This is a genomic window from Kitasatospora sp. NBC_01266, from assembly GCF_036242395.1.
Taxonomy (GTDB): domain Bacteria; phylum Actinomycetota; class Actinomycetes; order Streptomycetales; family Streptomycetaceae; genus Kitasatospora.
Map to the genome: position 1 here is coordinate 2,679,250 of NZ_CP108458.1, position 230,686 is coordinate 2,909,935.

A 230,686-nucleotide genomic window follows, 5' to 3' on the forward strand; every position below is an offset into this window, starting at 1 on the left:
GCCGCCCGGCGCACCACCTCCGACAGCCTGGTGCTGCGCATCGGCGTCGACGGGGTGTACGGCCTCGGGGAGTGCGCGCCCCGGCGCTATGTCACCGGGGAGACGAGCGACGGTGTCATCGCGGCGCTGTGCCGGCTGCCGATGGACGCGCTGCTGGCCCGGATCGAACACACGCCCCCGGCCGACCTGCTGCGGCGGCTGCGCGCGCAGGGGTTCACGGCGACCTTCGGGATCGACGGCGGCAACAACCTGGTGTGCCTGCTGGAGACCGCGGTCCTCGACCTGCTGGGACACCGCCTGGGCCTGACCGCCCGGGAGCTGATCGGCGCCGACCGGGACGCCGGCGAACGGCTGGCCGTCTCGCAGGTGCTCGATCTGAGCATCGGCGTCGAGGAGTTCCTCGCCTCCCGGGGACCGTTCCACTTCGTGAAGGTCAAGGCGTCCGACGACATCGCCCGCGACGCCCGCACCGTGCGCGCCATCCGGGACCACGTCGGCGACGGCGTCGCCGTCATGGTCGACGCCAACATGAGCTGGACACCCGCGAACGCGCCGAGCAGGGCCCGCCGGCTGCGCGAGTGCGGAGCGGACCTCATCGAGGAACCGCTGCCGAGCCGTGACTGGGCGAACCTGCGCGCCCTGCGCCGGGTGGCGGGCCTGGGCATCATGCTCGACGAGTCGGTGTGCACCCTGGAGGATGCCCGCAGCGCGGTGGCGGCCGGGGCCTGCGACGCGCTCAATGTGCGGATCGCCAAGAACGGCGGCCTGCTGCGCGCGGCCCGGCTGGTCGACTTCGCCCGCGCGAACGGGCTCGCCTTCCAGATCGGGGTGCAGGTCGCCGAGGTCGGCCCGCTGATCAACGCGGGCCGGGCGCTGGCCTTCGGCAGCCGCGACGCGATGACGGTCGAGGCGGGGCAGTCGGACCGGTTCTTCCCCGACATGATCGTCGCGCCCCCGCCGGCGGTTGACCGGCGCACCAACACCATCGCCCCGGCCGCGGGCCCCGGTCTCGGCATCCGCCTGAACGAGAACGCCGACCGCTGGGCCGTCCTGCGGTTCACCGGCAGCGGGACCGGCTGGCAGCGCACGGCGCTGGCCGCGCGCTGAGCGAGCCCGCGCAACTCCCTTCCCCCTACGACTCCCTGGAGATCCGATGACCCTTCTCTTCGAGTGCGTCCACCGCGGTGAGCGCCACGTCGGCCTCGGGATGCCGGGCCCCGGCGACCCGCTGCACCTCTATCCGGTCAAGGACCTGGACCTGCGGGCCGCCGTGACGGCGGCGGACGGCGACGGCGCCGCGCTCGCGGCGGCGCTCACCAGGGGCGAGGAGCCCGTCGTCGTGCCGGCCGGGGAACGCGCCCAGGTCACGATGCGTCCCCCGCTGCTGCCCGCCTCGGTGGGCGACGCCATGGTCAGCGGCTTCATGCAGACCCACAACGTGAAGGTCGACGCCGGCACGCAGGCCCAGCCGAACTGGTTCCTCAAGGGACTCGGCGACGTCCTGAAGGTCTCCGGCGACGAACTCCGGGTACCGGCAGGCGCGGTGAGCGTCACCGAGGAGGCCGAGGTCGTCCTGGTGTACGTCACCGACGAGGCGGGCGCGGCCCGGTACGCGGGGTACACCTTCGGCAACGACCTCACCGACATCGGCCGGTTCCGGCAGCACAACGGGCACCTGTCGTACGCCAAGCTCTGCGACGCGGCCGTGGCGCCGTGGCTCTTCCTGGGACCCCCGCCCGCCTCGGTGACCGGCGAGGTGACGATCGAGCGGGCGGGACGCGAGGCCTGGCGGGCCGGCTTCAGCACCGGCACCGACGCCATGCACTACCGGATCGCGGACATCCTCCCGGGGCTGTTCGCCCACCGGGCGCTGCTGCACCCGGGCCGGGTGCACTACGTGTATCTGGGTGCCGACCGCAGCAGCTTCCACGGCGGCTTCCGGATCGCGGACGGCGACCGCGTCACGCTCGACTTCGCCGAGCACGGCGTCGTCGTGTCGAACACGATCGACTGGCCCGGGGCCGCGGCGGCGAGCCCGGTCGAGCGGTGACCGCGGCCCGGCCGGTGCGCAGGCTCTGCCGCGTCGAGGCGGAGCAGGCCTGGGCGCACCTCCTCGCGGAGGGAACCGGCCAGGTCACCACCCGGTTCACGGTCCTGGCGGCGTTCGGCGCCCAGTACCTGGACCGGGTGGTGGCCCGCTGGGCGCGGCGGTTCCCCGCGCTGTCGCTGCGCATCGGCGAGCAGGACGACGGCCTCTGGTTCCGGCGGCCCGACGGCGAACCGCCGGGCCGGGCGGGGCAGCAGGAGCTCGGGCCCGGGCGGACGCCGGAGCAGCTGCTGGCCGAGGAGGCCGGGACCGTCCTGCCGCCGTGCGGGCCGCTGTGGCGGCTGCGGATCGTCCACGCCCGGCGCGACTGCGTGACCCACTTCTACCTCACCTGTCATCCCGCGATCTGCGACACCTACACGGTCGGCCGACTCGTGCGGGCCCTGCTGGACCTGCTGTTCGGGGAGGAGCCCGAGCATCCGGGGCCGCCGCACCGATTCACCGAGCAACTCATGCCCGACCAGGACGAGTTGACCTACCGGGCACCGGCCGTGTCAGCCATGCCCGCCGCCCCGTGGCCGGGCACCCCGGCGCCCGCGCCGTCCGGTGCGGGCGTGGTGGCCCAGGCGGGGGCACTCGGAGACCGCCTGTGGCAGCTGTCCCTGTCGCCCCGTCAGCACGCCGGGCTCAAGAGCTGGTGCGGGAGCCGGCGGATCACGCTGGACCAGCTCTTCGCGGCCCTGCTGGCCACCGGGCTGGCCCGCGCGGCCGGCCACGACCGGGTCGAGGTGCTCACCGCCCTGTCGCTGCGCCGGCGCTACGCCGAGAGCACCCGGCTCTCCGACATCGGGTGCTGTGTCGCCACCCTGCGCACCGAGCTGTGCGCCGGCGGCGGTTCGCCGGCCGACCTCGCCCGCGCCTACGCCGCCCGCGTCACGGCCGCGGACGCCGCCTGGCGGCCCGAGCGGCTCGGGCACGCCGGTACCCGCGCGACGGTCACCGACCAGGCGGCCGGGGCGGTGGGAACCACGGCGCGGTTCGCCTCCGAGGGGAGCGCGGACACCGTGCTGGGCGGCCATGCCCGCCGGGTGACGGAGTTCCTCAGCGCGGCACGGCCGGGCCCCGACGTCGCAGCCTCCCTTCAACTCTCGGTTTTTCAAGGACAGTTGAGGATGCTCGTCAGCTGCGGCAGGGCAGCCGCGCAGCGCCGCGCCGCCGAGGCGGTCAGGGCGGAGCTGGCCGGGGCGCTGCCGTACACGTTGGCCAACTCGCCGAACTCGTGTCCGACTCCCTGGCCGGCCTGAAAAAAATACAGATCATTCTCTATTCTTTTTGATGTCGGGCCCTCCGGGGCCCCGCACCACGCACACCTCACGACGAATGGTCGGTGACCGATGGCGCTCCCCAAAGCGTTCTGGCTCCTGTGGTTCGGACAGACGTTCAGTCGCCTCGGAACCCTGGCGCCCGCGTTCCTGATCCTCTACCTGAAGCAGGACAGCATCGTCGACGCGCATACGACACCGCTGATCGTCGGCCTGTTCGGCGCCGGCATCGTGCTGTCCGGGCTCGTCGGCGGGGCCGTCGCCGACCTGGTCGGCGCGCGGCGCACCATCGTCGCCGCCCAGCCGCTGACCGCGGTCACGGCGCTGGTGCTGGGGATGACCACCAACGTGTCCGCGATCTGCGCGCTGTCCCTGCTCACCGGCTTCCTGTCCGCGGTGGACCGGCCGGCCGGGGCCGGGCTGATCGCCGAACTCGTGCCGCAGGAGCAGTTCGCCAAGGCGTACAGCCTCTACATGGTGGGCTTCAACGTGGGCATGTCGCTGGGCCCCGTCATCTCCGGTGTCCTGCTGACCTGGTATCCGCCCGCGCTGTTCTGGGTCTGGGCACTGTGCTGCGCCATCTACGCGGCCCTGGTCTGGCGGCTGCCCGCCGATCAGGTGCGACCCACCGGCCGGCGGGGCGGATCATCGGCGCTGCGCGGCGCCCTGCGAGGGATCGCGGAGCCCTTCCACTCACCGGTGCTGGTCGCCTTCCTGGCCCTGACCTTCCTGCTGGCCTGCATCTATCTCCAGGTCAACTCGGCGCTGCCGCTGGACATGCAGGGCGCCGGGCTGAGCCCGGGCGGCATCGGCTTCGTGCTGGCCGTCAACGCGGTCCTGTCCGTCGCCCTGCTGCCGCTCTCCCCCCGGCTCGTCAAGGGGCTGCCCGACCATGTGCCGCTGATCCTGGCGAGCGCGCTGTTCGGCACCGGCTTCGGCCTCAACGCCTTCGCCCACGGCATGGCCGGCTTCGTCCTCGCGACCGTGGTGTGGACGCTGGGCGAGGTGGTGTGGGCGCCCATGTCGGCGACGTTCATCGCCAACCGGGCGCCGGCCGGACGGGCCAGCACCTACCAGGGGTCCTACTTCTTCGCCTGGAACGCCGCCTTCGTGGTGGGCGGCCCGGCCGGGCTGGCCATGGCGAACTCCTACGGCTACGGCTCCCTGTGGTCCGCCACCTTCCTGCTCGGGGCCGGCGTCGCGCTCGCCTTCTTCTTCATCACCCGGCTGCGGGGCTTCACGGTCGCCGAGGACCTCGCGAAGCCGGGCCCGCAGGCCGAACTCACCCTCACCTCAACGCAGTCACCCAAGGGAGCAGAATCATGACCGCACGCACCGCACTGCTGGTCGGCGCCGCCGGCGGCATTCTCAGCGAGGTGGCCCTCGGCCTCGCCAAGGAGGGGCACCCGCTGGTCCTCTTCGACCGCGACGAGTCGGCCGTCAAGGAGCTGGCCGCACGACTCAGCGAGCACACCAAGGTCGAGACGGTCGTCGGAGACATCACCGACCTGCCCGCCGCCGAGCGGCAGCTGACCGAGGTCGTCGCCCGGCACGAGATCGGCATCCTGGTCAACGGCGTGGGCGGCGACACCCGCATCATCAAGTACCCGGAGCTGACCCGGGAGCACTTCGACCAGGCCTTCCTGGAGAACGTGCTCAGCAGTTGGATCGCCGTCAAGGTGGTCGGCCCCGCGATGACCGCGGCCGGCTACGGACGGATCGTCAACTTCGCCTCGGCGGGCGGCCGTACGTACAGCCACTTCAACAACGCGGCCTACGTCGGCGCCAAGGGCGCGGTCATCTCGATGACCAAGCAGCTGGGGTACGAACTCGCCGGCAGCGGAGTGGTGGTCAACGTGGTCGCCCACGGGCCGATCGCCACCGCCCGGGTGGCCGGTGCCTTCGAACGCCGCGACGAGGCGTCCCGGAAGGACGTGCTCTCCCGGCTGCCGATGGGCCGCTACGGCACCGTCGCCGAGGCCGTGGGCAGCGTGCTGCACCTCTGCTCCGAGAGCGCGGGCTACTCCACCGGCACCGTGATCGACATCAACGGCGGCCTCTACATGTGAGCCCCGCCCCGCGCGAAGCCCCGCCCCGTGTGAAAGCCCCACTCCCCACCTTCAGGAAGGAACCCCCATGGCGAAGTTCGTAGTGGAGTTCGAGTACAGCGTCGACCGCGAAGGGCGCCAGGAGCTGCATCCGGCGCACGCCGCCAACCTGTACGACCTGGCCGAGCGCGGCATCCTGCTGCTGGGCGGACCGCTGGCCGACGCCAACGCCGGCCTGCTGGTCTACGAGGCCGAGGACCGGGAGCGGCTCGAGCAGCTGCTGGCCGAGGAGCCGTACGTCAAGGGCGGCATCGTCGCCCGGACCCGGATCCGCGAGTGGTCGCCCGGCAAGGGCAGCTGGATCGAGGCGCTGAACCGGCCGGGGCAGCACGCCGCCTGAGCGTCCCGCTCCCCCATCGATACGAGAGAGGGTCACCTCACGTGCACACCCAGCCATTTGACGCCGCTGCCGGCGCCCGCCGCCCCGTCGGCGAGGACGGCCCCGGCTGCCTGGACCGGGACCGGCTGCACGCCGGGATCGTCGATCCGGAGATGGACTCGATGCGGATCCTGAGCGAGACCGCGATGAAGTTCCCCGCGGCCCTGTCGTTCTCCTCCGGCGCCCCGCACGACGGCAACCACGACCTGTCGAAACTGTCGTACTACACCGACCGCTACCTCAAGCATCTGGAGGACCAGGGGGTGCCGCGGCAGCGGATCACCCGCCTGATGTTCCAGTACGGCCCCGTCAACGGCTTCATCCAGGACGAGGTCGTCCGGATGCTGCGGCACGACGAGGACATCGAGGTCGGCCCCGAGGCCGTCATGATCACCCACGGCTTCCAGGAGGCCACCCTGGTCGCCCTGCGCGGCCTGTTCAGCTCCCCCGACGACGTGCTGCTCGCCGTCTCCCCGGCGTACGTCGGCATCCGCGGTGCCGCCCGGATGCTGGACATCCCCCTCCGGCCGGTGCCCGAGGGACCGCACGGACTCGACCCCGAGGACGTGGCGGCCGCGGCCCGCGCCGTGCGCGCCGAGGGCCGGCGCCCCGTCGCGGTCTATCTGGTCCCGGACTTCTCCAACCCCTCGGGCACGGTGGTGCCGCTGGACGCCCGCCGCCGGCTCCTGGAGGTGGCCGCCGAGGAGGACCTGATCATCCTGGAGGACAACCCCTACGGGCTGTTCGCCCCCGACGGCGAGAAGATGCCGACCCTCAAGTCGCTCGACGAGCGGCGCCGGGTCGTCTACCTCGGCTCGTTCGCGAAGTCCGCGTTCCCCGGTGCCCGCCTGGGCTACCTGATCGCCGACCAGGAGGTCACCGACGCCGACGGCACCCGGCGCGCACTGGCCCAGGAACTGTCCAAGGCCAAGGCCATGTTCACGGTCGGCTCCTCCTCGCTGTCCCAGGCGGTGATCGGCGGCATGCTCGTCGACCACGACTACGACCTGACCACGCCCACCCGTGAACTGGCGGCGGTCTACCTGGAGCGGCTGGACGCCGCCCTGCGGGCGCTCGCCGAGCACTTCCCGCCGGAGCGGTACGCCGAGCACGGCGTGCGCTTCAACACCCCGCGCGGCGGCTTCTTCGTCGTGGTCGAGGTCGACTTCGAGGCCGACCTCGCCGCCATGGAGCACTCCGCCCGCCACTACGGCGTCAGCTGGGCCCCCATGCGGATGTTCCACCTCGACGGCGGCGGCCGGCGCGCCCTGCGGCTCGGCATCAGCAACCTCGATCCGCAGGACATCCGTACCGGCATCGCCCGCCTGGCCCGCTTCATCGCCGACACCCCGCGCACCGGGGTCTGACGGACAGCCAACCCCAGGGTAAGGAAACGAACATGAGCAGTCTGACCGAACCGCCGGTCGCGGTCGTCGTGGACGGGTACTCGGCCGGGAACTACTACCCCGAGGCGTTCGCGCGGCTCGGTGCCCGGGTGCTCCACGTGCAGAGCACCCCCGAGCTGATCCCCGCCATGCTCGCGCCGGACCTCGCCGCGTACGCGGAGAACATCGTCTCCGGTGACGAGCAGGTGCTGGCCGACAAGCTCCGCCCCTACCACCCCGTCTGCGTCATCCCCGGCCAGGAGTCCGCCGTCATGCTGGCGGACCGGCTCAGCGAGGCGCTGGGCGTCCCGTCCAACGGGACCGCCCGCTCCCGGGCCCGCCGGGACAAGTACGAGATGATCGAGGCCCTGCGCGAGGCCGGGGTGCGCTGCGCCGACCAGTTCAAGAGCGGCGACGTCGAGGCCGTCGTCGCCTGGGCCGAGGCGCGTGGCAGCTACCCGGTGGTCGTCAAGCCGCTGAGCTCGGCCGCCTCCGACGGCGTCCACGTCTGCCACGACAGCGCGCAGGTCCGCGGCGCCGCCGAGACCGTGCTGGCCGTACCGGACATCTTCGGCGGGACCAACACCGAGATCCTGGTGCAGTCCTACCTCAAGGGCACCGAGTACATCGTCGACACCGTCAGCAGCGACGGCCGGCGCTACGCCTGCGGCGTCTGGCAGTACGAGAAGACGCTGCTGCCCTCCGGCAAGAACATCTACAACCGGGACATCCTGCTGGACGCGCAGCGCGACCCGGTGCCGGCGCTGATCGCCTACGTCGACGAGGTGCTGGCCGCGCTCGACGTGCGGTGGGGCCCCGCTCACGCCGAGGTGATCGTGACCGACGAGGGACCCGCCCTGGTCGAGATCGGCACCCGGCTGAACGGCAACATCGACGCCGGTTTCCACGACGTCTGCCTGGGCCACAACCAGGCCGCCCTGGCGGCGCTCGCCTACACGCGCCCCGAGGAGTTCCAGGCGCGGTACGGCGGGCGGACCTACCGCCGGGTGCAGCCGGCGGTGGTCTACAACGCGCCGACCGAGCTGGACGGTTCGGTCGAGTCCGTCGACCCGGCGGTGGTCGAGGAGATCTCCGGGCTCGGCAGCGTCCACCGCGTCGCCGTCAAGCTCTCGCCCGGGTCCCGCATCCGGCCCACCGTCGACCTGCTGACCAGCCCGCTGCGCGTGTACCTGACGGACCCTCAGGAGGAGCGGGTCACCGCCGAGTACCGCCGGGCGCGTGAGCTGAAGGACGCCGTCTACCGCGTGCGGTGACCGTTCCCTTCCGAACCGCCTTGATTCTTCCGCCCGTTGGGCGATCACCCGGACCATCCATCCTGTCGATTCATGGAGGACAGCTGTGCACAGCCGTATCGGAATCTTCCTCTCGCCCGTCCACGAGACCGGTCAGGACCCGCACCTGGCGATCCGCCGCAACCTCGACCTGGTCGAGTACGTCGACGAACTCAACTTCGACGAGGCGTGGTTCGGTGAGCACCACACCCTGGGCTGGGGCCTGGTGGGCGCGCCGGAGACGCTGATAGCCGCCGCCTCCCAGCGCACCCGCCAGATCAAGCTGGCCCACGGCGTGGTCCCGCTCTCGGGCCACCACCCCTTCCACGTCGCCAGCCGCGCGGTGCACCTCGACCACCTCACCCGTGGCCGGTACATCCTGGGCGTCGGCCCCGGCGTCCCGTTCGACGCGAAGATGTTCGGGCTGGACCAGCCGGTGCAGCGCCGCCGCCTGGACGAGGCGCTGCCGACCGTGCTGGAGCTGGTCAACGGCGAGCAGCGGGTCACCCAGTCCACGGACTGGTTCGAGCTGAACGACGCCAAGCTCCAGCTGCCGCGGTTCAGCCCGCAGGGCATCGAGGTCGCCGTGGCCACCTCCGGGACCTCCCAGTCCAGCCCGCGCCTGATCGGCCGCTACGGCCTGAGCATGACCTCCTTCGCGCTGCCGTTCGCGCTGATGACCCCGGGCGCCCCGGCCCACATCGGCCTGGCGCACCAGTGGAAGTACGCCGAGGAGGCCGCGGCCGAGCACAACCAGACGCTGCACCGCGAGAACTGGCGCATCGCCTTGCCCGTGCACGTCGCCGAGACCCGCGAGGAGGCGTTCGCCGACGTCCGCGAGGGTTACGACCGCTGGCTGTTCGAGTACTTCGGCAAGGCCGCCGGCCGCGAGGTCATCGACGAGAACACGCCGCGCTCCAGGGCGCTGGAGGCCCGGGTCGAGGCGGGCGGCGCGCTGGTCGGCTCGGTGGAGGACGTGGTGGCGGGCATCCGCCGGATCCACGAGATCACCGGTGGCTTCGGCACCCTGCTGGTCTACGTCGCCGACTGGTGCTCGTGGGAGAAGACCAACCGCAGCATGGAGCTGCTGGCGCGCTACGTCGCACCGCAGATCACCGGCTCGGCGGCGCGTCCGCAGGAAGCCGTCGACTGGGCCATCGCCAGCCGGCAGAAGTGACCCGTCCAGGGCCGGGGCCGGCCGCGGAGCCGGCCCCGGGCCCGGGCAGCACACCAACGACGTCGCCCGCCGGCACGTGCCGGCGCAGGGCGAGAGGGCGGAAGAACTGATGCTGGATCAACGCTCGTTCCGAGACATTCTGGGCCGGTTCACCACGGGAGTCGCGCTGATCACCGCGCACACCCCCGAGGGTCCCGTGGGAATGGCCGTCAACTCCTTCACCTCGGTGTCGCTCGACCCTCGGCTGGTCGCGATGTGCGCCGCGCACACCTCGACCACCTGGCCGGCCATCCGCGCCGCCGGCGGCTTCGCCGTGACGATCCTCGGCGAGGGCCACGCGGAGCTGTGCCGGACCTTCTCGCTGCGGGGCACCGACCGGTTCTCCGGCCGGAACTGGGCGCACACCCGCGCGGGGCACCCCGTCGCCCCCGACGGGCTGGCCTGGCTGGACTGCCGCATCACCCAGATCCACCCGGCCGGCGACCACGACCTGGTGATCGCCGAGGCCACCGAGGGCGCACTGGCCGAGCAGGCGGGGCCCCTGGTGTTCCACGCCGGCCGGTTCGCGGAGCTCGTGGCCTGAGGGCCGCTCCGTCCCCTGTCGGGTCGGCGTCACCCGCGCCACCCCGACCGAACGAAGGGCTGTTCCGCGTGTCCGTGACCGATTATTCGCGAGCCCTCCTGCCGTCCCAGCACGGAGCGGAGCAGGACGGTCTGACCTTCGTCAGGACCGCCCCCCGCCAGCTCGTCGACCGCGCCGCGGTCGCCGAGGTGCTGATCACCGACTGGCGGCAGCTGGGCGCCGACACCTTCCACCTGGGTGCCCAGTGGCCGCGCGGGCACGCGTTCTACACGCCGCTCGCCGGCAGCTGGTACGACCCCCTGCTGGTGGCCGAGACGCTGCGGCAGGCCTCGGCGCTCGTCGGGCACCTCTACTACGGGGTGCCCGACGGACACCCCTCCTTCATCGAAGCGCTGGACGTCGAAGTGGTGCCCGCCGCACTCCTGTTGGGGCAGTGCCCGGCCAACGTGCGGCTGGAGGTCTCCTGCCGCGACGTCCGCCACCAGCGGGGCCGGCTGTCCTCGATGACGCTGGAGGCCGACTTCCTGCGCGGCGACACCCTGCGCGGCGACACCTTCGCCGGCACGGGCCGGCTGGTGCTGCGCTTCCTGGAGCCGCCCGCGGACCAGGGCGTCCCGGGCCAGCGGTACCGCGTCCCGGATCCGCGCGGCGGTCCGTCCTGCCGCACCGGGCGCTCCCGGGTGCGGGACCTGCCCGCGCTGGCCGAGCCCGTCCCCGCGGTCGTCGTGGGCCGGCTGCACGAGCACGACGTGGTGCTCGGACTGGACGGACGGCCGTCCGGGCCGGGTGAGTCCAGCTGGCAGCTGCGCGTCGACCCCTCCCACCCGGTGCTCTACGACCCGTTGGCCGGCCATGTTCCGCCGATGCTCTTCCTGGAGGCCGCGCGGCAGGCGGCGCAGGCGGTCTGCGCGCCGTACCGGATGCTGCCGGTCGACGTCCGCAGCGCCTTCCGCGCACCGGCGGATCCGGCCCTGCCCTGCCGGGTGACCGCGATGCAGCTGCCGCCGCAGGACGCGGGCGAGGACGCGGTGGTCCGGGTGACGGCGACACAGGACGGGCGCCCGGTGTTCGACAGCGTCGTGGTGGCGAGTCTGTGCGACTGAGGCGGACGCGGCATTGAAAAAAATACAGATCGTTATGTATTCTTTTGCTGTCCGTCCCTGATGACAGAACCCAGCCCGGGGAGAGCTCACGTGGCCGCGTACCGCCTGTACCGATCCCGACCGGATGTCACCACCTTCGCCGAGGACCTGTTCGCGGTCCTGCCGCGCACCGACCAGCGCCAGTGGGCGGAGGTCTACCTGCGGGGCCTGCTCACCGTGTCCGGTCGCAAGTCGCTGCGCCGGTTGGCACTGGCCGTACCGGGTTCGCGCACCGCGTCGCAGTGCCTGCAGCAGTTCATCAACGCCAGCCCCTGGGACTGGGCCCCGGTGCGCCAGGAGCTGGCCCGCACCGTCGCCGCCGCGCGGCCGCCGGTCGCCTGGACGATCGGCGCCGCCGTCATCCCCAAGCGGGGCGAGCACTCGGCCGGCGTGCACCGCCGCTACGTCCCCGAGGCCAGCCGTACGCTCAACTGCCAGGTGGGGCTGGGCCTGTTCCTGTCGAACGAGGAGTGCAGCGTCCCGGTGGACTGGGAGCTCTTCCTCGACGAGGGCTGGCGCACCGACGCGGACCGGTTGCAGCGGGCCCGGATACCCGAGGAGGCGTCCGGCCGCTCCGAACTGGCCCAGCTGCTGGACCTGTTGGACCGCCGGCCGGTCGAACCGGCGTCGCACCCGACGCCCCTGGTCGCCGACCTGTGCGACCTGGCGGGCGCCGACCGGCTGCCCGCCGAGCTGGCCGGGCGCGGCGTGGACTACCTGGTGCGCGTCCCGCCCGCCCAACTCCTCACCGCCGTCCCGGCGCCGGGCCACCCGGCGGCGCCGCGCGCGGCCGCGGAACTCCTGCTCGCCCCGCCCGCGCGGCACCGCCTGCCGATGCTCGTCTCCGTCCCGGTCCGCCTGCCCGGCTCGGAGCTCCCGCACCGCCTCTGGGCCCACCAGCCCGGAACGGAGCCCCGCGCGACGCGCTACTACCTCACCGACCTGGCCGACGCCGGCGCGGACCGGATCATCTCCCTGCTGCGCCACCTGGAGCGCACCCGGGCCGCGTTGGCCACCCTGGGCGAAGCCTTCGGGATGCTCGACTTCGCCGGACGATCCTTCTCCGGCTGGCACCACCACATGACGATGACCTCCGCCGCCTACGCCTACAGCCGCGTCATCGCCACCACCCGCCCACCCGCCGTCCGCCTCCCCCACCCCGTGCGCCCCGGCCTCTGCGCCGGCATCCCCGCCACCCGCACGGTCAACTCCCGGCCGGGGCACCACCGGCACGGCAGGGCACTGGTGCGGGGCGAGGCGGTGGGGGCGGGATCGGGACTGCTGTCCGCCGGCGCCTGAGGCCGCGCGCTGGAGGTCCAGCACCACGCGCTCAACGCGGGCTTCCACCGCGCCCTGTCACTCCCCGGCCCTCTCATCGCCGCCACCGCGGAACTGAACCGCCGGACGGTCCTCCACTACGACGGCGACTTCGACATGATCGCCTCCCTCACCGGCCAACCCACCGAATGGGTCGTACCACCTGGCAGCGCCGACCACTGAGCATGCGGCCTGTCAGGGGGCGCAGATCCGGACGGGCGATGGGTCAGTCCTCGCATTGTCCGAGGGACGTTCGAGGGACGGGCGAGGGGCTTTTCGCCGCCTCACACGGCAGGCCCCTGGGGGACGCACGAGTCGGCCTGTACGCCGGGTTCTGTCTCCTCAGGGGCAGTGAACCGCGAGAATGCCGTCCAGGTGAGCCTGATCGCCACAGCATCGCCACACCCCCGGACAGCAGCCTCGTTCTCAACGATCGCGACGCGCGATCAGCCCGCGCACCGCGTCGCTCACCTCGGGCAGGTCGTTGGGCAGGGCCCACTGGTGGGCATCGTGCTCGGTGAGGATGACCGGTTCGGTCTTCTCGACCGTGACGGCGAAGTTGAACTGCCTGGTGGTGCCGCCGCGGCTGTTGGGGTAGTCGAAGTGCCCGACGTAGCTGTGCACACTGTCGATGATCAGGCAGGTCTCCTCAGCGGTCTCGCGGTGGAGTGCCAGCAGGACGGTCTCGCCCTCCTCGACCTTGCCCGAGGGGATCTCCCACATCCCGCCCATGAAGTCGTCGGGCTTGCGCCGCACCAGGAGGACCCGGTCGGCATCGGTCACGATGGCGGCGGCCACGAAGCTGGTGATGCCGTCCCGCTTTGCCTCGCTCACGAGGCCGGCCAGGAATTCGGCGGAGGCAACGGTCACAGCAACTCCTCGTGGTGGTCGCTCACCTTGACGGCTGCGCGGACGTACTGCTCGGCCAGCGCGAGATCCTGCTCACGATGCCAGACCGGGAGCTTGATCGTGTGCCGGTGGGCGTGCTCGGCGACCGGGAACGCGCCAGGCGAGTACTGCCGGTGGTGGTGCGGGTGGCCCGGGAAGAGCAGATCGGGGCGCTGGTAGAGCGGAAGTTCGTGGAGCGGGCGGGTGGATCCGGGCCGGTCGAACTCCACCGCGCCTTCGGCGAGCAGGGCTTGGTGGAACCGCTCGATGGGCAGGCCACCCAGTTCGTCGGACCGGTACGTGAGCGTCAACCCGTACCAGGAGGGGGCCACCCCATCGGGTACCGGCACAACTTCCAACCCGGTTACTCGGCTGAGCCGTTCGGTGAGGTGACGGGCGATCTCCGCCCGACCGGCCTTCAGGCCCTACCGCCAGGTGGACGGCGTCCCGGAGTTCCTCGAACGCCTGAAAGTCGGCTGACGCAACGTCGGCGCCAGGCGATGCAGAAGGTCCCTGATCTGCGGGTTCGCAGATCAGGGACCTTCTTACGCCAGGGGGCGGACGAGTCGGCCTGTACGCCGGGTTCTGTCTCCCGGGGTGCTCGCGCGGCCCGGGGAGGCGGTCATCCATCTAGGGCTGCCGTTGCCGACAGCCTCGTGCGGTCTACCCGTGAGCTCGGGCGAGCAGCCCTCGAACACTCACGCACGGCGCCCGAGGGCGCCGATCTTGACCTTGCTCCAGGTGGGGTTTACCGAGCCGGCCGAGTCACCTCGGTCGCTGGTGGTCTCTTACACCACCGTTTCACCCTTACCGGCGGCCGGAGCCGTCGGCGGTCTGTTTTCTGTGGCACTGTCCCGCGGGTCACCCCGGGTGGGCGTTACCCACCACCCTGCTCTGTGGAGCCCGGACGTTCCTCGGCGGGTCTGTGAGGACCCGTCGCGACCGCCCGGCCGGCTCGTCCGCCGTACTGGTCATCGTAGCCGGTCGGCGCGGGCCTCCTGGACAGCGGGGGCCGGGGCGGGCGGCGGGTCGAGGCGGGCGGCGACCTGGGCGGCGGTGGCTCGGGCCCAGGCGGTGGTGGTGAGCAGGCCGAGCAGCGTGATGGTCGCGCCGAGGCCGGCGATGATCCACCAGGCGGCGTGGCTGGCGGGCGCGAAGCCGGTGTCGAACGGGGCGACCACCGCGGCGGTGACCACGGTGCCGAGCACCGCGACGCCCAGCGACTGGCCGACCTGGCGGCTGGTCGAGGCCACCGCCGCCGCGACCCCGGCCTGGGAGCGCGGCATGCCGCTGACGGCCGCGTTGGTGATCGGGGCGTTCACCAGGCCGAAGCCGAGACCGAACAGGCTGTAGGCGGTCAGCAGCAGGGCGGGCGAGGAGGTGGCGGTCAGCCGGGTGAGCAGCAGACCGCTGGCGGCCAGCGCGGGGCCGGCCACCAGCAGCGGCAGCCGGGGGCCGCGGGAGCCGACGATCCGGCCGGAGATCGGGGCGCAGACCAGGGTGAAGCCGGCGATCGGCAGCGTCCACAGACCGGCCTCGACCGGGGAGTAGTGGCGCACGTCCTGCAGGTAGAGGGTGTTGAGGAAGAGGAAGCCGCCGAGCGAGGCGAAGGCGCAGACCGCGATCACCGTCGCCCCGGAGAACGGTGCGCTGCGGAAGAACCGCAGGTCGAGCAGCGGCTCGCGGTGGCGGCGCTCCCAGAGCGGGAAGGCGACCAGCGCGGCCAGCGCGACGGCGGCCAGCGCCAGGATTCCCGGCGAGGTCCAGCCGTGGTCCGGGCCCTCGATGATCACGGCGGTGCCGGCCCCGAGCACGGCGACGGCGAGCAGCTGGCCGACCGGATCGAGGCGGCGCGGCTTGGGCGCCCTGGACTCGGGGACGAAGCGGGCGGCCAGCACGATGGCGACCAGGCCGATCGGGACGTTGATCAGGAAGATCGACGGCCAGCCGAAGCTGTCCACCAGCAGCCCGCCGACCAGCGGGCCGAGCGCCATGCTGATGCCCACCACGCCGCCCCAGACGCCGATCGCCTGGGCCCGCTCGCGCGGGTCGGTGAACACGTTGGTGATGATCGACATCGCCACCGGGTTGAGCATCGAGCCGCCCACCGCCTGCACCGCGCGGAAGGCGACCAGCCAGCCCAGGCTCGGCGCGATGCTGCAGAGCAGCGAGCCGAGCACGAAGAGCAGCAGGCCGAGCTGGAAGATCCGGCGGCGCCCGACCCGGTCGGCCACCGAGCCGGAGAGGATCAGCAGCGAGGCGAGCACCAGGGTGTAGGCGGCGATCACCCACTGGAGCCCGGAGGCGGGCGCGTGCAGGTCGCGCTGGATGGACGGCAGCGCGATGTTGACGATGGTGTTGTCCAGCCCGACGATCAGCAGGCTCAGGCAGCAGATCGCCAGGATCAGCAGGCGGCGGCGCCGCGAGAGGGAGGTCGGGTCAGTCACTCATTCATCCTAATCAATTCATGGGATGAATCCGACCGACGAGTCGACCGCCGGAGGTCACCGCCCCAGCGCGCCCGGTAACCTGGGCTGCTTGACCCAGGCAGAACGTGTCACCGAACCAACTCCTGAACCAACTCGTGAAGCCAGTCGTGAACCCAGTCGTGAACCCAGTCGTGAGGGGAAGCCGCGCATGCCGTTCCTGGTCCTGCTGCCGCCGTCCGAGGGCAAGGCCGAAGCACCCGACGGAGCGCCGCTCGCCCTCCCCTCGCTCTCGCTGCCCGCGCTGACCGAGGCCCGTGCGCGGGTGCTGGACGCGCTGGTCGAACTCTGCCGCGGCGACCAGGAGACGGCCGCCGAGGTGCTCGGGCTGAGCAAGGGGCTGCGCGGCGAGATCGCCCGCAACGCCGCGCTGCGCACGGCGGGCACGCTGCCGGCCGGCGAGCTGTACACCGGCGTGCTCTACGACGCGCTCGGGCTCGGCAAGCTGGACGCGGCCGCCTACGGTCGGGCCGAGCGCTCGCTGCTGGTCTTCTCCGGCCTGTGGGGCGCGGTGCGGATCGGCGACCGGATCCCGGCCTACCGCTGCTCGGGCGGCGTGAAGCTGCCGCCGCTGGGCGCGCTCGGGGCGTACTGGCGCCGGGAGTTGGCGGAGGTGCTGCCCGGCGAGGCGGACCGGCTGGTGCTGGACCTGCGCAGTTCGGCGTACGCGGCCTCGTGGAAGCCGGCCGGTGAGGTGATCGCCCGCACCGCCACCGTGCGGGTGCTGCAGGAGAAGGACGGCAAGCGCACGGTGGTGAGCCACTTCAACAAGGCCACCAAGGGACGCCTGGTGCGCGACCTGCTCAACTCGGGCGAGGAGCCGGGCACGCCGGGCGAACTGCTGGACGTGCTGCGCGCGCTCGGCTACCAGGTGGAGGTCGCGGCTCAGGGAACCGCCCGCAAGCCCTGGCAGCTGGACGTCGTGGTCACCGAGATCCACTGACCGGGACCCTGCGCTGACGTCACGTCAGCGCAGGTGTCCGGTGTCGTTGAGCAGTCGCAGCGAGGCGTTGCCGTCGCTGTAGTACTGCACCGCGCAGAGCGAGGCGGCGGACAGCTCCATCTTGTAGACCGCGTCCGGCGGCGCCCCGAGCGCCAGCCGGACCAGGCTCTTGATCGGGCCGACGTGCGAGACCACCAGCACCGTCTTGCCCGGGTAGCGGGCCAGCACCTTGTCCCGGGCCACCGCGACCCGCTGGGCCAGCGTGGCGAAGCTCTCGGCGCTGCCGGTCGGCTTGACCTCGGTGGAGCCCAGCCAGGCGCTCAGGTCCTCGGGGTGGCGTTGCTGCGCCTCGGCGAAGGTCAGCCCCTCCCAGTCGCCGAAGTCCACCTCGCGCAGGCCCTCCTCGATCCGCACCGGCAGGCCGAGCCGGATCGCCACCGCCTCGGCGGTCTCCCGGGCGCGCAGCATCGGCGAGCTGACCACGGCCTCGATGGTGCCGCGCGCGGCCAGCGCCTCGGCGGCCCGCTCGGCCTGCCAGCGGCCCTTCTCGGACAGTTCGGGGTCGCTGCCGGTGCTGCCGGAGAACCGCTTCTGCGGGGTGAGCGCGGTCTCGCCGTGCCGCAGCAGCACCAGCGTGGTGGGGGTGCTGAGGTCGGCCGCGAACGCCCAGCCGGCCTTGGGCGCCATCGGCTCGGCGGGCGACTCGGGCGCCACCGGCTCAGGCGTGAGCGGCGAAGGCGCCGACTCGGCCCCCGAGGCCTCGGCCCCCGAGAGCTCGGGCGCCGCCGGGCGGGCCTTGGGCTCCCACTGCTTGCCCGCCTGGCCCGCGTCCATCGCCTCGTTGGCCAGCCGGTCGGCGTCCTTGTTCCGCTCGCGCGGGATCCAGGTGTAGCCGACCTGCGAGCGCGGGAAGACGGTGCGGGCCTCGGCGGCCAGCGGCTGCATGTCGGGGTGCTTGATCTTCCAGCGCCCCGACATCTGCTCGACCACCAGCTTGGAGTCCATTCGGACGTCCACGGCGGCGCTCGGGTCGATCTCGTGGGCCGCCCGCAGGCCGGCGATCAGGCCCCGGTACTCGGCCACGTTGTTCGTCGCCCGGCCGATGTACTCGGCCGCCTCGGCGATGATCAGGCCGGTGTCACCGTCGCGGACCACGGCGCCGTAACCGGCCGGTCCCGGGTTGCCCCGGGAACCGCCGTCCGCTTCCACGACGAACCTGCGGACCGGCACGGTCAGCTGCCCGAGTCGGCGGTGCGCACCAGGATCCGGCCACAGTTCTCGCAGCGCACCACGGCGTCCTTCGGCTCGGCCTTGATCGCGTTCAGGTCGGAGACCGCGAACTCGACCCGGCAGCCCTCGCAGCGGCGCTGGTACAGGCGGGCCGCGCCGACCCCGCCCTGCTGCTCGCGCAGCCGGGTGTAGACCTTGAGCAGGTCGGCCGGGATCACCTGGGCGACGGCCTCGCGGTCACGGGTGACCTTGGCGACCTCCGCGTCGATCTCGGCGAACGAGGCGTCACGGCGGCTGACGGCCTCCGCCAGCACCACCTCTGCGTGCTGCAGCCGGGCGGTCAGCTCGGTGACCCGGGTCTGCGCCGCCTCGGTGCGCTCCATCACCTCGAGGACCACGTCCTCCAGGTCGGACTGGCGCTTGGCCAGCGAGCCGATCTCGTGCTGGAGGTTCTCCAGGTCCTTGGCGGAGCTGACGGTGCCGGAGTCCATCCGCTGCTGGTTGCGGGCGGCCCGGGCGCGGACCTGCTCGACATCCTGCTCGGCCTTGGTCAGCTCGCGGGCGGTGTCGCCCTGCTGGGCCTGGGCCGCGATCACCAGGTCCTTGAGCGCGGTGTGGTCGGCGTTGGCCTTCTCGATCTCCGCGTGCTCGGGCAGGGTGCGGCGCCGGTGGGCCAGCTGGTCGAGCTTGGAGTCGATGGCCTGCAGGTCGAGGAGGCGGATCTGGTCGGCGGGCGCGGCGTTCAAGCGGGGGGCTCCTGTGATGACGAGGTCGAGCGGGTGGGCGGTACGAGGGCGCCGGGATCAGCCGGCTGACGGTGCGTCGGCGGACGGCGCGTCGGCGGACGGCTGCGGCTGCGGCTGCGGTTCGGCGAACAGCTGCGGTTGGACGTACGGCATCGGCGCGTGGGCCGTCCAGGGGTCGGTGACCAGGGTGGAGACCCGGGTCGCCAGCTCCCAGCCGTGCGCGGTGGCGGCGGTTTCGAGCGAGCGGGCGGCCAGGTTCAGCCAGGGCCACTCGGTGGCCCAGTGCGCGGCGTCCACCAGCGCGACGGCGGAGGCCTCGGCGGCCTCGGCGGCCGGGTGGTGGCGCAGGTCCGCGGTGACGTAGGCGTCCACGCCCGCCGCCCGGACCTCGGCGAAGAAGCTGTCACCGGAGCCGCCGCTGACCGCGACCCGGTGGACCGGGCGCTGCGGGTCGCCGGAGACCCGCACGCCGGCGGCGGTCGCGGGCAGGGCGGCCGCCACCTGGGCGGCGAACTCGGCCAGCGGCAGCGGCGCGGGCAGCTCGCAGATCCGCCCGGTGCCCCGGCGGCCCGCCGGGTCGCTCGGGTCCGGGACCAGCGGGGCGAGCACGGTCAGGCCGATCGCCTCGGCCAGCGCGTCGGAGACGCCCGGGTCGGCGTGGTCGGCGTTGGTGTGCGCGACGTGCAGCGCGATCCCGGCGCGGATCAGGGTGTGCACCACCCGCCCCTTGAAGGAGGTCGCGGCCACGCTGGTGGTGCCGCGCAGATAGAGGGGATGGTGGGTGACCAGCAGGTCGGCACCCCAGGCCACCGCCTCCTCGACCACGGCCTGCACGGGGTCGACGGCGAACAGCACGCGGCGCACCTGGTCGTCCGGATCGCCGCAGACCAGGCCGACGGCATCCCAGGACTCCGCCCAGCTGGGCGGGTAGAGCTCGTCGAGCGTGTTGATGACGTCGGACAGTTTCGGCACCCGTTGAGACTACCGCGCGCCGGGGCGCGACCGGGGCCGTGGGCCGCGGCCGAGGGCCGGGGCACCAGGTCCGGCCGTGTGCGTCAACCGGCGCGCGGGAGCGTTCGGCCGCTCGGTGGGGCGGACGGCGGAGCCGGGCGGAGTGGATCGGCCCACTGCCCGCCGGGCGGCGCCTTGGCAGAGCGGGGCGGTCGTCGGAGGGCGAAAACGAATCCGGATCACCCGTACGAGTGAAGTGACTCCGGAGCGCGTTGAGACCCCACCGGCACCGAAAGTAACTTCTCTGGTGCGGACGGGAGTTGCCGTTCGAGAGGGATCACCGACAGCCGGACGGGGCAGAAGGGGGTGGGCGCGGATGGAGACAGGCATACCGCCGCGACCGGCCGGGGGGCCGGAGTCGGTGGACCGGACGTGGCGGACCGGGGCACCCGCGGACGACACGCTGGTCGAGGTGGCCCGGGCGGCCGTGACCGGCACCGGGGAGCAGGTGGGGAGCGGCGCGGGTGGCTGGGGGGCCGCCTTCGACGGCTTCTGGTGCACGGTGCGGCCGCCCGAGGTGCTCGCCCGTCCCGAGCTGCTGCCCGCGCAGGGCTGGAAGATCCACGTCAGCGCGGCCGGCACGGTCGCCGCCGAGGTGCTCTCGGCGGTGGCCGGCGTGCTGGCCGAGGACCCGTGCGCGTTCCGGTTCGCCGCCGACCGGGAGCGCCTGCACCGGATCAACTCGCGCGACAGCGAGCGCGCCTCGGTCGGCAAGTTCATCACCGCCTACCCGCTGGACGAGGCGCAGTTCGTACGACTGGCCGAGGCGCTGCACCGGGCCACCGAGGGCCTGCCGGGCCCGGTGGTGCTCTCCGACCGGCCGTACGCGCCGGACAGCCGGGTGCACTACCGGTACGGCGTGATCGCCAGGCCCGCCGCGCTGGACAACGACGGGGCGTACCGCCCGCTGCTGCACGGACCGGGCGGCCGGCGGGTCGAGGACGTGCGCGGGGCGGGCTACCACCGCCCGCCGTGGGTGGTCGACCCCGTCGAGGGGAGGGGGTCGAGCGGCACCCGCGCGGTGCGGACACCGGGCGCGGACCGGAAGGGCGGCGCAGTGCTGATCGGCGGCCGGTACCTGCTGACGGCGGCGCTGCGGCAGAGCAGCCAGGGCGGGGTGTTCCTCGGCACCGACACGCAGGGCGGGGCGAACGTGGTGGTCAAGCAGGCCAGGGCGTACGTCGAGGTGGACCGGGCGGGCACCGACGCGCGCGCGGCACTGCGCCACGAGGCGCGGCTGCTGGCCGAGTTGGCCGAGCTGCGGCTCACCGCGCGGCCGCTGGAGCTGATCGAGCAGGCCGACTCGGTGCTGCTGGTGCGGGAGTACCTCCCGGGCCAGCCGCTGGGAAGCTGGGTGGCGGCCCGGCTGACCGGCGACGGCGCGCCCGACGTGCCGTGGGAGCAGGCCGGGCCGATGGCGCTGGCGCTGGTCGACCTGCTGGAGCGGGTGCACGCGACCGGGCTGGTGCTGCGCGACCTGTCCCCCGGCAACGTGCTGGTGCTGCCGGACGCGTCACTCCGCCTGGTCGGCCTCGAACTCGCCTGCCCGGCGGGCACGGTGGCCGGCCCGGCGGGCACTCCCGGCTACCGCGCGCCGGAGCAGGAGGCCGGTTCGCTGCGCGCCGATCCGGCGGCGGACCTGTTCGCGCTCGGCGGGCTGCTCTTCCTGCTCGCCACCGGGCACGATCCGCTGCTGCCGCCGGATCTGCCACTGGCGCGTCCGGTGCCCGAGCGGCTCGGGCGCTGGCTGGCACTGGCCGCACGGGAGGGGGCGACGGCCCGGCGGCTGGCGGCGGCGGTACTGGGGCTGCGGGCCCAGTCGCCCGGCGAGCGGTGGCCGCTGTCCCGGGTGCGGGAGGCCGCGCCGGCTCCGACGCCGGTGCCCGCCCCTGGGCCCGCCCCGATGGCCGTGCCGGACGGCGTGCTCGACCGGGTGCTGCTGGACGGGCTGCGCCGACTCGCCCGGACCGCCACCCCGCTGCGCCCCGACCGGCTCTGGCCCGCCGTGCCCAACGGGCGGCGCACCGACCCCTGCAACGTCCAGCACGGCGCGTCCGGCGTGCTCGCGGTGCTGGCCCGCGCCCTGGCGACACCCGGCCTGCTGAGTGAATCGGCCCGCCCCGAAGTCGAACTGACTGTTCGTCAAGCCACGAAATGGGTCGAACGGCGGTGCGCCGCCGAGCCGTTGGCGCTGCCCGGACTGCACTTCGGGCGCACCGGGGCCGCCTGGGCACTGCTGGAGGCCGCGGAGGCGCTCGACGACCGGGCGCTGGCCGGACGGGCCCGGCGGCTGGCCGCTCCCGTCCCGGTCCACTGGCCCAACCCCGACGTCTGCCACGGCGCGGCCGGCGCCGGGTTCCTGCGGCTGCGGCTGGGCGAGCACGAGAGTGCGCTGGCCACCGCCCGGAGCCTGCTGGCGGCGGCCGTCACCGAGCCGTACGGAACGGTCTGGCCGGTGCCCAAGGACTTCGACTCCGGCCTGGCCGGGATCACCCACCTCGGGTACGGGCACGGTGTGGCCGGCGTCGGCGCCTTCCTGCTCGCCGCCCACCGGGCCACCGGTGACGCCGAGTCGCTGGCCGGCGCCGAGCGTGCCGCGCGGACCCTGGCGGCGACCGCGCGCCACCGGGGCGAGGCGGCCTGGTGGCCGCAGGGCGCCGGCGACCCGCCGGGCGTGCGGCTCGCGCACTGGTGCAGCGGGTCGTCCGGGGTGGGGAGCTTCCTGGTGCGGCTCTGGCAGGTCAACGGCGATCCGGAGGTGCGCGAGCTGGCGGTGGCGGCGGGGACGGCGGTGCTGGACGACCGCTGGCACAGCGGCACCAGCGCCTGCCACGGCCTGGCCGGGGACGGCGAGTACCTGCTGGACCTGGCCCGGGCCACCGGCGAGCGGCGGTTCCACGACGGTGCCCGGGAGTTGGCCGAGCTGATCACGGCCAGGGCCGCGCTGCAGGACGGGCTGCTGGTGCTGCCCGACGAGACCGGCACCGGCTGCGCGGCCGGGTACGGGACGGGCACGTCCGGTCCGCTCGCCTTCCTGCTTCGGCTGCGGCACGGCGGCCCGCGGCTCTGGGTCGACCCGGTGTCGGTGAGCGGCCCGGCGTCGAAGGTCGGCCCGACACCGGGGAGCGGCCCGACACCGGGGAGCGGCCCGGCCACGCCGCCGGAGGAGACCTGATGACCGCTGCCCTGCACACCGCCGCGCCGGCCCTGCGGCGGCTCAGCTTCACCTTCGCCGCCGACGGCTCGCACGCCGCCTGCCTGGCCGCCGGTGCGGACCGGGGCTGGTACGCCGAGAGCTGGCGGCTGGCCGAGGACGAGCCCGCCCGCCCGCGACCGCTGCCGCTGCCGGGCGGTCGCTCGGAGAGCCTGCGCTCGCAGCTGGTCTCGCTGACCGACGGCCGGGTGCTGCTCTGCCGGCACGACGGCGAGCGGCACGATCTGGTGCTGCTGGCCGACGCGGCGGGGCTGATCGAGGAACTGCCGGTGGCCACCCTGCGGATGGCCGGGCTGCGGCTGCTGCCGCTGCCGCAGCCCGGGCCCGCGTCCTGCGGCGGGCCGTCCAGCCCGCCGGGCGAGGGCGCGCCGGTGGCCGTGGCGCTCGGGACGGACACCCGCTCGCGGGCCACGGCCGAGGGCGCCACCGCGACCACCACCGCCTGGCTGGTATACGCCGACGGCCGGCCGCCGAGCCAGGTCGCCGAACTCCCCGGGCTGCACGGCGGCGGGGTCTGGCTGGACCGGACGGGTCGGCTGCTCAGCCTGGACCGGGTGCGCGACGGGGTGGTCAAGAGCGTCGCGCTCGACCTGCGGCTGGGCACCGTGACCCCGCTGCTGGAGATCGCCGAGCGCAGCAACGACCGGCTGCTGCTCTTCGACCCGGACACGCACTTCCTGCTGCTGCGCAGCGACGCCCCCGGCGAGGACCGGCTCGGCTGGGGCGTCCTCGGCGGCACCGAGCCGGTCCGCTTCCCGGAGGGCCTGCGCCTGCCCGGACTCTTCCCGCGCCCCGTGGTGGTGGAGCCCGCGGTGGCCTCGGCCGCGCACAGCCGGGTGGTGCTGCAGCTGGACCACGGCGCCGCGTCGGCCCTGGCGCTCTGGCGCCCGGTGGACGGGCGGTTGGCGCCGCTGGCGGTGCCGCCCGGCCGGTTCGGGGCGGTCGGCCACTGGTCGCGGTCCGCCGGGTTGCGGATGCCCTACTCGGCGCCGGACCATCCGGCCGCGCTGGCCACCCTGAACGTCGACCGGCTGGCGGGACCGGACACCCCAGGCGCCACGGGCGCCCCGGGCGCTGCGCAACAGGCGGCCCCCGGGCTGCCCGGTCCCGGCTGGCGCCTGGACGGCAGCGCAGCGCCGAGCGGCGGCGGCCGTTGGCACGGCGCGCACAGCCTGCAGCTGGCCGGACCGGCCGGACCGATCGAGGCCGTGGTGTACGGCGGCGAGGCCTGGCTGACCAGCCCGCACCTGGTGATCGCGCTGCACGGCGGCCCGGCCGACGCCTGGCGCCTGGAGTTCGACCCGGCCCTGCAGCGGATGGCCGCCGAGGGCCTGGCGGTGCTCGCACCCAACCAGCGCGGCAGCACCGGCTACGGATCCGCCCACGCGATGGCGATCCGGAGCGCCTGGGGCGGGCCCGACCTGGCCGACGTCCTCGCGCTGCTCGCGGGCGTGGCCGGTCGGCGGACCGCTCTCGGCCTGGCGCCGCCCGCGCTGTTCGGGGTCAGCTACGGCGCCTTCCTGGCCCTGCTGGCCACCGCCCACGCCCCCGTCGGACAGCTGGCGCGGTGCGCGGTGGTCGCCCCGTTCCTGTCCGGCGCCCGCCTGCTGGCCGAGGGCGCCCCGCCGGTCCGGGCGCTGACCACCCGCCTGGGCGGCGCCGACCCGATCGACGACGCGTACGGCCCGCGCGATGTGCTGCGGCTGGCGCACCGCCTGGCCGGGCCGCTGCTGGTCGTCCACGGCGACCGGGACGAGGTGGTGCCGGTGAGCCAATCCCGTTCGCTGCGCGACGAGTTGCTGCGGATCGGGTGGGCGGAGGGCAGCGAGCTGCGCTATCTGGAGGTGGCCGGCGCGGGACACGAGGTGCTCGCCGAGGAGGGCGCGGCCGTACTGCACGAACTGCTGGCGGGGTTCCTGCGGGGCGGCTAGCCTCCCCAGTCGGCGCACCTGAGCCGGCACACCTGACGCAACCAGCACGCCCTTGCCGACCGTCCCTCCCGTCATGACCGGCTCGATAGGCTGTTGTCCCACCCGGCCGTTAGGGTGACGGACCAGCGGGGCGTGATCGTCCCGGCGTGTCGCGGGGAATTCGCGCCATGCCGGACCTTGCTCCCCGCACCCGGCCCGGTCACGGCCGGCGGTGCCGTGCGGCACCACAGAGACCTGCACCCTCGCACGGAGAAGACGAAGCTGATGTCCGAAAACCTCACCGACACCACCGACCTCGGCGCCGACGAGGCCACCTCGGAGGACGCCGTGCACGGCCGCCACCGAGGCGGTTCCGCCGCCGATGACACCAACGAGGCCGACGCGCACGGCCGCCACCGGCTGGACGCGGCCAGCAACTGAGCTGCCCGGTCCGACCGCGCGGCCGACGGCCGACGGTCCCCCGGCCTCCCGTCCGAGGGCCCGGTGCGTGAGCACGCACCGGGCCTTCGGCGCGTCCATCCTGCTACCGACCGGTAACCGGCGCGGCGACCCGATCGAGTAGGGTCCCGGGGACGCGCGCATGCGGTCGTGCCGGACAGAGGGAGCAGCAGCACCATGAACGAGACCCGGGAGCAGAGCGGCCCCGCACCCGAGGTGCTCGCCGCCTTCACCGCGGCGGACGGCTTCATGCCCCTCGACGAGGGCCTCGCGCTGTACGCCGCCGCCGTCGAGGCGGCGGAGCGGACCGGGCTGCCGGTGCTGGAGATCGGCACCTACTGCGGCCGCTCGGCGATCCTGCTGGCGGACGCCGCCCGGCGCACCGGCACCGTGGCGCTGACCGTGGACCACCACCGGGGCTCCGAGGAGCAGCAGCCCGGCTGGGAGTACCACGACGCCTCCCTGGTGGACCCCGAGATCGGCCTGATGGACACCCTCCCCCGGTTCCGCCGCACGCTGCACGCGGCCGGCCTGGAGCAGCACGTGATCGCCCTGGTCGGCCGCTCGCCGCAGGTCGCGGCGGTCTGGGGCGGCCGGCTCGGGCTGGTGTTCATCGACGGCGGCCACACCGACGAGCACGCGAGCGGCGACTACGAGGGCTGGGTTCCGCACCTGGCGGCGGACGGGCTGCTGGTCGTGCACGACGTCTTCCCGGACCCGGCGGACGGCGGCCAGGCCCCCTACCGGGTCTACCTGCGAGCGCTCGCGGAGGGCTTCCGGGAGGTCTCGGTCACCGGGTCGCTGCGGGTGCTGCGCCGCGCGGCCTGACCCTCACCCAGCGGCCCGACCACCGGGCGGCGTGGCACCCGCAGCGACCGGATCGGACAAGTCGGCCGAACCGGTCGGGGGGCACGCCCTTTCCGAGAGCCACCGCACGGGAATCGGCCATCGGCCGGTACGGTGACGACGGGCACGCGCCCGAGCACCGAGCACCGAGCACCGAGCACCGAGCACCTGCAGGGCAGGACCTGAAGGCGGGGGCCAGACGATGACGGACCAGGGCGACACGACACCAGCGGTCTGGGACCCCACCGCGCGCGGCGGCGCGGGCGGCTGGGTCCGGCGCCGCCCGGACGGCACGGAGGGCACGGCACCCGCCGCGGCGCCGCAACCGGCCGCGCCCGCCACGCCGCCCCCGAGCGCGGACGCGCTCGACGCCACCCGGGCGCTGCCCCCGGTACCGCCGCAGGAGGCCACCGGCTACCTGCTCAAGCCACCGCTGGCGGCCCCTGGCGACTATCCGCCCCCGCCGTCCCGACCGGCCCCGGGCCACTACCCGCCCCCGCCCTCCCGGCCCGCCCCGCTCGGCTATCCGCCCCAGCCGGCGCCCGGCGGCCTCCAACTGCCCGGCGGCTACGAGGAGTACCAGCTCGAAACCGCCCCCCAGGCGGAGCGCCCGCGCCGCCGCAGCCCGCTGCTGGTCGGCGCCGGCGTGGTGCTGCTGCTGGCGGTCGGCGGTGGCACCGTCTTCGCGCTGCAGGGCTCCGGCGCCACCAAGCCGGCCGCGAAGGCCGCTCCGCCCGCCGCCCCGGCACCCAGCACCGGCGCACCGGCCGGCGGCCCCGCCCCCACCGGCGGCGCAGCCGGCTCGACGGCGGCGAGCGCGAGCCCGTCCGCGAGCGCCGGCGGCTCGGCCGGTCCCAACGCCCTGGCCGAGGCCCAGGCGCTGGACGCCCTGCTGACCCAGGGTGAGGCCGCCAAGTCCCCGATCGGCAGCGCGGTCGCCCAGGTGCAGAGCTGCCCGGCCAAGGCCGACATCGACAGCGCCGCGCAGATCTTCGACTCCGCCGCCCAGCAGCGCGACCAGCTGCTCGCCGCGCTGGCCAAGCTCAACCTCGCCGACCTGCCCGGTGGCGCGGACGCGGCTGCCAGCCTGAAGACGGCCTGGCAGGACTCCAGCCAGATCGACCGCTCGTACGCGGCCTGGGCCCGGACCGTGAGCGCGCAGGGCTGCGGCGGCGCCAACACCGCCCCGTCCACGCCGGACGAGCAGCAGGCCGACGCGCTCAACCCGCAGGCGACGCAGGCCAAACAGGACTTCGTGGCGAAGTGGAACGCCCTGGCCGCCGGCTACGGCCTGACCCCCCGCACCTGGGACAGGATCTGACTCCCCGTGAACCGCACCGCTCGCACCCGCATCTCCCGCACCAGCACCGCCCGGCGCGCCCTCGCCGCTCCGCTCGGCCTGCTCACCCTGCTCGCCCTGAACGCCTGCGGTACCGGCACGGCCGCCACCCGAGCGGCTGACGCCGCACCGCGCACCGCCCCGGCCGCCGCCGCCTCCAGCGCCGCCACCGCCACCGCCACCGCACAACCGAGCGCCGCCGCCCCGACCGCCGCCGAACCGCTCACCGGCAGGACCATCGTGATCGACCCGGGCCACAACCCGGGCAACTTCGACCACCCCACCGAGATCAACCAGCAGGTGGACGTGGGCAACGGCCACAAGGAGTGCGACACCACCGGCACCGAGACCGACGCCGGCTACACCGAGGCCGCCTACACCCTCGACGTCTCGCACCGGATCCGCGACCTGCTGCGGAGCCTGGGCGCCACCGTGATCCTCACCCAGGACGGCAACCGCCCCTGGGGACCGTGCGTGGACGAGCGGGCCGCGATCGGCAACACCGCCCACGCGGACGCGGCGATCTCGGTGCACGGCGACGGCGGCCCGGCCTCCGGCAGCGGGTTCCACGTGATCATGCCCGCCAAGGTGGTGGCCGGGAAGGCCGACACCAGCGCGATCGTCGACCCCTCGCACCGCCTGGGGCTGCTGGTCCGCGACAGCTTCCACACCGCCACCGGCGAGCCCTACGCCGACTACGTCGCCGACCAGGGCCTGGACACCCGCAGCGACCTGGGCGGCCTCAACCTGTCGACGGTGCCCAAGGTGTTCATCGAGTGCGGCAACATGCGCAACTCCGGCGACGCCCAGCGGATGACCGACCCCCAGTGGCGTCAGCGGGCCGCTCAGGGCATCGCCGACGGCCTCGCCGACTTCCTCACCGGCACTGGGCTGACCGCGCAAACGGCGGGTCAGTAGAATCACACGGCGTCACGCCGTCACGTCACACCATCGAGGGGAACCGATCAGTGAACTTGCGCGCTCTCACCAGGGGAGACGCTGCCGTCGCAGGTGCGGCAGCGCTCCTGCTCATCGCGTCGTTCCTCCCCTACTGGTCGATCGACTGCCCCGCGGGCGCTCCGTCGTCGGTCTGCTCCTCCAGCGTCTGGAACAGCAACCTGTTCCCGGTGCTGCCCTCGGTCTACCTGCTGGGCATCGCGGCTGCCGCGCTGATCCTGCTGCAGCGCTTCCAGGGTGAGGCGGCCAAGAGCCGGCAGATCCTCGGGCTGCGCCTCGACCAGTGGGGCGTCTCCTTCTCGGTCGTGGCGCTGTGGACCGCGCTCTGGTCGCTGGGCGCCGGCGCGGACCACTCGTGGGGCGCCTACCTCGGCGTCTTCTCGGTGCTGGTGCTGGCCGGTGCCGCCGCGGCCGGGCCGCTGGTGCCCGCGCTGCAGGCGCCGCTGCTGACGGACAAGCCGGCCGCGCCGCAGGGCTACCAGCCGCCGGTCGGCGGCGGCTACCCGGGCGCCGGCCAGGGCTACCCGCAGCAGGGCGGCTACGGCTTCCCGGCCCCCGGCCTCGGCCAGCCGGGCCAGCCCGGCCAGCCGCTGCCGGGGCAGCAGGCACCGGGCCAGGCCTTCGGCGGCGGTCAGCCGCAGCAGCCGGGCGGCTACGGCTTCCCGGCCCCGGGCTACGGCCAGCCCGGCCAGCCCGGTATCGGCCAGCCCGTTGCCGGCCAGCCCACGCCGGACTTCGGCTACGGCCAGCCCAACCCCGCCGCCGGCCAGCCGCAGGACGCCGCCGCCTTCGCCCCGGCCGCCGCCCAGGCTGCCCAGGCCCCCGCACCCGCTCCCGCACCCGCCGCCGCGCAGGCCGCTCCGGTCGCCGCCCAGGCGCCCGCCCCCGAGCCGACCCCGGCGGCCCAGGCCCCGGCCCCCGCGCCGGCCGCCGACTTCGCGCCGTTCTGGTTCGCGGTGCCGGAGCCTCGCCGGCTCGCCCCGAAGGACGGCTCGGCCGGTCCCCCGGTCGGCGAGCTGCTGCCCGGCACCTGGTACCTGGCGGTGGACCAGCGCGGCAGCGCCCTGATCGCCCAGTTGCAGGACGGCAGCCAGGGCGTGCTGACCGACAGCTCGGGCATCCAGCGCGGCTGACCTCGCGGACGACGTCGAAGGGGCCGGTGGGAGATTCTCCCACCGGCCCCTTCGAGCTTCCCGGACGTTCACTCGGAGGTCAGCAACACCCTTGGACGGCCAGCCCGTTCGGCAGCCGCTCGGCTCCGAACACGGCCACCGTCGCCGGCTCGCCGCCCAGCGCCGCGACCGCGAGCAGCAGCGAGCCGGCCGTCCAGGTGGTGCGCTCCTCGGGCCAGATGGCGTCGTCCTCGAAGACGTAGCCGGTCCAGTAGGAACCATCGTGGTGGCGCAGGTGCTGGATCCACCGCAGGATCTCCACCGCCCGCTCGGTGTCGCCCAACGCCCAGAGCGCCAGCGCCAGTTCGGCGCTCTCCCCGCCGGTCACCCAGGGCCGGTCGCTGACGCAGCGGACCCCGAGGCCCGGCACCACGAAGCGCTCCCAGTCGGCCTCGATCCGCTGCCGGGCCGCCGGGCCGCGCAGCGCGCTGCCGAGCACCGGGTAGTACCAGTCCATCGAGTAGCGGCCCTTGTCGAGGAACCGCTCGGGGTGTTCGGCCACCGCGTGCTGCAGCCGGCCGGTGGCCAACTCCCAGTCCGGCTGCGGCTCTTCGAGGTGGTCGGCGATCGCCAGACCGCACCGCAGGGCGTGCAGGATGCTGGCCGAGCCGGTGAGCAGCGCCTCCTGGACGGGGGTGCCGTCCTCGTCCAGGCGCCAGGCGATCGGGCCGTCGGCCAGTTGCAGGCCGACGGTGAAGTCCAGCGCGCGGCGCACCACCGGCCACATCCGCTCCAGGAACGCCTGGTCGCCGGTGCTCAGGTGGTGGTGCCAGACGCCGACCGCCAGGTAGGCGCAGAAGTTGGTCTCCACCGCCCGGTTGCTGACGCCGGGCGCGCCGTCGCCGAAGTAGCCCGCGTACCAGGAGCCGTCCGGGTTCTGACTCTCCGCCAGCCAGCGGTAGGCGCGTTCGGCGGCGGCGTGCTCGCCGGCCACGTCCAGCGCCATCGCGGCCTCGGTGTGGTCCCAGGGGTCCAGGTGGCCACCGGTGAACCAGGGGATGGCACCGTCCGCCCGCTGCTCCGCCAGGATGCCGCGCACGGTGGCGGCCACCTGTTCGGCGTCCAGCACCCCGGGCAGCAGCAGCGCGCGGGGGCTGGCCACCCCCTCGTGCGGCGTCACTCGCCGGCCCGGTTGGGCTTGCTGGCGTAGGCGACGAAGCTCTTGCCGATCACCGGGTTGAGCGCGGCCTCGGCGGCCTTGGTGAGCTTGCTGATCACCGGGGTGCCGACGATGTCCCAGACCAGCAGCTGGTGGTAGGCCTTGACCGGCAGCGCCTTGTCGTTGTTCACGCCGACCGCGCACTTGATCCACCAGTACGGCGAGTGCAGCGCGTGCGCGTGGTGGGTGCCGTACGGGTTGAGGCCGGCCTCCCGGAGCTTGTCGAGCAGCTCGTCGCCCCGGTAGATCCGGATGTGGCCGCCCTCGACCTCGTGGTACTCGTCGGAGAGCGCCCAGCAGATCTTCTCGGGCAGCCAGCGCGGCACGGTCACCGCGAGCAGGCCGCCGGGCTTGAGCACCCGGAACATCTCGTTGAGCACGCCCTTGTCGTCCGGGATGTGCTCCATCACCTCAGAGATGATGATCTTGTCGAAGGACTCGTCCTCGAACGGCAGCGCCAGCGCGTTGCCCTCCATGGCCACCGCGCTCGAGCCCGCCGGGGCCTCGCCCGCCGCCGCCATCGCGTCGAACCAGCGCTTGACCTCGGCGATCTCGTCGGCGTTCTGGTCCAGGGCCACCACGTTGGCGCCGCGGCGGTAGCACTCGAACGCGTGCCGGCCCCCGCCGCACCCCAGATCGAGCACCCGATCGCCAGGGGCGAGCGGGAAGCGGGAGAAATCGACGGTCAGCACGGTGTGGAGCTCCCATTCGGTACACAGAGGGTCGGGTAACGCACTTTCAGGCCACGCACGCACGTCGGGCCACGCTCACTTGGGCCACGCACTCTCCGGCCGGACACCGTCAGGCCACCCGGCCCCGGCCCGCACGCCGTCAGGCGACGTAGCGCCAGCCCGCGCCCGAGCGGGCCCGCTGCCCGACGCCGCTGGCCACCGCCGCGCGGTAGCGCTCGACGGTCAGCTCGGCCGCGCGCTCCCAGGTGAAGTGGGCGAGCACCCGCTCGCGGCCGGCCGCGCCGAGCCGGGCCCGCAGTTCGGCGTCGTCCAGCAGCCGGCCCAGCGCGCCGGCCAGCGCACCCGCGTCGCCCGGCGGCACGGCCAGGCAGGTCTGCCCGTCCGGCCCCGCCACCTCGGGGATCGCGCCGCCGGTGGTGGCCACCAGCGGGGTCCCGGTGGCCATCGCCTCGGCGGCCGGCAGCGAGAAGCCCTCGTAGAGCGAGGGCACGCAGGCCACCTCGGCCGAGCGGTAGAGGTCGACCAGCTCCTGGTCGGTCAGGCCGGTGCGGAACTCGATGTGCGGCTCCAGGCCGAAGCGCCGCACCGCGTCCGCCACCGGGCCCTCGCCCTGCTTCTTGCAGACCACCACCAGGTGCGCGTCCCGCTCGGTGCGGACCTTGGCGAGCGCCTCGATCAGGTGCACCAGGCCCTTGAGCGGCACGTCCGCGCTGGAGGTGGCGACGATCCGTCCGGGCACCACGGGCACCTCGGCGGACGGCGACCAGAGCCGGGTGTCGGCGCCGATCGGCACCACCGACACGCTGCCCGGGGCGGCACCGAGGTGCCGGACGATCTCGGCCTTGGAGCTGCCGGAGACCGTGATGATCTGCTCGAGGCGCGCGGTGACCCGTCGCTGCATCCGGGTGAAGGAGTACCAGCGGCGCAGCGACAGGCGGCGCAGCCGGGTGTCGGCCGCCTCCAGCTCCAGGCGGCGGTCCACGGTGACCGGGTGGTGGATGGTGGTGACCAGCGGGAAACCGTGCCGGGCCAGGCCGAGCAGGCCGTAGCCGAGGGTCTGGTTGTCGTGCACCACGTCGTAGCGGCCGCGGTGCCGGGCCAGGAACTGACGGGCCCGCAGCGAGAAGGTGAGCGGCTCGGGGAAGCCGCCGGTCCACATGGTGGCGACCTCCAGCGCGTCGACCGCACCGCGCAGCTCCGCCAACGCGGGCGTGCGGAACGGGTCGTCGGCACGGTAGAGGTCCAGGCTGGGCAGCTCGACCAGGCGTACCGAGCCGGGGCCCTCGACCTCGTCCAGCACCGGGTAGGGCTGCGCGCCGATCACCTCGACGTGGTGGCCGAGCCGGGCCAGCTCGCGGGAGAGGTGCCGGACGTAGACGCCCTGACCGCCGCAGAACGGGTCGCCCCGGTAGGACAGCAGCGCGATCCGCAGCGGACGCCGGTCGGCCGTGGAGGGTGGCTGCCCCGTCATGGTCAACCCCTTGAACCTGTGAACAGTGAGAGACCTCGAAGATACCGGCCCGTAGCTTCGGCATCCCAGGCGGGGAAGGTGATTCACGACACGCTGCCCTGCGCGGTGTGCGCACGGACCGTGCCAGGCCCGGTCGGCGGCGGCTCGCCCGGCCGGTCGGCCGGGTCCCGCCGGCCGACCGGTGACGGCTCACCGGCCGGTTAGAGTGGTATGGGCCGCTCTCCGGCGCCGACCGGAGCCCGTCGGCCGGGCGAGCGGACCGCCTGACGCCCACCGAAAGGCCGCCGCACCGCCATGCTCTCCCCCGCCCGTACCGGCGCCGCCGTCCTGACCGCCGCCCTGCTGGCGGGCCTCGCCGCAGGCCCCGCCCTGGCCGACGCCTCCCCGGCCGCGCCGCCCGCCGCCGTGCGGGTGGTGGCCGCCCAGGCCGCCGGCCACCTCCCGCAGGCCTTCGCCGGCACCGACCCGGTCAAGCAGCGCACCGAGACCGCCCTGGCGGCGCAGAGCGCACCGACGGCCACCGCCAAGAAGAAGAGCGGCGGCTTCCCCACCCTGTGGCTGGTCGGCGTGGGCCTGGTCGCGGGCATCGGCGGCGGCCTGCTCCTCAGCATGAACCGCAAGCGCTGAGACCTGTCCGGCTCAGCCCGCCTTGGGCCCGGTGGACTGCACCACCTCGAACGACCACAGCGTCGAGCCCGCCGCGGCCGGCTTCTGCCCCGCCGCCCCGGCCGGCCGGTGCGCCGACTGCATCGGCCCGCTCATCCACGCCTGGAACGCCTCCTCCGAGGCCCACCGCGTGTACACCAGGTACTGATCGGTCCCCTCCACCGGCCGCAGCAGCTCGAACCACTCGAACCCGTCGGAGCTCTCGACAGCCCCGGCCCGCGACGCGAACCGCTGCTCCAGCACCTCCCGCTGCTCGGCGGGAACGGTCAGCACGTTGATCTTTACCACGCTGGGCACATGACACCTCTCATCAAAAGGGGCCCGACCTGGGCACCTAACCTTGACCACGTGCGAGCAGTCTCCTACATACGACAGTCCAAGAAGCGCGAAGACGACTCGCAAGCTTCACCAGCAGCGCAGCGCACCAAGACCGAGGCGCTGATCATCGCGAAGGGATGGGAGAACACCGGCCACTTCGAGGATGTCGGCAAATCCGGCTGGGATCCCAACGTCACGCGGCCCGGCTTCGAAGAACTGATGGCCGCCGTCCGTGCTGGCCACGTCGATGCCGTGGTCGTCTTCTCGCTGTCCCGCCTCACCCGACAGGGTGCCTTGGAAGCCATGAAGATCAATGACGAGCTGGCCCGGCACGGTGTGCGGCTCGTCTCCGTCGAAGAGCCCTACCTGGACACCTCCACGCCGATGGGTATCGCCATCTTCGGTCTCATCGCCGCGCTGGCGCAGCAGGAGTCCGACCTGAAGTCGGCCTACATCACGGCGACCAAGGACACGCTCCGGACGGCTGGGAGCCACGTCTCCGGCATCGCGCCGTACGGCTTCCAAACCGTGCGCGAGCAGCGTGGGGAACTGTCCGTCATGCGTTTGATCCCCGACCCGGTGGAAGCGCCGCATGTGCGAGACATGGCCCGCTGGGCTGCCGACGGGAAGTCGGCCGGGGACATCGCCCGACAGCTCACCAGGGACGACGTCCCGACCAAGGTGACGGCGCTGGGCGAGAAGGGCACCAAACGCCTTGACGCGCGCCGCGCGAACAGCTCGTCGAAGAGCCTCGGTGGTCCGGCCTGGACCACATCAACCGTCCTGCGGATCCTCCGTGACCCCCGGCTGGCGGGCTTCGCGATGGTCTGGGAGGGGCGCCGACCACGCACCAAGGACGAGGACGGGAACGTGATCCCCGGAGCGGGGGGTAAGCGGACCATCCTGCGCGGGGACGATGGCGCTCCCGTGATCTCACACGACGGGGTCATCCCCGCTGAGGAGTGGTGGGGTCTCCAGGAGATCCTCAACGGGCGGTCGAAGGTGGTCGCCCGCTCCGGGCGCCGAGTCCCAACGCTGCTGGCCGGACACGGAATGCTCTTCTGCGACGTCTGCGGCTCGGTCATGGTGGCTGACAAGCGGAACACCTCCGACGGTCCGCAGCACTACTACAAGTGCAACCGGCTCGGCGGTGTCGTTCCGGGCCACGGCGGCCTATTGATAAGGGCCGACGTCACCGATGACCATGTGGCGGGCCACGTCTGGGCACGCCTGACGAATATGGACCCCGAGGACCCCGAGGATCTCGAATGGCTCGCGGAAGCCTCATTGCGCTTCGCCCACCAGCAACAGGGCGCTGACGAGGAAGCCGAGCGAATCGCCGCAGCAGCTGAGTTGGAGCATGTCCGAGAGGCTCTGCGGACGCTGTATCAGGACCGGCAGGACGGCCTCTACACAGGCGAGACCGGCAAGCGGATGTTCACCGACTCAGTTACACGGCTGACGGCGCACGAGGAGCGCGTCTCGGCCCGCCTGGAGTATCTCCAAGCCGCGAGGCACCGCACCATCGAGATTCCGCACGAGTGGACGGAGCCCGGGGAGAACCCGATCGGCGAAGGCTCCACCTGGGCGGCTTGGCCCCTGGAACGGAAGCGGGAGTTCCTGGCACTCTTCGTGGACTCGGTCCGCATCACCAAGGCCGTCGGCAGAGGCCGCAACGCGAACACACAGGATCGTGTGATCATCAAGTGGGCCGAACTACCCTCCACAGACTGACTACGCCCCTGATCTCATGAGCGCCGCTCTGGCGCTCGCTCAGCCCCGTCAGGCCCCATGGACCGGCGGGGCTCTTTCGTGCCGGTAGGTGGCCGTACAGGGCTTCGGCCGACAGGAATGTCCTGCGCTCCCCCTTTGGTGTAAGCGCTTACGGCTCGCCTGCTCCAGGCTCTGCCGAGCGGTCGTCTCGGGCGTGAGCCAACCACCGGCCGAATTCGGTCGCTGGCACGTGCTGCTCCCCGTGTGGTCAGGGGGGCTTGCTCTCTAGAGCCAGTGGAGGAGAGGCGCCGTCGAAGGGCACCCCCATCACCCGAATTCGGGTGGTGATGCTGCTCTCCATGTGATCAGGAACCCCGTGCGCTCTAGGGGCAGGGCAGGCGGCAGCGAGGGAAGCCATCCCACTCGCTGGTGGGACAGCACACGGCAACCCCTGTGCTCCATCTGAGATAGGGGCAGCGGCAGGACAGTGAGACGCGGGAATCCCTTGCACTCTAGGGAGATCAGTCAGCAGGGGACGGAGCCGGAGACGGAATCCCTCCCACTCCCTAGAAGGCAGTGCGCTGACGGCTCCGCACGGTGCAGGAATCCCTTGCACTCTAGGAAGTCTGCAAGTAGCGAGCGGCATCACCCCGGCTCGCGACCCGAACACCCCGGCATGGGGTAATCATGCCAACTGACCAGCCCCCGACTTGGGTTGATTCCCGCACCGGTAGTGATGCCCCGGTGTGCGAGTCCCCCGGTCGGGGGCTTTTTGCATCCACGCATCACAAAGGAGTGTTCTATGTACCCTGACCTAAACAGCATCTACCGGCGGCCACCCCTCGCCCCGACGAGCATCAAGGGGCGCAGCGACGACGGCGTATGGCAGCTCGCTGTCCAGTGCCCGTACTGCCCGGCGGAGCACCGCCACGGAGGCGGGAACGGGGATCAGCCGAGCATCGCGGGCACCCGCGCTCCGCACTGCCAGGACGTGCACTACCGCAACCGGCTCATGTTCGACGCCCGCGTGACCCGCTACCTGCCTCACTACGAGCTTGCCCCCGCCGAGTCGCGCAGCGAGTGGGACGGTGAGCGTGAGTACGCCAGCTTCCTACTGGAAGAAGCCGAAATGGCGATCGAAGAGGACGACGAGAAGGCTGCGAGGCAGGGAACGGCCGCCGGACGAATCGTCAACCAGCAGATCCGCGAGATGCACGGGCTCGTGGAAGAGATCGAGGAAGGCAGCCGGACGGGGCGCAACAGCGCGTTTCTGGCGGCTTGGAAGGCCAAGCAGGAGGGCGGGCAGTGACGACAACGACGGAGACCGTGCGCCTGCTGACTCAGCGCGACGGCACCGATGTGGACCGCGCGGAGTTCATCGCTGACCGAGTACGCGGACGGCTGATCTACGTGGAGGGGCCGGGGTGGTACGCCTGGAACGGACGCCACTGGGTCAACGACTCGACCCGTGACGCTGTGGCGCGTGGCATGGTGCACAGCGTCTCCAGCGCGCTGCTGGAGGAAGCGGCCAGCACAGGCAGCGATGCACTTATCGACGCGGCTCGGGCACTGCGCACCTCTCGGTATATCTCAGCGGCGCTGCTGGAGATGCAAGCCATGCCCAGCATCCGGCGCAGCGTGGCCGACCTGGACGCAGACCCGTACGCGCTGACCTTCCGCAACGGCACCGTGGACCTACGCACGGACCGGCTGCGCCCCCACGATCCGGCCGACCTGATCACCCGACTCGTGGACGTGGACTACCTGCCAGAGGCGCAATGTCCTTCATGGCTGGCGTTCCTGGAGAGCAGTCAGCCCGGTGACCCAGAGATTCACACGTTCCTTCAGCGGCTGGCTGGCTACGCCGTGACCGGTTCGACGCGAGAGGAGTGCCTGGCGTTCTTCTACGGGTCGGGACGGAACGGCAAGGGGGTGTTCACCGAGACGCTGGGCAAGGTCTTCGCGGCCGTGACCACGGCACAGGAGGCGGAGTTCTGGGAGAAGCAGCGCAACGGCCGTAACGGGTCGCTGGTGGCCAAGCTCCACGGTGCCCGGCTGGTGCTGTCCAGCGAGATGACAGCGGCGCGCCTGGATGAGGCGTTCGTGAAGCTGTTCACGGCCGCAGACCTGCTCACCGCGAACCAGAAGTACAAGCCTGCCTACGACTTCACGCCGACGGCGCTGCTGATCATGTCCGGCAACGACAAGCCGACCATCCGGGGCACCGACGAGGGCATCTGGCGGCGCTTCCGCTGCGTGCCATGGGATGAGTCGTTCGTCGGCAGGGAGGACAAGGGCCTCAAGGGCCGTCTGCTGGCCGAAACGGAGGGTATAGCGGCGTGGGTGGTCCGGGGCGCTGTCGAGTGGTTCAAACATGGGCTGAACGAGCCTGAGCGGGTCACCAGGGCCACCGACGAGTACCGCGAGGAGTCCGACCCGTTCGCGGACTGGGTGGAATCCAACTTCGAGGCCGACCCGGACGGCTTCACGCCCAACGGCGAGATCAAACAGCGAGGAGAGCAGATGCACCCGAAGCTGCCCGGACAGCCGCAAGCGTGGTCCAAGGCCGTTGCCCGCCAGTTCGGCGCCACGGTCGGCAAGAGGGGCGGCAAGCGCGGCGTGATCGGCGTCCGCATGCTGCCGGCTCAGCGGACCAACATCTTCGGGGCGCCCGCGTAGCCAGCGGGAGAGGGCTCTCCCTGGACGCTTGGACACTTTAGAGGCTGTTTGCACCAACCTTCTCCATACGCACATGGGGGAGGTTCATGCAAATGACCCTGCAAGTGTCCAAGCGTCCACCCCTGCTGTGCTGCGCGCTCCAACTCCGGGAACGGCAGAGGGCCACCACCCGAATTCGGGTGGTGGCCCCTTGTCCGCTGCTGCGCCCTACTCGGCACTAAGCGCCCGGTACAGGGTCGCCCGGCTGATCCCCAGGGCCTTAGCAATCGCGGTCACGCTCTCGCCCTTCGCCTGCCTGGCGCGGGCAATCGCGAGCTTGTCCTCAGTGATCACGGTCGGCCGTCCGCCGTGCCTGCCGTTGCTCGCTGCCGTGTCGAGACCTTCCATGGTCTTCTCGCGGATGCCCTCCCGCTCTACCTCGGCGCTGACGGCCAGCACGGCGAAAACGATGGCTCCGGCGCCGTTGGGGTCGTGGATGCCCTGGAGTGGGCCGGACAGGATCTCAAGCTGAATGCCGTCAGCCTGGAGAGCGGCGCTGAGAGCCATCAATTCGGCGGCGCTGCGGGCAAGTCGCTTCATCTCGTGGACGGTGAGGATCACAGCCTGGTCGGGCGCTGCGGTCTTGATCTCCCGCGCGAGCGTCAGCGCTGCCTCGAACTCCGGCCGGACCTTGATCCGGGTGCTGATCTTCTCGGAGAACACGCGCTTGCAGTTCGCCCGGCTGAGCGCGTCAAGCTGGCTCTGAAGCTCCTGACGGGCCGTGGAGCAGCGGGCATACCCGATCCGGATCGGAGCGCCAGGGGCAGCATCAGCGACCGCCACAACCGGCGCTGCGCCTGCCTTCCACGGCTTACCAGGGTTGCGGTCGGCCGGGGTCTTCACGGTCAGCTCAGCCTTGAGCGCGGGAACGAGCGTGAACCGTCCGGTGTGGTAGTTGGCCGCCACCTTGCCTGCTGTCGTCCGACACGGGCTCCCGGCGGGGGCAGTGCACTTCGGGCAGTCGTGGCGCTCGACCTGGGTAGCTGCTTCGGCGTTCGTCATCATGGGTTTGATCATCGCATAAACGTGTCTCAAAACCTAGGTGCGAGGACAGGCTATTGAGACGAGTTTTGAGACCGGCGATCCAGATCAAATCGGACATGATCCGACCCGTCCGACGACTGCGTCTCATTCGATCGATTGTGAGACGGCTCGTGCTGGCGACTCTCAGTCACATGCGGCCAGGCCCACGGCTTGTCCAGCCCAATGGCCGAGTGGCCCGGCCTGTTCGGCGGGCGTGCGCCCTGGACTCTGCGGGGGTGGGGAGTGCTGTGCCGGGGTGGCGCTGCGTATGGCGGTGTGACTCCCTGTGCGGACGTATGGGGGTACCGGGGGGTAGCTCAATCTCTGGCGCTGCGGCACTCCGGGACCCGGCCCCCAAGGCCGCACACACCTCCTGAACTCTCAAGGGGTGGGGGTGTCCATAACTATCTGCAATATCACGAGAGGTAACCATGGCTCGACCTACGCCACTTCCGAACGAGCGGAACCGCCGCCTCGGAAACCCCGGCCACAAGCACATGCCCGCACTGTCTGACATGGCGGCGGTTCCCGCTGTCGAAGCCGACGCACCAGAGCGCCTAGGAACGGCTGGGCGGGAGTTCTGGCGGACTGCCACGGCCAGTACCTCATGGCTGGCCACCACGGACACCCCGACGCTTCTGCTAACCGCTGAGCTGATCGACCGGCGGGCCGGCTTCCTCGCGCAGCTCGCGGAGACTGGCCCCGTGCTCCATACCGAGAAGGGTTACGCCTACGCCAACCCGCTGGTGGCGATGATCAGCGCCCTGGAGAAGCAGCTGTTCGCGCTGCTGGCGTCGCTCGGGTACACACCCGCCGATCGGTCCCGCTTGGGCGTAGCCGAAGTCAAGGCGAAGAACGCGTTCGAGGAGATGCTGGCCCGCCGACAGCGCTGGGAGTAACCCTGGCTGGTCGGACAGACTGATCAACTGTCAGCCCCGCTGGCTGCTTGCCTTTCGGCAGGTGGCTGGCGGGGCTTTCGGCTGTGTCAGGAGAATATTCGAGAATCACAACCCGCCGTGGAGCGATTCCAAGGCATCCTGGCTCCAGCTTGCCCGACGACGAGGGGAGCGGCCGTGAGCCGACGACTGCGGTACATCGGAAGCAACTCAGGGAACAACGGATGCCCAACCCTCTACGAAGACGTAGAGACTGGGGAAGTGCTGGTGCAAGGCGACGCGGTGACCGACCCCGACGACGTGGCTCAGCTCCGTAACGTCAAGCCCGGCGAGGGGTTCGTGATCGTGCCGCGTGTGCTGCTTGCCGACTTCTCGCCGCGTGACGTGGACCGAGGCCCCGTGCTGATCAGCTTCGAAGAGTTCGACGGCATGTTTGAGACCTGCCAGCACACAGCATTCCGGCTGGAGAGCCGTCGCCGCTACCGCTCCGACGAGCGGACGGAGACCTACCGGCGGTTCGCTGCTGGGCAGGCGGCCGGTTGGGATCTGGAGGACCCCTGGTGCCGCTCGCGTCGCGAACAGGTCGCCATGGGCAAGCGGTTCGAGCGCGTGAGGATCATGGACAACCCGCCGACCCTGGGGCAGCGGTACCTACTCGACAACGCCGAGCGGAACAGCGCCGCTGGCGAAGACATCCGGTACGTCTGGCGCGCGGACGCTGAGCGTCTGAGCCTTCCGGACGAAGACACCTGGCTGTTCGACTCGCGCGTGATCGCCCTGCTCCACTTCGATGCCGACGACGACCTGACCAGCGTGGAGCTGATCACGGACCCGGTACAGGTGGCCCGCGCCTGCCAGGTTCGCGACGCTGCGTGGCACTTTGCCGTCCCGCACCAGACGTTCAGCGCTGAGGTACCGTCCCGCGTGTGAGCACCGACTTCCAACAGGCTCGAATCGCCCTCGGTCTGCGGCTTCGTGAGCTGCGTACCGAGGGCGGTCTTACCGGCCGGCAACTGGCCGAGCGCTTGGGCTGGACGCAGTCCAAGGTCAGCAAGCTGGAGACCGGCAGGCAGACGGCCACTCATGATGACCTCAAGGCGTGGGCGGAAGGCGTCGAACAGCCGGCGGCCGAGGGGGAGCTGGCGGCCCGTTTGCGCGTGCTCGAATCTCACTCCCGCTCCTGGCGGCGTCAGCTTGCCGCTGGGCACCGGCCGGTACAGGACACGCTGACGGTTGAGTACGAGCGCTCGACCGTGCTGCGAGCGTGGGAGGGCTCCATGGTCGTCGGCATGCTCCAGACGGCCGACTACGCCCGGCACGTGTTCAGCTCCTACGTCGAACTTCACCAGTCACCGCGCGATATAGAGGACGCCGTTCGAGCTCGTGTCCGACGGCAGGAGAGCCTCTACCAGCAGGGCAAGCGGTACCGCATTGTCATGTGGGAAGCCGCGCTGCGCGCCCTGGTCTGCCCGCCCGCCGTGATGGCTGCGCAGCTCGATCGACTCAGCGGAGTGATCGGGCTGGACACTGTGTCCCTGGGCATCGTGCCGTTCGGCGTATCGCTCAAGCTGCCTCCCGCTAACGGATTTTGGGTCTACGACGAGCGGCTTGTGATCGCTGAGGACTGGCACGCCGAACTCTGGCTGACCGACGCCGAGAACGTGGCGCTGTACCTGCGTACCTGGGAGGCGCTGGCAGCGTCAGCGCTCTACGGCCCGGATGCGCACCGGGTCATCACTCGTTGCCGGAGAGCGCTCGGCGCGATCTGAGAATCCTGGCGAAGCCCTGTCACCGGCATTCGAATATCCGAGAATCGCACTCCTTCCGGCGAAGCACAGACGCTTAACGTGCTGGTCAATGGCCGATCGGCATGGGAGCTGAGCGATGACCAACAGTCCACCGGCGCTGACCGTTGATCCGTACCGAGCTGCGATCTCCGCTGCGGAGCAACGGCAGAACGGACGACGCCCCCGTCGGACCGTCAGTCCTGAGTACATGGCTGCCGTCCGGGCGGAGTACGACCCGCTGTTCTTCGACAAGCTGCGGGGTGGCGGCCGGGGTACGCCGAACGGCTGGCCGTTCTGCGAGTGCGGCAGCGATAAGTGCCCCGACAAGGACAAGGCGTCCGGCGCAGCGCTGGCCCCGGCGCTCGACCGCTCGACTTCTCCAGCGGTGAGCGATGCTGCCTGAGACGACCACCAGGGTTGGGGCGCCCGAGTGCGCCAGGTGCGCCGAGCTGGACGCCGACGCAGACAAAGCGCGCCACGCGATGGACGGCATGGTGACGTACGTCGATCGGTCGGCCCTGCTGGACGTCAAGATCAAACGGCAACTGCACGAGCCCGTGTGCCCGCTGCGGAAGGTGGGGGCCCAGTGAGCAACCTTGCAACCCCGGACCCGGAAGCCAGCAAGGACGACCAGGACGACGCTGCCGACACCAGCACGGCGCAGCTAGAGCCCGCCGAGTCCCCGACCATGAAGCGGGTGCGTGAGGGGATGCGGCATCTCAACTCGCCTGGTGTACGGCGAGATTGGCACTGAGATGAGGGCAGCATTGAACATGGACGGGAGCACGCAGCGCCGCCGGTTCTTCCGGTTCGTGGCTTGGACCCTCCGGCGGGCTGACGACGAGCCGGACCTGCCGCCCGTACAGCACCAGTTCCGCTGCCTGGGGGAGGGCGAGGACGGCACCCTGTGCGACGCCGAGGGGCCTGTCTCGCTGGACTTCGAAGAGGCGCAGCGCTGGCCGTTCAAGCACATCAGGGAGCAGCAGGAACACCGAAGCTACTCCCACATAGCGGTGGTGCCCTGGCTGATGGTTCCGGCTAAGGAACCCAACTCAGCCTTTCGCGCTGATCACGGCGGCAACGATCCCGCCCACCGCCGTGATGATGGCTGCAATGATCACAGCCCGAGCGCCGACCCGAGACGCTAGATCCGAAGCGCTGTCCCGATAACGGGAGCCCTTCTGTTCGGGTTCACTACGCACTGCGCCCCTGAGCCTATGACACCAACGTTGTGCCCATCATGACGCGCTTGCGGCTGCCTGTCCCGGGAACGCCGAGACATCGCGGGGGGATCAAGGTCCGTCGGCGCCCACGACAGGGCCATGGCGGTCTCCCGTCGTGCTCTATGTGAGTGCCTTGACACACTCATTGATCTTCACAACAGACATGCCCCCATCCTGCCGCACCACACACCCGCACGGCGCGCCGCCACCACCGCCGGACCGCACCCGCGCAGGCGCCCCTCGCGACGACCCGTCAGAGCGGACGACCCGTCAGAGCGGATGACCCGTCAGAGCGAGCGCCCCTCGCTCTGCGGGACGGGCTGGCCGGTGCTCCGGTCCCCCCGGTCCGGGCGGTCGTGCTGGTCGCCGGTCAGCGCGTCGCTGAGCCGGGTGAGCAGGTCGGCCAGGTCGGTGAACTGCTTCTCGTCCCAGTCACCGCACAGCCGGGACAGCTGGGCGCGCCGGGCGGCCACCAGCTTGAGGGCCACCTGCTGGCCCGCCTCGGTCAGTCGCATCGGCAGGCCGTTGCGCAGCGCCAGGCCCTTGCCCTCGACCTCGCGGGCCGCCGACTCCACCACCTCGGGCGGGATGATCTTGCGCTCGGCCAGTTCGGCGGGCTCCGCCGAGCCCTGATGGTGCATCTGGAGCAGCAGCCAACTGGCCGCCGGCTGCAGGTCGAGCCCGGCCTCGGCGGTGATCCTGCGGTACAGGTCGCGGCGCGCCTCGCGGGTGTTGAGCACGGCCAGCGCGCGGGCGATCTCGTCCACCGAGGAGCGCTCCACCGGGTTCATCCCGATCGACTCGCCGAGGTCGGGCGCGGTGACCGAGGCACGCAGCGGCTGCTCCCGGATGAAGAGCGAGAACAGGAAGGCGACGAACGCCACCGGCGCCGCGTAGAGGAAGACCTCCGCGATGGAACTGGCGTAGGCGTGCAGCACGTTGTGCTGGACCACCGGCGGCAGGGACTTGATCACGTGCGGGTCGGCGGTGATCGAACTCGGCGCGAAGCCGGCCGGCAGGTGCACCCCGCGCAGTGCGTCGTTCAGCTTGTGGGTCAGCTGGGTGGTGAAGATGGTGCCGAAGATCGAGACGCCGAAGGAGGCGCCGATCGAGCGGAAGAAGGTGGCGGCGGCGGTGGCCACGCCCAGGTCCTGGTAGCCGACCGAGTTCTGCACGATCAGCACCAGCACCTGCAGCACCAGGCCGAGCCCCAGGCCGAAGACCAGGAAGTACAGGCTCATCACGGTGGTCGAGGTGGACTCGGTGAGCCGGGAGAGCAGGATCAGACCCACCGTCACCACCGCGGTGCCGGCGATCGGGAAGATCCGGTAGTGGCCGGTGCGCGCGACGATCTGCCCCGAGCCGATCGAGGTGACCAGCATGCCGAGCACCATCGGCAGCATGTGCACGCCGGACAGCGTGGGTGAGATGCCCTGCACCACCTGGAGGAAGGTCGGCAGGTAGGTGAGCGCGCCGAACATCGCGAAGCCGACCACGAAGGAGATCACCGCGACCAGGCTGAAGGTCCGCGAGGCGAAGAGCCGGGGCGGCAGCACGGCCTCCTCGGCGGAGCGCTCGACCTGGACGAAGGCGATCAGCAGCACCACGCCGAGCACGCCCAGGCCGATGACCTGCCAGGAACCCCAGGGGTAGGTCACCCCGCCGAGCGAGGTCATCAGCACCAGGCAGATGGCGACCGAGGCGATCAGCACGATGCCGAGGTAGTCGATCCGGTGCTGGCGCTTGACCTCCACGCTGTGCAGCACCACGGCGATCACGATCAGCGCGACCACGCCGATCGGCAGGTTGATGTAGAAGACCCAGCGCCAGGAGAGCTGGTCGACGAAGAAGCCGCCGAGCAGCGGGCCCAGCACGCTGGTGGCGCCGAAGACCGCGCCGAACAGCCCCTGGTACTTGCCCCGGTCGCGCGGCGGCACCAGGTCGCCGACGATCGCCTGGGTCAGCACGATCAGGCCGCCGCCGCCCAGGCCCTGCAGGGCCCGGAAGGCGATCAGCTCACCCATGTTCTGGGCCAGGCCGCAGAGCGCGGAGCCGATCAGGAAGATCACGATGGAGGCCTGGAAGAACCGCTTCCGGCCGTACATGTCACCGAGCTTGCCCCAGAGCGGCGTGGCGGCGGTGGAGGCCAGCAGATAGGCGGTGACCACCCAGGAGAGGTGCTCGAGGCCGCCGAGGTCGCTGACGATGGTGGGCAGCGCGGTGGAGACGATGGTCTGGTCGAGCGCGGCGAGCAGCAGGGCCAGCAGCAGGGCGCTGATCGGAACCCAGAGGTTGTGGACCCCGGCTTCCTGGGGGACCAGCGGATCGGGCTCGGTGGCCGGTTCCGCCATGGCGGATCCTCCTCGGTGCTATTTGCCGCTTATCTGACGATCATTCCGACTTCTCGCCCTCATCGTGTCAGATTTGCCCGTATTTGCGAGGAACGGTTGCGCCATTCGTAAGCCGGGCGCCCCTGTTGGCCACCGGGACAGGTCCTGCATAATCGGGCGCGTTCCACGCCGTCGACGCTCCAGGAGGACCGGCCCATGCCGGGATTCGCCCAACCAGGCCCCGGCCCGAGTCCCGTCCCGGACCCCGACGTCACCGAGACCGCCGTCCTGCCGCACATCGAGGGCCCGCCGCTGGTCCGCCCGTACGTGCCGGCGGTGCCGGTGCTCGACGAGGTGGCGGACCCGTCCGCCACCACCGTGCTGCCGCCGGTCCCGCCGCTGCTGCCCCCGGCACCGCCCTCGGCCGCGCCGCGTGAACTCGGACTCTTCCCGATCGCCGCCGATCCGGGCCCGCAGAGCGGCCGGGCCGCCGCGAGACGGGCCAGAGGGCGCAACCGCAGCGGCGTCGTGGTGGCGGCGGGCGCGGGCCTGGTCGCGCTCGGCGTCGGCCTGGCCTTCGCGCTCTCGCCCGGCCCGCAGAGCAATCACCAGGCACTGCCGGTGCTGCCCACCGGCGCACCCACCCCGACCGGCGCACCGAGCGGGGATACGCCGTCCGCGCCGAGCACGACCGCCGCGAGCAGCGCGTCGGCGAGCAGCGCGCCCGCGACGTCGGCCCGGCCGACGTCCGCCTCACCCCGGCCCTCGGTGCGCAGCGTCGCCCCCACCAGCCAGGCCCCGGCCGCGCCGCCCGCCCCGGCCACCACCCAGGCCGCGCCACCCAGCACCGCACCGGCGACCACCCAGGCGCCCCCGAGCAGCGCGCCCCCCAGCAGCAACGCCCCCTCGCCGAGCTCCACCGCACTCCCCGAATACGGCAGCACCGGCCCGGCCGTCACGGCGCTGCAGCACCAGCTCTCCGCCGTGGGCTGCTTCGACCGGCACCACACCTCGGGCGTCTACGACCAGGCCACCGTCCAGGCCGTGGGCAACTTCCAGAACGCCAACGCCCTCTGGCAGTCCCAGTGGGGCGTCTACGACCAGGCCACCGCCGACGCGCTGAACGCCGGCGACACCTGTTAGTGCCGCCTCAGGACTCAGCCGGCCACCGCCCCCACCAGGCTGATCCCCGCCAGCACCAGCATCGCCGCCGCCGCGACCCGGATGATCACCTTCATCGGGACGTGCTTCAGCAGCTTCTGCCCGCCCAGGATCGCCAGGCCGCCCACCGCGCAGAGCGCCAGCCAGGCGCCCAGGCCCACCGAGAGCGGGTCGGCGTACTTGGCGGCCAGGTTGGCGGTCATGATCTGGGTCAGGTCGCCGAACTCGGCCACCGCCACCACCAGGAAGCTGGCCCCTGCCACCTTCCAGAAGCCGGTGGAGGACGGCGCCTTCGCCTCGTGCTCCTCCTCCTCGGGCTTGTGCAGCAGCAGCATCACCGCGCCCGCCAGGAAGAGCGCCCCGCTGATCCCCTCCACCCAGCGGTGCGGCAGCAGCGACAGCAGGCTGCCGGCCGCCAGCGCGAGGCCGACCTGGACGGCCATCGCCGCCGCGACGCCCGCGAAGACGTAGGCCGCGCGGTAGCGGGTGCCGAGCATCAGCGCGGCCAGGGCGGTCTTGTCCGGCAGTTCGGCCAGGAAGATGATGCCGAAAGTGACGGCGAAGACGGTCAGGCTCATCAGGATCGGTGTCCCTCGGGTCGGGCTGCCCGGGCGCGTGGCCTCAAAAAAACAGAGACCCCGGCCTGACAGCACTGGTCTCAAGCACAGCACTGCGGCCGAAGGTCTCGCCAACACACGTGGTGTCCCGGGCGCCGGGCTCCTGAACGAGCGAGCCAGTATGTCGACGGTCCGGTGGAGGGCTACTCCCCTTCAACGCCTCCACTGTACCGGACGCCGTACCAGGCCCCGTCCGATCAGTTCCAGCACCACCACGATCGCCACCCCCTCCACCGCGAGCAGCGCGACCAGCACGAAGAGCTGCACCGCCCCCGCCGCCACCGGGGAGGCGCCGCCCAGCAGCATGCCGACGAAGGCGCCGGGCAGCGTGACCAGGCCCACCGTGCGGGTCTGGTCCAGGGCCGGCACCAGCGAGGTGGCGGCGGCGGTGCGGCAGATCTCCAGCCGGGCGTCGCGGTCCTCGAGGCCGAGTGCCAGCGCCGCCTCCACCTCGCCGTGCCGCTGGGTCAGCTCGTCCAGCGCCCGGCGCCCGGCCAGCGAGGTGGCGCTGAGCGCACCGCCGATCAGGATGCCGGCCACCGGCACGATGGAGAGCCCCTTGAGCGGCAGCAGCCCGCTGCCGAGCAGCAGGGCCAGCACCGGCAGGACGCCGACGCCGATCGGGGCCGCCGCCCAGGCCCAGCTCCAGCCGGGCGCGTCCGACATCCGCCGCCCGGCGGTGCGCACCGCCACCGAGAACATCACCAGCACGAAGAGCGCGGTCAGCCAGAGCGAGTGAACCACCCAGGTGATCACGAAGGCGACCGCCGCGAGCTGCACCACCGCCCGCGCCCCGGCCCGCAGCACCGCCCGACCGTGCCCCAGCCGGCCCCACCCGGCCACCGCGACCGCCGCCACCAGCAGCACCGCCATCGCCACCCCGAGCAGCGGGGTGACCGGCAGCAGCTGCCCCGAGCCGGACGTTCCGCCCGAGGCCGACGCGCTCAGATCCAGGTGGTGAACCACATGTGGTCCTGCCAGTCGCTCATCGGGATCACCTGAGCGGTGTAGAGCGGCAGGAAGTAGAGGAAGCACCCCATGATCGCCAGCACGATGCCGCCCGCCGCCGCGCCGCCGATCGCCCGCCGCCGCGCCGTGCTGCCGCTCGGGCCGAGCATCGCCCCGAGCATCTGGGCCACCGCCAGACAGAGGAACGGCACCAGCACGACCATGTAGAAGGAGAAGATGGTGCGCTGCTGGAACTGGAACCAGGGCAGGTAGATGGCGGCCACCGCGCAGAGCACCGCGCCCGAGCGCCAGTCCCGCCGGAAGAACCAGCGGTAGAGCAGGTAGGCGAGCGCGAAGCAGCCGGTCCACCAGAGCAGCGGGGTGCCGAGCGCCAGGATCTGCGTGGTGCAGCCGCCGGCGGCGGTGCAGCCCTGCTGCCCGGTGGGCACCGGCTGCCAGTACATGCTGACCGGGCGGGCCTGGACCAGCCAGCTCCACGGATTGGACTGGTAGATGTGCGGGGTGGTCAGCGTGGTGTTGAAGTGCCACATCTCGGACTGGTAGTGCCACCAGCTGCGCAGCGCGGCCGGGAGCAGGCCCGAGCGGCCGGCCGCCCACTGGCGGTCGTAGCCGCCGGAGGTGACGAACCAGCCGGACCAGGAGACCAGGTAGGTCAGCGCGCCGAGCACCGCGATCGAACCGAAGGCGGGCAGCGCGTCGCGGCGCAGCATGCTGCGCATGGGGTGGCGGGCGCCGGCCGCCCGGCGCCCCGCCTGGTCCCAGAGCACGGTGAGCAGGCCGAAGGCGGCCAGGATCTGCCCGCCGTTCCACTTCACCGAGCAGGCCGCGCCGAGCAGCAGCCCGGCGGCCAGCCGCCAGGGGCGCAGGCCCAGCCGCACCCGGTCGCCGTCCACCCCGGGCGCGGCCAGCTTGGCCCTGGCCCGGTCGCGGTCGATCAGCAGGCAGCCGAAGGCGGCCAGCACGAAGAACATCAGGATGCCGTCGAGCAGCCCGGTGCGGCTCATCACGAGTTGCAGGCCGTCCACCGACATCAGCAGCGCGGCGGTGCAGCCGATCAGGGTGGAGCCGAAGAGGCGGCGGCCGATCCGGGCCAGCATCAGCACCGAGAGGGTGCCGAGCAGCGCGACCATCACCCGCCAGCCGAACGGGTTCAGCCCGAAGGCCGCCTCGCCGAGCGCGATCACCCACTTGCCGAGCGGCGGGTGGGCGACGAAGGCGGGCACGTTGTCGAACGGGATGGTCTGCGGGTGCTGCAGGATCTGCTCGTTGGCGGTGACCGACCAGACGCCCTCGTAGCCCTGGTGGAGCACCGACCAGGCGTCCTTGGGGTAGTACGTCTCGTCGAAGACGAAGGCGCGCGGGTGGCCGAGGTTCCAGAACCGCAGGACCCCGGCGAAGAGTGCCACCGCGATGGGGCCGAGCCAGCCGGCGTGCCGCACCACCCAGGGTGCCCGGGTGGTCAAACCCACCAGCAGGGACGGACGGGCCGACGACACTTCCCGCGTCGCCGGCCGCTCGGTGACTGCCGTCTCTGCCATGAACCCACCGCTGTCGACTGGATGACCTGGACCGCCGACGACAATAGGTCGCGGCGGTCCCTCCCGTCACCCTCTCATGCCGCCGTCTGCAGCTCGCGGAGCGGCACGACCACGGGGGCCGGCGCCTCGGCGTTGTCCTGCGCCGGGGTCAGGTGCCGGCGCAGCCGCAGCGCCAGGACGACGATCAGCAGTGTGCAGGCGGTCATCGCGGCCAGGTAGAGCGGCCAGGTGCCGGAGCCGACCAGCAGTACGCCGACCGCCGGGCCGACCGCGATGGCGGTCTGCTTGACCAGCGCGAACGCCGAGTTGTAGGTGCCCAGCAGCCGGGCCGGGGCCAGGTCGGCGACGATCGGGCCCAGGGTCGGGGCCAGCATCGACTCGCCGACGCCGAACAGCACGTAGATCGAGACGATCGCGATGGTGGCCGCCGCCGCCTCGCCGCGGACCAGCCCGGCCAGCAGCGCCGCGCCCCAGGCGCCGAGCCAGACCACACCGGTGGCGGCCATCGCGGTGGTGCGCCGGCGGCGGGCGGTGATCCGCACCATGAACATCTGCAGCACCACGATGGTCAGCGCGTTGGCGCCGATCGCCATGCCGAGGGTGGCCGGGGCGGTCTTGACCGTGTCGGTGGCGAAGGCCGCCACGCCCGACTCGAACTGGCCGTAGCAGGTGAAGAAGATCAGCCCGGCCAGCAGGCAGAGCCGCAGCATCGCCTTGTCCGCGGTCAGCGCGCGCAGTCCGGTGCGCTGGGTCTGCCCGTTCTCGGCGACCAGGATCGGCGCCGGGCCCGGGATCTTCGCCGTGCCGGTGACGGCGGCCAGGCCCAGGAAGGTCAGCGCCTCGATGGTGAAGAGCCGGGTCAGGCTGGCCGGGTCGGCCACGTTGACGATCTGCCCGCCGACCAGCGCGCCGATGCCCATGCCCAGGTTGACCAGGGTGAACTGCAGCGCGAAGGCGTGCGAGCGGGTCTGCGCGGTGGAGCAGCGCACGATCATGGTGGCCAGCGCCGGCTGGCAGGTGGTGACACCGCCGCCGAACAGGAAGGAGGCGATCAGCAGCCCGGTGGTGCCGCTCGCCTGCCCGAACGAGAAGGCGCCGACGGCGGCCATCGCGCAGCCGGCCAGCAGCACCGGACGCGGCCCGTACCTGTCGATGCCGCGCCCGGCGAACGGCAGCACCACCAGCGCGGCCAGCGCGAAGATGGTGAAGACCAGGCCGGCGGCCAGCGAACCGAGCCCGCGCACCTGGTCCACGTACACGAACATGTACGGCATCGTGAACCCGCTGCCGAAGGCGCTGAGCGCGTTGCCGAGCTGGACCCGGCGCAGGGTGCCCCCCTCGCCGTAGATCTGCTGCTTCATGGAGACACCCCTTAGAACTTTTAGGCTGCAAGATTTCAGAGCTAAACTCTACGAGTCGGAAGAGTGTCGTGTCAAAGGCTTAACTTGGACAGCCGAGCGTGGGAGACTGGGGCCCATGAGCGCACCGAGGCCCGTGCCGGACACCGGCAGCGAGCTGGACATTGCCGAGCAAGTGGCCATCTACCAGCGGGAGTTCCCCACGGTTGACCCCCAGGTGGAGACCATCGTGTCCTCCCTGTCCCGGGTCGCCCGGCGGATGGGCACCGCCTACGGCCGCCAGCTGACTGTGCTCGGAATCACCAGCGCCGAGTGGGAGGTGCTCAAGGCGCTGGTGGTGGCGGGCAGCCCGTACCAGCTCGGCCCCGGCGAACTGGCCAAGCGGCTCGGCCTGACCCCGGCCGCGATGACCCACCGGATCGACCGGATGGTGGCCGAGGACCTGGTCACCCGGGAGCGCGACGAGGCCAACCGGGTCCGGGTGATCATCGAGCTGACCGAGAACGGCCGCGACAAGTGGCTGGAGTCGATGCGGATGGCCGCCGTCTTCGAGGAGGAGCTGCTCCAGGACGTCGAGCCCACGGAGCGCGCGGTGCTCTCCGAGCTGCTGCTGCGGATGCTGACCCGGATCGAGCGGACCAGCCCCTGAGCGGGTTGAGTGGCGCGAGCAGGCCGCAGGCGTGAAGGTGAGACCCGGGAGGGAACCCACCACACTTCGCGCCCCTGGAGGCGACAACCATGCCCGTGGTCAAGACCCCGTACCCGCCCGGCACCCCGTGCTGGGTCGACCTGACGGCCCCCGACCAGCAGGCCGCCATCGACTTCTACCGCGACCTGTTCGGCTGGCAGGGCGAGATCGGCCCCGAGCAGTTCGGCGGCTACGCGGTCCTCACGCTCAGGGACAAGCCGGTGGCCGGCATCATGAAGGCCATGGCGATGGACGACAACCCGCCGCCGCCCACCGTCTGGACCACCTACCTGGCCACCGCCGAGGCGGACGCCACCGCGACGAAGATCACCGCGAACGGCGGCAAGCTGCTCTTCCCGGTGATGGAGGTCGGCACGGTCGGCCGGATGAGCGTCGCCGCCGACCCGACCGGCGCGGTCTTCGGCATCTGGCAGGCGCTGGACTTCGGCGGCGCGGAGATCGTCAACGAGCACGGCGCGGTGATCTGGAACGAGCTGAACAGCTCCGACCTCAAGGCCGCCACCGCGTTCTACCGGACGGCGCTGGGTATCGAGATCACCCCGACCCCGGAGATGCCGGACTACCACATGCTCAAGGTCGGCGGTAAGGACGTCGGCGGGGCTCAGGGGCTGCAGAACCACCCGGCGGGCACGCCCTCGCACTGGGCCACCTACTTCTCGGTGGACGACATCGACAGCACCGTGGACGCGGCGGTGCGGGCCGGTGCCACGATCCTGGTGCCGGCGATGGACACCCCGGTCGGGCGGATGGGCGCGGTCGCGGACCCGCAGGGCGCACCGTTCTGGATGATCACACCGCAGCAGCCGCAGCAGAGCTGAACCCGCGTCAAGCGCGTGGGCCGCGGCCCGGACCGATCCGACGATCGGTCCGGGCCGCGGTGCTCTGCGGGGCGGGCGCGGCAGCGGACGCGGCAGACGCCGAGGGCGCCAGGGCCACCGCCGGAGGTTCAGGACTCCGGCGGTGACTCAGGAGCTCCCTGCACCTGTCGATCAACATGGACTAGACCAACTGTGGCGTCAAGAGCCGACCACCGCGCTTGAGCTGCCGTTAGGGTTCCCCGCACCGGCCGCTCGGCCGACCCGGCCGACCCTCCCGGATCCGGCGCGGGGTCCGTCTTGAGATGTAGTCGCGCTGCATCTGGCGTCGCAACCGGGCCCCGTTCGACTCCTCCTTGCGCGGCTCGTGCCGGTCGCACCGCCCGCCATAGCGTGGGCGGTGTCGCCCGTCCACCCCCTCGCACGAGGATCAACATGATCGAAGCCGTCGGCCTCACCAAGCGCTACGGCCCCAAAACCGCCGTCCAGGACCTGAGTTTCAGCGTCCGCCCCGGCATCGTGACCGGCTTCCTCGGCCCCAACGGGGCCGGCAAGTCCACCACCATGCGGATGCTGCTCGGCCTCGACACCCCGAGCGCCGGCCACGCCACCATCAACGGCCGCCGCTACGCCGACCACGCCGCGCCGCTGCGCGAGGTCGGCGCGATGCTGGAGGCCCGCGCGATCCACACCGGGCGCTCCGCCTTCAACCACCTGCTCGCGCTGGCCGCCACCCACGGCATCCCGCGCTCCCGGGTGGACGAGGTGATCGACCTGGTGGGCCTGCGCCAGGTGGCCAGGAAGCGGGCGGGCGGCTTCTCGCTCGGCATGGGCCAGCGCCTGGGCATCGCCTCCGCGCTGCTCGGCGACCCGGCCACGCTGATCCTCGACGAGCCGGTCAACGGCCTCGACCCCGAGGGCATTCTGTGGATCCGCAACCTGCTCAAGTCGCTGGCGGTCGAGGGCCGCACGGTGCTGGTCTCCTCGCACCTGATGAGCGAGATGGCGCTCACCGCCGAGCACCTGATCGTGATCGGCCGCGGGCAGCTGATCGCGGACACCTCGGTGGCCGACTTCACCGAGCGGGCCTCGCGCGGCGGAGTGCTGGTGCGCACCCCCGACTCAGTGCGGCTCGGTGAGCTGCTGCGCGAGCTGCCGGGTGTGAGCGTGACCGACGGCGAGGACGCCCAGGTGCTGACCGTGGACGGCGCGGACAGCGAGCGGGTCGGCCGGCTGGCCGCCGAGCACGGCCTGACGCTCTTCGAACTGACCCCGCAGAAGGCCTCGCTGGAGGAGGCCTTCATGGAAATGACCAAGGACGCCGTCGAGTACGACGCCGTGGTCGCCCCCCGCACGCTGGTCGAGGAGCACGCAGCATGAGCACCGCCACCCCCACCGCCGTCCCGGCCCGCGGGCCGGTCGGCGGCCCGGTCACGCTGCCGCGCGTGGTCCACTCCGAGTGGATCAAGTTCCGCACGCTGCGCTCGACCTACTTCACCCTGCTGGCCGCCGTGGTCTTCATGATCGGCTTCGGCCTGCTCGCCTGCTATGGCGCGATCGACCACCTGAACCACCCCGACATGCGCGACCACGGCTTCTCGATCAACGCCGCCGACCGCAGCCTGCGCGGCTACCTGGCGGCCCAGCTGGCCGTCGGCGTGCTCGGCGTGCTGGTGGTCAGCGGCGAGTACAGCACCGGCATGATCCGCGCCTCGCTGTCCGCCGTGCCGCGCCGCCTGCCGGTGCTCTGGGCCAAGGCGGGCGTCTTCGGTGCGGTGACCTTCGTGGTGACCCTGATCACCGCGTTCGTCGCCTTCTTCGGCGGCCAGGCGGTGCTCTCCGCCAACCACGTGCAGACCACGCTGTCGGCCGCCGGGGTGACCCGCACCGTCGTCGGCACCTCGCTCTACCTCACCGCGATCGGCATCCTCGCGGTCGCGGTCGGCACGATGATCCGCAACACGGCCGGCGGCATCGCCGCGATCTTCGGCATGCTGCTGGTGCTGCCCACCCTGGTCGAGGTGCTGCCGGCCAACTGGAGCAGCAACATCGGCCCGTACCTGCCCGGCGCGGCCGGCCAGGCGGTGGCCACGCTCAACCCGGACCCGGGCACGCTCGCCCCGTGGACCGGCTACGGCGTGCTCTGGATCTACGTGGTCGTCGCGCTGATCGGCGCGGCCGCGGTGCTCAAGCGGCGCGACGCGTGAGCGTCGGTCCGGCGAGCACCGCCGACAGGTCGGGCGCCATCCGATGCACAATGGCGCGATGACTTCGCTCGATCAGCTCCCGACAGCCCTCGGGCGGCGCTTTCCCCGCGCCGCCTGGGGGCTGGCCGCGTTGCGCGGCTGGCTGCTCGACGAGCGCTACCCGCTCGCCGTCGACCTCGCCTTCGCGCTGGCGGTGCTGGCGCTGGCCAGCGCGGCGCACGGGCGCGACCTGCGCGAGCACCCGTGGATCTGGCTGCTGCAGCTCGCGCTGATCCTGCCGCTCACCTTCCGCCGCCGGGCCCCGCTGACGGTCTTCGGGGTGATCGCGGGCGTCGCCTTCGTGCAGTGGCTGACCTACCAGGCGATGCCCGCCGACATCGCGGTGCTGCTCGCGCTCTACACCGTGGCGGCGCACTGCTCGCGTCGGATGACGGTGCTCTCCTACCTGGTCGCCGAGCTCGGCGTGGTGCTGGTGGCCTCCAACCTGCGGACCACGGTCGCGCTGGCCGATCCGGTGGGGATCTGGTTCAAGGCCGCCTTCATGCTCTCCGGCGCCACCACGGCCGCCGCCGTGCTCGGCCTCAACGTCCGGGCCCGCCGCGCCCAGCTGCGCGCGCTGCGGGCCAGGGCCCGCGAGCTGGAGCGCCAGCGCGACCAGCAGGCCGCCCTCGCGGTCGCCGAGGAGCGCTCCCGGATCGCCCGCGAGATGCACGACATCGTCACGCACAACCTCTCGGTGATGGTCGCGCTCGCCGACGGCGCCGTCTACGTCAACCCGATCGCCCCGGAGAAGGCCACCGCCGCGATGCGCCAGTCGGCCGAGACCGGACGCCAGGCGCTGACCGACATGCGCCGCTTCCTCGGCGTGCTGCGGGCCGACGAACCCGACGCGCTGCGCCACCCACAGCCCGGCCTGGGCCAGCTCGCCGCGCTGGCCGCCCAGGTCCGGGCGGCCGGCCTGCCCACCGAGCTGCGGCTGACCGGCGAGGCCGCCGGCATCTCCCCCGGCGCCCAGCTGACCGTCTACCGGCTGGTCCAGGAGTCGCTCACCAACACCCTCAAGCACGCCGCGCCCGGCGCCCGCGCCCAGGTCACCGTGGACTGCACGGCCGACCTGGTGACGGTGGAGGTCCGCGACGACGGGGTCGCGCTGCACCGGCCCGGCTCCGCCGCCGACCGGGGCGACGACTGGCCCGGCGAGCCCGGACACGGCCTGGCCGGGATGCGCGAGCGGGTCGCCGCCTATGGTGGTGGTCTGAGCGCCGGACCGCTGCCGCGGGGCGGCTGGCGGGTGGCCGCCACGCTCGACCTCGGCCCCGGCCCCGCGCCCGGCCCGGACCCGGAACCCGGCCCGGACCCCGATCCCGCACCCGACCTCGCACCCGACCTCCAGGAAGCCCACCGATGACCATCCGCGTCCTGCTGGTGGACGACCAACCGCTGCTGCGCGTCGCCTTCACCCTGGTCCTCGACTCGCAGCCGGACCTGGAGGTGGCCGGCGAGGCCGAGGACGGCGCGGAGGCGGTGCGCCTCACCCTGGAGCAGCGCCCGGACGTGGTGCTGATGGACGTCCGGATGCCCGGCATGGACGGCATCGAGGCAACCCGGCGGATCGTCGAGGCCTCCCCCGACACCAAGGTGCTCATCATGACCACCTTCGACCTCGACGAGTACGCCTTCGCCGGCCTGCGGGCCGGGGCCTCGGGCTTCCTGCTGAAGAACGCCCAGCCGGCCGAACTGCTCAGCGCGATCCGCAGCGTGGCGGCGGGCGACGCCGTGGTGGCGCCCCGGATCACCCGCCGGCTGCTGGACACCTTCGCCTCGCAGCTGCCCGCCGACGGCGGCTCGCCGGACCGGGCCGAGAGCGCCATCGAGGCGCTGACCACCCGCGAGCGCAGCGTGCTGGTCCAGGTGGCCCGCGGCCTGTCGAACGCCGAGGTGGCCGCCGAACTCTTCCTCGCCGAGGCCACGGTGAAGACCCATGTGAGCCGGATCCTGCTCAAGCTCGGCCTGCGCGACCGGGTCCAGGCCGTGGTCTTCGCCTACGAAAACCGCTTGGTCCGCCCGACCTGAGCGGCCGACAATCGGCGGATGACCGACGACCCCTTCACCCGCCGACTGGCCGCGCAGCGCTCCTGCCAGCGCCTGCTCTCCGGCCGCCGCCTGCCGACCATGCGCGAGCGGCTGGCCGCGCTCAGCTCGCTGGACGGCCTGGACGACCGCCCCGACTTCTACGGTGACGGCCCGGTCCGGCAGGTGGAGCAGCGGGTCGCCACCCTGCTCGGCAAGCCGGACGCCGTCTTCTTCCCCACCGGCACGATGGCCCAGCAGATCGCGCTGCGCCACGGCGCCGAGCTGACCGGGCGGACGGCCGTCGCCCTGCACCCGCTGGCCCACCTGGAGCGCTGGGAGCGGCAGGCGTACAGCCAGCTGACCGGGCTGCGCGGACTGTGGCCGACCACCGCGCCGCGGCACTTCGACGCGGCCGAAGTCGCCGCACTGGACGAGCCGTTCGGCACCCTGACGGTCGAACTGCCGCTGCGCGACGCCGGATACCTGCTGCCGAGCTGGCCGGAGCTGGTCGCGCTGGCCGAGGCCGGCCGGGCCGCCGGCGCCCGGGTGCACTTCGACGGCGCCCGGCTCTGGGAGACCACCAGCCACTTCGGCAAGGGACTTGACGAGATAGCGGCGCTCGCCGACAGCGTCTACGTCTCCTTCTACAAGACCCTGGGCGGCATCAGCGGCGCCGCACTGGCCGGCGATGCCGAGCTGATCGGCTACGCCCGCGCCTGGCGCCACCGCCACGGCGGCAACCTCTACCAGCAGTGGCCCGCCGCGCTGGCCGCGCTGGACGGCCTGGACCGGGTGCTGCCCCGGCTCCCCGAGCAGGTGCGCCACGCGGCCCTGGTCGCCACCGCGCTCGCCGAGCTCCCCGGTGCCCGGATCACCCCCGAGACCCCGCACACCCAGGAGTTCCAACTCTGGCTGCCCCACCCGGCAGCCGCCCTCGACCAGGCCGCCCTCACCCTCGCGGAGCAGGAGGGGCTCTGGTTCGTCCACTACTGGGAGGACCGCGCCCCGGGCCTGGCGATGGCCGAGGTCATGATCGCCGGGGAGGCGCTGGAGTGGACCGCGGCGGACGTCACCCGGGTGGGGCGGCGGTTCCTGGAGCTGGTGGAGCCCGGAGCCGGCGGAGCCTGAACCGCGGCGTCAGAACCCCAGCGCGTGCCCCACGCTCGCGGTCACGTTGCCGGAGAGCGGCATGGTGCTGGTCACCGTGGCCTGGGTGGTGCCGTTCGGCTGCAGGCTCGGCACGGTGAGCACCGAAGTGTCCAGCAGGGTGCCGCTACTGTCCTTGAAGTTCACCTCGATCACGTAACGCTCGGCCTGGGACTGGTGGTTGGTGACGGTGACCTGGACCTGGGCGCGGCTGTCGGAGTTGATCGAGGCCTGGCCGACCGAGACGTCGTCGCTCGCGTTGAAGCCGCCGGTGGCACTGGCCAGGGCGGAGGCGGCGGCGGACTGGGCGGAGGCGAGGGCGGTGGACCCGGACGAGGCCAGGCTGCTCGCGGCGGCGGCGGCCTGGGAGACGACCGAGGCGGCGGCGGAGGAGCCCTGGGAGGCCAGCGACTGCGCTGCCGAGGCGGCCTGGGAGGCCAGCGACTGGGCCGCGCTGGCGGCGGAGGTGGCCGTCGAGGTCGCCTTGCTGGTGGAACTGGAGGAGCAGCCGGCCAGCACGCCGCCGACGCACAGCGCCGCCCCGGTCGCGAGGGCGAGCGGGGCGGCGAGGGGACGGCGGCCGCGCGGGCGGCGAGGGGCGAGCTGGCGCAGCGGCGGGAGGTGGCGGTGGTCCATGGCCTCACCTTGGGCGTCGGCCGGACCTGCCGCCAGCGGGAAGGCGCATCCAGGTGAGGCGCCGTCAGCCGCCGGGCTCCGTCACATGCTCAGGTAGACCGCGCTGCCCACACCGGCCACCATGCAGTAGATCGCGAACGGGGTCAGGCTGCGGTTCTCGAAGTACTTGGTCAGGAACTTCACCGAGACGTAGCCCGCCACGAAGGCGCAGATCGAACCGACCAGCAGCGGTCCGCGGATGGCGGCGTTCTCCGGCTTGAGCAGCTCGGGCACCTTGAGGGCCGCCGCCGCGCCGATCACCGGCGTGGCCAGCAGGAAGGAGAAGCGCGCGGCGTCCTCGTGGTTGAGGCCGCGCAGGATGCCGGTGCTCATCGTGACGCCGGAGCGGCTGATCCCGGGCAGCAGGGCCAGGATCTGCGCGGCGCCGATCCAGGTGCCCTGGCGGAAGCTCAGCTTGGCCAGTCGGCGGTCCGACTCGATCGCCGGGTCGGCGCCCGGGGTGTGCCCGACCTGCTGCCCCGCGCGGCGGCGGCCACCGCCACCGCGCCGCAGCTTGTCGGCGCCCAGCAGCACGAACCCGTTCAGCGCCAGGAAGACCGCCGCGACCACCGGCTTGCCGAGCGCGTCCCGCAGCGCCTTCTCGGCGACCAGGCCCACCAGGCCGACCGGGATGGTGCCGACGATCAGCAGCCAGGCCAGCCGCTGCTCGGAGGTCTCTATTCGGCGCTCGCGTATGGAGCTGAACAGGCCCCGGATCACCCGGACCCAGTCCTTGCGGAAGAAGAGCACCAGGGCCAGCGCGGTCGCCAGGTGCAGGCCGACCAGCACCGAGAGGTAGGGCGAGGTGGCGGCCGTGACGTTCAGGTCCTTCTGGACGCTGCCCCCGATCAGCGCGGGGATCAGGATGCTGTGTCCCAGGCTGGAGACCGGGAAGAGCTCGGTGACGCCTTGCAGCAGCCCCACGCCGATCGATTCGGGGTAGGTCAGGGACATCGCACACCTTCAGCACTGGTACGGATCGTCGGAAGGCGACAGCGTACCGAGGTGTGCCCAGACAGCCTCGAAGCCCCTCCCCGCGAGAACGTACTACAGATCTGTAGACGCCTGGCGGGCAGGGGCCCGAATTCACCTGCTGGTCATCGGGGATTTTCGTACTCTCACTCGGGCTCCTCCGTCATGGCCTTCGCCGCCGCCTCGCGGATTCCGCGCTCGCGCTTGCAGACCACCTGGAAGGCACCCGCCGCGGCCGCCGCGAAGGCCAGCGCGCCCAGCCAGGGCTGGTTCAGCCGGTGGCCGGTGAGGTGGTCGAGCGAGAGCCGGCCCGGTCCCGCGATGCCGAGCGCCATACCGCAGACGCCGAGCAGCGCCGGGTACTCGTAGCCGCCCTTGGTGGCGAAGAAGCCGTGCGGGAAGTGCACCGCGCTGGCGCCGAGCATGGTGCCGGCCACGACCGGGCCGGCCGCCGGCGTGGCCAGCCCGGCGATCAGCAGCGCGCCGCCGCCCGCCTCACCGAGGCCGGCCGCCAGCGCGCTCTGCCCGCCGGGCTTGAAGCCCATCGCCTCCATGCCGGCCGCGGTGCCCTCCAGGCCGCCGCCGCCGAACCAACCGAACAGCTTCTGGGTACCGTGTGCGAAGAGCACACCGCCAACGGCGGTGCGCAGGGCGAGCAGCCCGAGGTCCGTGCGGTTCACGCAGCCCATGGTGGTGTCCTCATCTCTCTGCCCCCGCCTTCCATCCCAGCCGACCTCGCACTGCTCCTCGACCGGGGCAGGCCATCCGGGGGACCCTGGAGCCCAGCATCTGAGGGAGTCAGCGATGGATTTCCACCTGGACGGCGCCACCGCCACCGACCGGGCCGGGCTGTACTCGGCGCTCGGCACGGCGCTGAACGGCCCGGACGGCTACTACGGGAGCAACCTGGACGCGCTCGCCGACTGCCTGCGCGGCGGCTTCGGTCCGGTGCCGCCGTTCACCCTGGTCTGGCACGACTGGGCGGCGGCCGAGCACTCGCCGATGCTGCCGCCCGGCTACGCGTGGGCGGTGGTCGAGCTGCTCGGTGAGACGGGCGTCACGGTCCGGCTGCGCTGACCCGCCGGTGCGGCGCCCGGGCGGCGCGGGCGGTCTCGACCATGCTGGGGGAATGTCGGTCCTGAACCTGAGCAGCACGTTCGTCACCTTCTTCGCCGTGGTCGGCCCGCCCAAGGTGCTGCTGGCCTACGCCCAGTTGAGCCGCGGCCGCACGGTGCCGGAGATGCGCAAGCTGGTCCTGCTCAGCGCGTTGCTGGCGGCCCTGGTCGGGGTGCTGATGGCGTTCTGCGCGGACGCGCTCACCAACTTCTTCCACATCAGCGACGAGTCGCTGCAGCTGGCCGGCGGGGTGATCTTCTTCCTCTACGCGGTCGGCCTGGTGCTCGGCATGCACCTGGGCGGCGCGAGCGAGGACGACGACGACACGCTGACCAACCCGCTGGCCGAGGGTGTGCGCGAGTTGCTGCTGCCGTACGTGGCGAGCCCGCTGGCGATGACGGCGGTGCTGGTGGAGTCGCTGACCAAGGAGGAGTGGGGCTGGCGGTTCACCGTGGCCGGCGCCTACCTGGCGGTGGTGGCGATCAACACGGCCTGCGTGCTGGTGCTGGCCCCGCTGCTGCGGCGCACCCACCAGACCTCGCTGGAGGTGCTCTCCCGGCTGCTCGGGCTGCTGCTCGCGGCGGTCGGCGTGGAGCTGTTCCTGAACGGCCTGCAGGGGCTGGGTGTGCCGCTGCCCAGCTCCGGGCACTGAGCCGCCGGTGGGCCGGTCAGGGCGGAGTGACCGGGCGCCAGGGCACCGGGCTGGAGAGGACCATCGAGCTGCTCGGCTGCCCGTAGGCCGCCAGCCGGTCGATCAGCGCCTCGAAGCTCGCCATCTCGGCCACCGCCACCAGCAGGACGCAGCAGGCGCCGCCGGTCACCCGGTGCAGTTGGAGCACCTCGGGCCAGTCGGCCACCGAGGGGTCGCGCAGCACGCAGCGCGGGCCGTAGCACTGCACCTGCACCAGCGCGGTGATCGGCAGTCCGGCCCGGGCCAGGTCGACGTGCGCGTGGTAGCCGCCGATCACGCCGTCCGCCTCCAGACGGCGTACCCGTTCGGCGACGGCGGGGGCGGAGAGGCTGACCCGACGGGACAATTCGTTGTAGGAGAGCCGCGCGTCGGCCTGCAGCTCGGCGAGCAGGCGGCGGTCCAGGGCGTCCAGGACCATGGTTCTGTGGGCTCCTTTCCGAGCAGCAGGCCGACGGGGCTCAAGACCTTGCGAACGCAAGGCCGACCCGCCGATCGGATCTCCGTCGCCCATTCAAGAGCGGCGGTGACCAGCCGCACAATAGTCCCCACCTGCCACCGAGGGGGAACAAGATCATGTCCCGGTCCACCGTTCAGACGCCGAAGCTGGCGTTCGACCCCGTCCGCGAGGACGCCGTCGCCGACCCGCTGACCAGCGGCGCGACACCGTACGAGCGCTACGCCCGGCTGGACGTGCTGCACACCCTGCAGCAGCCGCGCAGCACGGTGGACGCGGAGCTGTCGTTCATCGTCACCACCCAGGTGATGGAGCTGCTCTTCGACCTGCTGCGGCACGAGTGGGAGCTGGCCCAGCGCGCGCTGCGGGCCGACGACCTGCCGGGCGCGATCGCCGCGCTGCGCCGCGGGGCCAACGCGCAGGATGTGCTGAACAGCTCCTGGGACCTGCTGGCCACGCTCACCCCGGTGGAGTTCAGCGCCTTCCGCCCGGTGCTCGGCGAGGCCTCGGGCTTCCAGTCCTCGGCCTACCTGCGGCTGGAGTTCATGCTCGGCAACAAGTCGGACCGGCTGCTGGCCATGTACCAGGGCGCCCCCGACACGCACCGCGAGCTGGCCGCCGCGCTGGCCCAACCGGGCCTGTACGACGACGCGTTGGCCCTGCTGGCCCGCCGCGGCTTCGAGGTCGCGCCGAGCGTGGGCCCCGAGCGGTACACCGCGAGCCCGGCGGTCGAGGCCGCCTGGCACGCCGTCTACACCGACCCCGCGCACGCCGAACTCGTCGTGCTGGCCGAGACCTTGCTGGACACCGCCGAGCGGGTCAGCCGCTGGCGGCAGCGCCACTACGCCTCGGTGAAGCGGTCGATGGGGGCCAAGCCCGGCAGCGGCGGGTCCAGCGGCCTGAGTTGGCTCAAGGCCGCCGCCGATCAGGACGTCTTCCCGGAACTGTGGACCGTACGAGGTGAGTTGTGAGCGTTGACCTGGTGACGATCCCGAGCACGCGGGCGCAGTGCCAGGCGCTGGACGCGGCCGACCCGCTGGCGGCGTTCCGGGCCGAGTACACGCTCCCGGCGAACGGCGTCTACCTGGACGGCAATTCGCTCGGCGTACTGCCCGCGCGCACCCCCGAACTGGTCCGGCGGACCGTCGAGGAGGAGTGGGGCAAGGACCTGATCACCAGCTGGAACAAGCACGGCTGGATCGACCTGCCGTACCGGCTCGGCGACAAGATCGCACCGCTGGTCGGGGCCGGCGCGGGCGAGGTGGTGGTCTGCGACAGCGTCTCGGTCAACCTGTTCAAGGTGCTGACGGCCGCGCTGCGGCTGCGGCCCGGGCGGCGCACGGTGCTCGGCGAGCGGGACTCGTTCCCGACCGACCTCTACATCGCCGAAGGGGTCACCGGGCTCTTCGAGGGCGGGCGCAGCGTGCTGCTGCCCTCGGTGGACGACCTGGACGCGCACCTGGACGACGGTGTGGCCGCCGTGGTGCTCTCCCAGGTGGACTACCGCACCGGCCGGCTGCTGGACATGGCGGAGATCACCGCCCGGGTGCACCGGGCCGGCGCGCTGATGATCTGGGACCTGTGCCACTCGGCGGGCGCGCTGCCGATCGACCTGACGGCCTGCGAGGCGGACTTCGCGGTCGGCTGCACCTACAAGTACCTGAACGCCGGGCCGTGCGCGCCGGGCTTCCTGTACGCGGCGCCGCGCCATCACGACGCCGTCGAGCAGCCGCTGACCGGGTGGTTCGGGCACGCGGCGCCGTTCGCCTTCGAGAGCGGCTACCGCCCGGCCCAGGGGATCGGGCGGTTCATGACCAGCTTCCCGCCGCTGCTCGCGCTGGCCGGGCTGCGGGCCACCCTGGAGATCTGGGAGAAAGTCGACCTGGAGCTGGTGCGGGCCAAGAGCCTGGCCCTGACCGGGCTCTTCATCGAGCAGTGCCGGGCGGCCGGGCTCGAGGTGGTCACACCGGATCAGCCGGAGCGGCGCGGCAGCCAGGTGGCGATCCGGCACCCCGACGCCTTCCCGGTGGTCCAGGCGCTGATCGAGCGCGGGGTGATCGGCGACTTCCGGGCGCCGGACCTGATGCGGTTCGGCTTCACCCCGCTGTACCTCTCCTACACCGAGGTCTGGGACGCCGCGCAGGCGTTGCGCGAGGTGCTGGCGAGCGGCGAGTGGCGGGCCGAGCGGTTCAGCGTGCGCGGTGCGGTGACCTGAGCCGACCTGAGCCGACCTGAGCTGAGCTGAGCAGCGGGCCGGGGTCGGCCCCTCCCGGTCATGGGAGGGGCCGACCCCGGTCTGGTCGGCTGGGCTTGTCGCGGTCAGGAGTGGCGACCTCGGCGGTAACGGCCGAACAGCAGCGCGCCGCCGCCACCGATCAGCAGCAGCCCGGTCAGGCCGAGCAGCGGCATCGTGCCGCCCTGCCCGGTTTCGGGTAGCACACCGGTCCGGCTGGCCGTGGGGCGCGGGGACCAGCCGCCCGAGGTCGGGCTGCAGGTCGGCGTCGGGCTCATGGTGGGGGTGGGCGTCTCGGTCGGGCTGGGGCTCAGGCTCACGGTCGGGGTCGGGGTCGGGGTGGGGGTGGGCGTGGGTGTCGGGGTGGGGGTCGGCGTGGGTGTGGGTGTCGGGGTGGGTGTCGGCGTCGGGGTGGGAGTCGGGGTCGGCGAGGAGCAGTCCGGCAGGTCGCCGTTGAACGGGTAGTTGTGGATCTCGTAACCGCCGGTCCCCGTCTGCACCAGGTTCCCGGCCAGGTAGACCCGCCCGTTCAGGCCCGGCTGCTCGACGGTGGTGGTCCCGTTCGGGTTGCCGCCCATGATCGAGCCCTGGAACTGGGCGCCGCCGATGATGTGGGCCATCGTGGAGGTCGGGAAGTTCCACAGCAGCTTGGGCCCGAGGGCGGTCAACTGGTCGCCCGGCAGCCCGTTGCCGGTGTTGGTACTGACCACCGCGTCGTCCGGGAGCATGTTGACGATGACGGTGGCACCGGACGGGATGCCGGCGAACTTCAGGTCGATCTTCCGGGCCGCCGAGCCCAGGTTCTGCGAGACGTTGAAGACCTGGCGGGCGCTGGTGCCGTCGCCGGTGAAGGTGGCGTCGAAGGGGGTGACGGTCACCGTGCCGGTCGCGGTGGCCTGCGCGGCGCACTGCGAGAAGTCCTCGATGGTGGTGCGCAGCGGCGCGTACGTGGCGCGCACGCCGGCGTCGTGGATCGTGCTGCCCGGGGCGACCACGGTGACCTTGCCGGTGAGCGTGCCGCCGTAGCGGACGTCACCGTAGGCGGGGCCCTTGGAGTCCGAACCGCCGACCATCACCTCGTTGGCCGGCCGCACGGTCACGTTGCCGCCGACCGAGACGAAGTCCGTCCCGTTGGGCGGCGGCACCCGGGAGCCGACGCCGACCACGCCCATGTTGAAGAGGCCGCCGCCGTTCTTGTCCACCAGCAGGTTGCCGAGCGTGACCACCCAGCCCTCCACCTCGGCCGCCCGCCCGGTCACCGTGTAGTCGCCACCGGTGAAGACGTTGATGTTGGCGTCCCGGCCGGCGAAGTCACCGTTGCTCACCGGCGGATAGACCGCCGGGCAGTTGGGCCCGCCGCACGGTCCCAGGGGTGGCGGGAGCGGGATCGCCCCCGCGCCGCCTTGCAGTGGGAACGCCAGGACCGTCACGGTCGCCGCCGCGATCAGCGCGGCCTTGCTCGAATGCCTCATGCTCTCGCCTCCCTGGCCCCTCAGTGGCGGCCGACCCGATGTGGCGCGCTGGGGCATGTCCGGCTCATCAAAGGCAGGAAGGGTCGGCGAGGGGAGCCAGGCGACACCGGGCGGGCGGAGATCATCAGGCGAATATCGCCCGTACGGGCCAGTGGAGGACCGCCCGTCCAGGGCTGAATGGCCGAGTGTTAGCGTGCCGGACAGGGCCGCCGCCACCCGTGGCCCCGGGCTCCGCCCGCCGTCCAGAAGAAGCGCGAAGGCTGTCGATCCCCATGGCCAAGTTCCTGTTGAGCCTGCACGTGCTGGCCGCGATCATCGCGATCGGCCCGGTGACGGTGGCGGCGAGCATGTTCCCGCGCAAGGCGAAGGCCGCCCTGGCGGTGGCCGAGAACGGCCAGGCCGCTGCCGCGGCCGACCCGGAGGCGGCGGCGTCGGTGCGGCTGCTGTACCGGATCACCCAGGTCTACGCGATGATCGGGCTCGCGGTGCCGGTGCTCGGGATCGGCACCGCGCAGGTGATGGGGGTGATGGGCAGCCCCTGGCTGATCACCTCGCTGGCGCTGACCGCGATCGCCGCCCTGGTGCTGATGATCCTGGTGCTGCCCCGGCAGGAAGCGGTGGTCAGCGCGCTGGCCGGCGAGGCGGACACCGACCGGGTGCGCGCGTTCGACGGCCTGAAGCTGCTCACCATGAGCACCGGTCTGTTCTCGCTGCTCTGGGCCGTGGTGACGGTGCTGATGGTGCTGCGTCCCGGCTCGACGACGCACGCCTGACGGCCACACACGCGTCAGCCGCTCCCCCGCCGGCCCTCGCCCGGCAGGGTGAGCCGCACCCCCGCCCGCTTCACCGCGCGCGCCACGATCGCGGTCTCCACCCGGTCGGCGCCCAGCGGAGCGAGCACCTCGGTGGTGAAGCGGTAGAGCGCGTCGTAGTCCGGGCAGAAGACGGCCGCCATCAGGTTGTGCGGACCGCTGGTGGCCAGCACGCCGTGCACCTGCGGGTGCGCGGCCAGGGCCCGGCCGGCCTCGGCGAGGCGGCCCGGGGGCACCGAGAGCCAGAGGTTGGCGTCGACCGTCATGCCGAGTAGGCGCGGGTCGACCGTGGCATGGGTGCGCAGCAGCCCAGCCGCCGCCAGCCGGCGCAGTCGGCGCCGGACGGTGGACTCGGGCACGCCGAGCGCCTGGGCGAGGGCGGCGGCGGAGCGGCGGGCGTCCTCGCCCAGCTCGGCGAGGAGTGAACCGTCCAACTGGTCCAGCGGGAGCGGCCGGTCGGGCTGCTCCGGCTGACCGGGGGTCAGCGCCGCGACCTGCGCCTCGGTGAGCAGCCCGGCCTGCCACTGCGCGGCGTCGGCGAACAGGTGCAATACGGCGTGCACCGTGGTCTCGGTGACCGCGTCGGTGCCCGGGAGCTGGCGGTAGAGCAACCGGTCGCGCCCGGCCTGGTCGGTGACCACCACCGCGCTGATCTCCTGGCCGCCGAGCATCAGGTCGACGAACGGCACGTCCGCCCGGGCCGCCAGCGCGTCCGCGACGGCCGTCACCCGGCCGCGCAGCACCCGCACCCGCAGCAGCAGCGCGCCGACCGCCTCGTCCACCGCCGGTGGCAGCAGCACCACGCGCAGCACCCCGGTCTCGCGCAGCCGGGCCAGCCGCCTGGTCACCGTCCGCACCGAGACCCCGAGCACCTGGGCGAGCAGGCCCGGCTCCGCCCGGCCGTCCAGTTGCAGGGCGCAGACCAGGCGGCGGTCCAGGTTGTCCAGCAGGGTGGCCGGATCCGTCGTCTCGGTCTGCATCGCTGTCCGATCTCGGCCATTCCGGCCGGGTGCTACGTCCTGTTCTGCCGCTGCGACGGTACTCCTTGGTCCGGCGCGAACACCACGGCACAGGGAAGGAACCCGGATGTTGGAGAGGCTGCTCGGCAAGGTCGAGACGGTGGTGCGTGAGGTCGGCGACGGGCTGGTCGAGCGGCACCGCACCGAGCCGATCACGGCCCGGACCCGGGCCGAGGCCCTCGCGGCCTTCCGCGCGCTGGACGCACCGGCCGCCGGCCGGCTGCGGGAGCGGCTGGGCGCGCTGCGCCCGCAGGCCGGCCGGCTCGACGACGAGTTGGCCAACGAGGTGCCGGCCACCGGCGAGTGGTGGTTGTGTGATGCCGTCGACGGCGCCGTCCAGTACCTGCTGGGGCAGCCGCACTGGGCGGTGACCGCGACCCTGCTGCGGGACGGCGAACCGGTGCTCGCGGTGGTGCACGCGCCGCTGCTCGGCTTCTGCTACACGGCCGCGCGCGGCCTGGGCGCGCGGCTGAACGGGCGTCCGATCAGCCCGTCCGAGCGGGCGCTGGACGTCGCGGTGGTCGCCACCAGCCACCCGCCGCTGGTCGCCGAGCAGGACCCGGACGCGCTGCGCCGGGTGGGCGCGACGACCAGTGCCGTGATCGGCACCGGGGTGCTCGGGGTGCGCAACCTCGGGCCGACCGCGCTGCAGGTCGCCCAGGTCGGCTCCGGCCACCTGGACGCGTTCTGGGAGTGCGGCCTGGACGCGCCCAACCTGCTGCCCGGCGCGCTGATCGCCGCCGAGGCGGGCGCCGTGGTCAGCGACCACGCGGGTGGGCCGTGGCAGCCCGGCGCCTCGAGCGGGTTCCTGGCGGCTCCGGTCCAGCAACACGCCGCGCTGGTGACGGTGTTGAGCGGGGTGCGCTGACGGAACCGGGGTGCCCGGCGGCGCGTCCCTCCAGGACACCGGTCGGTGTCGACCGACGCCGGTCGGTGTCGACCGGCACCGACGGACCGTCAAGGGAGCCCCGATTGAACGGCGCAGCCGCCCGCTACCTCTACCTCGCACGGCACGGCGAGGCCCTGCCGGACGGGAGCGGGCTCTCCGAGACCGGGCGCCGCCAGGCGGTCCTGCTCGGGCGGCGGTTGCGCGAGGTGCCGCTGACGGCGGTGCACCACGGCCCGCTCCGCCGGGCGGCACAGACCGCGCGGTTGATCGGTGAACAGCTGCGCGGCGTCCCCGCCTTCCAGGACGAGGCGGCCGGTGACTACCTGCCCGCTGTGCCGACCCGGGAGCAACTGCCGGTGGACTGCGCCGACCACCTGCTGGACTTCCTCGGCGACGTCCCGGCCGAGGAGGCCGCCCGCGGGGCGGCGCTGGCCCGCACGGCGACGGCACGGTTCACCGGCACGGTGGCCGGCGACGAGGATCGGCACGAACTGGTGGTCACCCATGCCTTCCTGATCGGCTGGCTGCTCCGGGACGCGATGGCGGCCCCCGACTGGCGCTGGCTCGGCCTCAACCACGCCAACGCGGCGCTGACGGTGATCCGTTACGCGCCCGGCCGGCCGGCCACCGTGATCACGCAGAACGACCAGCGGCACCTGCCGGCCGAGCTGTGCTGGACCGGTTTCCCCTCGGAATGGCAGATCTGATGCTCCGTCGGGGAAGGATCAGGAGATGCCGCAGGTCACCTGGCGCGACTCCTGGTCCAGGTCGAGGAAGGGGCAGTCGGAGGAGAGGTGGGAGCCGTCGCTGAAGACCAGGTCGACGTAGCGGCTGGGCTCCCATTGGTTGTTGCCGTGCGGATCGATCCGCAGGGTGGTGGCGGAGCCCTTGAGCAGCTCCCAGGGTGTGCGGGCCAAGACTGGACAGGGCTTTGCCGGGAAACATCTGACCTCCCTTCAGCAGAGTTGGTCAGGTGTCCATCGTGGCAGGACAGTTCGGCCACGACCATCACCCGCAGGAGTGTCGTTCCCGGCCGGTCCGGTTGACGTCAACCCTGGTTCCACGCGGGGCGTTCCGGGTCGTCGGCCCGGACCAGGATGTCGGCCGCCTCGTCCGGGCGCGTCTCGGTCTCGTAGCGGGCGAAGGCCGGCAGCGTCCACTGGTCCTGCTCGGCGGTGCGGCGCCGCAGGGCTGCCTCGGACATCCGCAGGTGCACCGTCAGGTCGAACGGGAACCAGCGGCCGAGCAGCAGCTGGCCGTCGAGCAGCAGCACGGCGCCCGGGGCCAGTTCGACGTACGGGCTGCGGGTGGCGCGGTCGGTGTCCGGGTCGCGCAGGTCGGGCAGCACCCGGCCGGTGCCGCCCGGGTCCAGCGGGGTGAAGACCTCACGGAAGAGCGCGTTGTCGTCCAGCCAGAGGTCGAAGTAGGCGTCGGCGTCCTGGTGCCCGTACTCCAGCCGCAGCGAGGCGGGCCGCAGGAAGTCGCGCGACCGCACCCGCTGCACCGGGCGACCGCGCAGCCGCAGTTCCTCGGCGAGGGCGGCGGCCAGCCGCTCGGGCCGGGCCGCCGGGGCGCCGTCCACCGCGACCCGGGGGAAACGCCCACCGTCCGCCGGGGTCAACCGCTCGACCCGGTCGGCGAGTTCGACGGCCAGCCGGGGCCAGCTGATCGGGGTGAGTCGGGGCCCTGCCATCGGTGCTCCTCGTGCTCCTTGATCGGGTCGGCCTGCCATCGGCATCCTCGCTCATCGAGCCCGCCTGAGGTCAATCCGCTCCGAGGCGGGTGGCGAGGAGCGGCCGCACCATTACGCGGCGAACTGCACTTCCTCGCGGGGCGGCAGGTGGTCAGGTGTGGTCTGGCGAGTTGTCCGCGAGGTACTGGCTGAGCCGGCGGGTGAGCTGCTCGGACGCGTCGTCGAACCAGGCATCCGTCAGCCAGGCGTCCGTTGGCCAGGCATCCGTCGGCCAGGCGGCGGGCTCGGCGGTGCGCTTGGCGTGCGCCTCGCGCAGGGCCTTCGTGAGCGGCTTGAGCCTGCGGCGTTCGGCGCGGAGCAGCCTGGCGACCGGCTGCCGGGAGAAGTGCATGAACCACTGGTCGGCCAAGGTGGGGACCAGCCAGGCCCACAGGCGGCGGATCATCCGGCGGTCACCTCCTCGCGGGCCGGGCGGAGGTGGAAGAGGTGCGGGCCGTCCGGGAGCATGAAGGTGATGGCCACCGTACCTTCCTTCGCCAGGCGTTCGGCCATGCAGTCCACGGAACTGGGCCGCACGAGCATCAGCTCGAACGCGCAGTAGTAGGCGTTGCTCAGGGGCAGCAGCCGCATGGACTCCCAGGCCGCCGCGAGGGCGTCGGCGAGCCTGGCGAACCTGGCCAGCGGTGTGATCCCGGTCAGCTCCACCAGTACGGGACCGGGGATGCGATGGTGCGTCACGGCTACGCCACCGCCGGTCCGCGCTCGATGCAGGACCAGACCCGCTTGCCGATCCCCTCGCGCGGCCCCCAACCCCACTGCTGCGAGAGCCTGTCGACCAGCAGCAGCCCCCGCCCGGCCTCACCCTCGGCCGCGACGCACAGCTGCGGGGCCTCGTGGGAGGCGTCCTCGACCCAGATCAGCAGCAACTCACCGTCAGGGTCCGCCTCGAGGCCCATCTTGATCAGCTGGTCCCGCCGGGTGCCGTGCACGAAGGCGTTGGTGACCAGCTCGCTGAGCACCAACGCACCCTTCTCCTCGAAGAGTTCGCCGCCACTGACGCGCGGGAGGAACTCACGCAGCAGACGCCGTGCCATGGCCGGCGAATCCGCTCTGGGACGCAACCAGTACCAGACGTTGGCGGTGGACGCGGGGGGATCGGCGAGCGTTTCGGACATGGCGAAGCTCCCTTGCGGCGCGGCTTGTTGATGAGGCGGGCGCGATGTAGGGCGACCCGGAGTGACGGCCGGCGCGGGCATGGGGATGCCCGGTGACGAACCGTCATGATCACGGTCTGTCGTGGAGTGTTCCACTCCCCGTAGCATGCTCCCGGATGTTCCTACGGTGCAAGTCCCTACTCTGGAAGCCGTCAAAGATTGTTGTCCTGCTCGGAGGAGGGCAGACTTACGAGCCACACCCGAGGGGAGGTCCAACGTGCCGGTGAACAGAAACCCGACCGTTCGTCAGCGGCGGCTCGCCCGAACGCTCAAGGAGCTACGGACGGCCAAGCGGCTGACTCTCGCCCAGGCGGCGCAGCAGCTTGCCTGCGCAGAGAGCAAGATCAGCCGGATTGAGGCGGCACAGTCAGGGGTCCGGCTTATCGACCTGCGCCTACTCCTCGACCTGTATGACGTCCATGACCGTGGAACGCGAGCGGGGCTGGAGGCACTGTCCCGCGAGGGGCGGCTGCGCGGCTGGTGGGACCGGTACTCCGAGACACTCTCTCCGCTCTATGCCGACTACATCGCGCTGGAAGCCGACGCTTCGGACGCGTACAGCATCCAAACCCTTCTGGTGCCAGGGCTCTTGCAGACCGAGGACTACACACGGGCTGTGGTCCGTGCTCAGATAGAGGATGCGACGCCCGAGCAGGTTGAGATCCTCACCAAGGTCCGCCAGGAGCGCCGCTCGGTGCTGACGCGAAACGCGCCTCTGCGCTTGTGGGTGGTTCTCTCGGAGTCCGTACTCAAGCACCAGATCGGCGGGCCGTCGGTGATGCGCGGTCAGCTTGAGTTCCTTGCTTCAGCCTCCGACAACCCGACCATCAACATCCAGGTCTTGCCGGAAGCCTCGGACGTGCACGCGGCGCTGTTCGGGCCGGTTGTCATCCTGAGCTTCCCCGAGACGACGGAGACAGACGTGGCCTATGTGGACAGCCTGCTCAGCACGCTCTACATCGAAGAGCCCGACGAGGTGTTCAAGTATGCCAACCTGTTCCGCCGCGCTCTTGCCGAATCGCTGCCACGCACCGAATCACTCGCGCTGATCGAGCGCATCGCAAAAGGAATGGTCTAGATCATGACGAGCAACGTCCCCCCGTCTTCAGATGCAGCCCGGCTCAACTGGTACAAGTCCTCGTACTCAGGTGCCCAGAGCGACTGCGTGGAAACCGGCCGCGTGGTCACGGGCGGCATGGCGGTCCGCGATTCCAAGGACCCGCACGGTCCCGCGCTGGTCTTCCGAGCCGACGCATGGCAAGCATTCTTGGCCAGCGTCCAACAGCACATCTCCCCCGCTGACTTCTGATCTGTTCTCATCACAGCAGGAAGGGCTTTGATCATGCAGCTTGAAACGGGCTCTCGAGCGAAGCTGACAGACCGGGGCGGCGTGGACATGAACCATGTCGCATGGCGGAAGAGTACGTTCAGCGGCAATCAGGGCAACTGCGTTGAGGTCGCCGACGGTTTCCCTGGTGCCGTACCCGTGCGCGACAGCAAGGACCCGCACGGTCCCGCGCTGGTCTTCCGGGCCAACGCCTGGCAGGCCTTCGTCACCAGCGTCCAGACGGCAGCCCTGCCCATCGACCTCACCGATCTGAGTGGCGGGCTGACCTCATGACCCACTACTCCGACGCCTCTGCACAGGGCTTGACCTTCCGAAAGTCCTCCTACAGCAACGGCCAGGAGAACTGCGTCGAGTGCGCCCTTGCATCCGCCGGAAGTGAGGCCGCAGTACGGGACTCCAAGGACCCGCACGGTCCCGCGCTGGTCTTCCGAGCCGACGCCTGGCAGGCCTTCGTCACCAGCGTCCAGACGGCAGCCCTGCCCATCGGCCACTGATACGCGGCGGGCCCACCCGGGAGAACCCCCTGGTGGGCCCGCCGCGTTCCACGTTCCCGCAGCTGCCACGGGCGGGATCCACGCGCACCGTTCATGTCAGCTCTGCCCCTTGAGCCCCTCCCCAGGCCGCTTACCGGACTATATGCTTCGGCCCGTGACTGATGATCAGGAGATCTCCCTGGACTGGATGTCCGCCTCCGAGGAGGACGGTCAGGAGCCCAGCGATCTGCGCCCCGAGGTGCCGCATCCGGCCCGGATGTACGACTACTACCTTGGCGGCAAGGACAACTTCCCCGCCGACCGGGCCGCCGCCGAGCAGGTCATGGCGATCAGTCCGCGGGTGCGGCTCAGCGCGCAGGCGAACCGGGCGTTCCTGCAGCGGGCGGTGCGGTATCTGGCCGAGCAGGGTGTGAAGCAGTTCCTGGACATCGGCACCGGCATTCCGACGGCCGGCAACACGCACGAGATCGCGCAGAAGGTGCACCCCGACGCGCGGGTGGCGTACCTGGACAACGACCCGATCGTGCTGGTGCACAGCCGCGCGCTGCTGGCCGGGGCGAGTCATGGGACCGCGACCGTGGTGCAGGCCGATCTGCGGGACCCGGCGGGGATCCTGGCCGATCCGGAGGTCCGGGGGCTGCTCGATCTGGGGCGCCCGGTGGCGCTGCTGCTCTTCGCGATCCTGCACTTCGTGGACGAGGAGTCCGACCCGTACGGCATCGTCCGCACGCTGGTGGACGCGCTGCCCTCCGGCAGCTACCTGGCGCTCTCGCACGGCACCGCCGACTTCCTCTCCCCCGAGCAGGCGCAGCGCGGGCCGGCGGTCTACTGTGCCGCCACCGAGCGGCTCACGCTGCGCAGCAAGGCGCAGGTGGCGCGGTTCTTCGAGGGCCTGGAGCTGGTCGGGCCCGGGATCGTCACCGTCCCGCTCTGGCAGCCCGAGCAGCCGGAGCGGGAGGGTGACGCGCTCACCGGGATCTGGGGCGGGGTCGGCCGCAAGCCGTAGCCCCCGCGCGGGGCCGGTCAGCTCTGGGCGGACCACTCCCGCACGTCCCAGTCGGGGAACGGGTAGGCGTTCCACAGCGCCCGCTCGTTCTCCATCGGCGCGTCCTGGACGCTGGGGTGGGTGTCCCAGATCCGGGTGGCCCGGACGGACGGCGTGTAGGAGGGCCAGCCGGGGACGCCGTTGCGGGCGAAGGAGGTCCAGGACGTCATCATGTCGTCCGACAGCGCGGTGAGTTGCGGCCGGTCGGCGGCGACCGTGGCGGCCCCGCGCGGGAAGGCGTCCAGGTCGAGGTTGCCGAAGACGAACGGCAGTTCCAGGGTGTGCATCGCGCCGAGGTTCTGGGCGGCGGGCAGGCCCGCGACGTACGGCACGTGCCAGTCGAACTGGTAGACGTAGGTGGGCCGCCAGCGGGACTGCGCCTCGGCCATCCGCAGGGTGGGCACCCGCTCGGTCTGGTCGGTGATCATCGCGTTGACCACCCGTCCGGCCGGCAGCCCCGGGCGGTCGGCGGCGTAGGCGTCGTACATCTGCTGCTTGCGGTCGGCCAGCACGGCCGGGAAGCTCTGGTAGGCGCTGAGCGGGAGGTCCAGCACGGCCGGTTCGAAGAGCGCCCAGTAGTCGGTCTCGTTCTCGGTGGTGCCGGTCATCAGCTGCACGTCGCGGGCGCTGCCGGCCGCGATCCGGTCGACCACCGGGCCCGGGACGAGCCTGCCGTCGATGGACGGCCCGAAGAAGAGCGCGTCGGCCAGGCCCGGCACGCCCTGCTGGGCCGTCGCCTGGAGTTGCAGCAGTTGCGCGGTGCTCATCGCGTCCAGCTGCGCCACGCTGGTGATCTTCCCGGCGGCGAGCACGTGCGCGGCGGCGCTGCGCGCGTAGTCCTGGCTGTGCACCAGGTAGCCGGGGCCGCTCTCCACGATGGCGCGCTGGAACAGCCGTTCCGGGTGGTTGCCGGCCAGCATCGCATCGATCGAGATCGCGCCCGCCGACTGGCCGAAGACGGTGACGTTGCCCGGGTCGCCGCCGAACGCCCCGACGTGCTGACGCACCCAGGTCAGCGCCGCGATCTGGTCGCGCAGCCCGTTGTTGCCCGAGCCGGCGTAGCGCGGGTCCAGGCCGCCGAGTTCGGTCCAGCCGAGCAGGCCGAGCCGGTAGTCGACGCTGACCACGATCGCGTCGCCGTGGTCGGCGAGTTGGGCGCCGTTGAAGACCGGGTCGCCGGCGGCGCCCAACTCGTCGGCGCCGCCGTGGATGAAGACCATCACGGGCTTGGGCTGCCGGGCTGAAGCGCCGCCGCGCGGCTGCCAGACGTCGGTGTACAGGCAGTCCTCGGTGCCGACGCCGGGGCCCACCGTCAGGTCCTGGGGGCAGCCCGGCTTGGCGGCGGTGGCCTGGAGCGTGCCGTGCCAGGGCGTGACCGGCGCGGGCGGCAGGAAGCGGCGGGCGCCGGTGGGGGGCGCCGCGTACGGGACGCCGAGGTAGGAGCAGGTGGCGCCTTGGGCCAGGCCCTGGACGCGGCCGAGCGAGATGCTGGTACGGCAGTGGGTGTAATCGGTGTGGCTGGTGGCTGCGGCGGCCGGACTCGCCGCGCCGAGCAGGCCGCCCACGAGCAGGGTGAGGGCGGCGGCGCCCACTTGGAACGTACTTCCGATGATCTTCCTGCGGAACACGAAGCTCCCCTTGCTGGCTGTCAGGTTTCTCCCAGCATCGGGGGACTCCGGGCGCGGGGCATCGGCGCGCGGGTGGAGGTGTGGATATCCACCCTCAGGTGGAGAGTTGACTGATGGTCAGCTCATCCCGAGCCGCCTTGCCAGAGCGGGCTCCAAGGGGTACGGGCGCTCGGGCGGCAGCAGTCGGGTGGCCCGGTCGGTGCGGCCGGCCCGGACCAGCTCGGCGATCCGGCGCACCTGCGGGGTGAGGTCGGTGATGGCGAGCGTCCAGTCGTCCACCAGCGCGTCGATGACGGAGCGTCCGATGCCGACCTGGATGCTGTAGTGGTTCAACGCGGCACCGCCGAGCGAGCGTTCCGGGTCCCACTGGACGTGCACGGTGGCGGTGGCGAGCGCGGCCGGGTCGGCGGTGGTCAGCACGGCCTGGGCAAGCGCCCGCTCCCAACCCTCGCGGGTGATCCGGACGGCCAGGATGCGCTCCTGGCCCGGCTTTCGGGCCCAGTTGCTGCGGTGCATCAGCCAGCGGAAGCTCGGTTTGATCCAGGTCATCCGGCCGCGCGAGAAGGGCGCGACGAAGCGGCCGGTGGCCACCGCCGGGGTGGCGACGGCCGGGGCGTAGGCCTGGTAGAGGGTGATGCTGGTCGCGTCGTAGTCGGCGCGGATCTGGCGCAAGGCGGTGGGCATGGCGGGGAGTCTGCCGGGCGGGCGGGGGATGCGGAAGCGGTTTTCGATCGGACCGCCCGGCGGCTGGCTACTCCTCGTCCACCGGGCCGCGACCCGGCTGCGGGACCACGAAGAACTCGGTCAGATAGCCGGTGACCCGGCCGTCCGCGTCCCGGCCGAGCCAGGTCGGGTAGCAGCCGTCGCCCCAACCCGAGGCGAAGGCGACGACGTTGTGGCCGCTGGCCGGATCGGTGAGCGCGACCGGCCCGACCGGCTCGGGCACCTCGTTGCCGAACAGCGCGTCGTTCAACAGCTCGTACTCCTCGCCGAGGAAGTCGCCGAGCGCGGTCGAGGCGGCGGCGTCGACGAAGCAGCCCGTCCCGGCGTCGACGCCGTAGCCGTAGAACTCCGCCTCCTCGAGGGCGTCGAGCCGCTGGCCGTCGCCCAGCGCCAGCTCCCAGGCAACCGTCGGTTCGGCGCTGACCCGCAGCCAGGCGGCGGCGACCCGGCTGTCCACGGCGGCGGGGAAGTCGGCCCTGGTGATCCGGACCACCGAGGTGACCACCGGGTAGCTGCCCGGCGCCACCGCGACCGTGAACGGGTCCGCGTCGTCGCCCAGCCCGATGAACGGGTCGCAGGCCGCCACCTGGCCGGTGGACAGCCGCAGTTCGGCCTGCGGCAGTCCGGTGACGGTGGCCGTCATGCCCCGGCCGCAGTCGTACCGGGTGCCGAGCGTGAAGAGTCGGGCGGCATCAGGGGCGGGCAGCGGCATCGGAGGACCTCGCGATCGAACGGCGGGCGGCAACACTCGAACGCTAGCCGTCGCCACTGACAGGCGGCGCCGGGAAACAGCGGGGCCGGGCCCGGAGTGGCTGCTCCGGGCCCGGCCGCTGGGGTGCTACCCGGTCAGCTCTCGCGGGCCGAGGTGTCGTCGATCAGGAACGCGGTGGTCGGGCTGGTGCCGGTCTCGTGCGAGACGAGCTGCAGGCCGATGGTGGTGCCCCAGCCGACCTGGTTGAGGAACGGGCTCAGGTCGACCGACTCGTACTGGTAGCCGTTGGTGGCGTTCTGGCTGGTCCAGGTCTTCGCCGTGCCGAGCGACTGGCCGGTGTACTGGTCGATCACGTTGAGCGAGAGGGTGTCGGGCGAGCTGCTGGAGGTGTTGGTGGTGTCCACGTTCAGCCAGAAGGAGAAGTTGGCCGCCGTGTAACCGGGGTAGGTGTCAAGGTAGTTGGTGATCGAGTCGTCCGTGCTGGTGTCCTGGCCGAGCCAGGCGTACCACTGGCCCGAGTGGGCGGCGTGCAGGCTCGACGGGGTGATGACGTTGTAGCCGGACGGGCTCCACGCGTCGGTCATCACCGTGTGGTCGACGTCGGCCGAGCCGTTCTCGAAGCCGGCGTCGGTGAGCTGCTCGATGCCGCCGCAGCCGGGCGTGCCCGAGGCGGAGACGTTCTCCCAGAAGCCGGTGCTGGCCGATTTACCGTTGGTGTCGGTCGCGTTGACGGTGACCCGCTGGTAGCCGTTGGTGGCGGCCGCGGTGCCGGAGATGACACCGGTGGCGGAGTTGATGCTCAGGCCGCGCGGCAGGCCGTTCGCGCTGTAGCTGACCGTCGAGCCGGTGTTGTCGACCGCGACGGCCGGTATGTTCACCGGGCCGGGGGCGTCGGTGCGGTCGCACATGGTGCTCACCACGACCGGCGGGTTGGTGTAGACCGGGTCCGAGGCCATGCAGAGGTGGTCGGTGTTGGACCACAGGGTCTGCAGCGGGAAGGAGCCGGTGGCGAGGTTCTCGAAGAAGAGGCCGCCGTTGGAGCCGTACGGGATCCAGGCGCACTTGTCGGCAATCTCCTGGCCGGTGGAGTCGGTCCAACCACCCGGGGTGTTGGGGTCGGTGACCGTCTCGGCGTACTCGTGGCCGCCGATGATCCCGTAGCCGTCCAGCTTGCCGCGCGCGGTGTTCTCACCGAACCAGTTGGCGCCGCAGCCCGCGACGTCCGGCAGGTAGGGCATGTTGGTGTAGGCGAGCTGGCCGTCGGTGGAGCGCTGGAAGTCGTGCCAGGCGCAGTAGCCCAGCTCGTGCCACTTGTCCGGGTCGGTGCCCTGCGGCGAGTCGATGATGTACTGCACGTTGCGGTTCTGCGTCTCGGTGGTGTTACCGAAGTGCTGGGCCGCGGCGACCGCTTCGGCGCCCAGCTGCGGCTCGGTGGCCGCCTGCGGGGCGGCGGCGCTGTTGTCCACCCAGACGCCGGCCAGCACGCTGCCCTGCTGCGGGAACGGGATGTGCGCGGCGCCCGCCGGGCACTGCATGCTGCCCGAGGCGATGCCCTCGCAGTACTGGGTCAGCACCCCGCTCCAGCCGTCGCCCGCGCTGCCCAGACCCTTGAAGAAGTCCTGCTGGTACGGCACGGCGCCGTCCGCGTCGCCGGACATCACCGTGTCACCGGTGGAGTTGGTGGACGGGGTGCCCCACTGGGATCCCCAGACCACCAGGTAGACCTTGGGCGGGCCGATCACCACGCCGGCGGAGTCCTGGCCGCCCTTGTAGGTGACCGGCAGGTCGTACTCGTTGGCGACGGAGCCGTCGCCGTCGTTCCCGTTGCCCGGGTCCGCGCCGTCGGCCAGCTGGGGGGTCAGCTTGCCGCCGCTCTTGCTCGCGGTCTGCGCGGCCGTCGCCGGGCTGGCGCTGCCGACCCGCCCGGGCTTCGCCAGGTGCGGACCGGAGGCGGCCGTGGCGCCGGTGCTCTTCGGGGTACCGGGCTTGACCGCCACGCTGGCGACGGTCTTGACCGGGGCCGGGGAGGCGGCCGCGGAGAGCGGGCCGGCCAGCCCGGCGCCGAGCAGCGCGGCGGAGAGCGCGACCAGGGCGGTCCGGCGACTGCGTTCGAACAGGCCGAATTTGTGTCTGAACACGGATCAGCATCCGTTTCTGGTGACGTGGGGGGCACCCGGCTCGCGGGGCCGCGAACAGGGGTGGAGCCGCAGAGGCACCGGCGTGGACCAGTGGGGCACGGTTCTCAGGCGCGGGGGGACGAAACCGTGGAACAGGTCAGCACCGGCAGTGGGATTGCAATGTGCAATACGATATTTCACTGTTCTGGACCGCACAAGAGTCAACGCAACTACTCGTCAGCCGAGAGCTGGATGTGCGTTTCTGTGGGGATATCAGCCGGTTCTGAACGCCCGTCAGCGGGCGGCCGGGTCCCTCAGCAGCGTGATGCCGTCGCGGGCGTCGACCACCGTGTAGCCGGCGTGCTCCGCATCCGTGACCACCCGCGCGAGGCCGGCCGGGCAGTTGGTGGTGTCGGCCGTGGTGTCCCGGGTGTCGACCAGCAGGTAGGCCACCGGGCCCGGCGGCCGGCGGTAGGGGCAGGCCATGCTCACCGTCGCGCGGTCCGTCAGCTGCGCGGCGAGGTGGTTGGTGGCCGCCACCGTCACGCCGTCGGGGAGCTCGGCCGCCACCGTCAGCGCGGCGCGCTCGTGCGCGGTGGTCCGCCAGGTGGTCGGCTCGACCACCTCCGCCAGCGGGAAGGCGGGCAGCGTGGCCGCCGTCACCGCCAGGCCGGCCGCCAGCACCACCCGCAGCCGCCGACCCGAGTAGCGCACCCGTTCCCGGTCCAGGGTGTGCACCATCGCGCCGAACAGGATCGGCACCAGGACACCGTTGTAGTGGTAGGCGGTGCCCCAGTAGGCGGTGTTGTGCGAGACGAAGCGCCAGCCGAGGGTGGGCAGCGCGAGCAGCGCGAGCGGCGAGCGCAGGGCCAGGAAGGCGGTGGGCGCGAGCAGCAGCAGCACGGTGTCCAGCCGGGTCGGCGGCCACCAGTGGCCGCCGGGCACCGCGGCCGGGGCGGCGCTGGGTTCGAGCTGCTGGAGGTAGTCGAAGACGCCGGTGGGGCTGGCCGCCGGGATCAGCACGAACATCTCGACCAGCGTGCCGAGCACCCCGATCACGGCCAGCGTGACGCCCAGCCGGCGCGGGCCGCGCCAGGCGATGTAGAGGCCGAGCGTCGCGACGGTCAGCCCGAGGTCCTCCTTCACCAGCAGCAGCGGCAGCGCCCAGCAGGCGGCGGCCCGCCAGCGCTCGCGACCCGCCGCCTCGACGGCGAAGGCCACCAGCGGGACGGCGAAGCAGACCTCGTGGAAGTCGAACGCGTCCACCCGCACGATGCCCCAGGCGCAGCCCGTCCCCACCCCGGCGGCCAGGCCCACCCACAGGCCCCGGGTCCGCTGGCCCCAGCGGGTGATCGGGACGACGGCCAGGGCGAGCAGCGCGGCCTGGGCCAGCAGCAGGGTCAGCGGGGTCGGGAAGAGGCGGTAGAGCGGGGCGAGGAGCGCGATGATCGGGTGGAAGTGGTCGCCCAGCACGTTGTAGCCGGGGCCCTTGAGGTCGGCGACCGGTGCGTGGAAGTGGGCGTAGTTGCGGATCGCCTGCTCGAAGATGCCCAGGTCGTAGCCGCCGGACAGGCCCCGCTGGTGGCGCCGGACGGCGACGATCGCGTAGAGCGTGAAGAAGAGCGCGGCCAGGGCGTAGGGCAGCGTGCGCGGGCCGGGACGGGCCCCGGGCGCGGGTGGGGCCGACGGAGCGGCGGTCGGCCGCTCGGGCCGGACGGCGTCGACGGTCCGGGCAGCCAGCGTCCGCGCACCCAGCACAGGAACGGTCTCCCTCAGGTCTGCCCGGTTCGGGTTCTGCGATGCCGACGGCTCAGCCGGGCAGGACAAGAGTCATCGACGCTACCATCCGGGCGCACCGCGCCGCCCGCCGGCCTCGGTCGGGGCGGTTGCGCGGGGCGGCCCCGGTCACGGCGGTGGCAGCGCGGCAAGGGCCGCCTCGACAGCCGCCCGGGAGCGGGCGTCCAGGACGGCGGTGGTCCCGCGCAGGCGGTGCGCGGTCTCGGTGACGGCCAGCGCGAGCAGCCCGGGGAGCAGGTCCACGCTGCGCCGGGCCAGCCAGGCGGTGCCCCGGGTGGCCAGCCACCAGAGGTCGGCGAGGCGGCCGGGCGGCGGGGGCGCCGAGACGGCGGCGGGCGGCGGGCCGAGCGGCTGCCCGGCGTCGGCCAGCAGCCGGTGGAACCGGCGGGCGATCAGCAGGTGGCCGGCGGGACTGGGGTGCAGCCGGTCGGCGCTGAGCAGCGCGCGGTCGGCCGTCCAGGGCAGCGCGGCCAGGTGCAGGTGGACCGCGTCGTGGCGCCGCGAGAGCTCGTGGACGACGGCGTTGACGGCGTCCACCCGGCGGGCCAGCGGACGGGCCAGCGGGCCCGGCAGGCCGAGCAGCAGCCCCGGGTCGGGCAGGCAGGCGGTGAGCAGCACGGCGCCCTGGGCCGCCAGCGCGCCCAGCGTGGCGTCCAGCGCGGCGGCGCTGTGGGCGATGTCGAAGCTCGCCCGCAGGGTGTCGTTGCCGCCGATCACGACGGCCGCCAGGTGCGGCCGGACCCTTAGCGCGTCGGTGAGTTGACTGGTCGTCAGATCGGCGGACCGGGCTCCGCTGACCGCCAGGTTGCGGTGCGTGACGCGGGCCGGATCGGCGGCCAGCGCGGGGGCGAGCAGCGCGCTCCAGCCGCGCCAGCCGCCCTGGGTCGGGCTGCCGACCCCCTCGGTGAGCGAGTCGCCGAGGGCCACGAAGCGGACCGTGTCGAGGTGGGCGGTGGGAGCGGCGGCGGGTCGGGTGGGGGCGGTCATCACCGGCTCCCGACGGGCGTGGCGGTGCGGCCGGCGGTCACCGACTCGTGCACGGCCAGGAACGCCGCCACCGCGGCCGGCCAGCCGTGGCACTCGGCCCTGGCCCGGGCCGCGGCGCGCCGTTCGCGCTCCGGCCTGGCCAGCAACCGCGCGACCGCGTCGGCGAATCCGCGACCGGTGTCGAGGGCGCCGAGACCGGCCGGCCCGACGAGGTCGGGCAGTGCGGAGGAGTGGCTGACCGCCACCGGGGTGCCGCAGGCGAGCGCCTCCAGCGCGGCCAGGCCGAAGGTCTCCACCGGCCCCGGCGCCAGCGCCACGTCCGCCGAGGCGAGCAGCGCGCTCAGCTCGCCCCGGTCGGCGAGGTGGCCGAGGAACCGCACCGGCAGCCGCTCGCGGTCGGCCCGCTCGGCGAGGCGGGCGTGCAGCGGCCCGGTGCCGGCCACCACCAGCACCGCGTCCGTGCCGCCGCGCCGCAGTTCGGCGAGCGCGTCCAGGGCCAGGCCCGGCCGCTTCTCCGGCGACAGGCGCGAGCAGAGCACCAGCAGCACCCGCCCCGGACCGGCGTACCGCGCGCGCAACTCGGCGTCGTGGCAACCCGGGTGCAGCCCCGTCAGGTCGACGCCGAGCGGCGCGCGGACCAGGTTGGGCACGCCCAGCCGGGCGAACTCGCCGGCCGCCCAGGCGGTGGTGCAGACGACGGTGTCGTAGGCCCGCGCGGTACGGGAGTTGAGCCGGTCGGCGAGCGCCCGGGCGGCCGGGTCGGGCAGGCCCCGGGTGCGCAGCAGCCCGGTGACGTTCTCGTGCGAGACCAGCGCCGCCGGGATGCCCCGGCGCCGGGCCCAACCGCCGGTCCAGCGCAGCGTGGTGCGGTCGGAGACCTCCAGTCGGTCGGGGGCCAGGTCGGCCAGCAGCCGGGCCACCGCGCGGCGGTCGGTGAGCAGCCGGTAGCCGCCGCTGGCCGGCAGCACCGGGCCCGGCAGGGTCACCACCCGGCCCTGTTCGGTCTGTTCGTCGCGGTACCGCGGACCGGGCACCACCAGGACGGGCTGGTGCCCGGCGGCCAGGTACCCCGCGCCGAGGTGGCGCAGGGCGGTGCGCAGGCCGCCGGAGACCGGGGTGACGAAGTTGGCGATCCGCACGATGCGCAGGCCCTGGCTCATGCGGGCTGCTCCTCGACCGGGGCGGGGAGCACCAGCGGCGCCGGGGCGGGGGCCGGGGCCGGCCTCGGCGCGGTCCCCGAGGCGACCTCGAGCACCTCGCCCCGGTGCTCCGCCAGCACCTCGGCGTAGTGCCGCAGCAGCAGGTCCCCCACCGCCTCCCAGGTGCGGGCGGTGACGTCCGCCCGCCCCGCCCGCCCGAACGCGGCCCGCCGCTCGGGGTCGGCCGCCAGTTCGGCGACCGCCTCGGCGACGGCGCGCGGATCGCGCGGGGCGACCAGCAGCCCGGTGCGGCGGTGGCCGACCAGGTCGAGCGGGCCGCCGGCCGCCGGGCCGACCACCGGGACGCCGCTGGCCATCGCCTCCTGGATGGTCTGGCAGAAGGTCTCCAGCGGCCCGGTGTGCACGAACAGGTCCAGCGTGGCGTAGCAGCGCGCGAGTTCCTCGCCGGTGCGGCGGCCGAGGAAGATCGCGCCGGGCAGCGCCTGCTTCAGTGCGCCGGCGCTCGGCCCGTCGCCGACGACGACCAGCCGCACGCCGGGCAGCGCGCAGACCCCGGCCAGCAGGTCGACCCGCTTCTCGGGGGCCAGCCGGCCGACGTAGCCGACCAGCACCTCGCCGCCGGGGGCCAGCGCGCGGTGCAGCGCCTGGTCGCGGTGGCGCGGGTGGAAGCGCAGCGAGTCGACGCCGCGCGGCCACAGGTGGACCCGTGGCACGCCGTGCGCGGTGAGGTCCTGGGCGGCCGGGGTGGAGGGGGCCAGGGTGCGGGCGGCGGCCCGGTGCACGGAGCGGATCCGGTGCCAGGCGGTGGCCGCGCCGAGCCCGCCGCCGACCCGGTAGGCCTGGGCGTAGCCCGCCAGGTCGGTCTGGTAGACGGCGATCGCGGGCAGACCCAGGCGCTGGGCCTCGGTCATCGCGCGGGCGCCGAGGACGAACGGGCTGGCCAGGTGGACCAGGTCGGGCCGGTGGGCGGCCAGCGCGCTGCCCAGCCGGGAGCTGGGCAGCGCGAGGCGGACCTGCGGGTAGCCGGGCAGCGGGACGGAGGGGATCCGGACGACCGGCAGTTGCCCGGCGTCCGGGCCGAAGGAGTGCGCCGGCGTGCTCGAACCGCGAGCCGGCGCCGGAGTGATGACCAGGGGTTGGTGGCCGCGCCGGACCAGGTGCTCGGCGGTGCGGAGCACGCTGTGGGCGACGCCGTTGACTTCGGGCGGGAAGGACTCGGTGACGATCGCGACTCGCATGCCATCGTTGTTGCCGGGCTGAACGTGCGCCGGGCCAAAGGGATCTGTCGAACAGGCGAACTGCGGCCAGCTCTTTGCCGCTGACCGTCCACAGATCGGCTGAGAACGGTCGGGAACGGTCAGGGGCGGCCGGAGACAGCCGGAGACAGCCGGGGACGGCCAATCCGAGCCTGGTCACCGAAGGCTCAGGTTCGATCACGCCATGTCAAACAATCATGGCATTTCCGCGCACGACATCTGGTCAACCGGCCAGTAACCCACTTACGGTCAACTCCCCGTCCCCCACCACGAGGAGCCGTTCCTTGCCCAGCCGCGCCTTACGCCCGCCCCGCCGGCGGTTCGGGTTCCCGGCCGCCGCGCTCGCCGCCCTGCTGGCCGGCGCCCTGCTCGCCGCCGCTCCCGGCGCCGCCACCGCCTCGGCCGGCGCCGTCCACGCGCTGCCCGCCGCCGCTGCCGACTACTGCGGCGGCCAGTGCAACGACATCCTGCCGCCCGGCGAGAACGGCAACGCCACCCTCGCCGACATCCTCGCCAACAAGGTCTTCGGGACCCGTCCCGCGAACACCGACAGCCAGCTCGGCCCCTACGCCTCGCTCGCCTCCGGCTACCCGAACCTGACCAACGCCCAGTTGGGCGACTTCTTCAACAACGCCTCGTTCGGCGTGCCGGCCGGCCAGGTGGCCAGCACGACCAGCCCGCGCCCGGACGTCACCATCGTGCGCGACACCACCGGCATCCCGCACATCACCGGCACCACCCGGTACGGCACCGAGTACGGCGCCGGGTACGCCGCCGCGCAGGACCGGCTCTGGGTGATGGACCTGTTCCGGCACGTCGGCCGGGGCGAGCTGTCCGGCTTCGCGGGCGGCGCGGAGGCCAACCGCCAGCTGGAGCAGAGCTTCTGGCAGGCCGCGCCGTACACCGAGGACGAGCTGCAGCAGCAGATCAACAACGTGGCCGCCGACGGCACGCGCGGACAGCAGGCGCTGGCCGACGCGCAGGCCTACGTGGACGGCATCAACGCCTACATCACCCAGGCGTACAACAACCGGACCTTCCCCGGCGAGTACGACCTGACCGGGCAGGTCAACGCGATCACCAACGCCGGGTCGATCCAGCCGTTCAAGCTGACCGACCTGGTCGCGCTGGCCTCGGTGATCGGCGCGCTGTTCGGCTCGGGCGGCGGCGGGCAGCTGCAGTCGGCCGAGGTCAAGGAGGCCGCCGACGCGCGGTACGGCACCGCGCTCGGCGACCAGGTCTGGCAGTCGCTGCGCGAGGCCAACGACCCGGAGGCGGTCACCACGCTGCACGACGGGCAGTCCTTCCCGTACGCGCTGCCACCGAGCGATCCGCAGGGCGTGGCGATGCCCGACGCCGGCTCGGTGGTGCCCGAGCAGCTGATCTACGACGCGACCGGCTCGGCGACGTCCAACACCACCAAGGCCGCCGGGGTGCTGCCCGGCAACCTGCTGACCGCCAAGCACGGCATGTCGAACGCGCTGCTGGTCTCCGGGAAGTACACCGCGAGCGGAAACCCGGTGGCCGTGATGGGCCCGCAGACCGGCTACTTCGCGCCGCAGCTGCTGATGCTGGAGGAGCTGCAGGGCCCGGGGATCAGCGCCCGCGGCGCGGCCTTCGCCGGCCTGAGCTTCTACGTGGAGCTGGGGCGCGGCGAGGACTACGCGTGGAGCGCCACCTCGGCCGGGCAGGACATCACCGACACCTACGCGGTGCCGCTGTGCACCACCGACGGCTCGCCGGTCACCCTGGCCGCCCAGTCCTACCTCTACCACGGCGTCTGCACACCCTTCGACAAGCTGGTGCAGACCGACGCCTGGTCGCCGACCACCGCCGACTCCACGCCGGCCGGCTCCTACTCGCTGGTGATGTACAGATCCGACTACGGCCTGGTGACCGCGCGCGGCACGGTCGGCGGGCAGCCGGTGGCGTTCACCTCGCTGCGCTCCAGCTACGACCACGAGGTCGACTCGATCATCGGCTTCCAGATGCTCAACGACCCCGGCTCGGTGCACGATCCGGCGAGCTTCCAGCAGGCGACGCAGAACATCAACTACACCTTCAACTGGTTCTACGCCGACTCCCAGCACATCGCCTACTACAACTCCGGTGACAACCCGGTGCGTCCCTCCGACGTCGACCCCGGACTGCCGATCATGGCCCAACCCGCCTACGAGTGGCAGGGGTTCGACCCGACGGACAACACCGCGCAGTACACGCCGCCGGCCCAGCACCCGCAGGGGGTGGACCAGGACTACTACATCTCCTGGAACAACAAGCAGGCCCAGGACTACGGCGCGGCGGGCTACGGCGACGGCTCGGTGTTCCGGGCCAACCTGCTGGACTCCCGGGTCAAGGCGCTGGTGGCCAAGGGCGGGGTGACCCGCGCCTCGCTCACCCAGGCGATGGAGGACGCGGCGGTGACCGACCTGCGCGGTGAGGACGTGCTGCCCGACCTGCTCCAGGTGATCAACACCGCTCCGGTGACGGATCCCCAGCTCGCCGCCGTGGTGCAGGAGTTGGAGACCTGGCAGGCCGCCGGATCGAAGCGGGTGGAGAGCTCGCCGGGCAGCGAGAGCTACGCGAACTCGGCCGCGATCCAGGTGATGGACGCCTGGTGGCCGCTGGTCGCGGACGGCGTCATGCACCCGGGGCTCGGCGACCAGCTGTTCACCGCGCTGACCGGGGCGCTGCAGATCAACGAGTCCCCGTCGGGCGGCCAGACCGGGCCCACCGGCAGCGGCACGGTGAGCGCCAACGAGTCGATCCCGCACAAGGGTTCCTCCTTCCAGTTCGGCTGGTGGAGCTACCTGGACAAGGACCTGCGCTCGGTGCTCGGCGAACCGGTGGCCGGACCGCTGGCCCAGCAGTTCTGCGGCGGCGGCAACCTGGCCAACTGCCGCACGGTGCTGCTGAACACCCTGCAGCAGGCGGCGGCCGAGTCCGCGAGCCAGGTCTACCCCGGCGACAGCGACTGCGCGGCCGGTGACCAGTGGTGCGCCGACACCATCATCCAGCGGCCGCTGGGCGGAATCACCGACGACAAGATCAGCTGGCAGAACCGGCCGACCTACCAGCAGGTGGTGGAGTTCCCCTCGCACCGCTGAACCAGCCGACGGGGGCGCCGAGTTCGGCGCCCCCGTCAAGCCGCGCCCGGGTCCTCCCACACCTCCCGGCTCGATGAGTACGATGTACGCCACCTGCTCCCCGCCGCGCAAACGGCGCTGACACCTCCCGGGTGAGCGGCTCCACGGCGACTCCAGGTGCGCACTAGTACGCTGGAGGGGTAGCCGCTCCGCCGACCACCCAGGAGACCCCGTGCCCACCCCTGACGCACCGCCGTACCTGCGGATCGCCGCCGAGCTGCGCGATCGGATCACCGGCGGTGCGCTGCGCCCCGGTGACCGGGTGCCGTCGACCCGTCGGATCACCCAGGAGTGGGGGGTCGCGATGGCCACCGCGACCAAGGCACTGGCGACGCTGCGCCAGCAGGGGCTGGTCGAGTCGCGCCCCGGCGTGGGCACGGTGGTCGGCGAGCTGCCGCCCACCGCGCCCGGCCCCGGACCCGCTCCGGCGGCCAGCACCACCCCCGCACCGGTGCGCCGGCGCAAGCCGCGCGGCGGCGAGCCGGGGCTCAGCCGCGAGCGGATCGTCCAGGCCGCCATCGCCGTCGCGGACGCCGAGGGCCTGGCGCAGCTCTCGATGCGCCGGGTCGCCGCCGAACTCGGCGTCGCCACCATGGCGCTCTACCGGCACGTGGGCAGCAAGGAGGAACTGGTCGACCTGATGGCCGACACCGTGCTGACCACCGGCCCGCTCCCGCCGGACGACCTCACCGGCTGGCGTCCCCGGCTGGCCGCGCTGGCCCGGGTGCAGTGGGCGCTCTACCGCCAGCACTCCTGGCTGGCCAGCACCATCTCGCTCACCCGCCCGGTCCCGATGCCCGGCTCGCTGCGGCACGGCGAGTTCGTGCTGGCCAGCGTCGAGCCGTTCGGCCTGCCGCCGGCCACCCGCCTCTACCTGCACATCCTGTTCTTCGCCGCCGTCCGCGGCATCGCCGTCAACCTGGAGCTCCAGTCCCAGGACCGGGCCCAGAGCATGACGATCAACGAGTGGATGGAGTCCCAGGAGACCGTGCTGCGCAGCGCGCTCGCCACCGGCGCCTTCCCACACTTCGGCGCCATGCTGGCGGAGCTGGACACCGCCACCGGGCCGGAGGGGTTCGAACTCGACCTCGACCAGCTCTTCGAGTTCGCCCTGGAGCGACTGCTCGACGGCCTGGGCCTGTTCTTCGAGCCGCCGGGCCGCTGAACCGCCCGGCCGCCGGCCCTCGCCCTCCCGGTACCCGCCGCTCACCCGCGCGGCGGCGGGTGGCTTGCCGGGGGTCGGCGCCCGCTTGAGGCTGGCCGAGACCCCTCTCCCGCCGAGCCCAGGGACCGCCGCCATGACCGCCTGCTCCGACCCCGACCCCGCGTACGGCACCCGGCTGGCCGACGAGTCCCCCGAGTACGCCCGGGCGCGCGAGGAACTGCGCCTGGCCGAGCTGGAGTTGATGAACCACCGGGAGGCGGTGGCGCAGCGCCGGCGGGAGCTGCCGGCCGGCCCGGTGATCGGGGACTACACCTTCCTGGAGGGGCCGGCCTGGCTGGACCAGGGCGACGACCCGGTCCGTCCGGTGCGGCTCAGTGAACTCTTCACCGCGCCCGGACGGCCGCTGGTGGTCTACCAGTTCATGTACGGCAAGCGGCAGCAGAGCCCGTGCCCGATGTGCACCATGTGGCTCGACGGCTTCAACGGCATCGCCCACCACCTGACGCGAAACGCCGACTTCGCCGTGGTGGCCGCCGCCGATCCGCAGCCGCTGCGCGCGCACGCCCGGCGGCGCGGCTGGGAGCGGCTGCGGCTGCTCAGCTGCGGGGCCAGCACCTTCAAGTACGACCTGGGCAGCGAGAACGGGGAGGGCGACCAGTACTCGACGGTCTCGGTGTTCACCCGGGACGCCGACGGCACGCTGCGCCACCAGTACTCGGCCCGACCGCAGTTGGCGGCAGACGTGGACCAGCGCGGCATCGACCTGCTGGCCCCGGTCTGGCACCTGCTGGACCTGACGCCGGACGGGCGCGGCGACTGGTACCCGGCCCTGGACTACTGAGACCCGGCCGAGGCCGCGACGCCCCCCGGACGGACCCCGGCTGAGATCCCGGCACCACGGCCGGGCCGCCGGAACCCGGAAGCCTGTGGTGCTCCGCGCGGACTTCCTCTACGGTGTACAGGTCCTATACGCCGTAGAAGAGTGGAGCGGGATCCCGTGCCCCAGACCGACCGCCGACCCGACCGGTGGGTGATCCTCATCGTGATCTGTCTGGCCCAGCTCGTCGTGGTGCTCGACAACACCATCCTCAACGTGGCAATCCCCTCCCTCACCAGGGAGCTGGGGGCCACCACCGCACAGGCCCAGTGGGTCGTCGGCAGCTACTCGCTCGCCCAGGCGGGCCTGCTGATCGCCGCCGGCGGACTGGCCGACCGGTACGGGCGCAAGAAGGTCCAGCTGCTCGGCCTGGCCGTCTTCGGCGTGGGTTCGCTCGGCGCCGCGCTGGCGGGCAGCCCCGGGCAGCTGATCGCGGCCCGCGCGGGCATGGGGGTCGGCGGCAGCCTGCTGCTGGCCACCAGCCTGGCGATCGTGGTGCGCGTCTTCGACGCCGACGAGCAGCCCAGGGCGATCGCCGCCTGGAGCGCCATCGCCTCGCTCGGCATCGCGCTCGGCCCGGTGCTCGGCGGCCTGCTGCTCGACCACTTCTGGTGGGGCTCGGTCTTCCTGGTCAACCTGCCGGTGGCCGCCTGCGCGCTGTTCGCGGTGGCCCGCCTGGTGCCGGAGTCCAAGGACCCGCGCGGCGCGCGCCCCGACCTGCTCGGTGCCGTGCTCTCCACCGCCGGGCTGGTGGGCGTGGTGTACGCGGTGATCCAGGGCCCCGGCTACGGCTGGACCTCGGCCGGCACCCTGCTCGCCGGCGGGCTCGGCCTGCTCTTCCTGCTGCTCTTCCTGCTCTGGGAGCGCCGGATCGAGCACCCGCTGCTGGACCTCTCCTTCTTCCGCGACGCCCGGTTCCGCGGCGCGATCTCGGGCGGCGTGCTGGTCAGCTTCGGGACGGGCGGCTCGCTCTTCCTGCTCACCGAGCACCTGCAGTTCGTGCTGGGCTACGGCCCGCTCGCCGCCGGCCTGCGCACCGCCCCGATGGCGCTGACCATCATCGCGCTCAACCTGACCGGCGCCGGCGTGCGGCTGACCGCGAAGCTGGGGCTCAAGCCGCCTGCGGCGATCGCCGCGGGGCTGACCCTGCTGGCCGCCGGGCTGGCCGCGATCGCGCTCTTCGGGCACCAGGGCTCCTACCCCGGCGTGCTGCTCGGCCTGGTGCTGCTCGGCGCCGGCGCGGCCTTCGCCCAGCCCGCGATGGCCGGCACCATCATGAGCGCGATCCCGCCGGAGAAGGCCGGGGTGGGGTCCGGGCTGCTGGGCACGATGGGCGAACTGGGCAACTCGCTCGGCGTCGCGGTGCTGGGCGCGGTGCTGACCGCCGGGTTCGCCGCCGCGCTGCCGGCCGGCCTGCCGCACACCGCGGCCCGCTCGCTGCCCGACGCGCTCGCCGCGGCCGCCCCCGGCACCGCCGGCCAGGTCCACAGCGCCTTCGCCGACAGCCTGACCAGCAGCCAGCTGATCGGCTCGGCCGCGGTGCTGCTCGGCGGCCTGCTCGCCGCCTGGCTGCTCAACCGGGCCGCCGCCCAGCCCGCGGCCCCCGCCGCGGCTCGGCCGACCGAGCCGGCCACACCCGTCGGCTGAGCGGGTCTCACCGTACGATCGCTGCACGGCCCCCCAGGCGCGGCCGGGCAGCGAACGTACCGACAGGGCAGGACCGACCATGGCCGACAGACCCCGCGACCCCGCGGTCAGCATCTGGGTGAAGCCGCCCAGGACTCGCCGGCACGGCAGCGCCCCCAGCGGCCTGAGCCGGGAGCGGATCGTGCGGGCCGGCGTGGAGCTGCTCGACGCGCAGGGCATCGCGGCCTTCTCGATGCGCAGGCTCGCGACCGAGCTGGACGTGACCCCCATGTCGCTCTACTGGTACGTCGACGCCAAGGACGACCTGCTCGAGCTGGCGCTGGACGACGTGCTCGGCCGACTGGACATCACTCCCCTGGAGGACCACGGCGACTGGCGCCGCCAGCTGCGCACGCTCGCCCAGGAGTACCGCAGGTGCTTCCAACTCCACCCCTGGGCAGCCCAGTTGGCCGGCCAGTTCCTGCCGCTCGGGCCCAACTCGCTGCTCTTCTCGAACAGCGCCACCGGTGCCATCGCCCGCAGCGGACTGCCCCCCGAGCAGTACGGCGCCGCGCTCGGCCTGATCTTCGAGTACGTCTACGGCTTCGTGCTGATCGAGTCCCAGTGGCTGGTCCGGGTGCGCGCTTCCGGCCTGGGCGAGGACGCGTTCTACCAGGTCCTCTACGGCGTCATGCGACAGGCCGCCCCGGGCCTCGCGGACAACGCGGACCTGCTGGCGAGCCAGCCGCGGTCCGACCAGGCCGCCGCCCGGGACCTGCGCTTCACCCAGGGCCTGGACCTCGCGCTGGCCGGCATCGACGCCCGGATCGCGACGGCCGGGGCCCACTGAACCGACCGCGCCGGCCGAAACGAAAAGCGCGGTAGTTCCGATAATTCGGAACTACCGCGCTTCAGTATTCAATCAAATCACATCGTCTCGGCGACCTCGACGACGATGTCGCTCTCCTTGACGAGCTCCACAACCAGGTTACGGATGTCCATGTTATTCCCCTCCTTCCCTTTCCTTGCCCTTCGCTTGATAAGAAGGCTAGCCGGTTTTCGATTTCCCCGTCAAGCCTTCGATCGAGGGATTTCGCGAGCCTCGTCCGGCTACACGAAATCGTCGTGGCCAGTGCGCCGGAAACGGCGCTCCTGGTACTGCAGGATGAGTGCGGCGGCGAGCAGCCAGCACCCGGAAAGAATGACGGCATGGCCGGCCGCCGGGATATCGACGCGCCCGGCCACCGCCTGCCGGAAACAGGACACGGCGGCGCCGTAGGGCACCAGGTCCGCGAGGATCCGCAGCCACTCGGGGGCCGCACCGGTCGGCAGCACCCCACCGAGCAGCAGAAACGCGTACGAGGCCAGGTTGCCACCCAGCAGATCAGCGCGTTTGCCCAGGCTGAGGGCGGTGACCAGGAGGCCGACCGACAGGCCGGCCAGCGCCACCACGAGCGCTCCGGCGAGCGCCTGCGGGAAACGGGTCAGCAGCCGCGCGTCACCGATCAGCGGCGGCACCACGAGAAAGGCGACCAGCCAGCTGCCGAACGCCTCGGCCAGATAGGGCAGCGACCGCACCAGAAATAGCCGGAATAGCCCTAGGCGACCCATTCTCAATCTGGCCAGGGTGCCGAAGTATTTCTCTTCGGCAGCCACGTCCGGCAATTTTGTGACCAGCGCCGGAATCAATGCGAACGCAATACCGCCGAGCGCGGCGTAACGCTGTCCGGCGGCCCCGTCCTGCAGACCGCCGAGCAGCACCAGGAATATCGCCTGGAGCAGCGCCCGGGGCAGTACGCTCCAGCCGAGCACCGCGTTCGAGACATAGGACCGGTAACTCCGCACCGACATTCTCGCGGCCACCCCGTAGGGCGTCCAGCGGTCGGCCAGGTCAGATGAGTTCAACTTTTCCGCTCTCCCTGGCCCGCTCGGTGAGACGGCCGAAGATCAGGCTCCCCGCGATGAGGTAGCCGACGGTCGAGACAGCGATCGCGCCCAGCGCCACCGGGCGCACCGCGCCGCCGTCGACCGCGCTCAGCGCCACCTCGCGCAGCCAGCGCAGGCTGAGCAGCGCGGACGGCCAGCGGGCCCAGCCCGGCAGCGCGGTCAGCGGCACCAGGGCGCCACCGACGATGAAGACGGGGTACATCAGCGCCTCGGCCAACCGGGCCGCGGAGCGCACCACCAGGAAGAGTGCGGCGAGCAGCAGCCCGAAGGCGCCGGCGTTGACCACCGCCAGCAGCACGGCTAGCGCCAGCACGCCGGGGCGGGCCACCTCGAGGGGGCTGCCGAAGGCCGCCGGCACCACGGCGCAGACCAGGCCGACCGCGACCAGCGCGATCACCGCGGTGCCCACGGCCTTGCCGGCCACCACCACCCGCAGGTCGGCCGGGCGGACCAGCAGCTGGCTCATGGTGCCCATCCGGATCTCGCGGTGCAGCAGCATCCCCGAGGACCAGACCAGGCTGGACCAGAGCGAGATCAGCGCGGTGCCCACCGTCAGGCCCGCCACGCCGCCGGCGGCCGAGCCCGGTCCGGCCGCGAGCAGCAGCGACAGGAAGACCGTCGGCTGCACGATGCCCAGCACGATCACGGCCGGATTCGCCCGGACGTCCTTGATGTGGAAGCGGGCCGCGCCCAGCATCGTCGCGGCCGCGTTCATCGCGAACTCCCGTTCGCGTCAGCGGCGTTCATCGCGGCATCCCGTTCATCGCAGCATCCTCGAGAACACGTCGTCCAGCGCCACCGGCAGCACCTGGAAGTCCGTCACCTGCGCGCCCTCCAACGCCTGGCCGATGGCGGCCAGATGGGCCGGGTTCCAGTCCGGCAGCATGATCTCCGCCGCCCAGCCGTCCCCCGACTGCGACCAGTTCACCGGCAGCGCGGCGGGCAGCCGGAACTCGGGGCGCGGTCCGCCGCCGCGCACCGCCACGGTGGCGACGGTGTCCGCCGAGGCGCGGAACTCCTCGATGGTCAGCGTGTGGCTGATCCGGCCGTCGTGCAGCATCACCACCCGGTCGGCCATCCGGTCGATGTCGAGCAGGTAGTGGCTGGTCAGGATCACCGCGATGCCCTCACCGCAGAGCGCCCTGACGTTCTGCCGGAACCGCTCGGCCTCCTCCGGGTCCAGCCCCAGGGTGGGCTCGTCCAGCAGCAGCACCCGGGGCCGGGAGACCAGGCCGATCGCGATGTGCAGCCGCTGGCGCATGCCCTTGGAGAAGGTCTCCACCCGCTGGTCGGCCGCCTCCAGCAGACCCACCTGGGTGAGCAACTCGGTGGAGCGAGAGGCCAGTTCGCGGGTCCGCAGGCCGGCCAGCAGGCCGAAGAAGGCCAGGTTGTCGCGGGCCGAGAGCCTCGGATACAGGCCGCGGTCGCCGCCGAGCACCAGCGAGACCTGGCGGCGGACCGCCTTGTGGTCGCGCACCACGTCCAGGCCCGCCACGGTGGCCCGGCCCGCCGTGGGGGTGAGCAGGGTGGCCAGGATCTTGATCAGCGTGGTCTTGCCGGCGCCGTTGACGCCGAGCACTCCCAGCACCTCCCCGTAGTCCACGTGGAGGTCCACCGCGTCCAGCGCCACGGCGGTGCGCCCGTCCCGCCGGTAGTCCCGGCGCAACCCGGCCACCTCCACGGCGCGGGCCGGGCCCGGCGCGCCGGCGGTCCCCCGCAGGCGCTCGCCGGGGGCCGGCCGCACGCCTGCCACGGTGGCTACTCGATCCACTGCGGCACGACCTCATCGGCCCGGTGCGTGGTGACGTCGATCGACAGCTCGGCCGACTCGACACCGGGCAGCACCAGCTGCTCCAGCAGCGCGGTCACCCGCTTGCCGAACTCGGCGGCCTCGGCGGCGAAGAAGCGCGGGTCGAAGGCGGTGGCGACCTGCAGCGAGAGCCGGCCACCGGCCCCTTCGGGCGCCCACTCCAGGCGGGCCAGCGGCTTGCCCTGGCGCAGCGCGCCGCGCGCGGAGTTCGGCCCGCGCAGGTCGCCCAGCGCCACCTCCGGCAGCCGTTCCAGTGCCTCGGCCAGCAGGAAGGGCGACAGGACCGGACGCCGCCGCCCGCCGGACTCGACGAACGGGGTGAACGGGACCCGGCCGAGCAGGCGGATCGAGACCTCGCCCGGCTCGCAGTCGCTCGCCACCAGCTGGACCAGGTCACCGGTGCGGTACCGGATCATCGGCTGGATCTGCGAGAACGGGAAGAGCTCGGTGAGGGTGAGTTCGCCGATCCCCTCGGCCAGCGGCTCGTCCGCGTCGAGCCGCAGCACCTCGGGCACCACGGTGGGGTCGAAGTGGAAGGCCTCGCAGGCCGCGCAGCGGGTGGCGCCGCCGATCAGCTCGGAGAGGCTGAACCGGTCGCGCAGCTCCGCCCCGCCCCAGGCCTCGAGCAGGGTGCGGCGCTGACCGGCCGGCAGCACGTCGCTCAGGCTCACCAGGCGCTGGATGCCGAGCCCGGCGGGATCGATCCCGGCGGCCAGCAGGGCGTCGGTGATCAGCAGCAGCGCGGCGGGGTTGCCGCAGAGCCGGCGGTCGAACCGCTCCGCCTGCGGCAGCAGGCCGTCCCGGGTGAGCGTGGTGACCGTGCGCTCCAGGCCGCGGTCCGAGAAGGCGTCGACGGCCAGCCGCAGATCGGTGATCGTGGTGCTGCCGACGCTGCCGTGGATCGCCATCGGCATGGCCGAGAACATGATCGAACGCCGCTGCGGCACACCGCTCTTCTGCGCGGTGGTCTCGCGCACCGCGTCCGAGTAGTCGGAGAGCGCCTTGAGTTCCTCGGCCGAGCGGTACCGGATGAACGGCCGGCCGGTCGTCCCGGTCGAGTGGGCGACCTGACTGATCGTCAGGTCGTCGCGCAGTGCGGACAGTTCGCTCTCGCGCAGGGTCGCCTTGGTGATGGTCGGCAGCGCCGGCAGCTCGGCGACGGTGCGCACCGAGGAGAGGTCCACGCCCTTCCAGTGCTCCTGGTAGAACGGCACCGTCCGGGCGTTGTCGATCGTCAGGGCCAGCAGCTGGTCGCGGAACGCCGACTTGGCGTGCCGGCCGGCCCGCGCGGTGGCGGCGGTCACCGGGCACCGCCGGAGGCGGCGCTCAGGCGCTGCAGGTCCCGCTCGGAGAAGCCGGCCATCGCGCGCAGTTCGAGGTTGGGCCGGCCCCGGCCGCGGAAGGCCATGTGGTCCGGCTCGCGCTTGGCGTAGTCGCCCAGGCCGACCTCGTCCACGATCTCGTTGTGCCGGATCAGGCAGCGCTCGGTGGCCGCCTCCACCGCCAGGTCGTCACCGTCGTACAGGTGGCCGAGCCAGCGGTTGGCGTAGGTGACGTGGCGCAGCTCGTCGGCGAGCACGTGGTCGAACATGATGGCGACCGACTCGTAGCCGGCCGCGCGCAGCTTGGGCACGGCGTTGCCGAACACCTCGATCGCGGCGTCCTCGCCGGTGCGGCTCAGCACGATCATGCGGTGGTCGAGCGGCTGGCCGGCCATCGCGGCGTAGAGGTCCGGGTCGCGGTAGGGGAACTGCTTGTAGTCCACCCCCATCGCGGCCAACTCGCTGAAGAGCAGGTGGGTGTGGCGCATCTCGTCGTGCGCGTGCCGGTTCATGTCGGTGTAGAAGCCCAGCGGCAGATCGGCGAAGTCGGCCATGCTGCGCAGCGGGACGTCGGTGGCGATGAACTCGATCTGCACGCCCTTGCGCAGCAGGTAGACGACCGTTTCGTCGTCCAGCTTGGACGGGTCCGGGTCGGGCATCTGCCCGCCGATCGCGGGCACCCGAGGCGCCCAGCTCGGGTAGGCGCGCGCCGGGCAGGCCACCAGCGGGAGTTCGACGGTTCCGGTGGGGGTGACCGAGGCGCCGGCCTGGTGCGGGGCGCTCAGGTAGTCGCCCAGGTCGGCCGCCGGCAGCCCGAGTTCGGCGAACCGGGTCAACCCGTCCTCGGCCAGCACCCGGCAGCGCTCGTGCAGTCGCCGGTCGTGGTAGGTGGTCTCGGCCGTGCAGTTGTCCCTGGCCGAGGCGTGCAGTCGGGCCAGTCCCCGCAGCAGCGCCTGTCCCCAGGCCAGCGCCCGCTGCGGATCGTCCGCCCGGGCCAGCTCGGCCGCCTGCTCGACGGCCGCCACCGAGGGGCGGCCCATCTTCTCCCGTGGGACCCGGAGTTCACCGATCCGCGTGTGCAGCAGCTCGGCCTGGCCGATCAGGCTGTTGACGGCACTGACCAGCGCGGCCCGGGGCGGGATGTCCCCCAGCCTCGGCGCGAAGCCGGCCAGCAGTCGGCCGGCCAGCAAGGCGCCGTGGTAGAGCCGCAGTTCGAAGTCAGCGAGTTCGCTGATGACGAGGGAGTCGATGGCGGGCGAGTCGATGGCGGGGGTGACAGGTATGGCCTCGGAGTTCACAGGATTCCTTGCCGCTCGTGTGCACTGGTCTTCGGCCGCTGCCGTCGGGGCCGCTCCCGGCAGAGGGCGGGAGCAGGCGACTCGCGACGGCCCGTGAATCCGACAACGGTGCACCAGGGATTTTCGAGCCGAAACTACGGATGTGCTGCCCGGGAGTGGGCGGTTCCCCGACAGCACCGATACCCGGAACCTATAGCGCCGAGCCGACTCCGGTCGCTCGACCGGATCCCGAAAATCCTGACAGACAGCAAGCACCCAGGCCCGCAAATCGGGCATACCCCGTGATACCCGGTATCAGGCGCCCTCGGCCTCCCTGGGGCCGACCTCCTCCGTGCTCGACAGCAGTCCCAGGCTGGCGGCGATCACGCCGGCCTGGAACCGGCTCTCCGCCCCCAACGCCTGCGTCAGGTCGGAGATGTGGCGCCGGCAGGTGCGCACCGACATGCCCAGTCGCCGGGCCACCACCTCGTCCTTGGCGCCGGTGGCCATCAGCCGCAGGATCATCCGGCGCTGGTGGTCGGTGATGAACTTCGGCTGCGGGAAGGTCGGGTCGAACGGCTGGGCCTGGTCCCACAGGACGCCGAAGAGCCGGACCATGAAGGCCGTGACCTGCGGGTCCCGGATCACGGCGGCGGCCTCACCGCGGCCGGGGTCGTCCGCGCTGAGCTCCCCGTGCCCGCTCAGCGGCCGGATCGGCACGAAGCAGGTGCTCCGGTCGAAGATGACCAGCCGGTCGGGCACCTCGTCCACGCTGCGGAACTCCCCGCCGGCCTGGGTCAGCGTCTCCACGTACCCCTGGGTGGGCAGGTCGTAGCGGGCCGCGTGCTGGTACACCGTCCGGATCCGCACGCCGCGCTCCAGCATCGCCCGGTCCCGTTCCAGTGCCAGCGCCAGCCGCTCCGGCGAACGCCCGCCGCCGGGCTGCAGGGTGAGAACCTCCCGGGTGCACTTGTCACTCTCGGCGTTCAGCAATAGATTCACGACGGCCAGATCGGACACGATGTCAATGGCCTGGCCCCGGGATTCCTTACGGCGGTAGGCCTCGTGGACCGGAACGAGCGCCTGGATCTGTCTGCGCATCCGCTCTGCCAGCACGGCCTGGTGCCGTATCTTGTTCTCCAGCGGATCGACGACACGGGCCTTGGCGACATCAGGGCTGACCACCGTCCACCGCCCGTCCCCCTCCGCACTGGGGACGAGCAACTGCAGCTCAACCAGGGTGTCCCGGGCCTGCTCCAGTTCCTCCCGGCTTCGGTCGAGCGCGACCATCAACCCGGCGATGTCCAACTCCCGGGTCTCCATCACATGTTGGTAGACAACCGTGTGGAGTTCGTCCAGGTTCGACGGTCCACCAAGATCGAGGCTGGTCATATCTCGCCCTCACCTGTATGCGGGTCGTGGGGGGACAAACGAGTCAGGACCGCCCGCCCGGCCGTCGACCCGACCGTGATCCTACAAGGCAGTAACCGCATCTGACCTGTGCTTGTCGGCCGGGGAGCCGACGGCATCCTTCTTCCGTAAGGACTGATTCGACAGTGGCGATTCCCCATTCCCATGCGATCGTCGGCTGCGGCCGAGTGGCGCCCAACCACGTCGACGGATTCCGGTCGGTGCCGGACTGGACCGTGGCCTGGGCCTGCGACCGCGCGGCGGCGACCGCCACCGCGTTCGCCGCCGAGCACGGCATACCCCGGGTGTCCACCGACTGGCGCGAGCTGCTCGACGATCCGGCGCTGACCAGCGTCTCCGTCACGGTGGACCACCGCCAGCACGCCGAGCTGGCCATCGCGTTCCTGGAGGCCGGCAAGCACGTACTGGTGGAGAAGCCGATGGCCACCGACTCGGCCGACGCCCACCGCATGGTGGCGTGCGCGGCGGCCAACGACCGGCTGCTGTCGGTGGTCGCCCAGCACCGCTACGACCCGTTGGTCGTAGCCGTCCGCGACTGGGTGCGCGAGGGGCTGCTCGGCGAGCTGCTCTACGTCTCGGTGAACCTGCAGAGCAGCCGGCCGCAGAGCTACTACGCGGACAGCTACTGGCGCGGGACGCTCGACGGCGAGGGCGGCTCGGCCCTGATCAACCAGGGCTACCACTGCCTGGACACGGTCCGCTGGATCTGCGGCGACCTGGACGTGCGCGCCGCGGTGACCCGTACCAAGGTGCTGGCCGACGTGATCGAGACCGAGGAGACGCTCAGCGCGCTGCTCACCGCCGACGGCGTGCCGGTCACCATGAACGTGACCGTGGCGAGCAGCGTGGACTGGCGGACCCGGATCGAGGTGGTCGGCGCGCTCGGCTCGGTCACCTTCGACCTGGACCACCCCGGCAGCCTGCACCACTGGTCGGGCTCGGCGGAACTCCAGCGCCGGGTGGCCGCCGAGCAGGCCCGCACCGCGACCACCGAGGCGCCGGGCATCGACTACTACGGCATCTCGCACCGCCGGCAGATCGCCGACTTCGCCCAGAGCGTGCGCGGCGGCCGGCCGATGCTCTCCACCGCGCGCGACGCGATCGGGACGCTGGACACCGTGCTGGGCCTGTACGAGCGGTCGGCCTCGGCGAAGGCCCTGCGGTAGGTAGTACGCTCCCGCTCAAACGCATCCCTTGAACACGCCCGTTGACATTGGAGAGATCTGTGCCTCCGTCAGTGAACCAGAGCTGGGTGGCGCACACCGCCGACCAGGTGATCCGCGAGGCCGAGCGGCGGGGGGCGGACCGCATCGTCTGCGCCTCCGGGGTGAGCCCGTCCGGCCCCGTCCACCTCGGCAACCTGCGCGAGCTGATGGTGCCGCACCTGGTGGCCGAGGAGATCAAGTCCCGCGGCGTGGCCTGCGAGCACATCCTGTCCTGGGACGACTACGACCGCCTGCGCAAGGTGCCGGCCGGCCTGGCCGACGAGTTCGCCGAGCACATCGGCCGGCCGCTCACCGCGGTGCCCGACCCCTGCGGGGAGCACGCCTCCTGGGCCGAGCACTTCAAGCAGCCGTTCCGCCGGGCACTGGCCGAACTCCAGGTCGAGGTCCGGGAGATCAGCCAGAGCGAGATGTACGCGGCCGGCGCCTACCGTGAGCAGGTGCTGCACGCGATGCGCGAGCGGAGCACGATCGACCAGCTGCTCGGCCGGTTCCGGACCAAGCCGGGCGAGCCGGCCGCCGAGGACCTCGGCGACGGGGTGACCGCCGTCCTGGACGACGGGGTGGCGGGCGAGGAGGACACGGCCACCGGCACCGGCGGGTACTTCCCCTACCGGGTGTACTGCCGCGCCTGCGGCCGGGACTCGACCGCGATCACCGAGTACCAGGAGCCGGTCGCCCACTACCGGTGCGACTGCGGGCACACCGACACGGTCGACCTGAGCACGGACCACGGCGGGAAGCTGGTCTGGAAGGTCGACTGGCCGATGCGCTGGGCGTTCGAGGGTGTGCTCTTCGAGGCCGGCGGCAACGACCACTCCAGCCCGGGCTCCTCCTTCTCGGTCGGTCGCGAGCTGGTGGCGACGGTGTTCGGCGGCAACGCCCCGGTGTACCTGCCGTACTCGTTCGTCGGCGTGCGCGGGATGGCGAAGATGAGCGGCTCCCGGGGCGGCGCGCCCACCCCCGCCGACGCGCTGGCCGTCATCGAGGCACCGGTGCTGCGCTGGCTGTACACCCGCCGCCGCCCCAACCAGTCGATCACCATCGACTTCGGGGACGAGGTCGGCCGGCTGTACGACGAGTGGGACGCGCTGCAGCGCCGGATCGACCAGGGCAGCGCCTCCCCCACCGACCAGGCGCTCGGCGCGCTGTCGGCCGCCACCGGCGCGGGACCGCTGCCGCAGCCGCGCCGCCGGGTCGCGTTCCGCACCCTGGCGTCGATCCACGACGTCACGGCGGGCAGCGACGAGCAGATCCTGCGCATCCTGCAGCAGGCCGAGTCCGGTGCCGAGGAGCTGCGGCTGGCGGACATCGAGCCCCGGTTGACGCTGGCCCGGCAGTGGGTGGCCACCCACGTCCCGGCCGAGTCGCGCACCCACATCCGCAGCGAACTCGACCGCGAGCTGCTGAAGTCGCTCACCGACGACCAGCGCGCCTCGCTCGACCTGCTGCTGGAGCGGCTGCCCGAGCGCTGGAACCTGGCGGACCTGACCTCGGTGCTCTACGCCGTGCCGAAGCTGCGCGCGGGGCTGGCCGCCGACGCGGCTCCGACGCCCGAACTGAAGGTGGCGCAGCGGGAGTTCTTCATCCTGCTGTACCAGCTGCTGGTGGGTCGGGACACCGGCCCGCGGCTGCCCACGCTGCTGCTCGCGCTGGGCCGTGAGCGCACGGTCGGCCTGCTGTCCTGAGGCCCCGGCCGCGGTCCTGAGGCCGACTGCTGGAGCACGCCTGTTGCCTGAACCCGCTCGGCCGAGCGGGTTCAGGCAACAGGCGTTCGGCCGCGCGGCTCAGCCGCGGGCGACGGCCAGCAGGTGCGCGCTGGCGTTGACCAGCAGGGCGTCGCGCTCCACCAGCCTGGCGCTGTGCAGCGCCGCCTCGACGTGCGCGTCGAACGCGTCGTTGCCGGCCACGTCCAGGGCCGGCCAGACCGGTCCCTCCACGCCGTACACCGAGATCTCCGCGAGCCCCGCCGCACGCAGCTCGGCGTGCAGTTCCTCGGCGGTGTGGAAGTGGGCCGGGACGAAGCCGAGATGGCCGTCGTACTCGCCGGTGCGCAGCGTCCGCGCCACCCGCTCGGCGATCCCCGCGTCCAACCGCCCGCCGCTGCCGGCCTCCAGCAGCGTGATGTAGCGGCTGGTGCCGGCCGCGGCCAGCAGCCCGCCGGGCCGCAGCACCCGGCGCGCCTCGGCCAGCGCCCGCTGCCGGTCGGCGGCGTCCACCAGGTGGTAGAGCGGGCCGAGCATCAGCACCACGTCGGCGCTGTGGTCCGCCGCGGTCAGCTCCCGGGCGTCGCCCAGCTCCGCCGCCACCCCGGGGATCAGCGCCGCCGCCTCGACGTGGCCGGCGACCGGGTCGACCAGCGCCACCTGGTAGCCGTCCGCCGCGAGCCAGCGCGCGTGCGCGCCGGTCCCGCCGCCCACGTCGAGCACCCGGGCGGGCGCGGGCGGCAGCACCCGGCGCAGCAGCTCCTGGGTCCGCAGGAACTCCAGCCTGCCGTGCGGCGTCCTGGACAGCCGCCCGTCCTCCTGGCCGGCCACGTTGTAGTGGTCGCTGGTGTCGATCGTCATGGTTCTCTGGCGCTCCTTCACTCGGCGGACACCTGGGGCATCACATGATGGGCCAGCAGCTCCAGTTGGTCCCAGTCGTCCAGGTCCAGGAGCTGCAGGTAGATCCGCTGCGCGCCGGCCCGCGCATAACTGCCGATCTTGTCGACGATCTCGGCCGGCGACCCGGCCAGCCCGGTGGCGCGCAACTCGGCCACCCCGCGCCCGACCCGGTCCGCCCGCTCGGCCAGCCGCGCCTCGCTCGTGGCGGCGCAGACCGCCAGCGCGACGGAGTAGCAGAGCTCCTCGGGATCGCGGCCGATCGCCTCGCAGGCGTCCCTGGTCCGCTGGTACTGCAGGCGGGCCTCCTCGGCCCGGACGAAGCCGATGTTGTACTCGTCGGCGTACCGGGCGGCGAGTGCCGGGGTGCGGCGCGGGCCCTTGCCGCCGACCAGCAGCGGCGGGTGCGGCCGCTGGACGGGGCGGGGCAGCGCGGGATTCCCGCTGAGCGTGTAGTGCTCGCCCGCGAAGTCGAAGAGCTCGCCCGGCGGCGTGGTCCACAGGCCCTTGATGATCCGCAGCTGCTCCTCCAGGAGGCCGAACCGGCGCGCCGGGAACGGCAGGCCCAGGGCCCGGTGCTCCGCCTCGTACCACCCGGTGCCCAGGCCCAGTTCGACCCGGCCGCCGGACATCTCGTCCACCTGGGCCACCTGCAGGGCCAGCACGCCGGGCGGCCGCAGGGTGGCGGCGGACATCAGCGTCCCGAGGCGGATCGAGGAGGTCTCCCGGGCGATGGCGGCCAGCGTGAGCCAGGAGTCGGTGGGACCGGGCAGGCCGCTCACCGCCCCCATGCTCAGGTAGTGGTCGGACCGGAAGAATCCCTCGAATCCCAGATCCTCGGAGATTCTGGCAACGGCCAGTTGGGCCGCGTAGGAAGCGCCCTGCTGGGGCTCGATGAAGATGCGCAGCTGCATTCCGCCATGGTGGACCGATTCGCGGTGCGAAGAACAGTGGCGACCGGTTGCCACGGAATAATTGGCCACCCCGGAGGAACCGGACAAAGCCCCCCCAAAACGTCCGATTCCCGGTCCGATTCCCAGCCGATTACCGGCCTGCTGCCTTGCGGCCCGCAGAGCGCTGTTCCAGGATTGCCGACAGTATCGGGCGGCTCGTTTCACGGTGGCCGCGCCGCCATGACGGGCCGGACCGGGTCGAGCAGGTTTTCAGAAAGGACCGTCCGTTGTCGTCGTCCGCCGATCCCCCGCTGTCCGGGGCCACCGAGGCCGGCCCGACGGCGCGCGACGGCGCGCCGCCCGAGGTGCCACTGGACCTGCCGGGCGTCCAGGCCCTGCGGGACGCGGCCCTGGGCGCGCTGCGCCGCCTCACCCCGACTCCCGACGAACTCGCCCGCTGGGAACGCGACCACCTGGGCCGCCGCGCCCCGCTCGCCCGCTGCCGCGCCCGGCTCGGCGAACTGCCCCGGGAGCGCCGGGCCGAACTGGGCAAGGCGCTCGCCGACGCGCTGCGGGAGCTGACCTCGGCCGCCGCCGAGCCGGCCCGGTCGGCCGCCGAGGCCCGCTTCGAGCACGAGCGGATCGACCCGACCGTGCCGCCGGTGGACCAGGACCCCGGCGGGCTGCACCCGATCACCCTGCTCACCCGGGAGTGCCTGCGGCACTTCGGCGAACTCGGCTTCGCGCACCTCGACTCGCCCTGGGTGGAGACGGTGGCGCACAGCTTCGACATCCTCGGGGTCCCCGCCGACCATCCGACCAGGGGCCTGGACCGCAGCTTCTACCTCAGCGCCGACACACTGCTGCGCAGCCACACCACCGCCTCCCAGGCGGGCGTGCTCGAACGGGAGCGACCGGCCGGGCCGATGCGCTTCGTGGTCACCGGGCCGTGCTTCCGCAACGGCGTGCCGACCCCGCGCACCCACACCCAGTTCCACCAGTTCGAGGTGGTGGCGCTCGGGCCGCAGATCCGGCTCAGCGACCTCAAGGGGTTGACCCTCGGCTTCGTCGAGGACGTGATGGGGCCGGGCTTCGCCCCCCGGTTCAGGTTCCGCTCGTTCCCCTACGCCTCGCCGGGCGTGGCCGTGGACGTCGACTGCCGGCCGTGCGGCACGGCGGGCTGCGAGCTGTGCCGGGGCAGCGGGCGGCTGGAGATCATGGGCGGCGGCATGCTGGTCCCCGAGATCCTGCGGATCGGCTGCGACCCGGCGCGGACCCGGGGCCTCGCACTGGCCATCTCGCTGGAACGGGTGCTGGCGCTGCGGCACGGCCTGCGCGACATCCGGCACTTCCTCCAGAACGACCTGCGCGTTCTCACCCAGTTCGTCCGATGATCCGCCCGATGAACCGCCCGATGATGAACCGCCCGATGACCCGCCTGATGAGGTGACCGGCTCGTGAGAATCCCCCTGTCCTGGCTCACCGCCTTCCTGGGCCGCGAGTTGTCCGCGCGCACGGTCGACGACCTGCTCGGCGAAGCCGGCGTGACCGTCACCGCCGTCGAACCGCTGGGCCGGCTGCACCCCCGGGTGGTGGCGGCCCGGGTGCTGGCGGACCCCGGCGGCTCGGGCCGCCGCCTCACGGTGGCGCTGCCCGAGCCGCAGGTCGTCGAGGTGCCGGCCGCCCTGGCCCGACTACCCGCGCCCGGTTCCGTGGTGGCGGTGGCACTGGCCGGCGCCCGGCTGCTCGCCATCGAGGACGGCGGCGCACCGGACGTGCTGCACGGCGTGCGCAAGGTGGCCGCCGCGCGGCGCGGCGCGCCCGGCGGGCGGCTCTGCACCCGGGCCGACCTCGGGTTGGACGGCGCCGACGAGCCGTGCCCGCTGCCGGCCGACGCGGTGCTGGGCGAGGCGGTCCAACTGCTGCTGCCGGTCGGGGCAGCGGCAGCAGCGGAGGAGATCCTGCACGTCAAGGTGCCCGCCGAGCTGAGCCACTGCCGCGGGCTGTGGGGCCTGGCGGTCGAGATCGCGGCCCGGGCGGGCTTCGAGCCGCCGGGCACCCTCGCGCCCCGCCGGTCCGAGGGCCGGCTGCTGCCGCTGACCGTGCCGCTGGCGGTCACCGAACCGGGTCTGCAGGCGGCTGCCGCCCTGCTCAGCGGCCTGCCGGCGGACCTGCGGCTGCCCGCGTACGACGGGCGGCTGGCGCTGGCCGGGATCGCACCCGACGAGCCGGCCGGTACCGGCGAACCGTCCGACGCCGCCGGACCGGTCACCGGGTCCGGACCGGCCGCCGGGCCCGCCGGGTCCGCCGAGTCCGCCGGGCTGCGCAGTGCGCTGCGGATCGCGCAGTACGAGTACGGCGTCCAGCTGCGCGCGTACCCGGTGGCCGCCGGGGCCGCGCCGCCCGAGGTGACCGTGGGCGGGCCGGCCGAGGGCGCGGCGGTCCCGCTGCCCGGAGAGCTGCCGGTGCCGTGGCCCGAGGCGCTGGGCGTGCGGCTCGAGCGGCACCTCGACCAGGACCGCCGCCGGCCCGCCGAGCGGGCTCCGGCGCCGACCCTGCTGGTCGTCGCCGTCGGCCCGGCCGGCCTGGCGCTCGGCGGGGCCGCGCCGGCCGCGCTCGCGGTGGCGCGGGTCGCGGCGCTGCTGTGCGCGGCCGCGCCGCAGGTCGGCCGGTCGGCGGTGGCCCTGGCCGAGGGGCCCGCCATCGCCCGCCGGGAGATCCCGCTGGACGTCGAGGAGGTGGCCCGGCTGCTCGGCACGTCGCTGAGTCGTGCCGCGTGCCGGTCGCTGCTGGCGCGGATCGGCGCCCAGGCCCGGGAGAGCGGCGAGCAGGGGCTGCTGGTCGCGGTGCCGCCGTTTCGTCCTGATCTGTCCGGCCCCGCAGAACTGGCCACCGAGCTGGCCCGGCTGCACGGGTACCGCGCGCTGCCGGCCACCGTGCCCAGCGACCCGGTGGCCCCGCGCCGCGACCGTGGCCGGCTGCGCCGGGAGGCCGCCCGGGACGCGGTGGCCCGCCAGGGCTACCGCGAAGTGGTCTGCCCGGCGGTGCGGGACGGCACCGTGCCCGAGGAGCTGCGCTCGGACGCGCCGCACTGGTACGGGCAGTTGCTGCCGGTGCTCGGCCCGGGGCAGCCGAGCGGCGCCCCGCGCGCCGCGCTGGAGGTCCGCCGCAGCCTGCTGCCCGGGCTGCTCGCCGCCGCCACCGCGAATCTGCGCCTGGCCCGCCGCTGCGCGCTCTTCGAGGCCGGCACGGTGGTACTGCCCGAGCGCGGCGAGGAGCCGGAGGCGGGTCGGCTCGCGGTGCTGCTCGGCCGGGTCGACGGGCCGGCGGGCGAGCGGGCGGAGTCGAACCAGCAGGCGGTCCGCGAGGTCGCCGGCGCGCTGCGGGCGGCGGTGCTGGCGGCCGGGGCCGCCGGGTTCACGCTGGTCGCCGCGGACTTCGCCGGCTTCCAGCCCGGCAGCGGCGCGCTGGTGCTGGCCGACGGCGCCGAGGTGGGTCGGCTCGGGGTGCTGCACCCGCGGCTCGCCAGGGCCGCGGCCGCCGCCGGGCAGTCCTTCGCGATCGCCGAGCTCGACCTGGACGCGCTGCTCGCCGCACCCGAGCGGCCGCCGCTGGTCACCGCGCCGCCGCGGTTTCCCGCCGTCGAGCACGACCTGACCTTCCTGCTGCCCGGCGGCCTCGCGGTGGCCCAGGTGCTGGCGGCCGTCCGGGCGGCGACCGCGCCGCTGCTGCGCGACCTGGAGGTGCGCAGCGTCTACCGGGGACCGCAGCTGCCCGCCGGGCTCCGGGCCCTGACCGTGCGGCTGAGCCTGGGCACCGAACGCCACACCCCGCTGCGGCCCGAGGTGGACGAGGCCTGCGCCCGGGCGACCGGCGCGGCGACCGCGCTGGGGGCGCTGCGGCGGGCGGCCGAGGACGGCGGACCGGTGGCCCCCGGGAACGGCTGAGCCGGGCCCTCGCGACGACGATCGCCCGACCGGTGGTCCAGACCGGCCGGGCGATCGCGCTGTTCCGGACCGGTCGGCAAGCGTTGCTCGAGTGCGCTATGACCGTTTTGAGCGTGAAATCCGATTTGCTGCCCTGTGCTTTTCGGGTCTGTCATCCTCTCCCTGCCACCTGCCGGTGGATTTCACCTGGGGTACTGCCTAGATTCCTTTTCAAGGCCGCTCCACCGAAAACCACAGGGCCGGCCCAGCCACAGATACCCCTTTTCATCCAGCAGCGTAGGGACCCCACATGTTTACGAAGGCGATTTTCTCTGCGGTCGCGGTTGCGGGCCTGGTTCTGGGTGCCGCGACGACCATTGCGGCACAGCCCGCGGCGCACCACATCAGTGCCGCGGCCGTTAATCCGCCGCTGGGCGGGGACACCAGCTGGGGCGATTCGATCCTGTCGCCGGCGAGGTCCGAGTGATTCGACCCGGGTCCCCCAGAACCGAATCAGAATTCCTGAGCCAAGAGGAGACCTGGCGAACGTGAATACCGACTGGGATGCGCTGACCTACGGCACGCGCTGGAGCGGGATCTACGACGGCCTGCCCTGGCCGGCACCGGACGACGCCGTCGACTTCCTGCACAAGCTGGCCGGCGACGGCCCGGCCCTGGAACTGGCCATCGGCACCGGCCGGCTCGCCATCCCGCTGGCGGAGCGGGGCGTCGAGATCCACGGCCTGGACAGCTCCCAGGACATGATCGACAAGATGCGGCAGAAGCAGGGCGGCGCCGACATCCAGGTCACCCTGGCGGACATCTCGTCCTTCGAGGCGCAGCCGGACTACTCGCTCGCCTTCCTGGTGCTCAACACCATCTACGCCCTGCAGACCCAGGAGCAGCAGGTCTCCTGCTTCCGCAGCGCGGCGGCGGCGCTGCGGCCGGGCGGCTACTTCGTGGTCGAGGCGTTCATGCCCGACCCGACCCGGTTCCAGCGCAACTCCCGGGCCCATGTCCTGGACATCGGCCTGGACCACGTGCTGATCGAGGCCGACAAGCACGACCCGTCGACCCAGCAGATCCTCGAGCAGCACATCCACCTGAAGAACGGCGGCGTCGAGCTCTTCCCGGCGTTCCTGCGGTACGTCTGGCCCTCCGAGATGGACCTGATGGCCCAGCTCGCCGGCCTGCGCAAGGTCGACCGCTTCGGCAGCTGGACGCGTGACCCGTTCACCGCCCAGTCCGGCCTGCACGTCTCGGTCTACCAGCGCCCCGAGCAGTGAGCGGTTCCGCTCCGGTCACCCACCCCGGCCGGCCGCTCGGCGCCGGTCGGCCCGGGGGCGACCGGACCGGAACCCCCATGGTGGCGGCGGCCGTTCGCCGCCGGATCCTGCGCTTCGCCATCGACCAGCCGGTCCATCTGGGCCCCTCGCTCTCGGTGGCCGACATCCTGGTCACCGTCTGCGAGGCGATGGGGCCGGCCCCCCGCTCGCCGGCCGATCCCGGCCGGGACCGGCTGATCCTCAGCAAGGGCCACGCGGTCTGGGCCCTGTACGCCGTGCTGGCCGAACGGGGCGTGCTCGACCTCGAGGGCCACCGCGGGCCGCTGCCCGGACATCCGCACGAGGAGACCGACGGCGTCGAGGTGTCCACCGGCTCGCTCGGCCACGGACTCTCCGTGGCCGCCGGCCTGGCCGAGGCCGGCCGACTGGACGGACACCAAGGCATCGTCCATGTGGTGCTGGGCGACGGGGAGTTGAACGAAGGCTCGGTCTGGGAGGCCGTGATGTTCGCGGCCCATCGGCGACTGGGCCGGCTGGTCGCCCTGGTGGACGCCAACGGCATGCAGCAGGAGGGCCGGACGGCCGACGTGCTGGATCTGTCGCCGCTGGCCGACAAGTGGCGGGCCTTCGGCTGGCACACGGCCGAGGTGGACGGCCACGACCACCAGGCCCTGGCGCGGGCCCTGGCCGACGCGAGGGCGCAGCAGCACCGGCCCTCGGTGATTCTCTGCCACACGATCAAGGGAAAGGGTGTGCCGTTCATGGAACACCGTGCCGAATGGCATGTCGGCCGGCTCTCCACCGAGCAGTTGACCGAGGCGCTGGCCGCCGTCGGCGCCGCTGCCGACAACGGTGTCGAGGACTGACATGGTCCCGCTCACCGACACCGCACCGGCGGCCGGACCCGACAGCCGCACCCCCGAGTTCCGCGCGATGCGTCCCGCCTGTGCCGAGGTGCTGGCCGAACTCGGCGACCGCTTCGACGACTTGGTGGTCCTCGCGGCGGACGGCCACGCGCTGGCCATGCGGTTCCTGCGCGCCCACCCCGAGCGGTTCATCGACGTGGGCATCGCCGAGGCCAACCTGGTCGGGGTGGCCGCCGGGATCGCCCGTTCCGGACGGCGCGTGGTGGTCGGCACGATGGCCCCCTTCCTGGTGCGGCGCGCCGCCGAGCAGATCCGGCTCGACGTCTGCCAACCGGGCCTGGACGTGACCCTGGTGGGGATCGGCGGCGGCCTCGGGTACGGAACGCTCGGCGCCACCCACCATGTGACCGAGGATCTGGCCGCGCTGGCCGCGATGCCCGGCACCCGGGTGTTCTGCCCGGTGGACGTGCACGATGCCGCCTGGGCGCTGCGCGAGGCGGTGGCCTGGCCGGGCCCGGCGTACGTCCGACTGGGCGCGCGCGAGGACGAGGTCGTCTTCACCGGCGACGAGGAGTTCTCCGCCACCCGGCCGCGCGAGTTCGGCGAGCCGGGCGGCGCGCTGGTGGTGGCGACCGGGGCGACCGTGCCGCAGGCGCTGCGTGCGGCCGAGCAGGTGCGCGCCACCGGGCTGCCGGTCCAGGTCCTGGCCCTGACCTGCGTGGCGCCCTTCCCGAGCGCGGCGGTCGCCGCCGCGGCCCGCACCGCCCGGGTGGTGGTCACCGTGGAGGAGCACCTCGCGGCCGGCGGCCTGGCCAGTGGCACGGCACTCGCGCTGGCCGGCCGGTGGCACGGCCGGTTCGTCCCGCTGGCGGTGGACGGGCGCCGGGCCCCGGTGGCCGACCGCGGCGACCTCTTCCGCTTCTACGGCATCGACTCCCACACCATCTCGCGCGCCCTGACCGAGCCCGCTTTCGAACCTGGAGTGACTGCATGCGCTTCGTCCTAGGCGCCCAGAGCTGCGGCTTTGGGCCGATCTCCAAACTCACCGCGATCTCGCGCCTGCTCTCGGAGCACCAGCGGACGTTCCTCGGGACGACCGTCGCGGCGGACTTCGCCCGGCGCAACGCGGACGCGTTCGACGAGATCATCGAGATCCCGGAGAGCGCCGAGATCGGCGACGGTCCGCTGCTGGGCGGCTTCGAACCGCTGCTCGCCGAGAGCGACTGCGTGGTCTCGGTGATGGGCGCGGAGCTGGTCTTCCGGGCCGTGGTGGCCAGGCGCCCGGTGCTGATGGTGGACAGTCTCTTCGGCTTCTGGAAGGTGCCGCACCCGGCCCGGGTCGCCGAGCTGTGCGCCACCGCCCCGCGCGACTCCTACGCGGCGCTGGACGCCCACTTCGCCGGCCTCTCCCCGCACGAGCGGATCTACGCCGCGCATCTGCTGGCCGACGCCTCGGTGGTGCAGAACTTCCCCGGCGTGCCGGCCCGGGTGGCCGAGATCAGCCGGCTCGGCGTGCGCCGGATGAGCCTGAGCGGCGCGATCATCGACGAGGGCACGCTGCACGGCGTGGTGAAGGGCAAGCCGTCCCGCTACGACCTGGTGATCAACCTGGGCGGCTTCAAGAACTTCCTGCTGGACTACGACCACCACAACGACTACCTGCGGCTGTTCGTCCGCTGGGTGCCCGATCTGCTGGCCGACTGGCCGCAGTTCGAGCGGGTGGCGGTCTGCGGCGGCGCCTTCGGGGCGGGCCGCGAGCACCAGGTGGAGGTGGCCGGGCGCCGGGCCGAGTTCCAGTGCATGCCGCAGCCGGAGTTCCTGCAGGAGGTCTCCGGGACCCGCCACTACATGCTGACGCCTGGTCTGACGGCCATTCACGAGTCGCTCCAGCTGGGCCAGTTGCCGATGGCGCTGCCTGAACAGCACTACGGCCACATCGTCAACCTGGAGCAGCTGAACGGAACCCTGTTCAACCGGCTGGGCGCCCGCTTCTCCGGCCTGATCGAGGACTACCGCGTCCCGGCCGACGACTTCGAGGGCACCGCCGCGATCGTCGACCAGGTCGGCACCGTGCTGGACTCCGAGCAGGGCTACGCGCGCTTCCGGGCCGGCATGAACGAGCGGATCGAGCAGTACCTCGCGGTGGGACCGGCCGAACGCCAGGACGGCGTGGCCGAGTTGCGCGCACTGCTGCACGGCCCGTCGTTCGGCACCCTGGTGACCGAGACCTTCGACTCGCTGCGCTCCGAGCGGCTGATCGGCGAACCGCGATGACCACGATCGACCGCGACACCGAGAGCGGAGCGGGGGCCGACCAGCAGGAGCTGATGGCCTCGGTGACCGCCGCGCTGGCCGCCGTCCACCTGGAGCTGGACGGCGTGCCCGCGCAGCGGCTGGAGTTCCGCTCCTGGGTGCCGCGCAGCGCCCGCAAGTCCTGCCAGCGGCTCTTCGTCGGCTCCTCGGTGGACGGCGTGCCCCGGTACGTCGCCAAGATCCCGCTCGATCCGGCCGACCGGATGGTGGCCGGCGAGTGGCGGATCCTCAGCGCCCTCGGCGCGCAGCGCGAGCCGGTCGTCCCGCTCCCGCGACCGATCCGGACCTGCCACGACGGCTTCGTCATGAGCTACGTCCCGGCCCGGGACCTGCCCACCGCGATGGCCGCCGCCGGCCCGGCCGGCTGGGCCCGACTGCTGCTGGACGCCGTCGAGTTGGCGGCCCGGCTGCATCTGAGCGGCCCCGGCTGCCCGGGGGTGACCCCGCGGTCGGTGGTGGCGGCCTTCCTGCCGGACCTCCCGGAGCCGGACGGCGTCCTGGCGGGCGCGCTGGAGCGGGCCCTGGTCGGACCGGTGCACGGGGACTTCGGCCCGTGGAACCTCCAGGTGGACCAGGACGGCCGGCTGGCGGCCATCGACTGGGAGGACTACCAGGACGCCGGCCTGCCGGCGCTGGACGTGCTCAACGTGATCATCACCGCCGCCCTGGCCGCCTTCCCCGAGTACCCGGAGCACGGCTTCGACTGGCTCTTCGACCAGGTCTTCCACCGGGAGAACGCGTTCCGGGCGGCGGCCACCTCGGCGCTGCGCCGCTACGCGCGGCTCACCGGGCAGCGGGTGGACGACATCGTCCAACTGCTCCCGCTCTTCTGCCGGTGGATGATCCACCGCATCGAGAAGCAGCACCGGCCGACCGGCCATCTTTTCTACGGCCCCTTCGCGGCCCGTTTCCAGCAGGAGCGCACGGTGTGGCACGGAGGCGACGATGACTGACTGGGTGGTGCCGCCGATCGGGACCGAGCCGCTCGACGCGATCGTGATCGGGGCCGGCCCGGCGGGCCTGTTCTCCGCCTGGCGGCTGGCGGTCGGCGGGGCCAAGGTGGCGCTGCTGGAGGCCGGCGGGACGATGCGCGACAGCCTCTGCCCCCGGGTGAGCGCCCGGATGAACGGTCGCACCGTCCGCTCGGCGGAGAAGTTCCGGCTCCAGTGCAACCGCTGCACCTGCCTGACCGGGCTCGGCGGCGCCGCGTTCCACTTCGACATCAACCTCGGCTATGTGCAGGGGCTGTCCCGCTCCAAGATCGAGCGGGACGGGCAGGGCGGCTTCCGCACCTACAGCGGCCTGGAGCGCGCCCTGGGCGACTTCGACCGGGCGGCCCGCTCGGTCGAGGAGGTCTACGCCTCGATGTACCGCCTCGGGCTGCCCCCGGCGCAGACCGAGCGCCCGGCCGCCGGTCCGCTGGCCGGCGCCGGCGGCTTCGCGCTGGTCGACGACGCGGTGTCGCAGGCGATCACCGTGGACGAGGCCCTCACCGTGGTCGACGCGCTGACCAACGAGGCCTGCGCGAACGGCCTGCGGCTGCTGCTCGGCTGCCGGGCCGGGCGGGTCTCGCGGGAGAGCGACGGGCTGTGGCGGGTCGAGGTGCCGGCCGAGTTCGGCGGGGTGCTGCGCGCCCGCGCCGTGGTGGTCGCGGTCGGCAAGCTGGGCCTCGGCTGGGTCCGTTCGCTGCTCGCCGACGCCGAGGTCGCGCACCGCGCGCCGCTGCGGGTCGACCTGGGCGTGCGACTGGAGGCGCCCCGGGACACCGCGGCTCCGCTGACCGCCTCGTGCCACAACCCCAAGCTCGCCTACCTCAACGAACAGGGCGAGTCGGTCCGGACGTTCTGCGTCTGCGAGGGCGGCCGACTGATGCAGTACGCCTTCATGGACGCCGTGGTGCTGGACGGTCAGCACTGCCTCACCACGCCCACCGAGCGGACCAACTTCGGGATCATCACCACCGTCGACGTGCCGGCCGGCCTGGACGGAACGGAGTACGCGCTGGGCTTCGCCCGCCGGATCACCGCGCTCGGCGGCGGTCGGCCGGTGGTCCAGCGGGTGGCCGAACTGCTCGGGCGCGATGGCGGCGGCAGCGCGCGGACCAGCCTGGTGCACGCGGCCTGGGTGGACCTGCGCGAGGCGCTCGGCCCGCGCCGGGTGGCCGACATCGCCGGCATGGTGGAGCGCCTCGAAGAGCTGGCCCCGGGGATCGGCGGGCCGGAATCCGTGGTGGCGGCGCCGGTGGTGGAGCGCGTCTACCCCGCGATCGAGCTGTCCGACGGCATGGAGTCCAGCGCCCCGGGCCTGTTCTTCGTGGGCGACTGCTCCTCGAAGATCATCGGCGTCACCTACGGGGCCGCCACCGGGCTGGCCGCCGCCCAGACCATCCTGCACGGCTGACGAACCCTCGCCGCCGAACCCCTCCAAGCCACGGCACACCAAGGAAGGCTCCCATGCTCGAACTGCCCACTCGTGGAGCGGCGGTCCGCGGTCCCGTCGAAAGCCGGGCGTGGGCGCCGGAGCCGTACGCGCGGCTGCTCGCCGCCCACCGCGGCGTGCCGGCCGGCCGGCTGACGGCCGCCCTGCTGCTGGTGCTCGCCGAGCGGTACGGCTCGCCCTACCGGCTCCTCGCGGCGGACGGGGGCGAGGCGGCCGGCGGGAGCGAGGCGGCCGGCGGCTACGGATCACTCGACGCGGCGCGGCGGGCGCTGGCGGCCACCGAGGGACGGCTCTCCTGGACCGCCCTGCTGGAGATCCTCGCCGTTCCCGCAGCGGCAGCCCCGGCCCCCTCGGCCTGCGACGCCCCGCTGCTGGTCGTCGGCCCCGCCGGCGCGGACCCGACCCGCGGCGACCTGAGCCTGCTGACGGCCGCCGACGCGGGCGTGCGGATCCACTGGCACCCCGAGGCGTACCCGGCCGGCACCATCGAGCTGATCACCCGCCACCTGGAGCGGATCACCGCCCAGGTGGCGGCCGAGCCGCACCGCCTGCTGGCCGAGCTGGACCTGCTCACCCCCGAGGAGGCGGCGCTGAACGGCGCCGACCCCGCCGTGCTGCCCCAGTACCCGCACACCACGCTGCACGAGCTGTTCGCCGAGCAGGCCGCCCGCACCCCGCAGGCGACGGCACTTCGGTTCCGTGAAGCCGAACTGACGTACCGTCAGCTCGACGAGGCGGCGAACCGCTGGGCGCACCGGCTGCTGGCGGCCGGTGTCGGCACCGGGCAGGCGGTGGCCGTCTCCGGCGAGCGGAGCCTGGGCCTGTTCACCGCGCTGCTGGCGGTGTTGAAGGCGGGCGGCGCGATCCTGTACCTCGACCCGGCACTGCCGGTGGCCCGGCTGGCGCAGTTCGTCGCCAGCGGCGCCCCGGTCGCCCTGCTGCGCGGTCCCGGCGGCTCGCCGCTGGACCCGGGGCTGCCGGTGCTGGACTTCCCGGCCGTCCCCGATCCGCTGGAGCCCGGCCCGAGCACCGCCCCGCAGACCGGGGCCGGTCCGCGGACCCCGGCCTACCTGCTCTTCACCTCCGGCTCCACGGGCGTGCCGAAGGGCGTGGTCCGGCCGCACCGGATGCACACCTCGCGGATCTTCCTCGAGCAGGGCATGTACCGACTCACCGCCGAGGACCGCCATCTGCTCAAGTCGCCGATCAGCTTCCGGGAGTTCCTCTGGCCGCTGGCGACCGGCGGCACCGCGGTCGTGGCCGAGCCCGGCGGCGAGCGCGACGACCAGTACCTGGTCGAGCTGATCCGCCGGGAGTCGATCTCGGTGGTGAGCTTCGTGCCCTCGATGCTGCGGCTGCTGGTCGCGCACCCGGGGTTCGGCGAGCTGAACCGGCTGCGGCACGTCTTCGTCGGCGGCGAGGCGCTGCCGTCCGACCTGGAGGAGCAGGTCCGTTCGTACGGACTCGAACTGCACAACACCTACACCCTCACCGAGGCGGACTACGTCACCCACCGGCGCGGACCGCTCGACGGGCCGGCCGGCAGCCACTCGGTCATCGGCCGCCCGCTGGACATGCGGGTCTACCTCTGCGACCGCCAGGGCCAGCGGGTGCCGCCCGGGATCGTGGGCGAGATCCTGACCGGCGGCCCCGGGCTCGCCAGCGGCTACGCCGGCGACCCCGAGCGCACCGCGGAGCGGTTCCGGGCCAACCCGTTCGGGGACCCGCAGGCCCCGGTCCTGTTCCGCACCGGCGACCTCGCCGTGCACCGCCCGGACGGCCAGTTGGAGTACCGCGGCCGGGCCGACCAGCAGGTCAAGGTGCGCGGCCAGCGGGTCGAACCGCAGGAGGTCGAGCACCTGCTGCGGGAGCACCCGGCGGTCCGGGACGCGGCGGTGGTCGGCTATCCCGACCCGCAGCAGGGGGCCGTGCTGGTCGCCTTCGTGGTCGCCCACGACCCGGGCGTGACCGACCACGAGCTGCGCCGCTCGCTGGCCGAGCGGCTGCCGGACTTCATGGTCCCCCGGCACTTCGCCCAACTGCCCCGGCTGCCCCAGCTGCTGAGCGGCAAGGTGGACCGGCAGGCGCTGCGCCCGGCCCGCCGCCCCCGGCCGCGCGGCACCGGCGCCCTGGTCGCCCCCGGCACCCCGACCGAACGGCTGCTGGTCGAGCTGTGGCAGCGGGTGCTGGACGCCGAGGAGGTCGGCATCGACGACGAGTACACCGCGCTCGGCGGCGACTCGCTGCGGGTGCTGGTGCTGCGCGCCGCGATCCGCGACGAGACCGGTGTCGCCCTCGAACTCGCCGAGCTGCTGCGCCGGCCCACCGTGCGCGGCCAGGCCGCGCTGATCGACGGCACCGGCCCGGCAGCGGCCACGGCTGCCACCACCGGCAGCGCCGCCGGCACCGGCACCCGGCGCCCCGACCCGGCCAGGTCGGCCGCCGAACGCGACCGCCGCGCCGCCCTGCGCGGCGCCGCCCGAGACCAGGAGGTGTCCCGATGACCGCCATCGCCGTGATCGGCCTGGCCGGACGGTTCCCCGACTCCCCCACCGTGGAGCGGTACTGGGCCAACCTGCTGGCCGGCCGCGACTGCATCACCCGGGCGTCGGCCGAGGAACTGCACGGCCTGGTCCCCGAAGGGCAGTTGGGCGATCCCCGCTGGGTCGGAGCGTCCGGCCGGATCGAGGGGGTCTTCGACTTCGACCCCGGCTTCTTCGGCATGGCGATCTCCGACGCGCGGATCACCGATCCGCAGCACCGGCTGCTGCTGCGGACGGCCTGCGAGGCGCTGGAGGACGCCTGCGTGGTGCCGGGCGCCGACGACGCCCGGATCGGCGTCTTCGCCGGCGTCGGCAACAACCGGCACGAGGCGCTGGTCCGCGCGGCGCTGGCGGCCCGTGGCGAGGAGCCGGACGAACTGGCCCTGGAGATCGGCCACGCCAAGGACCACGCCAGTACCAAGCTCGCCTACCGCCTGGGTCTGACCGGCCCCAGCATGGCCGTTCAATCTGCCTGCTCCACCGGCCTGCTGGCGATCCATCAGGCCTGCCAGAGCCTGGCCGCCTACGAGTCCGACGTGGCCCTGGCCGCCGCCGCCGCGATCCGGGTGCCCGAGCAGTACGGCTACGTCTACCTGCCCGGCTCGATCGGCTCGGCCGACGGCAGCTGCCGGCCCTTCTCCTCCCGGGCCAGCGGGGCGGTCGCGGGCGACGGGGTGGCGGCCGTGGTCCTCAAGCGGCTGGTGGACGCCGAGGCCGACGGCGACCGCATCCTCGCCGTGGTGCGCGGCTCGGCGGTCAACAACGACGGCGCGAAGGCGGGTTACGGCGCGGTCAGCGCCGCCGCGCAGGAGCGGGTGATCCGCGACGCGCTGCTGCTGGCCGAGGTGGAGCCGGCGACGGTGGGCTCGATCGAGGCGCACGGTTCGGGCACCGCGCTCGGCGACGCGGTCGAGTGGAGCGCGCTGTCCGCGGTCTACGGCAAGAGCTCCGGGCCCGGTCCCTGGGTCGGCTCGGTCAAGTCGGCGGTCGGGCACCTGCGCGAGGCGGCCGGGCTGGCCGGCTTCATCCGCGCCGTGCTGAGCGTGCGCGACGGCGTCGTCCCGCCGATCCTCAACCTGGGCCTGCCCGCCGACTACGTCTCCCGCGACCACGGCGCACTTCGGCTGCCCCGCGCGGTGCAGACCTGGACGTCCCGGGATCCGCGCCGCGCCGCGATCAGCTCCTTCGGACTGGGCGGCACCAACGCCCACCTGATCGTCGAGCAGCCGCCCGCCCGACCCGAACCGACCGCTGCGGCCCCCGCCGCCGAGGGCCGCGCCGAGGTCCTGCTGGTCTCCGCCGGTTCGGCCGCCGGGCTGGCGGGCACCACGGCGGCCTGGCGCGAAGCGCTGCTGACCGACGGCGCCGAGCCGGCCGCGTTCGCCGACGTGTCCCAGTCCGGCCGCCGGCACCGCACCCACCGCAGGTTCGCGGTCGGCAGCGAACCCGCCTCGCTGGCCGAGCAGTTGGCCACCGACAGCGAGGCGGTGAGCACCCTGGCCGGCCGGCGGGACCTGGCCTTCGTCTTCCCCGGCGTGGGCGACCAGTACTCCGCCATGGCGGCCGGACTGCACGGCCGGCTGCCCGGCTTCGACCGCAGGCTGACCGACTACCTGCGGCAGTGTGGCGAGTTGGCCGGCCGGGACCTGCTGAAGGACCTCTACCCGGACGGTGTGCGGCAGCGGCCCGCAGCCACCGAGGCGACCTTCGACCTGCGCCGGCTCGCCGGGCGCAGCACCCAGGACGGCTCGGCCCTTTTCGACCCGGTCGGCTCGCACGCCGTGCTGTTCAGCCTGCAGTTGGCGCTCGCCCAGTCCCTGGCGGACCTCGGGCTGACCCCGGCGGCGGTCACCGGGCACAGCCTGGGCGAGCTGGTCGCGGCGAGCGTGGCGGGCGTCTTCCGCCTCGACGACGCGTTGCAGCTGGTCGTGCGACGGGCCCAACTGGTGGCCCAGCAGCCCGAGTCGGCGATGCTCGCGGTGAGCCTGCCGGCCGACCGGGCGCTCGAGCTCACCGGCCCCGAGGTCTGGCTGGCCGCGGTGAACTCGCCGCGCGGCTGCGTGCTCGGCGGCACCCCGGCGGGCCTGCTCGCGGTGCAGGAGCAGCTCAGCCGTCGCGAGGAGCCGGGCCGGCTGCTGCCGGTCAGGCACGCCTTCCACACCCCGCTGCTGCGGGCGGCCGGCGAGCAGCTGGCCGAACTCCTCTGCGGCTACCGGCTGTCCCGTCCGGCCGTCCCGATGGTCGCCAACCTGACCGGCCAGTGGGCCGACGAGGAGTTCACCGACCCCGGCTACTGGAGCCGCCAGCTCACCGCCCCGGTCCTGTTCGGGCAGGCGCTGGTCACCACGGCCGAGCGCTGCCGCCTGCTGCTGGAGATCGGTCCCGGCCAACTGCGCACGCTGGCAGCGCAGTCGGGAGCCGCGCTGGGCGGCGCGACGGTGCTGGCCACGATGCGCCGCGAGTACCAGCGGGAAGCCGACGACGCGGTGCTCGGCCGGGCGCTGGGCGGCCTCTGGCAGGCGGGCGTCGAGATCGACTGGCCGCGACTGCGCGGTGGCGCGCCGGCCCGCCGGGCCGGGCTGCCGCCCACCGCGCTGGACCTGCGTCCACTGCGGATCGCGGATCGGCTGCCCGACCTGACGGAGCCCCGGACCGGCGCGGCGGCGATTCCCACCGCCACCGGCCCGTCGCAGTCGTCGCCGGTCCGCCCGGCTCCCGCGACCACGACCGCGACCGCGACCGCGCCGATCGGCGCCGGGTCCACCGTCGAGCCCCCCGCTGCCGGTGTGCTCCCGCTGCTGGCCGAGCTGTGGTCCTCGATCCTGGGCGCCCCCGACCCGCGGCCCGCCGACGACTTCTTCGAACTCGGCGGCGACTCGCTGATGAGCTACCGCGTGATCGTCGGCCTGGAGCGGCTGCTGGGCGCCCATGTGCCCGCCCGAGTGGTCTTCCAGGAGTCGACGCTGGGCGGCATGGCAGCGCGGATCGAGCACTGGCGGTCCGAACGGCACCGGCAGACCGACAGCGGAGGAGAACAGAAGTGAACCAGCTCACCCTTGGCATCGTCGGAGCCGGCGTGATCGGCTCCAGCCTGGCCCAGGCCGTGCTCGACAGCGGCCTGGACGTGGTCCTGCACGACAACGACCCGCAGGCGCTGGCCAACGCCGAGCAGCGGATGGCGACCGAGCGACGGATGGCCCGGCTGGGCGGTCGGCGACCCGCCGCCGAAGGCACCCTCACGCTCGCCACCGAGCTGAGCGCGCTGGCCGCCGCCGACCTGGTGGTGGAGAACATCGTCGAGGACGAGGCCGCCAAGACCGAGGTGCACCGCCGCCTGGACCAGGTGCTGGCGCCGCGCACGGTGGTCGCGGTCAACACCTCGGCGGTCCCGGTCACCAGCCTCGCGCTGGCCACCGACCACCCGGACCGGGTGCTGGGCGCGCACTTCATGAACCCCGTCGGGCTGACCACGATGGTGGAGGCCGTCCGGACCCCGCACACCGCCCCCTGGGCGGTCGAGGCCCTGCGCGACCTGCTGGCCCGGATGGGCAAGAGCACGGTCGTGGTGGACGACGCACCGGGCTTCGTGATCAACCGCTGCCTGATGATCTTCGTGAACGAGGCCGCCGCCCTGCTGGACGACGGCGTGGCGAGCCCGCTGGAGGTCGACCGCCTCTTCCAGGGCTGCCTGGGACACCGCAGCGGCCCGCTGCGCACGGCCGACCTGATCGGCGTCGACACGGTGGTGCGCACCCTGGAGGTGCTCGCCCGGCAGTTCGGCGCCGAGGGCGCCCGCCGCCCCGAGGGTCCGCAGCGCCCCGAGCGCTTCGAGCCCTGCGCACGGCTGCGGCGGATGGTCGCGGACGGCCACCTCGGCCGCAAGTCAGGACATGGATTCTTCACCTACCCGGAGCTGCAGACGATATGACGACCCATGCGAGCATTGCCGCTGACCACGTCACCACCGACTCGGCCGCCCCCGCCGACCAGGACGAGCTCATCCGGCGCGAGACCACCCGCTTCCTCCAGCGCTACATCGACGAGGCCGAACTGCGCTCGGGCGACCGGCTGATCACCGGCGGCCTGCTCGACTCGCTGGCCACCGTGGCCCTGGTGGCCTTCGTGGAGCGCCAGTTCGCGGTCACGGTACTGGACGAGGACCTCGACCTGACGAACTTCGACAGCATCACCGCGATCGCCGGCTTCGTACGCCGCAAGCAGGACCGGTGAGCCCGGTGAGCACTCCCGCCGCCGTGCTGGGCCACCGGCTGGCCGACGTCCTGCACGGGGTCGGCAGCACCGTCGACCGCGACGCCGAGGTGCCGCCCCGGCTGATCGACGAACTGGCCCGCAGCGGCGCGCTGGCCGCCATGGTGCCGGCGGAGTACGGCGGCCGACCGCTGGGCTTCGCCGAGTACGGACGGCTCTGCGCGCTGGTGGCGGCCGAGTCCGCGGCCCTGCAGAGCCTGCTGACCGTGCACGGCATGGTCTGCCTGAGCATCGCCCGCTGGGCCGGGGCGGACGCCCGGGCGCGCTTCCTGCCCCGGCTCGCCGCCGGCGAACTGCTCGGCGCGTTCGCGCTCAGCGAGGAGGAGGCCGGCAGCGACATGCGGGCCATCCGGACCACCGCCACCGCCGGCCCGACCGCAGCCGCCGGCCGACTGGTCAACGGGCAGAAGAAGTGGATCAGTTTCGGCACCGCGGCCGGCCTCTTCCTGGTCTTCGCCAAGGCCGAGGACGGCGAGCTGGCCCTGCTGGTCGAGCGCGACGCGCCCGGCGTCCAGGTCCGGCCCGCCCCGCGCACCGCCGGCTTTCGCGGCGGCATGCTCGGCGAACTCACCCTGACGGACTGCCTGGTGCCGCCCGAGTCGATCCTGGGCCGCCCCGGCACCGGGCTGAGCCGGATCGCGCTGGGCGCACTCACGCTCGGCCGGCTCTGCGTGGCCTTCGGCTCGCTCGGCCTGGCCCGCAGCGCCTGCGACGCCGCGCTCGAACACAGCGGCCGGCGCCGCCAGTTCGGGGTGCAACTGCGCGAACACCAGCTGGTGGCCGGGCTGCTGGCCGACGCGGTGGCGGCCACCGAGTCCGCCGAACTGCTCTGCGAACGGGCCGCCGCCGCCCTGGACGCCGACGACGAATGGAGCCAGTTCCACGTGCTGCTGGCCAAGTTGACCGCCTCCCGGGCCGCCTCCGGGGCGGCCGGCACGGCCGCCCAGCTGCACGGCGCCGCCGGCCTGGTCGAAGGCAGCCCGGTGGAACGCTACGTCCGCGACGCGCGGGTGATGGAAGTCATCGAGGGCAACACCCAGTTGATCCAGCAGCTGATCTCGGCCCAGGCCGTGGCCCGTCAGCGCGCGACCCGAGCCCAGGAGCCCCGCCATGCCCGGTGACCAGATCAAGTGCGTGGTGTGGGATCTCGACAACACGCTGTGGGACGGCGTCCTGCTGGAGAACGACACGCTGAGCCTGCGCCCCGGGGTCCGCGAGCTGATCGAGGAGCTGGACCGGCGCGGCGTGCTGCTCTCGGTCGCCAGCAAGAACGAGCCGCAGCGGGCCCTGGCCAAGCTCGCCGAGTTCGGCCTCCAGGAGTACTTCCTGTATCCGGAGATCTCCTGGCAGCCCAAGTCCGGGATGCTGCGCGAGATCGCCGGCCGGCTCAACATCGGCCTGGACAGCCTGCTCTTCGTCGACGACTCGCCCTTCGAACGGGCCGAGGTGGCGGACGCCGTGCCGCAGGTCCGCTGCCTGGACGCCGCCGACCTCGACCAGCTGCCCCGGCATCCCGCGCTCCCCGAGTCGGTCAGCGCCGAGGCCGGCCAGCGGCGCCGGCTGTACCGCGAGGCCCAGTCCCGCCAGTCGTACGAGGAGTCCTACGCGGGCCCCCGGGTGACGTTCCTGCGCTCGCTGGAGATGAAGCTCCAGCTGGCCCCGGCCACGCCCGACGACCTGCTGCGGGCCGCCGAGTTGACCCAGCGCACCCACCAACTCAACACCACCGGGCTGACCTTCTCGGTCGAGGAGCTGTCGGCGCTGCGCACCGACCCCTCGCAGGAACTGCTGGTCGCCAGGCTGACCGACCGGTTCGGCGACCTGGGGACCATCGGACTCGTGCTGCTGGGCCGGCAGGGCGGCGAGTCGCGGATCCGGCTCTTCCTGATGTCCTGCCGGGTGATGGGCCGCAACATCGGCGGCGCGATCCTCACCCACCTGGCCCGGTCGGCCGATGCCCGCGGCGAGCCGCTCACCGCGGACTTCCTGCCCACCGAGGTGAACCGCCCGATGTACCTGGTCTACCGGCTGGCCGGCTTCCAGGAGACGACCGAGGGTGCCGACCCCGTCCGCCGGCTGCGCCTGGCCCCCGGCACCGGCCGCGACTACCCGGACTACCTCCAGCTCGACCTCGCCCAACTCGCCTGACCGCTGAGCAGTTTCCCCCTTACCTGCCACATCTCGACGAACGGAGTACCACCATGCAGGCCTTCACCGACCGCTGGGTCGACGGGTTCAGCCAGCTCTACGACAACGACGACCTCGCCAAGATCTCCTGGGTCACCACCTCGGTCAGCCCGGCGCTGCAGGAGCTCGTCATCAACGGCACCCTCGCGCCCGGCTCCCGCGTGGTGGACCTCGCCTGCGGGCCGGGCGTGCACGCCATCTTCCTGGCCAAGCACGGCATGCGGGTGACCGGGATCGACCGCTCCACCACCGCGCTGGCCAAGGCCCGCGAACTGGCCGGCTTCTACGCCGCCGAGGTCGACTTCCTCGAGGGCGACATCCTCGACACACCGCTGCCGGACGGCTGCGCCGACGTCGTGCACGACTCCTTCGTCTTCCACAACGTCCGCCCCGAGGCCCGCGAGGCCTACCTGGACGAGGCCGCGCGGCTGCTGGCGCCCGGTGGACTGATGGTCATCGTCGGCTTCTCCGACCGGATGTCCCCCGGCTCCGGCCCGATCCGGCTGACCTCCGACGACCTGCTCGAGCACGCCCTGCCCCGGTTCCGCGTCGAGGAGCTGCGCCGGTTCCGCAACCTGCCCACCGCGAAGCGCCCCGACCAGTGGCACTGGCTGGCCGTGCTCCGCCGCCGCTGACCCCAGCACCGCCGCCCGCCCCCGCCCGCACCGCTCTCTCTGATCAGGACTCCCCCATGGTGAACTCGATGGCGAACTCGTTGATGCGCTTCAAGGACCGGACGGTCCTGGTGACGGGCGGTGGGCGCGGCATCGGCCGGGCCGTCGCGCTCGCCTTCGCCGAAGAGGGCGCCCGGGTGGCGGTGCTGAGCCGCACCACCGACCAGGTCGACGCGGTGGCCGACGAGCTGCGCCAGACCGGCTCCGACGCGCTCGCCGTCACCTGTGACGTCGCCGACCCCGACGCCGTGCACCGCGCCGTCGGCGAGGTGGAGCGCGGGTTCGGCGCGATCGACGTCCTGGTCAACGCCGCCGGCATCTTCGCCATGGGCCCGACCGAGGACTTCCCCACCGCCTCCTCCCGCGCCCTGTTCGACACCAACGTGCTGGGCACGTTGGAGATGTGTCGGGCCGTCAGCACCGGCATGCTCCGCCGCGGCGAGGGCCGCATCATCAACTTCGCCTCGCTGCTCTCCTTCACCGCCTTCCCCGGCCGGGCCGGCTACGCGGCGAGCAAGGGCGCGGTCCTCCAACTGACCCGCTCGCTGGGCATCGAGTGGGCCGCCCAGGGCATCCGCGTCAACGCCGTGGCCCCCGGCATGATCAAGATCGAGACCCCGCACCCCGCCGTCCAGGCCGGCACCCTCGACGAGGACGCCATCGTCCGCCGCATCCCCGCGGGCCGCCGCGGCCGTCCCGCCGACATCACCGGCCCGGTCCGCTTCCTGGCCTCCGCCGAGGCCGAGTACATCACCGGCCAGACCCTGGTGGTCGACGGCGGCTGGCTGAGCTACGGCTACCTGTAGCGCCGCCCGCGGCACCCGGACTCGCGTGCTGTCGGGTCCGGGTGCCGCGCGGGAACCAGGGGTTCCCGGGCCACAGGTGTGGGCCCAACGGGCCAAGACCACCTGAGCACCCGCGGCCCCGACCACCGCGATAAACCATCTGGGCTAACCCGAGTGGCCCAGCACCCGCGTCTCTCGGAGCATCGCACGTATGGACGTGTACGAAATGCGCGCCGAACACGAGGCCGGGGACCCCAAGGCCAGAATCCTGCACTGGCACATGGTCAGGGACCACAGCAGCCAGGCCATGTGCGGTCGCGAGATCACCCCCGATGCCGCAGCGCAGTCCCCGGACGCCTGGGGATCGCCGGCCGCGCAGCCCTTCTGCCACTCCTGCGGGGCCGCCTACCTGCGGCAGGTACCGCAGACCACCGGCCGGCCGCCGTGACAGGCCTGAGCGCACCGCTCCGCGCAGGTCGCCACCACGCAGGTGATCGACCGGTTCGGCCCCCAGCACGCGACGAGCCCCCGCCACGAGGCGGGGGCTCGTTCCGTGTGCCGCCGGTCCAGCCGGCTGCCCTGCCCGCGCCTCACCCCACCGGGGCCGCCGCCATCTGCCGGCGCAGGCTGAGCGGCCGCATGTCCGTCCAGACGCGGTCGATGTGGTCCAGGCACGCCTGGCGCGGGCCCCTGGTGCCCTCCTGGCGCCAGCCGGCGGGCAATTCGCGGTCGGCGCGCCAGATGGAGTACTGCTCCTCGTCGTTGAGGACGACGAGGTGCTCGGGTTCCTGAACGGTGCTCATGCGATGGGCTCCTCCCCTGCGGGATCGGTGGATGGTCGCCGGGCGACGGGTCCAGCTTGGCCGGGGGCGGACCGGGGCGGACAGGGGCGAACACGCGGACGCCGTCGCGGTCGTGACTGCCGGTTCTTCTCTGTCGGCGCGGCGCGCGGGTCGGCAGGGTGCTGACAGGCCGAGAACCGGTCTGCCGGTCGGACTGGGCGAACCAGCCGCCCGACCCTCGCCGCACCTGGAAGGAGTCCCACCATGTCGTCGGACGCCCCCGAGAACGTACTGCTGCCCGGCGGGAGGTGGCGGCTGTGGGAGCACTTCGCGCTGCGCGGCCCGGGTTTCCCGGCCGAGGGGGTGCTGCGGATGGCCCCGGCGGGGCTGGCCGAGGCCGCGGACAAGTTCGGGCCCGCGGACACCCTGGCCGGCCCGGACTGGCAGGCGTTCACCGCCGCCCTGGACGAGGCCGCCGTCGCGACCGCGCGGCGGCTCCAGGAGATCGCCGCCGAGCCGCGCTTCCGGGCCGCCGTGGCCTGGCAGAACGCGGCCGTGCTGCGCACCGGCATCGCGCCGTTCCTGAACTGGACGCCGACCGCCGCCGGGCGCACCAGCATGCCGCGCCAGCGTGAGGAGTTGGTCGCCCACTACTGGCAGCGCTTCTGCGTCAAGAACGACACCATCGGCTTCTTCGGCCCGGTCGGCTGGGGGCGCTGGGACCTGTCGACCCGCGGCATCGAGGTCGCCCCCGGGCAGCCCGGCAGCGGCTTCCTGGCCGCCTCGCACGTCTACTTCGCCAGCTGGGGGATCGACGCGCTGGCCAAGTCGCTGGGCGAGGACCCGGAGTTGCTGCTCTGGATGCCGCCGTACCGGGTCTCCTTCATCCGGGTGGTCGACGGGACGGTCCGGGTGCCGGGACGGCCGCCGCAGCAGATCGCCGAGCTGGACCGCCGGGTGCTGCTGCACTGCGACGGTGTGCGCACGGCCGCCGTGATCGCCGCGGAACTGGGCGAGGAGAGCGGCGAGGTGGTCGAGGCGGTGCGCCGGCTGGCCCGCCGGCGCTGGGTGCGCTGGCAGGTGGACGTGCCCGCGAGCACCTATCCGGAGCAGGCGCTGCGCGCCGTGCTGGAGCGGGTCGGTGACGCCGGGCCGCGCGAGCGCGCGCTGGCGCGGCTCCAGGTGCTGGAGCGCGGCCGGGACGCCGTGGCGGCGGCCGGGATGGACGCGCAGGCGCTGACCGCCGCCGTGGCGCGGCTGGAGGCGGACTTCGCGGAACTGACCGCGACCGAGGCGCAGCGCGCCAAGGGCGAGCGGACGGCGCCCTGCCGCAGCCTCGTCTACAGCGACTCGCGCCGGGCCGCCACCGCCACCCTGGGCACCGCGGTGCTGGACGAACTGGGCCCGCTGGAGCTGTGCCTGACCGCGGCGCGCTGGATGACCAACCGCTTCGCCGAGCTGATGGAGGGCCGGATCCGCGAGGCCTGGCAGCGGCTGCGGGAGCGCAACGGCGGCGGCACGGTCGACCTGGGGGCGCTGTGGCTGGAGTGCCTGCCCTCCCCGCACCCGATGGCCAAGGCCGACATCATCGCCGTGCAGGCCGAGTTGTGCGCCAAGTGGGCCCGGATCCTGCAGGTACCCGAGGGCGTGCGCCGGGTGCGGCTGCGCACGGCGGACCTGGCCGCGCGGGTGGCCGAGGAGTTCGGCGAGCCGGGGGCCGGCTGGTCGCTGGCCCGCTACTTCAGCCCGGACCTGCTGGTGCTGGCCGAGAACGCCGAAGCGGTCGCCCGGGGCGACTTCGAGCTGGTGCTCGGCGAGATGCACTGCGCGCTCAACACCATGGGCGCCTCGCTCTTCGTGCACCAGCACCAGGACCGGGCGGAGCTGATCGACGAGACCTCGCGCGACTTCCCCGCACCGCGGCTGCTGCCGATGCTGGCCAAGGAGCTGCCGATCAAGTGGTCGGCACGCAGCCGCCCGTCACTGGACCGCCCGCAGGACTACGTGGTCGCGCTGATCGACCAGACCGGCGATCCGCACCGGCCGCGCACCGTGCTGGGCGCGGACGTCGAGGTGGCCGAGGGCGCGGACGGGCGCCTGGAGGTGGTGCTGCCGGACGGCGCGCGCTTCCCGGTGCTGGACGCCTACGCCAACACGCTGACCCAGAAGGTGATGGACCGGTTCACCATCCGCCCCGAGGGCGACCACACTCCCCGGATCACCGTGGGCAAGATGGTGGTGGCCCGGGAGACCTGGCAGATCCCGGTCGGCGAACTGGCCTTCGCCGAGGAGAAGACCGAGGCCGGCCGGTTCGTCCGGGCCCGGCACTGGCAGCGCGAGCGGGAGCTGCCGCGCTTCGCCTTCGTGGTCTCACCGACCGAGCCGCGCCCGTTCTACGTGGACTTCGACAGCCCCGTCTACGTCACCATCCTGGCGAAGGCCGCCCGCCGGCTGGCCCGCAAGGACCCGCAGGCGCGGCTGAAGATCAGCGAGATGCTGCCCACGCCCGAGCAGGCCTGGCTGACCGACGACGAGGGCAGCGTCTACACCAGCGAGTTGCGGCTGGTGGCCGTGGACCGCAGTGCCGTCCCCGGCGGGGTGGCGTGATGCGCACCTTCGTGGACGAGATCGCGGCCCACGCGGCCGCCGACCCGCGACGGGTGGCGCTCACCGGCCCGGCCGGGGAGCTGAGTTACGGCGAGCTCGCGGCCCGGATCGAGCAGGTGGCGGGTCGGCTGCGGGCGGCGGGGGCCGGGCCGGAGCGGGTCTGCGCGGTGGCGGTGGAGCGCGGCCCGGACGCGGTGGTGGCGATGGCCGCCGTGGTCCGCTCCGGGGCGGCGTTCCTGACCCTCGACGTCGAGCAGCCGCCCGCGCGGCTGGCCGCGCTGGTGCGCAGCGGCGGCGCCGACCTGCTGCTGGCGGCCGACCCGGAGCTGGTGGCCAGGCTGGCGCTGCCGGTGCCGGGAAAACCACTGCTGCTCGATGAATCACCGTCATACGGTGGCGACATGACGCCTTCTCAGGATCTTGACCGGCCAAGTCCCGGTACGCTCGCGTACGTCAGCCACACCTCCGGCACCACCGGCGAGCCCAGTGCGGTGCTGATCGAGCACCGGGGTCTGGACAACTATCTGCGCTTCGTCGCCCGCGACTTCGGCCTGGGGCCGCACACCGTGGCGCTGCAGGTCGCGCCGCTGGGCTACGACGCCTCGATCCGCGACACCTTCGCACCGCTGCTGGCCGGCGGCCGCCTGGTGCTGCTGCCGCGCGGGGACGTGCTGCGCCCGGAGTCCCTGGGGGCGGCGCTGCGGCGGCACGGCGTCAACACCCTGCTGAGCGTGACCCCGTCGTTCCTCTCGCATCTGGCCGGCCGGCCGGACGCCGGTGAACTGCTGGGCGGCGTACGGCTGGTGGTCTCCAGCGGCGAGTCGCTGCGGCCGTTCCTGACGGCCGGCGGACGCCGGCTGCTGCCCGGCACGCTGGTCAACCAGTACGGGCCGACCGAGTGCACGATGACCTCCACCCGCCAGGTGGTGGCCGCCGAGCCGGACACCGGGCACGACCTGGTCGGCAGCGCGATCGACGGCGTCGCCGTGCGACTGCTGGACGCCGACCTGGCGCCGGTCGCCGAGGGCGAGGTCGGCGAGGTGTGCATCGGCGGCAGCGGCGTCGCCCGCGGCTACCGGGGCCGCCCCGGGCGCACCGCCGCGTGCTTCGTGCCGGACCCGCTTGGCCCGCCCGGGGCCCGGCTGTACCGGACCGGGGACCTGGCCCGGCTGGGTCCGCAGGGCCTGCGCTACCTGGGCCGCGGCGACCGCCAGATCAAGATCCGCGGCTACCGGGTGGACCCGGCCGAGGTCGAGGGCGCGCTGCTGACCCACCAGGAGGTGACCGGGGCCGTGGTCACCGCCGAGTCGGACGCGCAGGGCAGGGTCTTCCTGACCGCGCACGTCACCGGCGCCCTGGACGGCACCCCGGACCCGGCGCTCCGCGCCCACCTGGCCCGCACCCTGCCGCCGCACCTGATGCCGCGCCGCTTCGTGCGGCTGGCCGAACTGCCCACCACGCGCGGCGGCAAGACCGACCGCACCGCGCTCGCGCAGGCGGGAGCCGCCCGATGACCCCGTCAGCACCGCTGGCCACCGCCGCCGGCCCCGACCTGCTCGGACCCGCCGAAGTGGACCGCGCCGCCGAGCGGCTGGCTGGCCGGATCCGCCGCACACCTGTCCTGCCGTTCCGGCCCGGCCTGCGCCTCAAGGCCGAACACCTCCAGCACAGCGGCTCGTTCAAGCTGCGCGGCGCCGCGAACGCGGTGCTGGCGCTGGGTGCGCGCAGCATCGTCACCGGCTCCTCCGGCAACCACGGCATCGCGCTGGCCCGGCTGGCCGGTGAGCTCGGCATCGAGCTGACCGTGGTGCTGGCCGGCGGCGCCAGCCCCGACAAGGCCGCGCTGATCCGGGCGTTGGGCGCCCGGACCGTGGCCGTGGCCGGCGGGGTGGCCGAACGCGAGCTGCGGGCCGCCGAGTTGGCCCGGACGACCGGCGCCGTGCTGATCCCCTCCTCCGACCACGCGCTGGTGGTCGCCGGGCAGGGCACGGTCGGACGGGAGATCCTGGCCGACGCACCGGACACCGAGGCGATCTACGTCCCGGTGGGCGGCGGCGGGCTGCTGGCCGGAGTCTGCCTGGCCGCCTGGGACCGGCCGGTCCGGGTGATCGGCGTGGAACCGGCCGGCACCCCGCGCTACGCCCGCTCGCTGGCGGCCGGCCACCCGCTGCGGCTGCCGGCCTGCGACACCGTCGCCGACGGGCTGCGCGGCCAGCAGCCGGGCACGGTGACCTACCCGATCGTCCGGGACCGGGTCGACGAACTGGTCACGGTCACCGACGCCGAGGTCCTCGCCGCCGCCGTCCTACTGGGCCGACAGGGCGTCGAGGCCGAACCGAGCGGCGCCGTCGCGCTGGCCGGAGCGCTGCGCAGCGGCGGCCCGGAGCGCGCGGTGGCCGTCGTCTCCGGCGGCAACACCCCGGCGGCGCTGCGCGCCGCAGCGGCCCGGCACCAGCTGTTCTCCCCCAACTCCCTTCCCTCCCCCTCCCTCTCGTCTCCCGAGGAGCAGTCACGATGACCACCACCACCTTCACCGGCACCAGCACCGTCGACCTGATCGTCTCCGTCTACCAGGACGCCCTGGGCAGCGCCGACCTCGACGGGCAGAGCGACTTCTTCGAGTACGGCGGGGACTCGCTCACCGCGTTCCAGATCACCAGCCGCCTCCAGGAGGCGCTGGGCGTCGAGATCCCGGTCGCCCTGGTGTTCGCCTACCCGTGCCCCGCCGAGCTGGCAGACGTGGTCGAAGCAGACCTCGCTCAGGCCTGACAGAGTCAAGGAGACGTGAGGTGACCAACTTCCCTGAGCCCGACGGCCGCTGGCGGCTGTGGGAGCAGTTCGCACTGCGCGGGCCGGGCTTCCCGGCCGACGGGGTGCTCCGCCTGGCCCCGGCCGGACTGGCCGGGGCGGCCGACAAGTTCGGCGCCGCCGACCCGCTGTCCGGCCCCGACTGGGCGGCCTTCGCCGAGGCTTTCGACGAGGCCGCCGTGGCCACCGCGCACGAGTTGCAGGACATCGCCCGCACCCCCGCCTTCCGGGAGGCCGTGGCCTGGCAGAACCGGCCGGTGCTCGACTCCGGCATCAAGCCCTTCCTCGCCTGGACGCCGACCGCCGCCGGCCGCACCAGCATGCCGCGCCAGCGCGAGGAGCTGGTCGCCCACTACTGGCAGCGCTTCTGCGTCAAGAACGACACCATCGGCTTCTTCGGCCCGGTCGGCTGGGGACGCTTCGACGACCGGGTGGCGACGGGCGTGCGGGTCGACCCGGGTGCGGGGCTGGTGGCGGCGACCGAACTGTACTTCGCCGGCTGGGCGGTGGACGCGCTCGCCGCGACGATCGCCGCCGATCCGGCCGCCCGGGACTGGGTCGCCCCGCGCCGGGTGCCCTTCGTGCGGCCGTCCGGCGAGCAGGTGATCGTGCCCGGCCGCCCGCCGCAGCCGGCGGGGGCGGAGCTGGTGGCCGTGCTGGCCCGCTGCGACGGCGTGCGCACCGCCCGCGCCCTGGCCGAGCAGCTGCCGGGCACGGACGTTGCGGCCGCGCTGGACGAACTGGTGCGCCGCCGCTGGGCGGTGTGGCGCCTGGAGGTCCCGGCCGCCACCCGGCCCGAGCGCTGGCTGCGCGGCTGGCTGGACGGCGTCGGCGACCCCGAGCTGCGCGAACGCGGCCTGCGCGGGCTCGACCTGCTGGAGCGCGGCCGCGAGCGGGTCCGCCAGGCGGACGGCGCGCAGGCGGTGGTCGCCGCGATGGCCGAGCTGGAGCGGGAGTTCGTCGAACTGACGCAGACCGCCGCGGTGCGGGACAAGTCCGCCGCGACGGCGCCGTGCCGGGCGCTGGTCTACTCCGACTGCCGGCGCGCCGCGACCGCGCGGCTCGGTCCGGGCGTCGGCGAGGTGCTCGCCGCCGACCTGGCACCGCTGCTGACGGCCGCCACCTGGCTGACCGCCGAGCTGGCGGCGGAGGTGCTGGAGCGGGCCAAGGAGGTGTACGCCGAGCTCGCCGAGCGGGGGCCGGTGGACCTGGCCGCCTTCTGGTTCGCCTGCATGCCGATCCTGCACGGCGACGCCCGGCAGACCGCGCGGCGGCTGCAGCAGGAGTTCCAGGCCCACTGGCAGGCGATCCTCGCCCCGGAGCCCGGGGTCCGCCGGATCCGGCGCGACCTGGCGCAGGTGGCCGCCGCCGTCGCCGAGCGGTTCGCCGCCACCGGCCCCGGCTGGACCGCCGCGCGCTACCTCAGCCCGGACGTCATGATCGCCGCCGAGGGGGTCGAGGCCATCGAACGCGGCGAGTTCCAACTCGTCCTCGGCGAGCTCCACCTGGCCTCCAACACGCTCGGCGCCTCGCTCTTCGTGCACCAGCACGCCGACCCGGGCGAGCTGGCGGCGCTGACCGACCGCGATCACCCCGGCCCGCGCCTGCTGCCGCTGCTGCCCAAGGAGCACCGCTCCCGGCTGTCGGCCCGGGTCAAGTACGCGCTGCGCCGCCCCGAGGACTACCAGGTCGCGCTGGCCGACCAGACCGGCGACCCGGCCGACCCGCGCACCGTGCTCAGCGCGGACGTGGCCGTGGTCGAGCGCGGCGGCGAGCTGCGCGTGGTGCTGCCGGACGGGGCCGAGTTCCCGGCCGTGGACGTCTTCGCGCATGTGCTCACCACGCTCGCGATGGACCTCTTCCAGGTCCTGCCCGAGGCCGAACACACCCCGCGGGTGACCGTGGACCGCCTGGTGGTCGCCCGCGAGACCTGGCGCCCGCCGGCGGCGGAGCTGGACTTCGCCGACGAGAAGGACGAGCGGCGGCGCTTCGTGCGGGCCCGGCAGTGGCGCGAGCAACAGGGCCTGCCCCGCTTCGTGTTCGTCGTCTCGCCGACCGAGTCGCGGCCCTTCTACGTCGACTTCGACAGTCCGGTGTACGTCACCGTTCTCGCGAAGGCGATGCGGCGGCTGGCGCGCAAGGACCCGCACGCCCGGGTCCAGTTCACCGAGATGCTGCCGACCCCGGAGCAGAGCTGGCTGACCGACGACCAGGGCCGCTCCTACACCGCCGAGCTGCGCTTCGTCGCGGTGGCCGAGGGGGGTGTCGCCTAACGTTCGCAGAACTCCACCAAGCCGTGTTTTCGGTGCGGCGGGCTGGTCCGGGTACTCCGGCCGGCCCGCCGCATTCGGCGTTGCGGGGGTCGCGCGCGCAGGCCGCGCTGCGCACGGCGCTGCGTCTTCTTCCCTACTGGGCCCACCGGCCAGGCGGCAGTCTTCAGGAAACACCGCTTGGAGGCCACCGTGACCGCAACACCAGCCGTCCCCGAGGGGGCGCGCCACGCCGACCGCCCACAGACCGCGTCCTTCGCGCAGCGTCGGCTCTGGTTCCTCGACCAACTCGCCAAGGACGCCTCGGGCTCCCTGCTGCCGCTGGCCCTGCGGCTGCGGGGCCCGCTCGACACCGAGGCCCTGGAGCGCGCGCTGGCCCAGATCGCCGACCGCCACGAGGTGCTGCGCACCCGCTTCACCGCCGTCGGCGGCGAGCCGGTGCCGCAGCTGGACCCGGTGGGCAGCAGCGTGCTGGAGCGGGTGGCGGCGACCGGTGTCGCCGAGCTCTTCGCCGAGCAGCTGGCCCGGCCGCTGGACCTGGCCACCGAGCGCCCGATGCGCGCGGTGCTGGCCGAGCTCGCCGAGGACGACCACCTGCTGCTGGTGACGATCCACCACATCGCGGTCGACGGCTGGTCCTGGGACGTGCTGATGCGCGAACTGGCGGCGGGCTACCAGGGCGACGCGGTCGCCACCCCGGCCCTGCAGTACGCCGAGGCCGCCGCCGCGCAGGCCGAGCGGCTGAGCGGCCCGCGGCTGGAGAAGCTGATCGGCTACTGGCGCGAGCGCCTGGACGGCGTGACCCCGCTGGCCCTGCCGACCGACCGGCCGCGCCCGCGGTTCTGGGACGGCGCCGGCGACGTGGTCCGCTTCCGGCTCCCGGCCGAGCTGGTCGCCGAGGTCGACACGCTGGCCCGTCGGCACCGCGCCACCCGCTACATGCTGCTGCTCGCCGTCTACCAGGCGCTGCTGGGCCACTGGTCGCAGCGCACCGACGTGGCCGTCTGCTCCACCCTCGCCGACCGGGGCAGCCCGCGGGTGGCCGACCTGATCGGCCCGTTCGTCAACACCGTGGTGCTGCGCGCCGACCTCGCCGGCGGTCCCGGCTTCGGCGCGCTGCTGGACCGGGTGCGCGACGGCGTGCTGCAGGACCTGTCCCGTTGCGAGGCGCCGTTCGACACCGTGGTGCGGGCGGTCGGCGGCGAGCGCGACCTGTCCCGGCACCCGCTGGCGCAGGCCTCCTTCACCCTGCTCAACGCCGCCCACCAGGAGCCGCGGCTGCCGGGCCTGGCGGTCGAGCTGGTGCCGCCCCCGCTCGGCGGGACCGCGCTCGACGTCTTCCTCGACCTCAACCTCTGCCCGGACGGCGCCATCGCGGCCCGGCTGCAGTACGCCACCGCGCTGTTCGACGCCGCGACGATGGAGCGTTTCGGCGCCGCCTACGTCGAGTTGCTGCGGGCCGTGCTGGCCGACCCCCGGACACCGGTGCGCGAGCTGGCGGCCAAGCTGGAGCCGCTGTCGGGCACCGCGCCGGGCACCGACGCCGCCACCGCCGTGCGCGAGTGGAGCCACGCGGTGGACCGCCCCACCGGCGAGCCGGCCCCCGTCGCGGTGGCCGGCCCGGCCGAGGCCCTGGCCCTGGTCTGCGGCGACCGCTCGGTGAGCTACGGCGAGTTGGACGGCCTGACCGGCGGCCTGGCCAACGCCCTGCGGCAGGCGGGGGTCGGCGTCGGCACCCCGGTCGGCGTGCTGGTGCGGCGCGGCGTCTGGTCGGTGGCCGCGATGGCCGCCGCCTGGCGGGCCGGCGGCGTCTACGTGCCGCTCGACGCCGACCTGCCCGCGCAGCGGCTGGCCTTCATGGTGCGGGAGGCGGGCCTGGCCGCCCTGGTCGCCGATGCCCGCACCGCCTTCCTCGCCGAGGAGTTGGCGGCGGACGCGCACCTCGCGGTGGTCCGGGTGGAGAGCGTCGTGCCGGACCGCGACGCACCGCAGCACACCCCGCACCCGGCCGAGTTGGCCCACGTCATCTTCACCTCCGGCTCCACCGGCCGGCCCAAGGCCGTCGGGGTCGAGCACCGCGCGCTCGCCGCGCACGTGGCCGCCGCCCGGGAGCGGTTCGGCATCACCGCCGAGGACCGGGTGCTGGCCTTCTCCTCCTTCTCCTTCGACGCCTCGCTCGACCAGCTGCTGCCCGCCCTGGGCTGCGGCGCCCGGGTGGTGATCCGCCCCGACGAACCGTGGCTGCCGACCCAGGTGACCGAGGCCGTCGCCCGGCACGGCCTGACCGTGGTCAACCTCCCGCCGACCTTCTGGACCGAGCTGGCCTTCAGCCTCGACCGCCGCGCCGCCGCCGCACTGGCCGACCTGCGGCTGCTGATCCTGGGCGGCGAGGCCGTGCCGGCCGGGGCGCTGACCGCCTGGCGGCAGGCCGCGCCGTGGGTGCGGGTCTGCAACGCCTACGGCCCGACCGAGACCACCGTCACCGCGACCACCTTCGACGCGATCGACCCGGCCGGTGCGACGGATACCGCTGGCACGGCTGACACGGCCGGCACGGCCGACGGCCGGATACCGATCGGCCGCCCGCTGGGCCTGCGCCGCGTCTACGTGGTGGACGCGCACGACGAGCCGGTACCGGTCGGCGTGCCCGGCGAACTGCTGATCGGCGGACCGGAGGTGGCCCGCGGCTACCTCGGCCGGCCGGCGCTGACCGCCGAGCGCTTCGTCCCCGACCCCTTCGCCGCCGACGGGTCCCGCCTCTACCGCACCGGTGACCTGGTCCAGTGGCTGCCCGGCGGCAGCCTGGAGTTCCTGGGACGCCGCGACGACCAGGTGAAGATCCGCGGCTTCCGGATCGAACTGGGCGAGGTCGAGGCCGTGCTGCGGTCCGCCCCGCACGTCATGGCCGCCGCCGTGCGGCCCGACGCGGCCACCGGGCAGAGCCTGGGCGGCTACGTGGTCGGCGAGGGCGTGGACACCGCCGGGCTGCGCGCCTGGTGCGCCGAGCGGCTGCCGCAGTACGCCGTGCCCGCGGACTTCCTGCTGCTGGACGCGCTGCCGGTGACCGCCTCCGGCAAGCTGGACCGCAACGCGCTGCCGGACCTGCGCCCGGACCGCACCGCCGGCGGCGCCGAGTACGCCGCCCCGCGCACCGACGAGGAGCGGATCATCGCCTCGATCTGGGCCGACGTCCTGGGCGTGGAGCGGATCGGCATCGACGACAGCTTCTTCGACCTGGGCGGCCACTCGCTGCTGGCGACCATGGCCGTCTCCCGGGTCGCCGAGCGCCTGGGCCGCGAGGTCGAGCTGCGGGTGCTCTTCGAGAACCCGCGGATCCGCGAGTACGGCCCGCTGGTGGCCGCCGCCCGCCGGTCGGCCGGCGCGCAGGTGGTCCCGGTGGACCGCTCGGGCCCGCTGCCGCTCTCCTTCGCCCAGGAGCGGCTCTGGTTCCTGGACCGGACCTCCGACGTCGGCGACGAGTACGTGCTCTGGTTCTCCTGGCGCCTGGGCGGCCGGCTCGACCGGGCGGCCTGGCAGGCGGCGCTGGACGAGATGACGGTCCGTCACGAAGTGCTGAGAACCGCCCTGTTGGAGGTGGACGGCCGACCCGTGCAGCAGGTCTGCGACCCGGTGCCGGTGCCGCTGGAGTGGTGCCAGGCCCCGGCGGGCGCGGACGAGGCCGAGCGGCTGGCGGCGGTGCGCCGGCAGGCCGCCGCGCTGGCCACCCGCCGCTTCGACCTGGCCCGCCCGCCGATGCTGCGGGCCGGGGTCTGGCAGCTGGGGCCCGAGGACCAGGTGGCCGTCGTCGTCTTCCACCACGTCGCCACCGACGGCTGGTCCAAGGACGTCTTCCTGCGGGAGCTGACCGAGCTCTACCGAGCCAGGCTCACCGGCCGCCGGGCGGTGCTGGCGCCGCTGCCGGTGCAGTACGGGGACTACGCCGTCTGGCAGCGCGACCGAGCGGAAAGCGGCGCGCTGGACGCGCAGTTGGACTACTGGACCGAGGCGCTCGCCGACCTGCCGACGCTGGAGCTGCCAACCGACCGCCCGCGCCGGGCCGGCTGGTCGGGCCGGGGCGGCGCGGTGGAACTGACCCTACCCACCGAGCTGGGCGCCCGCCTGGACGCCTTCGCCCGCGAGCGCGGCGCGACCCGCTTCATGGTCCTGCTCGCCGTCACCCACGCGGTGCTGGCCCGCTGGTCCGGCCAGCAGGACGTCGCCGTCGGCACCCCGGTGACCGGTCGCGGCCGGTCCGAACTGGACCGGCTGGTCGGCTTCTTCGTCAACACCGTGGTGCTGCGCGCCGACCTGTCCGGGGAGCCCAGCTTCACCGAACTGCTCGACCAGGTCCGCGCCCGGGTGCTGGACGCCTTCGACCACCAGGAAGTGCCGTTCGAGCGCGTGGTGGAGAGGCTGCGGCCCGAACGCGACCTGTCGCGCAACCCGCTCTTCCAGGTCATGGTCGACGTGCAGGAGTCGGCGACCGGCGGCCCCGGCATCGAGGGCCTGGCGGCCAGCGACTTCACCCTCCCGTGGGGCTCGGCCAAGTTCGACCTGACCGCCGCCTTCCTGCTCTACCCGCACCGCTTCGCGCTCAACGTGGAGTACGCCGCCGACCTCTTCGACCCCGACACCGCGCTGCGCTTCGCCGTGCACGTCGGCCGGGTGCTGGAGGCCGTCCTGGCGGATCCGGACGCCGCCGTGGGCCGGATCGGCCTGCTCTCGGCCGAGGAGCACGGCGAACTGCTCGCCGCCGCAGGCGCGGACGCGGCCGACGCGCCGCCGTTCGCGGTGGCCGGCGCGCCGGACGCGCTCGCGCTGGTCTGCGAGGACGAACGGCTGAGCTACGCCGAACTGGACGCGCTGACCGGCGGCTTGGCCCAGGCCATGGTCGAGGCCGGCGTCACGGCCGGGACTCCGGTGGGGGTCTGCGTGCGGCGCGGCACCTGGTCGGTGGCGGCGATGACCGCCGTCTGGCGCGCGGGCGGCGTGTACGTGCCGCTCGACGTCCAACTGCCCACCGAGCGCCTGCGCTACATGCTCACCGAGGCCGCCGTGCGGCTGGTCCTCGCCGACGACGCGACGGCCCCCGCGCTGGCCGGTCTCCAGGTGCCGCTGCTGCGGGTGGAGACGGCGGCGCCGAACGCGGCCGGGCCGCGGCACCGACCCGCCCCGGACGACCTCGCATACACCATCTTCACCTCCGGCTCGACCGGCCGGCCCAAGGCCGTCGGCGTGGAGCACCACGCGCTCGCCGCGCACCTGGCCGCCGCCCGCGAGCTGTTCCGACTCACGCCCGAGGACCGGGTGCTGACCTTCGCCTCGCTCTCCTTCGACGCCTCGCTGGAGCAGATCCTGCCCGCGCTCAGCATCGGCGCCCGGGTGGTGATCCGGCCGGACGAGGTCTGGTCGGTGGAGGAACTGGCCGCCCGGGTGCGCGCCGAGGGCGTCACCGTGATGGAGCTGACCCCGTCGTACTGGGAGGAGGTGGTCGCCCGCCTGGAGGTGGTCGGCCCGGACCTGGCCTCGCTGCGACTGCTGGTCACCGGCGGCGAGGTGCTGCCCTCTGAGCCGCTCACGGCCTGGTTCCGGCAGCTGCCGCAGGTGCCGGTGGTCAACACCTACGGCCCCACCGAGACCGTCATCTCGGCCACCGCGCACGAGATCGACGGCCCGCTCCGGGGCCGGGTCCCGATCGGCCGCCCGCTGGGCTCGCGCCGCGCCTACGTCGCGGACGCCCACGGCGCCCTCGTCCCGGTCGGCATTCCCGGCGAACTGCTGGTCGGTGGACCCGAGTTGGCCCGCGGCTATCTCGGCCGCACGGCGCTGACCGCCGAGCGCTTCCTGCCCGACCCGTTCGGCACCGGCGGCGGCCGGGTCTACCGCACCGGCGATCTGGTGCGCCGACTCCCCAGCGGCGAGCTGGAGTTCGTCGGGCGCAGCGACAGCCAGGTGAAGATCCGCGGCTTCCGGGTGGAGCCCGGCGAGGCCGAGGTGGTGCTGCGCCGGCACCCGGGGGTGCACGCCGCCGCCGTGCTGGTGCGCGAACTGCGCGGTGAGCCGGCGCTGGTCGGCTACGTGGCCGGCGGCGGGCTCTCCAGCGACCAACTGGCCGCCCACTGCCGGGCCGAACTGCCCGGCTACCTGGTCCCGTCGGTCTTCGTGCTGCTGGACCAGCTGCCGCTGACCGTGCAGGGCAAGCTGGACGTGGCCGCCCTGCCCGAGCCCGAACCGCCGGCGCCGCTGGAGTTCGTGGCCCCCGGCACGCCCACCGAGACCGTGATCGCCCAGATCTGGGCGGAGGTCCTGGGGGTGGCCAGGGTCGGCGTCCACGACGACTTCTTCGCCCTGGGCGGGCACTCGCTGCGCGCCGTCGCCGCGGCCTCCCGGCTGCGGGCCGCCTTCGACTGCCCGGTCCAGGTCCGCGACCTCTTCGAACACCCGACCGTCGAGCTGCTGGCCGCCGAGGTCGAACGGCAGCTCGTGGAACTGATCTCCGCGATGAGCGAGGACGAGATCGACCTGTCCCTGACGGTGGACTGACCCAGACTGAGATTGGACCCAGCATCATGACCACTTCGCAGACCCGGCCGACCACCGTCCCCGGCGCCCGGCCCCGCCCCGCCCTGTCCGACGCCGCCCGCAAGCTGCTGGAGCAGCGCCTGCGCGGGCTCACCGCCACCGCCCCGGCGGGCATCCCCCGCCTCGACCCGCACCCCGAGTACGCGCCGCTCTCGGCCCCGCAGCAGCGGCTGTACTTCCTCGACCAGCTCGACCCCGGCGCCGCCACCTACCTGATGCCGGCCGCCTGGCGGCTCACCGGCCCGCTCGACGCGACCGCGCTGGCCGCCGCCGTCGACGACCTGGTCGCCCGGCACGAGCAGCTGCGCGTCACCTTCCCCGCCCAGGACGGCGTGCCCGCCCAGCGCGTGCACGCCGCCGGCCACCCGCTCACGCTGGTCGAGGCCGCCGCCGAGCAGGTCCGCGCGGCGGTGCAGTCGGCCGCGACCCGGCCCTTCGACCTGGCCACCGAGCCCGCCTTCCGGGCCACCCTGGTCCGGGCCGGCGACCAGGAGCACGTGCTGGTGCTGGCGATGCACCACATCGTCTCGGACGGCTGGTCGCTCGACCTGCTGGTGCACGACCTGCGCGAGCTCTACCGGGCCCGGACGGCGGGCCAGGCCGCCGAGCTGGCCGCGCTGCCGATCGACTACACCGACTACGCCGTCTGGCAGCGCGCCGCCGACCAGAGCGACGAGCTGGCGTACTGGCGGACCCGGCTGGCCGGGCTGACCCCGCTGGAGCTGCCCGCCGACCGGCCGCGCCCGGCCGCCCCCTGCCACCAGGGGGCCGTCCACCGGGTCACGCTGCCCGAGGAGTTGTGCGGCGCGCTGGCCGCGCTCAACCGGCGCACCGACACCTCCTCCTACATGACGGTGGCCGCCGCCTTCCAGGCCGCGCTGGCCTTCCACAGCGGTCAGAGCGACGTGGCGCTGGGCACCGTGGTGGCCAACCGCGAGCGGGCCGAGACCGAGCAGTTGGTCGGCTTCTTCGTCAACACGCTGGTGCTGCGCGCCGACCTGTCCGACGACCCGACCCCGGCGGCCCTGCTGGCCCGCACCCGCGACAGCGTGCTGGGCGCGCTCTCGCACCAGGGCCTGCCGTTCGAGCAGGTGGTCGACGCGCTGAGTCCCGAGCGCGACCTGGCCCGCAACCCGCTGTTCCAGGTGCTGTTCACGCACGCCGAGGCCGGCCGGGGCGGCTTCGCGCTGGGCGCCGCGACGGCCGAGCCGTACCCGGTGGAGCTGACCAGCGCCAAGTTCGACCTGCACCTGGAACTCCGGGACGACCAGGGCCGGTTGGAGCTGGTCCTGGTCTACCGGCCGGACCTCTACGACGCGGGCACGGCCGCCGCGCTGGCCGCGCACACCGTCGCGGTGCTGCGCGCCTTCGCCCAGGCGCCCGACGCGCCGCTGAGCACCGTCGACCCGCTCACCGACGCCGAACGCGGCCATCTGCTCGGCGACCAGGGCCCGGCGCAGCCGCAGGCGCGGCTCGCGACCACCCCGCGCACCGCCGTGCGGCGGGTCGCCGAGCAGGTCGCCCGCGACCCGCGGGCCATCGCCGCCACCGGTGGCGGGCGGTCGCTGAGCTACGCCGAACTGGACGCGGCCGCCTCCGCGCTGGCCCGCCGGCTGCGCGCGCTGGGGGTCGGGCGCGAGTCGCTGGTCGGCGTCTGCCTGGGCCGCTCGGTGGACCTGGCCGTGGCGCTGCTGGCGGTCTGGCGGGCGGGCGGCGCCTACCTGCCGCTGGACCCGAACCACCCGCGCGCCCGCCGCGAGTTCACCGTGCGGGACGCCGGGGTGCGCTACGTCATCACCGACGAGACCGGCGCCGCCGCCGTCGACGGCCTGCCCGTCGAGACCGTCCCGCTGCGGGCCGAGGGCGACAGTCCCGAGCCGGCGGCGGACGCCTGCCCGGCCCCCGAGGACCTCGCCTACGTCATCTACACCTCCGGCTCCACCGGGCGGCCCAAGGGCGTCGAGCTCACCCACGCCAACCTGGCCTGGCTGCTCGGCGCGGCCGACCAGCACTTCGACTTCGGCCCCGAGGACGCCTGGACCCTGGTCCACTCCCCCGCCTTCGACTTCTCGGTCTGGGAGCTGTGGGGCCCGCTGACCAGCGGCGGACGGGTCGTGGTGCTGACCGAGGAGGAGGTCCGCGACCCCGAATCGGTGCTCCGGGTGCTGCGGGAGCAGCGGGTCACCGTCCTCAACCAGACCCCGGCCGCGTTCAAGGGCCTGCGCGCCCACCTGGCCCAGTCCGGGGTGGACGTCGGCGAACTCGCGCTGCGGACGGTGGTCTTCGGCGGCGAGGCGTTCGACGTGCGCGACTACCGGGACTGGTTCGCCGCGGGCACCCGCCGACCGGCCCTGGTCAACATGTACGGCATCACCGAGACCACCGTCCACGTCACCTTCCGCCTGATCACCGCGGCCGACCCGGACGGCCCCGACCGCTCCCCGATCGGCCGCCCGCTGGCCGGCCAGCACGGCTACGTGCTGGACGCCCACGGCCGCCTGGTGCCGCGCGGCACCGTCGGCGAACTGCACGTCGCGGGCGGCGGCGTGGCGCGCGGCTACCGCAACCGCCCCGAACTGACCGCCGAGCGCTTCCCGGTGGACCCGTTCACCCCCGGGCGCCCGATGTACCGCACCGGTGACCTGGTGCGGGTGCTGCCCGACGGCGAGCTGGCCTACGTCGGCCGCGCCGACCACCAGGTCAAGATCCGCGGCTACCGGATCGAGCCCGGCGAGATCGAGACCGCGCTCAAGGCGCAGCCCGGCATCGCCGACGCCTGCGTCGTCGCCCGCCCCGAACCGCACGGCGGCGCACGGCTGGTCGCGCACGTGGTGATGACCGAGGGCCGCCCGCTGGACGCGGCGGCGCTGCGCGACCGGCTGCGGATCGACCTGCCCGAGTACATGGTCCCGGCGCTGTTCGTGCGCCACCCGAAGCTGCCGATCACCGTGAACGGCAAGGTCGACCGCAACGCGCTGACCGCCGTGGCCGGCTCCGACGAGACCGCCGGCGCCGGTTACCAGGCCCCGACCGGGGCCACCGAACTCGCGCTCGCCCGGGTCTGGGGCGAGGTGCTGGGCGCCGAACGGGTCAGCCGCACCGCCAACTTCTTCGACCTGGGCGGCGACTCGATCCTCGCCCTGCGGGTCATCGGCCTGGCCCGCCAGGGCGGGCTGGCGATCAGCGTGGCGGACCTCTTCCGGGCCCGCACCCTGACGGACCTGGCCCGGCTCGCCACCGAGGCCGGCGAGGCCCCGGAGCCGGTCGCCCCCTTCTCCCAGCTGGACGCCGCCGACGCCGCCCGGCTCCCGGAGGGCCTGGAGGACGCCTATCCGCTGACCATGCTCCAGGCGGGCATGCTGCACGAGATGCTCGCGGACCCGCGCCGCGGCGCCTACCACAACGTCACCGACCTGAAGATCAGCCTCCCCGAGGGCTTCGACCTGGCCGCCTTCCAGGCCGCCGTGGACGCGGTGGTGCGCCGGCACAGCATCCTGCGCTCCTCGGTCGACCTCTCCTCCTACCGGGAGCCGCTGCAACTGGTCCACCGCACCGCCGAACTGCCGCTCGGCCACACCGACCTGCGCGGCCTGCCGCGCGAGGAGCAGCGCGCCGCGCTGCGGGCCTTCGTGGACAGCGAGTTCGACCACCGCTTCGAGCTGGTCAGCGCGCCGCTGGTCCGCATCCACCTGCACCAGCTCACCGACACCGAGCTGCGGCTGGTGCTGACGGACTGCCACATCGTGCTGGACGGCTGGAGCCTGACCTCGCTCATCGCCGACCTGCTCGACCTGCACCGGCGGGCGGTCGTCGACGGCACCGCCCCGCAGCTGCCGCCGACCCCGGCCTTCGCCGAGTACGTGGCCCTGGAGCGGGCGGCGCTGCGCGCCGAGGAGGCGCTGGCGTTCTGGCGCTCCTCGCTCGCCGAGCTGCGCCCGGTGCGCTTCCCCAAGCGCGACGCGCTGCCCGACGGCGAGGCCGAGCCGGTGCACGAGGTGCGGCGCTCCTACGCGGCACTGGCCGAGGGGATCGGCAAGCTGGCCCAGGCGGCGGGCGTGCCGCGCCGCACGGTCCTGTTCACCGCGTTCCACCACACCATGAGCCTGTTCGCCGAGCGGGACACGGAGGCCGCCGGACACTCGGTCGGCCTGGTGACCAACGGCCGCCCGGAGCTGCCGGGCGCGGACCGGATGCGCGGTCTGTTCCTCAACACCGTGCCGTTCGGCGTGGCCCGGCCCACCGGCAGCTGGCTCCAGTACCTGCGCGAGGTCTTCGGCGCCGAGCAGGAGATGCTGCCGCACCGCCGGATGCCGCTGGCCCGGATGGCCCAACTGCGGCCGGGCGAGCCCAACCTGGTCGAGGCCATCTTCAACTACGTGAACTTCCACCGGCTTTCCCACGACACCTGGGACGAGTCGCTGGAGATCGCCCGCACCATGTTCCCGCTGCTGGTCAACGCCAGCGTGAACAGCTTCACCCTGGACGTGGACCCGCGGTTCGTCTCGGTCGCCACCGCCGAGCAACTCGCGGACGTCTACTGCGGCGTGCTGGCGGCGATGGTGGCCGGACCGCACGGCCCGGTCACCCGCCCGGCGCTCGCCGGCGCGGCGCGCGACCAGGCGATCGACACCTGGGGCCGCGGCCCGGCCCGGCCCGGCAACGGCCTGATGTTCCACGAGCACGTCGCGTTCTTCGCCGCGACCACGCCGGAGGCGGTCGCGGTCGAGCACGGCGACCAGCTGCTGACCTACCGTCAGCTCCGGTGCGAGGTACGGCAGCTGGGCGCGCGGCTGCGCGCGCTGGGCGTCGGCCCGGAGACGATGGTCGGGGTCTGCGTCGACCGCGGCCCGGACTGGGTGCGCGCCGCGCTGGGCGTGCTGGAGGCGGGTGGCGCGTTCGTCCCGCTGGACCCCCAGCACCCCACCGAGCGGCTCGCGTTCATGGCCGCCGACAGCGGGATGAAGGTGCTGCTGACCCAGCGGCCGCTGGCCGGCACGGTGCCGTTCGACGGCCCGACGCTGGAGCTGGACGACCCCGCGCTGTGGCAGGGCGAAGTACCGGCCCCGAGCGGCTTCCAGGCCACCCCGGACAGCGTGGCGTACGTCATCTACACCTCCGGCTCGACCGGGACGCCCAAGGGCGTGGCCATCCCGCACCGCGGCCTGTCCAACATGATCGAGGGCCAGCGCGACCTGGTCCGGCCCACCCCCGAGGGCCGGGTGCTGCAGTTCGCCTCCTTCGGCTTCGACGTCTCGGTCATGGAGCTGACCTGGTCGCTGGCGAACGGCGGCCGGCTGGTCACCGCCGCCAAGGACGACCTGCGGCCCGGCCCGGACCTGGCCCGGACCCTGATCGAGCACGGCATCAACAGCTGCATGCTGCCGCCGAGCGCGCTGGCGGTGCTCGGCGAGGACCGCTTCCCGGCGCTGCGGGTGCTCCAGGTCGCGGGCGAGGCCTGCCCGCGCGAGCTGGCCGAACTCTGGTCGGGCGGCCGCGTCTTCCACAACGTCTACGGCCTGACCGAGACCTCGGTCTGGTCCACCGCCGCCCAGCTGCACCCCGGCGGCGGCACCCCGCCGATCGGCGCGCCGATCCGCAACACGACCATGTTCGTGCTGGACGAGGAGATGCGGCCGACCCCGGTCGGCGTCCCCGGCGAGATCTACCTCGGCGGCGACGCCGTCGGCCGCTGCTACCTGGGCCGTCCCGGGCTCACCGCCGCGACCTACGTCCCCGACCCCTACGGCCCGCCCGGCTCGCGGATCTGCCGCACCGGCGACCTCGGCACCCACCGCCCGGACGGCCAGGTGGTCTGGGCGGGCCGCCGCGACACCCAGGTGAAGCTGCGCGGCTTCCGGATCGAGCTCGGCGAGATCGAGACCGCGCTGCGGCGGCTGCCCGAGGTCAACCAGGCGGTCGTGCTGCACCGCACCGACCTGCCCGGCGGCGAGCCGGCCCTGGTCGGCTACCTCACCGCCCGGGCCGGCCACGAGCTCCCGGTGGTGGCCGAGCTGACCCGCGCGCTGCGCGCCTCGATGCCGGCCTACATGGTCCCCTCCCGCTTCGTGTTCCTGGACGAGATGCCGGTCAACCGCAGCGGGAAGATCGACAAGCGCGCGCTGCCGCTCCCCTCCGTCGAACGCGCCACGCAGGGCACCGTGTTCGAGGCCCCGGCCACGGCGACCGAGAAGGTGCTCGCCGAGATCTGGCGCGAGGTGCTGGGCCTGGCCCTGATCGGCGCCCACGACGACTTCTTCGCGATCGGCGGCAGCTCGCTGTCCACGGTCCGGGTGGCGGCGCTGGCGGCCGAGCGCGGCATCCGGGTCTCGGTGCGGGACCTGATCGAGTACCCGACCCTGGCCCAGTTGGCGGCCCGCGCCGAGGAGCACGCGGTGGACGGCCCGCCGCAGCTGGTCACCTCCGAGGTGCGGCTGCGGGCCGGCCAGGGGGAGCCGCTGTGGTGCGTGCACCCGACCGGCGGCAGCGCCGCCTGGTTCGTCCCGCTCGCCCGGCTGCTGCCCGGCACCCGTCCGGTGCACGCCTTCCAGGCCCGCGGCCTGCTCGGCGGCGTCGACCCGAGCACCATCGCCGGCATCGCGGCCAACTACGTCGCGGAGATCGCCGACCGGGGCCACAAGGGCCCGCACGACATCCTCGGCTGGTCGATGGGCGCCAACATCGCCCTGGAGATGGCCACCCAGCTGCACGAGGCCGGACACACCGTCGAGCCGCTGGTGCTGATCGAGCCCTACCTGCCCAACCCGACCGCCCGCGCCCGGCTGGCCGGCGTCGGCCGGGACATGCGCCAGGCACTGCGGATGCGCGAGCGGCTGGTCGAACTGCCCGCCGGTGCGCAGCGCGAGGCCGCGGTCGCCGAGCTGACCACGCTGCTGCTCGACGCGGGCATGAGCCGCACCGAGGCCGGGCTGGTCGAGCAGGCGCCGATCGAGGTCTGGCACTCGCTGCTCACCGCGCTCGCCGACTACGAGGTCCGGCCCTACCCGGGCCACGTGCACCTGGTGGTCGGCACCGCCGCCGCCTCGCTGCCCCCGGGCGAGCCGATGCCCGGCCTGGACGTCGACTACCACGCCTACGTCGAGCGCTGGCGCGAGCTGGCGCGCGGCGGACTGACCGTGCACATCAGCGACGGCGACCACATGTCCATGCTCGCCGAACCCCGGGTCGCCGAACTCGCGGCCCTGGTCGGCACGATCGGTACGGAGGCCCGCCGATGACCGTGCTCACCCCGCCCCGCTTCACCGAGCGCTACCTGCTCGACAGCCAGGTCAACGCCGACCCCTACCCCTACCTGAACGCGCTGCGCGACCACGGGCCGGTGCACTGGAGCCCGATGCACCGGGCCTGGCTGGTCACCGGCTACGACCAGGTGATGCAGTGCCTGCGCGAGCCGGCGGTCTCCGCCGACCGGGTCCGCCCGCTGATGGACGCGGTGCCCGAGGGCGCCCGCACGGACGCCGAGCGCGCCTTCGGCATCCTGTCCAGCTGGATGGTCTTCAACGATCCGCCGAACCACCGGCGGCTGCGCCAGGTGTTCCAGGAGCAGTTCGCGGCCCGCTCGGTGGCCCGCTACCGCTCCTTCACCGAGCGGGCCACCCGCGCGATGCTGGCCCGCAAGGCGGCCCCCGGACGGCCCGGTGACCTGGCGGCCGACATCGCCAAGCCGCTGCCGGCCCTGGTCTTCGCCCGCTGGCTGGGCGTGCCGCAGTCGCACAGCCCGTCCTTCTGGTACTGGAACGCCAAGGTCGCCGACCTGGTCCTGGGCACCGCCCAGGAGGAGCGCGAGTACCGCACCTCGCTCCAGTCGCTGTGCAGCCTGGAGGACTACCTGGCGGAGCTGGTCGCCCAGCGGCGCGCGGAGCCCAAGGACGACCTGATCAGCTCGGTGCTGGCGGGCGGCCGGGTCGGCGACACCGTCACCGAGCGGGAGTTCGTCGGGCTGCTGACCCAGATGGCCTTCGCCGGCGGGGAGACCACCAGCAACCTGATCGCCAACACCATGCTGGCGCTGCTCTCCCGGCCGGAGCTGCTGGCCGCCGTCCGGGCCGAGCCCGAACTGGGGACGGCCGCCGTGGAGGAGACGCTGCGGCTGGACGGACCGTCGAAGATGTCGATCCGCAACGCGGCACAGGACTTCGAGCTGGACGGGCACACCGTCCGGACCGGGGACCGGATCTTCCTGGTCACCGCCGCGGCCAACCGCGACCCGGGCAAGTTCCCCGAGCCGGACACCTTCGACCTGCGCCGCACCGACGGCACCCACCTCGGCTTCGGCTTCGGCGCGCACTTCTGCATCGGTGCCGCGCTCGCCCGGCTGGTGGCCGGGGTGGTGGTCTCCGTGCTGGTCAGCGACTACCCCGGGCTGGCGCTGGACGGTACCCGGCTGTGCTGGCAGCCCTCGCTGCTGAACCGCAGCCTGACCGCGCTGCCCGTCCGCTACTGACGCCAACCCGCCCCTCTCCGCCCCGCGGTGGCCGCCGCCCGACACCGGGCGGCGGCCCCGCCGAAAGGCCGCCTCATGGCTACCGCCTCCGCCACCCTCCCGGTCGCGGCACCCCGACTCTGGGCCCCGGCCCGGCTCCCCGCGTTCCGGCTGCTCTGGCTGGGCCAGTCGCTCTCGCTGCTCGGCGACGGCTTCAGCACCATCGCCTTCACCTGGATCACCCTCTCCCTGACCCACTCCACCCTCGACGTCGGCTACGTGCTCGCGCTGCAGGCGGTGCCGCGCGCGCTGCTGACCCTGGTCGGCGGCTCGCTCAGCGACCGGCGCTCGCCGCGCGCCATGATGACCGCCTCCAGCCTCACCCGCGCGGTGGTGATGGGCGCGGTCGGCGCGGCCGGGCTCGGCGGCCTGATCAGCCTGTGGATGCTGCTGGCGGCCGCGGCCGTCTTCGGCGCGGTGGACGCCTTCTTCCAGCCCGCCCGGGTGACCGTGCTGCCCTCGGTGGTGGACAAGGAGCTGCTCACCCAGGCCAACGCGCTGCTCGGCACCGGCACCCGGATCAGCGCGGTGCTCGGCCCGGCGCTGGGCGGCATGGTGGTCGCGGCCACCCGGCCCTCGGCCGCCTTCGTGGTGGACGCCGTCTGCTTCGCCCTCTGCGGCCTGCTGGTCGCCCGGATCCGCCCGCTGACCGAGCGTCCGGACGGCGGCCAGGCCCCCGCGAAGTCCGCGGACGGACTGGGCAAACGGATCCGCGCCGGCATCAGCTTCACCTGGGCGGACCCGCGGCTGCGCACCATCGTCGCCCTCGACACCGCCGTCAACTTCAGCTACGCGGGCCCGTTCACGGTCGGCTTCGCGACCCTGGCCCGCGCCGCCGGACACGGCGGCTCGACCACCCTGGGCCTGCTCAACAGCGCCCTCGCGGGCGGCGCGATGCTCGGCACGCTGGCCGGCGGGGCGGTCCGCGGCCGGCCCCGGGTCGGGCTGATGGTGGCCGCGCTGGCCGGCTGGCTGGCGATCGGCATGGCCGCGCTGGGCCTGGTCGGCAACCCGGTGGCGGCGGTCGGCACGGTGCTGGCGATGGGCTTCGGCATCGGCTTCCAGGGCGTCTTCGGCCTCAGCTGGATCCAACGCAACATCCCCGGCGAGGTGCTGAGCCGCGTCGTCTCCGTCGACATGGTGCTCGGCTACGCCGCCGCCCCGATCTCGCTGATCGCCTGCGGTGTGCTGGCCGGCTCCGGCACCGCGGGCGTCTTCGGCCTAGCCGCGGCGGTGCTGGCCTGCACGGCGCTGGGCACGCTGGCCTCCCGGGCGGTGCGCGAGATGCGCTGAGCCCGCGCGGTACCTACCGCAGCGACGCCGACAGCGTGCACAGCGCCGCCCGGTTGGCCACGCCGGTCTTCGCGATCAGCGCGGCGATGTGCTTCTCCACGGTGCGCGGGGAGATGTAGAGGCGCTCGGCGATGTCCTTGTTGCCCAGCCGCTCGGCGAGCACCACGAAGACCTCGTACTCGCGGACCGTCATCCCCATCGTCCGCCACCGCTCCGGGATCCGGCTGGTGCCGGTGCGGTGCTGGTGCACCGAGACGCCCATGCCGCGCAGCGCCGCTCGGCAGGCGTTCACCACGGCGGGGACGTCCAGTTGGTGGAAGAAGTGCTCGGCCCCGCGCAGCCAGGCCGCCGGCTCGCCCCAGCCGTCCGCGTGCGCCGCCTCGGCCACCAGCCGCAGGCCCAGCTGGAGCGCGACCGGATGGCCCTCGGCCTCGCGCGCCGCGCGGGCCACCGCCTCCCGGGCCTGGTCCGGCAGGCCCTCGCGGCCCAGCAGCACCGCGTCGGCCAGGGCGAGGAAGTGGCGGTTCCAGCGCATCCGCCCGGGGGCCGTCGCCGAGGCCGCGCTGTGGTCGATGCGTCCGGCGGTGCCGGCGAGCACGTCGAGCAGGACGCCGATGCCGGCCCGGCCGCTGAGGTAGTACGTGCTGGGGTTGTCCCGCTCCAGCCGCGCCACCAGCTCGAGTTCGTGCCGGGCGAGGTCGCGGTCCTCCTCCATCAGCGCGCAGAAGGTGCGGGCCAGGCCGACCGTCAGCACCTCCTCCTGGGAGCCCGCGCCGTCCCAGGCCGCGAAGGCGGACAGCGCCTCCTCCATGCCGGCCCGGTCGCCGAGGTGGGCCGCCGCCGCGGCTCTGGCCATCAGGGCGTAGCGGACGGCGGGGGCCAGCCGCAGCCGGCGGACCACGACCAGGCACTCGTCGGCGGCCTGGCGCGCCGCGTCGAACTCGCCGCGGAACACCGAGTCGAGGATCAGGATGCCGTCGATGGTGTGCACCACGGCGGCGCCGCCGAGCCGCAGCGCCTCCTCCCGGGCCGCGCGCAGGCCGGTGGCGTCGGTCTCGGCCAGCCAGCGGTTGCCGCCGATCCTGGTCATCGCGTAGAGCCGCTGCAGCGGCAGCCGGTGCCGCTCGGCCATCGTCAGCGCGCGCTCCAGCAGCGCCTGGGCCTGCGCCATGTCGCGCTCGCGGGCCACCGTGGCCAGCAGCTCCCAGCCCTGGCAGGCCACCGTGGACAGCTCGTGCCGTTCGGCGACCTCCACGGCCGACCGGGCCAGCTTCTCGGCGAGTTGGGTGCGGTCCGGACCGGGGGTGTCCAGCACCAGGTAGGCCTCGACCACGTCCACCGGCGCGGCCTCGACCTCGTCCGGCCGTTCGCCGAGCGCCTCGCGGGCCAGCGCGATCTGCCGGTTGCCGTCGGGCCAGCGCCCCGCCGTGTGGGCCACCTTGGCCAGCCGGGTGTGCAGCGCCGCGCTGCGGCTGCGGCTCAGGCCGACGCCGCCCAGCTCGTGCAGCTGCTCGGCCAGGTCGAGGGCGCGCCCGAACTCGCCGGCCTCGGCGAGCGCGGGCAGCAGCGACTCCAGGACCTCCGCCCGCGCGGTGGCGTCGCCCAGACCGGTGAGCAGCCGCTCGGCGTGGTCCAGCAGCGCGACGGCGGAGCCGATCGCCCCGTCCGCCAGCGCCCGGCGGCCCGCCTCGGCGTAGAGCCGGCCCGCCTCGGCCGGTTCCCCCGCCTGCAGCCGCAGTTCGGCGACCAGCGGGCACCATTCGCCCTTCAGGCCGGGGTGCAGCTCCTGCACCGCCTCGGCCGCGCGGTGGGCCAGTTGGGCCCGGTTGTCCGGGGTGAGCTGGGTGAACAGGGCGTCCAGGGTGAGCGAGTGGCGAAAGGCGTACCAGTCCGGGGCCGGCTCGTCCGGGAGCACCAACTGCGCGGCGACGCCCGCGTGCAGGTGGCCCAGCAGGCTCCGGTCGTCGATGCCGACCATGCGCTGCAGCACGGTCAGCGGGAACCGGCGGCCGAGCACGGCCGCCGCCGAGAGCAGCGCCAGGCCCTGCGGCCCGAGCCGGTCGATCCGCCGCAGGATGCCCCGGGCCAGCGAGCCGGACACATCGCTGCGCAGGCTGCCGATCACCTGCCAGCCGTCCGCGCCCTGCACCAGCAGACCGCTGCCGACCAGCGACTGCAGCAGTTCCTCGACCAGGAACGGGCTGCCCGCGCTGTCGTCCCAGAGCCGTTCGAGTACGGGCTGCGGCACCTGTTCCGGCTCGACGCCCAGCTGGACGGCGATCAGCTCGCACACCTGCGGCCGGGTCAGCGGCGGCAGTTCCAGCACGGTGCCGGTGCCGCGCCGGCGGGCGGCGGAGGCGAGGTCGAGCGCCTCGCAGAACTCGGTGCGGATGGTGGCGAGCAGGACCAGCGGGGTGTACTCGAGGTTGTCGACCAGGTACTCGACGACGGCGAGGGTCTCCGGGTCGGCCTCGTGCAGGTCCTCCAGCAGCAGGACCTGGCCGCGGTCCCGGCCGGCCGCGATCAGCAGCCGGAGCACGGCCTCGCCCAGGATCACCAGCGAGCTGTTCTCCTGGTCCCCGACGCTCCACTCGGGTATCAGGCGGCCCAGCACCGGGCGGTAGGGGCCCAGCGCCTGGTCGTCGATCGGCTCGCCGCCGCGGAACAGCGACATCAGCGCCTCGGTCAGCGGCCGGAACGGCACGGTGGGTCCGGTGGTGCTGCTCCGTCCACGCAGCACCCGCAAGCCGGAGGTAAAGGCCTCGCCCGCGGCCTCGGCGGCCAGCCGCGATTTCCCGACGCCCGCCTCGCCGACCAGGAAAACAGCGCTGCCCCGGCCCTGGCGGGCCCCGGCCAGGGCTTGCCGCAGGTGCCGCAGCTGGGTCTCACGTCCGATGACGTGTGCCTGCGGAGAACGCATAGTCGGTGACTATAGTTGCTCGCAATTGATCACGACAGGGCGATTGTGCCCATTCTGCGGGGCTGGTGACGACCAGTCGGAGGTAAGTCGGAGATCCTGCTGAGGACATGACGATGCGGACCCGCCCCCCGGCGGGTCCGCACGTCGGCTCAGCCTCCCCGAGCGTCCGTCAGAGCACCATGGGCGCCGAGACGGAGGTGTCGAGGCCGCCCAGCGCCACCACGACACCGCTGGTCAGCACCAGGCCGGCCAGCACCAGGGCCCGGGCGCAGACCCGGTTGCGGCCGGAGAGGGTGATGCCGCCGGCCGGGTCCTCCGCCACGGCGTCCACGGTCCCGGCGGCGAGCAGGGTCTCGTCGGTCGCGACGGCGGCGAGCTGGGCCTGGGCCTGGGCGAAGTGCTTGTTCATCACGGGTTCCCCTTTTTCGTGGACCGCTGCACGCGGGCAGGACGGCGGAGTCGGCGAGCTGGGCGAGAGGTTCGAGGGCGGAGCGAAGGTGTGGCGGGCGTCGCGGGCGGTGCGTGGTCGAGCGGTCGGTGGTCGATCGGCGACGGTGGCTCAGCGGGCGAGCGGCGGGCGGCCGGTGGTGGCGGGCTCGAGCAGGAGCAGCGAGGGCACCTGGTCGGGACAGGCGAGCCGGAGCAGCCCGTAGCCGATCCCGGCCAGGCCGTTCAGCAGCCCCGGGGTGGCGACCTGGTCGGGCGTCCCGCAGCGCGGGCCGAGGAGTTCCACCGCACCGAGCAGCTCGCCGGTGCGGCGCTCCAGAGCGGCCCGGGCGGTACGGCTGCCGCACTCGGCCAGCCGGCCCAGCGTCTCCAGCGCCCCCAGGGCGCCCCGGCCCAGACTCAGGTCGTGGCGCAGCAGCCGGCCCGCGACCTCGTCCACCGCGGCGGCCAGCTCCTCCAGGTCGGCGGCGGTGTCGGGGAGTTCGGCAGCGGGGCCGGGGAGTTCAGCGGCGGGGCCGGGGAGTTCGGTGGCGGCCAGGACCACCCCGGGCAGTCCGGCGTACCAGGAGCCGTCCCGCACGACCTCCGGGTCCCGTCGGGCGGTCGCCAGCGCGGCGCGCAGCAGCGCCGTTCCGGCCACCGCGTGGCGGCTGACGGCTCCGGGGGCGTCCTGGGCGACGGCGAAGCGCAGCAGTGCCCAGCCGATCCCGGCGTCCCCGGTCGCGAACCCGGGCCGCGCCCTCGGCCCGGTGCGGGCCTCGAGACGGGTGAGCAGCTCGTCGGCCACCGTCCGGGCCAGCGCCGCCGCCGGACGCGAGCCGGTGGCCCGCTGCACGGCGACCGCGGCGGCCAGCGCGCCGGCCAGCCCGTCCCCCAGCCCGTCCCCGATCGCATCCTCGATCCCCGACCCGGCGGCCTGGGCGAGCGCGGTCAGCGCCAGGGCGAGGCAGTCCTGCGGCCCGTCACCGAGCACCCGGTCAAGATTGCTCCCGGTGTCCGTCCCCGGTTGCGCGCCCAGCAGTTCACGCAGGCGCAGCAGCCCGTGCACGATGCCGCCGAGCCCGTCCAGCGCGCCCGGCCCGGCGGCCAGGCTCAGCGCCGGGTCCAGCGCCAGCGCCCGCAGCAGCGCGGGCAGCGGGCGCAGCACCGCGCGGGCCAACTCGGTGTAGCGCTCGGCGCCGGCGAGCCGGCCGGCCTGGGCCAGGAAGAGCGCCACCCCGGTGTACCCCTGGGCCAGTCCGGCGCCCATCGGCAGCACCGCCCAGTGGGCGTCCGCGATCTGCTCCAGGCCGAGCCAGTTGGCCCGGTCCTCGCCATACACCGCGCGGGCGACCAACTCGTCCGCCACCCCGCAGGCGGCGGCGAGCAGCCGACCGCTGGTGGGCGGCACGGGGGTGGGCGCGAGCGCTTCCCGCAGCCGCGAGCGCGGGCCCTCGCCCGGGGCGGTGGAGCCGGCCACCGCCAGCGAGGCCGCGATGACCCACTCCTGGCCGTGCCGGTCGACCTCGCCCATCGCGGCGATCTTGGCGTGGACCGCCGCGAGGGCCGACCCGGGCAGCACCCCTTCGAGGCCGACACCGGTGGAGGTCCACACCGCCGTCCCCTGCGGCCGGTGGGTGAAGAGCGGCACGTCACCGCGCCACAGGTCGGCGATCTCGTGCTCCACCAGCCGTTGCCGGGCGGGGTCCTGGGCCGACTCGGTCCACAGCACCGCGAAGACCGCGTCCCGGGCGAGCGCGTCACCCAGCAGGTCCGGGTGGGTCGACTCCTCCAGCAGCGTGGTGTAGAGCCGGGTCGCCCGCACGATCAGCCGGGCCGGGGCGTTCGCCCAGCGGGCCAGCGGCCCGTCAGCGGCCAGCAGTTCGGCGCGGTGCTCGGTGACCGCGTCGTACCCGGCCCGGAAGCCGGACAGCAGCGCGGCGCGGTGGTCGGTCACCGCCGACGCCAGCTCCCGCGGCAGCGGCTGGTTCTGGGCTCCCGGGCTGATCACCGTGGAGCGCACGGCGCGCATCGCGTCGGTCCCGGCCGACTCCCAGCGCAGGCCGGCGCTGGGGTAGGCCTCGGCGTCCACCCGGCCGAGCGCCGAGATGTCCAGGGCCCCCTGCTCGCCGATCAGCAGCACGGGCAGCAGGCAGGTGCGCTGGACCGAGGCGGCCAGGGCGTCGGCGGCCGGGTCGTGCCCGGCGTTGCTGGGCAGCGGCAGCCCGCCGTGCAGCAGGGTCTCGGCATCGACCAGCACCGGCTGGTCGCCGCAGGCGATCACGTTCTCGAAGTGCATGTCCGCGCCGTCGACCGCGTAGAGCAGGGCCAGCAGCGCGCCCTGGCGGCGGTAGAAGCGGTCGGCCTGCGCGGTGGAGGAGCACCAGCGGTGCTCGACGAACTCCAGCCAGCCGTAGCCGGGTCGGCGCAGCGAGCGCGGGCTGCGCAGTTCCAGCGCGGGGACCCGGCGGTTGAGCCAGCCCGTCAGCTCGTCCAGCAGGGCGTGCTGGTCCAGCGGGCGCGGCTTGCAGACGACCCGCCGGCCGTCCGCGAAGGTCAGCACGGCGACGCTGCGGTCGCCCTGGTGGGAGTCGCCGAGACCGAGGTCCAGGCCGGTCAGCGGGCCCGGGTCCACCCCGTCGAGGAGGCCGGCGACCAGGTCCGCGCGGTCGTCCCGCAGCCGGCCGGCCAGTTCCACCACCGACTCGACGGCGTCGGCGCAGCCCTGCCCGAGCAGGCGGGCGAGGACCGGGTAGTCGGCGAAGAGACCGGTCAGGCCGCCACGGGTACCGGCTTCGGCGACGAAGTCCGCGAACCGGTCCCGGGGCGTGGACCCGACCAACTCCCCCGCGCGCCGCGCCTTGTGCATCCGGGTCACCAGGGTCCGGGCCGCCTGCCGGGCGAGGCGGGCGCCCAGGCGCCGCTCGAAGGCGGACCGGACGACCTCCCGCTCCGCGGTCGGCAGGGTCAGCCGCTGCGCGGCCTCGCCCCAGGCGGCCGCGAGCATCGGCCGCAGCACCGGCAGGAAGACCTCCGCACCGTCCGCGTCCGGCCCGAGAGCCTCCCGCGCCGGCCCGTCGGCCGAGTGCTCCGGAGCCAGTTCCAGCGCCCGCTCGGCCGTCCGGGCCCAGCCGGGCTTGGCGGTGCGGGCCGCCAGGCTCTCCGGTGCCTCCTCGCCGAGCGCCCGGGCGTCCTCGTCCCGGACACCGAGCGCGGCCAGCCAGGCGGCGGTGCCGTCCGACTGGGCCCAGGCCCAGGGCGCGGACCGCAGCGCGTCCAGTTGCAGGCGCACGGCCCGGTCCGGCACGGGGGCGCCCGGCGCGGCCAGCCGCTCACAGAGCGTCAGGCCGCGCGCCCACCACGCCTGCGGGAGGCGGGTGGTCCGGGTGTCGAGGAGAGCAGCGCGATCAGTCACAGGAACAACGTCCCAGAGCCGCTCGACCGCTATGTAGGGAGCAAGCCCCCATATTGTCTGGCGAGCCCCCATGAGGCACCGTAGTCGCCCCCCAGCGGATCACCGGTCGGACCGCACCCGCCGCTGACTTGCGGATTCGCCGGCCGGTCCGAGCCCCGGGGGCCGTCCCGGCGGCGCCCCGGGCCGGGCCCCGGGCGCGGGTGCGGCCCCCCGTTTCCCCCATACGCCTCCCCAGGCCCCCATGCCCGCCCGCCGTCCGGTCGCTCCAGCCGGTCCCGGAGCTCCCCATGACTCCTCGTCACCACCGCGCGCTGCCGCCCTCCAGACCTCGGCGGCGCCCGTTCGCGCCCGACCTGCGGCGGGTGCGGGCAGCCCCCCGCACAAGCTGGGTAGCCGCACCGGATGTCCGCCGCCGCCCGGGAACGGCAGTCTGTGGACCGTGCCCGGCCGTGACCGCCACCGCCTCCCCGCTCCGGTGCACCCCCTCCCTTCGTGCCGCCTTGCCAGCCCTGGAGGCCCCAGTGCCAGAACCCGTAGCCGTCAGCGTCGTCGCCCTCGACCCCGTACTCGAAGCGGGAACGCTCAGCGCCCTTCGCCTGTGTGCCGAGCTGACGGCCACCGCCTCGCCGACCGCTGGTGCCTTCGACAACCCCGAGGACCGGCCCCGGGTGGTCGTGCTGACCGTGGACCGCTTCGGACACGACGAGTTGGAGCTCCTGCGGGCCACCCGCGACACCCCCGCCCGACCCGCCATCGTGCTGGTCGCCGGCGAACTGGCCCCCGCCGACGCGCTGCACGCCCTCGCGGCCGGCGCCCGTGCCCTGCTGCTCCGCCGCGAGGCGGACCCCGCCCGGCTCGCCGAGGCCGCCCTGGCCGCCGCCCGCGGCGACTGCACCCTGCCACCCGAACTCTTCGACCAGGTCCTCGGCCGCTCGGCAACGGAGCACCACCGCCACCGGGGCCGCCCCGGCCAGGTGCCGGGCCTGTCCGACCGCGAGCGGGCCGTCCTGCGGATGGTCGCGGAAGGCCACGAGACCAGCGAGATCGCCACCGAACTGGCCTACTCCCAGCGCACGGTGACCACCGTGCTGCACGACATCACCCAACGCTTCCGGCTGCGCAACCGCGCACACGCCGTCGCCTACGCACTCCGAGCGGGAATGCTTTGAACACGATGACCCATCAGTCCCCCTGCGGCGCCGTCCAACTCCCCTACGCCGCCCTGACCCGACTGGTAACCGGCAGCTACGGCGCCCTCTCCGCCGGGGGCGCCGACCGGGCCCCCGCGCCCGCCCCGGTGAAGCCCACCCTGACCTCGCGCCAGACGGCCGTGCTGGACCTGGTCGCCGAAGGCCACGGCAACGCGACCATCGCCCGCGCGCTGCGCTGCTCGGAGCACACCGTCAAGAACACGATCTACGAGCTCATGTCCCGCCTGCACGCGCGCAACCGGGCCCACGCGGTCGCCTACGGCCTGCACCACGGCCTGATCTGACGCACCATCACTTTCCGCCGATCCTCACCTCACGGAGCCGTCATGCCCACCGCCCTTCGCACCGCCCGCCCCCGCCGCTACCTGATGTGCCGCCCGGCGTACTTCGACGTCACCTACGCCATCAACCCGTGGATGAACCCGGACAAGCCCGTCGACACCGGCCTGGCCGTGGCCCAGTGGCAGCAGCTGCACGACGCCCTGGTCGAGGCCGGTCACACCGTCGACCTGATCGACCCGGTCCCCGGCCTCCCGGACATGGTCTACGCCGCCAACGGCGCCACCGTGGTGGACGGCAAGGTCCTCGGCGCCCGCTTCCGCAACGCGGAACGGGCCGCCGAAGGCGCGGCCTACCTGGACTGGTTCCGCGACCACGGCTTCACCGACACCCGCGAACCCAGCCACCTCAACGAGGGCGAGGGCGACATCCTGACCACCCGCTCCTACCTGCTGGCCGGCCACGGCTTCCGCAGCAGCACGGCGGGCCACCGCGAGGCCCAGGAGTACTTCGGCCGACAGGTGATCAGCCTGGAACTGACCGACCCGCGCTTCTACCACCTCGACACCGCGCTGGCCGTCCTGGACGGCGACGAGATCATGTACAACCCGTCCGCCTTCTCCGCGGACAGCCGCGCCACCCTGCGACGCCTCTTCCCCGACGCCATCCTGGCCACCCCGGACGACGCCGCCGCCTTCGGCCTCAACGCCCTCAGCGACGGCCGCAACGTCTTCCTCTCCGAAACCGCCCAGCCCCTCGCCGGCCGCCTGCGCGAGCACGGCTACACCCCGCACCTGATCAACCTGTCCGAGCTCTTCAAGGGCGGCGGCAGCGTCAAGTGCTGCACCCTGGAACTGCGCCCGGCGGCATGACGCGCCGGCCCGCGATTCGAACGACAGCAGTCGACCCTGTACGCACAGCTACGCCGGGCCCGAGCCTCGGGCGACGAACTAGCATGAAGAGCGAGGTTGCATCTCCAGGCCCGCGCCGCAGCGGCAGGGAGGCCGGCATGGCGTTCGACACGACTGGTTTCGAGCAGACGGACAGCTCCCGCTACATACCGATCCCCGAACACGGCCTGATCGGGGATCTCCGTACCACCGCCCTGGTCGGCACGAACGGCACCATCGACTGGTACTGCTGCCCGCGCTTCGATTCGCCCAGCGTCTTCGGGTCCATCCTCGACGCCGACCGGGGCGGGTCGTTCGAGTTGGCCGCCGAGGTCCCGACCCGCACCCGGCAGTTCTACTTCCCTGACACGAACGTGCTGATCACGCGGTTCTTCGCCGCGGACGGGGTGGCGGAGATCCAGGACTTCATGCCCGTGCTCGACGAGTCGCGCGAGGAGGCCCGGCACCGGCTGATCCGGCGGGTGGTCTGCGTCCGCGGCGCCCTCCCGTTCCGGGCGCGGATCGCTCCGCGTTTCGGCTACGGAGCCGAAAAGCACACCACGCACCTCGAAGGCCGCCAGGCGGTGTTCAGCGCCCCGTCCCTGACCCTCGCGCTGACCGCCACCGCGCCCCTGGAGAGCGACGGCCTGGACGCGTGGTCGCACTTCAAGCTGCTCGAGGGCGAGTCCAACGTGTTCGCCCTCGACCAGATCGGCGACGACGTCCCGCTCCGGTCGTGCCCGCGCGCCGAGGCGGAGGAGCAGGCCGAGGAGACCGTCCGGTTCTGGCGCCGCTGGCTGGCCGGTTCGCAGTACCACGGGCGCTGGCGGGAGATGGTGAACCGCTCCGCGCTGGTGCTGAAGCTGCTCACCTACGCGCCGACCGGTGCGATCATCGCCGCACCGACCACCAGCCTGCCCGAGCAGATCGGCGGCGAGCGCAACTGGGACTACCGCTACGTGTGGGTCCGCGACGCCGCCTTCTGCGTCTACGCCATGCTGCGCCTCGGATTCACCTCGGAGGCCGAGGCGTTCATGGGCTTCCTCTGCGAGCGCGGCATCATGGGCGGCACCGGTACGGCCGGCCCGCTGCAGATCATGTACGGCATCGACGGGCGCCGCGAGCTGCCCGAGTACGAGCTGCCCCATCTGGAGGGCTACCTCGGCTCCGCGCCGGTGCGGGTCGGCAACGCCGCTACCGGCCAGCTCCAACTGGACATCTACGGAGCCCTGATCGACTCGATCTACCTCTACGACAAGTGGGGGCAGCCGATCAGCAGCGCCCGCTGGGACGAGGTCGGCGCGATGGCGGACTGGCTCTGCGGGCACTGGGACCAGCCCGACGAGGGAATCTGGGAGACCCGCGCGGGCCGGAGGAACTTCGTGTACTCGCGGCTGATGTGCTGGGTGGCACTGGAGCGGGCCATCCGGATGGCGAACCGCCGCGGTCTGCCGGCCGACCTGCCCCGCTGGCGGAAGTCCCGGGACGCGATCTACCGGCAGATCATGCGCCGCGGCTGGTCGACCGAGCGGGGCGCCTTCGTCCAGGCCCTGGACGACGACGTCCTGGACGCCTCGCTGCTGATGATGCCGATGGCCAAGTTCGTCTCGCCCACCGACCCCAAGTGGCTCTCCACCCTGGACGCCCTCACCACGGACCTGGTCTCCGACTCGCTGGTCTACCGCTACGACCCGACCGCCAGCCCGGACGGCCTGCACGGCCCCGAGGGCACCTTCTCCATCTGCTCCTTCTGGTACGTGGAGGCGCTGGCTCGCGCTGGCCGGCTGGAGGAGGCCCGGCTCGCTTTCGAGAAGATGCTCACCTACGCCAACCACCTCGGCCTGTTCGCCGAGGAGATCGGCCCGACCGGCGAGCAACTCGGCAACTTCCCACAGGCGTTCACCCACCTCTCGCTGATCAGCGCCGCCTTCAACCTCGACCGCGCGCTGGGCTGAGGCGGCATCACCGCCGTGTGGCCGCGCCATGGCGCATCACATGAAGACTAAAGTGACTGCCACCGAGGGAACGGTGCCGGTCAGCCACACTTCTCCCGCCCGGTGGGGCTGATACGCTCGCGAAATGCCCACCGATGACCCGTCGCCCGACACGTCACCCGACACGTCGCCGCGGGCGGACGAGCAGGCCGGCCCGTGGCTCGCGCCGGCCGAGCTGGCCTCCTGGATATCGGTGGTCCGCCTGATCACCCGGCTCCCCTGGGCCATCGACGCACAGTTGCAGCGCGACGCCGAGCTGAGCATGGTCGAGTACATGGCGCTGGCGATGCTCTCCGAGGCCCCCGAGCGGACCTTGCGGATGAGCACGCTGGCCGAGCACACCAGCACCTCGCTGTCCCGGTTGTCGCACATGGTGAAGCGGCTGGAGGGCCGCGGCTACGTCCGGCGCGAGCCGGACCCGAGCGACGGGCGCTTCACCAACGCCGTCCTCCTGCCGACCGGCATGAGCAAGCTCGAGGCGGCCGCGCCCGGCCACGTGGCCTACATCCGCCACCTCGTGGTGGACAACCTGTCCGGCGAGCGCCTGCGCCGGCTCGGCCAGGACGCCGAGCGCATCCTGCAACGCATCGACTCGCCCGCTCGCTGATGACATGACCGACTTGACCTGACACATCAAGTCGTCGATCGCACCACTCGACTCCCGACTTGCCAAAACAAAGTCAGCCAGAGCCAGTGCGCCACGATGACTTGAAGGTTAAAGTGAAAGAGAAGAGGCTGCCCGCTCCGGGCGCCACCTCGTCACCCTCACGTGGCACGGATCAGGAGAACCGAGATGTCACTCGACAACGAGAAGATCATCCGCAGGGCCTACCAGGCCGCCGAGGACAAGGACGTCGCCGGCTGGGTCGCCGCCTTCACCGAGGACGGGACCTTCACCGACGAATCCATCCCGCACACCTATCGCGGCGCGGCCGAACTGGGCAGGACGGTCGAGGTCTACGCGAAGGCGTTCCCCGACATGCACCGCGAGCTCGGCCAGTTCTACGTGGTCGACAACATGGTCATCGTGCAGCTGCGCCTGCAGGGCACCCACCTCGGCCCGCTCGAGCTGCCCTCGGGCACCGTCCCGCCGACCGGCAAGCGCATGGACGCCCCCTGCTGCGACGTGTTCGAGCTGGTCGACGGCAGGATCAAGCGCTTCGACTGCTACGCGGAGGGCTCCGTCATCGCCGCCCAGCTCGGTCTGGCCTGAGCGAGGAGAGCCGCGCCCGCCCGGTACGGCCGCTGCCCAGGGAGCCGATGGGGCAGCGGCCGCGGCACTGCGGGTCGCGCTGGTGCTGGACCAGGAAGTCGCACCAGGTGCGCAGGCCCTCGATGCTGTCGAGCCGGACGAGCACGGGCTCCTGGCCGCCGACGACGGCCTCGTTCTGAGGCGACGATCCGCTTTATGCGGCGAATAGTGGATGGTACGAGCCGTTCCGGACCCTGGCGGGGCCCGACGAGCACTGTCCACCGCGGAGGTACGTCATGGAACTCACCGGCAGGATCGCCCTGGTGACCGGTTCGACCAGCGGCATCGGCCGCGCCACCGCGCACGCCTTGGCCGCTCGGGGTGCGCACGTACTGGTGTCGGGCCGCAGCGAAGAGCGCGGCGCGCAGGTCGTCGCCGCGATCCGCGCCGACGGCGGGAAGGCCGACTTCCTGGCCGCCGACCTGCACGACGCCGACTCCGCGCGCGACCTGGCCGAGCGTGCGGTCCGAACCGGCGGCCGGGTCGACATCCTGGTCAACAACGCCGGAATCGGCGCCTTCGGCCCGACCGAGGCCACCGCCGAGGCGGACTTCGACGCGATGTACGCCACCAACGTCAAGGTCCCGTTCTTCCTGGTCGCCGCGCTGGCCCCGGCGATGGCCGATCGAGGCGAGGGCGTGATCGTGAACCTGACGACCATGGTCGCCGGGTTCGGCCAGGCCGGAGCCGCGCTCTACGGCTCCAGCAAGGCAGCCGTCTCGCTGCTGACCAAGGCCTGGGCCGCGGAGTTCGGTCCGCGCGGGGTGCGCGTGAACGCGGTCGCACCCGGTCCCACCCGCACCGAGGGCACCGCACCCATGGGCGACGGCCTGGAGCAGCTCGCCTCCCGGGCCCCCGCCGCGCGGGTCGCCGACCCCGAGGAGATCGCGCAGGCGATCGCCTACCTGGCCGGCCCGGGAGCGAGCTTCGTGCACGGCACCGTCCTGCCCGTCGACGGAGGACGCGCCGCCGTCTGACAACGCTTCGAGTTGAAGATTCAACTCACAGGAGGTCATCATGACCACCAGCACACCGGAGCCGGGCCAGGACGACATCGACGTCCTGCGCAAGGAAGCCGCCGACCGGCTGGCCATCCGCGAGCTGATCGACGCCTACGCGCACTGCGCCGACCGTCGGGACGCCAAGGGCCAGTTGGCCCTGTTCACCGAGGACACCCGCTTCCTGGTCCACCTGGACGCCACCGCGGCCGACCCGACCCAGGAACTGCACGGACGAGAAGCCCTCGCCCCGGTGTTCGACAACCTCAACACCTACGCGGCCACCACCCACTTCAACGGCCAGAGCACGGTGTCCCTCGACGGCGACCGGGCGAGCGGCGAGAGCTACTGCCTGGCCCACCACGTCTCGTTCGGCGCGGACGCCGAGCGCACGATCATGATCGCCGCCATCCGCTATCTCGACGAATTCGTCAGGCAGGACGGCGAGTGGCTCTTCGCCGAGCGCCGCCTGATGGTCGACTGGACCGAGACCCGACCCAGCTCGCCCTGATCGCGCGGGGCCGCCGCACCCACCGTAGGAGCGTCACCGGATGACGGACGAAGGCGCCCCGGCCCCAGGAGGCGAGCCGACGTTCTGGCAGCGGGTGCGGCGACAGCTGTGGCAGCCGCCGCGTCCCCACGGCGAGCAGCCGAACGAGCGTGCCGTCGGCCCGCTGGAGCTCTTCTACGACCTGGTCGCGGTAGTCCTGGTCGCACAGGCGGCGCACCACCTTGCGGGAAAGCTCACCTGGCGCGGCCTCGGCGAGTACGCCGCGGTGTTCGGGCTGGTCTGGATCGCCTGGCTCAACGGCAGCCTGCACCACGAGCTGCACGGCCGCGAGGACGCCCGGGCCCGGATCACCTTCCTGCTGCAGATCCTGGTCCTGGTCCCGCTGGGAGCGTTCATCCCCTTGGCGGGCGGCGCGCGGGGAGCGGCCTTCGCCGTCACCGCGGGGATCCTGTTCGCGATCCTGGCGGTGCTGTGGCTGCTGGCCTCCCGCGGCGACCGACCCGAGTACCACAGCGCCAGCAGCGTCTTCGTCGCCGGAACCGCCTGCTGCGCCGCCATCCTCGCCGCGAGCGCACTACTCCCCGCCGCTGCCCGGGTATGGACCTGGGGACTGCTCGACCTCGGCTACCTGATCGGCTTCGGCGCGGTCGTCCTCGGGGCGACGCCGGGCGCGACCGTCACACTCAACGTCACCGACGCCCTCATCGAGCGGCTGGGCCTGCTCATCATCATCGTGCTCGGGGAGACCGTCACCGGTGTCGTGACCGGGCTCGCGGCCGAGCCGGTCAGCGTGCTCACCGTCGCCGTCGCGCTGATCGCCGTCGTGGTCGGCTTCGGCGCCTGGTGGACCTACTTCGACTTCGCCGGCCACCGCGAACCACGGCAGACCCCCGCCACCACCGTGCAGTGGCTGCTCGCCCACCTGCCGCTCACGGCCGCCGTGGCCGCGATGGGCGCGGCGATGGTCAGTCTCGTAGAGCACGCCCACGCGTCACGCACCGCCCCTGCCACGTCCTGGGTGCTCTGCGGCGGCGCTGCGGTCGTGCTGGTCAGCACGATGCTCGTCGCCGCCTCCCTCGAAGCCTGGCGCGGCCAACCCGAGCTGTACCGCCCGCTGTCCCGGACCTGCGCCACAGCCGCCGTCGCCTGCCTCGCGCTGGCTGCCCTACACCCGGCGCCGCTCGTGCTCGGCCTCGCCCTCGTCGCGCTCTTCGGCATCCCCTGGTGCCTCGCCGTCACCTACCGCCTGCGCTACGAGGAGACCCGTCCACAGGAGTCGGCCGGCTAGCGGGCCCGTCCGGCGGTTCCTGCCGCATCCGACTCCGGCCCGACGGCCAGTCAGCCGTTGCTGTCAGTCGTTGCAGTCAAAAGCCCCGCAGCGTGATCGCTGCGGGGCCTTTTCGCTGGTGGGCGCGGACGGTTTCGAACCGCCGACATCTGCTTTGTAAGAGCAGCGCTCTACCACTGAGCTACGCGCCCCCGCCGTGTGCCCGTCCATGGGGTGGGGGGTCACGTGGTGAAGAGTAAGAGTACCTGGTCCCGGGCGCGGCGCCGCGCAGGGTGTGGGGGGTGTGGTGGTGGGGCGGGGGCGGTCGGCGACAATGGGGGGTCGGGTCGGCGGAGCAGGGAGTGCGCAGTGAGGGCGGCGGGTCGCACGCAGGGGTTCGCGGGGGTGGTGCTGCTGCCCGTGGCTTTGGCCTGGGTGCTGGCGGGGGCGGCGGCCGGGTCGTTCTCCGGTGGTGGCGGGGGCCGGTCGCGCTGGCGGCGGGGGGACGAGGCGCAGCGGGCGGCGGCGGTGGCCGCGCGGGACGAGGCGCAGGAGGCGTTCTACGAGCTGGACTCCGCGCAGCGCGAGCTGGAGTTGGCGATCGAGACGGTGCGGGCCGGTGCGGAGCAGGGAGCGGCGGTGCGCCAGGCCCTGGCCGACTACCAGGACCTGCGCGGGCGGATCGACCAGGTGACCGTCGGGTATCTGGACGCGCTGGACTCGGTCGACCTGGAGGCTCCCGAGCTGCCGCCGGGGGCGACGGCGCAGGCCCGGCAGCGGCTGGAGCAGGCCAAGCGCGAGCTGGCGGCCAAGCAGACCGAGCTGGCGAACTTCCTGAGCCGCCTGCAGCCGCTGGTGCGGCACGCGGAGGCTCAGCTGATCAAGGTGGTGCCGGCTGTCGAGCAGGCCAAGCGGGCGCTGCTGGCGGCGAGCGGCGCGCTGGACGCGGTGCGGGCGGCAGGGCTGCGGGCGGATGATCTGGCGGGCCGGCTGGCCGAGTTGGGCCCGGAGCTGACCCGGCTGAACGAGGGCGCGAGCCGGCACGGCGTGCCGGACACGCTGCGGCGGGCGCAGGAGGTGGCGCGGCTGGCGGACGGGATCCGGGCCGATGCCGAGCAACTGCCGGAGCGGGCCCGCGAGATCGATCGGCGGGTGAGCAGCCTGCGGACCCGGGTCCAGGCGCTGGAGACCAAGGCCGGCACGGTCGAACCAACCCTCAGCGAGCTGCGCCGACGCTTCTCGGCGGCCTGCTGGCAGGACCTGCAGCGGGTGCCGCAGCAGGCCGCGGAGGCCGGACGGGCGGCGCAGGACCGGCTGGTCGAGGCGGGGCGGGCCCGGGACGAGCAGCGCTGGGCGGACGCGACGGCGGCGATCGGGACGGTCCGGGCGCTGCTGGAGACCGCCGACGGGTCGGTGGCGGCGGTGGCCGAGCGGCTGCGGCGGCTGAACGAGGCGGCGCGCGATCCGCAGGCGGAGGTCCAGCGGGCCCGCTTCGCCCTCCGGGACGCCCAGCGACTGGCGATGGCCGGCCGCCAGGCGCCGGACCCGCGGCACGCCGGACCGCTGGACGCGGCGGTGGAGCGGCTGGACCGGGCGGTGGCATCACTGACGGCGGCCGGGCGGCACCCGGACTACTGGCACTTCCTGACCGAGCTGGACGGCGTGCGCGGGACGGCGGCCGAGGTGGTCGAGCTGATCCGGGCCGAGCACGCCCACCGCTGAGGCACGTCGGCGGCCGGGACAGCGCCGGCGACCACGACGGCACGGCACCGCGCTGCCATGCCGCCCATGGGATGAGCGGGCCCGCGGCGGGTACGCTGCGGGCATGCCACGCTACGACTTCCGTTGCCGCTCCTGCGGCGCGACCTTCGAACTGCGCCGCGCCATGGCCCAGGCCAACGACCCGGCGAGCTGCCCGCAGGGGCACACCGACACCGTGAAGCTGCTCTCCACGGTCGCCGTCACCGGTGCGGGCGGCTCCGCACCGCAGCCGCCCGCCGGCGGGGGCGGCGGCGGCTGCTGCGGGGGCGGCTGCTGCGGCTAGTCGGCCTCGACGACGTCACCGGTGCCGGGGTCGGCGCCGGTGCCACCCCGCGCGTGGGCGAGGAAGGCCGCCAGGATCTCCTCGCCCGCGAGCGCACCGCGCCGCGCCAGCGCCGTGACGTGGGGCGCGGTCCAGCCCTGCGCGGCGAGTTCACCGTGCCCGGGGCGCCAGGCCCGGTCCGCGGCGAGCAGCAGGTCCGCGTCGAGCAGCGAGTCACCGGCGGCCAGTACCTCGACCGACGCCCCAGCCAGCCGCTCTGAGTCCGCCCTGCCCGGCACCGCTCCCCGCGCCCCGCCCACCCGGCGCACCACCTCCGCCAGCGCGGCACTCTTGGTCAGCGCCAGCGGCACGGCATACACCTTCCGCCCCTGCAGCGAGACGCCCCAACCGCGCTCGCCGCACCAGTCCGCCAGCTCCGTGAGCCACGCCTCCGGCAGCCGGGCCCGCTCGACCACCAGGTAGGCGAAGAGGCCCTCGGCGACCCGCCGCTTCAGCGTCCAGCCGGGGTCGGCGCTACCGGCCAGCCGGTCCACCACCTCCGCCAGCGACACGCCGCCCTCGGCCAACCGCTCGGCCACCACGGCGTCCCAGTCCCGGTCCGGCTCGCCGGCCACCAGCAGCCGCCCGCCGTTGGCGCAGACCGCGTACGCCGGGGAGCCCGCCGCGCCCGGCAGCCGCACCCGCCGGTACTGCTCCACCGTCCGCGTGGTGACCGGCACGAACAGCGCCCGGTCCGCCAGCTCGGTGAGCAACTCGGCCGCCCGCTCGGTGAGATACGACAGCGGTGCCCCGGCGCCGTCACGCTCCACCAGCCGCAGCCGGGCGTCCGAGTCGGCCGGCAGCTCGGCGGCGCGCGCGGAGTAGATCAGCGTCCGATCCAGGTCGCTCGCCACCACCACGCTCATCCGACGATCCATCACACCGTCCTCCCGGAGCCGCCGGTGACACCGCGGCTGAACCTCGGATGGATCAGCCCGACGCAGGAGTACGGCAGTTCGTCGACCTCCTCGACCGGCACCCCGCGCTGCGTCGCCAGCAGCCGCACGTGGTCCAGGTCCGCCCCGACCCCGCGCCGCGCCAACACCCGCCAGGGGACCCGGCGCAGCAGCACCCGGGTGGTCTCGCCCACCCCGGGCTTGACCAGGTTGACATCGCCGATCCCGTACTCGGCGCTGATCCGTTCCACCGCGGCCCATCCCGCCCAGGTCGGCTCCCGGTCGGCCGGCCCGACAGCCCCGGCCAGCCCGACAGCCCCGACCGGCCCGGCAGTCCCGGATGCCGCCAACTCCGCCCGCACCGCCGGAAAGTGCGCGGCGACGATGTCCAGGAATGCCACCGAGACATCCGCGCGGGCCAACTCCCGGTAGTACTTGGCCCCGTGGAAGTCCTCGGGGCCGATCAGGTCGTCCCGCAGCACGGTGCGCGAAACCAGCCCGGAGACCGTGGAGTTCAGGCAGGCGGACGGGATCAGGAAGTCCTCCCGGGTCCCGAAGGTCCGCACGCACCGGCCGGGGTCCGCGAGCACCGCGAGCTCCGGATCGAACGGGGTGCCCTCCAGGGCGGCGGCCAGCTCCCGGGCGATCGCCCCCTTTCCGGTCCAGCCGTCCACGAAGACGACGTCCGACGGGTCATGACGCTCCGTCAAGTACCGCATGGCGACCGGGTCGATGCCGCGACCCCGGATGATCGAGACGGCGTAGTGCGGCGCCTCGATCCGGTGCGCGGCGGCCAGCCAGCGGCGGACCAGGATCCCCACCGGGGTGCCCGCCCTGGCCAGCGAGGCGAGCACCAGGCGCTCGCCCCGCTCGTGCAGCAGCGTCTCGGCGACGGTGGCCACGGCCAGCGCGATGCGCCGCGCCGAGCCGCGCAGCGCCTGGTGGAACAGCTCCTGGTACTCGGGGCTCGGCTGGTACTCCACCGGCAGCGACTCGGCGTAGTGCGCGCCGCCCGACTGCACCGCCTCCTCGCGCTCCTCGGTCGGGGCCTCCAGGGCGACGCCGGACAGGTCGGTGAGCAGCCAGCCCACCTCGGCCGCCGGGTAGGAGGAGAACTCGGGGCCGCGCAGCGGACGGGCCGTCACCGGGCGTCGCACCGGCAGCACGGCGAGCAGCACCCGATCGGTCACCTCGCACAGCTTGCTCAACAACCCTTCATCAGAAGAGAGTTCGGGCGTGTCGGCAGCCGCGTCCAGCACCAGCACGATCGCGTCGAACCGCCGCCCCGCCACCCGCCCGGGAGCGACGTTGTAGGCGAACCGCAGTCCGCCGCCCTCACCCGGCGCACCGTGCGCGGGAAAGGACAGCCGGGTCCGGATCGCGTAGCCGGGGTCGTCCACGGCGAGCACCGGCGAACGGGTCGTGGTGGAGAACCAGACGTCTGCCGGCCCCGGGAACCCCTGCGACGCCTCCCGCAGCGCTCCCTGCAGCGCTTCGGCCAGCCGGAGCGGCGCGTACATCAGCTCCTCGCAGCCGAGCACCAGCACCCGCCGCTCCCCGCCGGCCAGTTCCTTGGCCAGTCGCTCACCCAGCTCGGGCAGCGCGGCCTCCAACCGCACCCGCTGCGCGGGGACGAAACCGTGCCGCCCGCCCTCCGGCACCCCGACCGGCCACGGCAGCGGAACCCGCACCACCTCGGCGCAGCGGTCACCGGAACCAGCACCTCCAGGACCGGGACCACCCACGCCAGCCCCGCCCCCCAACCGCGCCACCAGCCGCCGGGCCCGCTCCCCCGTCCCGGCCGGCAGCCGCACCCGCCCCTCGGCCAGCGCCACCACCTCGATCAGCACGCCCAGTTCGGCCGCGAAGGCCGCCAGGCGCTCCCGGTCCGCCGCGTCCCGCAGGTCCACCAGCGTCGCCAACCCGTAGCGCTGCCGGGGCCGGTGCCGATGCAACGCCGCTATGGTGTTCAACGCCGTCTGACCGGTGGACAGTTCGTCATCGACAAGGATCAGCGGACCGTCACCGCAGAGCAGTTCGGGATCCACCGGCAGCAGCAGGTGCGAGGTGGCGTGCGAGTGCTCCTCCTCGAAGCCGGCCACCGACTCCAGCCCGGCCACCGGACGCCGGGTGGAGTGCAGATAGCTCGCCTCCAACTCGTCCGCCACGCAGTGGCCGAGACCGGTCGCGGTCTCGGCGAAGCCGAGCACCGTCACCGGCTCCCCCGCCCGCAGGCCCAGCCGCGCCCGCACCGCCGCACCCAGCCGTCGCCCGGCACCGTAGACCACGGCGGGGCGCTGCGGCACGTGCTTGCCCAGCACCTGGGAGACCAGCAGCTGCGCCCGCTTCGGATTCTCCCGGACGGCCAGCCCGAGCAGCTCGGGCAGCTCGGCATCGCCACGCAACCCGATCCCGAGCCGGTCCGCCACCCACTGTCCGCTCCACACCGCTTCGGTGGTCACCGCACGCTCCCCCCGACCGCAGCCGCCTCCCGGCAGGCCGCGAACAGCTCCTGGAAGCCGACCTCGGGGCGGGCCACCCCGAACGCCTCGGCACGCAGCAGCACCCGTTCCGCCCAAGCCCGGTGCGGCTTGGCCTCGTTCATCTTGTTGCGGTAGACCGAGCCCGATACGCCGCCCCGACCGCTCAGGTCACCGCCCAGTACGTCCCGGGCATCCCGGTACTCCTCGTGGGTGACCACCGAGCGGGCGTGCACCGCGGGGACCTGACTCGGATGGACACAGGTCTTTCCCAACAGTCCATTGGCCCGGTCGAGTTCGATCTCCCGCAGCAGTCCGGCCAGCTCGGCACCCTCGACCCCGAGCGGAAAGTACTCCCAGACCGGCCCGGTCACGGTGAACCCGGTCCCGTCCATCCGGCCCAGGACGTTGACCACATCACCGATCACCGCGGCCACCAGCGCCAGGTCGTAGGCCGTCAACTGGGGCGCACGGCGCAGCCCGTAGGCCGCACAGAGGTCGGTGACACCGAGCCGGACCGCCAGTACCCGGTTCCGGTGCTTCGCCAGCAGTCCTGCTACGCCCAGCAGTTGGTCACGTCTCCGCTCCAACATGGCGAGTTCCGGGGACTCCAGCACCGGCATTGCGAAAAGCCGCTGCCCGCAGGCGACCTCGGCGGCCGCCAGGGCCTCCAGATAGGCCCCGCCGAACTCCTCGGTGAACTTGGGGAACACGAAACCGCTGAGCAACCGCACCGCCCCGCCCAGCCGCTCGGTCAGCTCACCGATCTGCTCCGGCGCCCGGACCCGGACGAAGAGCAACGGCAGCTCCCCACCCCCGACCCAACCCCCGGCCAGCTCCCGCAGCCCCGCAACCAGGTTCGCCATGCCGGCCGCCACCTCCCGGTCCGCGATCGCGTCCTCCAGGCAGAGGATCATCGAGACCACCCCGCGCGCCGCCTGCTTGCGGACGTCGGCCGCCAGCGTGGCCCGGGTGGCCGGGAGGTAGAGGGTCCCGCCCAGCGCGGTCGCCAGCGTCTCGGCCGGGCCGTGCCGGTCGAACGGCACCGGCTCGACGAGGAAGAGCCGCTGGCGGAGGTCCGGGCCGAGCTGGCCGAACTGGCGCAAAATGCACTCCGGGGAAGGTCGGAACGGGACGGGATCACGAAGGGCAGTGCGAGCCGCGCGACCGGAACCGACGGTTTTCCGGAGTGGCCGGGATACTCCCCGGCACCTCCGCCACCCCCGAATTCGCAGCTCGCCCCGCCTTCGGCCGCCTATCGTACGGTCGCTTCGGCAGTGCGTGGCGGTCGGAATCATGGAATTCGCTGAACATCTCAGCCCACGAATTACTTGCGAAATGACGCAAGTTTTCAGCCACCGGCCCGTCCCAGGAACAGACTCACCACGCGCGCACCCACGTTGTCCGCGCCCTCGGCGAACAGGCAGGATGGCTGTCATGACGCACGCGATGGCGAAGGGCGCCAACATCTCGCTGGCCGCAGCGGCGGTCCGCGCCGTGCTGCGCTGGAGCACCACGCCCGGGGCACCGGATGTGGACGCCTCCGCGCTGCTGCTCGGCGCGAACGGCAAGGTCCGCTCGGACACCGACTTCGTCTTCTACAACCAGCCCCGGCACCCCTCGGGTCTGGTGCGACACCGGCCCAAGCACCGGGTGCCGGGCACCGAGGAGATCGCCGACACGATCGAGGTCGACCTCGCCAAGCTGCCCGCCGACGTCGAGCGGGTGACACTGGTCGGCTCCACCGAGGAGGGCGACTTCCGCGCGGTGGGCGCGCTGCGGGTGCTGCTGCACGACGCGGCCGGAACGGGCGGAGCGGCCAACGCCGAGCCGCTCGCCGAGTTCCAGGTCGGCGAGGTGGAGGCGGTCTCCGCGCTGGTCTGCGCCGAGTTCTACCGGCGCGACGGCGGCTGGAAGTTCCGCGCGGTCGGGCAGGGATACGCCTCCGGACTGAGCGGGCTGGCCACCGACTTCGGCGTCACGGTCGAGGACGAGGACGAGGACGGGCAGGCACCGGCGACCGGCGCAGCTCAGGCCGAGGAGCCGGGCACGTACACGCTCACCCCGGCCGTGCCCCCCGCCGCCGCCCCTCCCACCACGCCCGCCGCTCCCGCCACGCCGCCGACCGCGCCCCCCACCGGGCCGCCGAGCATCCCGGCCATGCCCTCGAACCTCCCCGCCGCGCCTTCGACGCCCCCGCCACCGGCCGGCCCGCCCAGCTACGGCTACCCCGCCCCCAACTACCCGGCCGCACCGGCCCAGCCGACGCCCGGCTACGGCTACCCCCAGCAGCCCCCGCCCTACGGCTACCCGCCCCAGGCCGCTCCCGCCTACGGCTATCCCCAGCAGCCCCAGACGGCAGCCTTCCAGCCGGCCCCGCCCGCCCCGCCGGCACCACCCCTCGACCCCACCTTCGTCCTCCCGCCGCAGGGCCCCCAGTTCCAGACCCGCTGACGCCCCACCCCTACTGCTACCCCTACTCCTCCTTGTACCCCCGCTGCCACTGCATCCCGAAGCCGTACAGGCGGTCCAGGTCCGACTGGAATCCGTGCACGTACCGCACCTCCCGACGCACCGTCAGCTGCCCGCCCTCGTTCTCGATCAGCACCACCGCACACGAACGGGCCGCCGAGGCCCGCTCGTCCAGGTTGATCTCCAGCCGGGGCCCGGTCGGCGGCACGATCTGGATCTGCGCGTGCGTCTGGTCGAAGGCCGGCGTGCCGTCGTAGATGTAGACGAAGATCAGCAGCCGCTTGAACTCGTCCTTCTTCTCCAGGTTGATGTACATGGTCTCGCCGGACGGCGCCCCGTACTTGTCGTCACCGCTCAGCTTGATGTAGGGCGGGTGCTGGAGGTCGCCGAAGAACTTGCCGAGCGGCTGCACCACACCCCGGGTGCCGTCGGTGAGTTCGTACATGCAGGCGAGGTCCAGGTCGACGTTCTCCGAGCCGCCCTGGGTGCTCTCGGTCTGCGAGGCGAGCAGCGAACGGGGCTGGAGCAGCTTGCGGCGCAGCCCGCCCTGCGAGCCAGCGACCTGCCGGGCGGTCCAGTGCAGGTTGACGAAGAGGGTGCCGGTGGTCGGGCCGTCCGTGGTGATCGCGTGGTGCGGCCGGGACTTGGTGAGCGTCACCTTGCCGCCGTTGCCCATCATGTCGGGCATGTTGCGCTCGCCCCGCAGGAACTCCCAGATCGTTGCCATACCGAAAGCCCCCAGCCGAACGCCGACTCCGACGCACACGTAGCGAGCTACGGCGCACCGCTGACGCACCATTGTGCACTGCGGTCCATACCCAGCACGGAGCCTGAGACACCGTCGGATCAGATGCCTGGTCAGCGCCACCCGGGCGGCGGATAGCCGGGCGAACGTGACTCCCGTACCATGCGGCCCTCGCGGACGCGATATCGTCTAGCCGCACAGGTGTCCCTCCCCTGACGACCCGTCGCACAAGGGACCGTCCACTCCCGCCCGACCGCGGAAAGCAGCGGAAAGCAGAGGCCTACCTCGCAATGTCATCCTCCACTCAGCTGGTCTGGGCCGTCATCGGCGGCGCCGCCCTGCTCTTCATAGCCATCCTGGCGGCCTTGCTCCGGGTCAAGACCAACAAGGCCGAGGCGAACGAGGACTCCTGGGAGCGCAGCGAGGAGCGTCGCCGCCGCAAGGAGACCTGGTACGGGATCGCCTCGTACGTGCTGCTCTTCTGCTGCGCCGGAGTCGCCGCCGCGCTCTCCTTCCACGGCCTGGTCGGCTTCGGCACCCAGAACCTGGGCCTGTCCGGAGGCTGGGAGTACCTGGTCCCGTTCGGCCTGGACGGCGCCGCGATGTTCTGCTCCGTCCTCGCCGTCCGCGAGGCCAGCCACGGCGACGCCGCGCTCGGCTCGCGCCTGCTGGTCTGGGTCTTCGCGGTCGCCTCGGCCTGGTTCAACTGGGTGCACGCGCCGCGCGGCGGCGGCCACGACGGCGCCCCGCAGTTCTTCTCCGGCATGTCGATCTCGGCGGCCATCCTCTTCGACCGCGCCCTGAAGCAGACCCGCCGGGCGGCGCTGCGCGAGCAGGGCCTGATCCCGCGTCCGCTGCCGCAGATCCGGATCGTGCGCTGGCTGCGCGCCCCGCGTGAGACCTACGCGGCCTGGTCGCTGATGCTGCTGGAGAACGTCCGCAGCCTGGACGAGGCGGTCGAGGAGGTCCGCGAGGAGAAGCAGTCGAAGCTGGACGCCAAGGTGCAGGCGCGCAGCGCCGACCGCCGCGAGCGGGCCGAGCTGAAGGCGCTCTCCCGGGGCGGCGTGCTCGCCCGGGCCCGGGGCGGCCGCCAGGTGCCCGCCCTGACCGCGGGCTCCGGCGACGGCCAGCCCGCTACGGAGCCTGCTCTAGCCGCCTCCGAGGACCCGATGGCCAAGGTCGGCCGCTCCGCGCTGGAGCCCGCCGCACTCGCCGCCTCCCCCCGCCGCACCGCGGTCGGCAGCGCCGCCGACGGGAGCGTCGACCTGACGGCGGACGACGACACGCTCTCGATGCCGAAGATCGACTCCCCCTTCGACTCGCTGGAGCGCAAGCTGCGCGCGATGGAGAAGCGCCTCGGCTGACAGCTGCTCGGTGAGCGGCACGACTACGCGGTGGGGCCCGGTTCGTTGAACGAACCGGGCCCCACCGCGTATGTGTCCGTACCGCGCGCTACCGCTTACCGGCCGTCTCGGCCGGCTCCAGGGCCAGCTCGACCTCGGTCCGGGCGATCCGCTGGTTGCGCCGCATCGAGGAGGCCAGCGCGGCGCCGATGAAGGCCACGCCGATCAGGCCGGTGATGATCTCCGGGATCTTCTTCTCGATCGAGACCAGCAGGATCACGGAGAGCGCGCCGATCGCGTAGTGCGCGCCGTGCTCCAGGTAGACGTAGTCGTCCAGGGTGCCCTTGCGGACCAGGAAGACCGTCAGCGAGCGGATGTACATCGCGCCGATGCCCAGGCCCAGGGTGATCTGGAAGATGTCGCTGGAGATCGCGAAGGCGCCGACCACCCCATCGAAGGAGAAGGAGGCGTCCAGCACCTCCAGGTAGAGGAAGAGGAAGAACGCGGCCTTCCCGGCGACCAGCACCGCCGACCTGCCGGGCTGCCGGCCGCCCGCCGCCTCCCCCGCGCCGTCCTCGGCCTCCTCGTCCTCCAGGCTCGACTCGAAGACGCCGGAGAGCCCGCTCACCCCGAGGTAGGTCGCCAGCCCCAGCAGGCCCGCGAGCAGGACCGTTTCAGCGTGCTCCTTGCCGAAGAACCGCGCCACCAGCGCGAGGGTGACCAGCGAGATCACCGAGGAGAGCGCCTCCACCCGGCCGATCCGCTCCAGCGGTCGCTCGATCCAGCGCAGCCAGTGGAAGTCCTTCTCCTCCAGGATGAAGTCCAGGAAGATCATCAGCAGGAAGATCCCGCCGAACGCGGCGATCGCCGGGTTCGCGGCCTCCAGGTGCTGGGCGTAGGTCAGGCCGTTGTAGGTGTGGTCCGAGTGGAGCGCCAGGTCGATCACGGTGCTCGGCCCGATGTGCGCGGTCAGGGCCACCACCAGCAGCGGGAAGAGCAGCCGCATCCCGAAGACGGCGATCAGCACACCCACCGTCAGGAAGATCTTCTGCCAGAACGGATTCATCCGCTTCAGCACGGTGGCATTGACCACGGCGTTGTCGAACGAGAGCGAGATCTCCAGGACCGCGAGGATCAGCACCACGCCGAAGCCCTCGGCGCCCCAGATCAGCCCGGCTGCGACCAGCCCGGCGATCGTGATCGCGAAGGACCATCCGAAAGTACGGAGGAACACGGTGTAACTACCTTTCGGTGACATGGCGCGTCAAGAAATTGACGGTTTTTTACTCTACCTTTACCCCAAAATCAAGGGCGATGCCACGCAGCCCGGAAGCGTAGCCCTGGCCGACCGCGCGGAACTTCCACTCGCCCTGGTAGCGGTAGAGCTCGCCGAAGACCATCGCGGTCTCGGTCGAGGCGTCCTCGCTCAGGTCGTAGCGGGCGATCTCCTGGTTGCCCTGCCGGTTGATCACCCGGATGTAGGCGTTGCGGACCTGACCGAAGCTCTGCAACCGCGCGTCCGCGTCGTAGATCGAGACCGGGAAGACCACCTTGTCGACCTGGGCGGGCACCAGCTCGAGGTTGACCACGATCACCTCTTCGTCGCCCTCGTCGCCCTCCGTGCCGCCGACCAGGTTGTCGCCCAGGTGCTCGACCGAGCCGTCGGGGCTCTTGAGGTTGTTGTAGAAGACGAAGTACTCGTCGCCGAGCACCCGGCCGCCCGAGCAGAGCAGCGCGCTCGCGTCGAGGTCGAAGGGCGCGCCGGTGGTGGACCGGGCGTCCCACCCCAGGCCGATCTGAACCTGGGTCAGACCGGGGGCGGCCTTGCTCAGCGAGACGTTGCCGCCCTTGGCGAGCGTGACACTCATCGTCGTCTTTCCTCCCACTCCCTGGCGGCCCGCACCGCCGGCACGACGCGCGGGCCAAAGAACATGTCTACGCCCGCCCGCCCGCGCGTGGTTGCGAACCACCCACTGAACATCCTGAACTTCGAACCTATCAAGGCGCTCGATCCCCAGCTCAGCCCGGCAGTTCGGTGCTGATCGGCAGGTCGTACGATCTCAGCTCAGCAGGCGCCCGCGGCCCGTCAACGGGACGGCCACCGGGACGGCGCCGCACCCGGGGGAGCCGTCAGCATGCCGTTTCAGCCGCTGGAGCCCAGCGATCCGCCGTCCGTCGGTCCCTACCGCCTGCTGGCCAGACTCGGCGCCGGCGGAATGGGACGGGTCTACCTCGCCCGCTCGGCCGGCGGACGCACCGTCGCGGTCAAGGTGGTCCGGGCCGAACTCGCCGAGGACCAGGAGTTCCGCGAGCGGTTCCGGCGCGAGGTCGCCGCGGCCCGGGCGGTCAGCGGCCCGTACACCGCACCCGTGGTGGACGCCGACCAGGACGGCCCGGCGCCCTGGCTGGCCACCAGCTACGTGCTCGGCCCCTCGCTCACCGAGGCGGTGGCCGGTCACGGCCCGCTGCCGGTCGCCTCGGTGCGCGCCCTGGGCATCGGCCTGGCCCGAGCGCTGGACGCGATCCACCGGGCCGGGCTGATCCACCGTGACCTCAAGCCGTCGAACGTGCTGCTGGCCGCCGACGGCCCCCGGGTGATCGACTTCGGGATCGCCCGGGCGCTCGAGGGCGACCAGCTGACCAGCACCGGCGTGGTGGTCGGCTCGCCCGGTTTCATGTGTCCCGAGCAGGCGAGCGGCACCGTGATGGGCCCGGCGGGGGACCTCTTCTCGCTCGGCTCGGTACTGGCGTTCGCCGCGAGCGGGACCGGCCCGTTCAACCGGTCCACCGAATCCGCCGCCTCGGCCGCCTCGCTGCTCTACCGGGTGATCCACGACGAGCCGGAGCTGGACGCGCTGCCCGAGGAACTCCTGCCCGTCATCGCGGCCTGCCTGGCCAAGGACCCGGCCGACCGGCCCACGCCCGCGGAACTGGTCGAACTGCTCGCCGACGGCTCGGCCGTCACCGGTCCCGGCTGGCTCCCCGGTCCGCTCGCCGCCGAACTGGCCACCCTCGCGGCCACCGTGCTCGACCTGGACGCCCCGCCGGCACCCGCCGCCGAGGCCCGGCCGACGGCGGACCACCCGCCCACCGAGCTCTCCCACCCCGCCCCGGGCGGGACCCTGCGACTGCGCGGCACCGCGGCTCCCGGCCCCACCGAGGCCACCACCGCCGTGGCGCCGGCCCACCCGGCCCGCTCGGCCCGCCCGTCCCGCCGCGCGCTGCTGGCCGGCGGCGGCGCCGCGCTGCTGGCCGCCATCGGCGGCGCGGCCTGGGCGCTCGACAGCGGCCGGGCCAAGCCCGGGCCCGCCCCCGAGCCGGTCCCCACACCCGCCCCCGGGACGGCCTCGGCAGGCCAGAGCGCCTCGCCCTCCACCAGCCGCCGACCCGGCGTGGCGCCCGACCCGCTCTGGCTGTCCCCGGTCCCCCAGGTGCTCAACGGATTCACGCCGCTGGTGGCCGGGGACGCGGTCTACCTCTACGGACAGGGCGGGGCGACGGCGCTGGAGCTGGCGACCGGCCGGCAGCGCTGGCAACTGCCCGACGACTCCGAGATCGGCGCCGCGGTGAGCGGCGGCGACCTGGTGTACACCGGCGAGAACCTGGTCAAGGCGAACCCGCTGAACGGCAACCCGCTCTGGACCTACACCCCGAAGCCCGCCGGCACCGGCCCGCTGCTCGAGCCCGACGTGGTGCTGGCCGCCGACGACCAGACCGTCTACGCCCTGTGCAAGTTCCAGCCGCTGGACTCCAGCGGCAACCCGGACCCGAGCGCCCAGACCACTCCCGGCGTCTTCGCGCTCTCCGCCGCCGACGGCTCGGTGCTCTGGAGCCAGCCGCGCAAGCCGGACGCGACCAGCGAGGTCGCCGCGACGCTGACCGCGGACCTGCTGCTCTACACCGACTCGCTGACCAACCTGGTCGCCCGCAGCCGCAAGACCGGCGAACAGCTCTGGTTCGCCGACACCAAGACGCAGGCCGCCTACCAGCCCATCGCCGACGCGGACCGGGCCTACTGCGCCTCCACCGACAGCGGCGTCCAGGCGGTGACCCTCGCCACCGGGAAGCAGGCCTGGGCGCAGTCCCCGCCGTCCGGCAGCAAGGACCTCTGGTACGCCCCGCCGACCGTCGCCGGCGGCGTGGTCTACGTGGTGCTGGGCGGCATCACGATGACCCAGTACAACGCCACCCCCAGCGCCCCACCGGCGCTGATCGCCTATCAGGCGACGAGCGGTCAGGAACTCTGGCGCTGTGCGCTGCCCTACGAGTGCTCGATGGACACGGCGCCCGTCGTGGTCCGGCAGACCTGCTTCGTCTCCACCGACAACAACGGGATCTACGCGGTGGACATCAACGCCCACCGGATTCGCTGGACCTTCCAGCCCGGTCTGCCGGGCGGCGTCCCCTGGCTGTTCAGCACCGACGGCAAGACCCTGATCGCCTCCCAGGACACCAAGGTCTACGCGCTGCCGCCGGTCTGAACCACCCTCGGCCCCGCCGGCTCTCAGACGTTGACGCCGAAGTCCTGCGCGATCCCGCGCAGGCCCGAGGCGTAACCCTGGCCGATGGCACGGAACTTCCACTCGGCGCCGTTGCGGTAGAGCTCGCCGAAGACCATCGCGGTCTCGGTCGAGGCGTCCTCGCTCAGGTCGTAGCGGGCGATCTCCTGACCGCCCTGCTGGTTGATCACGCGGATGTAGGCGTTGCGGACCTGGCCGAAGTTCTGCAGCCGGGTCTCCGCCTCGTAGATCGAGACCGGGAAGACGATCTTCGCGATCGAAGCCGGCACCGCGGTCAGGTCGACCTTGATCACCTCGTCGTCGCCCTCGCCGTCACCGGTCAGGTTGTCACCGGTGTGCTCGACCGAACCGTCCGGGCTCTTCAGGTTGTTGAAGAAGACGAAGTCGCTGTCCTTGGCGACCTTGCCCTGCTCGGTGCAGAGCAGCGCGCTCGCGTCCAGGTCGAACTCGGCACCGGTGGTGGTGCGCGCATCCCAGCCCAGACCGACCAGGACGGCCGTCAGGCCCGGGGCCTCCTTGGTGAGCGAGACATTGCCGCCCTTGCTCAGGCTGACACCCACAGGTTCCTCCAAGATCCGGGAGGCGCCCGGGCGGCGCCTCGGCGGTGTCGTCCGGCGCCCCCGTCCGACGGGGCCCACGCGCCGGCCAACGGCCTGATCGTAGTACCGGGTTCCTACCCGCAACGCGAGGCGGCCCGGCGTGGCCGATGATGAGACTTCCCCGCGGGGAGGCCTTTCATCGCACGCCGGGCCGCCGGGCCAGGACCGCTCGGGCTCAGAGCGCCGCGAGCACCTTCAGGTACTCCTGCTCGTCACGCGCGTCCGGCAGGCCGTTGACGACCGACCAACGCACCACGCCGGCCTTGTCGATGACGAAGGTGCCGCGCACCGCGCAGCCCTTCTCCGCGTCGAAGACGCCGTAGGCGGTGGAAACCGCACCGTGCGGCCAGAAGTCCGAGAGCAGCGGGTACTCCAGGCCCTCCTGCTCGGCGAAGACGCGCAGCGTGAAGGGCGAGTCGTTGGAGACCGCGAGGATCTGCACGTCCTCGTTCTGCAGGCGCGGCAGCTCCTTCTGGATCGCGCAGACCTCACCGGTGCAGACACCAGTGAACGCGAAGGGGTAGAAGACCAGGACGACGTTCTTCTCGCCCCGGAAGTCGGAGAGCTTGACCAGCTCGCCGTGCTGGTTCTTCAGCTCGAAATCCGGAGCCTGGTTGCCGACCTCGATGGCCATGGTGAGACCTTTCTCAGCGGTGGGGCGCGGCGCACACCGCGCCCACGGGTTGCTTGGACGGCGCAGGGGCCGACCGCGGGCTCATCCTCGCATCCGGGTCCTCGATTTCGGCCTTACGAGTGAGGCGGGAAGGCCCTTCGAGGAGTTCCGGAGAGCGGTTTCGCCGCAAGCGAACAGCGGGCTCGGCGATCTCGACAAACCGGCCCCGCAGACAGCGGGACCCCGCTGGAGGCTTCTCCAGCGGGGTCCGCGGGGCTCGGGGCGGGCCAGGCTCAGCGCCGGCTGGACTTCGCCGCCTTCGGCGTGGCCAGGCGGGTACCGGCCCAGTCCTTGGCCACCGTGATCGAGCTGGTCTGCGAGAGGCCCGCAGTCTGCGCGGCCTCGGCGACCTCGTGCGCCTCGACGTGGCCGTCACGGCCCTTCTTGGGCGTCAGCAGCCAGATGAGGCCACCGTCGGCCAGGTACTCCTGGGCGTCGACGAGGGCATCGGTCAGATCCCCGTCCTCCTCGCGGTGCCACAGCAGGACGGCGTCGGCGACGTCGTCGTAGTCCTCGTCGACGAGCTCCTCACCAGTGATCTCCTCGATGCCCTCGCGGAGGTCCTGGTCGGTGTCTTCGTCGTACCCGAGCTCCTGAACGATCTGGCCGGGCTCGAAGCCCAGCTTGCCAGCCGGGTTGGACTTGTCCGCGGGGTCCGCGGTCGCGCTCACGGGAATAACCTCCAGTATTCGGCCTGGCATCGATGCCAGGGCTGTGGCCGTAGTCCACACGGGCGCGGCGGTTCGCGCAAGTACCCGACCCCCGATCCCACCCAAAGGTTGACGTCTCGTAGCAAGACACGCCGAGCGATGTGCTGGGAATCACACCGATTTGCCCTTTTGCGGACCGTTCGCCCATGCTGCGGATGCCACTCGTCCATCGGCGGTCGAAGGCGCGCTCGTCCGGCCCGCTGCCCGCGATCCGAACGACATTCGAGAGCAACACGATCACGGGCGTAGAGTCTCCTGTTGGCCCTCACCCCGACCGCCCGCCATCGGGCGAGCGGGGCACCTGGAGCAGTCCAGGAAACAGGTCGGACCACCTCTTCGTAACACCCGGTGGCGATCGGTGACGGCGATGACGCCCGAGCCGTGCCCCACCTGACCGACGCGCCCACCAGGCGTGCCGGTTACCCATCGGTAGAGATGACGGATCTCCGAGTTGCGGTACACGATGGAGGCGGCGCGACACACCTCAGTTTCGACCGACAGTGAAGGAACAGCGTGGCTTCCGGATCCGATCGCAACCCGATCATCATTGGCGGCCTTCCGAGTCAGGTCCCGGACTTCGATCCCGAGGAGACCGCGGAATGGCTGGAGTCGCTCGACGCGGCCATTGACGAGCGGGGGCGCGAGCGTGCTCGCTACCTGATGCTCCGGCTGATCGAGCGCGCCCGCGAGAAGCGTGTCGCCGTGCCCGAGATGCGCAGCACGGACTACGTCAACACCATCGCCACCAAGGACGAGCCGTTCTTCCCCGGCAACGAGGAGATCGAGCGCAAGGTCCTGAACGCGACCCGCTGGAACGCGGCCGTGATGGTGTCCCGGGCGCAGCGCCCGGGCATCGGCGTCGGTGGCCACATCGCCACCTTCGCCTCCTCGGCGTCGCTCTACGACGTCGGCTTCAACTACTTCTTCCGCGGCAAGGACGCCGAGGGCGAGTCCGGCGACCAGATCTTCTTCCAGGGCCACGCCTCCCCCGGTATCTACGCGCGCGCGTTCCTGCTGGACCGACTGAGCGAGCAGCAGCTCGACGCGTTCCGCCAGGAGAAGTCCAAGGCCCCCTACGGCCTGTCCAGCTACCCGCACCCGCGGCTGATGCCGGACTTCTGGGAGTTCCCGACCGTCTCGATGGGCCTCGGCCCGCTCGGCGCGATCTACCAGGCCCGGATGAACCGCTACCTGGAGCACCGCGGCATCAAGGACACCTCCGACTCGCACGTCTACGCCTTCCTCGGCGACGGCGAGATGGACGAGCCGGAGTCGCTGGGCCAGCTGTCGCTCGCCGCGCGCGAGGGCCTGGACAACCTGACCTTCGTGGTCAACTGCAACCTGCAGCGCCTGGACGGCCCGGTCCGCGGCAACGGCAAGATCATCCAGGAGCTGGAGTCGCAGTTCCGCGGCGCCGGCTGGAACGTCATCAAGCTGGTCTGGGACCGCAGCTGGGACCCGCTGCTCGCGCAGGACCGCGACGGTGTCCTGGTCAACAAGCTGAACTCGACCCCGGACGGCCAGTTCCAGACCTACGCCACCGAGACCGGCTCGTACATCCGCGAGCACTTCTTCGGTGACGACCTGCGGCTGCGCGCGATGGTCGAGTCGATGACCGACCAGCAGATCCAGCACCTGGGTCGCGGCGGCCACGACCACAAGAAGGTCTACGCGGCCTTCAAGGCGGCCCGCGAGCACACGGGCCAGCCGACCGTCATCCTGGCGCAGACCGTCAAGGGCTGGACGCTGGGCCCCAACTTCGAGGGCCGCAACGCCACCCACCAGATGAAGAAGCTGACGGTCGAGGACCTGAAGCGCTTCCGCGACCGCCTGCACATCCCGATCACGGACAAGCAACTGGAGGAGGGCTACCCGCCCTACTACCACCCGGGCCGTGACTCGGAGGAGATCCAGTACATGCACGACCGGCGCAAGGAGCTGGGCGGCTACGTGCCGACCCGCAAGGTGCGCCCGACGCAGCTGGTGCTGCCCGGCGAGGATGCCTACAAGGCGGTCAAGAAGGGCTCCGGCCAGCAGACCATCGCCACCACCATGGCGTTCGTCCGCCTGCTCAAGGACCTGATGCGGGACAAGGGCATCGGCAACCGCTTCGTGCCGATCGCGCCGGACGAGTACCGCACCTTCGGCATGGACTCGCTCTTCCCGTCGGCCAAGATCTACAACCCGCTCGGCCAGACCTACGAGTCGGTCGACCGCGAGCTGCTGCTGGCCTACAAGGAGTCGCCGACCGGCCAGATGCTGCACGACGGCATCTCCGAGGCGGGCTGCACCGCCTCGCTGATCGCCGCCGGCTCGTCCTACGCCACGCACGGCGAGCCGCTGATCCCGGTCTACGTCTTCTACTCGATGTTCGGGTTCCAGCGCACCGGCGACCAGTTCTGGCAGATGGCCGACCAGCTGGCCCGCGGCTTCGTGCTCGGCGCCACCGCCGGTCGCACCACGCTGACCGGTGAGGGCCTGCAGCACGCCGACGGCCACTCGCACCTGCTGGCCTCGACCAACCCGGCCGTCGTCGCCTACGACCCGGCCTACGGCTTCGAGATCGCGCACATCGTCCAGGACGGCCTGCGCCGGATGTACGGCTCCTCCGCCGAGCACCCGCACGGCGAGGACGTCTTCTACTACATGACGGTCTACAACGAGCCGATCCAGATGCCGGCCGAGCCGGCGGACGTGGACGTCGAGGGCATCCTCAAGGGCGTCCACAAGTACCGGGCCGGCACCGAGGGCCAGATCCCGGCGCAGATCCTCGCCTCCGGCGTGGCCGTGCCGTGGGCCCTGGAGGCCCAGCGGATCCTGGCCGCGGAGTGGAACGTCAAGGCCGACGTCTGGTCCGCGACCTCCTGGAACGAGCTGCGCCGCGACGCGGTGGAGGCCGAGGAGTTCAACCTGCTGCACCCCGAGGAGCCGCAGCGCGTCCCGTACGTGACGCAGAAGCTCTCCGGTGCCGAGGGTCCGTTCGTCGCCGTCTCCGACTGGATGCGCGCGGTGCCGGACCAGATCGCGCGCTGGGTGCCGGGCCAGTACCAGTCGCTGGGCGCCGACGGTTTCGGCTTCGCCGACACCCGTGGTGCGGCGCGCCGGTTCTTCCACATCGACGCGCAGTCGGTGGTGCTCGGCGTGCTGACCGAGCTGGCCAAGCAGGGCAAGATCGACCGCTCCGCGCTGAAGGAGGCGATCGACCGCTACCAGCTGCTGGACGTGGCCGCCGCCCACCCGGGCGCGGCCGGCGGCGACGCCTGAGGCCGACCGGCAGCTGATCACCGGCTGACCGTCTGAGGGCCGGGTTCCCCATGGGAGCCCGGCCTTCGGCGTACCACCGGCCGTTTCCCGCGCCCGTTTCCCGCGCCCGTTTCCCGTCCGGCCCAGCTGCGGGTGCCCCGGCCCCGGTGCGCGGCGAGGATCGCCCCATGCACGACGACGAGATCCTCAACCGCGCCCACTGGCTGCTCCGCGAGGTCCACCTCAGCCCCGCCGAGGCCGCCACCCGCCTGCTGGACTACTTCCCCGACCTGGAACGCGAGGAGCGGGCGCGGTATCTGCGCGAGGCGGCCGAGCGGCCCGTGGAGTGGACGGCCGAGCGGCCGCAGCGGGCGGTCGGCGCCGGCTGACCGGGGTGGCGCCCGGGTCCCGCCCGTCCCCACGAGCCCGTCGACCGCGCGGGCGCCACCGACCAAGAGATTATGTCAGCGGCTGACAACTGGCAATGTGTGACTTATAACAGCCGATGACTTCTGATCCGGGCAGACCGCCGCCCGCGCGCTATCGTGTCCGCATGGCCCCCATTGCCGCCATGCCGAACCCGGCGCCGCCCGACGCCCCCGTGGGCCTGCGCGAACGCAAGAAGCAGCGCACCCGGGACGCCCTGGTGGACGCCGCGCACCGGCTCTTCCTCAGCCAGGGCTACGCCGCCACCACCGTCGACGAGATCGCCGCGGCCGTGGACGTCTCGCAGCGCACCTTCTTCCGCTACTTCGCCAACAAGGAGGAGGCCGCGCTCGCGGTCCTGGCCGACGCCGAGGAGTACTTCGTCGGCCGGCTGCGGGCCCGCCCCGCCGCGGAGAACCCGCTGACCGCGATGCGCGCGGCGATCTGCGAGTCCTGGCGCGACCTGCACGCCGCACAGGACGGGCGCGGGGTCACCGCGGCACTGGAGCTGCTCCAGCTGATCGAGTCCACCCCGACCCTGCTCGCCGCCCACCTGCGCCGCTCGGCCGACCAGGAGCGGCGGGTGATCGAGATCCTGGCCGCGCGCGAGGGCCTGGACCCGGCCGTCGACCTGCGGCCGCGCCTGCTGGCGGCGGTCTTCGGCGCGGTGATCCGCTCCGCGCACCTGGCCTGGTCCACCGAGGCCTCGGGGTCGGACCGCGACGGGCTGGAGGGGATGATCGCCGTGATCGAGCGTCACCTCGACCAGCTGGGACCGGCGTTGGCCGGCGACTGGCGGCGGTAACGAGACCGTCCGGGACCGGTCACTGTGACCCAACCCACAGTTTGGGGCGCCTCCACCACTCCTCGAGACCTAATACGCTGGCGGACTGAACGTAGTCCGTGGTACGAGTCCCAGGAGTTGACTAGATGCAGCGCAGGCAGCTGAAGCGCATCCTGATCGGCGCTTTCGCGGCCTGTGCGGTGCTGGCCGACGCCGGCGGCGCGGCCGCCACGGCCGCCGCCTCCAACGAGCAGGTCGCGATCACCACCCCGCCGGCGGGCTCCACCGCCTGGGTGCACGACCACTCGCTGGGCCGCCCGCTGCCCGACCCGGCCACCGCCGACGCGGCCACCGTGGCAGCCTTCTTCGCCTCGCTCACCGCCGCCCAGCAGGACCGCCTCGCGCACGCCTACCCGCTGGTGGTGGGCAACCTGGACGGCGTCCCGCTGCGACTGCGCTACCAGGCCAACACGCTGGCCCTGACGGCCGAGGTGGCCCGGGCCAAGGCGGTGGCGGCCGACCGCAAGGCCGACCCCACCACCCACGCGCTCGCCGTCTCCCGGGCCAACGACTGCCAGGCGCTGCTGCGCCCCGGCCGGCAGATCCTGGCCTTCGACCCGCGCGGTCGCGGCCTGGTCACCGAGGTCTTCGGCGATCTGGCGACCGCCCAGCGGGTCTCGGTGATCGTGCCCGGCTCGGACACCGACCTGGGCCACCACGACCGGGCGGTCGACCCGCTCAGCGCCCCCGCCGGGATGGCCCGCGCACTGCGGGCCGAGGAGCAGGCCCAGGCGCCGAACGTCAGCACCGCGGTGATCGCCTGGACCGGCTACGTCACCCCGGTGGGCCTGGGCCCGGACGCGGTCACCTCGCGGCTGGCCGACGCCGGCGCGCCACGGCTGGCCCGGCTGCTGGACGGCCTGAAGCAGACCAGCGCACCGACCGCCCCGCCGACCCTGCTCTGCCACTCCTACGGCACCGTGGTCTGCGGCGCCGTGGCCCCCCAACTGCACGGCGCGACCACCGACATGGTGGTGCTAGCCAGCCCCGGCATGGACGTGCAGAACGCCGACCAGCTGGGCACCGGCGTCCACCTGTGGGCCACCCGCAACCCCAGCGACTGGATCCGCGTCGTCCCGTACCTGCAGGTCGGCGGCCTGGGGCACGGCGCCGACCCGACCGACCCGGACTTCGGCGCCGAGCAGATCTCCTCGGCCGGGGCCGCGGGCCACGTGGGCTACTTCGACCCCGGCACCACCAGCCTGTACAACTTCGCGGCGATCGCGCTGGGCGACTACCGCGACGTGGTCTACCGCACCGGCTGACGGCAGCTCAGCTGATATCGGCTCAGCCTGATGCGGACTCAGAGGAACGGCCGGGCGTCCTCCGGCGGCCAGGGCCACTGCTGCGGGCGGGCATCCTGCGGCCGGCCGTCCCGAGGTCCGGCGTCCTGCGGCGGCACCGCGAGGGCCGGGGAGGCCAGCACCGCCGCCAGCGTCTCGACCGTCTCCCGGCGGGGCGTCAGGATCGAGACCGCGGAGCCGTCCGCGAAGTGCAGCCGGAACCTGGCCATGATCTGCAGCCGCGGCCGGCGCTCGACCCGGGCCACCAGGGCCCGGGGAGCCTGCCAGGCGACCCGCGCCACGGCCTGCCCACCCGCCGCCACGCCGACGTAGGCGACCCGCAGGTCGGTGACCACCAGCAGCTTGCGCACCTCCTGGATGCGGACCGGGAAACCGGCCGCGAGGCTGCCCGCTCCCCCGGTCACCGAACCCAGGTGCGAGACGGCGTTGCCGATCGCGGCGCCCGGACCGGTCCCCACCCCCGAGGTCCCGGCCACCGGATAGGCCGAGGCCACGTCCAACAGCCGCTCCCCCGGGGACAGCAGCGGTTCCAGTACGGCGCGGCAACTCTCCGTCAGCTTCTCGGTCACCGCAGCAGGGTACTGGCCTACTCGCGGGAGGTGGCCGTGAAGGTCATGTCCGGGTAGCGGGTGCCCGCGACCGCGTCGGCCAGCGCGTCCAGGGCGGTCAGCTCGGCCCCGGTCAGGCGCAGCGTGGCGGCGGCGGCGTTCTCGGCCAGGCGGCTGCGCTTGCGGGTGCCGGGGATCGGAACCACCGTCAGCTTGTGCACCTCGGCGCGCTGGTGGACCCAGGCCAGCGCGATCTGAGCCGCCGTCACCTCGCGCTCGGCCGCGATCCGCTGGATCGAGGCGACCAGCTCGGTGTTGGCCACCGCGTTCTCGCCGGTGAAGCGCGGCTGGTTGCGGCGGTAGTCGTCGGCGGCCAGCTCGGTGGCACTGGCGAAGCTGCCGGTCAGCATCCCGCGGCCGAGCGGCGAGTAGGGCACGAAGCCGACCCCCAGCTCGGCCGCCGCGCCGACCACGCTCTGCTCCACGTCGCGGGAGAAGAGCGACCACTCCTGCTGCACCGCGGCGATCGGGTGCACCGCGTGCGCCTCGCGCAGCTCGGCGCCGGTCACCTCGGACAGGCCCAGGTGGCGCACCTTGCCGGCCTGGACCAGCTCGGCCATCGCGCCCACCGACTCGGCCAGCGGGACCTTCGGGTCGCGGCGGTGCATGTAGTAGAGGTCGATCACCTCGATGCCCAGGCGGCGCAGCGAGGCGTCCACGGCGGTGCGGATGTAGGCGGGGTCGTTGCGCACGCCGCGGAAGTGCGGGTCCTCGGCCTTGCGCTCGATCGCGAACTTGGTGGCCAGCACCACCTGGTCGCGGTTGGCCCGGACGAACGGGCCGATCAGCTCCTCGTTGTGGCCGGAGCCGTAGACGTCGGCGGTGTCGAACAGGGTGACCCCGGCCTCCAGCGCGGCGTCCAGGGTGGCCAGCGCCTCGGCGGTGTCCGTCGGGCCGTAGAACTCGCTCATACCCATGCAACCCAGGCCCTGGACGCCGACGAGCGGACCGCCGGTGCCGAGCTGGACGGTGGGGAGCTTGGACGGGGACTGGCTGGTGCTCATGCGCTCTGCTTCTTCCCTGAGTAGAGGTCGATCTTGTGGTCGAGCACCGCGAGCGTGGCGTGCAGATCGGAGATCTTCTGCCGGACCTCGTCGCGGTGGGCGACCAGCAGGTCACGTCGCTGTTCCACGGTGTGGTCGCCTTCGCGGGCCAGCTCCACGTAGCGGAGCATGTCGGCGACCGGCATGCCGGTCAGCCGCAGTCGGCCCAGGAAAGCCAGCCGGTTGAGGTCGCCGTCGCTGTACAGCCGGCGGCCCGCGTGCGAGCGGTCGACCGGGTCGAGCAGGCCGATCCGCTCGTACCAGCGCAGCGTGTGAGCGGTCAGCCCGGTGCTGGCCGCCACCTCGCTGATGCTGTGGCGCAGGGTCCGGTCGGTGGGCGCGGCCACCTGGCCACAGCCGGCCTGCTCGATGGCCGGTTCGGCGAGCTGCTGGGCGAGTAGCTGGGCTGGCAAGGCACTCATGGGCGGTCCCCCGGGGATGGTGCGTCGTGATGACCTGACGCTATCGAGTTGGAGTGCACTCGAAGCAAGGGCGCTCCGCGGCCGCACTAGAGTTCCTGCATGCAGAGCTTGCGGATGATCGAGGACTGGCCGGTCGAAACGGCGGCCGTGGCGGTGGTGCGGGGCGCGGACGGCGCACTGCTGGGCGCGCACGGGCCGCAGCACCACCGCTTCCAGCTGGCGTCGGTGACCAAACCGCTGACCGCCTACGCCGCGCTGGTCGCGGTCGAGGAGGGCGTGTTCGAGCTGGACGACCCGGCCGGCCCGACCGGCTCGACGGTCCGTCACCTGCTCTCCCACACCTCGGGGCTGGCCTTCGACGAGAACCGCGTGATGGCCCAGCCCGGCACCCGGCGGCTGTACTCCAACGCCGGGTTCGACGCGCTCGCCGAGGCGCTGGCCAAGGCGGCCGGGATCCCGTTCGAGCGGTACGCGGCCGAGGCGGTCTTCCAGCCGCTGGGCATGACCGGCACCACGATCGAGGCGGTGCACCGCACCCCGGCCGGCGCGGGCGGCGTCTCCACCGCCGCCGACCTGGCCAGGTTCGCCGCCGAGTTGCAGGCACCACGGCTGCTGCACCCCTCGACGCTGGCCACCGCGACCCGCGAGGTGGCCTTCCCCGGGCTGACCGGGGTGCTCCCCGGCTTCGGGTACCAGCGGCCCAACGACTGGGGCCTGGGCTTCGAGATCCGCGACCACAAGGCCCCGCACTGGACCGGCGCCACCAGCTCGCCGGAGACCTTCGGCCACTTCGGGCAGTCCGGCACCTTCCTCTGGGTGGACCCGGCGGCCGGCGTGGCCTGCGTGGCCCTGGCCGACCGGGACTTCGGGCCCTGGGCGGCCGAGGCCTGGCCGGTCTTCACCGACGCGGTGCTGGCCGAGCTGCGCGGCTGAGGCGGTACCGCCTACCCCAGCTTCAGGTCCGAGTGCAGCTCCCAGAGCAGCAGTTGGGCGCCCTCGGGGCCGGCCACCGGGGCGGCGAAGGCCTCGCCGGTGATCCGCACGCTGTCCCCCGGCTCCATCGAGCGGCCCACCCCGCGCGGTCCGGGGACGGTGCGGTAGCCGAGTGCGCCCGAGGCCAGGTGGGCGTAGCGGTAGCGGGCTTCGGGCAGGTCGGGCAGCGGCTGGCCGGGGTCGGCGGTGACCAGGTGGAGCGCGGCGTCCGAGCGGCGCAGCCGCAGCGCCTCGGTGCCGGCGTGCTGCTCCAGGCCGGAGGCGAGCAGCGTCAACCCGTCGGGCTGCGGCGTCACCCGGCGCAGCCCGTAGCTCGGCTCGGTCCCGAAGACGTCCGGCTGGAGCCACATCTGGACGAACCGGACCGGGACGCCGGCCCCGCCGATGTTGCGCTCGGTGTGGCTGACCCCGCGCCCGGCGCTCAGGTGCTGCACCATCCCCGGACGCACCACCCCGGCGTGTCCGTCGCCGTCCCGGTGGGCCAGCGCGCCCTCCAGCACCCAGGTGAGGATCTCCATGTCCCGGTGCCGGTGCGACTCGAAGCCGGCGCCGGGCGCCAGCGTCTCCTCGTTGCAGGCGAGCAGCGGGCCGAAGTGCACGTTCTTCGGGTCGTAGTGGCCGGCGAAGGAGAAGGCGTGCCTGGTCTCCACTCCGGGTGCGGGCGCCGAGCGGTAGCGTTCGGCGGTACGGCGCAGGTCGGCCCGGGGGCGCGCGGGGTCGCTCATCTGACCCACCGTAGCCGGTGTGACCGGGGCCACCCGCGCTCGACCGTGGGGGTGGCGCGAAGCGGGCGCGCGGTGAGGCAGTCTTGTCCCTGTGCCAGCCCCCACAGCTCCAACCGCCGACGACCAGAACCAGCCCGCCAAGCGGCCCGTGAGACAGACCGCCACCTCCGGCGGCACGGCCATGGAGCGTCGGCTCGCGGCCGAGCGCGCCGAGTTGCGCGCCGCCACCCTCAAGCGGCTGGAGAAATCGGCCGGAAAGCTGGCCACCGCGGCCATCACGCGGATGGACGACCAGCTCGGCTGGTACCGCCGGATGCCGCCCGAACACCGTTCCTGGATCGGCCTGGTCGCCCAGGCCGGTATCGCCGCCTTCACCGAGTGGTACCGCCACCCCGAGGCCCCGCAGGCGATCAGCACCGACGTCTTCGGCACCGCCCCGCGCGAGCTGACCCGGGCCATCACGCTGCGCCAGACCGTGGAGCTGATCCGCACCACCATCGAGGTGATGGAGGAGGCGATCCCGGAGGTCGCGGCGCCCGGCGACGAGGACGGGATGCGCGAGTCGGTGCTGGTCTACGCCCGCGAGATCGCCTTCGCCACCGCCCAGGTGTACGCCCAGGCGGCCGAGGCGCGCGGCGCCTGGGACGCGCGCCTGGAGGCGCTGGTGGTGAACTCGCTGCTCTCCGGCGACGCCGACGAGGGCGTGCTGTCACGGGCCGCCGCGCTGGGCTGGGGACAGCCCAGCCAGGTGCGGGTGGTGATGGGCAACGCCCCGGACGGGGACAGCGAGGCGGTGGTCGAGGCGATCCGGCGCGCTGCCCGGTACGCCCGGCTGCACGTGCTCACCGGGGTCCTCGGCAAGCGCCTGGTGGTGGTGGTCGGCGGTGACAAGGAGCCGGTGCACGCCGCCCGGGCGCTGATCGGCCAGTTCGCGCCCGGCCCCGTGGTGGTCGGCCCGACCGTCGGCGACCTGCTCTCGGCCACCCGCTCCGCGCACGCCGCGGCGGCCGGCCTGCGGGCCTGCGCGGCCTGGCCGGACGCCCCGCGCCCGGTGCTCGCCGACGACCTGCTGCCCGAGCGGGCGCTGGCCGGCGACCAGGTGGCGCGCCGCCAACTGGTGGAGGAGATCTACACACCTCTGGACGAGGCCGGCTCGGCACTGCTGGAGACGCTGAGTGTCTACCTGGAGCAGGCCTCCTCTCTGGAGGGGGCCGCCCGGATGCTCTTCGTCCACCCGAACACCGTGCGCTACCGGCTTCGTCGTGTGACTGACGTCACGGGCTATGCTCCCTCGGATGTGCGTTCGGCGTTCACTCTGCGCATCGCACTGGCCCTGGGGCGGCTCGAGTCCACCGGGGACTGACTCCGGGACCCTGTGGAGACCCCACAATCCGAGGTCCTTTTCTTCGTTACCGTCGCCTACCCGCCCACGGGCGTCCGGCGAGAGAGGGTTGAACCGTGCTCGTTATCGTCGCCCCTGGACAGGGTGCCCAGACTCCCGGCTTCCTCACCCCGTGGCTCGACCTGCCCGGGGTGGCGGACCGGTTGACGGCCTGGTCCGATGTGGCAGGCCTCGACCTGGTGCACTACGGAACCAACGCCGACGCCGATGAGATCAAGGACACCGCCGTCGCCCAGCCGCTGCTGGTGGCGGCCGGTCTGATGGCCGCCCGGGCGCTGTTCCCGGACGAGGTGGCCGCCCGCAAGCTGGTCGGCGCCGTCGCCGGACACAGCGTCGGCGAGATCACCGCCGCCGCCTGCGCGGGTGTGCTGAACGCCGCCGACGCGCTGACCTTCGTCCGCGAGCGCGGCCAGGCGATGGCCTCGGCCGCCGCGGTCACCGCGACCGGCATGACCGCGGTGCTCGGCGGCGACCCGCAGGAGGTCGCGGCCAAGCTGGCCGAGCACGGCCTGACGGCCGCGAACAACAACGGCGGCGGCCAGATCGTCGCGGCCGGCACGCTGGACCAGCTGGAGGCCTTCAAGGCCGACCCGCCCGCCAAGGCCAAGCTGGTCGCGCTCAAGGTGGCCGGTGCCTTCCACACCGAGCACATGGCCCCGGGCGTGGCCCGGTTGGCCGAGGTGGCGCCCACCCTGACCGTGGCCGACCCGGCCGTGGCCTACGTCTCGAACCGGGACGGCGAGGTCGTCGGCTCCGGTGCCGAGGTGCTGGCCCGGCTGGTCGCGCAGGTCTCCAACCCGGTCCGCTGGGACCTGTGCATGGAGACCATCGAGCAGCTCGGTGCCACCTGCGTGATCGAGCTCTCCCCCGGCGGCACGCTGACCGGGCTGATCAAGCGCAACGTCAAGGGCGTCGCGACGCTGGCCCTGAAGACCCCGGCCGACCTGGAGAAGGCTGCCGCCCTGGTGGCGGAGCACGCCGGTGAGGAGAACGCCGCATGACCTCAGTCCCGCAGATCCGTCCGGCCACCGGTGCCGCATACTCCCGAATCCTCGGCGTCGGCGGCTACCGCCCGGTCCGGGTGATCCCCAACGAAGAGGTGCTGACCTGGATCGACTCCTCGGACGAGTGGATCCGCACCCGCAGCGGGATCACCGAGCGCCGCTGGGCCGGCCCCGAGGAGACCGTCGCCGAGATGTCGGTGCAGGCCGCCGGCAAGGCGATCGCGCAGGCCGGCATCGACCCGGCGCGGATCGGTGGCGTGATCGTGGCCACCGTGACGCACCTCAAGCAGACCCCGGCCATCGCCACCGAGATCGCGCTGCGGCTGGGCTGCGGCACCGCCCCGGCCTTCGACATCTCGGCCGCCTGCGCCGGCTTCGGATACGGGCTGAACCTGGCCGACGGCATGATCCGGGCCGGCAGCGCCGAGTACGTGCTGGTGATCGGCGTGGAGCGGCTCAGCGACCTCACCGACAAGCACGACCGCGCCACCTCCTTCATCTTCGGTGACGGCGCCGGCGCGGCCGTGATCGGCCCCAGCGACACGCCGGGCATCGGCAAGGTCATCTGGGGTTCGGACGCCTCGCAGAAGGACGTCATCACCCAGACCGAGGCCTGGGACACCGCCTTCGCCAAGCCGGACGGCGTCAACGGCCTGACCGAGCACGCCGAGCAGGGCCCGAAGTGGCCCGCCCTGCGGATGGACGGCCAGCCGGTCTTCCGCTGGGCGGTCTGGGAGATGGCCAAGGTGGCCCAGCAGGCCCTGGACGCCGCCGGGGTGACGGCGGACCAGCTCGGTGCCTTCATCCCCCACCAGGCCAACATGCGCATCACCGATGCCATGATCAAGGCCTTGAAGCTGCCCGACTCGGTGCCGGTCGCCCGCGACATCGCCGAGACCGGGAACACCTCGGCGGCCTCCATCCCGCTCGCCATGGAGCGGATGCTGGAGAGCGGCGAGGCCAAGAGCGGCGACCTGGCTCTGATCATCGGGTTCGGGGCGGGTCTGGTCTACGCCGCGGCAGTCGTTACCCTCCCATAGGCACATACCGCGCCTTACGTACCGTCAACCGGCGCCGAGCATCCCGCTAGGCGCCACCTACCACTCCCAGAGGAGCAGCCAAGATGGCCAGCAAGGAAGAGGTCCTGGAAGGTCTCGCCGAGATCGTCAACGAGATCGCCGGGATCCCGACCGAGGACGTCGAGATCGACAAGTCCTTCACCGATGACCTGGACGTCGACTCGCTGTCCATGGTCGAGGTCGTCGTCGCCGCTGAGGAGCGCTTCGAGGTCAAGATCCCGGACGACGAGGTCAAGAACCTGAAGACCGTCGGCGACGCGGTGGACTACATCCTCGCCAACGCCAGCGCCTGACCCCCACCGGGTGGGGGCGGCCCCTTCCACGCCGCCCCCGCCCGGCACCCCGCCCGGTCGGCCACACCCCGCCCCCGCACACGTGAGAGAAGAAGAACCAGTGACCGCTGAAATCCGCACCGTGGTAGTCACGGGTATCGGCGCCTTCACGCCGCTGGGCGGCGACGCCGCCACCACCTGGGAGGGACTGCTCGCCGGCCGTTCCGGGGTTTCCGCGCTGACCGAGGAGTGGGCCGCCGACCTGCCGGTCCGGATCGCCGCCCGCACCGCGGTGGACCCGGGCGAGGTACTGCCCAAGCCGCTGGCCCGCAAGCTGGACCGCTCGGCCCAGTTCGCGCTGATCGCCGCCCGTGAGGCCTGGGCCGACGCCGGCTTCCAGGTCGCCGCCACCAACGAGGCCTCCACCCTGGCCCCCGAGCGCCTGGGCACCGTGATCGCCTCCGGCATCGGCGGGGTGACCACCCTGCTCGACCAGTACGACGTGCTGAAGGAGAAGGGCGTCCGCAAGGTGTCCCCGCACACCGTGCCGATGCTCATGCCCAACAGCCCCTCCGCCAACGTGGGCATCGAGGTCGGCGCCCAGGCCGGCGTGCACACCCCCGTCTCGGCCTGCGCCTCCGGCGCGGAGGCGATCGGCTACGCGATCGAGATGATCCGCACCGGCCGCGCCGACGTGGTGGTGGCCGGCGGCACCGAGGCCGCGATCCACCCGCTGCCGATCGTGGCGTTCGCCAACATGATGGCGATGTCCAAGAAGAACGACGAGCCGCAGCACGCCTCGCGCCCCTTCGACAAGGCCCGCGACGGCTTCGTGCTCGGCGAGGGCGCGGGTGTCGTGGTGCTGGAGTCGGCCGAGCACGCCGCCGCGCGCGGCGCCCGGGTCTACTGCGAGGCGGTCGGCCAGGGCCTGTCCTCGGACGCCCACCACATCGCGCAGCCGGAGCCGACCGGCTCGGGCATCGCCCGCGCGCTGGCCCACCTGTTCGCCACCAGCGACCTGGACAAGGCCGAGGTGGTGCACGTCAACGCGCACGCCACCTCCACCCCGCTGGGCGACGTCGCGGAGATCAAGGCGCTGCGCAAGGAGCTCGGCGAGCACCTGGACCACGTCGCGGTCTCCTCCACCAAGTCGATGACCGGCCACCTGCTGGGCGGCGCCGGCGGCATCGAGACGGTCGCCACCGTCCTCGCGCTGCACCACCGGCAGGCCCCGCCGACCATCAACGTCGACGACCTGGACGATGACGTGGACGCGGACATCGTGCGGTTCGAGCCGCGCGCGCTGCCCGAGGGCCGGATCGCCGCGCTGAACAACTCCTTCGGCTTCGGCGGCCACAACGTGGTGCTGGCCTTCCGCAGCGTCTGACCGACGACCGCGCAGCGCGCAGGGGCCCCGCGACCGCGGGGCCCCTGCGCGCTTTCCGCCACCGAGCCCGCGCGGCCTCCTCAGACCACCTGGTGCAGCCAGCGCACCGGCGCGCCCTCGCCCGCGTAGCGGAACGGCTCCAACTCGTCGTCCCAGGGCTTGCCGAGCAGCCGGGCCAGCTCCGCCTCCAGGTCGGTGCCCTCGCTGCGGGCCCGCAGCAGCACCGCGCGCAACCGGTCCTCGGGGATCAGGATGTCGCCGTGCAGGCCGGTGACGGCGTGGAAGATGCCGAGCGAGGGGGTGCTGCTGTAGCGCTCGCCCTCGGCGCCCGCGCAGGGCTCGCTGGTCACCTCGTAGCGCATCAGCTGCCAACCGCGCAGCGCGGAGGCGAGCTTGGAGGCGGTGCCCACCTCCCCCTGCCAGGAGAACTCGGAGCGCCACTGGCCGGGGGCGGCCGGCTGGCGGATCCAGTCAAGGCTGACCCGCACGTTGAGTACGCCCGCCACCGCCCATTCGACGTGCGGGCACAGCGCGCGGGGCGCGGAGTGGATGTACAGGACTCCACGTGTCGTCACCGGGACCTCCAGGCTGTGGACGAGGGTCGCCTTCCCCAGCTGCCTCGTGCCGGTGGCCGGTTGGTCCTGGGCGCCACTTGGCCGACTCTTGTCCGACTCTGACTCATAAGTAACTCAGGTCAACCGACATTAAGTCACTTACGTGAGCAAAACGGACAAGCTGCAACCATGGTAGTCAGTTCCGGGGACAGGTCTACCCCTGATCGGGATCTCTCCCCCGAACGGCCCCATCAGGCAGCGCTACGGCGGTCCCGCCACGCTATCGCGCCGTACCCAGGGGCGTCTGACGCTCCGTCGGAACCGGCTGAAACAGAGCGCACGGGGTCGCATGGGCGCACGCGCGCGCCCCGGCGGGCCGCAGGGGCCCGCCGGGGCGCGGTGGGCGCGGGGGGTGCTGATATGACGGTCTGTCAGATCGAACCGATGGCCGGAGCCGGACTGACGACGGGTCAGGCGTCCAGTCGGACGACCATCTTGCCGGTGTTGTCGCCACGCATCAGACCGAGGAAGGCGTCCATCATCTGCTCGATGCCGTCGACCACCGTCTCGTCGTAGCGCAGGCCGCCGTCCTTCAGCCAGCCGGCCACCTCGGCGGTGAACTCCGGCTGCAGCGCGGCGTGGTCGTTCACCAGCATGCCCTCGATGCGCAGCCGCTTGCCGATCGCCAGCGCCAGGTTGCGCGGGCCGGCCGGCGGCGCGGTCTCGTTGTACTGGGCGATCGCGCCGCAGAGCACCGCCCGGCCGCGCACGCCCAGGGCGCCGATCGCGGCCTCCAGGTGCTCACCGCCGACGTTGTCGAAGTAGATGTCGATGCCCTCGGGAGCCACCTCGGCGAGCTGCTCGCGGACCGGGCCGTCCTTGTAGTTGAAGGCCGCGTCGAAGCCGTAGTCGTCCACCAGCTTGGCCACCTTGGCCGCCGATCCGGCCGAGCCGACCACCCGGGAGGCACCCTTGAGCCGGGCGATCTGACCGACCAGCGAACCGACCGCGCCGGCCGCGCCGGAGACGAAGACCGCGTCGCCGGGCTTGATCCCGGCAACCGCCACCAGTCCGGCGTAGGCGGTCATGCCCGGCATGCCCAGCACGCCGAGGAAGTAGGAGAGCGGCGCCTTGGACGCGTCCACCTTGGTGGCGTGCGCCGCCTGGACGGTCGCGTACTCGCGCCAGCCCAGTCCGTGCAGCACCGCGTCGCCCACCTCGAAGCCCTCGGCGGCGGAGGCCACCACGTAGCCGACCGCGCCGCCGTCCATCGGCCGGTCCAGCTGGTACGGCGGGACGTAGGACTTGGCGTCGTTCATCCGCCCGCGCATGTACGGGTCGACCGAGAGGTAGGCGTTGCGGACCAGGATCTCGCCCGGCTCCGGCAGCCGGACCGGGGCCTCGACCAGCGCGACGTCGCTCGGGACGGGCCAGCCGTTCGGTCGGGCCTTGAGGTGCCACTCACGGGCCGTGGCGGGTACCGGCTGCTCAGCCATCACTGCGCTCCTTGCTCTGCGTGTTCTGCGAGGTTCCGCACTCCACCTGAAAGGTTGAGGCAATGAAGCAACGATGGACATGAAAGGTTCAGCTTGTCAAATATTCAGGTAGACTCGAACCCATGTCGAACGACGAGCTGCTTCCCGAGGACGCGCTGACCCGCGAGGTGGTGGACCTCATGGCCGGCCTGGTCGCGATCTTCCACCGGGAGTACGAGGAGGCCGCCGCCGCCCGCTCCCTGACCGGCGCCCAGGCCAAGGTGCTCGCGCTGCTGCGGCGCGGCCCGATGCCGATGCGGCACATCGCCCAGACGCTCAGCTGCGAACCGTCGAACATCACCGGCATCGTGGACCGGCTGGAGGCCCGCGGCTTCGTCACCCGGGAGAGCGACCCGCAGGACCGCCGGGTCAAGCTGGTCGCCGCCACCGAGCAGGGCCAGGCCGCCTCCGCCGAGCTGCGCGAGTCGCTGAACTTCGCCCGCGAGCCGCTGGCCGCCCTCGGCCCCGAGGAGCGCGGCACGCTGCGCGACCTGCTGCACCGGATGCTGGTCGGCGCCGGCGGCTAGGAACCGCCCCGGGCCGCTACGCCGCAGCCGCCGCCGTGGTCGCCGCCGCCCGCTGCTCGGCCCGCTCGCTGAACCGCCACCAGAGCCAGCGCCCGGCGCCGAGCAGCACCGCGTAGCCCGCCACCACCAGGGCCAGCGAGCCGTAGGCGGCCGTCGGCAGCTCCTCGAAGCCCAGCCGCTCGCCCAAGCCGCTCGGCGGCAGCAACAGGCCGACCACCGCGAGCAGCAGCGCCGCGCACCAGACCGGGCGCGGCGGTCGCAACCGGGTGCGGCTCAGCCGGTACAGCACCGGCAGCGCCATCGCCTGGGTGACCAGGTTCTCGGTGAACCAGGCGGTGTGGAACATCGCCTCCGAACTCGGCGCCGTGAAGCCGCCGGTCACCCCCCGCATCGCCTCGAACATCGCGATGTCCGAGAACGAGTTGAGCAGCCCGAAGGCGAGCGCGAACCCGGCCAGCGCCCCCCAGCGCAGTCGGGCCGGTCGAGCGCCGGGGCCGGCCGAGCGACCGCTGACCGCGAAGGAGAGCTGCGCGGCGTCGAAGCAGAGGTTCTGCAGCAGCACCTGGACCGGCTGCATCGGCAGGAACGGCAGCAGCACCGCGCCGGCCAGCATGGAGAGCACGTTGCCCAGGTTGCAGGAGAGCGCGATCCGCAGGTAGGCGGCCACCCGGACGGTGGCCTCCCGGCCGACCGCGACAGCCCGGCCGAGCAGCGCCAGGTCGCGCCCGCCGAGCAGCAGGTCGGCCCACTCCCGGGCGGCGCCGACCGCACCAGCGGTGGCGATCCCGAGGTCCGCGGCCCGCAGCGCGGGGACGTCGTTCACCCCGTCGCCGAGGAAGCCGACGCAGTGCCCGGCCGCCCGCAGGGCCCGCACCACCTGCGCCTTCTGCTCGGGGGTGCAGCGGGCGAAGACCGCGCCCGAGGCCCCGGCCGCCGCGACGGCCGCCGGATCGAGCGCGGCGAGCTCGGCGCCGAGCACCACCCGGGGCGGCGCGAGGCCGAGCCGCCGGGCCAGCCGCAGCGCGGTGCTCGGGTGGTCCCCGGTCAGCACGGTGAGCGCGACGCCCGAGCCGCGCAGCAGGGCCAGTGCCGCCTCGGCCGAATCCTCCGGCTCGTCGAGCAGTTCGACGAAGCCGAGCAGGGTCAGCCCGTCCTCCTCGGCCACCCGATGGGGGCCGAGCCTCGGCTCGCGCTCCGTCCTGGCCACCGCGATCAGCCGCAGCCCCTGGCCGGTCCGCTCCTCGACCAGCCGATCCAGCGCCGCGCGCGCCCGCTGGTCCAGCGCGGCGCCGCCGGCCAGCGTGGTGCAGCGCTCCAGCAGCGCCTCCGGTGCGCCCTTGAGCACCAGCGCCCTGCCGCCAGGCTCACGCAGCACCGCGCCCGAGCGGCGGCGCACCGGATCGAAGGGGATCACCTCGAGCACCACGGGCGGCGCGTCCTCGAGCAGCCCGGCGGCGTCCGCGGCGGTCAGCAGCACCTCGTCCAGCGGGTCGAGCAGCCCGGGGTCGCCGTCCAGCAGCGCGGCCTCGCCGACCACGGCCGCCCAACGCAGCGGCTCCTGGTCCGGGCGGCCGAACGGGTCCAGTGCCCCGACCACCGCGAGTTCGCCGGTGGTCAGGGTGCCGGTCTTGTCCAGGCAGAGCAGGTCGAGGGCGCCCAGTTCGCTGACCGAGGGCAGCGCGCGCACCGGCATGCCGTCCTTGGCCAGCCGGTGGCCCCCGCCGGCCAGCACCGTACTGACCACCAGTGGCAGCAGCTCCGGGGTGAGCCCGACCGCCGCCGCCACCGCGAACGGCAGCAGGCTGCCGGTCCAGCCGTGCAGCAGGGTGTCGGTGCCGATGGTCAGCGGGACCACCGCGAGCATGAAGGCGATCAGCCCCAGTACCGCGCGGCGCACCCCGCGTTCGACCACCGAGGGGCCGTGGTCGCCGGCCGGGCCGGGCAGGTGCGCGGCGCCGAACCGGGTGGCGGCGCCGGTGGCCAGCACCACGGCGGTGGCGCCGCCGGTGACCACCGTGCTGCCCGCGAAGCAGAGCTGCGGTTCGTCGAAGGGGCCGCCGGGCGGCTGGGCCGGCGGCAGGTCCAGGGCCGCGCGCGGCACCGGGGTGCTCTCCCCGGTCAGCACCGACTGGTCCACCAGCAGGCCCTGAGCGCGCAGCAGCCGCAGGTCGGCCGGGACGGCGTCGCCGCCCGCCAGCTTGACCACGTCACCGGGGACCAGTTGCTCGGCCGGGACCTCCCGGGCGATCGGCAGCTCGCTCTGCCCGGCCCGGCGCAGCACCGTCGCGGTGCTCGGCGCCAGTGCCCGCAGTGCGCGCAGCGCGGCGGCCGAGCGGCGCTCGCCGTGCAGCCGCAGCAGGCAGGCGCCCAGCACCAGCAGGCCGACTATCGCCGCGCTGCCGATCGAACCGGTCAGTGCGCAGATCACCGCCAGGCCCACCAGCAGCGCGGTGAAGGGATCCCCGAACGCGGCCCGCAGGCGGCGCGCGGTCCCCGGTTCGGGCAGCGGCAGGACGACGTTCTCACCGTGCTCGGCGAGCCGGTCCTCCGCCTGCGCCTCGGTGAGGCCACGCGGGGTGGCGCGCACGGCGCGCAGCGCTTCGAGCCGGCTCAGCCGCGCCGGATCGGCCGGGCCCGGCTCTACGGCGGGGCCGGGGTCCAGCACCCGGGCCACTCGGGCGCCGGGCAGTGGCAGCAGGCGCGCCCCGCGCTCAGGCACCGCTGACCCGGAAGCGGAACAGCTCGCCGCCGACGGTGCGGGTCTGCGCGGCCGACGCCCTGTCCGCGTCGAGGTTCGCGACCATCAGCCGGACCAGCGTCGCCACCTGCGGGTCGTCCACCTCGTAGACCTGGCGCCGGCCCTCACGGCGGTTGGAGACCATGCCGGCCAGCTTGAGCTTGGCCAGGTGCTGGCTGACCGCCTGCAGCGTGCCGCCGACCCGGTCGGCCAGGGTGCCCACATCGGCCTCCCCCTGGCTGAGCACCCAGACGATGTGCAGCCGCATCGTGGAGGCGAGCAGCCCGAACGAGGCCGCCGCCTGCTGCAGCAGCTCCGGAGACGGATCGTCGGACCCGCTGACGCCCGTCATCCTCAAACCGCCCTCTCCCAGATCCCGAAGGCGCTCAGTCTAACCGCGCCGCTCCGGGGCGCGAAGGGATCATCCCGCGCTCCCCCGGCCGTGGGCCCCGCCGAGCCGGTGGGCCGCCGAACCCTCGGGACGTGCGAGAATTCGGCGGTCCAGAGTGCCACGCCGGTGGGGAGTTCGTGTGATAGGCAGCCAGCGGACCGAGGGCCAGCGCGCAGCCGACCGGCGTAGGAACGTCGAACTGGCGCTGCTCGGCTTCGCCTTCGTGGTCAGCCTCGCCGCCTACATCGACGCCGACGAGGCGATGAACAACAAGATGCCGCCCGGCCTGCTGGTCTACGGGGTGGCCTTCGGCGTGCTGATCCTGGCCGCCCACCTGGTGATGCGGCGCTACGCGCGGTACGCCGACCCGTTGATCCTGCCCTGCGCGGTGCTGCTCAGCGGCGTCGGTCTGGTGCTGCTGCACCGGCTCGACGAGTCCGACGCGATCGTGCACGCGGCCAAGGGCGACTTCCAGAAGCTCCCCTCGGCGCCCTCCCAGGTGCAGTGGCTCTTCCTCGCGGTGCCGGCCGCGCTCTGCCTGATCGTCTTCATCAAGCACCACCGGTTCTTCCAGCGCTACGTCTACATCGTGATGGTCGGCGCGCTGGTGCTGCAGATCGCACCGGCGTTCTTCGCGAGTGACGCCGACTACGGCGCCAAGCGGTGGATCCACCTGCCGGGCATCACGGTCGAGCCGGACGAGTTCGTCAAGCTCGCGATCTGCATCTTCTTCGCCGGCTATCTGACGGTCAGCCGGGACGCGCTGGCGCTGGTCGGCCGCAAGCTCTGGGGTCTGAGCCTGCCGCGCGGGCGCAACGCGGGGCCGGTGCTGGCGATCTGGGTGATCAGCCTGCTGGTGCTGATCTTCGAGCGCGACCTGGGCACCTCGCTGATCTTCTTCGGCGTCTTCGTGGTGATGCTCTATGTGGCCACCGAGCGCACCAGCTGGGTCGTGATCGGTGTGATCCTGGCGGTCGGCGGTGCGGCCGTGGTGGGCACCCTGGAGCCGCACGTGCACAGCCGGGTCGAGGCCTGGCTGAACCCGATGGACTACTACAAGGTCTATCCGAAGGGTGTGACCTCGCCGGTCACCTCGGACCAGCAGGCGCAGTCGCTGTTCAGCTTCGGCAGCGGCCACATCCTGGGCACCGGCCTCGGCCAGGGCCACCCGTGGCTGATCGGCTTCGCCGACCGCAGCGACTTCATCTTCACCACGGTCGGCGAGGAGCTGGGCCTGGTCGGTGTGACCGCGGTGCTGATGGTCTACGTGCTCTTCTTCCAGCGCGGGCTGAAGACCGCGCTCACCCTGACCGACCCGTTCGGCAAGCTGCTGGCCACCGGCCTGGCCAGCGTGGTGGCGCTGCAGGTCTTCGTGGTGGTCGGCGGTGTCACCGGGCTGATCCCGCTGACCGGCAAGGAGCTGCCGTTCCTGGCCGCCGGTGGCTCCACCACGCTGGCGAACTGGCTGCTCACCGCAGTCCTGCTGAAGCTGAGCGACGCCGCCGGGCGGATCGAGCTGGAGCCCGAACCCGAGCCGTCGGGCAGCATCGCGCCGCCGAAGCCCGCCGTCGTCAACGCGGACGGGGACGAGGCAGCGGCCTCGCTGCCGGGCCAGCAGGGCTCGGGGACCTCGTACGGCACCCCGGTGCCGTACGGGGCGCCGACGGTGCACGGGACCGCTTCCGGGTCGTCCGGCGGCACCGGAACGCACACCGTGGTGCCGACCCCGACTCCCGCGGCCGGCACGCCCACCGGCTCGCCCGGCACCGACCCGGTCGAGCAGCCCTCCGGCGGCTTCCCCAGCATCGCGCCCGGCTACCCCGGCAGTGCGCCCGCGATGCCCACCATGCCCGCCGAGCAGCCGCCGGCCCCCGGCTACCCCGCCGCCGGCTGGGGCCCCGGCTACCCCGCCGGGCAGCAGTCCCCCGGCTATCCGAACGAGGCCTTCGGCGCACCGCCCGCCCAGTCCGGCTACCCCGCCCAGGGCGGGTATCCGACCGGGGGTCAGGCCGCGGTTCCGCAGCCGTTCGGCGACTACCAGACGGGCAACCAGCCCGAGTACCTCTCCAACACCGGGATGCACTACCCCCCGCACCCCGATCAGGACGGCACGACTCCCGCCTTCTGACCATCGGTCAGCGGCGCCTTTCGGCGGCGGCCGGGTGTCCAGCACCCGACCGCCGCCGCTGCCCACCCGTCTGGCGGCGTTGCCAAGCTGGGCACCATGGCCAATACTTGCTAAATTGCGCAACTGTGCAACCGGTCACCTGACCGAGCCGTCCTATCGAGCAGCCAGCCGGGCTCCCGGCGACCGCACGGAGAACGCCTGATGACCGATCCCGAGGACCGCCTCGGCAACAAGCAGCGCGCCCGCTCCGCTCCCGGCAGCCGGCGGGCGCAGGAACAGCTCAGCTTAGGGCCAGGGCGCTCGGCACCGCGCGCGCACCGCCGCCGTGTCGCGCGGATCGCCGGGCTGACCGCCGCCTCCCTGGTGCTGACCACGGCCGGCGCCGGTTACCTGTTCTACGAGCACCTCAACGGCAATCTCAACATCTTCGACGGCTCCGGGATCTCCGGCCACCGCCCGCCGATCGGGCCGGGCGACGCCTCCGGGGCCACTCCGGTCAACGTCCTGCTGCTCGGCTCCGACAGCCGGTCGGCCGGCAACGAGGAGCTGGCCGGCGGAGATGTCGGGCCGGGCAACTCGGACACCGCGGTCCTGCTGCACATCTACGCCGACCACCGGCACGCGGTCGGGGTCTCGATCCCGCGCGACTCGCTGGTGGACATCCCGCCCTGCCTGCTGCCGAGCGGCCGGTGGACCGCCGAGCAGCACGGCCAGATGTTCAACTCCGCCTTCGCCCTGGGCGGTTACCCGAAAGGCAACCCGGCCTGCGCGCAGAACACCGTGGAGGCGCTGACCGGTCTGCGAGTGGATCACACCATCGTGGTCGACTTCAAGGGCTTCGCCGCCATCACCACCGCGATCGGCGGCGTCCCGGTCTGCGTGCCGAACGACGTGGACACCTTCGGCATCCGGCTGCGCAAGGGGCGTCAGACACTGGCCGGCGCACAGGCGCTGGCCTTCGTCCGGGCGCGGCACGGCCTCGGAGACGGTTCGGACATCGGCCGGATGAAGCGTCAGCAGGCCTTCCTCTCCGCGCTGATCCAGAAGGTGCAGACCCAGGGCTTCGACCTGACCACGCTGCTCCCGCTGGCCGACGCCGCGACCAAGGCGCTCACCGTGGACGCCGGACTCGGCACCGCGCGGAAGCTGGCCTCGTTCGCCCAGTCGCTGCACACCGTCACCTTGCGCGACATCAACTTCGTGACCGTGCCCTGGCGGTACGCCGGCGACCGGATCGCCCTGGTCCACCCCGACGCGGATACTCTGTGGACGCTGCTGCGCCAGGACCGCACACTGGATGGCCGGAGCACCGGTCGGGTGGACGCCGCCACCCCAGTGAGTCCGGTCCGGCCCACCGATCCGGGGGTGCCGATCCTCGTACAGAACGGCACCAGCACCGTGGGTCTGGGCGTCCAGGCCGCCCACGACCTGCTGGCGAAGGGCTACCAGGACGTCACGTCGGGGCTGGGCGGCATCGACCACGCCGTCACCACCGTCGGCTACGCGCCGGGCCACCAGGGCGATGCCGAGCAGCTCGCCCAGTACTTCCCCGGCGCGGACGTCCGCGCCGACGCCGAGAGCACCGCACTGACCATCACGCTGGGCACCGACTACGCCACCGCCGTCGCCCAGGCCGAGGCGACGGGGATGCCGAGCGCGACCGACCCACCGGCGGCCGACCCACCGTCAGCGGGCCCCTCGCACGGTCCCTCGCCCGGCGCGGTGCCGAGCGGGATCGCCGAGAACACCCGTCCCGCCGACGCCGACATCTGCGCCGGCCTCACCTACGGCTGACCTGTCCGACCTGCGAAAGGAACGACGCTGACCATGTACTGGGGGGATCGGGGCGAGAAGGGGGACCGGGTGTCCGCCGACACCGCCGCGCTGCGGCTGGCTGCGGCCGTCGCCGAGATCGAGGGCCTGCACGCCGCGCTGACGCACAGCACGGACCCCGCCCGGCGGCGGCGACTGCTCCTGGAACTCGCCCGGGCCGGCACCCGGCTGGCCGACCTGGCCGCCACCCCGGCGGGCCGGATCCCGGCCCAGGCCCGGCACAACTCCCGCCGCCAGCGCCGCCGGGCCGCCCTGCTGCGCGGCGCCCACTGGCTCACCGAACGGCTGAGCTGAGACCGTCACCGCACCGGGGGATGTCCGCACGCCGCTCAGCGATGGGGCAGGGGCGTCAAGGCGATATCCCCAGCTGTCCCCAATACGGGTGAATCTCGGCGCGGCCTGCGGGAGCGAACCGCCCGGTGCTCTAGGATCTGCGGCAGAGACTCGGGCGTTCTCGCAGGTCAGCCGCATGCACGCGTTATCTGAATGATCCGGCCCTGACGATCCAGCAGGATCTTGGGTAGGGCGGGTGGGACTCGAACCCACGACCCAGGGATTATGAGTCCCCTGCTCTAACCGGCTGAGCTACCGCCCCGACTCACCGCGTCGGCACCGCCACCACCGTGGCCGTCCCTCGCAGCACAGACGGCCCCGCAGGGCCGCCTCGGGCAGCATATCCGGTCGATCAGCCGTGGTGCGCGCCGGGGGCGCACCACGAGCGCGCTCCCGGGCCCGGTCCTGCCGTCCGCGAGGCGCTCGGGCCCGTAGGCTGCGAGGTGTTGCGAGGTGTCAGGCCGCTGCCGCCCGGGTGAAGCCGGAGCGACGATCGGGCGGCCCTCAGACTGCGGAGGGAGTCGCATGACGGCGCGTAAGGTGGCGCTCGGTCTGGCGGCGGCGCTGGTGATCCCGACCACGGCGAGCGGTTGTGCCTCCTCCGGCGTGCGGTCGAGCAGCGCGCTCTTCCTGACCTCCTCGCCCAGCGCGGCCGGCTCCGCCGGCGCGAGCGGGGTTTCGGGGTGGAACCGGCACCGGTTCCTCGGCGCCTACGACAAGCGCAAGAACATCACCAGGACCGCCTCCCCCACCCCCGTCAACGCGCTGGTCGGCGCGGTCTTCACGAAGGACGCCTCGGGCGACCACTTCTGCACCGCCAGCGTGGTGGACAGCGCCGGCCAGAACCTGATCATCACCGCCGCGCACTGCGTCTACGACCCGGGCACGGGACAGCGGTCCGACCTGGTCTTCGTCCCCGGCTACCGCGGTGGGGACGCCCCCAACGGGGTCTGGCCGCTGGCCGCGATCACCGTGGACCAGAGCTGGGCGCAGAGCGGCAACCCGGACATGGACGTGGCCTTCGCGGTCGTCCAGCCGCAGGGCGGCAAGCAGGTGCAGCAGGTGCTCGGCGCCAACAAGCTGGGCATCGGCCAGGGCTACCAGCGGCGGGTGAAGATGACCGGCTACCCGAGCAGCGCGGACGTGCCGATCACCTGTATGAACACCACCAGCGAGCAGAGCCCGACCCAGCTGCGGATCGACTGCCCCGACTACACCGGCGGCACCAGCGGCAGCCCCTGGGTGACCGACCTCGACCAGAGGACCAGGACGGGCACCGTGATCGGGGTGATCGGCGGCTACCAGCAGGGCGGCGACACCCCGGACACCTCGTACAGCAGCTACTTCGGCGACGCGGTGCAGGCGCTGTACAACCGCGCCACCGGCTGAGCCGGTCCGTTTCGTTACGGCTTTCGATCTGGCGTGGGGCGGTCCTGGCCTGGTAGATCTTGGGGCCGACGTCCGGTTGCGACCGCGCCCGGAACTGAGCTGGAGGTAGGTCGGATGGCCGGGCGGGAGCGGCTGCGGCACGCGCTGGCGCTCGGGGCCGCCGTGGCGGGTGCGCTGACCGCCGCGGGCTGCACCTCACCGCTCGGGGACGAGCACGCGGCGCCCGCGCTGAACGCCGCCATCGCCCCGTCGGACAGCCGCTCCGCCCGGGTCGGCGTGCTGCTGGCCGACCAGGGCACCAGCCGCTCCTGCACCGCCAGCGTGGTGGACAGCCCCGGGCACAACCTGCTACTCACCGCCGCGCACTGCGTCACCAACGCCGACGGCTCGCCGGTGACCGGCCTGGCCTTCGCCCCCGCCTACCGCGACGGCGCCAACCCGCTGGGCAGCTGGCCGGTGGACCGGGTGGTGGTCGACCAGCGCTGGAGCCAGGGTGCCGACCCCGAGTACGACGTGGCCTTCCTCACCGTCGACCCGGTCGGCGGCAAGCAGATCGAGGACGTGGTGGGCGGCAACCCGATCGGGGTGAACCGCGGCTTCGACCTGCCGGTGACCGTGACCGGCTACCCGTTCGACCACGAGGATCCGATCACCTGCAGCACCCGGACCACCGCGCAGAGCGCCACCCAGGAGCGCTTCGACTGCGGCGGCTTCTCGGACGGGACCAGCGGCAGCCCCTGGCTCACCGGGGACGACACCGTGGTCGGCGTGATCGGCGGCTACCAGCAGGGCGGCGACACCCCGGACATCTCCTACAGCGTGACCTTCGACAACCGGGTCTCCACGCTGTACCAGCAGGCCACCCAGTAGCCCGCCCGGCGGGTATGCGCGGCAGCGGCACGGCGGCACCGGGAACGACGAACGCCCCCCGGCCGGGCCGGAGGGCGTCGTGCTGGCTCCCCCAATTGGACTCGAACCAATAACCTGCCGATTAACAGTCGGCTGCTCTGCCAATTGAGCTATGGGGGACCGCTGGGTCAAGCAGCGTGCGCCAGTTGATCCTGGCTCACTCGCCTGAGCTCCCGCAATTGGACTCGAACCAATAACCTGCCGATTAACAGTCGGCTGCTCTGCCAATTGAGCTATGCGGGATTGTGTTGTGGCTGCGGCGCACACTGGTGAGCGCTTGCTGCGGGACATACATTAGCGCATCCAGGGGGGTGCTCCGCCAATCGCTTTCCCGGTGCGGGGCCCGGCGGGCAGCGCCGGAGGTGCGCCCTGCCCCGCCCGGCGCGCCCGGTGGGCCGGGTGTGCTCCGGCCGGGGATGCTGGGGGGACGCGCCGGGCGGTTCGCCGCGGGGCGGGACGGGTAGGGCACCGCGGCAAGTGCCGCGCGAAGAGGGTGGAGGCCCAAGATGTGGAAGCTGTCGTTCGTCGCGGGGGCCGCGGCCGGCTACGTCCTGGGGGCCAGGGCCGGCCGGCAGCGCTACGAGCAGATCGCCGCCGCCGCGCGGAAGGTGGCCGAGCACCCGGCGGTGCGCGACGCCACCCAGCGGGCGAAGGACTCGGCCGGCTCGGCGGCGGGCCGGGCGGTGGGGGCGGTCACCGGGAAGGTCGGTGACAAGCTGCCGCCCGCGCTCTCCGACCGGGTCCCGTACCTGGGCCGCAGGCGGGCCGAGGACGACAGCTGGGGCACGGTGCGCCCGTAGGGCTCGACGCCGGTCACCGGCCCGGCCGAACCCGGCCGGCCGGTCACCGGCGGGTACCGGAAGATACCAGCGGGTAACAGCGGTACCGACTGGGCAACACTTGCCGCACGCGACGGAGCGAGCGGCCCCGGCTGCGGCATGATCTCTTCCATGGCCATCGTCGCGGGCATCGACAGCTCCACCCTTCGCACCCGGATCGTCGCGTGTGACGCGGACACCGGAGCCGTGCTGCGCTCGGGCAAGGCGCCGCATCCGGCCTCCGAAGCCTCCCAGGCCCGCGCCACCGAGGCCGACCCGCAGTCCTGGCTGCACTCGCTGGGCGAGGCGGCCACCGGTGGTCTGCTGGAGAGCGTGCGGGCCATCGGGGTCTCCGCCCAGCAGCACAGCATGATCGGGCTGGACGCCGGCGGGGTGCTGGTCCGCCCGGCCATGCTGTGGACCGATCCGCGCTCCGCGGGCGCGGCGGCCGCGCTGGTGGACGCGCTCGGCGGCCCGGCCGCCTGGACCGAGGCGATCGGCGCGGTGCCCGCCGCCACCTACACGATCGCCAAGCTGCGCTGGCTGGCCGAGTTCGAGCCGGCCAACGCCCGCCGGATCGCCGAGGTGCTGCTGCCGCACGACTGGCTGGTCTGGCAGCTGCTCGGCCACCCGCAGCGGCGCACCACCGACCGCGGCGACGCCTCGGGCACCGGCTACTGGTCGCCGATCACCGGCGAGTACCGGCAGGACCTGATCAAGCTGGCACTCGGCCACGAGTTGCTGCGGCTGCCCGAGGTGCTCGGCCCGAACGAGCCGGCCGGCCACACCCCCGAGGGCCTGCTGATCTCGGCCGGCACCGGCGACAACATGGCCGCCGCGCTGGGCCTGGGCCTGGTGCCGGGCGACGCCGTGGTCTCGCTCGGCTCCTTCGGGACCATCTTCGCGGTGCACGACCAGCCGGTGGTGGACCCGAGCGGCACCGTCTCCTCCTTCGCCGACGCCACCGGGCACCACCTGCCGATGGTCGGCACCCTCAACGCGGCCCAGGTGCTGCGCTCCACGGCCAACCTGCTCGGACGCGACCTGGAGAGCCTGAGCGAACTGGCGCTGCGCTCCTCGCCCGGCGCCTACGGGATGGTGCTGCTGCCCTACCTGGAGGGCGAGCGCACCCCCCGACTGCCGCACGCCTCCGGCACCCTGACGGGCCTTCGGGCCGAGTCGATGACCCCCGAGCACCTGGCCCGCGCGGCCGTGGAGGGCATGCTCTGCAACATCGCCGACGCGCTGGACGCGCTGCGCACCCGCGGCGTGCAGGTGCGCCGGGTGGTGCTGCTCGGTGCGGTCGGCCGGCTCGCGGCGGTGCGCGAGATCGCGCCGCTGATCTTCGGGATCCCGGTGCTGATCCCGCCGCCCGGGGACCACGCGGCCCGGGGCGCCGCCCGGCAGGCCGCCTGGGCGCTGGCCGGCACCCCCGAGCCGCCGCAGTGGCAGCTGCCCGAGGTGCAGACCATCGAACCTGACGCTGATCAGCCTTTCGGCGCCGCAATTCGCCAGCAGTACGGCGTGGTTCGTGACCAGACGCACCCGGAGATCGCCGAGATGGCCTAGCGTGGAGGCCCTGGCTTCTCGTCGAAGGGGTACTGAGGCATGGCGCTGCACCATGGCACGAGCGCGGATCACCGACTGGCCGTCAACGCTCTGCTGGGCGAGGCCGATCCGATAGGAGCCATGCGCATGGCCCCGCCCAAGCACCGGCTGCACCACGCGCCGCTGCCGCCGCGGATCGCGTACCAGCTGATCCACGACGAGCTGATGCTGGACGGCAACGCCAAGCTCAATCTGGCCACCTTCGTGACCACCCAGATGGAACCCGAGGCGGACCGGCTGATGGCCGAGTGCGCCGACAAGAACATGATCGACAAGGACGAGTACCCGCAGACCGCCGAGTTGGAGCGGCGCTGCGTGGCGATCCTGGCCGACCTGTGGCACGCGCCCGTCCCCGACGAGGCGGTGGGCTGCTCCACCACCGGTTCCAGCGAGGCCTGCATGCTGGCGGGCCTGGCGTTCAAGCGCCGCTGGATGCGCCGCAACCAGGCACGCTACGACGCCGGCGCCCGGCCCAACATCGTGATGGGCGCCAACGTGCAGGTCTGCTGGGAGAAGTTCGCCAATTTCTGGGAGGTGGAGTGCCGGCTCGCGCCGATGGAGGGCGAGCGGTACCACCTGGACGCCGACTCGGCACTGGCCCTCTGCGACGAGAACACCATCGGCGTGGTGGCCGTGCTCGGCTCCACCTTCGACGGCTCCTACGAGCCGGTCGCGGAGATCTGCGCGGCGCTGGACGACCTGCAGCAGCGCACCGGCCTGGACATCCCGGTGCACGTGGACGGCGCCTCGGGCGCGATGGTGGCGCCGTTCCTCGACCCCGACCTGGTCTGGGACTTCCGGCTGCCCCGGGTCGCCTCGATCAACACCTCGGGCCACAAGTACGGCCTGGTCTACCCCGGTGTCGGCTGGGCCCTGTGGCGTGACCGGGAGGCGCTGCCCGAGGAGTTGGTCTTCAAGGTCAACTACCTGGGCGGCGACATGCCGACCTTCGCGCTCAACTTCTCCCGCCCCGGCGCCGAGGTGGTCGCGCAGTACTACACCTTCCTGCGGCTGGGCCGCGAGGGCTACCGCGCGGTGCAGCAGTCCTGCCGTACGGTGGCCCGCCATCTGGCGCTCGGGATCGAGAAGTTGGGCGCGTTCCGGCTGATCACCCGGGGCGACCAGCTGCCGGTCTTCGCCTTCACCGTGGCCGACCACGTGACCTCCTTCGACGTCTTCGACGTCTCCCGGCGGCTGCGCGAGCGCGGCTGGCAGGTGCCCGCGTACACCTTCCCGGAGAACCGGACCGACCTGTCGGTGCTGCGGGTGGTCTGCCGCAACGGCTTCACCATCGACCTGGCGGAGATGCTGCTCGCCGACCTGGTCCGGCTGCTGCCGGAACTGGAGAGCCAGCCGGGGCCGTTGCAGGAACGCGGAATCGATCCGGAGAGCGCCTTCCACCACTGACGCACCGTCAGTTCCACCTGGAGCGCAGATCAGTCGAGGTAGCCGCGCAGTTGGTCGGCGAAGGCGTGGTCGCGCAGCTTGGTGAGGGTCTTGGACTCGATCTGACGGATCCGCTCCCGGGTCACCCCGAAGAGCGAACCGATCTCCTCCAGGGTGCGCGGCCGCCCGTCGGCGAGCCCGTAGCGCAGTTCGACCACCTTGCGCTCGCGCTCGCCGAGGGTGGCCAGCACCGCCTCCAGGTGCTCGCGCAGCAGCAGGAAGGCGGCGCTCTCGACCGGGGAGGCGGCGTCGGCGTCCTCGATCAGGTCGCCGAGCGCCACGTCCTCCTCCGCGCCGATCGGCGTGTGCAGCGAGACCGGCTCCTGGGCCAGCCGCAGCAACTCGCGCACCCGGGGCTCGGTGAGCTCCAGGGCCAGGCCGACCTCGGCCGCGGTGGGTTCGCTGCCGCACTCCTGGAGCAGCCGGCGCTGCACCCGCAGCACCCGGTTGATCAACTCGACCACGTGCACCGGCACCCGGATGGTGCGGGCCTGGTCGGCCAGCGCCCGGCTCATCGCCTGCCGGATCCACCAGGTGGCATAGGTGGAGAACTTGTAGCCGCGGGTGTAGTCGAACTTCTCGACCGCCCGGATCAGGCCGAGGTTGCCCTCCTGGACCAGGTCGAGCATGGTCAGGCCGCGGCCGACGAAGCGCTTGGCGACCGAGACCACCAGGCGCAGATTGGCCTCGATCAGGCGGCGTTTGGCGATCCGGCCGAGCACCACCAGGTGGTCCAGTTCGTCCGCCAGCCGCCCCTCGGGCAGGCCGTGCTCGCTCAGGTGCTGCTCGGCGAAGAGGCCGGCCTCGACCTGCCGGGCCAGCTCCACCTCCTCGGCCGCGCTGAGCAGCCGGATCCGCCCGATCTCGCGCAGGTACTGGCGGAACAGGTCGGCGGCCGGTCCGGTCGGCTCGTCCAGCAGGACCAGCGGGGGCTCGTCGTCGAGTTCCTCGGGCTCGGGTCCGATCACCTGCTCGAACTCGACGGCCTCGGGGCCGGCGGGCGACTCCCCGGCGGGCAGTACTTCCGCGGGCGGCGCTTCCCCGGGCGGCGCTTCCTCGGGCGCTCTGACGATCTCCAAAGGGGCCCACCTCCACGGGCGCGCACGCCCGACCGCCGAGCAACTGAGACCCTTTCAGTGTGGGGTACGCCACACCTGGGCGCTACAGCCCGGCAGCGCCCCGGGTCTTCAGATTGTCGTCGTACTGCTGCAGCGCCCACAGCTCCTGCTGCACGGGGGCCAACTGCTCGGGCGTGGCCCGGTTTCCGAGGCGCTGGAGCTGGCCGCGGACCTCCTCGACCCGGCGCTTGACGGCGGCCCGGCGCAGGTTGACCAGGAACTCCCCGGCGTAGATCGCGTCCGGCTTGCGCCGGGTGCGGATCGGCTCCACCGTCAACTCGGTGACCAGGGACCGGATCTGCTCGTTCTCGGCGGCGTCCTGGACCAGGTCGAGGAAGTTCGGCACGGCCGCGCCGTAGCTGGTGCCGCCGGCCTTGCCGACGGCCCGGCGGACCGCCGCGTAGGGCGGGGTCGGGAACTCCTCCTCGCCGTACTGGTCGAACGCGGGGCTGACCAGCTCCGGGTGCTGGAGCGCGAGTTTGAGCAGCTCGCGCTCGACGATCCGGGCCCGGTCGTTCGGGTCGAGCCGGAAGGCGGGGCGCGCGACCGGCGCCTGCTGCTGCGGCTCGATCCGGCGCGGCTGCTGTGCCCGGCCCTGCTGCGGGGAGTCGCGCTGCCAGCGGGCGATCTGGCTGACCCGGCGGACCACGAACTGCTCGTCCAGGATGCCCAGCAGACCGGCGAGTTGGACGGCGTACTCGTGCCGGATCGACGGGTCCTTGATCTTGGCGACGATCGGCGCCGCCTCCTCCAGCGCGGCGGCCCGGCCTTCGGCCGCGTCCACCCGGTGCCGGGCGACCGTGCTGCGCAGCGCGAACTCGAAGAGCGGCACCGGGTTGGCGATCAGCTCGCGCACCGCCTCCTCGCCCTGGGCCAGGCGCAGTTCGCAGGGGTCCATGCCGCCGGGGGTGATCGCGATCGAGGTGCGGGCGGCGAACTTCTGGTCGTCCTCGAAAGCCCGCAGCGCGGCCTTCTGGCCGGCCGCGTCGCCGTCGAAGGTGAAGACGGTCTCGCCCCGGTAGGAGGAGGTGTCCATCAGCAGCCGACGGATGATCTTGATGTGGTCCTCGGCGAAGGCGGTGCCGCAGGTGGCCACCGCCGTGGTCACACCGGCCAGGTGACAGGCCATCACATCGGTGTAGCCCTCGACCACCACGGCCCGGCCGGTCTTGGCGATCTCCTTCTTGGCCAGGTCGATGCCGTAGAGCACGTGCGACTTCTTGTAGATGGGCGTCTCGGGCGTGTTCAGGTACTTGGGCCCGTTGTCGTCCTCGCGCAGCCGGCGCGCGCCGAAGCCGACCACCTCGCCGGCCGCGTCCCGGATCGGCCAGACCAGCCGGCCGCGGAAGCGGTCGATCAGCCCGCCGCGCTGGCCCTGCGAGGCCAGGCCGCCCTGCAGGATCTCCTTGTCGCTGAAGCCCTTGCCGCGCAGGTAGCGGACCAGGTGCTCCCAGCCGGCCGGGGCGTAGCCGACCCCGAAGCGGGCGGCGGCCTCGGCGTCGAAGCCGCGCTCGGCCAGGAAGGTGCGGCCGATCTCGCCCTCGGGCGTCTCCAACTGCTCCCGGTACCAGGCGGCGGCCACCTTGTGGGCCTCGACCAGCCGGGTCCGCTCGCCCTGCTGCCCGCGCGAGGAGTAGCCGCCCTCCTCGTAGCGGAGCGTGATGTTGGCCTGGGCGGCCATCCGCTCCACGGCCTCGGCGAAGGAGAAGTGCTCGATCTTCATCAGGAAGGAGATCGTGTCGCCGCTCTCCTGGCAGCCGAAGCAGTGGAAGACGCCCTTGCTCGGACTGACGTAGAAGGAGGCCGACTTCTCGTCGTGGAACGGGCAGACGCCCTTCAGCTGACCGCCGCCCCCGTTGGTGAGCTGCACATAGTCGCCGACGATCACGTCGATGGGCAGCGCGCTGCGCACCGCCTGCACGTCTTCATCCCGGATCCGCCCTGCCACCCCGGAAGTCTACGGCCTCGGCCGAGCGATCAGCCGTGAGCGCTCGGCCGGGCCGCCGGACCGGTCAGCCGGTGGAGCGTCGACCGGCGAGGCGGGCGTGCAGGGCCAGCGCGGAGGCGTCGGTCAGCGTGGCGATCTGGTCGATCACCGCCCGCAGTGCCGCGCGGTCGTCGGTGGCCTCGGCGTACTGGGCGGCGAAGACCGGGTCCAGCTCGGCCGGATCGCCGGCCACCAGCAGCTCGGCCAGCTCGGCGATCACGATCCGCTGGCGCGCCCGCAGCTGGGCCTGCTCGTCGCGCTGCATCACGTAGCGGACCGCGACCGCCTTGAGCACCGCGCACTCCAGCCGGATCCCGGTGGGGACCACCAGCTCGGCGGCGTAGCGGGTCAGCGGGCCCGGACCGTAGCGGGCCCGGGTGGCCTGCTCGGCGGCCAGGCAGAACCGGCCGATCAACTGGCTGGTGAGGTCCTTGAGGCCGGCCCGGCCGCGCGGCGAGCCGTCATAGCCGCTGGGCCACCACTCCTGGGCCTGCAGCCGGTCCAGGGCCTCGCCGAACTCCTCGGCCTGCGCCGTGGGGGCGTAGCGCTCGGCGACCTTGAACAGCTCGGCCCGCTCGCTCCCGCTGCGCAGCGCGGCCGGGTCGATGTGCCCGGCGTACAGGCCGTCCTCGACGTCGTGGGTGGAGTAGGCGACGTCATCGGACCAGTCCATCACGGTGGCCTCGAAGCACTTGCGGCCCTGCGGGGTGCCGTGCCGCAGCCAGCGGAAGACCGGCAGGTCGTCGCCGTACACGCCGAACTTGGCGGACCCCGGATCGCTGGGGTGGCCGCCGCGCGCCCAGGGGTACTTGGTGGCGGCGTCCAGTGCGGCCCGGGTCAGGTTGAGGCCCACACTTCGCCCCGGCCACGGGGCGAAGCGGGCCGGCTCCTCGTCCGAGGGGGCGAACCGCTTGGGCTCCAGGCGGGTCAGGATCCGCAGCGACTGGGCGTTGCCCTCGAAGCCGCCGCAGGCCTCGGCGGCCTGGTCCAGCGCTTCCTCGCCGGTGTGGCCGAACGGCGGGTGGCCGATGTCGTGGGCCAGGCAGGCGGTCTCCACCAGGTCCGGGTCGCACCCCAGTGCGGCACCCAACTCCCGTCCCACCTGGGCGCATTCGAGCGAGTGGGTGAGCCGGGTACGGGGGAAGTCGCTGCGCATGGGAGCCACCACCTGGGTGGTGCCGGCCAGCCGGCGCAGCGCGGCGGAGTGCAGCACGCGGGCGCGGTCGCGCTGGAAGGCGGTGCGCCCCGGGCGCTTGTCGGGCTCGGGCACCCAACGGGTCTGGGCGGCCTCGTCGTAGCGGTACACGTCGTATCGGTCGTCGCTCATATACCGAGCACCGTACGCCGCCCCGGTGACGGTTCGGTCGCAGCGCGCACGAGGGGATGATGCAGAGAACTCTCTGCAGATTTCTCTATGCAGAGAACCCTCTGCACGTTAGAGTCATCCGCATGAGCCACCCGAACCCGCCCTCCTCCGACGCCCGGACCCTCGACCCGCGCAGCCTGCGGGCGCTGGCCCACCCGCTGCGGATGCGGATCCTGGACCTGCTGAGCGACCACGGCCCGAGCACCTCGGCCCGGCTCGCCGAACGACTCGGCGAGAACACCGGGACGGTCAGCTGGCACCTGCGCCACCTCGCCGAGCACGGCTACATCGAGGAGGAGGAGGGGCGCGGCACGAAGCGCGAGCGCTGGTGGCGGCGCAAGGACCGCACCCTGGTGATCCAGACCCGCGACCTCCAGGTCGACCCGCAGACCCGCGCGGCCGTGTCGGTCTACCGGCAGCACTACCTGGAGCGGACCTTCCAGCGGGCCGCGCGGGCGCTCTCGGTGCCGCCCACCGGCGACTGGATCGGCGCCGGGAACATGTCCGACTGGGGCGACGTGCGGATGACGCCGGATCAGCTGCGGGCGCTCGGCGCCGAGCTGCTGGCCGTGATCAAGCGCCACGTCCCGGACCCCGAGGCGCCCGTCGCGCCCGAGGCGCAGCCCGTGCTGATCCAGTTCCAGGTCCTGCCCATGCTTCCCGAGCCCGAGCCCGAGTCCGGGGCCGAATCCGAATCCGAGTCCGGGGCCGAGTCCGCAGCCAAGTCCGAATCCTCCGAGGAGTCCGAGTGAAGACCGCGACGACCGCCCCTAGCCTCCCGCTGGCAGCCGCCGAACCGCGCCGCAGCCTGCTGCGCCGCCACCGCGACTTCCGGCTGCTCTTCGTCGGCGAGGTGGCCGGCAAGTACGGCGCCTCGGTGACCGGCCTCGCGTTACCCCTGATCGCCGTCACCAAGCTGCACGCCGGCGCCTTCCAGGTCAGCACGCTGCCCGCCGCCACCTGGTTCCCCTGGCTGCTGATCGGCCTGCCGGTCGGCGCCTGGGTGGACCGGATGAGCCGCCGCGCCGTGATGCTGGCCTCCGCCGCCGCCTCGCTGCTGCTCTACCTGACCATCCCGGTCGCCGCCGCGCTGGGCCTGCTGAGCTACCTTCAGCTGCTGGTCGTGGCGCTCTGCGCGGGCACCAGCACCGTCTTCTTCCAGACCGCCTACACCGCCTACCTGCCGAGCCTGGTGAGCGAACCGGACCGCGCCGAGGGCAACGCCAAGCTGCAGGGCAGCGCCTCGGCGGCGCAGATCGTCGGCCTCGGTTCGGGCGGCACCCTCGCGCAGGTCTTCGGCGCGGTCGACAGCCTGCTGGCGAACACCCTGACCTTCGCGGTCTCGCTGCTCTGCACCGCCTCGATCAAGCAGCGCGAGCAGCTGCCCACGACCGCCGAGCGCACCCGGCAGGCACGGCGGCGCACGCTGCTCAGCGAGGTCGGCGAGGGCCTGCGGATCGTCGCCCGGGACCGCTGGCTGCGCGGCTTCCTGCTCTACGGCGCCACCGCCAACCTGGCCCTGACGGCCTACCAGTCGATCCAGGTGGTCTTCCTGCTGGACCGTGCCCACCTGCCGCAGAGCGCGCTCGGCAGCCTGATCGGCGCCGCGAGCATCGGCGGTGTACTGGGCGCCCTGGTCGCCCGCCGGGTCGGCGCCGCGATCGGCACCGCCCGCGCGATGCTGCTCTTCCTGCTCGGGCTGCCCTCGCTGATCCTGCTCGTCCCGCTGACCGGCGGCGGTGCCGGGGTGCTCTGCTACCTGGTCGGCGCGGCGGCCGTCTCGGCGGGCGTGGTGGCCGGCAACGTGCTGCGCGCCACCTTCACCCAGGGCTACGTCCCCGCCGAGCTGCTCGGCCGGATCACCGCGAGCAGCTCCTTCCTCAACTACAGCCTGATGCCGCTCGGCGCCCTGCTCGGCGGCGTCCTGGCGAGCGGCCTCGGCGTGCTGCCCGCGATGTGGCTGACCTGCGCGGCGCTGCCGCTCTCCGCGCTGATCCTCTGGTTCTCACCGCTGCGCCACCACCGGGACCTGCCGGCCGGCTCGCTGCTGCGGGTCGCGAGCGCCTGAGCCGCCTGAGCCGCCTGCGCGGGCTCCGGCCGACCGGCCGGCGGCCGGACCGGCTCAGGACCCGTCCGGCGTCGCGCGCATCCCCAGCAGCCTTCGCCAGCGCGGCAGTTCGGCCACCGCACAGGCCGCCGCCAGCACCGTGACGAGGACCGCGACCACCGCCGGCCAGATCACCCAGGCACCCGCCACCGCGGCGCCCAACTCCAGCAGGACCAGCCCGATCGTGCCCCACCCCGGGATCGGGACCAGCACCTGCTTCTTGTCCCCCGGTGTCGCCAGGACCGCGGGAAGCCCGATCAGCACCACCGGCGCGAGGATCGCGAGCAGGATCGAACCGCGCCCCAGCGCCCAGGGCGCGGCGACCCAGCCGATCAACTCGGTGCTGAAGCGCAGCACATCGGCGGTCTTGACGTCGGATCTGTCGGACAGGTCGGCGGCCACCACGGCACTGTCCCACGGACCCGTCGCGGGCCGGCGTACGGGGTCCCGCCGAAAAGCCGGGCCCGTACCCGCCGTTGGCGGGTACGGGCCCCGGCTCGCGAGGTCAGACGACCGGGCGGCCACTGGCGGTGGTCTCGGGGATCTCCTCGTTGAGGTCCCAGTGTTCGGCGATCAGCCCGTCCTCGATCCGGAAGATGTCCACCACCACGAGGCCGCGCTCACCCGGCGCGGGGGTGAAGTGGGAGTGCGCGAAGACCAGGTCGCCCTCGGCCGCGGTGCGGCGCAGGTCGAAGCGCAGGGCCGGGAGTTGGGTCCGGATCGAGTCGACCAGCGTGGTCAGGGCGGTCAGGCCGTCGGCGAGCTTGGGGTTGTGCTGCAGCAGGTCGGCGGCGACGTACTTGGCGGCGAGGTCGGTGCGGCCCTGGTTCCAGACCGTCTCGAGGTAGTCGGCGATGAGTTCGGTGTTCGTCATGAGGTGGCTCCGAAAGGTGAGTTGGTAACGGTGAGCGGTCGGGTCGAGGAGAGGTGCGCCAGCGCCCCCAGTAGCAGCGGCAGCAGCCCCACCCCGGCGAGCGCGGTGGCGCCCAGGCGCGGCAGGAGGCAGCCGGCCAGCAGGCTGCCCAGGCTGATGCCGACGTAGAGCATCGCGGCGTTCAGCGCCAGCAGCAGCCCGCGCCGTTGGGGGTCCAGGGCGATCAACCGGGCCTGCTGCGGGGCCTGGTAGAGCTGGCTGAAGAAGGCCCAGACGGCGAACAGCAGCAGCGCCGCCGCGAGCCCGGCCGGCGCGATCAGCAGCCCCACGAACGAGGCGGCCAGGCCGAGTTGGGTCACGGTGATGGTCCGAGTACCGCCGATCCGGGCGAACGCCCTGGCCCCGCAGGCGTTTCCGAGCACGCCCAGCGCGCCGAAGACGAAGAGCACCCCCGTCACCGCGCCGTCCGCGAGGCCGAACCGCTGGGCCAGGTAGGCGCCGGCCACACCGTAGACGGTGAACTGGGCGGCCATGAAGAGCAGCGTGGTGCCGACCAGCGGCAGCACCCCCGGGGTGCGCAGCGCGGCGCGGTAGGCGGCGACGGTGGGCGGCGGACCGGCCGGCAGGGCCGGCAGCAGCGCCGCCACCAGGACGAGGGCGAGCACGCTTGCCGCCGCCACCCCGACCAGCGTCCAGCGCCAGCCCACCGCCTCGCCGAGGTAGGAGGAGAGCGGGACGCCGAGCACGGACGCGACCGTCATCCCGGCGAAGACGGTGGCCAGCGCCCGCGGCCGGCGCTCCTCGGGCACCAGCAGCGATCCGGTCGCCGAGGCGGCGGGGCCGAAGACGGCGCCGCCGAGCCCGGCCAGCACCCGGGCGGCGATCAGCACGCCGACGCCGGGGGCCAGCGCGCCGGCCAGACCGCCGGCCGCCAGCAGGGCCAGCCCCAGCAGCAGCGCCGCGCGCTGGTCCAGGCGGCGCAGCACGGCCGGGGCGAACGGCGCGGCCAGGGCGAAGGTCAGCGCGAAGACGCTGACCAGGACGCCGGCCTCGCCCGGCGGGGTGTGCAGATCGCGGCCGATCGGCGCGCCGAGGCCGACCACCGCGAGCGAGCAGGTGCCCAGGGTGAAGTACCCCAGGGAGAGCGAGAGCAGTGCGGCGTGAGCACTGCGGGTGGTGCGCATCGGGATCCCCCATTCACATACGGTCCGTTGCGTATCCATATTCAAATACGAGACGGTCCGTATGTCAACGGGTATGGTGATCGCCATGACCGGACGCCCCCGTGACCCCGCCGTCGATGAAGCCATCCGCCACGCGGCCATCCAGCTCGTCAAGGAGCAGGGCTACCGCGGCCTGAGCATGGAGGGCATCGCCGCCCGCAGCGGGGTGTCCAAACAGACCGTCTACCGCCGCTTCCGCAGCAAGGGCGAGGTGGTGCTGGAGGCGATGGTCGGCTTCGCGGCCGTCAAGCTGCCCACACCGGACACCGGCAGCCTGCGCGGCGACCTGGCGGAGTTGCTGACCGCCACCTTCCGCAGCGTGCAGGGCGTGGCCGGCACGCTGAACCGGGCGCTGGCCACCGAAGCGATGCAGGACGAGGAGTTCGCCCAGCGGGTCTGGCAGGAGCTGATCAGCAGCCGGCGCGGGGCGGTCGGCGAGCTGCTGGCGCGCGGCCGGGCCCGCGGCGAGGTCGGCCACCCGGACGACGAGTTCCTGCTCGACCTGATCTACGCGCCGCTCTGGTACTGGCTGCTCTTCAGGGTGGACCGGCTGACTGACGCGTACGCGGCCCAGCTCACCGAGGCGGTCTGCAAGGCCGCCGCCTGAGCCGACCGCGCCCGGCTCAGCCGCCCCGGACCGTGCGCAGCACCACCGCTGCCATGCCCTGCTGGCCGGCGGCGTTGGGGTGCAGCGGGGCCCGGCCGGGCGCGGGGAACGGCGGCTCGATCCACCGGGTGTCCTGCCCAGCGCACATGTCGTGGCCGAGCGAAGGCGTGTAGGTGTCCACGAAGCCCGCGCCGGCCGCCGTCGCCCGCTGCCGCAGCACCGCGTTCAGCTGCTGCTCCTGCGCGGCGAGGAAGGCCAGGTCGCCGGAGGTCACCGTGCCGCCCAGCACCCGGGCGCAGGAGCCCGGGTCCACCGGCAGCAGCGCCGGATACCCGACCACGTACACCCTGGCCCGCGGCGCCCGCCGCGCGACCTCGGCCAGCACGCCGGCCAGCCGCTGCCCGACGGTGTCCAGCACGCCGGTCAGCTTGTCGCTCCCGTCGGCGGCGGTGTACGCGGCCCGGCAGGGCGCGTCCTTGGCCTCGGCGGGATCGACCCACCTGGCCACCGCGTTCGCCACCCCGTCCTCGGCGCACCGCTTGGCCACCGTCATGAAGTCCGCGTCGTTGCCGCCGATGCCGACCGTGACCAGCCGGGTGCCCGTGGTCAGCGCGTCCAGCTGCGGCGGGTTGGAACCACCGGCCACCGACTGGGGTCCGGTCAGGTCGGCGGTGGTGGCGCCGGAGCAGCTGACGTCGGTGAACTGGCCGGCCGCCAGCTTCAGCGCGGCCGCCACCAGTGCGGGGTAGTCGGCCGCCGAACGCCCGCAGCCCCTGGGGCCGCCGCCGGCCGGATCGACCTGCAGTCCGGCGGTGTAGGAGTCGCCGAGCGCGACGTACGGCCCAGTCGGCACCGCCGACCGTCCGGGCGACGCCGCCACCGACCTCGGCTTCGCGGCGCCCGAGCAGCCGGCCAGCGCCAGCGGCACCGCCAGCAGCGCCACCAGCCCGGCGACCCGCCGCACCCCGCGCATCAACCCGCACCCCCGGGCGGCACGCTACTCGGCCCCACGCTCATGCTCCGCGAGGAACTCCTCGAAACGGCGCCCCAGCTCCTCGGCCGAGGGCAGCTCGGTGGCCTCGGCGAGCAGGCTCTCGCGGCCCTCGGCCCCGGCCACCGCGTCGTACTGGCCCTCCATGCCGCGGATCGCCGAGCGCAACTCGTCATCGCCCTGGGCCAGCTGCTCCTCGATGTCGGCGTAGACCTCGCCGACCCGCTCGCGCAGCGCGTTCCCCGGCAGCACCAGGCCGGTGGCGGACTGGACGGCCTCCAGGATCAGCACGGCGGCGGCCGGGTAGGCGGACCGCGCCACGTAGTGCGGCACGTGCACCGCGAAGCCGAGCACGTCGCGCCCCGCCTCGGCCAGCCGGTACTCGACCAGCGCCTGGGCGCTGCCCGGCACCTGCGCCTTCTCGAACCACTGCGGGTACCCGCCGGCCAGGTCGAGCCGGTTGCCGTGCGGGGTCAGGCCGACCGGGCGGGTGTGCGGCACGCCCATCGGGATGCCGTGGAAGTCCACCGCCAGCCGCACGCCGAGCCGCTCCGCCAGACTGCCGATGGCGGCCGCGAAGGCGTCCCACTCGACATCCGGCTCGGGGCCGGTGAGCAGCAGGAACGGGGCACCGGCGGCGTCCGTGACCAACTGGAGCAGGATCTCCGGCGGCTCGTAGGAGACCCAGCTCTCCCGGTCGAAGGTCATCGCGGGCCGACGGGCGCGGTAGTCCACCAGGCGGTCGTGGTCGAACCGGGCGACCACCTGCGGGCTGCCCTCGGCCAGCAGATGCTCCATCACCTGAGCGCCCGCCTCGCCCGCGTCCATGAAGCCCTCGAAGTGGTAGAGCAGGACCAGCCCGCCCTCGGCCGTGGAGGTCGCGGCGGCCTTCGCAGCCGCCACCGCTGCCACGCCCTGCGGCTCAAGCTCGTACAGCGCCTCGGGATCACGCACCGCGCACCCAACCGTTTCTCGTCGTCGGTCCTACCTGTCCGGCCGTACCGGTCCGGCAACAGCACCAGCGTGCCGCGCGGCACTGACATTCCCGGTCACCGGAACGCTCTCGAATCCTCTCACCCCCACCCTCGGCAACGGCTCGAGCGGGGAGCCGTCGGCGCAGGTCAGCACGGCACACCGGACCCGGGGACTGGTCCGCGGGACGGTACCTGTCGTAGCATCGGCACACTGGCGATCCCGACTCGCGTGCCGCGAAGTGACGCACGGGGCCAAGCCGGGTATCGTCCTCTCGCTGCCTCGCATCGTCGCGCCGTCGCCACGTCGTCTGTCACGCCGTGGGCCACGGCCCGAACCGTGTTCGGCCAGCCACCTGATTCGCACCTTGCCTTCACTTGGCCGCCTGCTTCCCTTCGCGCATTCGATCCTTCTTCGGCCATCTCGCGGACGCACACTGTCCCCCCGCACTTCCCCGCCGGACCGGTCCATCTGAACCGTGCCCGCTCCGGCACCGCGCTGCCCGTTCCGGGCCGCCCCTCCCCCGTCGTACGACCGAGTTCCGGCGTACCCGAGGAGCGGCGGAGCACCCGGCCGGGGCGACCTGCCCAGCCCGAACGCCCGCACCCTGGGCGCCCGGGTCCCTCCGATCGCCGAAGGACCGAAGGTTCCGTGCCAGCACCTGTCACCCTCACCGGCCGCACCGTTCGGCTGGAGCCCCTCTGCGAGCAGCACGCCGAAGGGCTGGCCGCGGCCGCCGCCGCGGATCGCACGTCATTCGGCTTCACCGCCGTCCCGCAGGGCCTGGACGGCGCCCGCGAGTTCATCGCGGGCGCGCAGGCCGACATGGCGGCCGGCCGCTCGCTGGTCTTCGCCACCGTGCGGGCCGCGGACGGCCTGGTGGTCGGCTCCACCCGGTTCCTGGAACTGGACTACTGGCAGGGCCCGGTGGTCTGGCCGCCGCTGCCCTCCGGGCCGATCGGCGACCCGGCCACCGCCGTGCCGGACGCCGCCGAGATCGGCCGCACCTGGCTCTCCGCGCACGCCCAGGGCACCGGCATCAACACCGAGGCCAAGCTGCTGATGCTCCGGCACGCCTTCGAGACCTGGGGCGTGCAGCGGATCTCGCTGCGCGCCGACGCCCGCAACCTGCGCTCGCGCGCGGCGATCGAGCGGCTCGGGGCCACCTCCGAAGGGGTGCGCCGGGCCCACAGCAGGGGGCTGGACGGGGTGGTGCGCAGCACCGCGTTCTACTCGATCCTGGCCGAGGAGTGGCCCGCCGTGCGGGACATCATCGAGCTGCGGATCGCCGCCGCGATCGCGCCGAGCGCGCCGGACCGGCGGATCGACCGGGGCGTGGCACGCGAACTCGACCAGGAGTGCGTCAGACACGCCGGCTCGCTGATCCCGGCCTGACCCCGACTCGAGGCCGGGTGGAGTCCCAGGGCGGGCCCCGGAAGTCAACGCGTGGTGCGGATGACCCCCTGAGGGGGATATTTCGCATACCTACCGTTCGACTGGGCACCACCCCGCCATGACTCCCCTTGATTCGGTTCGGCTGCTCGGCGCCGACCAGCAGCACATCGTCACCCGCGCGCAGCTGATCGAGCACGGGGTCCCGTCCGGGACCATCGCGCACCGGCTGCGCCCGGGTGGGCCCTGGCAGCGGGTGCTGCCCCGGGTGATCTGCCTGCAGAGCGGGCGGCTGAGCGCCCATCAGCGGCTGCGCGCGGCACTCAGCTACGCCGCACCCAAGGGCGAGCGGCCGCAGCCGGGCTCCGTGCTGCTCACCGGACTCGCCGTGCTGGCCGACGCCGGGCTGGCCAGCGCCGGCCACCCGTCGGACGTCGAGGTGGTCGACGTCCTGATCCCGACCGGACGGCGGGTGGCGAGCCGGGACTTCGTCCGGGTGCACCGGGCCCCGGCCAGAACCAGCGCGATGCCGGCCGGCTTCGAACGGGACGACGGCCTGTGGAGCGTCGGCGTCGGGCGCGCGCTGGCGGACGTCGCACCGTATCTGACGAGCGCTCGACAGTTCCGGGCGCTCTGCGCAGAGGCGGTGCAGGGGCGGCTGTGCGAGCGCGCCGATCTGCTGACCCGGCTGCTCGGCGGACCGTCCAGCACCGCCACCCTGGCGCATGTGCAGCAGGTGGCGGACGAGCTGACCTGCGGGGTCTACTCGGTCGCGGAGAGCGAGGCGCGCGAGGTGCTGCGGCGCGGCGGCCTGCCGGAGCCGCTGTGGACCCCGGTGCTGCTGCTGGACGGACGGTTCCTGGCGATCCCGGACGCGTTCTGGCCGCAGGCCTGCGTGGCGCTGGAGATCGACTCGCGGGCCTGGCACCTGCGCCCGGCGGACTACGAGCGCACCCTGACCCGGGGCAACCGGCTGGCGGCGGCCCGGCTGCCGGTGGTCCGGGCCACCCCGCACCAGCTGCGGACGGACGCGGCGACGGTGGTGCGCGAGCTGCGCGCCCTGCTCGCCACCGGCCCGCACGGTCCGTACCACCGGCTGACCTGGACCCGCCAGCGGATGGGGCAGGGGTGACGGCCCTCCCCCTGACCTGAGGTCAGGGGGAGGTCTCGGCGTCGGCGCTCGCCGCACCCGCGGCGGTGGCGGTCGCGGCCAGCTCCTGGAGGGCGGCCAGGTGCGCGGTCAGGGCGGTGCGGCCACTGCGGGTGGCGGCGAGCCAGGTGCGCGGACGCTTGCCGACGTAGCCCTTCTTGGCCGTCAGGTAGTCCGCCGCCTCCAGCGCGCCCGCCGCCTTGCTGAGCACCGAGTCGGAGACCCCGCAGTAGTCGCGCACCACGCCGAACTCGGCCTCGGCGCAGCCGCAGAGGAAGGCGAGCAGGGTCAGCCTGGTCGGGTGCTGGAGCAGCGGGTCGACGGTGGTCACGCGGCGGCCGGTGCCCGGCGGATCCGCTGGTTGGCCAGCAGCATCAGCGCCCAGAAGGCCAGTCCGGCGCCGACGCCCGCCCCGCCGCACGCGCCGAGCAGACCGCCGGCGGGCGCGCAGGCCAGGCCGGCCGCGCCCGCCACGACGAGCACCGCCGCGGTGCCACCCCGGACGAAGGTGCGCCAGCCGCGGTCCAGGTCGGCGAGGCGGCCGACCACGCCGGTGCTGCGCGCGCCGATCCGCACCAACACGCCCATCAGCACGGCGAACAGCACCGCGTTGACCAGCACCAGCCAGTCGGCGTGACTGCTGCGGGCGATCCCGATCGACGTGCCGTAGGCCGCCAGCAGCGCGCCGATGGCCGGCCCGTACCAGGCGGGCAGCAGCTGCGGCCGGTGGGCGGCGGCGTTCGCCCGCTCGGCGAGCGCGAGGGCCTCGGCGGGATCGAAGTGGCCGACGGGATCGAGGACGGTATCGCTGGACATGCTGCTACCCCCTGTGCGGAATGTAGTTCCAGCATGGCACGTACTTTCCAGTCTGGAAAGTAGTTTCTCAGCAGCCGGTGTCGATCCGCTGGAAGCTGCTGTAGTGGTCGGCGGTCCAGTACTCCTCCCCGGCCTTGCCGGTGACGATCCGCCGGGTCCCCCGGTCACCGGAGCCCGGGGTGACCACCGTGTACTCGTGGTAGTAGCCGCTCGGCTCGGCGGGCAGCCGCTTCTCGCGGTTCTCGAAGACCACGCCGTCGGTGCGGTACGGGAAGGGGCCGTTCGAGCCGATCAGCTTCAGGGTGTCGCGGGCCTGACCGGGCAGCCGGCTCTGGCAGACGGATCCGGAGCGGGCGACCGCGGCCGGCTGCTGCCGGTCGGTGGCGCACCCGGCGGCGGCCGCGACCGTGCAGAGCAGGGCGGCGGCGACAGTGATCAGGCGAAAGCGGCTGGTCAGGCTGGTCATGGGCGACAGCTTGCCGGAAAACGCGAAGCCGGGGCGGGCTCGGACGCCATTGTCCGTGCCCACCCCGGCCTCTGTACGTCCGGCGGTTCTCCTGCGCCGAGCACCGCCGGGCGCCCCTCCCCGTTGGAGGGGGCACGGGTCAGCGAGAGTCGCTGCCCGCAGTCTCAAGGGCGGCGCGACCGGCCTCCAGGCGCGCCACCGGGATCCGGAACGGCGAGCAGGAGACGTAGTCCAGGCCCGCCTCGTGGAAGAAGTGCACCGAGTCCGGGTCACCGCCGTGCTCGCCGCAGACGCCGAGCTTCAGGTCGGGACGGGTCGCCCGGCCCTCCTTCACGGCGTGCTTGACCAGGGCGCCGACGCCGTCGCGGTCGATGGTCTCGAACGGGGAGACCCCGAAGATGCCCTTCTCCAGGTAGGCCGTGAAGAACGAGGCCTCCACGTCGTCCCGGGAGAAGCCCCACACGGTCTGGGTCAGGTCGTTGGTGCCGAAGGAGAAGAACTCGGCGGCCTCGGCGATCTGACCGGCCGTCACGGCGGCGCGCGGAAGTTCGATCATGGTACCGAGCTTGATGTCCAGCTTGACGCCGGTCGAAACGGCGACCTCGGCGAGTACTCGCTCACACTCGTCGCGGACGATCTCAAGCTCCTGGACGGTGCCGACCAGCGGGATCATCACCTCGGGACGCGGGTCGCCGCCGGCCAGCTTGCGCTCGGCCGCCGCCTCCGCGATCGCCCGCACCTGCATGCCGAACAGGCCCGGGATGACCAGCCCGAGGCGCACGCCGCGCAGACCCAGCATCGGGTTCTGCTCGTGCAGCTTGTGCACCGCCTGGAGCAGGCGCAGGTCGTTCTCGTTCGGGTCCCGGCGGGCCTCGGCGAGCGCGACGCGCACCGACAGCTCGGTGATGTCGGGCAGGAACTCGTGCAGCGGCGGGTCCAGCAGGCGGACCGTGACGGGCAGTCCGTCCATCGACTGGAAGAGCTCGATGAAGTCGCCCTTCTGCAGCGGCAGCAGGGTGGAGAGCGCCTGCTCGCGGTCCTTGTCGTTGTCCGCCAGGATCAGGTGCTCGACCTCCTTGCGGCGCTCCTCGCCGAGGAACATGTGCTCGGTGCGGCACAGGCCGATGCCCTGGCCGCCGTAGCGGCGGGCGCGGTTGGCGTCCTCGGCGTTGTCGGCGTTGGCCCGCACGGCCAGCCGGCGGCGCACGTCGGCGTGCGACATCAGCCGGTGCACGGCCTGCACCAGACCGCCCTGGACGTCGGCGCCGGCGTGCAGGGTGCCCTCGAAGTACTCGACCACCGGGGACGGCAGCACCGGGACCTCGCCGATGTAGACCTTGCCGGAGGCGCCGTCGATCGAGACGACCTCGCCCTCCTCGATCACCAGGCCGTCGGAGGTGGTCATCTTGCGGCGCTTGGTGTCGACCTCGAGGTCCTCGGCGCCGCAGACACAGGTCTTGCCCATGCCGCGGGCCACCACGGCCGCGTGCGAGGTCTTGCCGCCGCGCGAGGTCAGGATGCCCTCGGCGGCGATCATGCCGTCCAGGTCGTCCGGGTTGGTCTCGCGGCGGACCAGGATGACCTTCTCGCCGGAGCGCGACCACTTGACGGCGGTGTAGGAGTCGAAGACCACCTTGCCGATCGCGGCACCCGGCGAGGCCGCCAGGCCCCAGGCGATCTGCTTGGAGTCGGGCTGCGGGGCGAAGCGCGGGAACATCAGCTGGGCCAGCTGGCCGCCGGTCACCCGGTGCAGCGCCTCGTCCAGGTCGATCAGGCCCTGGTCGACAAGCTGGACGGCGATCCGGAAGGCGGCGGCGGCGGTGCGCTTGCCGATCCGGGTCTGCAGCATCCAGAGCTTGCCGCGCTCGATGGTGAACTCGATGTCGCACAGGTCGCGGTAGTGCAGCTCGAGCTTGTGCATGATCGCCATCAGCTCGTCATAGGACTTCTTGTCCAGCTGCTCCAGGTCCGCGAGCGTCAGGGTGTTGCGGATGCCGGCCACCACGTCCTCGCCCTGGGCGTTGGAGAGGTAGTCGCCGTAGACGCCGGTCGCGCCGGTGGAGGGGTCGCGGGTGAAGGCGACGCCGGTGCCGGAGTCCTCGCCGAGGTTGCCGAAGACCATGGTGCAGACGTTGACCGCGGTGCCCAGGTCGTTCGGGATCCGCTCCTGGCGGCGGTAGAGCCGGGCCCGGTCGCCGTTCCAGGAGTGGAAGACGGCGTGGATCGCGAGGTCCATCTGCTCGCGCGGCTCCTGCGGGAAGGCCCGCCCGGTCTCGCGCTGCACGATGCCCTTGAAGGTCTCGACCAGCTCGCGAAGGTCGGCGGCGTCCAGGTCGAGGTCGTTGACCGTGCCCTTGGCGTGCTTCGCGTGCTCCAGGGCCTCCTCGAACAGCTCGCCGTCCACGCCCAGCACGGTCTTGCCGAACATCTGGACCAGGCGGCGGTAGGAGTCCCAGGCGAACCGCTCGTTGCCG

At 73.1% G+C, this 230,686-nt stretch carries 197 protein-coding genes, 4 tRNA genes, 1 other RNA gene and 1 pseudogene (2 of these 203 running past the window's edge); 122 read left to right on the forward strand and 81 right to left on the reverse strand.

Going from position 1 to position 230,686, the window contains the following annotated elements; translation table 11 throughout:
- From OG403_RS11310 to OG403_RS11370, 13 genes and pseudogenes are all read left to right on the forward strand, one after another.
- Window positions 1-1,107: the 3' portion of a mandelate racemase/muconate lactonizing enzyme family protein gene (locus OG403_RS11310; protein WP_329563722.1), read on the forward strand. It extends 60 nt beyond the left edge of the window; 1,107 of the gene's 1,167 nt are visible here — the last part of the coding sequence; its start codon lies beyond the left edge, outside the window; the stop codon is at window positions 1,105-1,107.
- A gap of 46 nt (window positions 1,108-1,153) precedes the next feature.
- Window positions 1,154-2,050 carry an FAH family protein gene (locus tag OG403_RS11315; RefSeq protein ID WP_329563724.1) on the forward strand — a complete coding sequence of 299 codons (897 nt, stop codon included), beginning with the start codon at window positions 1,154-1,156 and terminating at the stop codon, window positions 2,048-2,050.
- Window positions 2,047-3,351: a hypothetical protein gene (locus tag OG403_RS11320; RefSeq protein WP_329563725.1), complete on the forward strand. Its 1,305-nt coding sequence runs from the start codon at window positions 2,047-2,049 to the stop codon at window positions 3,349-3,351. The genes OG403_RS11315 and OG403_RS11320 overlap by 4 nt, the downstream gene beginning before the upstream one ends.
- A gap of 90 nt (window positions 3,352-3,441) precedes the next feature.
- Window positions 3,442-4,695 carry an MFS transporter gene (locus OG403_RS11325; RefSeq protein ID WP_329563726.1) on the forward strand — a complete coding sequence of 418 codons (1,254 nt, stop codon included), beginning with the start codon at window positions 3,442-3,444 and terminating at the stop codon, window positions 4,693-4,695.
- Window positions 4,692-5,438: an SDR family NAD(P)-dependent oxidoreductase gene (locus tag OG403_RS11330; RefSeq protein ID WP_329563727.1), complete on the forward strand. Its 747-nt coding sequence runs from the start codon at window positions 4,692-4,694 to the stop codon at window positions 5,436-5,438. Before OG403_RS11325 ends, OG403_RS11330 begins: the two co-directional genes overlap by 4 nt.
- 67 nt (window positions 5,439-5,505) lie before the next feature.
- The gene (locus OG403_RS11335) at window positions 5,506-5,817 is read left to right on the forward strand and encodes a YciI family protein (RefSeq protein ID WP_329563729.1); all 312 of its coding nucleotides are present in this window, start codon (window positions 5,506-5,508) and stop codon (window positions 5,815-5,817) included.
- Window positions 5,818-5,858: 41 nt separating this feature from the next.
- Window positions 5,859-7,223 (forward strand): aminotransferase-like domain-containing protein, encoded by a 1,365-nt coding sequence (locus tag OG403_RS11340; RefSeq protein ID WP_329563730.1) that lies wholly within the window; start codon window positions 5,859-5,861, stop codon window positions 7,221-7,223.
- A gap of 32 nt (window positions 7,224-7,255) precedes the next feature.
- Window positions 7,256-8,515, forward strand: coding sequence for an ATP-grasp domain-containing protein (locus OG403_RS11345; protein WP_329563732.1), 1,260 nt, complete (start codon window positions 7,256-7,258; stop codon window positions 8,513-8,515).
- Window positions 8,516-8,600: 85 nt separating this feature from the next.
- Entirely contained in the window at window positions 8,601-9,710 is a 1,110-nt protein-coding gene (locus tag OG403_RS11350; RefSeq protein WP_329563734.1) for an LLM class flavin-dependent oxidoreductase, read from the forward strand.
- Window positions 9,711-9,819: 109 nt separating this feature from the next.
- Window positions 9,820-10,293 carry a flavin reductase family protein gene (locus OG403_RS11355; protein WP_329563735.1) on the forward strand — a complete coding sequence of 158 codons (474 nt, stop codon included), beginning with the start codon at window positions 9,820-9,822 and terminating at the stop codon, window positions 10,291-10,293.
- A 68-nt stretch (window positions 10,294-10,361) separates the two neighbouring features.
- A complete protein-coding gene (locus OG403_RS11360) occupies window positions 10,362-11,396 on the forward strand; it encodes a ScbA/BarX family gamma-butyrolactone biosynthesis protein (protein ID WP_329563736.1) in 1,035 nt (344 codons plus the stop codon).
- Between the two features lie 90 nt (window positions 11,397-11,486).
- The gene (locus OG403_RS11365; protein WP_329563738.1) at window positions 11,487-12,734 is read left to right on the forward strand and encodes an IS701 family transposase; all 1,248 of its coding nucleotides are present in this window, start codon (window positions 11,487-11,489) and stop codon (window positions 12,732-12,734) included.
- 3 nt (window positions 12,735-12,737) lie between these two features.
- Window positions 12,738-12,935, forward strand: a pseudogene (locus OG403_RS11370) (VapC toxin family PIN domain ribonuclease); the annotation flags it as partial.
- 243 nt (window positions 12,936-13,178) lie between these two features.
- On the opposite strand, the gene OG403_RS11375 reads toward OG403_RS11370, so the two are convergent.
- From OG403_RS11375 to OG403_RS11390, 4 genes are all read right to left on the reverse strand, one after another.
- Window positions 13,179-13,622: an NUDIX hydrolase gene (locus OG403_RS11375; RefSeq protein ID WP_329563740.1), complete on the reverse strand. Its 444-nt coding sequence runs from the start codon at window positions 13,620-13,622 to the stop codon at window positions 13,179-13,181.
- Window positions 13,619-13,990, reverse strand: a complete 372-nt coding sequence (locus tag OG403_RS11380) for a hypothetical protein (protein ID WP_329563741.1) — start codon at window positions 13,988-13,990, stop codon at window positions 13,619-13,621. The genes OG403_RS11375 and OG403_RS11380 overlap by 4 nt, the downstream gene beginning before the upstream one ends.
- A 208-nt stretch (window positions 13,991-14,198) precedes the next feature.
- Window positions 14,199-14,598: RNase P RNA component class A (rnpB, locus tag OG403_RS11385), an RNA gene on the reverse strand.
- Window positions 14,599-14,611: 13 nt separating this feature from the next.
- Window positions 14,612-16,087 carry an MFS transporter gene (locus OG403_RS11390; protein ID WP_329563742.1) on the reverse strand — a complete coding sequence of 492 codons (1,476 nt, stop codon included), beginning with the start codon at window positions 16,085-16,087 and terminating at the stop codon, window positions 14,612-14,614.
- A 190-nt stretch (window positions 16,088-16,277) separates the two neighbouring features.
- Between OG403_RS11390 and yaaA the strand changes: the two genes are divergently transcribed.
- On the forward strand, window positions 16,278-17,069 hold the full coding sequence (gene yaaA / locus OG403_RS11395; protein WP_329563743.1) for a peroxide stress protein YaaA: 792 nt from the start codon (window positions 16,278-16,280) through the stop codon (window positions 17,067-17,069).
- Between the two features lie 24 nt (window positions 17,070-17,093).
- Here the strand turns inward: yaaA and OG403_RS11400 are convergent, their stop codons facing one another.
- The 3 genes from OG403_RS11400 to OG403_RS11410 are packed head-to-tail and all read right to left on the reverse strand — an operon-like array spanning window position 17,094 to window position 20,017.
- Window positions 17,094-18,299: a bifunctional RNase H/acid phosphatase gene (locus tag OG403_RS11400; RefSeq protein WP_329563745.1), complete on the reverse strand. Its 1,206-nt coding sequence runs from the start codon at window positions 18,297-18,299 to the stop codon at window positions 17,094-17,096.
- Window positions 18,300-18,301: 2 nt separating this feature from the next.
- Entirely contained in the window at window positions 18,302-19,045 is a 744-nt protein-coding gene (locus OG403_RS11405) for a zinc ribbon domain-containing protein (protein ID WP_329563746.1), read from the reverse strand.
- A 57-nt stretch (window positions 19,046-19,102) separates the two neighbouring features.
- Window positions 19,103-20,017 carry a Nif3-like dinuclear metal center hexameric protein gene (locus tag OG403_RS11410; protein ID WP_329563748.1) on the reverse strand — a complete coding sequence of 305 codons (915 nt, stop codon included), beginning with the start codon at window positions 20,015-20,017 and terminating at the stop codon, window positions 19,103-19,105.
- Window positions 20,018-20,372: 355 nt separating this feature from the next.
- Here OG403_RS11410 and lanL point away from each other — a divergent pair, with 355 nt between their 5' ends.
- From lanL to OG403_RS11445, 7 genes are all read left to right on the forward strand, one after another.
- On the forward strand, window positions 20,373-23,231 hold the full coding sequence (gene lanL, locus OG403_RS11415) for a class IV lanthionine synthetase LanL (protein ID WP_329563750.1): 2,859 nt from the start codon (window positions 20,373-20,375) through the stop codon (window positions 23,229-23,231).
- Window positions 23,231-25,201 carry a prolyl oligopeptidase family serine peptidase gene (locus OG403_RS11420; RefSeq protein WP_329563752.1) on the forward strand — a complete coding sequence of 657 codons (1,971 nt, stop codon included), beginning with the start codon at window positions 23,231-23,233 and terminating at the stop codon, window positions 25,199-25,201. Before lanL ends, OG403_RS11420 begins: the two co-directional genes overlap by 1 nt.
- Window positions 25,202-25,465: 264 nt before the next feature.
- Window positions 25,466-25,621 carry a hypothetical protein gene (locus OG403_RS11425; RefSeq protein ID WP_329563754.1) on the forward strand — a complete coding sequence of 52 codons (156 nt, stop codon included), beginning with the start codon at window positions 25,466-25,468 and terminating at the stop codon, window positions 25,619-25,621.
- Window positions 25,622-25,816: 195 nt separating this feature from the next.
- Entirely contained in the window at window positions 25,817-26,467 is a 651-nt protein-coding gene (locus tag OG403_RS11430) for a class I SAM-dependent methyltransferase (protein ID WP_329563756.1), read from the forward strand.
- A gap of 220 nt (window positions 26,468-26,687) precedes the next feature.
- Window positions 26,688-27,806 (forward strand): hypothetical protein, encoded by a 1,119-nt coding sequence (locus tag OG403_RS11435; RefSeq protein WP_329563758.1) that lies wholly within the window; start codon window positions 26,688-26,690, stop codon window positions 27,804-27,806.
- Window positions 27,807-27,812: 6 nt separating this feature from the next.
- Window positions 27,813-28,742, forward strand: a complete 930-nt coding sequence (locus OG403_RS11440; RefSeq protein ID WP_329563760.1) for an N-acetylmuramoyl-L-alanine amidase — start codon at window positions 27,813-27,815, stop codon at window positions 28,740-28,742.
- 50 nt (window positions 28,743-28,792) lie between these two features.
- On the forward strand, window positions 28,793-29,914 hold the full coding sequence (locus OG403_RS11445; RefSeq protein WP_329563761.1) for a hypothetical protein: 1,122 nt from the start codon (window positions 28,793-28,795) through the stop codon (window positions 29,912-29,914).
- A gap of 79 nt (window positions 29,915-29,993) precedes the next feature.
- Here the strand turns inward: OG403_RS11445 and OG403_RS11450 are convergent, their stop codons facing one another.
- From OG403_RS11450 to OG403_RS11460, 3 genes are all read right to left on the reverse strand, one after another.
- Complete coding sequence (locus OG403_RS11450; RefSeq protein WP_329563763.1) at window positions 29,994-31,055, reverse strand: prenyltransferase; 1,062 nt, start codon at window positions 31,053-31,055, stop codon at window positions 29,994-29,996.
- A gap of 14 nt (window positions 31,056-31,069) precedes the next feature.
- The gene (locus tag OG403_RS11455; protein WP_329563765.1) at window positions 31,070-31,804 is read right to left on the reverse strand and encodes a class I SAM-dependent methyltransferase; all 735 of its coding nucleotides are present in this window, start codon (window positions 31,802-31,804) and stop codon (window positions 31,070-31,072) included.
- A 139-nt stretch (window positions 31,805-31,943) separates the two neighbouring features.
- Window positions 31,944-33,275, reverse strand: a complete 1,332-nt coding sequence (locus OG403_RS11460; protein ID WP_329563767.1) for a glycosyltransferase family 4 protein — start codon at window positions 33,273-33,275, stop codon at window positions 31,944-31,946.
- Window positions 33,276-33,569: 294 nt separating this feature from the next.
- Between OG403_RS11460 and OG403_RS11465 the strand changes: the two genes are divergently transcribed.
- Window positions 33,570-33,902: a hypothetical protein gene (locus tag OG403_RS11465; protein ID WP_329563769.1), complete on the forward strand. Its 333-nt coding sequence runs from the start codon at window positions 33,570-33,572 to the stop codon at window positions 33,900-33,902.
- Window positions 33,903-33,914: 12 nt separating this feature from the next.
- Here the strand turns inward: OG403_RS11465 and OG403_RS11470 are convergent, their stop codons facing one another.
- Complete coding sequence (locus OG403_RS11470) at window positions 33,915-34,238, reverse strand: antibiotic biosynthesis monooxygenase family protein (protein WP_329563771.1); 324 nt, start codon at window positions 34,236-34,238, stop codon at window positions 33,915-33,917.
- A 51-nt stretch (window positions 34,239-34,289) separates the two neighbouring features.
- On the opposite strand from OG403_RS11470, the gene OG403_RS11475 reads away from it, so the two are divergent.
- From OG403_RS11475 to OG403_RS11485, 3 genes are all read left to right on the forward strand, one after another.
- A complete protein-coding gene (locus OG403_RS11475; protein ID WP_329563772.1) occupies window positions 34,290-35,993 on the forward strand; it encodes a recombinase family protein in 1,704 nt (567 codons plus the stop codon).
- Window positions 35,994-36,774: 781 nt separating this feature from the next.
- Window positions 36,775-37,281: a hypothetical protein gene (locus OG403_RS11480; RefSeq protein WP_329563774.1), complete on the forward strand. Its 507-nt coding sequence runs from the start codon at window positions 36,775-36,777 to the stop codon at window positions 37,279-37,281.
- Complete coding sequence (locus tag OG403_RS11485) at window positions 37,278-38,651, forward strand: DNA primase family protein (RefSeq protein WP_329563776.1); 1,374 nt, start codon at window positions 37,278-37,280, stop codon at window positions 38,649-38,651. Before OG403_RS11480 ends, OG403_RS11485 begins: the two co-directional genes overlap by 4 nt.
- Window positions 38,652-38,858: 207 nt before the next feature.
- Here the strand turns inward: OG403_RS11485 and OG403_RS11490 are convergent, their stop codons facing one another.
- Window positions 38,859-39,707: a recombinase family protein gene (locus OG403_RS11490; protein WP_329563777.1), complete on the reverse strand. Its 849-nt coding sequence runs from the start codon at window positions 39,705-39,707 to the stop codon at window positions 38,859-38,861.
- A 521-nt stretch (window positions 39,708-40,228) separates the two neighbouring features.
- Here OG403_RS11490 and OG403_RS11495 point away from each other — a divergent pair.
- From OG403_RS11495 to OG403_RS11515, 5 genes are all read left to right on the forward strand, one after another.
- Window positions 40,229-40,612, forward strand: a complete 384-nt coding sequence (locus OG403_RS11495) for a phage terminase small subunit P27 family (protein ID WP_329563779.1) — start codon at window positions 40,229-40,231, stop codon at window positions 40,610-40,612.
- A gap of 258 nt (window positions 40,613-40,870) precedes the next feature.
- Window positions 40,871-41,539: a DUF6879 family protein gene (locus OG403_RS11500; RefSeq protein ID WP_329563781.1), complete on the forward strand. Its 669-nt coding sequence runs from the start codon at window positions 40,871-40,873 to the stop codon at window positions 41,537-41,539.
- Window positions 41,536-42,378 carry a helix-turn-helix domain-containing protein gene (locus tag OG403_RS11505; RefSeq protein ID WP_329563783.1) on the forward strand — a complete coding sequence of 281 codons (843 nt, stop codon included), beginning with the start codon at window positions 41,536-41,538 and terminating at the stop codon, window positions 42,376-42,378. Before OG403_RS11500 ends, OG403_RS11505 begins: the two co-directional genes overlap by 4 nt.
- A 226-nt stretch (window positions 42,379-42,604) precedes the next feature.
- Window positions 42,605-42,799: a hypothetical protein gene (locus OG403_RS11510; RefSeq protein WP_329563784.1), complete on the forward strand. Its 195-nt coding sequence runs from the start codon at window positions 42,605-42,607 to the stop codon at window positions 42,797-42,799.
- A gap of 328 nt (window positions 42,800-43,127) precedes the next feature.
- Complete coding sequence (locus tag OG403_RS11515; RefSeq protein ID WP_329563785.1) at window positions 43,128-43,544, forward strand: DUF7848 domain-containing protein; 417 nt, start codon at window positions 43,128-43,130, stop codon at window positions 43,542-43,544.
- A 362-nt stretch (window positions 43,545-43,906) separates the two neighbouring features.
- Here the strand turns inward: OG403_RS11515 and OG403_RS11520 are convergent, their stop codons facing one another.
- The gene (locus OG403_RS11520; RefSeq protein WP_329563786.1) at window positions 43,907-45,970 is read right to left on the reverse strand and encodes an MFS transporter; all 2,064 of its coding nucleotides are present in this window, start codon (window positions 45,968-45,970) and stop codon (window positions 43,907-43,909) included.
- Window positions 45,971-46,165: 195 nt separating this feature from the next.
- Between OG403_RS11520 and OG403_RS11525 the strand changes: the two genes are divergently transcribed.
- Entirely contained in the window at window positions 46,166-47,092 is a 927-nt protein-coding gene (locus tag OG403_RS11525) for a peptidoglycan-binding domain-containing protein (protein WP_329563787.1), read from the forward strand.
- Between the two features lie 14 nt (window positions 47,093-47,106).
- Here the strand turns inward: OG403_RS11525 and OG403_RS11530 are convergent, their stop codons facing one another.
- From OG403_RS11530 to OG403_RS11545, 4 genes are all read right to left on the reverse strand, one after another.
- Window positions 47,107-47,691 carry a TMEM165/GDT1 family protein gene (locus OG403_RS11530; RefSeq protein ID WP_329572255.1) on the reverse strand — a complete coding sequence of 195 codons (585 nt, stop codon included), beginning with the start codon at window positions 47,689-47,691 and terminating at the stop codon, window positions 47,107-47,109.
- A gap of 189 nt (window positions 47,692-47,880) precedes the next feature.
- Window positions 47,881-48,600, reverse strand: a complete 720-nt coding sequence (locus OG403_RS11535; protein WP_329572257.1) for an ABC transporter permease — start codon at window positions 48,598-48,600, stop codon at window positions 47,881-47,883.
- Between the two features lie 71 nt (window positions 48,601-48,671).
- Entirely contained in the window at window positions 48,672-50,234 is a 1,563-nt protein-coding gene (locus OG403_RS11540; protein ID WP_329563789.1) for a dolichyl-phosphate-mannose--protein mannosyltransferase, read from the reverse strand.
- A gap of 74 nt (window positions 50,235-50,308) precedes the next feature.
- The gene (locus tag OG403_RS11545) at window positions 50,309-51,595 is read right to left on the reverse strand and encodes an MFS transporter (protein ID WP_329563791.1); all 1,287 of its coding nucleotides are present in this window, start codon (window positions 51,593-51,595) and stop codon (window positions 50,309-50,311) included.
- A gap of 115 nt (window positions 51,596-51,710) precedes the next feature.
- Here OG403_RS11545 and OG403_RS11550 point away from each other — a divergent pair, with 115 nt between their 5' ends.
- The 7 genes from OG403_RS11550 (at window position 51,711) to OG403_RS11580 (ending at window position 58,524) form a co-directional block, all read left to right on the forward strand.
- A complete protein-coding gene (locus OG403_RS11550) occupies window positions 51,711-52,241 on the forward strand; it encodes a MarR family winged helix-turn-helix transcriptional regulator (RefSeq protein WP_329563792.1) in 531 nt (176 codons plus the stop codon).
- 89 nt (window positions 52,242-52,330) lie between these two features.
- Complete coding sequence (locus OG403_RS11555; RefSeq protein ID WP_329563793.1) at window positions 52,331-53,119, forward strand: VOC family protein; 789 nt, start codon at window positions 52,331-52,333, stop codon at window positions 53,117-53,119.
- A 432-nt stretch (window positions 53,120-53,551) separates the two neighbouring features.
- The gene (locus OG403_RS11560) at window positions 53,552-54,496 is read left to right on the forward strand and encodes an ATP-binding cassette domain-containing protein (RefSeq protein WP_329563795.1); all 945 of its coding nucleotides are present in this window, start codon (window positions 53,552-53,554) and stop codon (window positions 54,494-54,496) included.
- Window positions 54,493-55,323 (forward strand): ABC transporter permease, encoded by an 831-nt coding sequence (locus OG403_RS11565; protein WP_329563797.1) that lies wholly within the window; start codon window positions 54,493-54,495, stop codon window positions 55,321-55,323. The genes OG403_RS11560 and OG403_RS11565 overlap by 4 nt, the downstream gene beginning before the upstream one ends.
- Window positions 55,324-55,381: 58 nt before the next feature.
- Window positions 55,382-56,731, forward strand: a complete 1,350-nt coding sequence (locus OG403_RS11570) for a sensor histidine kinase (RefSeq protein WP_329563799.1) — start codon at window positions 55,382-55,384, stop codon at window positions 56,729-56,731.
- Window positions 56,728-57,396, forward strand: a complete 669-nt coding sequence (locus OG403_RS11575) for a response regulator transcription factor (RefSeq protein ID WP_329563801.1) — start codon at window positions 56,728-56,730, stop codon at window positions 57,394-57,396. Before OG403_RS11570 ends, OG403_RS11575 begins: the two co-directional genes overlap by 4 nt.
- A gap of 18 nt (window positions 57,397-57,414) precedes the next feature.
- The gene (locus tag OG403_RS11580; RefSeq protein WP_329563802.1) at window positions 57,415-58,524 is read left to right on the forward strand and encodes a threonine aldolase family protein; all 1,110 of its coding nucleotides are present in this window, start codon (window positions 57,415-57,417) and stop codon (window positions 58,522-58,524) included.
- Between the two features lie 9 nt (window positions 58,525-58,533).
- Here OG403_RS11580 and OG403_RS11585 read toward each other — a convergent pair whose 3' ends face one another.
- From OG403_RS11585 to OG403_RS11595, 3 genes are all read right to left on the reverse strand, one after another.
- Window positions 58,534-59,178 (reverse strand): hypothetical protein, encoded by a 645-nt coding sequence (locus tag OG403_RS11585; protein ID WP_329563804.1) that lies wholly within the window; start codon window positions 59,176-59,178, stop codon window positions 58,534-58,536.
- Window positions 59,179-59,259: 81 nt separating this feature from the next.
- Entirely contained in the window at window positions 59,260-60,171 is a 912-nt protein-coding gene (locus tag OG403_RS11590; protein ID WP_329563806.1) for an undecaprenyl-diphosphate phosphatase, read from the reverse strand.
- A 164-nt stretch (window positions 60,172-60,335) separates the two neighbouring features.
- Window positions 60,336-60,878 (reverse strand): DoxX family protein, encoded by a 543-nt coding sequence (locus OG403_RS11595; protein ID WP_329563808.1) that lies wholly within the window; start codon window positions 60,876-60,878, stop codon window positions 60,336-60,338.
- Window positions 60,879-60,993: 115 nt separating this feature from the next.
- Between OG403_RS11595 and OG403_RS11600 the strand changes: the two genes are divergently transcribed.
- The gene (locus tag OG403_RS11600; RefSeq protein ID WP_329563809.1) at window positions 60,994-61,266 is read left to right on the forward strand and encodes a barstar family protein; all 273 of its coding nucleotides are present in this window, start codon (window positions 60,994-60,996) and stop codon (window positions 61,264-61,266) included.
- Between the two features lie 52 nt (window positions 61,267-61,318).
- Window positions 61,319-61,957 (forward strand): MarC family protein, encoded by a 639-nt coding sequence (locus tag OG403_RS11605; protein ID WP_329563811.1) that lies wholly within the window; start codon window positions 61,319-61,321, stop codon window positions 61,955-61,957.
- Between the two features lie 16 nt (window positions 61,958-61,973).
- On the opposite strand, the gene OG403_RS11610 is transcribed toward OG403_RS11605, so the two are convergent.
- The gene (locus tag OG403_RS11610) at window positions 61,974-62,414 is read right to left on the reverse strand and encodes an Lrp/AsnC family transcriptional regulator (RefSeq protein WP_329563812.1); all 441 of its coding nucleotides are present in this window, start codon (window positions 62,412-62,414) and stop codon (window positions 61,974-61,976) included.
- Between the two features lie 155 nt (window positions 62,415-62,569).
- On the opposite strand from OG403_RS11610, the gene OG403_RS11615 reads away from it, so the two are divergent.
- Window positions 62,570-63,421 (forward strand): tryptophan 2,3-dioxygenase, encoded by an 852-nt coding sequence (locus tag OG403_RS11615; protein ID WP_329563813.1) that lies wholly within the window; start codon window positions 62,570-62,572, stop codon window positions 63,419-63,421.
- Complete coding sequence (gene kynU / locus OG403_RS11620) at window positions 63,418-64,665, forward strand: kynureninase (RefSeq protein WP_329563814.1); 1,248 nt, start codon at window positions 63,418-63,420, stop codon at window positions 64,663-64,665. Before OG403_RS11615 ends, kynU begins: the two co-directional genes overlap by 4 nt.
- 104 nt (window positions 64,666-64,769) lie before the next feature.
- Here the strand turns inward: kynU and OG403_RS11625 are convergent, their stop codons facing one another.
- On the reverse strand, window positions 64,770-66,155 hold the full coding sequence (locus tag OG403_RS11625; protein WP_329563815.1) for a choice-of-anchor A family protein: 1,386 nt from the start codon (window positions 66,153-66,155) through the stop codon (window positions 64,770-64,772).
- 272 nt (window positions 66,156-66,427) lie between these two features.
- Between OG403_RS11625 and OG403_RS11630 the strand changes: the two genes are divergently transcribed.
- Window positions 66,428-66,928 (forward strand): hypothetical protein, encoded by a 501-nt coding sequence (locus OG403_RS11630; protein WP_329563816.1) that lies wholly within the window; start codon window positions 66,428-66,430, stop codon window positions 66,926-66,928.
- Between the two features lie 14 nt (window positions 66,929-66,942).
- Here OG403_RS11630 and OG403_RS11635 read toward each other — a convergent pair whose 3' ends face one another.
- Window positions 66,943-67,947 (reverse strand): Lrp/AsnC family transcriptional regulator, encoded by a 1,005-nt coding sequence (locus OG403_RS11635; protein ID WP_329563818.1) that lies wholly within the window; start codon window positions 67,945-67,947, stop codon window positions 66,943-66,945.
- A gap of 106 nt (window positions 67,948-68,053) precedes the next feature.
- Here OG403_RS11635 and OG403_RS11640 point away from each other — a divergent pair, with 106 nt between their 5' ends.
- Together OG403_RS11640 and OG403_RS11645 are read left to right on the forward strand one after the other, a co-directional pair.
- Window positions 68,054-68,854 (forward strand): inositol monophosphatase family protein, encoded by an 801-nt coding sequence (locus tag OG403_RS11640; protein WP_329563819.1) that lies wholly within the window; start codon window positions 68,054-68,056, stop codon window positions 68,852-68,854.
- A gap of 104 nt (window positions 68,855-68,958) precedes the next feature.
- The gene (locus OG403_RS11645; protein WP_329563820.1) at window positions 68,959-69,582 is read left to right on the forward strand and encodes a histidine phosphatase family protein; all 624 of its coding nucleotides are present in this window, start codon (window positions 68,959-68,961) and stop codon (window positions 69,580-69,582) included.
- Between the two features lie 18 nt (window positions 69,583-69,600).
- On the opposite strand, the gene OG403_RS11650 is transcribed toward OG403_RS11645, so the two are convergent.
- The 5 genes from OG403_RS11650 to OG403_RS11670 form a co-directional block, all read right to left on the reverse strand.
- Window positions 69,601-69,792 (reverse strand): hypothetical protein, encoded by a 192-nt coding sequence (locus OG403_RS11650; protein ID WP_329563822.1) that lies wholly within the window; start codon window positions 69,790-69,792, stop codon window positions 69,601-69,603.
- 131 nt (window positions 69,793-69,923) lie between these two features.
- A complete protein-coding gene (locus OG403_RS11655) occupies window positions 69,924-70,568 on the reverse strand; it encodes a uridine kinase (RefSeq protein WP_329563824.1) in 645 nt (214 codons plus the stop codon).
- A 151-nt stretch (window positions 70,569-70,719) separates the two neighbouring features.
- Window positions 70,720-71,013, reverse strand: a complete 294-nt coding sequence (locus OG403_RS11660; protein ID WP_329563826.1) for a hypothetical protein — start codon at window positions 71,011-71,013, stop codon at window positions 70,720-70,722.
- Complete coding sequence (locus tag OG403_RS11665) at window positions 71,010-71,306, reverse strand: hypothetical protein (RefSeq protein WP_329563827.1); 297 nt, start codon at window positions 71,304-71,306, stop codon at window positions 71,010-71,012. Before OG403_RS11665 ends, OG403_RS11660 begins: the two co-directional genes overlap by 4 nt.
- 2 nt (window positions 71,307-71,308) lie before the next feature.
- The gene (locus tag OG403_RS11670) at window positions 71,309-71,743 is read right to left on the reverse strand and encodes an ATP-binding protein (protein ID WP_329563829.1); all 435 of its coding nucleotides are present in this window, start codon (window positions 71,741-71,743) and stop codon (window positions 71,309-71,311) included.
- A gap of 256 nt (window positions 71,744-71,999) precedes the next feature.
- On the opposite strand from OG403_RS11670, the gene OG403_RS11675 reads away from it, so the two are divergent.
- The 5 genes from OG403_RS11675 (at window position 72,000) to OG403_RS11695 (ending at window position 74,630) form a co-directional block, all read left to right on the forward strand.
- A complete protein-coding gene (locus OG403_RS11675) occupies window positions 72,000-72,860 on the forward strand; it encodes a DUF5753 domain-containing protein (RefSeq protein ID WP_329563831.1) in 861 nt (286 codons plus the stop codon).
- A 3-nt stretch (window positions 72,861-72,863) separates the two neighbouring features.
- The gene (locus tag OG403_RS11680; protein ID WP_329563833.1) at window positions 72,864-73,091 is read left to right on the forward strand and encodes a DUF397 domain-containing protein; all 228 of its coding nucleotides are present in this window, start codon (window positions 72,864-72,866) and stop codon (window positions 73,089-73,091) included.
- Between the two features lie 87 nt (window positions 73,092-73,178).
- Window positions 73,179-73,403, forward strand: coding sequence for a DUF397 domain-containing protein (locus tag OG403_RS11685; protein ID WP_329572259.1), 225 nt, complete (start codon window positions 73,179-73,181; stop codon window positions 73,401-73,403).
- Window positions 73,400-73,624, forward strand: a complete 225-nt coding sequence (locus OG403_RS11690) for a DUF397 domain-containing protein (protein ID WP_329563835.1) — start codon at window positions 73,400-73,402, stop codon at window positions 73,622-73,624. Before OG403_RS11685 ends, OG403_RS11690 begins: the two co-directional genes overlap by 4 nt.
- A 187-nt stretch (window positions 73,625-73,811) precedes the next feature.
- Window positions 73,812-74,630, forward strand: a complete 819-nt coding sequence (locus OG403_RS11695; RefSeq protein WP_442911059.1) for an SAM-dependent methyltransferase — start codon at window positions 73,812-73,814, stop codon at window positions 74,628-74,630.
- A 17-nt stretch (window positions 74,631-74,647) separates the two neighbouring features.
- Here the strand turns inward: OG403_RS11695 and OG403_RS11700 are convergent, their stop codons facing one another.
- From OG403_RS11700 to OG403_RS11735, 8 genes are all read right to left on the reverse strand, one after another.
- Window positions 74,648-76,297, reverse strand: coding sequence for a carboxylesterase/lipase family protein (locus OG403_RS11700; RefSeq protein WP_329563839.1), 1,650 nt, complete (start codon window positions 76,295-76,297; stop codon window positions 74,648-74,650).
- A gap of 117 nt (window positions 76,298-76,414) precedes the next feature.
- On the reverse strand, window positions 76,415-76,981 hold the full coding sequence (locus OG403_RS11705) for a DUF4291 domain-containing protein (RefSeq protein ID WP_329563841.1): 567 nt from the start codon (window positions 76,979-76,981) through the stop codon (window positions 76,415-76,417).
- A gap of 67 nt (window positions 76,982-77,048) precedes the next feature.
- Window positions 77,049-77,732, reverse strand: coding sequence for a DUF4241 domain-containing protein (locus OG403_RS11710; RefSeq protein ID WP_329563843.1), 684 nt, complete (start codon window positions 77,730-77,732; stop codon window positions 77,049-77,051).
- Window positions 77,733-77,866: 134 nt separating this feature from the next.
- Window positions 77,867-79,870 (reverse strand): Ig domain-containing protein, encoded by a 2,004-nt coding sequence (locus OG403_RS11715; RefSeq protein WP_329563844.1) that lies wholly within the window; start codon window positions 79,868-79,870, stop codon window positions 77,867-77,869.
- Between the two features lie 273 nt (window positions 79,871-80,143).
- Complete coding sequence (locus OG403_RS11720; protein ID WP_329563846.1) at window positions 80,144-81,607, reverse strand: DUF2079 domain-containing protein; 1,464 nt, start codon at window positions 81,605-81,607, stop codon at window positions 80,144-80,146.
- A 147-nt stretch (window positions 81,608-81,754) separates the two neighbouring features.
- Complete coding sequence (locus tag OG403_RS11725) at window positions 81,755-82,633, reverse strand: SGNH/GDSL hydrolase family protein (protein ID WP_329563848.1); 879 nt, start codon at window positions 82,631-82,633, stop codon at window positions 81,755-81,757.
- Complete coding sequence (locus OG403_RS11730) at window positions 82,633-83,793, reverse strand: glycosyltransferase (RefSeq protein ID WP_329563850.1); 1,161 nt, start codon at window positions 83,791-83,793, stop codon at window positions 82,633-82,635. Before OG403_RS11730 ends, OG403_RS11725 begins: the two co-directional genes overlap by 1 nt.
- Window positions 83,790-85,031, reverse strand: coding sequence for a glycosyltransferase family 4 protein (locus OG403_RS11735; protein ID WP_329563852.1), 1,242 nt, complete (start codon window positions 85,029-85,031; stop codon window positions 83,790-83,792). The genes OG403_RS11730 and OG403_RS11735 overlap by 4 nt, the downstream gene beginning before the upstream one ends.
- Window positions 85,032-85,333: 302 nt before the next feature.
- On the opposite strand from OG403_RS11735, the gene OG403_RS11740 reads away from it, so the two are divergent.
- The 5 genes from OG403_RS11740 (at window position 85,334) to OG403_RS11760 (ending at window position 92,713) form a co-directional block, all read left to right on the forward strand.
- Entirely contained in the window at window positions 85,334-88,156 is a 2,823-nt protein-coding gene (locus OG403_RS11740) for a penicillin acylase family protein (protein WP_329563854.1), read from the forward strand.
- A 211-nt stretch (window positions 88,157-88,367) separates the two neighbouring features.
- Window positions 88,368-89,360 (forward strand): GntR family transcriptional regulator, encoded by a 993-nt coding sequence (locus OG403_RS11745; protein WP_329563856.1) that lies wholly within the window; start codon window positions 88,368-88,370, stop codon window positions 89,358-89,360.
- 133 nt (window positions 89,361-89,493) lie between these two features.
- On the forward strand, window positions 89,494-90,201 hold the full coding sequence (locus OG403_RS11750; RefSeq protein WP_329563859.1) for a DUF899 family protein: 708 nt from the start codon (window positions 89,494-89,496) through the stop codon (window positions 90,199-90,201).
- A 156-nt stretch (window positions 90,202-90,357) separates the two neighbouring features.
- On the forward strand, window positions 90,358-91,884 hold the full coding sequence (locus tag OG403_RS11755) for an MFS transporter (RefSeq protein ID WP_329563861.1): 1,527 nt from the start codon (window positions 90,358-90,360) through the stop codon (window positions 91,882-91,884).
- A gap of 79 nt (window positions 91,885-91,963) precedes the next feature.
- A complete protein-coding gene (locus OG403_RS11760; protein WP_329563863.1) occupies window positions 91,964-92,713 on the forward strand; it encodes a TetR/AcrR family transcriptional regulator in 750 nt (249 codons plus the stop codon).
- Between the two features lie 260 nt (window positions 92,714-92,973).
- On the opposite strand, the gene OG403_RS11765 is transcribed toward OG403_RS11760, so the two are convergent.
- The 6 genes from OG403_RS11765 to OG403_RS11790 form a co-directional block, all read right to left on the reverse strand.
- On the reverse strand, window positions 92,974-93,768 hold the full coding sequence (locus OG403_RS11765) for an ABC transporter permease (RefSeq protein WP_329563865.1): 795 nt from the start codon (window positions 93,766-93,768) through the stop codon (window positions 92,974-92,976).
- Window positions 93,755-94,525: an ABC transporter permease gene (locus OG403_RS11770; RefSeq protein ID WP_329563867.1), complete on the reverse strand. Its 771-nt coding sequence runs from the start codon at window positions 94,523-94,525 to the stop codon at window positions 93,755-93,757. Before OG403_RS11770 ends, OG403_RS11765 begins: the two co-directional genes overlap by 14 nt.
- 45 nt (window positions 94,526-94,570) lie before the next feature.
- Entirely contained in the window at window positions 94,571-95,563 is a 993-nt protein-coding gene (locus tag OG403_RS11775; protein WP_329563870.1) for an ABC transporter ATP-binding protein, read from the reverse strand.
- Window positions 95,564-95,568: 5 nt separating this feature from the next.
- Complete coding sequence (locus tag OG403_RS11780) at window positions 95,569-96,924, reverse strand: phenylacetate--CoA ligase family protein (RefSeq protein ID WP_329563872.1); 1,356 nt, start codon at window positions 96,922-96,924, stop codon at window positions 95,569-95,571.
- Entirely contained in the window at window positions 96,921-98,240 is a 1,320-nt protein-coding gene (locus tag OG403_RS11785; protein ID WP_329563874.1) for a DUF455 family protein, read from the reverse strand. Before OG403_RS11785 ends, OG403_RS11780 begins: the two co-directional genes overlap by 4 nt.
- 294 nt (window positions 98,241-98,534) lie before the next feature.
- Window positions 98,535-99,611 carry a helix-turn-helix transcriptional regulator gene (locus OG403_RS11790; protein WP_329563875.1) on the reverse strand — a complete coding sequence of 359 codons (1,077 nt, stop codon included), beginning with the start codon at window positions 99,609-99,611 and terminating at the stop codon, window positions 98,535-98,537.
- A gap of 164 nt (window positions 99,612-99,775) precedes the next feature.
- Between OG403_RS11790 and OG403_RS11795 the strand changes: the two genes are divergently transcribed.
- Window positions 99,776-100,816 (forward strand): Gfo/Idh/MocA family protein, encoded by a 1,041-nt coding sequence (locus tag OG403_RS11795; protein WP_329563876.1) that lies wholly within the window; start codon window positions 99,776-99,778, stop codon window positions 100,814-100,816.
- A 59-nt stretch (window positions 100,817-100,875) separates the two neighbouring features.
- Window positions 100,876-102,561, forward strand: a complete 1,686-nt coding sequence (gene lysS / locus OG403_RS11800) for a lysine--tRNA ligase (protein ID WP_329563877.1) — start codon at window positions 100,876-100,878, stop codon at window positions 102,559-102,561.
- Between the two features lie 99 nt (window positions 102,562-102,660).
- Here lysS and OG403_RS11805 read toward each other — a convergent pair whose 3' ends face one another.
- Window positions 102,661-103,440, reverse strand: coding sequence for a class I SAM-dependent methyltransferase (locus tag OG403_RS11805; protein ID WP_329563878.1), 780 nt, complete (start codon window positions 103,438-103,440; stop codon window positions 102,661-102,663).
- 17 nt (window positions 103,441-103,457) lie between these two features.
- Window positions 103,458-104,390, reverse strand: coding sequence for an LLM class F420-dependent oxidoreductase (locus OG403_RS11810; RefSeq protein WP_329563880.1), 933 nt, complete (start codon window positions 104,388-104,390; stop codon window positions 103,458-103,460).
- A 266-nt stretch (window positions 104,391-104,656) separates the two neighbouring features.
- On the opposite strand from OG403_RS11810, the gene OG403_RS11815 reads away from it, so the two are divergent.
- The 18 genes from OG403_RS11815 (at window position 104,657) to OG403_RS11900 (ending at window position 126,105) form a co-directional block, all read left to right on the forward strand.
- The gene (locus OG403_RS11815; protein WP_329563881.1) at window positions 104,657-105,763 is read left to right on the forward strand and encodes a tRNA ligase subunit PheS family protein; all 1,107 of its coding nucleotides are present in this window, start codon (window positions 104,657-104,659) and stop codon (window positions 105,761-105,763) included.
- A gap of 63 nt (window positions 105,764-105,826) precedes the next feature.
- Window positions 105,827-108,316, forward strand: coding sequence for a hypothetical protein (locus OG403_RS11820; protein ID WP_329563883.1), 2,490 nt, complete (start codon window positions 105,827-105,829; stop codon window positions 108,314-108,316).
- 289 nt (window positions 108,317-108,605) lie between these two features.
- Window positions 108,606-108,782 (forward strand): hypothetical protein, encoded by a 177-nt coding sequence (locus OG403_RS11825; RefSeq protein ID WP_329563885.1) that lies wholly within the window; start codon window positions 108,606-108,608, stop codon window positions 108,780-108,782.
- A gap of 61 nt (window positions 108,783-108,843) precedes the next feature.
- Window positions 108,844-109,581: a class I SAM-dependent DNA methyltransferase gene (locus OG403_RS11830; protein WP_329563886.1), complete on the forward strand. Its 738-nt coding sequence runs from the start codon at window positions 108,844-108,846 to the stop codon at window positions 109,579-109,581.
- Window positions 109,578-110,447, forward strand: a complete 870-nt coding sequence (locus OG403_RS11835) for a transketolase (RefSeq protein WP_329563888.1) — start codon at window positions 109,578-109,580, stop codon at window positions 110,445-110,447. Before OG403_RS11830 ends, OG403_RS11835 begins: the two co-directional genes overlap by 4 nt.
- 1 nt (window position 110,448) lies before the next feature.
- Entirely contained in the window at window positions 110,449-111,453 is a 1,005-nt protein-coding gene (locus OG403_RS11840) for a transketolase family protein (protein ID WP_329563889.1), read from the forward strand.
- On the forward strand, window positions 111,438-112,721 hold the full coding sequence (locus tag OG403_RS11845) for a hypothetical protein (protein WP_329563891.1): 1,284 nt from the start codon (window positions 111,438-111,440) through the stop codon (window positions 112,719-112,721). Before OG403_RS11840 ends, OG403_RS11845 begins: the two co-directional genes overlap by 16 nt.
- Window positions 112,718-113,713, forward strand: a complete 996-nt coding sequence (locus tag OG403_RS11850) for a phosphotransferase (protein WP_329563892.1) — start codon at window positions 112,718-112,720, stop codon at window positions 113,711-113,713. Before OG403_RS11845 ends, OG403_RS11850 begins: the two co-directional genes overlap by 4 nt.
- On the forward strand, window positions 113,706-115,160 hold the full coding sequence (locus OG403_RS11855) for an FAD-binding protein (protein WP_329563893.1): 1,455 nt from the start codon (window positions 113,706-113,708) through the stop codon (window positions 115,158-115,160). The genes OG403_RS11850 and OG403_RS11855 overlap by 8 nt, the downstream gene beginning before the upstream one ends.
- Window positions 115,161-115,213: 53 nt before the next feature.
- Entirely contained in the window at window positions 115,214-117,703 is a 2,490-nt protein-coding gene (locus OG403_RS11860) for a non-ribosomal peptide synthetase (RefSeq protein WP_329563895.1), read from the forward strand.
- On the forward strand, window positions 117,700-120,786 hold the full coding sequence (locus tag OG403_RS11865) for a type I polyketide synthase (RefSeq protein ID WP_329563897.1): 3,087 nt from the start codon (window positions 117,700-117,702) through the stop codon (window positions 120,784-120,786). The genes OG403_RS11860 and OG403_RS11865 overlap by 4 nt, the downstream gene beginning before the upstream one ends.
- Window positions 120,783-121,670, forward strand: a complete 888-nt coding sequence (locus OG403_RS11870; protein ID WP_329563899.1) for a 3-hydroxyacyl-CoA dehydrogenase family protein — start codon at window positions 120,783-120,785, stop codon at window positions 121,668-121,670. Before OG403_RS11865 ends, OG403_RS11870 begins: the two co-directional genes overlap by 4 nt.
- The gene (locus OG403_RS11875) at window positions 121,667-121,972 is read left to right on the forward strand and encodes an acyl carrier protein (RefSeq protein WP_329563900.1); all 306 of its coding nucleotides are present in this window, start codon (window positions 121,667-121,669) and stop codon (window positions 121,970-121,972) included. The genes OG403_RS11870 and OG403_RS11875 overlap by 4 nt, the downstream gene beginning before the upstream one ends.
- Before the next feature lie 5 nt (window positions 121,973-121,977).
- Window positions 121,978-123,132, forward strand: coding sequence for an acyl-CoA dehydrogenase family protein (locus OG403_RS11880; RefSeq protein WP_329563901.1), 1,155 nt, complete (start codon window positions 121,978-121,980; stop codon window positions 123,130-123,132).
- Window positions 123,122-124,159: an HAD-IIIC family phosphatase gene (locus tag OG403_RS11885; protein ID WP_329563903.1), complete on the forward strand. Its 1,038-nt coding sequence runs from the start codon at window positions 123,122-123,124 to the stop codon at window positions 124,157-124,159. The genes OG403_RS11880 and OG403_RS11885 overlap by 11 nt, the downstream gene beginning before the upstream one ends.
- A 53-nt stretch (window positions 124,160-124,212) precedes the next feature.
- Window positions 124,213-124,833, forward strand: coding sequence for a class I SAM-dependent methyltransferase (locus tag OG403_RS11890; protein ID WP_329563905.1), 621 nt, complete (start codon window positions 124,213-124,215; stop codon window positions 124,831-124,833).
- A gap of 68 nt (window positions 124,834-124,901) precedes the next feature.
- Complete coding sequence (locus OG403_RS11895) at window positions 124,902-125,678, forward strand: SDR family NAD(P)-dependent oxidoreductase (protein WP_329563907.1); 777 nt, start codon at window positions 124,902-124,904, stop codon at window positions 125,676-125,678.
- 190 nt (window positions 125,679-125,868) lie between these two features.
- On the forward strand, window positions 125,869-126,105 hold the full coding sequence (locus OG403_RS11900) for a hypothetical protein (RefSeq protein WP_329563909.1): 237 nt from the start codon (window positions 125,869-125,871) through the stop codon (window positions 126,103-126,105).
- Between the two features lie 142 nt (window positions 126,106-126,247).
- Here OG403_RS11900 and OG403_RS11905 read toward each other — a convergent pair whose 3' ends face one another.
- A complete protein-coding gene (locus OG403_RS11905) occupies window positions 126,248-126,460 on the reverse strand; it encodes an MbtH family protein (RefSeq protein WP_329563911.1) in 213 nt (70 codons plus the stop codon).
- Window positions 126,461-126,703: 243 nt separating this feature from the next.
- On the opposite strand from OG403_RS11905, the gene OG403_RS11910 reads away from it, so the two are divergent.
- The 9 genes from OG403_RS11910 to OG403_RS11950 all read left to right on the forward strand — a co-directional run bounded on the left by OG403_RS11910 (window position 126,704) and on the right by OG403_RS11950 (window position 150,499).
- Window positions 126,704-129,046: a lantibiotic dehydratase gene (locus OG403_RS11910; RefSeq protein ID WP_329563913.1), complete on the forward strand. Its 2,343-nt coding sequence runs from the start codon at window positions 126,704-126,706 to the stop codon at window positions 129,044-129,046.
- Complete coding sequence (locus OG403_RS11915; protein ID WP_329563914.1) at window positions 129,046-130,560, forward strand: amino acid adenylation domain-containing protein; 1,515 nt, start codon at window positions 129,046-129,048, stop codon at window positions 130,558-130,560. Before OG403_RS11910 ends, OG403_RS11915 begins: the two co-directional genes overlap by 1 nt.
- Window positions 130,557-131,564, forward strand: coding sequence for a threonine ammonia-lyase (locus tag OG403_RS11920; protein ID WP_329563915.1), 1,008 nt, complete (start codon window positions 130,557-130,559; stop codon window positions 131,562-131,564). Before OG403_RS11915 ends, OG403_RS11920 begins: the two co-directional genes overlap by 4 nt.
- The gene (locus OG403_RS11925) at window positions 131,561-131,815 is read left to right on the forward strand and encodes an acyl carrier protein (protein ID WP_329563917.1); all 255 of its coding nucleotides are present in this window, start codon (window positions 131,561-131,563) and stop codon (window positions 131,813-131,815) included. The genes OG403_RS11920 and OG403_RS11925 overlap by 4 nt, the downstream gene beginning before the upstream one ends.
- A 20-nt stretch (window positions 131,816-131,835) precedes the next feature.
- Window positions 131,836-134,127, forward strand: coding sequence for a lantibiotic dehydratase (locus OG403_RS11930; RefSeq protein WP_329563919.1), 2,292 nt, complete (start codon window positions 131,836-131,838; stop codon window positions 134,125-134,127).
- 189 nt (window positions 134,128-134,316) lie between these two features.
- The gene (locus tag OG403_RS11935) at window positions 134,317-140,667 is read left to right on the forward strand and encodes a non-ribosomal peptide synthetase (RefSeq protein ID WP_329563920.1); all 6,351 of its coding nucleotides are present in this window, start codon (window positions 134,317-134,319) and stop codon (window positions 140,665-140,667) included.
- 26 nt (window positions 140,668-140,693) lie between these two features.
- A complete protein-coding gene (locus OG403_RS11940) occupies window positions 140,694-147,941 on the forward strand; it encodes a non-ribosomal peptide synthetase (protein ID WP_329563922.1) in 7,248 nt (2,415 codons plus the stop codon).
- A complete protein-coding gene (locus OG403_RS11945) occupies window positions 147,938-149,167 on the forward strand; it encodes a cytochrome P450 (protein WP_329563923.1) in 1,230 nt (409 codons plus the stop codon). The genes OG403_RS11940 and OG403_RS11945 overlap by 4 nt, the downstream gene beginning before the upstream one ends.
- A 75-nt stretch (window positions 149,168-149,242) precedes the next feature.
- Entirely contained in the window at window positions 149,243-150,499 is a 1,257-nt protein-coding gene (locus OG403_RS11950) for an MFS transporter (RefSeq protein ID WP_329563924.1), read from the forward strand.
- Between the two features lie 13 nt (window positions 150,500-150,512).
- Here the strand turns inward: OG403_RS11950 and OG403_RS11955 are convergent, their stop codons facing one another.
- From OG403_RS11955 to OG403_RS11965, 3 genes are all read right to left on the reverse strand, one after another.
- Window positions 150,513-153,419: a helix-turn-helix transcriptional regulator gene (locus OG403_RS11955; RefSeq protein WP_329563926.1), complete on the reverse strand. Its 2,907-nt coding sequence runs from the start codon at window positions 153,417-153,419 to the stop codon at window positions 150,513-150,515.
- 169 nt (window positions 153,420-153,588) lie between these two features.
- Complete coding sequence (locus tag OG403_RS11960; protein WP_329563928.1) at window positions 153,589-153,828, reverse strand: hypothetical protein; 240 nt, start codon at window positions 153,826-153,828, stop codon at window positions 153,589-153,591.
- A 150-nt stretch (window positions 153,829-153,978) separates the two neighbouring features.
- Window positions 153,979-157,260 carry a type 2 lanthipeptide synthetase LanM family protein gene (locus tag OG403_RS11965; protein ID WP_329563929.1) on the reverse strand — a complete coding sequence of 1,094 codons (3,282 nt, stop codon included), beginning with the start codon at window positions 157,258-157,260 and terminating at the stop codon, window positions 153,979-153,981.
- Window positions 157,261-157,781: 521 nt separating this feature from the next.
- On the opposite strand from OG403_RS11965, the gene OG403_RS11970 reads away from it, so the two are divergent.
- The 9 genes from OG403_RS11970 to OG403_RS12010 all read left to right on the forward strand — a co-directional run bounded on the left by OG403_RS11970 (window position 157,782) and on the right by OG403_RS12010 (window position 165,683).
- Window positions 157,782-158,429 (forward strand): helix-turn-helix transcriptional regulator, encoded by a 648-nt coding sequence (locus OG403_RS11970; RefSeq protein ID WP_329563931.1) that lies wholly within the window; start codon window positions 157,782-157,784, stop codon window positions 158,427-158,429.
- A gap of 5 nt (window positions 158,430-158,434) precedes the next feature.
- Window positions 158,435-158,755 (forward strand): response regulator transcription factor, encoded by a 321-nt coding sequence (locus OG403_RS11975; RefSeq protein WP_329563933.1) that lies wholly within the window; start codon window positions 158,435-158,437, stop codon window positions 158,753-158,755.
- A gap of 42 nt (window positions 158,756-158,797) precedes the next feature.
- Complete coding sequence (ddaH, locus tag OG403_RS11980) at window positions 158,798-159,622, forward strand: dimethylargininase (RefSeq protein WP_329563934.1); 825 nt, start codon at window positions 158,798-158,800, stop codon at window positions 159,620-159,622.
- 137 nt (window positions 159,623-159,759) lie between these two features.
- The gene (locus OG403_RS11985; RefSeq protein ID WP_329563935.1) at window positions 159,760-161,595 is read left to right on the forward strand and encodes a glycoside hydrolase family 15 protein; all 1,836 of its coding nucleotides are present in this window, start codon (window positions 159,760-159,762) and stop codon (window positions 161,593-161,595) included.
- 124 nt (window positions 161,596-161,719) lie between these two features.
- Complete coding sequence (locus OG403_RS11990; protein WP_329563937.1) at window positions 161,720-162,241, forward strand: MarR family winged helix-turn-helix transcriptional regulator; 522 nt, start codon at window positions 161,720-161,722, stop codon at window positions 162,239-162,241.
- 186 nt (window positions 162,242-162,427) lie between these two features.
- Entirely contained in the window at window positions 162,428-162,847 is a 420-nt protein-coding gene (locus OG403_RS11995) for a nuclear transport factor 2 family protein (RefSeq protein WP_329563938.1), read from the forward strand.
- 275 nt (window positions 162,848-163,122) lie between these two features.
- A complete protein-coding gene (locus OG403_RS12000) occupies window positions 163,123-163,863 on the forward strand; it encodes an SDR family NAD(P)-dependent oxidoreductase (RefSeq protein WP_329563939.1) in 741 nt (246 codons plus the stop codon).
- A 40-nt stretch (window positions 163,864-163,903) separates the two neighbouring features.
- Complete coding sequence (locus OG403_RS12005; protein WP_329563940.1) at window positions 163,904-164,395, forward strand: nuclear transport factor 2 family protein; 492 nt, start codon at window positions 163,904-163,906, stop codon at window positions 164,393-164,395.
- Between the two features lie 40 nt (window positions 164,396-164,435).
- Entirely contained in the window at window positions 164,436-165,683 is a 1,248-nt protein-coding gene (locus OG403_RS12010) for a low temperature requirement protein A (protein ID WP_329563941.1), read from the forward strand.
- Window positions 165,684-165,799: 116 nt separating this feature from the next.
- Here OG403_RS12010 and OG403_RS12015 read toward each other — a convergent pair.
- Window positions 165,800-165,874, reverse strand: a tRNA-Val gene (locus OG403_RS12015).
- A 157-nt stretch (window positions 165,875-166,031) separates the two neighbouring features.
- On the opposite strand from OG403_RS12015, the gene OG403_RS12020 reads away from it, so the two are divergent.
- Both OG403_RS12020 and OG403_RS12025 read left to right on the forward strand, forming a co-directional pair.
- Entirely contained in the window at window positions 166,032-167,384 is a 1,353-nt protein-coding gene (locus OG403_RS12020) for a hypothetical protein (protein WP_329563943.1), read from the forward strand.
- A gap of 103 nt (window positions 167,385-167,487) precedes the next feature.
- Window positions 167,488-167,706, forward strand: a complete 219-nt coding sequence (locus OG403_RS12025) for an FmdB family zinc ribbon protein (protein ID WP_329563944.1) — start codon at window positions 167,488-167,490, stop codon at window positions 167,704-167,706.
- Here the strand turns inward: OG403_RS12025 and OG403_RS12030 are convergent.
- Genes OG403_RS12030 through OG403_RS12040 form a run of 3 tightly spaced genes read right to left on the reverse strand, consistent with a single transcriptional unit; the run spans window position 167,703 to window position 172,227 of the window.
- Window positions 167,703-168,611: an HAD family hydrolase gene (locus OG403_RS12030; RefSeq protein WP_329572261.1), complete on the reverse strand. Its 909-nt coding sequence runs from the start codon at window positions 168,609-168,611 to the stop codon at window positions 167,703-167,705. The genes OG403_RS12025 and OG403_RS12030 overlap by 4 nt on opposite strands.
- An 11-nt stretch (window positions 168,612-168,622) precedes the next feature.
- On the reverse strand, window positions 168,623-171,103 hold the full coding sequence (locus OG403_RS12035; RefSeq protein ID WP_329563946.1) for a phosphoribosyltransferase: 2,481 nt from the start codon (window positions 171,101-171,103) through the stop codon (window positions 168,623-168,625).
- Complete coding sequence (locus OG403_RS12040) at window positions 171,100-172,227, reverse strand: HpcH/HpaI aldolase/citrate lyase family protein (protein ID WP_329563948.1); 1,128 nt, start codon at window positions 172,225-172,227, stop codon at window positions 171,100-171,102. Before OG403_RS12040 ends, OG403_RS12035 begins: the two co-directional genes overlap by 4 nt.
- Window positions 172,228-172,558: 331 nt before the next feature.
- Between OG403_RS12040 and OG403_RS12045 the strand changes: the two genes are divergently transcribed.
- Window positions 172,559-173,575: a TerD family protein gene (locus OG403_RS12045; protein WP_329563950.1), complete on the forward strand. Its 1,017-nt coding sequence runs from the start codon at window positions 172,559-172,561 to the stop codon at window positions 173,573-173,575.
- Between the two features lie 22 nt (window positions 173,576-173,597).
- Here the strand turns inward: OG403_RS12045 and OG403_RS12050 are convergent, their stop codons facing one another.
- Window positions 173,598-174,320: a TerD family protein gene (locus tag OG403_RS12050; protein ID WP_442910903.1), complete on the reverse strand. Its 723-nt coding sequence runs from the start codon at window positions 174,318-174,320 to the stop codon at window positions 173,598-173,600.
- A 308-nt stretch (window positions 174,321-174,628) separates the two neighbouring features.
- Between OG403_RS12050 and OG403_RS12055 the strand changes: the two genes are divergently transcribed.
- Complete coding sequence (locus OG403_RS12055) at window positions 174,629-175,702, forward strand: DUF2637 domain-containing protein (RefSeq protein ID WP_329563951.1); 1,074 nt, start codon at window positions 174,629-174,631, stop codon at window positions 175,700-175,702.
- 88 nt (window positions 175,703-175,790) lie between these two features.
- Here OG403_RS12055 and OG403_RS12060 read toward each other — a convergent pair whose 3' ends face one another.
- Both OG403_RS12060 and OG403_RS12065 read right to left on the reverse strand, forming a co-directional pair.
- Window positions 175,791-176,915: a DUF475 domain-containing protein gene (locus OG403_RS12060; protein WP_329563952.1), complete on the reverse strand. Its 1,125-nt coding sequence runs from the start codon at window positions 176,913-176,915 to the stop codon at window positions 175,791-175,793.
- Window positions 176,916-176,964: 49 nt separating this feature from the next.
- Window positions 176,965-177,549 carry a TerD family protein gene (locus OG403_RS12065; RefSeq protein WP_329563953.1) on the reverse strand — a complete coding sequence of 195 codons (585 nt, stop codon included), beginning with the start codon at window positions 177,547-177,549 and terminating at the stop codon, window positions 176,965-176,967.
- Between the two features lie 267 nt (window positions 177,550-177,816).
- On the opposite strand from OG403_RS12065, the gene OG403_RS12070 reads away from it, so the two are divergent.
- Entirely contained in the window at window positions 177,817-180,162 is a 2,346-nt protein-coding gene (locus OG403_RS12070) for a protein kinase domain-containing protein (protein WP_329563955.1), read from the forward strand.
- A 23-nt stretch (window positions 180,163-180,185) separates the two neighbouring features.
- Here OG403_RS12070 and OG403_RS12075 read toward each other — a convergent pair whose 3' ends face one another.
- From OG403_RS12075 to OG403_RS12085, 3 genes are all read right to left on the reverse strand, one after another.
- Entirely contained in the window at window positions 180,186-180,761 is a 576-nt protein-coding gene (locus tag OG403_RS12075; protein ID WP_329563956.1) for a TerD family protein, read from the reverse strand.
- Between the two features lie 214 nt (window positions 180,762-180,975).
- On the reverse strand, window positions 180,976-181,434 hold the full coding sequence (locus OG403_RS12080) for a peroxiredoxin (protein WP_329563958.1): 459 nt from the start codon (window positions 181,432-181,434) through the stop codon (window positions 180,976-180,978).
- Between the two features lie 272 nt (window positions 181,435-181,706).
- Window positions 181,707-182,144, reverse strand: a complete 438-nt coding sequence (locus OG403_RS12085) for a DUF3052 domain-containing protein (RefSeq protein WP_329563960.1) — start codon at window positions 182,142-182,144, stop codon at window positions 181,707-181,709.
- Between the two features lie 552 nt (window positions 182,145-182,696).
- Here OG403_RS12085 and aceE point away from each other — a divergent pair.
- From aceE to OG403_RS12105, 4 genes are all read left to right on the forward strand, one after another.
- Window positions 182,697-185,447, forward strand: a complete 2,751-nt coding sequence (aceE, locus tag OG403_RS12090) for a pyruvate dehydrogenase (acetyl-transferring), homodimeric type (protein WP_329563962.1) — start codon at window positions 182,697-182,699, stop codon at window positions 185,445-185,447.
- 167 nt (window positions 185,448-185,614) lie between these two features.
- On the forward strand, window positions 185,615-185,815 hold the full coding sequence (locus OG403_RS12095) for a hypothetical protein (RefSeq protein ID WP_329563964.1): 201 nt from the start codon (window positions 185,615-185,617) through the stop codon (window positions 185,813-185,815).
- 164 nt (window positions 185,816-185,979) lie between these two features.
- Complete coding sequence (locus OG403_RS12100; protein ID WP_329563966.1) at window positions 185,980-186,657, forward strand: TetR/AcrR family transcriptional regulator; 678 nt, start codon at window positions 185,980-185,982, stop codon at window positions 186,655-186,657.
- 125 nt (window positions 186,658-186,782) lie between these two features.
- A complete protein-coding gene (locus tag OG403_RS12105) occupies window positions 186,783-187,961 on the forward strand; it encodes an alpha/beta hydrolase (RefSeq protein WP_329563968.1) in 1,179 nt (392 codons plus the stop codon).
- A 38-nt stretch (window positions 187,962-187,999) separates the two neighbouring features.
- Here OG403_RS12105 and OG403_RS12110 read toward each other — a convergent pair whose 3' ends face one another.
- Genes OG403_RS12110 through OG403_RS12120 form a run of 3 tightly spaced genes read right to left on the reverse strand, consistent with a single transcriptional unit; the run spans window position 188,000 to window position 190,073 of the window.
- On the reverse strand, window positions 188,000-188,569 hold the full coding sequence (locus OG403_RS12110; protein ID WP_329563970.1) for a hypothetical protein: 570 nt from the start codon (window positions 188,567-188,569) through the stop codon (window positions 188,000-188,002).
- A gap of 17 nt (window positions 188,570-188,586) precedes the next feature.
- On the reverse strand, window positions 188,587-189,612 hold the full coding sequence (locus OG403_RS12115; RefSeq protein WP_329563971.1) for an aldo/keto reductase: 1,026 nt from the start codon (window positions 189,610-189,612) through the stop codon (window positions 188,587-188,589).
- Window positions 189,609-190,073 carry a MerR family transcriptional regulator gene (locus OG403_RS12120; RefSeq protein WP_329563973.1) on the reverse strand — a complete coding sequence of 155 codons (465 nt, stop codon included), beginning with the start codon at window positions 190,071-190,073 and terminating at the stop codon, window positions 189,609-189,611. Before OG403_RS12120 ends, OG403_RS12115 begins: the two co-directional genes overlap by 4 nt.
- A gap of 99 nt (window positions 190,074-190,172) precedes the next feature.
- On the opposite strand from OG403_RS12120, the gene OG403_RS12125 reads away from it, so the two are divergent.
- A complete protein-coding gene (locus OG403_RS12125; RefSeq protein WP_329563974.1) occupies window positions 190,173-191,006 on the forward strand; it encodes a serine hydrolase domain-containing protein in 834 nt (277 codons plus the stop codon).
- A gap of 11 nt (window positions 191,007-191,017) precedes the next feature.
- Here the strand turns inward: OG403_RS12125 and OG403_RS12130 are convergent, their stop codons facing one another.
- A complete protein-coding gene (locus OG403_RS12130; protein ID WP_329563975.1) occupies window positions 191,018-191,791 on the reverse strand; it encodes a pirin family protein in 774 nt (257 codons plus the stop codon).
- A 181-nt stretch (window positions 191,792-191,972) separates the two neighbouring features.
- Here OG403_RS12130 and OG403_RS12135 point away from each other — a divergent pair, with 181 nt between their 5' ends.
- The 5 genes from OG403_RS12135 (at window position 191,973) to fabF (ending at window position 196,935) form a co-directional block, all read left to right on the forward strand.
- Window positions 191,973-193,154 carry a PucR family transcriptional regulator gene (locus tag OG403_RS12135; protein ID WP_329572265.1) on the forward strand — a complete coding sequence of 394 codons (1,182 nt, stop codon included), beginning with the start codon at window positions 191,973-191,975 and terminating at the stop codon, window positions 193,152-193,154.
- A gap of 95 nt (window positions 193,155-193,249) precedes the next feature.
- The gene (locus OG403_RS12140; RefSeq protein ID WP_329563976.1) at window positions 193,250-194,194 is read left to right on the forward strand and encodes an ACP S-malonyltransferase; all 945 of its coding nucleotides are present in this window, start codon (window positions 193,250-193,252) and stop codon (window positions 194,192-194,194) included.
- Window positions 194,191-195,237: a beta-ketoacyl-ACP synthase III gene (locus tag OG403_RS12145; RefSeq protein WP_329563978.1), complete on the forward strand. Its 1,047-nt coding sequence runs from the start codon at window positions 194,191-194,193 to the stop codon at window positions 195,235-195,237. Before OG403_RS12140 ends, OG403_RS12145 begins: the two co-directional genes overlap by 4 nt.
- Window positions 195,238-195,320: 83 nt before the next feature.
- Entirely contained in the window at window positions 195,321-195,569 is a 249-nt protein-coding gene (locus tag OG403_RS12150; protein ID WP_329563979.1) for an acyl carrier protein, read from the forward strand.
- Window positions 195,570-195,669: 100 nt separating this feature from the next.
- A complete protein-coding gene (gene fabF / locus OG403_RS12155; protein WP_329563980.1) occupies window positions 195,670-196,935 on the forward strand; it encodes a beta-ketoacyl-ACP synthase II in 1,266 nt (421 codons plus the stop codon).
- A gap of 80 nt (window positions 196,936-197,015) precedes the next feature.
- Here fabF and OG403_RS12160 read toward each other — a convergent pair whose 3' ends face one another.
- Window positions 197,016-197,510 (reverse strand): DUF3145 domain-containing protein, encoded by a 495-nt coding sequence (locus OG403_RS12160; RefSeq protein ID WP_329563982.1) that lies wholly within the window; start codon window positions 197,508-197,510, stop codon window positions 197,016-197,018.
- A gap of 449 nt (window positions 197,511-197,959) precedes the next feature.
- A complete protein-coding gene (locus OG403_RS12165) occupies window positions 197,960-198,985 on the reverse strand; it encodes an NADP-dependent oxidoreductase (RefSeq protein WP_329563984.1) in 1,026 nt (341 codons plus the stop codon).
- 122 nt (window positions 198,986-199,107) lie between these two features.
- On the opposite strand from OG403_RS12165, the gene OG403_RS12170 reads away from it, so the two are divergent.
- Entirely contained in the window at window positions 199,108-199,551 is a 444-nt protein-coding gene (locus OG403_RS12170; RefSeq protein WP_329563985.1) for a MarR family winged helix-turn-helix transcriptional regulator, read from the forward strand.
- Between the two features lie 16 nt (window positions 199,552-199,567).
- Here OG403_RS12170 and OG403_RS12175 read toward each other — a convergent pair whose 3' ends face one another.
- Both OG403_RS12175 and OG403_RS12180 read right to left on the reverse strand, forming a co-directional pair.
- Window positions 199,568-202,270, reverse strand: a complete 2,703-nt coding sequence (locus OG403_RS12175; protein ID WP_329563987.1) for an HAD-IC family P-type ATPase — start codon at window positions 202,268-202,270, stop codon at window positions 199,568-199,570.
- Window positions 202,263-202,640 carry an ArsR/SmtB family transcription factor gene (locus OG403_RS12180; RefSeq protein WP_329563989.1) on the reverse strand — a complete coding sequence of 126 codons (378 nt, stop codon included), beginning with the start codon at window positions 202,638-202,640 and terminating at the stop codon, window positions 202,263-202,265. Before OG403_RS12180 ends, OG403_RS12175 begins: the two co-directional genes overlap by 8 nt.
- A gap of 178 nt (window positions 202,641-202,818) precedes the next feature.
- Between OG403_RS12180 and OG403_RS12185 the strand changes: the two genes are divergently transcribed.
- From OG403_RS12185 to OG403_RS12195, 3 genes are all read left to right on the forward strand, one after another.
- Entirely contained in the window at window positions 202,819-204,807 is a 1,989-nt protein-coding gene (locus OG403_RS12185) for an FtsW/RodA/SpoVE family cell cycle protein (RefSeq protein WP_329563991.1), read from the forward strand.
- A gap of 201 nt (window positions 204,808-205,008) precedes the next feature.
- The gene (locus OG403_RS12190) at window positions 205,009-206,601 is read left to right on the forward strand and encodes an LCP family protein (RefSeq protein WP_329563993.1); all 1,593 of its coding nucleotides are present in this window, start codon (window positions 205,009-205,011) and stop codon (window positions 206,599-206,601) included.
- Window positions 206,602-206,634: 33 nt separating this feature from the next.
- Window positions 206,635-206,934 carry a hypothetical protein gene (locus OG403_RS12195; RefSeq protein ID WP_329563995.1) on the forward strand — a complete coding sequence of 100 codons (300 nt, stop codon included), beginning with the start codon at window positions 206,635-206,637 and terminating at the stop codon, window positions 206,932-206,934.
- A gap of 227 nt (window positions 206,935-207,161) precedes the next feature.
- On the opposite strand, the gene OG403_RS12200 is transcribed toward OG403_RS12195, so the two are convergent.
- Window positions 207,162-207,235, reverse strand: a tRNA-Ile gene (locus OG403_RS12200).
- 263 nt (window positions 207,236-207,498) lie between these two features.
- On the opposite strand from OG403_RS12200, the gene OG403_RS12205 reads away from it, so the two are divergent.
- A complete protein-coding gene (locus OG403_RS12205) occupies window positions 207,499-208,362 on the forward strand; it encodes a trypsin-like serine peptidase (RefSeq protein WP_329563996.1) in 864 nt (287 codons plus the stop codon).
- Window positions 208,363-208,476: 114 nt separating this feature from the next.
- Window positions 208,477-209,232: a trypsin-like serine peptidase gene (locus tag OG403_RS12210; RefSeq protein WP_329563998.1), complete on the forward strand. Its 756-nt coding sequence runs from the start codon at window positions 208,477-208,479 to the stop codon at window positions 209,230-209,232.
- A gap of 83 nt (window positions 209,233-209,315) precedes the next feature.
- On the opposite strand, the gene OG403_RS12215 is transcribed toward OG403_RS12210, so the two are convergent.
- Together OG403_RS12215 and OG403_RS12220 are read right to left on the reverse strand one after the other, a co-directional pair.
- A tRNA-Asn gene (locus OG403_RS12215) sits at window positions 209,316-209,391 on the reverse strand.
- Between the two features lie 50 nt (window positions 209,392-209,441).
- Window positions 209,442-209,514, reverse strand: a tRNA-Asn gene (locus OG403_RS12220).
- Window positions 209,515-209,777: 263 nt separating this feature from the next.
- Between OG403_RS12220 and OG403_RS12225 the strand changes: the two genes are divergently transcribed.
- From OG403_RS12225 to OG403_RS12235, 3 genes are all read left to right on the forward strand, one after another.
- Window positions 209,778-210,071, forward strand: coding sequence for a hypothetical protein (locus OG403_RS12225; RefSeq protein ID WP_329563999.1), 294 nt, complete (start codon window positions 209,778-209,780; stop codon window positions 210,069-210,071).
- A 150-nt stretch (window positions 210,072-210,221) separates the two neighbouring features.
- Window positions 210,222-211,658: an FGGY family carbohydrate kinase gene (locus tag OG403_RS12230; RefSeq protein WP_329564001.1), complete on the forward strand. Its 1,437-nt coding sequence runs from the start codon at window positions 210,222-210,224 to the stop codon at window positions 211,656-211,658.
- A 39-nt stretch (window positions 211,659-211,697) separates the two neighbouring features.
- On the forward strand, window positions 211,698-213,104 hold the full coding sequence (locus tag OG403_RS12235) for a glutamate decarboxylase (protein ID WP_329564003.1): 1,407 nt from the start codon (window positions 211,698-211,700) through the stop codon (window positions 213,102-213,104).
- Window positions 213,105-213,133: 29 nt separating this feature from the next.
- On the opposite strand, the gene OG403_RS12240 is transcribed toward OG403_RS12235, so the two are convergent.
- From OG403_RS12240 to OG403_RS12250, 3 genes are all read right to left on the reverse strand, one after another.
- On the reverse strand, window positions 213,134-214,222 hold the full coding sequence (locus OG403_RS12240; RefSeq protein WP_329564005.1) for an RNA polymerase sigma factor: 1,089 nt from the start codon (window positions 214,220-214,222) through the stop codon (window positions 213,134-213,136).
- Between the two features lie 82 nt (window positions 214,223-214,304).
- Complete coding sequence (gene dnaG, locus OG403_RS12245; protein WP_329564006.1) at window positions 214,305-216,209, reverse strand: DNA primase; 1,905 nt, start codon at window positions 216,207-216,209, stop codon at window positions 214,305-214,307.
- A gap of 64 nt (window positions 216,210-216,273) precedes the next feature.
- The gene (locus tag OG403_RS12250; RefSeq protein ID WP_329564008.1) at window positions 216,274-217,575 is read right to left on the reverse strand and encodes a deoxyguanosinetriphosphate triphosphohydrolase; all 1,302 of its coding nucleotides are present in this window, start codon (window positions 217,573-217,575) and stop codon (window positions 216,274-216,276) included.
- 122 nt (window positions 217,576-217,697) lie between these two features.
- On the opposite strand from OG403_RS12250, the gene OG403_RS12255 reads away from it, so the two are divergent.
- Both OG403_RS12255 and OG403_RS12260 read left to right on the forward strand, forming a co-directional pair.
- Window positions 217,698-218,366 (forward strand): ArsR/SmtB family transcription factor, encoded by a 669-nt coding sequence (locus tag OG403_RS12255; RefSeq protein ID WP_329564009.1) that lies wholly within the window; start codon window positions 217,698-217,700, stop codon window positions 218,364-218,366.
- Window positions 218,363-219,682, forward strand: a complete 1,320-nt coding sequence (locus OG403_RS12260) for an MFS transporter (RefSeq protein WP_329564010.1) — start codon at window positions 218,363-218,365, stop codon at window positions 219,680-219,682. Before OG403_RS12255 ends, OG403_RS12260 begins: the two co-directional genes overlap by 4 nt.
- 54 nt (window positions 219,683-219,736) lie before the next feature.
- On the opposite strand, the gene OG403_RS12265 is transcribed toward OG403_RS12260, so the two are convergent.
- The 3 genes from OG403_RS12265 to OG403_RS12275 all read right to left on the reverse strand — a co-directional run bounded on the left by OG403_RS12265 (window position 219,737) and on the right by OG403_RS12275 (window position 221,779).
- The gene (locus OG403_RS12265) at window positions 219,737-220,123 is read right to left on the reverse strand and encodes a hypothetical protein (RefSeq protein WP_329564012.1); all 387 of its coding nucleotides are present in this window, start codon (window positions 220,121-220,123) and stop codon (window positions 219,737-219,739) included.
- Between the two features lie 103 nt (window positions 220,124-220,226).
- Window positions 220,227-220,595, reverse strand: coding sequence for a nuclear transport factor 2 family protein (locus tag OG403_RS12270; protein WP_329564014.1), 369 nt, complete (start codon window positions 220,593-220,595; stop codon window positions 220,227-220,229).
- Window positions 220,592-221,779: an MFS transporter gene (locus tag OG403_RS12275; protein WP_329564015.1), complete on the reverse strand. Its 1,188-nt coding sequence runs from the start codon at window positions 221,777-221,779 to the stop codon at window positions 220,592-220,594. The genes OG403_RS12270 and OG403_RS12275 overlap by 4 nt, the downstream gene beginning before the upstream one ends.
- 85 nt (window positions 221,780-221,864) lie before the next feature.
- Here OG403_RS12275 and OG403_RS12280 point away from each other — a divergent pair, with 85 nt between their 5' ends.
- Window positions 221,865-222,425, forward strand: a complete 561-nt coding sequence (locus tag OG403_RS12280) for a TetR/AcrR family transcriptional regulator (RefSeq protein WP_329564017.1) — start codon at window positions 221,865-221,867, stop codon at window positions 222,423-222,425.
- A gap of 16 nt (window positions 222,426-222,441) precedes the next feature.
- Here OG403_RS12280 and OG403_RS12285 read toward each other — a convergent pair whose 3' ends face one another.
- A complete protein-coding gene (locus OG403_RS12285) occupies window positions 222,442-223,398 on the reverse strand; it encodes an SGNH/GDSL hydrolase family protein (RefSeq protein WP_329564019.1) in 957 nt (318 codons plus the stop codon).
- A 24-nt stretch (window positions 223,399-223,422) separates the two neighbouring features.
- Entirely contained in the window at window positions 223,423-224,370 is a 948-nt protein-coding gene (locus tag OG403_RS12290; RefSeq protein ID WP_329564020.1) for a PAC2 family protein, read from the reverse strand.
- Window positions 224,371-225,039: 669 nt separating this feature from the next.
- Here OG403_RS12290 and OG403_RS12295 point away from each other — a divergent pair.
- Both OG403_RS12295 and OG403_RS12300 read left to right on the forward strand, forming a co-directional pair.
- Window positions 225,040-225,783 carry a GNAT family N-acetyltransferase gene (locus OG403_RS12295; protein WP_329564022.1) on the forward strand — a complete coding sequence of 248 codons (744 nt, stop codon included), beginning with the start codon at window positions 225,040-225,042 and terminating at the stop codon, window positions 225,781-225,783.
- Between the two features lie 118 nt (window positions 225,784-225,901).
- Window positions 225,902-226,912 (forward strand): hypothetical protein, encoded by a 1,011-nt coding sequence (locus OG403_RS12300; protein WP_329564023.1) that lies wholly within the window; start codon window positions 225,902-225,904, stop codon window positions 226,910-226,912.
- Between the two features lie 22 nt (window positions 226,913-226,934).
- Here OG403_RS12300 and OG403_RS12305 read toward each other — a convergent pair whose 3' ends face one another.
- The 4 genes from OG403_RS12305 to ppdK form a co-directional block, all read right to left on the reverse strand.
- Entirely contained in the window at window positions 226,935-227,261 is a 327-nt protein-coding gene (locus tag OG403_RS12305) for a transcriptional regulator (protein ID WP_329564025.1), read from the reverse strand.
- On the reverse strand, window positions 227,258-227,746 hold the full coding sequence (locus tag OG403_RS12310; RefSeq protein ID WP_329564026.1) for a hypothetical protein: 489 nt from the start codon (window positions 227,744-227,746) through the stop codon (window positions 227,258-227,260). Before OG403_RS12310 ends, OG403_RS12305 begins: the two co-directional genes overlap by 4 nt.
- Before the next feature lie 67 nt (window positions 227,747-227,813).
- On the reverse strand, window positions 227,814-228,212 hold the full coding sequence (locus OG403_RS12315) for a ribonuclease domain-containing protein (protein ID WP_329564028.1): 399 nt from the start codon (window positions 228,210-228,212) through the stop codon (window positions 227,814-227,816).
- Between the two features lie 139 nt (window positions 228,213-228,351).
- On the reverse strand, window positions 228,352-230,686 hold the 3' portion of the coding sequence (gene ppdK, locus OG403_RS12320) for a pyruvate, phosphate dikinase (protein WP_329564030.1). It continues 374 nt past the right edge of the window; the window shows 2,335 of its 2,709 coding nt (coding positions 375-2,709); its start codon lies off the right edge, out of view — the gene reads right to left on this strand; its stop codon occupies window positions 228,352-228,354.

Bases quoted from the DNA above. Each gene is read 5' to 3' on its own strand.
- OG403_RS11315 (WP_329563724.1), top strand. From the start codon at position 1,154: ATGACCCTTCTCTTCGAGTGCGTCCACCGCGGTGAGCGCCACGTCGGC.
- OG403_RS11325 (WP_329563726.1), top strand. From the start codon at position 3,442: ATGGCGCTCCCCAAAGCGTTCTGGCTCCTGTGGTTCGGACAGACGTTC.
- OG403_RS11330 (WP_329563727.1), top strand. From the start codon at position 4,692: ATGACCGCACGCACCGCACTGCTGGTCGGCGCCGCCGGCGGCATTCTC.
- OG403_RS11335 (WP_329563729.1), top strand. From the start codon at position 5,506: ATGGCGAAGTTCGTAGTGGAGTTCGAGTACAGCGTCGACCGCGAAGGG.
- OG403_RS11345 (WP_329563732.1), top strand. From the start codon at position 7,256: ATGAGCAGTCTGACCGAACCGCCGGTCGCGGTCGTCGTGGACGGGTAC.
- OG403_RS11355 (WP_329563735.1), top strand. From the start codon at position 9,820: ATGCTGGATCAACGCTCGTTCCGAGACATTCTGGGCCGGTTCACCACG.
- yaaA (WP_329563743.1), top strand. From the start codon at position 16,278: ATGCCGTTCCTGGTCCTGCTGCCGCCGTCCGAGGGCAAGGCCGAAGCA.
- lanL (WP_329563750.1), top strand. From the start codon at position 20,373: ATGGAGACAGGCATACCGCCGCGACCGGCCGGGGGGCCGGAGTCGGTG.
- OG403_RS11420 (WP_329563752.1), top strand. From the start codon at position 23,231: ATGACCGCTGCCCTGCACACCGCCGCGCCGGCCCTGCGGCGGCTCAGC.
- OG403_RS11425 (WP_329563754.1), top strand. From the start codon at position 25,466: ATGTCCGAAAACCTCACCGACACCACCGACCTCGGCGCCGACGAGGCC.
- OG403_RS11430 (WP_329563756.1), top strand. From the start codon at position 25,817: ATGAACGAGACCCGGGAGCAGAGCGGCCCCGCACCCGAGGTGCTCGCC.
- OG403_RS11435 (WP_329563758.1), top strand. From the start codon at position 26,688: ATGACGGACCAGGGCGACACGACACCAGCGGTCTGGGACCCCACCGCG.
- OG403_RS11460 (WP_329563767.1), bottom strand. From the start codon at position 33,275: ATGACGGGGCAGCCACCCTCCACGGCCGACCGGCGTCCGCTGCGGATC.
- OG403_RS11465 (WP_329563769.1), top strand. From the start codon at position 33,570: ATGCTCTCCCCCGCCCGTACCGGCGCCGCCGTCCTGACCGCCGCCCTG.
- OG403_RS11480 (WP_329563774.1), top strand. From the start codon at position 36,775: ATGTACCCTGACCTAAACAGCATCTACCGGCGGCCACCCCTCGCCCCG.
- OG403_RS11490 (WP_329563777.1), bottom strand. From the start codon at position 39,707: ATGATCAAACCCATGATGACGAACGCCGAAGCAGCTACCCAGGTCGAG.
- OG403_RS11495 (WP_329563779.1), top strand. From the start codon at position 40,229: ATGGCGGCGGTTCCCGCTGTCGAAGCCGACGCACCAGAGCGCCTAGGA.
- OG403_RS11510 (WP_329563784.1), top strand. From the start codon at position 42,605: ATGGCTGCCGTCCGGGCGGAGTACGACCCGCTGTTCTTCGACAAGCTG.
- OG403_RS11520 (WP_329563786.1), bottom strand. From the start codon at position 45,970: ATGGCGGAACCGGCCACCGAGCCCGATCCGCTGGTCCCCCAGGAAGCC.
- OG403_RS11525 (WP_329563787.1), top strand. From the start codon at position 46,166: ATGCCGGGATTCGCCCAACCAGGCCCCGGCCCGAGTCCCGTCCCGGAC.
- OG403_RS11535 (WP_329572257.1), bottom strand. From the start codon at position 48,600: ATGGCGGTGCTGCTGGTGGCGGCGGTCGCGGTGGCCGGGTGGGGCCGG.
- OG403_RS11540 (WP_329563789.1), bottom strand. From the start codon at position 50,234: ATGGCAGAGACGGCAGTCACCGAGCGGCCGGCGACGCGGGAAGTGTCG.
- OG403_RS11545 (WP_329563791.1), bottom strand. From the start codon at position 51,595: ATGAAGCAGCAGATCTACGGCGAGGGGGGCACCCTGCGCCGGGTCCAG.
- OG403_RS11550 (WP_329563792.1), top strand. From the start codon at position 51,711: ATGAGCGCACCGAGGCCCGTGCCGGACACCGGCAGCGAGCTGGACATT.
- OG403_RS11555 (WP_329563793.1), top strand. From the start codon at position 52,331: ATGCCCGTGGTCAAGACCCCGTACCCGCCCGGCACCCCGTGCTGGGTC.
- OG403_RS11560 (WP_329563795.1), top strand. From the start codon at position 53,552: ATGATCGAAGCCGTCGGCCTCACCAAGCGCTACGGCCCCAAAACCGCC.
- OG403_RS11565 (WP_329563797.1), top strand. From the start codon at position 54,493: ATGAGCACCGCCACCCCCACCGCCGTCCCGGCCCGCGGGCCGGTCGGC.
- OG403_RS11570 (WP_329563799.1), top strand. From the start codon at position 55,382: ATGACTTCGCTCGATCAGCTCCCGACAGCCCTCGGGCGGCGCTTTCCC.
- OG403_RS11575 (WP_329563801.1), top strand. From the start codon at position 56,728: ATGACCATCCGCGTCCTGCTGGTGGACGACCAACCGCTGCTGCGCGTC.
- OG403_RS11580 (WP_329563802.1), top strand. From the start codon at position 57,415: ATGACCGACGACCCCTTCACCCGCCGACTGGCCGCGCAGCGCTCCTGC.
- OG403_RS11585 (WP_329563804.1), bottom strand. From the start codon at position 59,178: ATGGACCACCGCCACCTCCCGCCGCTGCGCCAGCTCGCCCCTCGCCGC.
- OG403_RS11590 (WP_329563806.1), bottom strand. From the start codon at position 60,171: ATGTCCCTGACCTACCCCGAATCGATCGGCGTGGGGCTGCTGCAAGGC.
- OG403_RS11595 (WP_329563808.1), bottom strand. From the start codon at position 60,878: ATGGGCTGCGTGAACCGCACGGACCTCGGGCTGCTCGCCCTGCGCACC.
- OG403_RS11600 (WP_329563809.1), top strand. From the start codon at position 60,994: ATGGATTTCCACCTGGACGGCGCCACCGCCACCGACCGGGCCGGGCTG.
- OG403_RS11605 (WP_329563811.1), top strand. From the start codon at position 61,319: ATGTCGGTCCTGAACCTGAGCAGCACGTTCGTCACCTTCTTCGCCGTG.
- OG403_RS11610 (WP_329563812.1), bottom strand. From the start codon at position 62,414: ATGGTCCTGGACGCCCTGGACCGCCGCCTGCTCGCCGAGCTGCAGGCC.
- OG403_RS11615 (WP_329563813.1), top strand. From the start codon at position 62,570: ATGTCCCGGTCCACCGTTCAGACGCCGAAGCTGGCGTTCGACCCCGTC.
- OG403_RS11625 (WP_329563815.1), bottom strand. From the start codon at position 66,155: ATGAGGCATTCGAGCAAGGCCGCGCTGATCGCGGCGGCGACCGTGACG.
- OG403_RS11630 (WP_329563816.1), top strand. From the start codon at position 66,428: ATGGCCAAGTTCCTGTTGAGCCTGCACGTGCTGGCCGCGATCATCGCG.
- OG403_RS11635 (WP_329563818.1), bottom strand. From the start codon at position 67,947: ATGCAGACCGAGACGACGGATCCGGCCACCCTGCTGGACAACCTGGAC.
- OG403_RS11640 (WP_329563819.1), top strand. From the start codon at position 68,054: ATGTTGGAGAGGCTGCTCGGCAAGGTCGAGACGGTGGTGCGTGAGGTC.
- OG403_RS11655 (WP_329563824.1), bottom strand. From the start codon at position 70,568: ATGGCAGGGCCCCGACTCACCCCGATCAGCTGGCCCCGGCTGGCCGTC.
- OG403_RS11660 (WP_329563826.1), bottom strand. From the start codon at position 71,013: ATGATCCGCCGCCTGTGGGCCTGGCTGGTCCCCACCTTGGCCGACCAG.
- OG403_RS11670 (WP_329563829.1), bottom strand. From the start codon at position 71,743: ATGTCCGAAACGCTCGCCGATCCCCCCGCGTCCACCGCCAACGTCTGG.
- OG403_RS11680 (WP_329563833.1), top strand. From the start codon at position 72,864: ATGACGAGCAACGTCCCCCCGTCTTCAGATGCAGCCCGGCTCAACTGG.
- OG403_RS11685 (WP_329572259.1), top strand. From the start codon at position 73,179: ATGAACCATGTCGCATGGCGGAAGAGTACGTTCAGCGGCAATCAGGGC.
- OG403_RS11690 (WP_329563835.1), top strand. From the start codon at position 73,400: ATGACCCACTACTCCGACGCCTCTGCACAGGGCTTGACCTTCCGAAAG.
- OG403_RS11695 (WP_442911059.1), top strand. From the start codon at position 73,812: ATGTCCGCCTCCGAGGAGGACGGTCAGGAGCCCAGCGATCTGCGCCCC.
- OG403_RS11705 (WP_329563841.1), bottom strand. From the start codon at position 76,981: ATGCCCACCGCCTTGCGCCAGATCCGCGCCGACTACGACGCGACCAGC.
- OG403_RS11710 (WP_329563843.1), bottom strand. From the start codon at position 77,732: ATGCCGCTGCCCGCCCCTGATGCCGCCCGACTCTTCACGCTCGGCACC.
- OG403_RS11725 (WP_329563848.1), bottom strand. From the start codon at position 82,633: ATGACCGCCCCCACCCGACCCGCCGCCGCTCCCACCGCCCACCTCGAC.
- OG403_RS11730 (WP_329563850.1), bottom strand. From the start codon at position 83,793: ATGAGCCAGGGCCTGCGCATCGTGCGGATCGCCAACTTCGTCACCCCG.
- OG403_RS11735 (WP_329563852.1), bottom strand. From the start codon at position 85,031: ATGCGAGTCGCGATCGTCACCGAGTCCTTCCCGCCCGAAGTCAACGGC.
- OG403_RS11750 (WP_329563859.1), top strand. From the start codon at position 89,494: ATGACCGCCTGCTCCGACCCCGACCCCGCGTACGGCACCCGGCTGGCC.
- OG403_RS11760 (WP_329563863.1), top strand. From the start codon at position 91,964: ATGGCCGACAGACCCCGCGACCCCGCGGTCAGCATCTGGGTGAAGCCG.
- OG403_RS11770 (WP_329563867.1), bottom strand. From the start codon at position 94,525: ATGAACGCGGCCGCGACGATGCTGGGCGCGGCCCGCTTCCACATCAAG.
- OG403_RS11790 (WP_329563875.1), bottom strand. From the start codon at position 99,611: ATGACCAGCCTCGATCTTGGTGGACCGTCGAACCTGGACGAACTCCAC.
- OG403_RS11805 (WP_329563878.1), bottom strand. From the start codon at position 103,440: ATGACGATCGACACCAGCGACCACTACAACGTGGCCGGCCAGGAGGAC.
- OG403_RS11810 (WP_329563880.1), bottom strand. From the start codon at position 104,390: ATGCAGCTGCGCATCTTCATCGAGCCCCAGCAGGGCGCTTCCTACGCG.
- OG403_RS11825 (WP_329563885.1), top strand. From the start codon at position 108,606: ATGTTTACGAAGGCGATTTTCTCTGCGGTCGCGGTTGCGGGCCTGGTT.
- OG403_RS11840 (WP_329563889.1), top strand. From the start codon at position 110,449: ATGGTCCCGCTCACCGACACCGCACCGGCGGCCGGACCCGACAGCCGC.
- OG403_RS11845 (WP_329563891.1), top strand. From the start codon at position 111,438: ATGCGCTTCGTCCTAGGCGCCCAGAGCTGCGGCTTTGGGCCGATCTCC.
- OG403_RS11850 (WP_329563892.1), top strand. From the start codon at position 112,718: ATGACCACGATCGACCGCGACACCGAGAGCGGAGCGGGGGCCGACCAG.
- OG403_RS11855 (WP_329563893.1), top strand. From the start codon at position 113,706: ATGACTGACTGGGTGGTGCCGCCGATCGGGACCGAGCCGCTCGACGCG.
- OG403_RS11860 (WP_329563895.1), top strand. From the start codon at position 115,214: ATGCTCGAACTGCCCACTCGTGGAGCGGCGGTCCGCGGTCCCGTCGAA.
- OG403_RS11865 (WP_329563897.1), top strand. From the start codon at position 117,700: ATGACCGCCATCGCCGTGATCGGCCTGGCCGGACGGTTCCCCGACTCC.
- OG403_RS11875 (WP_329563900.1), top strand. From the start codon at position 121,667: ATGACGACCCATGCGAGCATTGCCGCTGACCACGTCACCACCGACTCG.
- OG403_RS11885 (WP_329563903.1), top strand. From the start codon at position 123,122: ATGCCCGGTGACCAGATCAAGTGCGTGGTGTGGGATCTCGACAACACG.
- OG403_RS11890 (WP_329563905.1), top strand. From the start codon at position 124,213: ATGCAGGCCTTCACCGACCGCTGGGTCGACGGGTTCAGCCAGCTCTAC.
- OG403_RS11895 (WP_329563907.1), top strand. From the start codon at position 124,902: ATGGCGAACTCGTTGATGCGCTTCAAGGACCGGACGGTCCTGGTGACG.
- OG403_RS11900 (WP_329563909.1), top strand. From the start codon at position 125,869: ATGGACGTGTACGAAATGCGCGCCGAACACGAGGCCGGGGACCCCAAG.
- OG403_RS11905 (WP_329563911.1), bottom strand. From the start codon at position 126,460: ATGAGCACCGTTCAGGAACCCGAGCACCTCGTCGTCCTCAACGACGAG.
- OG403_RS11910 (WP_329563913.1), top strand. From the start codon at position 126,704: ATGTCGTCGGACGCCCCCGAGAACGTACTGCTGCCCGGCGGGAGGTGG.
- OG403_RS11915 (WP_329563914.1), top strand. From the start codon at position 129,046: ATGCGCACCTTCGTGGACGAGATCGCGGCCCACGCGGCCGCCGACCCG.
- OG403_RS11920 (WP_329563915.1), top strand. From the start codon at position 130,557: ATGACCCCGTCAGCACCGCTGGCCACCGCCGCCGGCCCCGACCTGCTC.
- OG403_RS11925 (WP_329563917.1), top strand. From the start codon at position 131,561: ATGACCACCACCACCTTCACCGGCACCAGCACCGTCGACCTGATCGTC.
- OG403_RS11940 (WP_329563922.1), top strand. From the start codon at position 140,694: ATGACCACTTCGCAGACCCGGCCGACCACCGTCCCCGGCGCCCGGCCC.
- OG403_RS11945 (WP_329563923.1), top strand. From the start codon at position 147,938: ATGACCGTGCTCACCCCGCCCCGCTTCACCGAGCGCTACCTGCTCGAC.
- OG403_RS11950 (WP_329563924.1), top strand. From the start codon at position 149,243: ATGGCTACCGCCTCCGCCACCCTCCCGGTCGCGGCACCCCGACTCTGG.
- OG403_RS11955 (WP_329563926.1), bottom strand. From the start codon at position 153,419: ATGCGTTCTCCGCAGGCACACGTCATCGGACGTGAGACCCAGCTGCGG.
- OG403_RS11960 (WP_329563928.1), bottom strand. From the start codon at position 153,828: ATGAACAAGCACTTCGCCCAGGCCCAGGCCCAGCTCGCCGCCGTCGCG.
- OG403_RS11975 (WP_329563933.1), top strand. From the start codon at position 158,435: ATGACCCATCAGTCCCCCTGCGGCGCCGTCCAACTCCCCTACGCCGCC.
- ddaH (WP_329563934.1), top strand. From the start codon at position 158,798: ATGCCCACCGCCCTTCGCACCGCCCGCCCCCGCCGCTACCTGATGTGC.
- OG403_RS11985 (WP_329563935.1), top strand. From the start codon at position 159,760: ATGGCGTTCGACACGACTGGTTTCGAGCAGACGGACAGCTCCCGCTAC.
- OG403_RS11990 (WP_329563937.1), top strand. From the start codon at position 161,720: ATGCCCACCGATGACCCGTCGCCCGACACGTCACCCGACACGTCGCCG.
- OG403_RS11995 (WP_329563938.1), top strand. From the start codon at position 162,428: ATGTCACTCGACAACGAGAAGATCATCCGCAGGGCCTACCAGGCCGCC.
- OG403_RS12000 (WP_329563939.1), top strand. From the start codon at position 163,123: ATGGAACTCACCGGCAGGATCGCCCTGGTGACCGGTTCGACCAGCGGC.
- OG403_RS12005 (WP_329563940.1), top strand. From the start codon at position 163,904: ATGACCACCAGCACACCGGAGCCGGGCCAGGACGACATCGACGTCCTG.
- OG403_RS12010 (WP_329563941.1), top strand. From the start codon at position 164,436: ATGACGGACGAAGGCGCCCCGGCCCCAGGAGGCGAGCCGACGTTCTGG.
- OG403_RS12025 (WP_329563944.1), top strand. From the start codon at position 167,488: ATGCCACGCTACGACTTCCGTTGCCGCTCCTGCGGCGCGACCTTCGAA.
- OG403_RS12030 (WP_329572261.1), bottom strand. From the start codon at position 168,611: ATGAGCGTGGTGGTGGCGAGCGACCTGGATCGGACGCTGATCTACTCC.
- OG403_RS12045 (WP_329563950.1), top strand. From the start codon at position 172,559: ATGACGCACGCGATGGCGAAGGGCGCCAACATCTCGCTGGCCGCAGCG.
- OG403_RS12050 (WP_442910903.1), bottom strand. From the start codon at position 174,320: ATGGCAACGATCTGGGAGTTCCTGCGGGGCGAGCGCAACATGCCCGAC.
- OG403_RS12055 (WP_329563951.1), top strand. From the start codon at position 174,629: ATGTCATCCTCCACTCAGCTGGTCTGGGCCGTCATCGGCGGCGCCGCC.
- OG403_RS12065 (WP_329563953.1), bottom strand. From the start codon at position 177,549: ATGAGTGTCACGCTCGCCAAGGGCGGCAACGTCTCGCTGAGCAAGGCC.
- OG403_RS12070 (WP_329563955.1), top strand. From the start codon at position 177,817: ATGCCGTTTCAGCCGCTGGAGCCCAGCGATCCGCCGTCCGTCGGTCCC.
- OG403_RS12080 (WP_329563958.1), bottom strand. From the start codon at position 181,434: ATGGCCATCGAGGTCGGCAACCAGGCTCCGGATTTCGAGCTGAAGAAC.
- OG403_RS12095 (WP_329563964.1), top strand. From the start codon at position 185,615: ATGCACGACGACGAGATCCTCAACCGCGCCCACTGGCTGCTCCGCGAG.
- OG403_RS12100 (WP_329563966.1), top strand. From the start codon at position 185,980: ATGGCCCCCATTGCCGCCATGCCGAACCCGGCGCCGCCCGACGCCCCC.
- OG403_RS12105 (WP_329563968.1), top strand. From the start codon at position 186,783: ATGCAGCGCAGGCAGCTGAAGCGCATCCTGATCGGCGCTTTCGCGGCC.
- OG403_RS12115 (WP_329563971.1), bottom strand. From the start codon at position 189,612: ATGAGCACCAGCCAGTCCCCGTCCAAGCTCCCCACCGTCCAGCTCGGC.
- OG403_RS12120 (WP_329563973.1), bottom strand. From the start codon at position 190,073: ATGAGTGCCTTGCCAGCCCAGCTACTCGCCCAGCAGCTCGCCGAACCG.
- OG403_RS12125 (WP_329563974.1), top strand. From the start codon at position 190,173: ATGCAGAGCTTGCGGATGATCGAGGACTGGCCGGTCGAAACGGCGGCC.
- OG403_RS12130 (WP_329563975.1), bottom strand. From the start codon at position 191,791: ATGAGCGACCCCGCGCGCCCCCGGGCCGACCTGCGCCGTACCGCCGAA.
- OG403_RS12135 (WP_329572265.1), top strand. From the start codon at position 191,973: ATGGAGCGTCGGCTCGCGGCCGAGCGCGCCGAGTTGCGCGCCGCCACC.
- OG403_RS12145 (WP_329563978.1), top strand. From the start codon at position 194,191: ATGACCTCAGTCCCGCAGATCCGTCCGGCCACCGGTGCCGCATACTCC.
- OG403_RS12150 (WP_329563979.1), top strand. From the start codon at position 195,321: ATGGCCAGCAAGGAAGAGGTCCTGGAAGGTCTCGCCGAGATCGTCAAC.
- OG403_RS12165 (WP_329563984.1), bottom strand. From the start codon at position 198,985: ATGGCTGAGCAGCCGGTACCCGCCACGGCCCGTGAGTGGCACCTCAAG.
- OG403_RS12170 (WP_329563985.1), top strand. From the start codon at position 199,108: ATGTCGAACGACGAGCTGCTTCCCGAGGACGCGCTGACCCGCGAGGTG.
- OG403_RS12180 (WP_329563989.1), bottom strand. From the start codon at position 202,640: ATGACGGGCGTCAGCGGGTCCGACGATCCGTCTCCGGAGCTGCTGCAG.
- OG403_RS12190 (WP_329563993.1), top strand. From the start codon at position 205,009: ATGACCGATCCCGAGGACCGCCTCGGCAACAAGCAGCGCGCCCGCTCC.
- OG403_RS12195 (WP_329563995.1), top strand. From the start codon at position 206,635: ATGTACTGGGGGGATCGGGGCGAGAAGGGGGACCGGGTGTCCGCCGAC.
- OG403_RS12205 (WP_329563996.1), top strand. From the start codon at position 207,499: ATGACGGCGCGTAAGGTGGCGCTCGGTCTGGCGGCGGCGCTGGTGATC.
- OG403_RS12210 (WP_329563998.1), top strand. From the start codon at position 208,477: ATGGCCGGGCGGGAGCGGCTGCGGCACGCGCTGGCGCTCGGGGCCGCC.
- OG403_RS12225 (WP_329563999.1), top strand. From the start codon at position 209,778: ATGTGGAAGCTGTCGTTCGTCGCGGGGGCCGCGGCCGGCTACGTCCTG.
- OG403_RS12230 (WP_329564001.1), top strand. From the start codon at position 210,222: ATGGCCATCGTCGCGGGCATCGACAGCTCCACCCTTCGCACCCGGATC.
- OG403_RS12235 (WP_329564003.1), top strand. From the start codon at position 211,698: ATGGCGCTGCACCATGGCACGAGCGCGGATCACCGACTGGCCGTCAAC.
- OG403_RS12250 (WP_329564008.1), bottom strand. From the start codon at position 217,575: ATGAGCGACGACCGATACGACGTGTACCGCTACGACGAGGCCGCCCAG.
- OG403_RS12255 (WP_329564009.1), top strand. From the start codon at position 217,698: ATGAGCCACCCGAACCCGCCCTCCTCCGACGCCCGGACCCTCGACCCG.
- OG403_RS12270 (WP_329564014.1), bottom strand. From the start codon at position 220,595: ATGACGAACACCGAACTCATCGCCGACTACCTCGAGACGGTCTGGAAC.
- OG403_RS12275 (WP_329564015.1), bottom strand. From the start codon at position 221,779: ATGCGCACCACCCGCAGTGCTCACGCCGCACTGCTCTCGCTCTCCCTG.
- OG403_RS12280 (WP_329564017.1), top strand. From the start codon at position 221,865: ATGACCGGACGCCCCCGTGACCCCGCCGTCGATGAAGCCATCCGCCAC.
- OG403_RS12285 (WP_329564019.1), bottom strand. From the start codon at position 223,398: ATGCGCGGGGTGCGGCGGGTCGCCGGGCTGGTGGCGCTGCTGGCGGTG.
- OG403_RS12300 (WP_329564023.1), top strand. From the start codon at position 225,902: ATGACTCCCCTTGATTCGGTTCGGCTGCTCGGCGCCGACCAGCAGCAC.
- OG403_RS12310 (WP_329564026.1), bottom strand. From the start codon at position 227,746: ATGTCCAGCGATACCGTCCTCGATCCCGTCGGCCACTTCGATCCCGCC.
- OG403_RS12315 (WP_329564028.1), bottom strand. From the start codon at position 228,212: ATGACCAGCCTGACCAGCCGCTTTCGCCTGATCACTGTCGCCGCCGCC.